The sequence below is a fragment of the Kitasatospora cinereorecta genome, from assembly GCF_024172095.1.
Lineage (GTDB): Bacteria > Actinomycetota > Actinomycetes > Streptomycetales > Streptomycetaceae > Kitasatospora > Kitasatospora cinereorecta.
Window position 1 is genome coordinate 1106028 of record NZ_JAMZDX010000003.1, and the last position, 227056, is coordinate 1333083.

A 227056-nucleotide genomic window follows, 5' to 3' on the forward strand; every position below is an offset into this window, starting at 1 on the left:
GAACCGGTCGGGGCCGCCGAAGATCTCGGCGAGCCAGACGGCGACATGCCGGGTGTGGGTGGGGGTGAAGTCCTTGAAGACGGGTGCGAGCAGCTCGTCGGCCAGCACCGCCCGGTAGAAGGTCTCGGTCAGGCGGTCCAGCGCGTCCATGCCGCCGATCGCCTGGTACAGGGACTGCTCGGTCATCGCTCCTCCACGGGGTCTGCCGGTACCCAGCATGTCCCGCCGGGGCCGGCCGCGCCCGCGTGTTCGCGCTGCGCGCAGGGAGCGGAACGGCGGCTACCGCTCGGGCGTCGGGTGGGTGACGTCGCCGTAGTGGCCGAGGGCGATGGCGGCGAAGTTGTGGCGGCTGGCGGTGCCGTCGGCGAGGTAGCCGGTGTGGCCGTTGGCGCCGGCGGAGGAGACGTCCATCGCGCCGAACCCGGGGGCGGTGGGGTCGGAGCCGTGGCCGAGGCCGCCGACCTCCAGGTAGGGGACGTTGCCGATCCAGTCGGTGGGGTTGCGGCTGGCCCAGACCTGGACTCCGCTGCCCAGCTCGGCGGCGGTGTCGACGCCCATGCCGGGGCTGCCGAAGACCACCAGGTCGGTGGTCGGCCCGCCCTTGAGGGCGGGGGCGGCGGTGCCGCAGACCACCGAGCCGTAGGAGTGGCAGAGCAGCGTGGGCGGCGCGTCCGGGTGGGTGGTGGCGCTCAGCCCGGCGAGCAGGCGCTGCAGCCGGGGGGCGGCGATCGCGGCGAGCCGGGAGGTGACGGCGTCGGGGCCGAGGCCGGACGGGGTGACGTAGCCGGTCCAGGCGATCACGGCGGTCCTGGTGCCGGGAGCCTGGGCGTGCTCCTCGGCGAGCAGGGCGCGGGCCATCCCGGCGGGGGAGCGCAGCGGGTCGGCGGCCTGGTCGAAGTGGCCGAGGTCGGCGTCCGAGCCGGGGACCAGGACGGCCACCCGCTGGGCGGTGGCCAGGTCGCCGAACACCTCGCTGACCAGGCCGCGGCCGCGCGGGTCGAAGGCGAGGATCTGCCGGCCGTCGGCCAGCAGGTGGTCGGTGTCGTTGGCGCGGGCGGTGGCGACGGCGCGGGTGGTCGCGTCGAGGGTGCGGTCGGCGGCGCGGGCGCGGGCCCGGTCGCGTTCGGCGGTGATGGCGATCCGGTTGGCGCGGTAGCGCAGGGCGAGCGGGGCGCCGTCGAGGTTGCCGACCACCAGCGGGTAGTCGGCGAGCAGCCGTTCGGTCCTGGAGTGGTCGAGCGAGGCGAAGAAGGCGGCGACGGCGCCGGCGCCGGCGGTGGCCGGGTCGGGCAGCGCGGCCCCGAAGGAGTGGTCGGCGACCCAGGCGGTGGCCCCGGCGGGCGGGGTGGAGATGGCGACCTGCTCGTTGGAGGCGGCCGCCTGGGCGGCGGCGGCCCCGGCGTCGGCGAGGACGGCGCAGCCTGCGAAAGCGCCTATCAGGATCCGCTTCACACGCCTGGGCTGCACGGCGTCATCTCCTCGGGGCCGGTCACCGGACAGCGGGCCGGGCCCCGGTGTTACGACTGCCAACTACTGCCAACTACTAGTCAGGCCAGCGTAGAGGGCCCTCCCGGTCGGAGGCAGGTCACAAACCGTGTTCCGCGTCACATTCATCCCTGTGGACGGTGCACGATCAGTCGGTGTCGACCTCCCTGAGCAGGCGTTTCGGGGCGACCGAGCGCCAGGCGTCGGTGACCAGGTCGTGCAGCTCCCGCTCGTCCACCCCGGCGAGGTCGACCAGCACCCAGCCGTGCCGGCCCACGTACGGGGCGACGGAGTAGACATCCGGCGCGGTGGCCAGCAGCTCGGCCTGCTCCTCCCGGGAGGCCTTGACGCAGACGGCGGGCGCGCCGGGGTTGCCCATGGCGAAGATCTTCTTGCCGAGCCGGAGCGTCACCTCGTCCCAGGTGATCTCCTCGTGCGTCTGCGGGAGGGCCAGCGCCATTGCCTTGAACCGGTCGAACGTCACCATGCCGCCAGCCTAGGGTCCCGCTCCGACAGCCACCCGCCGGTCACACCACGCCCAGCGCGTACACCGCGAACAGCGCCGCCCCCGCGGCGGTGACGGTCCGCCAGGCGCGCGACGGCCAGGGGGCGTCGAATCGCCGCGCGTACCGGCCGAGCCCGGCCAGCACCAGGGCGAACACCGGCAGCCAGGCGAGCCGGGCGAGCACCCAGCCGAGCGAGTCCGGCGCCGTGGTCAGCCCGGGGACGGCGCCCAGCAGCGAACCGGGCAGCGCCACCGCGAACATCGCCGTCTGATGCCAGCAGAACACCGTCATCGCCCCGAGGTTGACCACCACCACCGGCAGCCACAGCAGCGGCCGGCGCAGCAGCCGCCCCAGCCGCTCGCGCAGCAGGATCGCCGCGCCGCACTGCACCGAGGCGAGCGCCAGCACCAGCAGGGACGGCGGATGGGAGTTGGTGCGCGCCGCCCCGGGCACCCCGACCATGCTGGCCGGGTAGTGGAAGACCAGCAGCAGCACGGCGAACAGGGCGGCCCCGCCGAGCAGCAGCAGCCGGGCGCCGGAGCGGGGGAGCCGGCCGCGGGCCCAGCAGACGCCCAGCTGGTAGCCGAACAGCCAGCCCGGCAGCAGGTTGAGCAGCGCCAGCCAGGACGGCATCGCCGCCGCCCACGGCCCGTAGCGCAGCAGGTCCACGACGGCGACCGCGCCGAGCAGCGGCGCCGCCGCCCAGCCGCCGAGCCGGTCGGCGAGCGTCCGGCAGAGCGGGGTGAGCGCGGTCAGCACCAGGTAGACGCCGATGTACCAGAGCGGCTGCACCACCAGGACGGCGCCGGTGCGCACCGTGCCCTCGGGCACCCCGGCGGCGCGCAGCAGCGGGATCAGCAGCGCCCACACCGCCGCCACCCCGAGCACCGGGCGGACCAGCCGCAGGATCCGTCCGCGCAGCCAGTCGGTGGTGGCGGCGCCGCGCGCCCGGGCCCGCTCCAGCGAGTGCGCCGAGGAGTGGCCGCCGACCAGGAAGAACACGCCGAGCAGCTGCAGCCCCCAGCTGAGCGGGGCGAAGAAGCCGAGCGAGGCGAGCGGGCTGGCGTTGTGCAGCACGCCGTCGCCCGGGGAGAGGGTGAAACCGCCGAGCATCCAGTGGCCGACCGGGACGGCGAGCAGGGCGATCGCCCGCAGGCCGTCCAGCGCGCGGTCCCGGGTGGCGGGGGTCCGCGCGTCGATCCGGGCGGCGGTGCGGAGCAGGAGGTCACGCGCCACGGGACACCTCCCGGCCGGCGAGCTCGGCGAAGGCGGCCAGCGAGGCGGTGCCGGGGGCGAAGTAGCCGCCGTGGCCGTGCGAGCCGGTGGAGGGGATCGGGCGGGCGCCGAAGCCTGGGTCGGTCGGGTCGGCGCCGTGGCCGAGGCCGAGCACCGAGACGTGCGGCACCTCGCCGATCCAGTCCTCGGCGTTGCGCCGCACCGCCCACAGCGGCACCCGCAGCTGCCCGGCCCGGGCCAGGCCGGTCCCGGGGGAGGCCAGCACCACGGCGTCCGCGACCTGCTCGGGCCGCAGGTCGGCGTGGCCGCAGACCACCGAGCCGTAGCTGTGGCAGAACACGGTGACCGGTCCGGTGACCGGCGCCAGCCCGGCGAGCAGCCGCTCCAGCCGGACGGCGCCGGCCCGCGCCAGGTCGGCGGTGGCGGCGTCCAGGCCGAGGCCGACCGGGGTGGTGTACCCGGCCCAGGCGACCACCGCGACCTGCCCGCCGGTCGCCTCCCGCAGCGAGCGGGCCATCCCGGCGGGGGTGCCGTACGGGTCGGTGGCCCGGTCGAAGCTGTGCAGGTCGATGTCGGAGCCGGGCACGATCACCGCGGTGCGGCGGGCGGTCGCCAGGTCGCCGTACACCTCGGCGACCTGGCCGCGGCCGCGCGGGTCGAAGAGCAGGATCTGCCGGCCCGTCAGCGATGCGTACCGGGCGGCCAGCGCGCGGGCGGCGGCGCGGTCCTGCTCGGGGAGGGCCGGGTCGGCGGCGCGGCGCTCCTGGTCGGCGCGGGACTCCGCGAGGGCCAGGCCGTTGGCCAGGTAGCGCAGCTCCACGGGGGCGCCGTCGAGGTTGCCGACCACCTGCGGGTGGCGCACCGCCAGCGCCCGGCGCTGAGCGGGCGGCAGGGCGGCGAAGAACGCCGCGACCTCGGCGGGCGCGGCGCTCGCCGGGTCGGGCAGCCGGACGCCCAGGGCGGTGTCGGCCACCCACGCGGCGCTGCCCGGCGGTAGGCCGGTGACGGCGGTCTGGCTGTCGGCGGCGGCCCACGAGCCCACGCCCAGTACGGCGGTGAGCGTCAGTGCGGTCGCGGCGAGAGTGCGCCTGAGATGCGGCAGCATCCTGATCCTTCCTCTGGTCCCGTTGACGGGAGGGAAGGTAGGAAGCGAACGCCGCCGCGGGCGTCACCCCGCGGCGCCAACCTGGGCGTCGTACCGGAGTGGCACGCCGTCACCCCGGGGAGCCACGGGGGCTACTGCGCGCCGGGCTGGACCAGGCCGGACTCGTAGGCCAGTACCACCGCCTGGGCGCGGTCGCGCAGGTCGAGCTTGGCCAGGATGCGGCCGATGTGGGTCTTGACGGTCTGTTCGGCGACCACCAGCCGGCCGGCGATCTCCTGGTTGGACAGGCCCCGGGCGATCAGCTCCAGCACCTCGGTCTCGCGCGGCGTCAGCCCGTTGAGCCGCAGCCGCGGGTCGCGCCGGGGCGCCGGCCGGGTGCGGGCGAAGTCGGCGATCAGCCGCCGGGTCACCGAGGGGGCGAGCAGCGCGTCGCCGGCCGCCACCACCCGGACGGCGGCGATCAGGTCGGCCGGCGGGGCGTCCTTGAGCAGGAAGCCGCTGGCCCCGGCGCGCAGCGCCTCGTACACGTAGTCGTCCACGTCGAAGGTGGTGAGCATCAGCACCTTGGGGCGGTGCACCACGCCGGGCGGGGGGTCGAGCAGTCGGCGGGCGGCCTCCAGGCCGTCCATCTCGGGCATCCGGACGTCCATCAGCACCACGTCGGGGTGGGTCCGCCCGCTGACCTCCAGCGCCTGCCTCCCGTCGGCGGCGTCCCCGACCACGTCGATGTCCGGCTGGGCGCCGAGCAGGGCGGCGAAGCCGGCCCGGACCATGGCCTGGTCGTCGACGACGAGTACCCGGATGGTCATGCGGAGCTCTCCCCCTGGTGGTTCGGCCGATGGTCGACCGGCAGTGCGGCGGCGACCCGGAAGCCGCCGTCCGGCGTCGGGCCGGTGTCCAGCGTGCCAGCCAGCAGCCGGACCCGCTCGCGCATTCCGACCAGTCCGTGGCCGCCGGCCGTGCCGGGCTCCACCGCCGGACCCTCGCCCGGCGGCCGGGAGTTCGCCACCGACACCAGCAACTCGCCGTCCGCGCAGGTGAGTCGGACCTCGGCCCGGGCGCCGGGGGCGTGCCGGACCACGTTGGCCAGCGCCTCCTGGACGATCCGGTACGCGGACAGGCCGACCGCCTCCGGCAGCGGGTCGAGCGCGGCCACCTCCGCGCCGAGGTCCAGTTCGGCCCGCACCCCGGCCCGGCGGACCGACTCCACCAGCCGGGCCAGGTCGCCGATGCCCGGCTGCGGGGCCTTGTCGGCGGCGCTCTCCTCGCTGCGCAGCACGCCGAGCAGCCGGCGCATCTCGGCCAGCGAGCTGCGGGCCGCGGCGGCGATCTGGCCGAACTCCCCGACCGCCTCCTCGGGCAGGTCGGTGATCCGGTAGGGGGCGCTGTCGGCCTGCACGGTGATCACCGACATGTGGTGGGCGACCACGTCGTGCAGCTCGCGGGCGATCCGGGTGCGCTCCTCCAGCAGGGTGCGGTGGGCGCGTTCGGCCTCGCTGATCCGCTCCTGCTCGGCGAGGAGGCGCTGCGCCTCGCCGCGGCCGCGGACGGCCCAGCCGAGCAGCAGGACGGCGCCGGTGATCGCCACCGCGGAGATCGAGGCCGGGTCGAAGCGCTGCGGGAAGACGATCCCGCTGAGGGCGGTGCCGAGCGCGGTGACCAGCCAGACCGCCAGCAGGGTCCGGCCGCGTTCGCGCAGGCTGAGCCAGCCGGCCAGGAACACGTACGACAGCAAGGTGGTCACCGGCCACGGCCAGGGGCCGGCCGCGGCGGGGCTGCCGTGGGTGAACACCGCGCCGAGCGCCACCGCGGGGGCGGTGATCCACCAGGCGTGCAGCGGCCGGGTGACCGCGGCGAACAGCGGCAGCGCCTGGGCGATGGCCAGCCCGGCGGCCAGCCAGCCGCTCAGCCGGTACTGCTGGAGGAGCGTCACGATGCCGGTGGGCAGCAGGGTCGCGACCATGGCGAGGGCGACGACGTACGGCACGGCGCGCACCCAGGCGCGGGGGGAGCGGGCGAGCGGGGCGCGGTGGTCGGGGGAGGGCTCCGCGAGGGCGCGGGCCAGGGTGGTCCAGGCGTTCACCCGACCCGAGGATAGCCACCGGAGGTGCGGCTGTCGTCGTACCGGCGGGCTGTTCCCGATGTCGTACCCGGGTATGACACCGGGCTGCGCCGGGTCAGCGCCAGGAGCCGGCCAGGGCGGGGCCGAGCTGGTCGAAGTGACGCTCGATCAGGGCGATCATGCCGTCCGGGCCGGCCTGGTGGGCCTTCGGGTCGCCGCTCCAGGACAGGTGGGAGATCCGGACCACCGCGCCGAAGACCGCGGCCAGCAGCCGCGGGCGCAGGTCCACCTCCGGGTCCAGGCCCTCGCGTTCGGCGAGCACCCGGGCCACCTCGGCCTCCTGCAGGGTGGTGTGCCGCAGGTGGGCGGCGAGCAGGGTGGGGGTGTTCTCGATCAGCTCGAACAGCTCCAGCGCGGCGGTGACGCTGCCGGGGCCGGTGTGCCGGGCGGTGCCGAGGGTGCGCCAGGCCTCGGTGATGGCGGCGCGCATCGCCTGGAGCGGGTTCTCCTCGGCGGGGCGGGCGCGCAGGCAGTCGATGAAGAACTCCTCGGCGTCGGCCATGACGGCGAGGGCGACCTCCTCCTTGTTGGCGAAGTACCGGAAGAAGGTCCGCTGGGAGACGTCCACGGAGGCGGCGATCTCGTCCACCGTGGTGCGGCCGTAGCCCTGGCTGAGGAAGAGGCTGTGCGCCGCGTCCACCAGGGCGTCCCTGGTCCGCTGCTTCTTGCGCTCGCGAAGCCCGAGCACGCGGCAGTCGGCGGGGGCTGAGGCGGAGAGCGGCGTGGCCATGGCACCACGATAGCGCTCTGCCAAATGGCATCCTGCGACATACGTCACTGTTTGCCGAATGTCAGTGGCTGACATAATCTTCCCGAAGGGTGGCGCCCGTCCGGCCGGACAACTCGTGGGGACGGGTGGGCCGGGGCGCCACCCCCGACATCTCCGCTTGTCTCCGCAGGGAAGGCCGAGCCATGAGCCAGTCCGTACTCGACACCGCGCAGGAGGCCCGACCGGGCGACCGGCGCAGCCTGCGGGGACACCCGTGGCTGACGCTGCTCACGGTGGCCGTCGGCGTGATGATGGTGGCCCTCGACGGCACCGTCGTCGCCATCGCCAACCCGGTCATCCAGACCGACCTCGGCGCCTCCCCGGCCGACATCCAGTGGGTCACCAGCGGCTACCTGCTGGCGCTCGCGGTCTTCCTGATCACCGCCGGCAAGATCGGCGACCGGTTCGGCCACAAGAGCACCTTCCTGGTCGGCGCGGCCGGCTTCGCCGCCACCTCCGCCGCGATCGGCTTCGCCGGCTCGATCCAGCAGGTGATCCTCTTCCGCGTGCTGCAGGGCCTGTTCGGCGCGCTGCTCCAGCCGGCCGCGCTCGGCCTGCTGCGCGGCGCCTTCCCGGCCGAGAAGCTCAACATGGCGATCGGCATCTGGGGCGGCGTCATCGGCGCGTCCACCGCGGCCGGCCCGATCGTCGGCGGCCTGCTGGTCGAGCACGTCAGCTGGGAGTCGGTGTTCTTCATCAACGTCCCGGTCGGCCTGATCGCCGTCGCGCTCGGCCTGTGGATCCTCAAGGACGTACGCGCCGAGAACGCCGCCAAGTCCTTCGACATCCCCGGCATCGTGCTGCTCTCCGGCGCGATGTTCATGCTGGTCTGGGGCATCATCAAGGCCCCGACCTGGGGCTGGGGCGACCCGGCCACCCTGGTCTTCCTCGGCGGCGCCGTGCTCGCCATGGTGGTCTTCGCCTTCTGGCAGACCAGGGCCAAGGAGCCGCTGATCCCGCTCAGTCTGTTCCGCTCGGTGCCGCTGTCCGCCGGCACCCTGCTGATGGTGCTGATGGCCTTCGCCTTCTTCGGCGGCGTCTTCTTCGTCACCTTCTACCTGCAGAACGTGCACGGCATGTCGCCGGTCGACGCCGGCGTCCACCTGCTGCCGATGACCGCCATGATGATCGTCGGCGCGCCGATCGCCGGCGCCGCGATCGGCAAGATCGGCCCGCGCATCCCGATCGTGGCCGGCATGCTGTTCACCACCGCCGCCATGCTCGGCATGTCGACCCTGGAGACCGACTCCGGCACCGGCGTGATGTCGCTCTGGTTCGTGCTGATGGGCCTCGGCCTCAGCCCGGTCATGGTCGGCGCCACCGAGGTCATCGTCGGCAACGCGCCGCTGGAGCTGTCCGGCGTGGCCGGCGGCCTGCAGCAGGCCGCGATGCAGGTCGGCGGCAGCCTGGGCACCGCCGTGCTCGGCGCGGTGATGGCCTCCAAGGTCGCCGACGTGCTGCCCGGCAACCTCGCCAGGACCCAGCTGCCGATCGACCCGGCGCAGGGCGAGGGCCTCAAGCAGGCCGCCCAGCTGGGCATCGCCCCGCCGATGCCGCCGGGCACCCCGCAGCCGGCCGTGGACGCGATGGCCAACGCCATCCACTCCTCGTTCGTCAGCGGCATGTCGCTGGCCTTCACGGTCGCCGCCGTGGTCGCCCTCGCCGCCGCCGGCCTCGGCCTGTTCACCAAGCGCGGGGCCAACGACGCCGGACCCGCCGTACACATCTGATCCCCCGTCGGATCCGCCACGGGCCCGCCGCGCCTCCGGGAGCGGCGGGCCCGTCGTGCGTACCCTCGGACGGGTGATCGTGACCGACTGGCAGGCCCGCCACGGCCTGGACGCGACGGACCATCAGGCCGCCTTCGACCGGCTCACCGGCCGCGGCTACCGGCTGCTGCGCCTGACCGGCTACGAACTCGCCGGCGAGGCCAGGTACGCGAGCATCTGGGCGGTCCAGGGCGGCAACGCCTGGCAGGCCCGGCACGGCCTGCCGGCCGCCGACTACCAGGCCGCCGTCACCGCCCTGGCCCGGGACGGCTACCGGCCGGTCGACCTCTCGGTCTGCCGGGCCGGCGGCCGGGTACTGTTCAGCGCCGTCTGGGAGCAGGAGGAGGGCCTGGAGTGGATCGCCCGCCACGGCCTGACCGGCGCCCAGTACCAGACCCTGTTCGACGAGCTGTCGGCCGACGGCTTCCGGCTGCGCTGCCTGTCCCCGTACGAGGACGAGGACGGCACCGAGCGCTTCGCCTGCGTCTGGGACCGCTACGCCGGACCGCCCTGGCAGGCCCGGCACGGCCTGACCGCCGCCGAGTACCAGCGCGAGTTCGACCGCTGGAAGGAGCACGGCTACCGGCCGGTCCGGGTGGTCGGCCACCCGGTCGGCCATGAGGTCCGGTACGCGGCGATCTGGGAGCAGTCGGCCGGCCACCCGTGGCGGGCCGAGCACGGCGTCGCCCACGCCGACTACCAGGCCCACTTCGACGCCCTGGCCGCCGAGGGCCTGCGACTGGTCGAGCTGAGCGGCTACCGCGCGGGCGGCTCGGCGGCGTACACCACGGTCTGGGAGGCCACCCCCGAGACCGACACCGCCGCCGACCCGGCGGCCGCCCTGGTGGTGCCCTTCCTGCAGAAGTGGGCCGTGCCCGGCCTGTCCTTCGCGCTCGCGCGCGGCGGCGCGATCCGGACGACCCGGGCGTACGGCTACGCCAACCGGATCACCCGGGAGATCGCCACCACCGCCCACCGCTTCCGGGTCGCCAGCGTCGCCAAGCCGATCACCTCCACCGCCGTCCACCTGCTGATCGAGCAGGGCCGGCTGGCCCTCACCGACCCGGTGTTCGGGCCCGGAGCGCTGCTCGGCACCCGCTACGGCACCCGGCCGTACAGCGGCCGGCTGCAGTCCGTCCGGTTGCAGCACCTGCTGGAGCACTCGGCCGGGGGCTGGACCAACGACGGCGAGGACCCGATGTTCCAGCAGCTCTTCCTCGACCGGGAGGCGCTGATCACCTGGACCCTGGACAACCGTCCGCTGGACGCAGACCCCGGCACCACCTACGGCTACTCCAACTTCGGCTACTGCCTGCTCGGCCGGATCGTGGAGCGGGCCGGCGGCCTGCCGTACGGGGAGTTCGTCCACCGCCACGTGCTCGACCCGGTCGGCGCCTCCCAGGCGGTACTGGCCGGTGCCACCGCCGAGGAGCGCCACGAGCGCGAGGCGATGTACACCGGGACCGACCTGGCGGCGCCGTACGGGATCCGGGTGGACCGGATGGACGCCCACGGCGGCTGGGCGGCGACCCCCGTCGACCTGCTGCGCTTCCTGTTCGCGGTGGACGGCCTGCCCTCACCCGCCGACATCCTGCAGCCCGCCTCCCGCACCGCCATGACCACCGCCTCCGCGGTCCGCCCGGTCACCCCGACCGCGCCCGGCTACGCCCGCGGCTGGGCGGTCAACAGCGCCGGCACGATCTGGCACGACGGCACCCTGCCGGGCAGTCAGGCGATCCTGGTCCGCCCGGACGACGGCCGGGCCTGGGCCGCGGTGTGCAACGCCGGCCGCCCGAACAGCGCGCTCGGCGGCGAGTTCGACGCCCTGCTGTGGCAGGTGCAGGACCTGCTCTGAGCCGGGGCCGACCGGAGCTGTCCGGTCAGTTGATCCGCCGCAGGCTCTCCGCAGCCAGGTCCCTGGCCTCCTCGACGAAGCGGATCCGCTCCTCCCGTTCCAGATCCGGGAAGTAGTCCTTCAGCCGCAGTTGGGCGGCGTCCGGTGCCAGGTGCAGCTCGGTGAGCAGGAACCCGGCCCGGGCGATGATGTCCTCGCGCATGTCCTGATTCTGCGCCCGACCGGGCCCCGGGGTCAGACTGGGAGCAGGGGACGTCACCAGAATGCGGGAACGCCATGGGATCGTCCGACGAGGACCGCGTGATCGCGGGACGCTACCGGCTGGTCGAACGGCTCGGCCGGGGCGGCATGGGCACGGTCTGGGTCGCCGAGGACCTCAAGCTGGACCGCCGGGTCGCGGTCAAGGAACTCACCGCCAGCGGCGTACCGGAGAGCGAACTGCCCACCCTGCACTCCCGGATGCTCCAGGAGGCCCGGGCCGCCGCCCAGATCAAGCACCCCGGCGTGATCACCGTCTACGACGTGCTGGAGCAGGACGGCCGGCCGTGGATCGTCATGGAGCTGATCGACGGCCGCTCGCTCGCCGAGGTGATCGCCACCGAGGGCACCCTGATCCCGCGGGACGCCGCCCGGGTCGGCGAGCAGGTGCTGGCCGCCCTCGACCAGGCCCACCGGCACGGCGTGCTGCACCGGGACGTCAAGCCCGCCAACGTCCTGCTGGAGCGCGGCGGACGGGTGGTGCTGACCGACTTCGGCATCGCCATGATGGCCGGCTCGCCCGGCCTGACCCGGACCGGGGACATCGTCGGCTCACCGGACTACGTCGCGCCCGAGCGGGTCAGCGGCCACCGGCCCGGGCCCGAGTCCGACCTGTGGTCGCTCGGCGCGACCCTGTACGCCGCCGTGGAGGGCCAGTCGCCGTTCCACCGCACCACCACCATGTCCACCCTCCAGGCGGTGCTCTCCGACCCGCTGCCGCCGCCGCGCGACGCCGGGGCGCTCACCCCGGTCATCGAGGCGTTACTGCGCAAGGACCCGGCCGAGCGGCCGGACGCGGAGCAGGCGCTGCGCGAGCTGCGCGAGGTGGCCGCCGCCTCCACCGGCGCGACCCGCCCGCCGACCGTGCTGCACCCGCCCACGGAGGTGGCCCGCCCCGGCGAGGGGGAGCCCACCCGGTCCACGCCGCCGACGCCCTTCCCGGCCGCCCCGCCGCCGCACACCCCGCCCGCCCCGCTGACGCCCGGCCCGCCGCCCCCGGTGCCGCCCCCGCCGCCCGTACCGGTCGCGCTCGGCTCCGTCCCGCCCACCCCGGTGGGCGGGCCGCCCACGCCCGCCCCGGGGCCGCAGACGCCGGCCGGAGGGCCGCCGACCCCGCCCACGCTGCCGACGGTGGAGCCGTCCGGTGGCCCGCCCGGGCCGGAGCGGTCCTCCCGGCGCCGGACGCTGATCATCGCCGGTGCGGTGGCCGCCGTCCTGGTGGCAGGCGGCGTGACCTTCGCGGTGGTCGGCGGCTCCTCCGGCGGCGGGCAGACCGCGGCGACCGCGCCGAGCACCTCCCCCGCCTACCCGAGCCCCACCCCCACCCCGACGCCGAGCACGGCGACCGCGACCGCGACGGCCACCGCGACGGCCACCGCCACCGCGACCCACACCGTCACCAACACCCCCGCGCCGGCCACCCCGGCCCTGCCCGCCGCCCCGGCCGGCTACCAGTGGGTGGACGACCCGGCCGGCTTCCGGGTGGCCGTTCCGCAGGGCTGGACCCGCACCGAGACCAGCGGCCAGATCGACTACTCCCCGGACGGCGGGGTCCACCTGCTGCGCTTCGGGGTGAACCCGGGGGCGGCGCAGTCCTCCGAGGCGCACTTCCTGCAGCTGGAGCAGACCGTCGGCGGCTACCCGGACTACTACCGGGTCACCCTGGCCGCCAACACCTACCAGGGCCGCGACGGCGCCCTGTGGGAGTTCACCTGGACCGACCCCCAGCGCGGCCCCCGGCACGCCGCCGACCAGGCCTTCGTCGCCGCCAACGGCACCGAGTACGCGGTCTACATGTCCGCACCCGACCAGGACTGGACCACCGCCCAGCAGCAGTTCTCCACCGTGCTCAACTCCTTCACGGTGAAGTAGCCGCGAAAGCCCGAGGGCCGGACTCCCCGCGGGGAGTCCGGCCCTCGGGCTCAGCCCATGACGGCTCAGGCGTCGCCGCCCGCCGCGCCCGGGTCGGCCGCGGCCACGTCGAGCAGCTGGTAGCGGTCGATCGCGTCCTTCAGCGCCGAGCGGTCGATCTTGCCCTGCTTGGCGAGCTCGGTGAGCACGCCCAGGACGACCGACTGCGCGTCGATGTGGAAGAACCGGCGGGCCGCACCGCGGGTGTCGGCGAAGCCGAAGCCGTCCGCACCCAGCGACTGGTACTGGCCCGGCACCCAGCGCGAGATCTGGTCCGGCACCGCGCGCATCCAGTCGGACACCGCGACGAACGGGCCCTCGGCGCCCTGGAGCTTCTGCGTCACGTACGGGACGCGCTGCGGCTCCTCCGGGTGCAGCAGGTTGAACTCCTCGGCCTCCACCGCGTCGCGGCGCAGCTCGTTCCAGGAGGTCGCCGACCAGACGTCCGCCTTGACGTTCCACTCCGCGGCGAGGATCCGCTGCGCCTCCAGCGCCCACGGCACCGCCACGCCGGACGCCAGGATCTGCGCCGGGATCTGGCCCGCGGCGCCGTCCTGGAGCTTGTAGACGCCCTTGAGGATGCCCTCCACGTCCACGTTCTCGGGCTCGACCGGCATCTTGATCGGCTCGTTGTAGACGGTGATGTAGTAGAAGACGTCCTCGCCGTGCGGGTGCGCGGTGGAGGAGCCGTACATCCGGCGCAGACCGTCCTGGACGATGTGCGCGATCTCGTAGCCGTACGCCGGGTCGTAGGACACGACGGCCGGGTTGGTCGAGGCCAGCAGGTGCGAGTGGCCGTCGGCGTGCTGCAGGCCCTCACCGGTCAGCGTGGTGCGGCCGGCGGTGGCGCCGAGCACGAAGCCGCGGGCCAGCTGGTCGGCCATCTGCCAGAACTGGTCGCCGGTGCGCTGGAACCCGAACATCGAGTAGAAGACGTAGACCGGGATCAGCGGCTCGCCGTGCGTCGCGTAGGACGAGCCGGCGGCGATCAGCGAGGCGGTGCAGCCCGCCTCGGAGATGCCGTCGTGCAGCATCTGGCCGGTCGGCGACTCCTTGTACGCCAGGAGCAGCTCGCGGTCGACCGACTCGTAGGTCTGGCCGAGCGGGTTGTAGATCTTGGCGGACGGGAAGAGCGAGTCCATGCCGAAGGTGCGGTACTCGTCCGGGGCGATCGGCACGAAGCGGTTGCCGATGCCCTTGTCGCGCATCAGGTCCTTGAGCAGCCGGACGAACGCCATGGTGGTGGCGATGGTCTGGTTGCCGGAACCCTTCTTGACCGCCTTGTACGCGTCGTCGCCCGGCAGGGCGAGCGGGCGCGGACGCACCTTGCGGGTCGGCACGTAGCCGCCGAGCTCGCGCCGGCGGTCGTGCATGTACTGGATCTCCTCCGAGTTGCGACCCGGGTGGTAGTAGGGCGCGTAGCCCTCGTCCAGCTGCTTGTCGGTGATCGGCAGGTGCAGCCGGTCGCGGAAGCGCTTCAGGTCCTCGACCGTCAGCTTCTTCATCTGGTGGGTCGCGTTGCGGCCCTCGAAGTTCGGGCCGAGGGTCCAGCCCTTGACCGTCTGGGCGAGGATGACCGTCGGCTGGCCCTTGTGCTCGCGGGCCGCCTTGAACGCGGCGTAGACCTTGCGGTGGTCGTGGCCGCCGCGGCCCAGGTGCTGGATCTCGTGGTCGGTCATGTTCTCGACCATCGCGCGCAGGCGCAGGTCGCCGCCGAAGAAGTGCTCGCGGATGTACGCGCCGGTCTCGGTGGCGTAGGTCTGGAACTGGCCGTCGACCGTGGTGTTCAGCTTGTTCACCAGGACGCCGTCGCGGTCCTGCGCGAGCAGCGGGTCCCAGCTGCGGTCCCAGACCAGCTTGATCACGTTCCAGCCGGCGCCGCGGAACTGCGACTCCAGCTCCTGGATGATCTTGCCGTTGCCGCGGACCGGGCCGTCCAGGCGCTGCAGGTTGCAGTTGACCACGAAGGTCAGGTTGTCCAGGCCCTCGCGGGCGGCCAGCGAGAGCTGGCCGAGCGACTCGGGCTCGTCCATCTCGCCGTCGCCCAGGAAGGCGTACACGTGCGAGTCGGAGGTGTCCTTGATGCCACGGTGCTCGAGGTACCGGTTCATCCGGGCCTGGTAGATCGCGCCGAGCGGGCCGAGGCCCATCGAGACGGTCGGGAACTCCCAGAAGTCCGGCATCAGCCGCGGGTGCGGGTAGCTGGACAGGCCGTACGGAGCCTTCGACTTCTCCTGGCGGAACGCGTCGAGCTGCTGCTCGGAGAGTCGGTCCAGGAGGAACGCGCGGGCGTAGATGCCCGGGGAGGCGTGACCCTGGAAGAAGATCTGGTCGCCGCTCTCGCCCTCGGCGTCCTTGCCGCGGAAGAAGTAGTTGAAGCCCACGTCGTAGAGCGACGCGGAGGAGGCGAAGGTGGCGATGTGGCCGCCGACGCCGATGCCGGGCCGCTGCGCGCGGGAGACCATGACGGCCGCGTTCCAGCGGGTCGCGTTCAGGATCTTGCGCTCGATCTCCTCGTTGCCGGGGAAGAACGGCTCGTCCTTGGTCGCGATGGTGTTCACGTAGTCCGTGCTGCGCATCTCGGGCACGGCGACACGCTTCTCACGGGCGCGCTCGATCAGCCGCAGCATCAGGTAGCGGGCGCGCTCGCGCCCGCGCTCGTCGATGGCAGCGTCAAGCGACTCCAGCCACTCCGCGGTCTCCTCGGGATCGAAGTCCGGGACCTGGCTCGGGAGGCCGCCAATGATGATCGGGTTGCGATCGGATCCGGAAGCCACGCTGTTCCTTCACTGTCGGTCGAAACTGATGTGTCGCGCCGCCTCCATCGTGCTACCGCGTTCGGAGATCCGTCATCTCTACCGATCGGTAACCGTTCCGCCTGGTAGACGGCACGGTCAGGAGGTGGTCCGACCTGGGACCCCGACCGTCCAACGTCGGCCGGTCGGGATGAGGGCCAACAGAAGACTCTACGCCCGGGTGGCCCTGCTCCCCGAATGCCGTTCGCATCCCGGTCACGTGTACGGACTGCGAAACCGGCCCCGGCGAAGCATGCTGGGTCGGGACAGAAAAGGGCAAACCAGTGTGATTCCCGACACATGGGTCGGCGTGTCCCGCCACGACACGTCAACCTTTGGGTGGGATCGGGGGTCGGGTACTTGCGCGAACCGCCGGTCCCGTGTGGACTACGGCCACAGCCTCGGCATGGATGCCGAGTCGAATACTGGAGGTTATTCCCGTGAGCGCGACCGCGGACCCCGCGGACAAGTCCAACCCGGCGCTTCGTCTGGGCTTCGAACAGGGCCAGATCATTCAGGAGCTCGGGTACGACGACGACAGTGACCCGGAGCTCCGCGAGGGCATCGAAGAGCTGACCGGCACCGAACTCGTCGACGAGGACTACGACGACGTCGCCGACGGCGTCCTGCTGTGGCACCGCGAGGAGGACGGGGATCTCACCGACGCCCTGGTCGACGCGCTCGAGTACCTCGCGGAGGGCGGCCTGATCTGGCTGCTCACCCCGAAGACCGGCCGCGACGGCCACGTGGAGGCGCACGAGATCGCCGACGCGGCCAAGACCGCAGGCCTGTCCCAGACCAGCTCCGTGGCGATCGCCAAGGACTGGGCCGGCACCCGCCTGGCCACCCCGAAGGCCTCGAAGACCGGCAAGCGCTGAGTCCTCGCCCCCGGGCCCCGCTGGAGCTTCCTCCAGCGGGGCCCGCGTGCTTCGCGACCCCGCTTGTGGATGCCTCCGGTGCGCGTGTTCACCCAGGGCGAAAAACGCTCCCCACCGGCCGTAACGCCTCACCCGAACGGCGGAAACCACCCGAACGGATGCGAGGATGCGGGTGCCCGCACATCTGCTGAGGAAGGTCTTCCCATGACCATTGAGGTCGGTACCGAGGCTCCGGACTTCGAGCTGAAGAACCAGCACGGCGAGTCGGTCAAGCTCTCCGACTACCGCGGCGAGAAGAACGTCGTCCTGGTCTTCTATCCGTTCGCCTTCACCGGCGTCTGCACCGGCGAGGTCTGCGAGATCCAGAAGGAGCTCCCGCGCCTGCAGAACGACGACGTCCAGGTGCTCGCGGTCTCCAACGACTCGCCGTTCACCCTCCGGATCTTCGCCGAGCAGCAGGGCCTGGAGTACCCGCTGCTGTCGGACTTCTGGCCGCACGGCGACGCCTCGAAGAAGTACGGCGTCTTCAACGACGACAAGGGCTGCGCGGTCCGCGGCACCTTCGTCATCGACAAGGACGGCGTCGTCCGCTGGTCGATCGTGAACGGCCTCCCGGACGCCCGCGACACCCAGGAGTACCTGGCCGCCCTCGGCGCCCTCTGAGCCTCCCTGCCGGGGGGCCGCGCTCCCGTTCGGCCCGGCGTCGCCGCGAATTCGCACAGCCACGCCGGGCCGAAGCCTGCCCTGGACGGGAACCCCGCACTACGATCGGGCCGTTCACGGATCAGGACAGCGATTCTGGGAGGACCAGTGGGTGTCAGCCTGAGCAAGGGCGGCAATGTCTCGCTCACCAAGGAGGCCCCCGGCCTGACGGCGGTCATCGTCGGCCTGGGCTGGGACGTCCGCACCACCACCGGTACGGACTTCGACCTCGACGCGAGCGCCCTGCTCTGCACCGATCAGGGCAAGGTCCGTTCCGACGCGGACTTCATCTTCTTCAACAACCTCAAGAGCTCGGACGGCTCGGTCGAGCACACCGGTGACAACCTCACCGGCGAGGGCGAGGGCGACGACGAGCAGATCAAGGTCAACCTCGCCGGCGTCCCGGCCGACGTGGCCAAGATCGTGTTCCCGGTCTCGATCTACGACGCCGAGAACCGCACGCAGAACTTCGGCCAGATCCGCAACGCCTTCATCCGCGTGGTGAACCAGGCCGGCGGTGCCGAGATCGCCCGCTACGACCTCTCCGAGGACGCCTCCACCGAGACCGCCATGGTCTTCGGCGAGCTCTACCGCAACGGTGCGGAGTGGAAGTTCCGTGCCATCGGCCAGGGCTACGCCTCCGGCCTGCGCGGCATCGCGCAGGACTTCGGGGTGAACGTCTGACACCGGAGTCGATTGCATAGTCTTGGGCCGGGGCCGGCGGAAGCGAGCAGCTTCCGCCGGCCCCGGTCGTGCTGCCGTGCGCCGGTTCCGACGCGCGGAGTTCAGGAAGTTCAGTCGGCCGTGCAGCGCTGCGACCGCCGTCGAGGGCGTAGACCTTCTGGGGTACGTCCATCCGGGGGTGCGTCGGACGGCTGCAGGGTCCAAGGGGAGCCCCGGAGACGGGAGCTGGGAGGAAGTTTCCAATGAGTGTCACGCTCGCCAAGGGCGGCAATGTCTCGCTGACCAAGGCTGCGCCCAACCTGACCCAGGTGCAGATCGGTCTCGGGTGGGATGCGCGCTCCACCACCGGTGCCCCGTTCGACCTGGACGCCAGCGCGCTGCTGTGCGCCGGCGGCCGGGTGCTGGGCGACGAGTACTTCGTCTTCTACAACAACCTGAAGAGCCCCGAGGGTTCGGTGGAGCACCAGGGCGACAACCTCACCGGCGACGGCGACGGTGACGACGAGGTGGTGCAGGTCTTCCTCGACCTGGTGCCCACCCAGATCGACAAGGTCGTCTTCGCCGTCTCCATCTACGACGCCGACGCCCGGGTGCAGAACTTCGGCCAGGTCGCCAACGCGTACATCCGCGTGGTCAACCTGACCGACGGTGCCGAGATCGCCCGCTACGACCTCTCCGAGGACGCCTCCACGGAGACCGCGATGATCTTCGGCGAGCTCTACCGCTACCAGGGCGAGTGGAAGTTCCGCGCGGTGGGCCAGGGCTACGCCTCCGGCCTGCGCGGCATCGCCCTCGACTTCGGCGTCAACGTACAGTAAAGCGTTGATCAAGTCATGTTCATAGAAAGGTAACTGACTCCGTGTTCCTCCGTACATTCGGGTGGTCCTTCGCCATCACGATCGCCGGCCTCGTCGCAGCCGGCCTGATCTGGGGGGCCGAAGGATTCGGCGTCGTCCTGATCCTCTCGATCCTCGAGATCTCCCTCTCCTTCGACAACGCCGTCGTCAACGCCACCGTCCTGAAGCGGATGAACCCGTTCTGGCAGAAGATCTTCCTCACCGTCGGTGTGCTGATCGCCGTCTTCGGCATGCGGCTGATCTTCCCGCTGCTGGTCGTCGGCCTCACCGCGCACCTCAGCCCGGGCACCGTGATCGAGCTGGCGCTCGACTCCACCAAGACCTACAACGGGCACACCTACGCCGAGTACCTCGAGCTGGCCAACCCGGCCATCGCGGCCTTCGGCGGCATCTTCCTGCTGATGATCTTCCTCGACTTCATCTTCGAGGAGAAGGACTTCAACTGGCTGCGCTGGCTGGAGAAGCCGCTCGAGAAGATCGGCAAGCTCGACGCGCTCTCCTCGGTGATCGCCCTGGTCGTGCTGGCCCTCTCGGCCCGCCTGTTCGCCGCCGACCGCGCCGAGACGGTGCTGCTGGCCGGCATCTGCGGCCTCGCCACCTACCTCGCGGTCAACGGCCTCTCGGGCGTCTTCGAGTCCGGCCTGGAGGCGCAGGAGGAGGCCGAGGAGGAGGCCGAGAAGTCCGGCAGGTCGCTGGTCCAGGTCGGCGGCAAGGCCGCGTTCTTCCTCTTCCTCTACCTGGAGGTCCTGGACGCGTCCTTCTCCTTCGACGGCGTGGTCGGCGCCTTCGCCATCTCCCAGGACATCTTCCAGATCACCCTGGGTCTGGGCATCGGCGCGATGTACATCCGCTCGCTGACCGTCTACCTGGTCCGCAAGGGCACCCTGGACGACTACGTCTACCTGGAGCACGGCGCGCACTACGCGATCGGCGCGCTGGCCGTCATCCTGCTGGTCTCCATCGAGTACCACATCCCGGAGATCGTCACCGGCCTGATCGGCGTCGCCTTCATCGGCGCGGCGCTGGCCTCCTCGGTGGTGCGCAACCGGCGCGAGCAGGCACTGGAGAGCAGTTCGGTGGCCGGCTGACGTTCCACCGACGTTCCAACGGCTTTACGGCCCAACGGCGAAGGCCCCGCACCGAGTCGGTGCGGGGCCTTCGCCGTGGTCCGGGCGGTACGGTCAGCCGAGCTGCTGCTCGATGGCGCGCAGCTTGCGCTCCAGCGAGTCCAGCTTCGGCATCGCCAGGGTGTCGTCGTCCGACGACAGGTCGATGCTGGAGCTGTAGGAGCTGCTGCTCGTGCCGTACGAGGACGTGGAGGAGGAGCAGCTGGAGCTGCCCACGGCGGCGCGGGGGCGGCGACCGGCGGTCAGCGCGGCCGGCTCGAGCGCGGAGGGACCGGTGCGGTCGATCGGCTCCTCTGTGGCTAGGGCAGGCTCCGTAGCGGCCTGACCGTCGCCCGAGGCGGCGGTCAGGGCCGGCACCTGGCGGCCGCCGCGGGCCCGGGCCAGCATGCCGCCCTGGCGGGCGATCGCCTTCAGCTCGGCCCGCTCGCGACGGTCCGCGCTGCGGGCGCGCACCTTGGCGTCCTGCTTCGCCTGACGCTCCTCGCGCACCTCCTCGACCGCCTCGTCCAGGCTGCGCACGTTCTCCAGCAGCATCAGCGACCAGGCCGCGTACGTCTCGCGCGGGGCGCGCAGCCAGCGCACGATGCGGATCTGCGGCAGCGGGCGGGGGATCAGGCCCTGCTCGCGCAGCGCCGCCCGGCGGGTCTGCTTCAGCGCGCGGTCGAACAGCACCGCCGCCGAGATCGACATGCCGGCGAAGAACTGCGGGGCGCCGTCGTGCGAGCCGCCGCGCGGGGCGTGCACCCAGTTGAACCACGCCGAGGCGACCGCGAACAGCCACACCAGCAGGCGGGAGCCGAGCGCCGCGTCACCGTGGCTGGCCTCGCGGACCGCGAGCACCGAGCAGAACATGGCCGCGCCGTCCAGGCCGAACGGGACCAGGTACTCCCAGCCGCCGGACAGGCCCAGGTTCTGCTGGCCGAAGCCCACCAGGCCGTGGAAGGAGAGAGCGGCCGCCACGCCGGCGCAGCAGAACAGGAGCACGTAGGACGCGGCGCCGTACACCGCCTCCTTGCGGCGGCGACGCTCCTCGCTCCGCTCCCAGGAGTCGGAGTTCTCTTCGGCGCTGTTGTTCTTGAACCGCAGGAAGGCCACCAGGATGGCGGTGAACAGCAGGGCTGCGCCGCCGACGACGGCCCATACCAGCTGTATGGAGGAGAGGTTCATCGCGGGGAGGGCCTCGGCTTTCGCAGGGCAGGGGGGACGAAAGGTGACCCGCGGGACACCTGTGCGGACAGACGATATCGCGTCCGGAGGGCGGGCATCGTACGGGAGTGATGATCCCTCTGCCAGCGTGACACGCGACCGGCCTGACGTTGACTCACCGGGCGTGCACTGGGTATGACGGACGGTACGGGTTGTGGGGGCTTGGGGGAGGACGGGTACACGATGGTTTCGGTGTGGGAGTTCCTGAAGGGCGATCGGAGCGACGTCGACTCCGGCGGCCAGTTCAAGATCACCCTGACCAAGAAGCAGCCGCAGCACGCCATCACCGGCCCTGCCGCCACCACCGGCTACCTCTACGTCAACCTCCACTGGTCGACGCGGTCCGCCGAGCGCCCGTCCGGCGGCAGCGCCCTGCGGCGCTTCTTCGACCCGCGGATCCTGCGGCCGCTCACCCCCGACAACTTCAGCCAGTCACCGGTCAACGTCGACCTCGACCTGGCCTGCATGTACGAGCTGACCGACGGCAGCCGGGGCGTGATCCAGCCGCTCGGCAACCTCTTCGGCGACCTCAACCGGCCGCCGTACATCAAGCTGAGCGGCGACGACGTCTCCGGTGCGCCCTCCGGCGAGACGATGTACATCAACCTGGAGAAGAAGGACAAGTTCCGGCGGCTGCTCATCTTCGTGTACATCTACGACGACACGCCCGCGTTCGACCGGACGCACGCGACGGTGACGATCGTGCCGCAGAGCGGTCCGCGACTGGAGATCAAGCTGGACGAGCGGGCGGCGGCGGCCCGTTCGTGCGCGGTGGTGCTGATCGAGAACTCGGGGGACGGGCAGCTGACCGTCCGTCGCGAGGTGCGGTACGTGCACGGATTCCAGTCGGACCTGGACCGGCTGTACGGGTTCGGGATGCAGTGGCAGCGGGGGTACAAGACGCCTTCGGCGTAGGCGGGTGCAGCCCTGGGCGGCCCTTCAGGGGCGCGGGGAACTGCGCGACCGGCCCGGCAGGGCGGGTGCCCTTCCGCTGCGCGCAGTTCCTCGCGCCCCTTGCTGACCGGTTGACCCGATCCGTGGCCGGCCTCGCAGTTCCCCGAGCCCCTGGTTGTTCCTACCGAGGCTGGAACTGGGGGCCCTGCGGGGGGAGGGCGAAGTTCTGCTGCGGGGTCGGCGGGGGCGGGACGGGCGTTGCGGGCTGCTGGGGGTAGCCGTAGCCGGTGGTCGGCTGGGGGTACCCGTAGCCGGGCTGGGGCTGGGGGTAGCCGTAGCCGGGTTGCGGGGGCGGGTAGCCGTACCCGGCCGGCTGCGGCTGGGCCTGGGGCTGCGGGTAGCCGTAGCCGGCAGTGGCGGGCTGGGGGGCCGGGGGTGCGGTGGGCGGCGGGGGGAGCGGTGCGGTGGTGGGGGCGGCGGGGGCGAGGGTGAAGTCGTCCTCCTCCTCGGCGGACGGCGCCGTGGGGACGGCCACGGGTTCGGCGGGGGTGCCGGGGTGGGCGACGGTGTCGTCCTCGACGGCGATGCCGTAGTCGGTGGCGAGGCCGCCGAGGCCGCTGTCGTAGCCCTGGCCGATCGCGCGGAACTTCCAGCCGCCGGCCCTGCGGTACAGCTCGGCGGCGACCAGGGCGGTCACCTCGCCGGTGTCGCTGACCGGGAATTCGGCGAGCGCGGCGGCGCTGTCGCCGCCGGCGGCGTCGTAGAGCAGGACCCGCAGTCCGGAGACGGCGGGGAAGGCGCCGCCCTCGGCGGAGCCGGCCAGGACCACCCGGTCCACGTCCTCGGACAGGGCGGAGAGATCGGCCTCGACCGCGTCCCACACCTCGCCGCCGCCGCTCTGCTTGGCCAGGTGGCGGACCAGGCCGGAGGGGTGCCGGGGCTGGTTGTAGAACACGAAGTCCGCGTCCGAACGAACCTTGCCGTCGGCGCCGAGCAGCAGCGCCGAGGCGTCCACGTCCGGGGTGCCGGGCGCGGCGGCCCAGCGCAGTACGACCCGGACGGCGGAGGCCGTCAGCGGGATGTTGGCGCCCTTTGCCATCACGTGCGTCATGGCTCGATATCCTGCCTGCTTCCCACCCGCCGGGACAACGCAGGTGGGCGGTGGCCGGGTGGAGCCGGGGGTGGCCGTGTGAAGCCGGTGGCAACCTTCGGAGAATTCGATGTTTCAAGGGCTTTCGCCGGTTGAATCTGACCGTACGATAAGCGGCCAACGGCTGGGTGCCCCCCACCCCACCTCGACCGATGCGAACCGCGAGAACTATCGGGCCGCGTCGACCGTCCATCCTGTCGAGACGTCAGCCGTCCCCGCCCACCGGCGGGCCGCCACCCGACCCCCTGTGGGAGAGCACTTTGCGCCACTTCGGCCATCTCGCGGACGATGTCCGCAGTCGACTCTTCCTGAAGCAGCCGACCGCCTTCGATCGGGAGAGCGACGCGGCCGTGCTCTCCACGGCCCTGGGCGCCACGCTCTACAGCCCCGCCACCCGCCCCGGCCTGGCGGGTGACGTCCGCAAGCAGGCCGGTCGCGGCGTGCTCTCCATGGTGCTGTGCCTGGAGGACGCGATCGCCGACCACGAGGTGCCGTCCGCGGAGGCCAACCTGGTCGCCCAGCTCGGCGAGCTGGCGGCCGGACCGGCGGCCGAGCTCCCCCTGCTGTTCGTCCGGGTGCGCACCGCCGGACAGCTCACCGACCTGGTGGACCGGCTCGGTCCGGGCCTCGCACTGCTCAGCGGCTTCGTCCTCCCCAAGTTCACCGAGGAGAGCGGCGGCCCCTTCCTGGAAGCGCTCACCGCCGCCGAGGAGCGGACCGGGCGACGGCTGTTCGCCATGCCGGTGCTGGAATCCCCCGAACTGGCCCACCTGGAGAGCCGCCGCGAACAGCTCTTCGGCATCGCCCGGCTGCTCGACAAGCACCGCGAGCGGATCCTCGCCGTCCGCCTCGGCGTCACCGACCTGTGCTCCGCGTACGGACTGCGCCGCTCGCCCGACCTCACCGCCTACGACGTGGCGCTGGTCGCCGGGGTGATCGGCGACGTGGTCAACGTGCTCGGCCGCGCGGACGGCACCGGCCACACGGTGACCGGACCGGTCTGGGAGTACTTCCCGGTCCAGGAGCGGATGTTCAAGCCGCAGCTGCGCCGCACCCCGTTCGCCGAGGTGCACCCGCCCGCCGACGGCCTGCGCCAGCGGATCATCGAGCACGACCTGGACGGGCTGATCCGGGAGATCGAACTCGACCGCGCCAACGGCCTGTTGGGCAAGACATGCATCCACCCCAGCCACGTCCCCGCGGTGCACGCGCTCTCCGTGGTCACACACGAGGAGTACTGCGACGCCCAGGACATCCTGCAGCAGCACCAGGGCGGCGGCGGGGTGCTGCGCTCGGCGTACACCAACAAGATGAACGAGGCCAAGCCGCACCGCGCCTGGGCCGAGCGGGTGCTGCTGCGCGCCGAGGTGTTCGGCGTCGCCCGCGAGGAAGTCAGCTTCGCCGAGCTGCTCTCCGCCTGCCTCTGCCCCTGACGCCGTACCCTCGGCGGTCCCGACAGCCGGACCGACCCGCCCCGCCAGGCACCGCCTGCACCACACTGCCCGTACCGCTCCGCCCCTCCGCCCCTACCGCTCCGCCCCTACCGCTCCGCCCACGAGCGCCGCACCGCCCCGGTGCCGGACCCCCGGCACCGCCCGCACCGCCCGCACCGAAAGCAGGACCCCTTGACCGCACGCCCCGCCGACGCCGAGACCTGGACCGGCCAGTGGGTCACCGACCGACTCGACCTGCGGCTCACCGGATCGCCCGCGCTCAAGGGGCTGATCGGGCTCGCGCTGCGGGAGAACCCCAAGCGGGCCCACCTGCTGGTCTCCCGGGTGCTCGGCAAGCACGTCCCGCAGCGCCCCGCCGTGGTGCACGGCGCCGGCCTCGACCTCGGCCGCCGGGTGCGCGAACTGCTCGGCGAGGCGGAGGCCGCCCGGGCGGTGGTGCTCGGCTACGCCGAGACCGCCACCGCCCTCGGCCACAGCGTCGCCGACGGCCTGGACGCCCCCTACCTGCACTCCACCCGGCGGCCGGTGGCCGGGGTGAGTCCGCTCGGCGGCTTCGAGGAGGAGCACTCGCACGCCACCTCCCACCTGCTGCTCCCCGAGGACCCGGCGCTGCTCGCCGGGGACGGGCCGCTGGTGTTGGTGGACGACGAGTTCTCCACCGGCACCACGGTGATCAACACCGTCCGGGCGCTGCACGCCGCCCACCCGCGCGAGCGGTACGTGGTGGTGGCCCTGGTCGACCTGCGGACCGACGCCGACCGGGCCCGGCTGGCCGAGGCGGCCGCCGGGATCGGCGCCCGGGTCGACCTGGTGGCCGCCGCCACCGGCGGGGTCCGGCTGCCCGCCGACGCACTGGAGCGGGCCCGCGAGCTGATCGCCGCCGCCCCCGCCGCGGCGGCGCCCGACGGAGCGCCCGCCCCGCTGGTCCGGGCCCGCATGGAGTGGCCCGCCGGCCTGCCCGACGGCGGCCGCCACGGCTTCACCCCCGCCCACCGGCTCCACCTGGACGCGCTGCTGCCCGCAGCCGCCGAGGCACTGGCCGAGGCCCTGACCGACGGCGCGGACGCACCCCCGCGGGCCGGCGGCGGCGTCCTGGTGCTCGGCTTCGAGGAGCTGATGTACACCCCGCTGCGGCTCGCCCAGGCCCTCGACGAGCAGCTCGGCGGCGACCGGGTCCGGTTCTCCACCACCACCCGCTCGCCCGTCCTCGCCGTGGACGACCCCGGCTACGCCATCCGCACCCGCCTCGCCTTCCCCGCCCACGACGACCCCGCCGACGGCGCGGGGACGCGCTTCGCCTACAACGTCGCCCCCGGCGCCGACCCCGCCCGCCGGTTCGAGGCGATCGTGCTGGTCGTCGACGAGGTGGCCGACACCCCCGCCCTGCACGAGGGCGAGCACGCGCTGCTGGCCCAGCTGCGCCGGGTCACCGACCGCGTGGTGCTCGCCGTCCTCCCCTCGTACCGGGCGGTTCCCCCCGCGTACCCCGCCGCGACGCCCGCCTGACACCCCCCTGACGCCCGCCCGCCCCACCATGAGATCCGCGAACCTCCAGCGAAAGCCCGGCATGACGACCCAGACGACGCCCGCCCCCGCCCGCCCGCTCCACGGCCCCGCCTTCTCCTCCTATCCGGCGGAGGACGTCACCTGGCTGATCAAGGACCTCTCCGGCGTCCACTTGGAGGCCCCGACCGAGGAGCGCGAGGAGGCGGTCCAGTCCGGCGGTGCGCACTACGCCGAGTCGCTGCCGGTCGAGTACCAGCCCAGCCCCGAGTACCAGCAGCTCTTCCACACCGCGCTGACCGCCTCCGCGGACCGGATCGCGCTCGCCGTCGGCGCGGTCGCCGAAACGCTGCTGCGCGAGCGCGGCCGCTCCCTGGTGCTCGCCTCGCTGGCCCGGGCCGGCACGCCGGTCGGCGTCCTGATCCGCCGCTGGCTCGCCTTCGCCCACGGCCTGGACACCCCGCACTACACCGTCTCCATCGTCCGCGGCCGCGGCATCGACCGGGTCGCCCTGCGCCACCTCGCCGCCCACCACGCCGCCGCCGACGTGGTCTTCGTCGACGGCTGGACCGGCAAGGGCGCCATCACCCGCGAACTGGCCGACGCACTCGACGGCACCGGCTTCGACCCCGAACTCGCCGTCCTCGCCGACCCCGGCGGCTGCGTGCGCACCTACGGCACCCGGGACGACTTCCTGATCCCCTCCGCCTGCCTCAACTCCACCGTCTCCGGCCTGATCTCGCGCACCGTGCTGCGCGACGACCTGATCGGACCGGACGAGTTCCACGGCGCCAAGTTCTACCGCGAACTGGCCGGCGCCGACGTCTCCCGCGCCTTCGTCGACGCGGTGGCCGACCGCTTCCCCGCCGTCCGGGCCGCCGTCGCCGCCGAGGCCGAGCGGCTCGCCACCGAGGACCGCACCCCGACCTGGGAGGGCTGGGCCGCCGTCGAGCGGATCAGCGCCGAGTACGGCATCGACAACGTCAACCTGGTCAAGCCCGGGGTCGGCGAGACCACCCGCGTCCTGCTGCGCCGCGTCCCCTGGCGGGTGCTCGCCCGCCGCGGCACCGGCGCGGACCTCGACCACGTCCGCCTGCTCGCCGCCCAGCGCGGCGTACCGGTGGAGGAGGTCGACGACCTCCCGTACTCCTGCGTCGGCCTGATCCACCCGCACTACACCCGCGGCGCAACCGGCGCCGACGGCACGGCGGTCCAGAGCGGACCCGACGGCACGGCGGTCCAGGCCGGCGCCGACGGCCCGGACCGCCGTGCCGTCGGCGCCGGCGAAGCACCCCATGTCCAGGCAGAGAAGGGCCATTCGTGAAGCAGTCCCTGGTCGCCAGCGACCTCGACCGCACGCTGATCTACTCGAACCGGGCCCTGGCCCTGGACGTGCCGGACCGGCTGGCGCCACGGCTGCTCTCGGTGGAGGTGCACGACGGCAAGGCGCTCTCCTTCATGACCGAGACCGCCGCCGAACTGCTCGCCGATCTCGCCCGCCTGGCCCACGTCGTCCCGGTCACCACCCGCACCCGCAGCCAGTACGAGCGGGTCAACCTGCCAGGCCCGAGCGCCGGTTGGATCCCGCCGTACGCGGTCTGCGCCAACGGCGGCCACCTGCTGGTGGACGGCGTCCCGGACCGCGACTGGCAGGCCGAGACCCGGGCCCGGCTCGACGCCGGCTGCGCGCCGCTGCCCGAGGTGGTCGAGCACCTGGCGATCGTCGCCGACCCCGAGTGGACCCACAAGCGCCGGGTCGCCGACGACCTCTTCGCCTACCTGGTGGTCGAGCGCGCCGAGCTGCCCACCGGCTGGCTCGCCGAACTGATCGGCTGGTGCGCCGAGCGCGGCTGGACCGTCTCCCTGCAGGGCCGCAAGGTGTACGCCGTGCCCGCTCCGCTCAGCAAGGGTGCCGCCCTCGCCGAGGTCGTCCGACGGACCGGCGCGGCCAACGTCTACTCGGCCGGCGACTCCCTGCTCGACGCCGACCTGCTGCTGACCGCCGACCACGGCTGGCGCCCGGGCCACGGCGAACTCGCCGACACCGGCTGGACCGCCCCCACGGTCACCGCGCTCACCGAGATCGGCGTGGCAGCGGGCGAGGAGATCGTCCGGCAGATCCTGGAACGGGTCCGCACCGCGGCGACGGTCACCGTCTGACGCCGCGGGCCCGGGCTCGTTCCGTTTGGTGGTCAGCCGCAGCAACCGCCGCCGCAGCACCCCCCGCCACCGCCACCGGCGGCCGGGCGGGGTGCGGCGGCGGCGCCCGCGGCGCCGGTGACGGCGACCGTGGAGAGCAGCTTCACCGTGTCGGTGTGCCCCTGCGGGCAGGCCGCCGGGTCACCGGATCGGGCCATCGGACGGCTGAGCTCGAAGGTGTCGCCGCAGGAGCGGCAGCGGAAGTCGTAGCGAGGCATGGTCGCAGGGTACCGACCCGGGCCGCCGCGCGTCAGGAGGTGGTCGGGGTCCCGGCCGCCGCGCGTCAGACCGCCGCGGGCTCGGCCTCGCGGCGCTTCTGCCGGACGTAGATCTGCTTGCGGACCCGGGCCACCAGCGTGCCGTCCGCCGCCAGCACCTCGGTGTGGAACCAGACCAGCGCCTTCTTGCCCTCGGCGGTCAGCTCGCGGATCTCCTCGAGCCGGTCGTCGGTGAGCCGGAAGTCGGCGAAGACGTCACCGCGGCCGGGGGAGACGAAGTCGATCTCGCCGGCGCTGTCCCAGACCAGGTAGTCCGGGCCGAGGTTCTGCATCACCAGCAGCATCCAGAACGGGTCGGTCATCGCGAACAGCGAGCCGCCGAAGTGGGTGCCGACCCAGTTGCGGTTGGTCCGGCGCAGGCGCAGCCGGACCCGGGCGGAGCGGTAGCCCTCCCCGACCGACAGCACCCGGATGCCCGCGAACAGGAACGGCGGCCAGAGGTTGATCCCGCGCCGGAACGTGGCGGGGGAGATCGTGCGCTTGCGTGCCATGGCCCGACTCTAGCAGCTAAGTTACTCGCGAGTAATGGCGAGTCGGGACGGCTTCTCCACGCGCGGCGCCGCCCTCAGTGCGTACCCCGGATCATCGCCACCACCTCGGCCGCCGTCTCCCGCACCGCGGCCAGCTCGGTCAGGAAATGCCAGTAGTCCGGGTGCCGGCCGGCCTCCTCCAGCCCCGCCACCGCCCGGTCCAGCCGCCCCACCGCCGCGTCCAACGGCCCGGCATGCCGTGGATCCGGCGTCTGCCGCCCCGACATCGCCAACCGCTGCGCGTCCCGCAGCGCGAACCGGGCCCGCTCGATCTCCCGATGCGGATCGTGCTGCACCTCGTTCAACTGGCGCAGCCGCTCGTTCACCGCCGTCACCGAGCCCTCGGCCGTCTCCAGCAGCGTCCGTACCGTGCCGATCGCCGCCGTGGCGTCCGCCCACCGCTGCTCGTCCCGCGCCCGGACCGCGTCCGCCAGCCGCACCTGCGCCGTCCGCACCGCCTCGGCGGACTGCGCCGGCACCTGCTGCAGGTCCTGCCAGCACGCCGCGCTGAACCGCCGGCGCAACTCGCTCAGCGCCGGCTCCACCGTCCCGGACCGCGTCTCCAGCGCCTGGATCCGCGTCCGCAGGCTCGCCACCCGGTGGTCGATCTCCTTCGCCCGCTCCGGCAGCTGCTCGGCCTCCGACCGGATCAGCTCCGCCCGGCGCGACACGTCCTCCGCCCGCTGCAACGTCGCCGGGACACCGTGCTGCGCCACCCCCTGGTTCAGCCGGGTCAGCTCCGGCGCCAGCTCCGCCAGCCGCGCCGCCAGCTCGTCCGCCCGCAACCCCGCCGACCGCGCCTGCTCCAGCGCCGTCGTCGCCCCCAACAACGCCTGCCGCGCCCGCTCCACCGCCGGCGTCACCCGGACCAGCTGCGCCTCGGCCCGCTCCAGCACCGGCTGCAGCCGCTGTACGAACGTGGTCAGCTCGGTCCGCTTGGCGTCCAGCTCGCGGCGCGACTGCTCCAGCTGCTGCTTCGCCTGCCACGCCGCGTTCGGATCCAGCTCGGCGCGGTCCAGGTCCTGCGCGTCCAGCGCCGTCAGGTACGCCACGGTCACCTGGTCGATCCGGGCCGACAGGTCCTGGAAGTCCGCCACCACCTGGCGGGCCGACGCCGGATCGCCCGCCGACTTCACCGTCTCCACGGCGAGCAGCGCGTCCCGCTGCGCGGAGTCCAGCTCGTAGAAGGCCTCCTGCGCGGCGTCCCGAGCCGCCTTGGCGTCCGCCCGGGCACCGTCCCGCCGGCGTCCCCAGCCGCCCCACCCGCCGCCGCCACCGCCGGCCACCCTCACACCCGCTCCCTGCTCAGTCCCGCACGCCCGATCACCGCCATTCTTCCCGATCACCCTCCCCGCCGGGACCCCTCCCACCCGACTCCGCACCACCCGCCCGTCCCGTCCCCGCATTGGGGTAGGCGCGGCGGTGGCCGGACCAGGTAGTCTGTGCTCTCGTCGTGCGACCGGCCCCGCCGGTCCACCGCGACGCGGGCGCATAGCTCAGCGGTAGAGCGCTGCTCTTACAAAGCAGATGTCGGCGGTTCGAAACCGTCTGCGCCCACCAGCCAAGGGCCCCGGACCAATGGTGATCCGGGGCCTTTCGACATCTCAAGTGGACATTGGCGAGCCAGGCGGCGGCGATTCAGCAGCCGGTCCATGTGGCTCATCGCCTCGCGCTGGTTGTCCTCTACCGCGTGGGCGTAGGTCTCCATCGTGACCGCTATTTGGTTGTGCCCCAGGATCGCCACCAGGGTCCTGTGGTTGCACACTCCGGCCGCCGCCAGCCCCATCGTGCCGCCGCGCCGTCATTTACCCAGATCTTGGCGGCAGTGACTCGGCCGCCGAGATCCGGGAGCCGTCCACACAGGACCCAAGGTCAACGAAGACCATCCTGGACTTGGCACCGGCCCGAACTCTCTCGGCTCCGTGCGCGATCGGGCGGCTCGGCATCATGCCGGGCCTGCAACAGGCCCGTGATTCGACGCTCCGCGACGATCAACCGGCACGCGGAAGGTCCCGCCGCCGATGGTCCCGGTGAGGTGACAACCCTGCAGGTCACGGTTACCCGTGCATGAGGTCCCGAGGCGGCCGCAGCGTTGAAAATGCGGGCTAGGTGTGAAAGCCTTCTTGTATGCGCATCTGCTAGGCATTCCGTAATCGTTACTGCGGGTAGTGGCGGGCGGCGTATCCCACCGCCTCGCCGCCGCGGTGAGAATACATTACGTAGTCTGAGAGTCGCCATCATTCCGGCTTTTGGTCGAGCAGAGTGATGGAGTGTCAGATTTGCAGGATCAGGTAGGGCGACCGAAATGGCAAGTCAGCTGCCGGATGCAGTTCCGATTGGCCTGGGGGTTGTCGGGCTGATCATCCTTGGTCTGTTTCTTCTATTCAAGGCGTACTTCACAGAGCTGGGAAAGTCGCTGGCAGTGAAGACGCCTGACGCGGTCCAGCGCATGCTGGTGCGTAGCCGTCCGGTTGGCGGCCGACGACTGCGCCGCTATCGCAAGATGGTCGTCGAGAGATACGGGAGGCACCGCCTTGGCTTTGGCGAGGGCGTCGAGGGTAACCCGATCGAGATTCGGGCGGTATATGTCCCCCTCCAGGGTGTCACGGGCGACCGACGCGCTGACGTCTACGAGCTGATCGGGCTCAAGCGGCGAACCGTGCTGCTTGGCGAGCCTGGGGCGGGCAAGTCGCTTCTGCTGAAGTATGCGATGTTGCACTGGGCTGACGACGAAGGCGATGAGAAGATCCCTGTGATAGTCGACCTGCACCAGTGCAATCGAACTGCGGACAGCTTCGAGAAGCTGATCACCTCGGAATTTGAGCTGGCGAGAGTCCGAAACGCCGAAGATCTCGTCAACCGGGCCTTGGACGTGGGCAGGCTGCGCATCTTCTTCGACGGCCTGGATGAAGTCGGGGACGCCGAGCTTGGCCGTGTGGTGAAAGAGCTACAGGATTTCGCCACCAGGTATGGCGATTGCGAGATCGTCGTCACCTGTCGAAATGCGGCTTATCGTGAGCAGCTCGACGAACATTTCGATCAGTTGGTCCGGATCGCCGACTTCGACGATGCTTCTGTCATCCGGTTCCTCCGAAAATGGCCAGGAATTGATGGATCGGTCGAAGTCGGGCGGATCTTCACGGCCCTTCAGGCGGATCCGGAGCTCATGGGTCTGGCTCGCAGTCCGCTCATGCTCACCATGATCGCTTATCTGCAGTCCAGTGAACGGATTGAACAAGTCGGCTCATTGCCGAATTCTCGAGCCGCGTTCTACAAGATAGCTGTAATCCATCTTCTGGATCGGGACCGCCGCCTTGGTCGGCCTGAGGCCATCGGGTTGTACAGCACTGAGCGCAAGCTTCTGGTGCTGGAACGTATTGCCCGCATCAGGTTGGAGACAGCAGCCCGCGAAGGTGACTGGCAGGCTATCCCCAAAGGCCAGCTGGAGAACGTAATTCGCGGATTGTTGCCCGGTTTTGACCTCGGCCCGGAGCATGCGGCACCCCTGCTCGACGAGATCGTAAAGCGTAGTCAGTTGATCAAGCCTTTGGACCAGATCGGCCGGTTCTACATTTTTACGCACCTCACAATGCTGGAATACCTGGCTGCATCCGAGCTGTCTGATTCGGCCGAAGCGCTCTTGAGGAACTACCGGTTGGCTCCGGATGTATGGCGGGAGACCGTCAGGATGCGGTGCGCGGTGGCGCACGTGGGGTGCACGCCCGTGATCCGTGAAGTGTTCTCCAATGAGGAGCTCAGGCACAAGGTGCTCGCCCTGCAATGTCTCGGTGATGTGATGCATATCGAGGAAGGTGTCGCTGACGAGATCCTGGCTTACTTCTTCACGCGCCTTGGCGCTTCGGGTAAAGACGGTCTGGCCGTGGCCCAGGGGCTGGGAGCACTCGCGGCCAGCAGCCGGCAGCGCGGACTCCGAGTCCGTGACGGTCTGGTACAGGCCGTCACGGAGCCGCAGTCGCCACGCCGGTCCGCTGCCCTGATCGCACTTGCGGCTTCTGGTCGGCTTGAGGCGGCGGGCACCCTAGCGCAATGCGCAGAGGATCCGCACGACGGCGAAGCACGGGGTGCCCTCCAATCCATGGGTGAGATCGCCGTTCCGGCCCTCTCGGAAGCGGCGCGGCGCGGTGCCGTCTGGGCCGTGCACTCGTTGGGGGCCATCGGCACGCCGGCCGCAGCCCAGCGACTCGCCAAACGGCTCTGGAGTGACGACGAGTCGGTTGCCAGCGCTGCCGCCTGGACGCTGGCTTCGCTATTGCGCAATCCGGACGTCGAGGAAGAGCTGCGGCAACTCTCTCTGCCTGCCGGAAATTCATCGGCCGAGACGTATCCCGCAGTTTGGAATCCTTTTGCTGCGAAGGAGCCCGTAAATTCCACTCTGCCTGTGGTGGCAGGGCGGATCGCCTATGAACTCGATGCGGGCCACCTCGCACATCCGGAGGTTCCTTGTCGGCTAGACACGAATGCCGCCAACGGTATAACGGAGATCGATTTTCGGATCGGCATCCCCGTGGCCGCACTGGGAGCCGGTCTTTCAGTCGGACCCGCAGCGCCTGAAGAGTGGGGAAAGGCGCATGAACTTGCCCGAGAGGCGGCCGACCGAATATTTCCTCGACACCAGCTTTACCGGGCAGCCAACCTTGTCATCCCTCGATCGGTTCACATTGCTGAGCTATTGAGCACGGAGCCAGCCGTGTCATCCGACAACATGAGCCTCCTGGAACCCCTCAAGGGCGAACTTCTGAGAGTTCGAGACATCCCGGCTGTTTACCGACGGGTTATCGATCTTCTGCCATGGCCCGTCCAGTCATATCTGCTGGCGACTTGCGTGGCGCCTGATTTCTATGTCCTAGGTTTACCTGCCAAAAGGTGTGTTGGTTGGGATACCTGGCGATCGGCGGGCGACAATCCCTTGGCGCCACGCTCGATGCTGCGGCTGAGAGGTATATTCTCCCTGCTGGCGTTGACGCTTGCGGTAGTCCTTGGAGGAACGCGGCTGGTCGCTAGCGTCTTCGGGCAGCACCCTTGGGGGCTCGGCGCTCTGGGGCCAGGGTGGCTCGACGCAGGCGCTCTGATTCTCGGTTTTGTCGCGGTCGTATTCCTCGCCGTAGCCTTGTCGTCCCCTCGCTGGCTTTCGGCATCATCTGAAGAGAAGATGGGTATCTCCTCTCTGGCCGCTGTCTTCCTCGTCGCAGTCTTTTTGCTGGTCCTGGCTGTGGCGACGCTGGGGCAGCTGACCACTTGGCCGCTGACCATTGTGCTGCTCGCCGTCACGGCCTGCGGGATCGCCATCCCCGCTGTCGTGGCCGCCCGCCGAAACCGGGCCAGAGCCAATCCATTGCGTCTCTGTCTGATGGCGGGTGAGGCAATGCGCGCTTCGCCCTGATCCTGCACTGATGAGGACAGGCGACGCTGGCGGTTACCACAGCGTGACGGGCCTCAGGCCACCAGAGCATGCAGCCAAACCGTTAGCGAGAGTGTTCGAGGCTGTGGTCGGACGCTCCCCGAGGTTGACGCCACGACGGCCGGGCTGTCCGGCCGGGCTGCGGACGAGGACACCCGGGACACCTGGGGCACCTGACCGGCAGCCCCACGGCACTACGCTTCCCTAGGGATCTCACCAGCCTGGGGGACGCCGTGCCGACCCGGCCCTACCGCCAGATCGCCGACGAGCTCCGCCAGCAGATCCTCAGCGGTCGGCTCGCCCCGGGCGACCGCGTACCGAGCGAGAACGAACTGGCCGCGCAGCACGGCGTTGCCGGCGAGACCGCGCGCGCCGCGCTCGGCGTCCTCGCCGCCGAGGGCGCCTGACCGAGGCCCGCTGCGGCTCGGGTACCCGGGTGCGGGAGTTCCGGCCGATCCTGCGGCGCGGCACGAAACGCGTCGCCGAGTCGACCTGGACGGGCGGCCGCTGGCGGTGGACCGGCTGACGGTCGAGGTTCGGCCTGCTGCGGAGCACGTCGCCCGCGCTCTCCGGATCGAGCCGGGCGCGGGGGCCGTGGTGCGGGACCGTCGCTACCTGGTGGAAGGGCAACCGGTGATGCTGGCGACGTCGCACCTGGCTGAACTCGTGGACTGCTCGCCGATCGGCCGGCCAGACCCGGGCCCGGTGGCATCTATGGACGGCTCGCCGATCTGGGGCACACACCGGTGCACTTCCGCGAAGTCACCCGCGCCCGCACGGCGTTCCCCGACGAGGTCGAGGCACTCGGCCTGTCCAAGGGGGCCGTAGCGATGCTGATCGTGCGTCACGCCTACGCCGTCGGCGGAGTACTGGTGGTGGTCAACGAGATGACGCTGGACGCCTCCCGCTACCTGCGCGAGTGGGACTTCCCCGCCGCGACTGACGGTGCGTAGTGGGCTGACTCCATGGCGTTGAATTTCCTGGGGAGCTAAGCCGTAGTTCCTTAGGGAACCTTGCGTGCGGGTTCCCGCCTCCGCGTCCATGGAGTCAGGGAGTGTCCACATGAGCACCAGCATGCTCGAACACCCTGCACGAACACCCGCACCGACCCACCCGAAGCTCTCCGGCCCCGGCCGCGAGCCCGGTATTGTCCCCAGCGAGGACGCCACCCCGCGTGCCGGGGCCTGCCCCGTCTGCGGATTCGGCGCCACCTGCCGGATCATGAGAGGCCGTTGGGGCTGCACCGCTTGCGGGGCCACCTGGTCCGGCGGCTACACGTACTGAGGAGCGGATCATGGCCGAGCCCTCGACCTGCGCTGAATGCGCCACCCAGCCCGCAGTCCTGGAAGACCTGGACACCATGCCACCGGCACCCTGGTGCCTCGGTTGTGCACTCGTCCTCGTCAAGCTCGGCGATCCAGTCCTCAACTACCGCGCCCTGGGCGACATCGCCGAGTACACCGCAGCCATCGCCCGAGGCACCACAGCCACCCTGCGCTTCGGATAGACCGTGCAACCCGACTGTCCGGCGTGCCACTTGTGCGCGGGACGGTCACAAATTGGCCACACCGCGCACACGAACCGTGGGCTGGTCGATACGTTCGCCCCCTGCCCGTAACAACCCTCAGGGGGAACCATGCGCATCCGCGCCACCGTCCTGCTCGCCGCCGCCGCGGCCACCCTCACCCTCGCCGCGTGCGACCCGGCCGCCACGAGCCCGACCCAGAACAGCACCGCCGCGGCGGTCCCTGCGAACACTGGTGCCCCCGCCGCCGGAGCCGCACCCGCAGCGGCCGGCGACACGGACAAGCTGAAGGACGTCGAGATCACCAACTGCACCGTGGACGCCACGCTGCACTGGCCCTCGGCCGAACTGAAGATCACGAACCACTCGGCCAAGGCGAGCAACTACATCGTGCACATCGAGTTCGTCGACGCATCCGGAACCCGCATCGCCGAAGGCATCGGCGCCACCAACAACCTCGCGCCGAACCAAGGCGCTGTCGTCAAGGCGACCGGACCGTCCGAGGTGACGGGCAAGATCTCCTGCCGGACGGCCGACGTCACCCGCTACGCGGCCGGCTGATCAGAGAACACCAAGCCGCCCCCGCCCGGCCGAAGCTGGACGGGGGCGAGGCGTTCCCAGTGGCTCATCAGCGGAACCGCAGCCACCACCGGAGCGGCAACACCGGTCAACGCGGCCAAGCGCCAGCAGCGGCCAACGGCCCCGCTTCAGCGCCTCCACATCGGCCCGCAGCGGCGCCAAGTCCGCCTCCGTCACCGCGGACTGCGCCACCGCGCGGATACGAGTCTCGTGGTCGGCGATGCCGGCGGTTGCGGAGACCGGCAGTTCGGCCTTGTCCGGCGGGGACTTGAGCCAGGACGGCAGCAGGCTGTTCACGGCCGGCAGGGCCACGAGGCGCGTGACGGCGCCTGCGACGGCCAGGGCGGTCGCCAGGCCCGGAACGGTGTCCGGGAGGCCGGCGGTGTGTGGTACTGCGGGGCCGGTTCAGCGGATGCGGCGGACCCGCCACGCGCAGAGGCCGAGCAGCATGACGGTGGCCGCCAGGCTCAGGCCGGTCTGGGTCCAGTGCATGATCCACTCGTCGCCCGCCGGGCGGTAGCGCGCGTACAGCTGCACGATCGTGTCGTGGTGGGACAGGCACTCGGGCGTCGGGCACTGCCATGTGCCGTCCGTCAGGTGGTTCAGCCAGTTGCTCTGCAGCGGGATCCGCAGTCCGTCGCCGGTGAGCAGGCCGTGCCCGACCGGCTCCGATTCGAACGGGGTGTTCGTCGGCAGCTGCTGGGTGAGGACCGCGTTCTTCATGTCGTCCGGCAGCGGGCCGGCCATGGCGATGGGGGTGAACACCTCCCGGGTCGGCGCGAACAGGTACCGTGCCTGGTCCACGGCGAACCGGAGGGCGAGGGTCGCCACGGCGGTGACGAGGATCGAGGCGACGACTCGGCGCACGAGCAGGCCGACCGTCGCTCCGAGGGCGACGGAGAGCAGGAAGAACCCGACGACCGAGGGTCCCGACGCGGCTCGGCTCATCCAGGTGAACCAGTGGTAGTAGCCGGGAACGGCGAACCGCCCCTCGACCACGCCGGTCCACCAGGTGGAGACGACCGCGAGGACGGACGATCCCACCAGGGTGATCAGCAGCGGCACCCCCAGTCGGGCCGCCAGCCACCGCTGTCGCGACACCGACTGCGTCCAGGCCAGCCCGTACGTGCCGGTCTCGAACTCGCGAGCCAGCATCGGCGCGGCGAAGAACGCCCCGAAGGCCACCGGCAGCACCGCAAGCAGCCACCCGGTGGCTGCGACGGCGATGCTCCAGCGGTCGTTCAGGGCGATCGCCGCTCCGGTCAAATTCTCGCACTGCTGGGGGAAGTAGACGAGGTTGCAGCCCTGGATGTGCTCGGACTCAACGACGTCCTGGATCCGACTGCCCAGGACGAGCATCCAGCCGCAGAGCAGGACGAGGACGGCCCCGGATATGAGCAGCGGGGTCCGCTCCTGGCGCAGGCCGAGCCAGGCGGCGCCGCGCAGGATGCGCCGTTGCCGGGACGGCTGGGGACCCGTCGGGGTGGACACCTCGGATGCGAGTGCCGTGGTCATCGGGCCGTCACCTCTTCGCGTCCGGTGGTGAGTTCGGTGGCGCGTCCGGCGGTCTGCGCACCGGCCCCGGCCGCGGGCCGGTCCTGCGGGTCGGGTGTACGCAGGTAGGCGATCAGGATGTCCTCCAGGTTCGGCCGGCTGGTGTCCCAGCGGGGATCGATCGCGCCGGACGGCTTGAGCAGCGCCGTCGTCTGGCGTCCGGTGCGTCGTAGTTCGACGATCTCGTGGTGGGCCAGCTCCGGCGGGGCGCCGTCGCTGTCGACGGCGGCGGCGCCGACCACCAGGCGGTGGTCGTCCAGGAGGTCCTCGACGTCGCTGCTGAGCCGGATCCGCCCGTTCCTCAGCACGGTGACGTGGTCGCACACGCCGTCCAGCTCGGCGAGGACGTGGGAGGAGATGAGGATCGTGGTGCCGTGTTCCGCGGCCTCGGCCATCAGGATGCCGGTGAGCTCCTGGCGGGCGACGGGGTCGACGTCGGCGAGCGGCTCGTCGAGCATCAGCAGGTCGGGGCGCTTGCCCAGGACCAGGGCGAACGCGACCCGGGTGCGCTGGCCGGCGGTGAGCGTACCCACCTTCGCGTCCAGCGGGAGGTCACCCAGTCGCACGATCCGCTCCGCGATCGCCTGGTCCCAGCCCGGATTGAGCTCCCGGCCGGCCCGCAGGGTCTCCGCGACGGTGAACCGCGGGTAGAGCGGCTTGTCCTGCCGCAGGTAGGCCATGCGTCGCAGAGAACCGGCCTCGCGCGGTCCGTTCCCGAAGACCGTGACGCTGCCCTCGGTCGGCGCGAGCAGGCCGGCGGCGAGCGCCATCAGTGTGCTCTTGCCGGCGCCGTTCGGGCCGACGAGCGCGCAGACCCTGCCGGAGGGAAGCCGGAGGTCGCAGTCGCGCAGGGCCCAGCGGCGGCGGTACTGCAGACCGAGCCCGACCGCCTCCAGGGCGGGGGCGGCGCCGGTCGGTCGGTCCTGCTGCTGTGCGGGGTGGTTCACCCGGACTCCTCGGTGGCTTCGGTGCTGGTGGGGTAGGCCCGGTCCAGGGCGGTGTCGACGAGTGCGGCGATGTCCTCCCGCTCCAGGCCGATGTCCCGGGCGCGGGCGATCCACGCGGTCAGGTCGGCGTGGAGTGCCGAGTCGTCGACGGTCTGCGGTTTCGCCAGGGACCTCCGGACGAACGTCCCGACGCCCCTTCGGCTCTCGATCAGGCCCTCGCGTTCCAGCTCCCGGTAGGCCTTGAGCACGGTGTTCGGATTGATTGCCGTCGCCTCCACCACCTCGCGGGCGGTGGGGAGTTGGTCGCCGGGCTGGAGCACTCCGAGCCTGAGCGCCCGCTTCGTCTGCTCGATGATCTGCAGATAGGGCGAGAGCCCGCCGCGACGGTCGATGAGGTACTCGACGATGACATCCACCATTCCACTAGTTATCTAGTGGAATGGTGCACCGAGTCATGAGGCACCGTCAACTCCGACCTGCCGCGCCGGCCGGGCCGCGACTGCCGGTGCCCCTACCTCCGCGGCTGCCGGTGCCACTGCCTGCGCGGTGGCGATCGGCAAGCGCAGGGCGTGGTTCCTTACGCCATTCAGGGGCAAAACAGCGCCGGCGGGTGTGGCATCCCCGGTCTCTGGGTCCGGGTGGCCGAGGCTCGTGCCCGGTCGGCGTGTTCGGCGTGTTCGGCGGGACGGACGGGAGCGACCGCGAGCAAGGGGCTGGGAATCGGGCCTCCGTGGAGACGCGGCAGCGGTCCTGTGCGCTCGGAGCGGGCGAGCCGGCCGGTGGCGCTGTGATCCCTCTGCCAAGCCTGTGCAGCACTGATCGGACTCGACATGACAGAAACGCTCCCAGGAACGCCCGACAGCGGATCGGACGCCGTGCGGCCCCGCGCCGTGGCGGCGCTGCGCGCCTCGACCTCGCGGCGCCGCCGGGCTCGGCTGCCGGGACGCCCGATCGTCTGGGAGGCCGTGGTCGGCATCGGCGCCGCACTCGGCTACACGCTGCTGTCCACGCACATCAGCGTCAACCCGCTCACCCGGATCGGCCAGGTCAGCGGCCTGGCCAAGCTCCAGCAGTACGCCGCGATCATCGGCCTGCCCGTGCTGGCGGCGCTCCTCTACACCGCGTACCGGGGCCCGCTGCGTCGGCATCAGCTGGTGCAGCGGCTGGTGTGCGCCGGGCTGGCCGGGCTGTCCACCGGCATCGTGGCGGGCGGTGCGGTGGTGGCGCTGCGCGGCACGCCGTGGCCGCTCGGCGGGCACGAGGGCGACCCGGGAACGCTGACCGACATGGCCACCTCGATGATGCACGGGCAGTTCTCGCTCGGGGTGTACCCGCCCGGGTTCCCGGCCGCCATCGCGGCCTGGTCCGAGATCCGCTACGGGGGAGTCGGCGGCGCCGGTTTCGCCCTCCACGACCTGCAGATCGTCTGCACCGCGCTGGCCGGCCCGCTGGCCTACTTGGCGTGGCGGCTGCTGCTGCGCCCGTTCTGGGCCGTGGCGGTGGCCGCTCCGGCCGCGGTCGTCTTCCTGGACCCGATCCGCCCCTACAGCCACACCACGATGATCGTGCTCGTGCCGCTGCTGGCCGCGGCGCTCCGCGAACTGCGCCGGGCCCACACCCTCGCGACCCGTACGGCCGTGGGGCGCGCGGCGGCGTTCGGCGCCGTCTTCGGCCTGCTCTTCCTCTGGTACTCCGGCTGGTACCTGTGGGCCGCCCCCGGGATCCTGGTGCTCGCCCTCGCGCTCGTCCCCTGGCGGCGGGGGCGGGCCGCCGTCGGTCGGGCCCTGCTGTTCGGCGCCGTCACCGCGGTCACCGCGGCGATCGTCGGCGCCCCGCTGCTGAACCAGATGCTCCGGGCCGGTGGTGCGGCCGTCCCGGACCGGTACGCCTACCTCGCGGTGTACGCCGATCCGGCCTACGTCCTGGGCTGGGCCTCGGACCGGTCCGGGCAGCTGACGTACGACACCTGGCCGGCCCCGGGCGAACTGGCCGGGCAGAGCGGCTTCGCCGTCCTGCTGCTGCTCGGTGTCGGGCTCGGCATCGGCCTCGGACTGCGCGACATCGCGGTCCGCACCGCCGCGGCCGTCCTGGCCGGCGCCTGGCTGCTGCGCTTCTGGTTCGCCTCCCACATGGCGCACGACCGGGCGGTCCAGCTGTACCCGCGGACCACCTGGATCATCCTGTACTGCCTGATGATCCTCGCCGTGCTCGGTCTGATGACCCTCGCCGACCGTGCGGTCGGCGCACGCGCCTCGGCGCTCGACGCCCCGGCCCCCGCCGGATCCGCCGCCCCGGCCCCCGGATCGGCCGTCCGGCAGCTCGCGGCCGGCATGGTCTGCGCGCTCGCGCTCTTCACCGCCATGGGCGCCTCCTGGACGGTCAACCGGTACATGCCGGAGGACCCGTCCCACAACTCCATGGGACTCGACGCCTGGCGGGCCCAGACCATCAAGAAGGCCGACGGCACCTGCCCCCGCTACGCGCCGGTCAAGAACTGCGCCGACATCGTCGTCCAGGACTGGACACCCCGCCCGGACGAGGGCGCGCTGTGGTGCGGAGGCATCGCCGCCGCCGACTGGCCGGCCGTCTGCGGCCGCAAGGCCCCGTGGACCGACCAGGCTCCGGCCCGATGAACCGCATCCGGAGGGGACTCGTCGGGCAGGAGGGTCGGCGTCATGGCGCGGTACAGGCCGGTGGAGCGCAAGGTCGCGAGGTTCCTGCGGACGCCGTTGTCGGTACGCAGGGCGATGTCGGTGATCGTGACGGCCACGCTGGTGAGTGTGGTGCTCGGCGGCGCGCTGATCACCGTGGTGGACGAGCGCGAGTTCGCGAGCATCGGTACCGGGCTGTGGTGGGCGCTGCAGACGGTGACGACGGTCGGGTACGGCGATGTGACCCCGCACAACACGGTCGGCCGGCTGGTGGGGGCGGTGATCATGCTGGAGTCGACCGCGTTCATCGCGATCGTGACGGCGGTGATCACGTCGAGCTTCGTGACGCGGGCGCGCCAGGAGCAGCCGACCGGCCCGGGGGCCGGTCCGGTCGGCGGTGACGAGGCCGTCGCGCGGCTGACCGGGCAGCTGGCGGAGCTGAGCGCACGCCTGGATCGCATCCAGCAGTTGCTCGAGACTGACGGGCCGGGTGGCGGGCGCCGGGGTTAGCCGGTCGTTGTCGTCATTTCGTCGCCGGGCGGTACGGGCCCCGTTGGTGGAGTTGATCCGCGGGGCGCCGGAATGTGTGCGGAATTCCATTTCGGTGAATTGGCGTGGAATTCCGGTGGGCGCGACGGCGCGACGCCGTCGGCGGGTGCCGGCGGCGTCGCGGGGTCGGTGCGGGTTCGTGCGGTGAGGGTTACTCGCCGGCGCCGGAGACGGTGGTGGCGTGGCCGGCGTGGCTGCCCGGGACGTTGGCGTTGACGTCGCCGAAGGTAGTCCAGGAGCCGCTGCTGTTGCGGACGGTGTGGAACAGGCCGCCGGTGTTGTTGACCACGACGACCTGGAGGTTCGGGCCGGTGGAGAGGGTGTTGGTGGCCGCGATGCCGACGCCGGTGACGGTGCCGGGGTTGCTGCGGGTGGCGGCCTCGACGTCGCCGAAGCGGGTCCAGGTGCCGTCCGCGTGGCGGATCGCGTGGAAGACGCCGGCGCCGTTGTTGCCGGTGACGACGACCTGGAGTTCGCCGCTGACGCCGGCGGCGGCGACGTGCTCGGCGGTGCCCGGGTTGCTGGAGACGGCGAAGACGTCGCCCCAGGCGGTGAAGGCGTCGGCGGAGGTGGCCCGCTTGGTGTGCCAGAGCTTGCCGCCGGCGACCGCGGTGAACTGCAGGTCGCTGCCGTTGGTGGTGGCCGCGGAGAAGTCGGTGATGGTGCCGATGTTGCCGAGCTGGCCCGCCAGCTCGGTCCAGTCGCCCCAGGTGCCGTCCGCGTGGCGGACGACCTCGTACGGGTAGCCGTTGCCGGCCTGGGCGATGAGGTGGAACTCGTTGTCGACGAAGGCGGAGCCGAGCATCTTGGTGATCGGCGTGGTGGCGGGGGTGTTGCCCGAGTGCCAGATCGGGACCTCGCCGGGGATCGGGGCGGTGGTGCCGGTCGGCGAGGTCCAGTTGCCCGCGGTGTCGCGGATCAGGAACTGGATCTGCCCCGCGTAGTTGGAGGCGAGGAAGGTGACCCCGGCGTGCTCGGTCTGGGTCAGCGAGGTGGTGCCGCCCGGGTTGTAGTACATGTCCGGGACCTGGTCCCAGGAGCTCCAGGTGCCGTCGGCGTGCCGGGTGGTGTGGAACGGCGTGTTGTAGGCGTCCGTGTTGATGGTCAGCTGGAACTCGGCGGGCATCGCGGGCAGGGCGACGGCGCCCGCGGGAACCACCGCGATCGAGGTGGCGACGGCCGCGACGGCGGCCGCGGCGGCGAGACGGACGGACATGCGCTTCGACTGCGCGGACATGCTGAACCCCCATATGTCGCAAATCCGATGACGAGTCGTCCGGCCCCCCGGTGACTTCGATCGCTCGGATGATCGGGTCGAACCATACACCGGTTACGGATCATGTTGCGACGTGAATCCGGTGGCATTTCCGCGGGGTCCTTCGGGGCCGATTTGACCTCAAATTTCCGGCGCTGTGCGGCCATTGTGGGATCGATTCGGACATCGGTGCCCGGTGGGTGCGAGCGTGCCCGCACCGGGCCGCCGGGGGTCCGGTTCAGGCGGACCGGAAGCGGATCCGCTGCCCGGGCCGAGCCTGGCCGGCGAGGGGGAGGTCGTCCTCGTGGACGACGGCGATCACGGGGTAGCCCCCGGTGACCGGATGGTCGGCGAGGAAGAGGATCGGCTGACCGGACGGCGGGACCTGGAGCGCGCCCAGGACCGTTCCCTCGGAGGGGAGTTCACCCGGAACGGAGCGTTCCAGGGTCGGGCCGGCCAGCCGCATGCCGACCCGGTCGCTCTGGTCGGTGACGGTGTACGGGCCCCCGCAGAGGGCCGCGAGGGCGTCCGGAGTGAACCAGTCGTCGCGCGGCCCGGGGACGATCCGCAGCAACGGCTCGGCAGGGCAGGGCCGTTGCGGTGCCAGGTCGGCGGCGGGCCAGCCGTCCGTCCGACGGCCGACCGGCAGGATGTCCCCGGTGGCGAGCCGGGCCGGGCCGAGTCCGGAGAGGGTGTCGGTGGAGCGGGAGCCGAGCACCGGGGGAGTGTCCAGGCCGCCGCGGACGGCGAGGTACACGCGCAGGCCCTCCGCGGTGGTCTCCAACGCCAGTTGCTGCCCGGGCGCGAGCCGGATCGGGGCGTACGGGCCGACCGGGCGGCCGTCCACCAGGGCGAGGCAGGGCGCTCCGGCGAGCGCCACGGTGGCGTGGTGGTCGATCACGAGGACCGTCCCGCCGAGCAGGATCTCCAGGCCGGCGGCGTCCTCCGGGTTGCCGACCAGACGGTTGGCGAGCCGGAGGCTGCGCCGGTCGGTGGCGCCGGAGGGGCTGACGCCGAGCGCGGTGTGGCCGGGGCGGCCGAGGTCCTGGACGGTGGCGCCGTAGCCGGGGTGCAGGACCCGGACGGTGCGGGGCCGAGCGTCGGGGGCGGGAACGGGGGCGGAGGGGAGGCCCGGGGGAGTGGTGGCGGTCATCGCTGCGGGGCCTCCAGCGGGAGGAAGCGGACGGTGGTGCCGGGGGTGAGGCGGGTGGGCGGGTCGGCGGACGGGTTCCACAGGGGGAAGTCGGTGCTGCCGAGGAGGTGCCAGCCGCCGGGCGACTCGCGCGGGTAGATGCCGGTGAACTCGCCGGCGACGGCGAGGGATCCGGCCGGCACCCGGGTACGCGGGCTGGTGCGGCGGGGGAGTCGGAGGACCGGGTCGAGCCCGGTGAGGTAGGCGAAGCCGGGGGCGAATCCGCAGAAGGCGACCCGGTAGGTGGCGGCGGTGTGGCGGTCGACCACCTCGGCGGGGGTGAGTCCGGTGCGGTGGGCCACCTCGTCGAGGTCCTCGCCGTCGTAGCGGACCGGGACCAGCACGCCCGCACGCTCGGTCCGGGCGGCCTCGGCGGCGGGCAGGGCGGCGAGGGCGGCGGCGAGCCGGGTGTGGTCGGTGACCGCCGGGTCGTAGTGGATCAGCAGGGTCCGGGCGGCCGGGACGAGTTCGTCGACCCCGGGCAGCGGGTGGGCCCGGAGGGCCGCGTGAAGCCGGCCGACCGCGTCGAGGTCGTCGAGTTCGACCAGTGCGGCACGTCGGCCGCAGCGCAGTACGCGCATCAGTCGCTCACCGCCGCGTGGCCGAGCGGGCGCAGGGCGACACCAGCCTCGGAGAGGGCGGCCCGGACGCGGCGGGCGAGGTCGGCGGCGCCGGGGGTGTCGCCGTGCAGGCACAGCGTGCGGGCGGGGACCGGTACGGCGGTGCCGTCCACGGCGGTGAAGGCGCCGGTGCGGGCGAACTCGACACAGCGCCGGGCGACCGTCTCCGGGTCGTGCAGGACGGCGTCAGGCAGCAGACGGGAGCGCAGGGTGCCGTCGGGCTCCAGTGCCCGGTCGGCGAACGCCTCAGCGGCTGTGGGGAGTTCGGCATCCTCCGCGAGTCCGAGCAGGACCGAGCCGGGCGCACCGACCAGGATCAGCGACGGGTCGAAGCGCCGGACCGCCTCGACCACCGCCCCGGCCTGGACCGGGTCCGTGGTGACCGCGTGGTACAGCGCGCCGTGCGGCTTCACATGTCGGACGCGGTCGCCGGCGGCCCGGGCGAACGCGTCCAGGGCGCCGAGCTGGTACAGGACGTCGGCGGCCAGGTCGTCGGGCTCGACGGCGAGGTGGCGGCGGCCGAAGCCGACCAGATCGCGGTAGCCGACGTGGGCGCCTATGGCCACTCCGGCCGTCACCGCCTGCCGGCACACCCGGCGCATGGTGGCCGGGTCGCCCGCATGGAAGCCGCAGGCGATGTTGGCCGAGGTGACGGTGGCGAGCAGGGCCTCGTCGTCGCCGAGACGCCAAGGGCCGAAGCCCTCGCCGAGGTCGGCGTTGAGGTCGAGGACCGGCGCGGCGGAGGCGGGGTTGGAGGATCCCGAGGGGGCGGTGGACGTGGTCATGGTGGCTCCCGGGTAGGTGGTGACGGATCGTCAGTGCGTGACCGGGCGAAGGTAGTCGCTGTCGCGGGCGTCGGTGATCAGCATGTGGCCGGGTGCGTGGGTGATCGCGAACGGCGGCCGGGAAGCCATCAGCGCGGCTTGCGGAGTCACGCCGCACGCCCAGAACACCGGCACCTCGCCCGGCGCCACCTCGATCGGGTCGCCGAAGTCGGGGCGGGCGAGGTCGGTGATGCCCAGCCCCGCCGGGTCGCCGTGGTGGACCGGCGCCCCGTGCACGTCCGGCATCCGCCCGGTGATCTCGTACGCGGTCTCCACCAGGGCGGCCCGGATCGGCCGCATCGAGACCACCAGCGGTCCGCCCAGCCGTCCGGCCGGAGCGCAGGGGCGGTCGGTGACGTACATCGCGACGTTGCGGCGCTGCTCGACGTGGCGCAGCGGGATGCCGGCCCGGGTGAGGGCGGCCTCGAAGGTGAAGGAACAGCCGATCAGGAAACTCACCAGCTCGTGCTGCTCCCACTCGGCGATCACGTCGGTCGGCTCGGCGACCAGCGCGCCGTCCCGCCAGACGCGGTAGCGGGGGAAGTCGGTGCGCAGGTCGGCGCCGGGCGCGAGGGCCGAGGTCGTCGTACCCGGCTCGGTGACCTCCAGGACCGGGCAGGGGGCGGGGTTGAGCCGGGTGAACTCCCGTACGTCGTCCGCCCAGTCGCGCGGGACACTGATCAGATTGGCCTGAGTCCGGTCGGGCGCCCAACCGGCGGTGGGACTGACCAGGCCCGTCCGGAACAGCGCCCGGGCCTGGGCGGCGGTGAGGGCGGCGGGGTCGTGGAGGGGGTGCGCTGCGGTCATGGTGGTCCGACTCCTCTGCGCTTCGGGTGGTTCGGGTGGTTCGGGTGGTGGGGCCGGTCGGTGGCTGTTCACGGCCGGGGCCCGATGCGGCGCAGACCCCAACCGATCAGGCCCACGGCGATGCCCAGGACGACGGACCGGAGGTCGCCGCCGGAGGCGAGCTGTGCGCCGACCGCGATCAGCGTGTTGGACAGCCACCTGAGCGCCGACGGGGTCGCCGTCCGCCTGTGCTCGGAGGTCTCGGCCGGGTGGTCGCCCGGGTGGTCGCCCGGGTCCGCTCGTGGGGCGAGGCAGGCGGGGCACCCGCAGGGTTGCTGCCCGTCGGGTTCCGGCGGGTTCAGTGGATCGGCCATGGCTGACAGTCCATCAACGATGGTGTGTGGCACGCGATTTGGATGGTTCGACTCGCCGTGGTCGCAAACGACTGAAGCACGCGGTCGCGCGCTCCGGCAAGCTCCTGTCGCCTATTGGGTAAGAAGTCGTAGAGGACTTGCCAATTGCCTGACGATCTGTCATAAGGGACATGAGGATCCGGTGATGGAGGGGCGAGCCTATGTGGGGATCGTCCTACAATCCAGCGTCGCGAGCGGCCGGTTTTCCGGCATGATGTGACGGACCATCAGCATCGAACCCCCGACAGGAGGCCGTTGTGGCCAGCCCCAGGAGTCAGAGGCCGCAGAGCGTCGCCGAGTGGACCGTCGGCGAGCTCCGCGCCCTGATCGCCGACGGTGAGTACCCGCCGGGCACCCGGCTGTCGGAGGAGGAGGTCGGCAAGCAGATCGGCGTCTCGCGGAATACCCTGCGGGAGGCGTTCCGGCTGCTGGCGCACGAGCGGCTGCTGGTCCAGATGCACAACAAGGGCGTCTTCGTCCGCACACTCGACGAGGCGGACGTCGAGGACCTCTTCCGGGTGCGGCGGATGGTGGAGCTGGCGGCGGTCCGGGACCTGCCGGCCGATCCGGCGCGGTTGGCGCGGGTCGCGGCGGCAGTGGCGGAGGCGGACGTCGCCGAGGCGCAGGGCGACTGGCGCGCACTGGGCAGCGCCAACCTGCACTTCCACCAGGCGATCGCCGGGCTCTCGGGCAGTCCCCGCGTGGACGAGCTGATGGAGCGGGTCACGGCCGAGCTGCGGCTGGCCTTCCACGCCATGGAGGACCCGCTGGCCTTCCACAAGGCCTACGTCGAGCGGAACCGGCAGATTCTCGCCCTGCTGCGCGACGCGAAGCCCGAGGCGGTCGAGGCTGCCGTCGGGGAGTACCTCGCGACGGCGGAGAAAGAGATCCTCGACGCCTATCGGACGGCGACGCCTCCGGCGGGGGGCCAGGGCTGATCCGGGGGCGCCGCGGCGGTTCGCGCCGAGGGCGTTCCTCCGCTGTGCCCGCGCGGATCTCGACTGGGCGGCCAGGCCTGCGCGGTCATCGACTCGGGTGCCGGTCGGGCCGGGGGCCCGGAAACGGCGTAACCCCGGGGCGGCGTGGCTCGTTCCCCGGGGTGCGGCCGGGTGGTCGGTCCCCGGTCGCGACCGGGCCGCCGCCGGCGGTGGCGGCGGCCCGGTGGTCTCGAACGGTGTGGTGGCCGCGGTGTGTCCAGCGTTCGGTGGTCGTCAGTAGCCGACGGTGAAGCGGCGGCCCTGGTGCTGCGGGCGCTCGATCTCGTCGAGCAGGGCGACCGCGTAGTCCTCGGTGGAGATCCGGCTGGCGCCGTCGGCGTCGAGGACCAGGTCCTCCAGGGCGGTGCGGTAGGCGCCGGTGCGCTCGCCGGGCTCGATCAGGCCGGCGGGGCTGAGGTTGGTCCAGCGGACGTCGTCGACGCCGCGGTAGAAGTCGAGCGCGTCGCCGTGCGCGTGCATGATCTGGAGCAGGAACTCCGGCAGCCCCTCGCTGTCCCACACCTGCTTGCCGTCGGGGGTGCGCAGCGAGCCGGCGCCGCCGACGGAGACCAGTCGGGGGGCGTCGGCGCCGAGTCGGCGCAGGCCGGTGACCAGCGCCTCGGCGGAGGGCCGGACGACGGCCTGGTGGCCGGGGCCGTCGCCGCCGCCGACCGCGCTGACCACCACGTCCCGGCCCTTGGCGAGGTCGGCCACCGAGTCGGGGTCGAGGACGTCGCCGGCGGACACGGTCAGGTTGGGGTGGGTCTCGGCCAGCCGGGCGGGGTCGCGGACCACCGCGACGACCTCGTGTCCGCGGTCCAGCGCCTCGCGCAGGATGCGGCTGCCGATGGTGCCGGTGGCGCCGTACAGGGTGATGGTGCTCATGGGGATCCTCCTCGGATCGGGACTGCCGTTTTCCGTCGACATCACCGACCGTACGGGCATCCGGCCAGGTGGACGAGGTCGATGCCGGACCGGCGATGGTGAAAAACGGACAGCGCGGCCCACCGGGTCCGGGGTCGGTCGGCCGGTGCGGTTGTCGCCTCGTACGCCCCGACCCCGCCCATGGCTGCAACGTTCTGTTGAAAAGACCCTTGACGCTCGGCCGCGCACCGACCTACTTTGCTTTCGCATACCAAAACTATTCTTCCGTATCGTGGAAGACTTAGTGGCCGACCGCAGGAGTGACCCGATGCCTCGTATGACAGCCGCCCGCGCCGCAGTTGAGATCCTCAAGCTCGAGGGCGTTGAGGTTGCGTTCGGCGTGCCGGGCGCCGCGATCAACCCGTTCTACAAGGCCCTCAAGGAGGGCGGCGGCATCCGGCACACGCTGGCCCGCCACGTCGAGGGTGCCTCGCACATGGCCGAGGGGTACACCCGCGCCAAGGCCGGCAACATCGGCGTCTGCATCGGCACCTCCGGTCCGGCCGGCACCGACATGATCACCGGCCTGTACTCGGCGATCGCCGACTCCATCCCGATCCTGTGCATCACCGGCCAGGCGCCGGTCTCCAAGCTGCACAAGGAGGACTTCCAGGCCGTCGACATCGCCTCGATCGCCAAGCCGGTCACCAAGGCCGCGACCACGGTCCTGGAGGCCGCGCAGGTCCCCGGCGTCTTCCAGCAGGCGTTCCACCTGATGCGCTCGGGCCGTCCGGGCCCGGTCCTGATCGACCTGCCGATCGACGTCCAGCTGACCGAGATCGAGTTCGACCCGGAGGCGTACGAGCCGCTGCCGGTCTACAAGCCGGCCGCGACCCGCGCCCAGGCCGAGAAGGCGCTGCGCTACCTGGCGGAGTCCGAGCGCCCGCTGATCGTCGCCGGCGGCGGCATCATCAACGCCGACGCCTCCGAGCTGCTGGTCGAGTTCGCCGAGCTGACCGGTGTCCCGGTCATCTCCACCCTGATGGGCTGGGGCACCATCGCGGACGACCACGAGCTGAGCGCCGGCATGGTCGGTGTCCAGACCTCGCACCGCTACGGCAACGCGACCTTCCTGGAGTCCGACTTCGTCCTCGGCATCGGCAACCGCTGGGCCAACCGCCACACCGGCTACAACCTCGACGCGTACACCAAGGGCCGGACCTTCGTCCACGTCGACATCGAGCCGACCCAGATCGGCAAGATCTTCGCCCCGGACTACGGCTTCGCCTCCGACGCCAAGGCCGCGCTGGAGCGCTTCATCGAGGTCGCCAAGGAGCTCAAGGCCGAGGGCCGGCTGCCGGACTTCTCCGCCTGGGCGGCCTCCGCCCAGGAGCGCAAGGCCACCCTGCAGCGCCGTACGCACTTCGACAACATCCCGCTCAAGCCGCAGCGCGTCTACGAGGAGATGAACCGGGCGTTCGGTCCGGAGACCCGGTACGTCACCACCATCGGCCTGTCCCAGATCGCCGCCGCGCAGTTCCTGCACGTCTACAAGCCGCGCCACTGGATCAACTGCGGCCAGGCCGGCCCGCTCGGCTGGACCATTCCGGCCGCGATCGGCGCCGCCACCGCGGACCCGCAGACCCCGGTCGTCGCGCTCTCCGGCGACTACGACTTCCAGTTCATGATCGAGGAGCTGGCGGTCGCCGCCCAGCACAAGGTCCCCTACGTCCACGTCCTGGTGAACAACGCCTACCTGGGCCTGATCCGTCAGGCGCAGATCGGCCTGGACATCAACTTCCAGGTCAACCTGGAGTTCGAGAACATCAACACCCCCGAGCTCGGCGTCTACGGCGTCGACCACGTCAAGGTCGCCGAGGGCCTGGGCGTGAAGGCGATCCGGGTCACCGACCCGAACGAGCTGGGCGCCGCCTTCGAGCAGGCCAAGAAGCTCGCCGTCGAGCACAGCGTCCCGGTCGTCGTCGAGGCGATCCTGGAGCGGGTCACCAACATCTCGATGAGCCGGACCGTCGACATGAGCGACGTCACCGAGTTCGAGGAGCTGGCCACCGAGCCCGGCCACGCCCCGACCGCGATCAAGGCCCTCAAGGTCTGACCCCAAGTCACCACCCGCGCCGCTCTCGCCGAGGCCGCCCACCCCGCATGTACGGGGTGGGCGGCCTCCGCCGTCCGCGATTCGGGTCGTCAGGCCGGGTTGTCGGCGTGGGTCAGCGTCTCCCAGGCGGTGAACAGGTTGTTGCTGCCGGCCGGGCGCTGCTGCTCGGTCAGCGCCTGGGTGTTGGTCATGCCGTAGCCGAGCCGGTTGTGCAGGGCGTTGTACCCCACCTCGGTGACCGGCCCGAGTCCGAGCTTCAGGCTGCCGCCGCACAGCCAGGACGGCACCGCCCCGCCCAGCTGGTACTGGGCCTGGAAGCCCAGCGCGTGGCGCAGCCGGTCGGCGACCTCCGGGTAGAGGTCCTGGCCCTGGATCCGGCTGGTCTCCGCGACGTGCGAGATCGCGGACAGGCCGTAGCCGGTGTGGGTGAAGTCGCGGCAGGTCTCCTGGGTGAGTCCGTCCACGAAGGTGGACTGGCCCTGCCAGTAGCGGACGATCTCGTCCCGGGTGTCCAGGCCGCTGCCGGGGGCGGTCCTCGGCAGCGCCCCGTCGGAGGAGAGGTAGATGTACGCGGGCACCCGGCCGCGGAACTTCGCCACCGCCTTGTCGTACACCGCCCGGTCGTCCAGGAAGACCGCGATGCCGATGGTGGCCTCGGTCATGCTGAGTTCCCAGTTGCCGTTGGACTGCGAGCCGTTGACGGTCTCCGGCAGGTAGACCGTGCGCAGCATGCCGGCGAACCGGTCGACCCGGTCGGCCGGCCAGCCGCCGTAGGTGTAGCGGATGATCTCGGCGGCGCGCGGCCAGGTGGAGGCCGACCAGGCGCTCTGCAGCGGGGCGTTGCTGTTGGTGTGGTCGGTGATGGTGCCGGACCAGGCGTCCATGATCTGGATCGCCTTGGTGGCGTACCGGCTGTCCCGGGTGATGTACCACTCCAGGGCGAGGGTGTACGCGGCGAGGGCGTCCTCGCGCTCGTCGGTGCAGCCGTGGTTCGGGTTGGAGTAGGAGCCGCACTCGACGACCGCGCGGGGCTTGGGAGTTCGGCTCAGCGAGGCGTACGGCGAGGCGTGCATCCGGTCGTACGCGGCCTTCCACGGCTGCGCCCCGGCCTGCACCTTGCCGCGGACGAAGTCGAGTTGGGCCCGGCTGACCAGGACGCCGGGGTGGGTGAACGCGCTCGGTGCGGCCTGCGCGGCGGGGGAGCCGGTCAGCAGCGAGGCGAGCAGGGCGGTCAGGCCTGCCAGAACGGGCAGGCGCCAGTGGCGACTTGACATGGCCGCGCAGTCAATCAGGGGTCGGCGCCCGCCGTCAAGCGAACCGACTGGAAACCTTCCTGATCGATCTTTGATCGAAGAGCCGAAGGGGGTCGAGCGGTCTTCTCGGGGTTGGTGTTCGGAAGTTGACGGCAATTCGGGCGCTGCCGACGGATTGACGGCCGGCTTTTTTCATGGGTTGAATCAAGTCGGCGCCGTCCGGCGTCCACCCACGTCCCGGCAATGGAAAGGCGGGGCTTCGGCATGCCCTGGCACCTGACAGCCCTCGACACCCCGGCCCGCCGCACCGCGGCGGCCCTGCTCTGCGGCGCGCTCGCCGCGAGCGGACTGCTCACCGCCGCCGCGCCGCCCGCCCGGGCGGCCGGCGAGAGCGTCTCGATCTGGCTCACCACCACCGACGACGCCGGCGGTCGGCACGTCACCCGCGGCCTGCAGCAGCAGGCCCCGACCGCCTTCGCCGCGGGCAGCGGCAGCGGCGGCCGGCAGATCACCGTCGACGAGAACACCCGCTACCAGCAGTTCACCGGCGGCGGTGCCTCGTTCACCGACACCGCCGCCTGGCTGCTGAACAGCAGCGGGGCGCTGTCCGCCGCCACCCGCGATGCGACCATGCGCCGGCTGTTCTCGCCGACCGACGGCATCGGCCTGTCCTTCGTCCGCAACCCGATGGGCGCCTCCGACCTGGCCCGCTACGGCTACACCTACGACGACCAGCCGGCCGGGGCGAGCGACCCGGCGCTGACCGGCTTCTCGATCGCGCACGACCTCGCCGACGTCCTGCCGCTCACCCGGCAGGCCCGCCGGCTCAACCCGCAGCTGTCGGTGATGGCCTCGCCCTGGACCGCCCCCGCCTGGATGAAGGACAGCGGCAGCCTCAACGGCGGCTGGCTGAAGGCCGAGGACTACGGCGCCTACGCCCAGTACTTCGTGAAGTACCTGCAGGCCTACCAGGCCCAGGGTGTGTCGGTGGACTACGTGTCCGTGCAGAACGAGCCCACCTGCTGCGGCGGTTACCCCTCGATGAGCTGGAACGGCTCGGGGCTCGCCTACTTCAGCAGGAACAACCTGCTGCCCGCCCTGGTCGGCGCCGGCCTGGCCACCAAGGAGCTGGCGCTGGACTGGAACTGGGACCAGTACGGCGGGTACGCCGCGCCGGTGGTGGACGACCCGGCGATCCGCAACCACCCCAACTTCGGCGGCATGGCCTGGCACGGGTACGGCGGCGACGTCGCGCAGCAGAGCACGGTGCACGACCAGTACCCGGCCATGGACGCCTTCGACACCGAGCACTCCGGCGGCACCTGGATCGCCGACCAGCAGCGCGAGGACATGCGCAACATCATCGACTACACCCGCAACTGGGGTAAGTCGGTGACCAAGTGGAGCCTTGCGGTGGACCAGGACATGGGCCCGCACAACGGCGGTTGCGGCACCTGCACCGGGCTGGTCACGGTCCACAACGGCGACTCCCGCAGCGGCCAGGTGGACTACACGGTCGAGTACTACACGATGGGCCACCTCACCAAGTTCGTCCGGCCCGGTGCGTACCGGATCGCCTCCACCGCCGATCCGGCCGTCCCGAACGTGGCCTGGCAGAACCCGGACGGCTCCAAGGCGCTGATCGCGTACAACGACAGCGGCAGCGCGCAGAGTGTCCGGGTGGTGTGGGGCGGCCGCTCGTTCGCGTACCAGCTGCCCGCGCACACCTCGGCCACCTTCACCTGGAGCGGGAGCCAGGGCGGCGGTCAGGGCGGCGGGGCGACCGGCCGGGTGACCGGGCTCGGCGGCAAGTGCCTCGACGTGGCGGGCGCCGCGACGGCCGACGGCACCGCCGTCCAGCTGTACGACTGCAACGGGACGTCGGCGCAGAGCTGGACCCTCTCCACCGACGGCACCGTGCGGGCGCTCGGCAAGTGCCTGGACGTGTCCGGTGGTTCGACCGCGGACGGGGCCAAGGTGCAGCTGTGGGACTGCAACGGCAGTGGCGCCCAGCAGTGGACGTACTCCGCGAGCAGCCACGACATCGTCAACCCGCAGGCGAACAAGTGCCTGGACGCGACCGGCAACAGCTCGGCCAACGGCACCCGGGCGCAGATCTGGAGCTGCACCGGCGGCGCGAACCAGAAGTGGACCGCGCCGACCGGCTGAGCCCCGGGCCGGTCAGCCCAGCTGCCAGAGCGTGCCGTGGCCGGCGGCCAGGGTGACGGCCAGCACAGTCAGGTCCGCGACGCCGAGGGCGAGCCCGAGCAGGGCCCGCCCTCGGCGGGCGGTGCCCCGGACCAGGGCGAGCCCGCCGAGGACCAGGGCCAGCGGGCCGAGTACCAGGTTGAAGACCAGCAGGCCGAGCAGGCCCAGAACGAAGGAGGCGACGGCCATCGAGTCGGCCTCGCCGACGTTCTGGCGCTTGGAGACGTTCACGGCAGGACTCCTGGTGGGAGGTCTGGTGGGAGGTCAGGAGCGCCTGGCGCGGGCCAGGCGCTCACGGGCGCCGAAGACGAGCAGCCAGCCGCAGACGGCGGTGGCCGCGGCGAGGAAGACCGGCATCGAGACGTGGGCGGCGGCTCCGGCCAGCACGCCGAGGGCGATGAGCAGCACGAGGAACACGATCGGCCCTTTCGGATAACAACTGTTCGCTGAAACCACTGTAGCGCGGCTGGCCAAAGTCGGCAAACAGTTGTTTACTGAATGGCGTGAATCACACCTCCCACCCCTCGGGCACCCCCACGGTCCCCGCCGCGCCCGCGGCCCCCACCGCCCCCGGCGTCAGACAGGCGCAGAAGCAGCAGACCCGCCGGGCCCTGCTGGACGCGGCCCTCGGCCTGCTGGAGCAGCAGAACCTCAGCGGCCTCGGCGTCCGCGAGGTCACCCGCGCGGCGGGCATGTCGCCGGCCGGGTTCTACCGGCACTTCCCCGACCTCTCCGCGCTGGGTGTGGTGCTGGTCGAGGAGTCGCTGGCCAACCTGCACGACATGTTCCGCGCGGTGTTCGCCGAGAGCGGCGGGGCGGAGCAGCTGATCGACCGTGCCGTCGAGGTGATCGCGGCCCATGTCCGCGAGCACCGTGCCCACGTCCGCTTCCTCGCCCGCGAGCGGCACGGCGGGGTGCGCGAGGTGCGCGGGGCGATCGCCGCCGAACTGCGGAGCTTCGCCGAGGAGGTGGCTGCCGCGCCGGCCGTCCGGCAGGTCACCGAGGGCTGGCCGGCCGAGGACGTCCGGATGCTGGCCGAGCTGTACGTGGACCGGATGGTCTCCACCGCCGCCGCCTTCGTCGAGGCCTCGCCCGAGGAGGGCGAGCGGATCGCCCGGACGGTACGGCTGCAGTTGCGCCTGATCAGCACCGGGAGCCGTCACTGGAACGGGAGTTGACCGACCGTCGGGAGCGGTTGGTCCCTTGACATATCGTCATGAGCACGCCAGCTTGGTGGGACCCCCACACCGAGAGGCACTCTCATGAAGAAGCCGCTCCTCGGCGCGCTGTCCGCGTCGCTGCTGGCGGGCACCGCCGCCCTGGCCGGTGCCGCGCCCGCCTCCGCCGCCTCCGTCACGGCCCCCGCCGTCACCGTCGACTTCGCCGGCACGGTGGCCCTGAGCAACTGCTCCGGCTCACTGGTCCGGATGCCCGGCTCGACCGCGAGCGACCCGGCGCTGGTGATGACCAACGGCCACTGCCTGGAGACCGGCATGCCCGGCGCCGGCGAGGTCGTCGTCAACCAGTCGTCCAATCGCAGCTTCACGCTGCTCAGCTCCACCGGCGGCCGGCTCGGCACGGTGCGCGCCAGCAAGGTCGCGTACGCCACGATGACCGACACCGACGTCACCGTCTACCAGCTGAGCAGCAGCTACGCGACCATCACCTCGCGCTACGGGATCAAGCCGCTGACGCTCTCCACCACGCACCCGGCGGCCGGCGCCGGCATCAAGGTGGTCTCCGGGTACTGGAAGAAGATCTACTCCTGCAACGTCGACGGCTTCGTCTACCGGCTCAAGGAGGGGGAGTGGACCTTCAAGGACTCGGTCCGCTACACCTCCGCCTGCGACACCATCGGCGGGACCTCCGGCTCGCCGGTGGTCGACACCGCCAGCGGCCAGGTCGTCGCCATCAACAACACCGGCAACGAGAACGGCGAGCGCTGCACGGTCGACAACCCGTGCGAGGTGGCCGCCGACGGGACGGTCACGGTCCGCCAGGGCATCAACTACGCCCAGGAGACGTACTCCATCCCCGCCTGTTTCGGCCCCGGCAACAAGCTCGACCTCACCCGCGCCGGGTGCGTCCTGCCGCGCCCCTGAACCACCCTCCCCGGGAGCCACCCGCCATCCCCCCGGCGGGTGGCTCCTCCCTTTCCCCGCCCGTCCCGGGGCGGCGGTGTCACAACTGCCGGGCCCGCGGTGTCCTGTGGTCGAATCCCTGCAACGGAGGAGACACCGTGACCAACCAGACCGTGACCGACCAGGCCGGGAGCACCGGGCACACCGAGGTCGTCGTGGTCGGCGGCGGGTACGCCGGCGTGATGGCCGCCAACCGGCTGACGCAGCGCCGCGACGTCGACGTGACCCTGATCAACCCCCGTCCGGACTTCGTCGAGCGGATCCGCCTGCACCAGGTGGTCGGCGGCAACCACCCGGCCGTCATCGACTACCGCACCGTCCTGGCCGGCCGGGTACGGCTGCTGGTCGACACCGTGACCCGGATCGACACCGCCGGCCGGAGCCTGGAGCTGGCGAGCGGCCGCGCCGCCGGCTACCACCACCTGGTGTACGCGGTCGGCAGCGGCAGCGCCGACCCGCGGGTCCCCGGAGCCGCCGAGTTCGCCCACCCGATCGCCACCCTGGAGGAGGCGCACCGGCTGGCACCGGTCGTCGCCGCCGCGCCCCGGACGGCCCCGGTGACGGTGGTCGGTGCCGGTCCGACCGGCATCGAGACCGCCGCCGAGCTGGCGGAGTCCGGCCGCGCCGTCACCCTGCTCTGCGGCGGAGTGCTCGGCCCGTACCTGCACCCGCGGATCCGGCGGGCGGTGGCCCGGCGGCTGGCCGCGCTCGGCGTGGCGGTGGCCGACGGGCCGGGCAGCAGGGTCGCCGCAGTGACCCGCGACAGCGTCCGCCTCGCCGACGGGCGCGAGCTGCCCAGTGCGGTGACCGTCTGGACCGCCGGCTTCGGCGTCCCCGACCTGGCCGCGCGCAGCGGGCTGAGCACCGACGCCCTCGGCCGCCTGCTCACCGACGAGACACTGACCAGCGTGGACGACCCGTACATCGTCGCGGCCGGGGACTCGGCGGCCCCCTCCGACCTGCCGTTCCGGATGAGCTGCCAGGCCGCCGGTCCGCTCGGCGCGCACGCCGCCGACACCCTGCTCGCCCGGATCGCCGGCCGCCGGCCCGAGCCGATCACCCTCGGCCTCGCCGGCCAGTGCCTCAGCCTCGGCCGCCGGACCGGGGTCTTCCAGCTCTCCCACCGCGACGACACCGCGACCGCGTTCCACCTCGGCGGCCGCCCGGGCGGCAGGCTCAAGGAGTTCATCTGCCGCAGCACCGTCAGGATGATGGCCGACGAGGCGGCCGAGCCCGGCGCGTACTCCTGGCAGTGGTCGGGGGACGGCGGCCGCCCGCAGCGGCTGGCGGGCCACCGCGACGCGTCGCGGGCGGGCGCCGGGCGGGCCGCGCGGTGACGGCCGAGCACCCCGACGCCGTCCGCGACCCCGGCGCCCCCGCCGACCCGGCGACCGAGGCCTTCACCGCCCACCGCAACCTGCTCTTCACCGTCGCCTACGAGATGCTCGGCTCGGCCGCCGACGCCGAGGACGTCCTCCAGGAGACCTGGCTGCGCTGGGTCGAGGTCGACCTCGCCGAGGTGCGCGACCGGCGCGCCTACCTGGTCCGGATCACCACCCGTCAGGCGCTCAACCGGCTGCGCACCCTGAGCCGCCGCCGGGAGTCCTACGTCGGCCCGTGGCTGCCCGAACCACTGCTCACCACGCCGGACGTGGCGCAGGACGTGGAGCTGGCCGAGAGCGTCTCGATGGCGCTGATGCTCGTCCTCGAGACGCTCGCGCCGACCGAACGGGCCGTCTTCGTGCTGCGCGAGGTCTTCGACGTCGGGTACGAGGAGATCGCGGCCGCCGTCGACAAGAGCCCCGCCGCGGTCCGTCAGATCGCGCACCGGGCCCGCCGGCACGTCGACGCCCGGCGCCCCCGGGTGACCGTCTCCGCGCGGGAGACCCGGGCGGCCCTGGAGTCCTTCCGGCGCGCGCTCACCACCGGGGACCTGCAAGGCCTGTTCGACGTGCTCGCCCCCGAGGTGGTCATGATGAGCGACGGCGGCGGGGTCAAGCAGGCCGCCCGGCGGCCGATCGTCGGCGCCGACAAGGTGGCCCGCTACCTGTTCGGCGGCGCCGGCCGGGTCGGGGCCGCGCTCACCGTCGAGACCACCCAGGTCAACGGCCGGCCGGCCCTGGCGCTGCGGCTGGACGGCGTGCTGGACGGCGTCCTCGCGGCGCGCGTGGAGGACGCGCGGATCACCGGCCTGTACTACGTCCGCAACCCCGAGAAGCTCACCCGGGTCGCCTCCGCGGCCCCGCTCACCCTCGGCCGCTCCTGATCCGGAGGGCGGCCCGGCGTGATCCCGAGGGCGACCCGGGGTGAAGCCGGAGGGCGGCCCGGGGCGAGCCTCTTCACCAAGAACTGAATCAGTGCTTCAATCCTTCCTGTGGCCTACCGTCGTACCCCCGCCGTCCAAGCCCGCCTCGACGCGCAGCGCGACGCCGTCCTGCGGGCGGCCGTGGCCCTGCTCGCCGAGCAGGGCTACGCCGGCTGCTCGGTCGCGGCGGTGGCCCGGCAGGCCGGCATCGCCACCGGCACCGTGTACCAGCACTTCGCCGGCAAGGCGGACCTCTCCGTCGAGCTGTTCCGCACCGTGGTCGGCCGCGAGGTCGCCGCGGTCACCGAGGCGGCCGAGCGCGCCGACGGCCCGCTGCAGCGGGTCGCCGCCGTCGTCGAGACCTTCGCCGCCCGTGCGCTGAGGGCCCCCCGGCTGGCGTACGCGCTGCTCGCCGAGCCGGCCGACCCGGTCGTGGAGGCCGAGCGGCTGGTCTTCCGCCGCGCCTTCCGCGACCTGTTCGCCACCCAGGTCGCCGCGGCCGCCGCCGCCGGCCTGATCCCGCCGCAGAACGCCGAACTGACCGCCGCCGCCGTGGTCGGCGCGGTCGGCGAGGCCCTGGTCGGGCCGCTCGCGGCCGGCGGCGTACCCCCCGACCGGCTGATCCCGGCCCTGGTCACCTTCACCCTGCGCGCCCTGGGAGGGCAGTGATGGCAGCAACGCACGAGGTCACCAACCAGGTGCCCGACCCGTTCGGCCACGACGTGGCGGCCGACCCCACCCTGCTCGCCGCCCTGCACCGGGCCGGCGCCGGCTGGGCCGAGGAGGACCTGCACCGGCTGGGCGTCCTGGCCGGGTCCGAGCAGGCCTGGGACTGGGCCCGCGGCGCCAACGACCACCCGCCGGTGCTGCGCACCCACGACCGCTACGGCCACCGCGTCGACGAGGTCGAGTTCCACCCGTACTGGCACGAGCTGATGCGCACCGCCGTCTCGCACGGCCTGCACGCCGCCCCCTGGCGCGAGACGCGGCCCGGCGCGCACACCGCCAGGGCGGCGAAGTTCTACGTCTGGGGTCAGGTCGAGGCCGGCCACACCTGCCCGGTGTCGATGACCTACGCGGCCGTCCCGGCCCTGCGCACCACCCCCGAACTCGCCTCCTGGCTGGAGCCGTTGCTCGCCTCGACCGAGTACGACTTCGGCCTGCGCGAGCCGCACGGCAAGCGCGGCCTGATCGCCGGCATGTCGATGACCGAGAAGCAGGGCGGCTCGGACGTCCGGGCCAACACCACCACCGCCGCGCCGCAGCCGGACGGCACCTACCGGCTGGTCGGCCACAAGTGGTTCACCTCGGCCCCGATGTCGGACGTCTTCCTCACCCTCGCCCAGGCCCCCGGCGGGCTCAGCTGCTTCCTGCTGCCCCGCGTCCTCCCGGACGGCTCGCGCAACCCGATCCGGCTCCAGCGGCTGAAGGACAAGCTCGGCAACAAGTCCAACGCCTCTTCCGAGATCGAGTACGAGGACGCCGTCGGCTGGCTGGTCGGCGAGGAGGGCCGCGGCGTGCGGACCATCATCGAGATGGTCAACATGACCCGCCTCGACTGCACCGTCGGCGCCGCCTCCGGCATGCGCTACGGCGCCTTCCGCGCCGTCCAGCACGCCACCCACCGGCGGGCGTTCGGCGCCGCGCTGATCGACCAGCCGCTGATGCGCAATGTGCTCGCCGACCTGGTGGTGGAGTCCGAGGCGGCCACCGCCGTGGCCATGCGGCTGGCCGAGTCCACCGACCAGGCCCTGGCCGGCGACGAACAGGCCGCCCTGGTCCGACGGTTGGGGCTCGCGGTGGCCAAGTACTGGGTCTGCAAGCGCGGACCGATGCACGCCGCCGAGGCACTGGAGTGCCTGGGCGGCAACGGCTACGTCGAGGAGTCCGGCATGCCCCGGCTCTACCGGGAGGCGCCGCTGGTCTCCATCTGGGAGGGCTCCGGCAACGTCGCCGCACTCGACGCCCTGCGCGCCATGGCCCGCCAACCCGCCGTCGTGGAAGCCCTGCTGGGCGAGATCGACCTCGCGAGCGGCGCCGACCGGCGGCTGGACGCGGCCGTCGCGGGCCTGCGCAAGCAGCTCGGCGACACCTCCGACCTCGAGTACCGCACCCGCCGCCTGGTCGAACAGCTCGCCCTCGCCTTCCAGGGCTCGCTGCTGGTCCGCCACGGCTCCCCGGCGGTCGCCGACGCCTTCTGCGCCTCCCGCCTCGGCGGCGACCACGGCGGCGCCTTCGGCACCCTGCCGGTCGGCGCGGACACCGGGGCCATCCTGGACCGGGTCCGCCCGTGAGCGAGCCCGGCACCGGCGTCGAGGGGACGGAAGTCCGCGCGTTCTGGCAGGAGTTGGGACTGCCCGGACTGATCGACGTGCACACCCACTTCATGCCTGAGCGGGTGCTCGCCAAGGTCTGGGCGTACTTCGACGCGGTCGGCCCGCTCACCGGGCGGCCCTGGCCCATCGCCTACCGCGACGCCGAGCAGCAACGGGTCGACCGGCTGCGGGAGTTCGGCGTCCGCGCCTTCACCTCGATGCTCTACCCGCACAAGCCCGCGATGGCCGCCTGGCTCAACTCCTGGGCCGCCGACTTCGCCGCCCGCACCCCGGACTGCCTGCACACCGCCACCTTCTACCCCGAGGAGGGCGCCGCCGGCTACGTCACGACGGCGCTCGACCGGGGCGCCCGGGTGTTCAAGGCCCACCTCCAGGTCGGGGCGTACGACCCGGCCGACCCGCTGCTGGACGACGTCTGGGGCGTACTCGCGGAGTCCGGCACCCCGGTGGTCACCCACTGCGGGTCCGGCCCCGTCCCCGGCAAGCACACCGGCCCCGGACCGATCGGCGCGGTACTCGCCCGCCACCCCCGGCTGCGCCTGGTCGTCGCCCACCTCGGCCTGCCCGAGTACGGCGAGTTCCTCGACCTCGCCGACCGCCACCCCCGGGTCCACCTGGACACCACCATGGCGTTCACCGACTTCAGCGAGGAGCTCGCGCCCTTCCCGCGCCACGAGCTGCCCCGCCTGAAGGCCCTCGGCGACCGCGTCCTGCTCGGCACCGACTACCCCAACATCCCGTACGGCTACGCCCACGCCCTGCACGCCCTGGCCCGCCTCGACCTCGGCGATGCGTGGCTGCGCGGCGTCTGCCACGACAACGCCGCCCGGCTGTTCGGGTAGCCCCGTCCGGTCACTCGATCTCCCGCAGGACGGCGAGCAGGTCGCCGTGCAGGCTCGGCGCGGCGGCCACGAAGCTGTCGGCGGCGGGGGTCCAGCGCCCGCCGCGGGCATCGGTGACGCGGGCGCCGGCCTCGCGGGCGATCAGGGCGCCGGGCAGGAGGTTGCCGGCGTCCGAGCCGTACTCCCAGAACAGGCTGAGGTGGCCCGAGCCGACCTGGGCGACCTGCAGCGCGGTGGGGCCGAGGTTGCGGACCGCGAGGACCCACGGCAGGACGGCGCTCAGCGACTCCCCGGCCCGGCGCAGCGCGACCGGGTCCTGCGCGACCAGCGGCGGCTGGCTGGTGGCGGCCACCGCCGCCGACAGCTCGCGGCGGGCCGGGGCCATTGCCCGGCCGTCCAGCACGGCGCCGCCGCCGAGTTCGGCGGCGTAGGTGGCGCCGACCCGCGGGGCGTGCACCACGGCCAGCACCGGCTCGCCGTCCCGGACCAGGGTGGCGGTGACCGCCCAGTGCGGCATCCCGTGCAGGTACTGCACCGCCCCGTCGGTGGCGTCGCACACCCACCACTCGCCGTCGGCCGGCACCCGGGAGGCCAGCTCGTCCTCCAGCCAGCCCGCGCCGGGCCGCAGCCGGGTCAGCCGCTCCCGCAGCAGCGCCGACGCCGGGTCGTCGAGCGCGGTGAACACCTCCAGCGCGTCGGCGAGCGTGACCGCGGGCGCGGGCTCGGTGCCCTGCCGCCCGACCAGGTGGTCCCCGACGACCCGGACCGCCTCGACCGTCTCCGCCAGCAGCTCCATCTCCGGTTCCTTCCTCTCGTCCTCGGTGTGGACAACAGGTACCGTGCAACCGGCGGCCGACGTCCCTCGATCCGCCGGAAGCTGCGGAGATCGGACACCATGGACACCAGTGCGGCGGATCCCGCCACCACCCTCGACGCGCTCGACCGCCGGATCGTCACCGCCCTCCAGGTCGACGGGCGCGCCGAGACCGGCCGGATCGCCGAGGTGCTCGGCGTCTCGGCCCGCACCGTCGGCCGCCGGCTGGGCCGGATGCTGCAGGCGGACGTGGTCAGGGTGGTGCTGATGCCCGACGTACGGGACGCGGCGGTCGGGGCGCTGCTGCTGCGGGTGCGGGTGCTGCGCGGCCGGGTGGAGACCATCGCGCACGCCCTGGCGGCCCGCGACGACGTGCCGTTCGTCGACATCATGCTCGGCGGCCAGGAGGTCGGCGCGGTGGTGCTGAGCGACGCGCCCGCGCGCGACCGGCTGCTGTACGGGCAGCTGCCGGCCAGCAACGCGGTGGTGGAGACCTCGGTCCACGCGATCCTGCACCCGTTCGCCGACGCGGCCGCCTGGCGGGCCGACCTGCTCATCCCCGAGCAGATCGCCGCGCTCACCCCGCCGCCGCCCGCCGGGCCGCCGGCCGAGCCGGACGGACTGGACCTGCGCCTGCTCGACCTGCTCACCGTGGACGCCCGGCAGTCGCACGCCGCGCTGGCGGCCGCCCTGGGCACGCCGGAGTCGACCGTCCGGCGCCGGCTCCACCGGCTGGCCGAGGGCGGACTGCTGCGCACCCACGCCACCGTCGACCCCCGGCTGATGGGCATGGCGGTGGACGCCAACCTGTGGCTTGACGTGCCGCCCGGCCGGCTGGCCGAGGTCGGCGCGGCGCTGGCGGTCCAGCCGCAGGTGCACGGCGTGCTGGCGACCAGCGGGACGAGCAACCTGATGGCGGCCGTGTTCTGCCCCGACCACGCGGCGCTCTACCGCTTCACCACCGAGGTGCTCGGGCCGCTGGGCGTGGCCCGGGCCGAGACGGTGATCGTCGCGGAAGCGGTGAAACGCGCCGGACTGGTGCTCCGGCGCGGCAGACTGGTGGCATGTGCCGAAGCATCAAGACCCTCCGTCCGCCGATGACCGACGAGGTGACCGAGGAGGACATCCACGCGGCCGCCCTGCAGTACGTCCGCAAGATCTCGGGGTTCCGCGCTCCCGCCGCGCACAACCGGGAGGCCTTCGACCTGGCGGTCGAGGCGGTCGCCGCGGCCACCGCCGAGCTGCTCTCCACGCTGGAGGTCCGCGGCAGCGCTACGCCCCGGTCGTCGACCCCGGTCGGATGACCATCAGGACCACGACCACGGCCCACAGCAGGTTGAAGACGCCCGCCGTCATCGGCAGCACCTTCAGCCCGCGTTCGGCCCGCTCCCGGTCCTCGGCCGCGTCCTTCGCGCCGCTCGCCTCGCCGTCCAGGGCGTCGACGGCGGCCTGCTGCGAGGGCACGACGAACAGCAGCAGCACGGCGGCGGCCAGGCCGGTCAGCACGATCGAGGTGGTCAGCCACACGTCGCCCATGACGCCCATCACCTGCGCGGTGCCGATGCCGAGCACCGGGACGGCGAGGCCGAGCATCGCGTAGACCTGGGTGATCCGGTGCAGCAGCCGCACGGACGCGGCGCCGGACGCCCGGTCCGGGCCGTCGGCCAGGGCCACCCGGGCCCGGGCCGGGAACATGCTCACCGCGACCGCCACCGGACCGATGAACAGCACCGATGCCAGGACGTGCAGACTCAGCAGAAGCTTGGCCATGGTGCGGGTGTTCCTTCGCGGGTGCGGACCTCGGGCGGACCCGGGCACGCTAACACCGTCTTATCCGGACGCCCCCGCCCGGGTGGGCAGGTCGGAGAGCGGTACGGCGGCGGTGCCGAGCCGGACCGGCGCCCGCGACGCCACCCCGACCAGCACCCCGCGACGGGTGTCGGTCCAGTCGAGCAACCGGTAGTCCTCGAAGCGGTGCTCGACCGGTCGGTGCTCGACCGGTCGGGGACCGCCCGGCGGCGTCCCGCCCGCCGGCTCGTCGAGCGGCAGCGCGGAGAGGTCGAGCTCGGCCAGGGTGTCCAGCCCGGCCCGGCCGATCTTGATCAGTGACTCCTTGCGGACCCACAGCCTGAGGAACGCCGCACCCGGGTCCGGCCGGCCGCGGACCAGCGCCGCCTCCGCCGCAGCCAGCACCCGGTCCTCGACCACCGCGGCGCGCGCCTGGTCCAGCCGCTCCACGTCCACCCCGACCGGGGACGGCGCGGCGGCGGCCGCCACCACGCCCGCGGTGTGCGAGAGGCTGAGGTGGACGTCCGGGCGGTCGGTCAGCAGCGGCCGGCCGTGGGCCGGCCGGTCGCAGTCCGGGCAGTGCTGGGCGAATGCCACCCGCCGCGGTGGAATGCCGAGCAGCCGCGCCGCACAGAGGCGGACCAGCAGGTGCGCGGCGACGAAGTCGAGCCGGTCCTGCTCCCGGCGGAAGGCGGCCGCCCGGCCGAGTTCGGCGGCGGTCAGCAGCCCCTCGTCGGCCCCGGGCAGGGCGAGCACCTCGGCGCTGGTCGCCACCACCGCCAGCGGCGCGCCCGGCGTCGGTCCGTCCACCATCACATTCCCTCGCGATCGTCGGTCGGCCGCCAGGCTATGGCGGCCGACCGCGACGATCAAGCGCCCGCCGGCTCAGGCCGGACGGTCGGCGAAGTACCGCTCCACGGTGCCCCGTTCGGCGGCGAAGTCGGCGAGCGGTTCGCCGACCACCCGGGAGGCCAGCTCGACCGACAACGCGCCGACCTCCGCCCGGAGTTCGATCTCGGCCAGGGCGCGGTCGACAGCGATCCGGGCGTGCGCCTCGGCGACCAGCTCCGCACGCAGGCGGATGCCCTCGGCCCGGGCGGCGGCGAGCAGCGCCGCCGCCTCCTCGGTGGCCCGCTGCCGGACGGCGGCGGCCTCGTGCCGGGCGGCGGCCAGCCGTTCGGCCAGTTCGTCGGCGGTGCGTTCGGCCTCGGCCCGGGTCTGTTCGGCCCGGGCGAGCCCTCCCTCGGTGGCATCGTGCCGGTCGGCGAGCACCCGCTCGATCCGGGGCAGCAGGACCACCCCGAGAACGGCGAAGAGCGCGAAGAACAGGCAGAGGCCAAGCACCAGTTCGGCAGGATTCGGTTGCAGTGGTCCCATGTCCTGGGCCTACCCCGCCGACGATCCGATATTCGGATGACTGACTGTGTGTCAGGTCACGTCGCTGCGCCGGGCGAAGCGCTCGTCCCGCCACTCGCCCGACTCCAGCACCTCGCGCAGGTGCCGGGCCGCCTCCCACACGTCGACGTAGGAGAGGTAGAGCGGGGTGAAGCCGAAACGGATCAGGTCCGGCGCCCGGAAGTCGCCGATCACCCCGCGCTCGATCAGCGCCTGCACCACGGCGTAGCCGTCCTCGTGCCGGACCGCGACCTGGCTGCCGCGCAGCTCCTCGGTGCGCGGCGTGACCACCTCCAGGCCGAGCGGCTCCACCAGGTCCATGAAGAGCGAGGTGAGCGCCAGGCTCTTGGCCCGGACGGCGGCCAGGTCGACCTTCTCCCAGACGTCCAGGCTGGCGTCCAGCGCGGCCATGCCCAGCAGCGGGGGAGTACCGGTGAGGAAGCGGCGGATGCCGCCGGTCGGCTCGTACCCGGGCTCGAAGGCGAACGGCCTGGCGTGCCCGAACCAGCCGCTGAGCGGCTGCCGCGCCTCGCCCTGGTGGCGCTCGGCCGCGTACAGGAACGCGGGCGCGCCCGGCCCGCCGTTGAGGTACTTGTAGCCGCAGCCGACCGCGAAGTCGACGTCGCAGTCGTCGAAGGAGATCGGCAGTGCGCCGGCCGTGTGGCAGACGTCCCAGATCATCAACGCCCCGGCGCGGTGCACCCGTTCGGTGACGGCGGCCATGTCCAGCAGCTCGCCGGTGCGGTAGTCCACGTGCGAGAGGACGACCGCGGCGACGTCCTCGCCGAGGTGCGCGTCCAGGTCGGCCGCGGACGGGAGCAGCACGCTGCGGGCGCCGTCGAACAGCGAGGTGACGCCCTCGGTGATGTACAGGTCGGTCGGGAAGGCGACCCGCTCGGCCAGCACCGTGCGCCGGCCCGGACGCAGCCGCAGCGCCGCGCCGAGCACCTTGAACAGGTTGACCGAGGTCGAGTCGCAGACCACCACCTGCCCGGGGGCGGCGCCCAGCATCGGGGCCAGCCGGTCGCCCAGCCGGGCCGGCAGCCCGTACCAGCCGGCGTCGTTCCAGCTGCGGATCAGGCCGTGGCCCCACTCGTGCTCGATCATCCGGGCCACCCGGGCCGGCGTGCCGCTCGGCAGCGCGCCGAGCGAGTTGCCGTCCAGGTAGAGCACCCCCTCGGGGAGGGTGAACTCCTGGCGCATCGCGGCCAGCGGATCGGCGGCGTCCAGCGCCGCGCACTCCTCACGGTTGCGTCTCACAGCTCGTTCCTCACAGCCCACAGCTCGGGGAAGACGTCCTGGTCGGCGGCCTGCTTGAGCCAGTTCAGACCGCTGGAGCCGCCGGTGCCCGGCTTGGCGCCCATGGTCCGCTTGACCGACGCGTAGTGCCGCTGGCGCCAGCGCGTCACGCGCTCCGCCAGGTCCAGCAGCGCCTCGCCCAGCCGGACCAGCTCCACGTGCGCCGGGTCGGTGTACACGGTGCGCCACGCCTGCTCGACCGCCGGGTCGGGCCGGTGCCGCGAGGTGCTCGGCTCGTGCGGCACCTTCACCCCGCGGCGCGCCAGCAGGGCCAGCGCGTCGTCGTACAGGCTCGGCCCGTGCAGCGCCGCGGTGAGCAGCTCGTACTCGGCGGGCGACTCCTCGTACATCTGCAGCAGCCGCTCGCTCTTGTTGCCGATCAGGAACTCCAGCCGCAGGAACGCCGAGGACTGGAATCCGGACGCCTCGCCCAGCACCGAGCGGAAGGCGTTGAACTCGGCCGGCGTCATGGTGGCCAGCAGGTCCCAGGAGGAGACCAGGACGTCCTGGGTGTGCGCGCCGCGCGCCAGTGCCGCCAGCGCCGCGGTCAGGTCGTCCTCGCGCAGGGCCTGCTGGGCGGCCGTCCAGTCGTAGTGCAGCAGGTCGAAGAGCAGCTCCATCACCTGGGTGGTGACGATGAAGGAGTACTCGGCGTGCACCTTGCTGCGCGGCTGCTGCAGGCTGTGCAGCGTGGCGAGGTGGACGTACCGGGCGTACGGGGTCCCCGTGCCCGGCTCCTCCTTCGGTCCGAACGTGAGGTTCGGCCGGTCGGCAGCCCCGTTCATGCATTTCCTCCTGGTTCGCCTGCTTCCTCGCAGGGCGCCCCCATTGTGCGGCCGGCGGCGCTCGCCTTGAATGGGCGACGGACACCGATGGCGCCCCTCGACTTTCCGACCGAACGGTCCGGAGCGCCATTCGGGCAGCGAACGCAAACCGATGACGGGAAACCCCCATGGACGCAGTGGACCGCCTCCTCCTCGCGGAGCTCCAGGCCGACGCCCGGCTCTCCTACAACGAGCTCTCCCGGCGGGTCCGGCTCTCCTCGCCCGCCGTCGCCGAACGCGTCCGCCGCCTGGAGTCCGACGGCGTGATCACCGGCTACCACGCCCACGTCCACCCCGGCCGGGCCGGCCTGGCGGTGATGGCGCTGGTCACCATGCAGTGCTACGGCCCGCTCTGCATCCTGCGCGCCCCCGAGGTCGCCGCCTGGCCCGAGATCCTCCAGCTCCACCGGGTCACCGGCGGCGCCTGCTGCGTCCTCATGGTCGGCGTCGCCGACATGACCGCCTTCGAACAGCTCATCGACCGCCTCGCCGCCCACGGCCAACCCGCCAGCTCGATGATCCTCTCCAGCCCCGTCCCCTGGCGCCCCCTCACGGCGTAGCCATTTCGGCTAGTGGGAGGAGCTGTTGGGGATGGGCACGCCGACGCTGGTGAGGCCGATGAGGAAGAGTTCGACGCCGACGGCGGCGAGGAGGAGGCCGAGCAGGCGGGAGACGACTTCGAGGACGGTCTGGTGGGCGCGCTTGAGGAGCGGGGCGAGGACCAGGACGCAGACGCAGTCGATGGCGATCACCGCCACGTACATGGCGGCGACCTGGGAGTGCCAGCTGAAGCTGTCCTCGTCGAGGGACTCGACCAGCTCGGCGGTGATCGCGAGCGGGCTGACGATGAACGGCAGCAGCAGTTCGCGCAGGCCCTCGGCCATCGGCCCGGCCATCGGCCGGCCCTCCTCGCCGGCGCCGATGTGGAGGCCGAGCACCAGGGCGACCGCGTAGATGAAGAAGATCACGCCGCCGGCGAGCTGCAGCGACTGGTCGCTGATGTGGAAGAGGCCGGTGACGAACTCCGCACTGAAGGCCATCACCACACCGACGACGGCGGCGATCAGTGAGCCGACCACGGCGAGGCGGCGGATCTGGGGGACCGTCCGCTCCTGGCTCAGGTGGGCGAAGGCCAGCAGGACCTTGGGCGGGCCGACGACAGCGAAGAAGGTGACGAAGACCGTGCTCAGGGTGAGGGATTGCATGCCCTCATCATGGGCGACTCAGCGCAGTTTCACGGTGACGCCGCCCTGGCGCAGCACGTCCACGATGGCGTCGAAGTAGCTGCGCGGCACCCCGTCGCCGCCCGGCAGCGGCCGGGTCAGCACGCGGGCGGAGGCCGCCGACTCGTGCCAGACCAGGGTGAACGGGGGTTCGGGTCCGAAGCCGCCGCGCAGGCAGTCGGCGAGTGCGTCGAGGTTGGACCCGTAGTAGCCGCCGGGCGCGTCGAGGAGCCGGCCGAGCTGCGCGTAGAAGGACGGTTCGTCGGTGACGAGCTCGCCGCGCAGGTGGTACTCGGCCTCGGGGGCGTCCGGGGGCGGTGCGGCGGTCATGGCGCTCCTCGTGGTCGGGGGTCGCCCGGATGGCGTTCCCGGGTCGAGCGGAGACGGCTGGTGGGCTGGGATGGGGGCGTACCGTCCGCCCGGACCCAGGGGCTCACCATGACCAGTCTGCACCGCAAGGATCTCGGCCTGTTGGCCCTGCGCACCGTCGTGGGCGGTGTCCTGTTCGCGCACGGCACGCAGAAGCTGTTCGGCTGGTTCGGCGGTGGCGGCCTGGAGGGCACCGCGCAGGCGATGGACCACATGGGTTTCGAGCCGGGGCACCGCAACGCGGTGGCGGCGGGGCTGGGCGAGGCGGGTGGTGGGGCGCTGCTGGTGCTCGGCCTGGCGACCCCGGCGGCGGGGTCGATCGTGGCGGGCACGATGGCGGGCGCGACCGCGGTGCACGCGCCGAAGGGCTTCTTCGCGCAGGGCGGCGGCTACGAGTACCCGGCGGTGCTGGGCGCCTGCGGGCTGGCGCTGGGGATCGCGGGGGCGGGCCGCTACTCGATGGACCACGCGCTGCGGCACGTGCTGGACCGGCCGTGGCTGGGGGTGCTGGCGTTCACGGGCAGCGCGCTGGGCGCGGTGGCGGTGGTGACCGGTCGGCAGGACGTGGTGCGGCGGCGCGAGGCGCGGGCGGCGGACGAGGCGGCCAGCCAGGTGGGGACCGGACTGTCCTGACGGCGCCTGCCCCGGGACGTGGCGAAGTGGTGAGGAGTGGCGTGATGGAGCGTCGGATGTGGACGGGCCTGGCGGCCGGCGTGGGTTCGGCGGCCCTGGCGTTGAGCGGGTGCTCGTCGAGCGGCGGGTCGACCAACCCCGCGGTGTCCTCGGCGGTGGCGGGGGTGCAGTCGGCGGCGTCCTCGGCGCTCGGCGGGCTGGCCTCGGCCGGGACCTCGGCCTTCGCCTCGGCGGCGTCGTCCGCGGCGGCCGCGGCGTCGTCGGCGCTGGCCAGCGTGAAGGGCGGGCTGGACGCCAAGGACGAGGTGACGCTGGGGTCGGTGAGCGCCACCTCGGACGGCAGGGTGCAGGTGCCGCTGACCGTCAACAACAAGGAGTCGCAGGGCTACAAGTACACCGTCCAGGTCAACTTCAACGACGCGTCGGGCAATCTGCTGGACGTCACGGTGGTGACGGTGCAGGAGGTGCCTGCGGGCGGGACCGGTCAGGCCACCGCGACCAGCAACCGGGACCTGTCGGGCACGGTGACGGCCACCGTGGAGCGGGCGGTGCGGTACTGACGACCTGACGCAGCGGGCAGGGGAACCTTAAGGGCGGCTCAAGGGCGGGGGATGACTCTTGACGGTCCTGTTGGTCTAGTCCATTTTTAATCCCCAGGTGCAGGGAGCCCCTGGGCCGGCGCCGGTGGTCCAGACCTCCGGCGCCGGTTCGGCGCATCCCCCGTCCTGAGTTTGCGCAGGCCAACGCTTGGATCCCCCTGTCATGTCCCTGGCTGCCCGGCCCCACCCCGAGCGGCGCGGCGGGTCGTGGCAGGCCCCCACGACCAGGAGTCACGCAGCCATGCTTCGTTCCGTCCCCACGCCCCCGAAGCCGCGTTCGCGGCGCCGTTCGAAGGGCGTCGCCGCACTCGCGGTCGGTACCGCCGCCTCCCTGCTGCTCGGCGGCGCGCTCGCGCTGACCGCGGGCGGCACCGCCCAGGCGGCGGCGACCAACTCCACCGGCGCCCCGGCGACCAGCGGCGGCATCAAGGTCGCCTACTTCGACCAGTGGTCGATCTACGGCAATGCCTACTACCTGAAGACCGTTCAGGACACCGGCGTCGCCTCCAAGCTCGACTACCTGATCTACGACTTCGCCAACATCGACCCGACCAACCTCTCCTGTTTCGAGGCCACCAAGGCGTCCTCGCAGGACGAGGCCAACCCGAACGCGGGCGACGGCGCGGGCGACGCGTTCGCCGACTACCAGAAGACCTTCGACGCGGGCACCAGCGTGGACGGCGTCGCCGACACCTGGAACCAGCCCCTGGTCGGCAACTTCAACCAGATCAAGAAGCTCAAGGCGAAGAACCCCAACCTCAAGGTCCTGCTGTCGATCGGCGGCTGGACCTACTCCAAGTACTTCTCCGACGTGTCGGCCACCGACGCGGCGCGCAAGAAGTTCGTCTCGTCCTGCGTCGACATGTTCATCAAGGGCAACCTGCCCTCGCAGGGCGGCTTCGGCGGCCCGGGCAGCGCCGCGGGCGTCTTCGACGGCTTCGACATCGACTGGGAGTACCCCGGCGGCGGCGGCCACACCGGCAACCACGCGGCCGCGGCCGACAAGCAGAACTACACCGCCCTGCTGGGCGAGCTGCGCTCGCAGCTCAACGCCCAGGGTGCCGCCGACGGCAAGAGCTACGCGCTCTCCGCGGCCGTCGGCGCCGGCCAGGACAAGATCAAGAACATCGAGACCGACAAGATCGGCCAGTACCTGACGTTCCTGGACGTCATGACGTACGACATGCACGGTGCGTGGGACGCCACCGGCCCGACCAACCACCAGGCGCCGATCTACAACAACCCCAACGACCCGATGACGCCGATCCCGGGCGGCACCGGCAAGTACTCGATCGACAACGCCATCAAGGCGTGGACGGTCGGCGACCCGCAGTACGGCATCCCCGGCGGCTTCCCCGCCAACAAGATCAACATGGGTGTGCCGTTCTACTACCGCGGCTGGACCGGCGTGCCCGCCGGCGCCAACCACGGTCTCTTCCAGAGCGCGACCGGCCCCGCCACCGGTGCGGCGATGTCCGGCAACGTCAACGGCATCCGGATGTACAAGGAGCTGAACGGCTTCGTCGACAACCCGTCCTACACCTACTGGGACGACGCCGCGAAGACCTCGTACTTCTACGACGGCACCACCTTCTGGACGGGTGAGGACGCCCAGTCCATCCAGGCCAAGGAGGACTACGCGCACTGCAACGGCCTCGGCGGCTCGTTCGCGTTCTCGCTGTACGACCTGGGCACCCAGACCGCGCTGTTCGACAAGATGGTGAGCGCCACCAACGGCTCGGCCGCGTCCTGCCCGGCCCCGCAGCCCTCGCAGTCGGCCAGCCCGTCCGCCTCGGCCTCCGCGTCGCCCTCGCAGTCGGCCAGCCCGAGCGCCTCGCCGTCGCAGTCCACCAGCCCGTCCGCGTCGGCCAGCGCCTCCACCGGCACCTGCTCCGCCGCCCCGAGCTGGAACTCCGCCACCGTCTACGCCACCGCCGGCACCAAGGTGTCGTGGAAGGGCCACTACTACACCAACAAGTGGTGGACCCAGAACGAGGACCCGACGCTCAGCGGCCAGTGGGGCGTCTGGGCCGACAACGGCGCCTGCTAGCCAGTCCCTGATCCCGGTGTGAGCCCGTCGGGGCCCGAGGAGCGCGACTCCTCGGGCCCCGACGGCCGTTCACGGCTGGTCGACCAGCCGACCGTCCTTCAACTCGACGATCTGGTCGGACAGTTCCATCAGGTTCGGGTCGTGGGTGGCGACCAGTGCGGTGACCCCCTCGCTGCGCACCACCGCGCGCAGCAGCTCCATCACGGCGTGCCCGGTCTCCGAATCCAGCTGGCCGGTGGGCTCGTCGGCGATGATCAGCGCCGGCTCGTTGGCCAGCGCCCGGGCTATCGCCACCCGCTGCTGCTGGCCGCCGGAGAGCTCGCCCGGCCGCTGGTTCGCGTGGTCGGCCAGCCCGACCAGGGCCAGCAGGGTGCGCACCCGCTCCTCGCGCTCGGCGGTGGGAAGGCGCCGCAGCCGCATCGGCACGCCGATGTTCTCCGCCGCGGTGAGGACCGGCAGCAGCCCGAAGGACTGGAACACGAAGCCGATCCGGTCCCGGCGCATCGCCAGCCGGCCCTCCTCGTCCAGGCCGGCCAGGTCGGTGCCGTCCAGCAGGATCCGGCCGCCGCTCGGCGCGTCCAGGCCGCCGACCAGGTTGAGCAGCGTGGTCTTGCCCGAGCCGGAGCGGCCCTTGAGTGCGGTGAGCCGGCCCCGGTGGGCCTCGAAGGACACCCCGCGCAGCGCGTGCACGGCCTGCGCGCCGGAGCCGAAACTGCGCCGCAGATCCTCGACCACCACCATCGGCTGGTCGGCGGTGGTCTGCTGCTGGGTCATGAGGTCCCCCTGGGTCGGCCGTGCGCGGGCGACCAAGTGTGCTCACCAGACACACGATTCGCGCAAGACCCTTCCGTACCGGGAACAGATCTGACAGCATCGTCCGCTATCCGGTCACCTGTACGCCGGGGGATCGGAGAGGGCGGGGGATGTTCGGCTTCGTCGTGCGTCGGCTGCGCGGGCGCCTGCCGTTGGCGACGGCCGCCCTGCTGACCGTACTGATCACCACCGCCGTGCTGACCGCGCTGGTGGCCTTCAACGCCGCGGTCGGCGACGCCGGTCTGCGCCGGGCCCTCCAGCACACCGACCACGCCCGGACCCTGGTGGTGCTCTCCGGCGACCGCGAGTCGGGCACCCGGGCCGCCGACGACACCGCGGTGACCGGCTTCGCCGACCAACTGTTCCCCGGCCTGCCGCACACCGTCACCGCCGCCGCCCGCAGCCGCGCGCTCGGCCTGACCGCCACGGCCGCCCCGGGCAAGGACCCGGACCTCACCCTGATCGCGGCCCTCGACCGGAACCGCACCACCCTGGTGGCCGGCAGCTGGCCTGCCCCGGCGGCGGGCAAGGACGGGCCGGTCGAGGTGGCCGTCCCGCAGGCCGCCCTCGCCGGGACCGGCCTCGCCGGCGCGGTGCTGCCCGCCCGGCTCGACCTCACCGACCGCTTCACCGGCCGGCCGGTCACCGTCCGCGTCACCGGCATTTACCGGCCCGCCGACAAGGACGCCGCGTACTGGCGCCTCGACCCGCTCGGCGGCCAGGGCGCCCAGCGGGCCGGCTTCACCACGTACGGACCGCTGCTCGCCGACGACTCCGTCTTCACCACCGGCGCCGTCGCCCAGGCCGGACGGTCCTGGCTGGTCGAGGCCGACTTCACCGGGATCGACGCGGCCGGCGCCGAGGACCTGCGCGACGCGGTCGACCCGCTGACCCGGCAGGTCCAGCGCGCCGCCGCCGTCCGGGTCGACACCGCGCTGCCCCAGGCGCTGCGGGAACTCGCCGTGGACGCCACGGTCTCCCGCTCCACCCTGCTGGTCGGCGCCCTGCAACTGGGCGTGCTCGCCGCCGCCGCGCTGCTGCTGGTCGTCCACCTGCTGGCCGACCGGCAGACGGCCGAGAACCAACTGCTCACCGCCCGCGGCGCCTCCCGCCGCCGGATCGGCGCCCTCACCGCCGTCGAGGCCGCCCTGCTGGTGCTGCCCGCCGCACTGCTCGCCCCGCCGCTGACCCCGCTGCTACTGCGGTTGCTCACCGCGCGCGGCGCGCTCGCCGCCGTCAGCACGGGCACCGCCGTGCCGGGCATCGCCTGGCCGGTCGCGGCCGGCTGCGCACTGGCCTGCGTGGCGCTCACCGCCGTCCCGGTGCTGCTGCGCTCGGCCGGCGCCGCCGTGCTGCGCCGGGCCGGCCGCCGACAGGCCGTGGTGGCGGCGGTGGCCCGCTCGGGCGGCGACCTGGCCCTGGTGGCGCTCGCGGTGCTGGCGTACCGGCAACTCGACCGCTACGGCGGCGGCGTGGGCCCGGACGCCGACGGGCGGATCGGCGCGGATCCGCTGCTGGTGGCCGCGCCCACCCTGGCGCTGTGCGCGGGCACCGTGCTGGTGCTGCGCCTGCTCCCGTTCGCGGCCCGGCTGGGGGAGCGCCTCGCCACCCGGGGCCGGGGGCTGGCCCCGGCGCTGGCGGGCTGGCAGTTCGCCCGCCGGCCCGGCCGCGGCGTCGGCCCGGTGCTGCTGCTGGTGCTCGCGGTCTCGATCGGCATGCTGGCGATCGGCCAGCGCACCACCTGGAACGACTCCCAGCGCGACCAGGCCGACTTCGCCACCGCCGGCGGCGTCCGGATCGCCGGTTCGGCGGTGCCCGCCGCCGGCCGCGGCGGCCTCTACCGGGCGCTGCCCGGCGGGGAGCGGCTGATCCCGGTCGCCCGCAGCGAGGTCCGGCTGCCCGACCGCAGCAGCGGCGAACTGCTCGCCCTGGACTCCCGCGCGGGCGCCGCCTGGCTGCAGGTCAGGCCCGACCTGCTGGACGGCCGCAGCCCCGCGCAGCTGCTGGCACCGCTGGCCGCCCCGGCCCCCACCGGGCCGCAGGCCGGCCTGCCGCTGCCCGGCTCCCCGCAGCGCATCGACCTGGACGTCACCACCCACGTGGTCTCCCGCGGCTTCCTGTTCGACCCGGTCGGCGACCTGCCCGCGCCCTCCTCGCGCACCGTGGCCCTGCGGCTGCTGCTCCGGGACGCCTACGGCACCTCGTTCTGGGCGGCGGCGCCCACCCTCCAGGAGGAGGGCGCCCAGCACGTCTCGATCGACCTCGGCGAGCTGTTCGGCGCCCCGACCGGCGCCCCGGCCACGCCGCTGACCGTGGTCGCGGTGGAGGCCGAGAGCACCCTGCGCCCGGACGAGACGATCAGCCAGCACCTCACCGTGGACCGGATCTCCGCCGCCGACACCGCCACCGGTACGGCCACCCCGGTCCCCGTACCGGCCGGGCTCGGCTGGGCCCTCGCCGCCGAGGACCGGCAGGGCCGGGTGGCGACCAAGAGCGTCACCGTCCGCGCCGAGGCCGAGCACCCGATCGTCCTCGACTTCACCAACACCGTCGGCGGCGGCTTCCGGATGACCCTCACCCCCGCCGGCGCCGACGGCAGGGCCGCCGCCGTGCCCGAACTCACCGGCGTCGCCACCCGCGGCTACCTGACCGCGGTCGGCGGCCGGGTCGGCGACCGGATCAAGGTGCCGGTCGGGACCACCAGCGTGCAGGTCACCGTCACCGCCGCCGTCGAGGCGCTGCCCACGGCCGCCGGGTCGGCGCTGCTGGTCGACCTCGGCGCCCTCGACCGGGTGCTCACCGCCGCCCGGCAGCCCGGCCCGACCCCCACCGAGTGGTGGCTGCCCGCCGCCGGCCCCGGCGACCCGGCGCCGGCCCAGGCCGCCCAGCGGCTGCGCGCCCTGCCGCAGGCCCAGAGCCTCACCGTCCGCGACGAACTCGCCGCCCAGCTGCGCGCCGATCCGCTGGGCGCCGCCCCGCAGAGCGCGCTGGCCGCCCTCGCGGTGGCCGCCGCGGTGCTGGCCGCGATCGGCTTCGCCGCCGCCTCGGCCGCCGCGGCCGGCGAGCGGACCGCCGAGTTCGCCGTCCTGATGGCACTCGGCGCACCCCGGCGCCGCCTGGTCCGCACCGTCGCCGCCGAACAGGGCGTCCTCGCGCTGCTCGGACTCGGCGTCGGACTCGGCCTCGGCGCGCTGCTGGTCCACCTGGTGGTGCCGCTGCTCGTCCTCACCCCCGCCGCCCGCCCACCCGTGCCCGAGGTGCTGGTACGGCTGCCGTTCGGCCAGGTCGCCGCGCTGGCCGTGGCGATCGCCGCCGCCCTGGTGCTGCCCGCGCTGCTGGCCGGCCGGCGCCACCGCGACCTGACCGCCCGGCTGCGCCACGTGGAGGAGATGTGACCAGGCGCGCAAGCGGCCCCACCCGGCGGCCGACCGGCCCCGCCCCCTGGGTCCGCACCCGGCTGCGGGCCACCCCGTACGCCGCGCTGCTCACCGCCGCGCTGGTGCTGGCCACCGCCTTCCTCGCGGCCGCCCTGCCGCGGGCGCTCGACCGCTCCGCCGACGGCGCGCTGCGCGAGCTGGTCGCCCGCAGCGGCCCGACCGCCGACGCCCTGCTGGCCACGACCACCACCCCCCAGCGCGCCGACTCCACCGCCGCCGACGCCCGAGCCGCCGACCTGGACCGGGTCGCCGGGACGTTCGCCTCCCACGTGCGCGACCCGCTGCGGATCGCCCCCGCCGGCGAGGTGTACGGCTCGCGCAGCCGGTCCGTCCGCGTGCTGCCAGGACCGTCGCTGCCCCGCCCGGGCAACCTCCCTCCGGTGGCCCTGCTCGGCTACCTGAACGACCTGCCCTCGCACGCCGTCCTGACCGCCGGCCGCTGGCCGGACACCGTGCACGGCGCACGCTACGAGGCGGCGCTCAGCGAGCCGGTGGCCCGGCTGCTCGGCGTGCACCCGGGCGACCGGCTGGACGCGGGAGACGCCACCGCCCGGCCCGAGGACGGCCGGGCCGAGCTCGAGGTGGTCGGCGTGTTCCGGCCGACCGACCCCGCAGGCAGTGCGTTCTGGTCCGGCGTCGACTGCGCGACCGCCCCCTGCCAGGAGTTCCGCGAGGTCGACGACACGCCCCTGCCGTACTGGCAGGTCCGGGCCATGGTCGGCCGCGGCGAGCTGGACGCCCTGCCCACCTGGGCGCAGGGCAGCGAGGACTTCTTCCAGATCCCGCTGGACCGCGACGCGTTCCGGACCGACCGGCTGCCGGCCGTCCGCGGCGCGATCGGCTCGCTGCTCTCCGGGCCGCAGTTCGTGGCCCTGCAGCAGGCCACCGCCCGGGTGGACTTCCGGGTCACCTCCCCGCTGCCCACCCTGTTCGCCGACGCCGAGCACCGGCGGGCCGCCATCGCCCCGCTGACCGTGCTCGGCCCGGTCGGCGCGGCCGGCGTCGCCTGCACCGTCCTGCTGCTGGCCGCCGCCCTGGCGACCGACCGCCGCGCCGCCGAACTGCGGCTGCTGCGCGCCCGCGGCGCCTCACCCGGCGGCCTGCTGCGCCGACTGCTCGGCGAGAGCGCCGCCACCGTGCTGCCCGCAGCCGTGGCCGGTACCGCCCTCGCCCTGCTCACCCTGCCCACGCCGCGCTGGGGCGGGGCCGTGCTGGGCGGCGCCGCGGTCGGCCTGGTCGCGCTGCTGGCCTTCCCGGTGCACGCCCTGCGCACCTCGGCGCCCGCGGCCGGCCCGGCCGCCGCCGACCCCGGCCGCGCCGACCGGCGCCGGCTGGTGCTCGAAGGGACCGCCCTGGTGGCGGCCGCCGCCGCGGTGGTGGCCGTCCGGCGGCGCGGCGTGGCACCGCCCGGAGGCGGCGTGGACCTGCTGCTGGTGGCCGGCCCGCTGCTGCTCGCCCTGGTCGGCGCGCTGCTGCTGGCGCGCTGCCACCCGCCGCTGATCGGCTGGGCCGCCCGCCGGGCCGCCCGCCGCAGCGGACTGGTCGGCTTCCTCGGCCTGGCCCGGGCCGCCCGCGGCGGTGGCGCCCGCCGCCGCCCCACCGTGCTGCCGCTCCTCGCCCTGCTGCTCGCCGTGACCACCGCCGGGTTCGGCGCCACCGTGCTGTCCTCGGTGGACACCGGCCGCGAGCGCGCCGCCCGCCAGGAGGTCGGCGCCGACGCGCGGGTCACCGGCGTCGACGGCGCCGCCCTGCCGGACGGCTTCGCCGACGCCGCCGCCCACCTGCCCGGGGCGCGCGGCGGCGTACCCGGCTGGGTGGACTACCTCGCCTCGGTCGCCACCGGCGACGGGGACCTGCTCCCCAACGTCACCGTGCTGGTGATCGACCCCGGCCCGTACGCCGAGCTGGCCCGCCGGGCCGGCCGCGGCACCTTCGACCCGGCCGTACTCGCCGCGGGCGGCCCCACCGACCCGGTGCCCGCCCTGGTCAGCCACGGCGTCGCCGAACGCCTCGACACGGCGCCGCACGACGCCCACCTGTCCGACGGCCACGTCATCGGGATGCGCAAGGCCGGCGAGATCGACTCGCTGCTGACCGGCGGCGGCGAGGTGGTGCTGCTCCCGGCGGCCCAGGTCCGGACCCGGCTGCACGTGGCCGACCACCCCAACCTGTGGTTCGGCACCGGCGACCTGCGCGCCGATCCGCTGCGCGCGCTGCTGCGGCGCTCCGGCCCCGACGACGGGTACGAGGTGCGGACCGCCGCCGACGTCGTCGACCGGCTCGCCGGCGACCCGCTGCAGAAAGCCGCCGCCCGGATGTTCGACGCCTCGATCGGCGCGGCGGCCGGCTTCGCGGTGCTGGCCGTGCTGCTCACCCTGGTCCGCTCCGGACCCGAGCGGGCGGCGGTGCTGGCCCGGCTGCGCACCATGGGCCTGCGGCCCCGCCAGGGCCTCGCCCTGATCCTCGCCGAGGCGCTGCCGCACACCCTGCTGGCCGCCGCCGTCGGCGCCCTGGTCGCGACCGTGGCCGCGCTGCTGCTGGGCCCGGCCGTGGACCTGGCCGCGGTGATCGGCGCGACGGCGACCGGCGGGTCGGGCGGCGTCCGCCCGGCCGCCCTGCCGCTGCTGGGCCAGGCCGCCCTGCTGGCCGCCGTCGCCGCGGCGACCGTCCTGGCCGAGGCGGCGATCTCCGGCCGACGACAGATCACCACCGAGTTGAGAGCGGGGGACGAGCGGTGACCACCGAAGACGCCCGGGCCACGTCCGGACAGGAGCCGAGGAGCCTGGCGGAGCTGCGCCGCGCCGCACTGGCCGCGGCCGAGCCGAGCAACCACGGCGCCGACGCGGCGATCGTCTGCGACCGGCTGGTGCGCATCTACACCGCCGACAAGGTCGAGGTCCAGGCCCTGCAGGGCCTCGATCTGACCGTGGACCGGGGCGACCTGGTGGCCCTGGTCGGTGCCTCCGGCAGCGGCAAGTCCACCCTGCTGAACATCCTCGCCGGGCTGGACGTCCCCTCCGCCGGCAGCGCCTCGGTGGGCGGCTGCGACCTGCTCACCATGACCGCCAAGGAACGCCTGCGCTACCGGCGGGAGGTGGTCGGCTTCGTCTGGCAGCAGACCGCGCGCAACCTGCTGCCCTTCCTGACCGCCGCGCAGAACGTCGCGCTGCCGATGCAGCTGCGCGGCGAGCGCGGCGGCCGGGCCGCCCGCCGCCGCCACGCCGCCCGGGTCGGCGAACTGCTGGAGGCGCTCGACATCGCCGCCCTGGCCGACCGTCGCCCGGCCCAGCTCTCCGGCGGCCAGCAGCAGCGGGTGGCGATCGCGGTGGCGCTCGCCAACGACCCGGCCGTGCTGCTCGCCGACGAGCCCACCGGCGAGCTGGACTCGGAGACCGCCGCCGGCATCTTCGAGGCCTTCCGGACGGTCAACCGGGAGCTCGGCAGCACCGTGGTGATCGTCACCCACGACCCGATGGTGGCCGGCGAGGTGCGGCGCACCGTCGCCATCCGGGACGGGCGCACCAGCAGCGAGGTGCTGCGCTCGCTGGTCCCGGACGCGGAGGCCGAGGACGGCGAGCGGATCGGCGAGCGCGAGTACCTGATGGTGGACCGGGCCGGCCGCATCCAGCTGCCCCGGCACTTCCTGGCCGCGCTCGGGATGGAGCACCGGGTGGCCGCCGACCTGGCCGCCGACCACATCGCGCTCCGCCCGGACGCGGCCCACCCGAGGGTCAGCGCAGCTCGTCGGCCAGCAGACCCATCGTGAACATGTCGAACCACTGCCCGTCGCGCCGGAAGACCTGGCGCAGCCGGCCCTCCTCGACGAAGCCGACCTTGCGGTAGACCGCCTGTGCGGACTCGTTCTCGGTCACCACGGTGAGCGAGACCTTGTGCAGCCGCATGTCCTGGAAGCCGAAGCGGCACACCGTGCGCACCGCGTCGGTGGCGAAGCCGCGGCCCCAGTGGTCCTTCTCGCCGAGGTAGATGTCGAGCTTGGCGATGCCCTTCTCCGGCTCGGTGCCGTGCAGCATCACCAGGCCGATCAGGGTGGAGTCGGCGAGGGACTCGATGCCGAACAGCGCGTCGGCGTAGGAGTTGCGCGGGCGCTCCTGGAGCCAGGAGCGCACGTGCTCGACGGTCTGCGGATAGCCGTCGTCCATCCACCTCATCACCTCGGGGTCGTGGTTCCACCGCCACAACGCCTCGGCGTCGTCCGGGCCCATCGCCCGCAGCCCCACCAGCTCTCCGCGCACCATCCGCGCCTCCCCGCACACCTCGTCGGAACGTGACCGGTCTTGATCATGACCGGCCCCCGGAAGTGCTACCACGCCCCGGCCCCGGGCTTCAAACGGCTCAGTCGAGGTCCTCGGTGCGGCCGAGGGCGTCGGGCTGGGTCTGCTCGATCCGGCGCAGCATCCGCGAGAGCAGGCCCGCCAGCGCGCCGCGCTCCTCGGGCGCGATGTCCTGGAGCAGGTCGGCCTCGAAGACGGCGGCCATCCGCATCAGCTCCAGCCACTTGTCGCGGCCGGTCTCGGTGAGCTCGATGATCACCCGGACCCGGTTGGCCTCGTCGCGTTCGCGGGTGACCAGGCCGTCGGTGACCATCCGGTCGATCCGATGGGTCATGGCGGCCGGGGTGAGGCCGAGCCGCTTGGCGAGGTCGCCGGGGCCGAGCCGGTACGGGGCGCCGGCGAAGACCAGGGCCTTGAGCACCTCCCACTCGGCGGAGGTGATTCCCAGCACAGCCAGCTGGCGGCCGTAGGCCACGTTCATCCGCCGGGAGACCCGGGACAGGGTGGAGACGATGGTCTCCACCTGGGGGTCCACGGTCGGGAACTCCCGCTGATAGAGGGCCACTTGCTCGGCGATGCCCAGTTCGCCGGCGTCGGCGGGTGCTGGTCTGCGTGCGCTCATGCCGGTCATTCTTCCACGCATCCTGCAGTTGTTAAGCCTTTGACGCTTCAGGCTTCCACCTCGTAGAGTTTAGCTCTGAAATCTTCCAGGATGAAGTTCTGAGACCTAAAGGGGTGTGCAAGTGAAGCAGCGGGGCGGCCGCCTGCGTCGCGTCCAGATCGGCAACGCGCTCAGTGCCTTCGGCAGCGGGTTCACCTTGCCGTACATGTTCGTGTACGTGGACCAGGTGCGGGGGCTGGGCTCCGCGGCGGCCGGCGCGGTGTTCACCGTGTTCGCGCTGGCCGCGCTGGCCGTGCTGCCGTTCACCGGCCGCGGCATCGACCGGTACGGTCCGCGCCCGGTGCTGCTGGCGGGATCCGCACTGGCGGCGACCGGCGCGTTCGCCTTCGGGCAGGCCGCGACCACCCCCACCCTGCTGATCGCCTCCTTCCTGTTCGGCGCGGGCGTCACCACCTGCCAGCCGGCGCTGGCCACGATGATCGTCCGGCTGACCCGCAAGGAGCAGCGCTCGCACGCCTTCGCCCTGCAGTTCACCCTGGTCAACCTGGGCATGGGCCTCGGCGCCCTGGCCGGCGGCCAGATCGTGGACGTCGCCGAGCCGGCCAGCCTGACCCGGCTGTTCACCATCGAGGCGCTGACCTTCCTCGGCCTCGCCGCCGTCACCGGCACCGCCCGGATCCCGGCCGCGGCCGAGGAGAGCGCCGACGGTCGCAAGGCCGCCGAGCCGGTCGGGCTGCGCGCCCTGGTCGCGGACAAGGCGATGCTGCGGCTGTGCCTGCTCGCCGGGCTGATCTTCTTCACCTGCTACGGCCAGTTCGAGTCCGGTGTCGCCGCCTTCGCCACCGACACCGTCGGCACCGCCCCGGCCACCCTGGGCCTGGCGATCGGCGCCAACGCGCTGACCATCGTGGTGCTGCAGATGTTCGTGGTCCGGATCACCGAGCGCCGCCGCCGCACCACCGCGATGGCCGCGGCCGGCGTGGTCTGGCTGGCCGCCTGGGGCATGGCGCTGGTCGCCGGCCTGATCCGCTCCGAGGCGCTGGCCGCGACCGTGGCGATCGTCGCGATCTACGCCCTGTTCGGTGTCGGCGAGTCGCTGCTCGCCCCGACCCTCGGCCCGATCGTCGCCGACCTGGCCCCGACCCGGCTGCTCGGCACCTACAACGCCGGCTACGCCCTGGTGAAGCAGATCGCCGTCGCGGTCGGCCCGGCCGTCGGCGTGCTGCTGGTCGGCTCCGGCACGTGGCCGCTCTACCTGGCCGCGATGGCGCTGTGCACGCTGCTGATCGTCGCGCTGTCCTTCCGGCTGCGCGGCCACCTGACCCCGGCCCAGGACAACGTCCGGGTGCTGACGGTCGCTCAGCGACCGGTGCGGGAGCTGCGCACGGCGGCCTGACGGTCGGTGACACCCGCGGCCCCCGCGCCGCCCGGCCCCGGCCCCCGCGCCACCGCGTGCGGGGCCGGGGCCGCGGGTTTACGCTCGAACGGCGTAACGTCGGAGCGGGCCGAGGCGAGGTGTGCCGCCATGACATCCGATCTTCTCGACGACCGGGCGCTGGACGGCCTGCGCGCCGGCTTCGCCGGGGCGCTGCTGGTGCCGGGCGACCCGTCCTACGACGAGGCCAGGACCGTGTTCAACGGCATGGTCGACAAGCGGCCCGCCGTGATCGCCCAGTGCGAGGGCGTTCCGGACGTCACCGCCGCCGTCGCCTTCGCCACCGCCCACGAGCTGGAGATCGCGGTCCGCTGCGGCGGCCACGGCGTCACCGGCTCGGCGCTCACCGACGGCGGCCTGGTGGTCGACCTGCGCCGGATGAACAGCGTCCAGATCGACCCGGTGGCCCGGGTGGCCCGGGTCGCCGGCGGCGCCGTGATGGCCGACCTCGACCGCGCCACCCAGCCGCACGGCCTCGCGGTGACCGGCGGCCGGGCCTCCACCACCGGCATCGGCGGCCTCACCCTGGGCGGCGGATCCGGCTGGCTGGAGCGGCGGTTCGGCCTGATGTGCGACAACCTGCTCGCCGCGCAGCTGGTCACCGCCGACGGCCTGCGGGTACGCGCCAGTGAGCAGGAGAACCCCGAGCTGTTCTGGGCCCTGCACGGCGGCGGCGGCAACTTCGGCGTGGTCACCGAGTTCACCTTCGGCCTGCACCCGCTGCCCGCGCTCTCCGTCGCCCTGCTGATGTGGCCCGCCGAGAACGGCCTCGAACTGGTCCGCGCCTACCGGGACGTGATGGACGCCGCGCCCGACGAGGTCGGCGGCGCCCTGATCTTCTTCACCGCCCCGCCCGAGCCCTTCGTCCCCGAGCAACTGGTCGGCCAGTTCGCCTGCGGCGTGCTGATCACCTACACCGGCACGCTGGAGGAAGCCCGGCCCTGGATCGCCCCGATGCTCGGCTACGGGCACCAGGTTGAGATCATCACCGAGATGCCGTACGCCGACCTGCAGTGCATGCTCGACGACCCACCCGGCTTCCGGAACTACTGGTCGGCCGAGTACCTCACCGGCCTGCCCGAGCCGGCCATGGAACTGTTCGTCGACCGGGCCCGCGAGATGGTGATGGGCTCGCCCACCCAGGACGCGGTCTTCCCGATGGGCGGCGCGGTCGCCCGCGGCCGGGCCGACTTCCCACTGCCGTGGCGCTCGGCGCCCTGGGCGGTGCACCCCTTCGGCCTGTGGGACGACCCGGCCGACGACGAGCGCGGCCGGACCTGGGCCCGCGCCGTGGTCCAGGACCTCGCCCCCTGGTCGGTCGGCGCCACCTACCTCAACTTCGAGAGCGACGAGAGCGACACGGTGGCGGTCCGGGCCCGCGGCGCGGGCAACGCGGCGCGGCTGGCGGCGGTCAAGGCGGAGTACGACCCGCGGAACGTCTTCCACCTCAACCACAACATCCACCCGGCCTGACCGGCCCGGTGCCGGTCAGCCCCGGTGCCGGTCAGCTCGGGGCGATCGGCATCAGCAGGGAGTAGGTGTCGGCGCGCTCGGGGAAGCGGATCGCCAGCGGCGCGATCGGGCCGCCCAGCTCCAGGACGAGCTGCTCGCGACCGCCCGCCGCGACCGCCTCCAGCAGGTAGTCGCGGTTGACCCGCACCTCGAGCCCGTCCGCGGCCAGCACCGCCACCCCGTCCTCGGCGGCGCCGCCCGACGCCAGGTGGGCCCGCAGCTCCTCGGCCCGCAGCTCCAGGCGGTGGGTGGTCTCCAGCCGCGCCAGGCGCCGGTAGTCGGGGTAGTCGGGCCGCTCCTCGTCCGCCCGCTCGGCGGCGAGGACGTGCGTACCGGCCCGGACGTCCAGCCGGGCGTCCGTCACGGTCAGCTCCACCTTCTCGGAGCCGCCCAGCAGCGGCCGGACGGCGTCCACCAGCGCGGTCGGGAGCAGCACCCCGACCGCCGGGCCCTGCTGCGCCGCCGGCGCGGACGCCACCGCCAGCCGGTACCGGTCGGTGGCCACCAGCCGCACCACCCCGTCCGCGGGGTCGGCGTCCAGGTACACCCCGGCGATGGCCGGCGCGCCCGGCTCGGCGGGCGCCGCGAAGCGGACGGCGTCCAGGGCGGCCGCCAGCGCGGCGGCGGGGACGGTCAGACGGGTCGGTTCGGTCATCGGATGCTCCCTCGGCTCAAGTCGTGCACGGACCGCGGAGAGCTCGCGCCGGGCGTCGGTGAGACCGTCCTCCAGGCGACGCAGATGCCGGTCGAGGGCCTCGCGTGCGACCGCCGGGCCGCCCCGCAGCACCTGCTCGATACCGGCCAGCGGCATCCCGACCCGGCGCAGCCGGGCGATCAGCCGGGCGTCGGGCAACTGCTCCGGGGCGTACCAGCGGTAGCCGGTCCGCGGGTCCACCCGGGCGGGCACGAACACGCCCGCGCCGTCGTAGAACCGCAGCGCGCTGACGCCGAGCCCACTGGCCCTGGCCATCTCGCCGATGCTCCGCATACCGCTCTCCACGCCGAGGACTCTGGTCCCTCGACCAGGTCGAGGGTCAACCGGTGACCCACCGTAGTACCGCCCCCGGACACCGCGCGGGCCGTCCGACGCCGCCCGGTGATCCGGCAGGAACGGTCGGGCAGGCCGTAGGATCCGCCAGAAAGGCGACAAAGTGTCAGGGGAACGGGGCGGCGGGGTATGGCGCAGGCGGTAGTCACCGACAGACCGGTACCGGCGGCGGCACCGTCCCCGGCGCCCCGGCGGGACCGGTGGGCCTGGTTCGGGCCGCTGGCGGTGGCCCTGTTCGCCGGGCTGCTGCGGTTCTGGAACCTCTCCTACCCGAACGCCTTCGTCTTCGACGAGACCTACTACCCCAAGGACGCCTGGTCGCTGCTGCACCAGGGCTACGAGGGCGTCTGGCCGGACACCGCCAACACCGACATCCTGGACGTCCCGCAGATCGTCCCGCTCAGCCCCGCCCCCGAGTTCATCGCCCACCCGCCGCTCGGCAAGTGGGTCATCTCGCTCGGCGAGTGGGCGTTCGGCCTGCACCCGTTCGGCTGGCGGGTGATGGTCGCCCTGCTCGGCACCGTCACCGTGCTGATGCTGGCCCGGATCGGTCGCCGACTGCTCGGCTCCACCCTGCTGGGCTGCACCGCCGCACTGCTGATGGCGGTGGACGGCCTGCAGTTCGTGATGAGCCGGGTCGGCCTGCTCGACGGCGTCCTGATGTTCTTCGCCCTGGCAGCCTTCGGCTGCCTGCTGATCGACCGCGACCGCACCCGCCGGGTGCTGCGCGCGGCCGGCGCCGAGGGCGGCCGGGCCGGCGACGAGGTCCGCCTGGGGCTGCGGCCCTGGCGGCTGGCGGCCGGCCTGCTGCTCGGCTGCGCCTGCTCGGTGAAGTGGAACGGCGTGCAGATCCTGGCCGTCTTCGGCCTGCTGACCGTGCTGTGGGACCAGGCCGGGCGGCGCGCCGCCGGCGCCCGGCACCCGTGGCGCTCGATGCTCCGCCGGGACGCCGGACCGGCCTTCCTGTCCATGGTCGGCGCCGCCGCCGCGGTCTACCTGGCCTCCTGGTCCGGCTGGTTCGCCACCGACGGCGGGTACGACCGGCACTGGGCGGACGGCCGGGCCGGGCTCTCCCCGCCGCGCACCCCGCTGGTGAACATCCCGCTCCCGCAGGTGCCGATGGGCTGGGTGCCCGCGCCGCTGCGCAGCTGGTGGCACTACCACGCCCAGATGTACGACTTCAACACCGGCCTGTCCTCGCCGCACACCTACCAGTCCAACCCGTGGAGCTGGCTGGTCCAGGGCCGCCCGGTGTCCATGTACTGGATGCAGCCCCCGCAGGGGCAGCAGGGCTGCACCGCCGCCGAGGGCTGCGCCAGCCAGATCCTGGCGCTCGGCACCCCGCTGCTGTGGTGGACCGCCTGCTTCGCCCTCGCGTACGCGCTGTGGCGGTGGTTCTTCCGCCGCGACTGGCGGGCCGGGGCGATCCTGGCCGGGGTGGCCGGGATCTACCTGCCCTGGTTCCAGTACCAGCACCGGACGATCTTCTCCTTCTACATGGTCGTGCTGGTCCCCTTCCTGTGCCTGGCGGTGGCGATGATGCTGGGGGCGCTGCTCGGCCCGCCCGGCAGCCCGCCGAGGCGGCGGCGCTGGGGCGCGGCGGCGGCCGGGCTGATCGTGCTGGCGATCGTGGCCTGCTTCGCCTTCTTCTACCCGCTGTACACGGCGGAGGTGATCCCGATGTCCGAGTGGCGCGCCCGGATGTGGCTCACCAGCTGGATCTGACCGGTGGCCGCCGCACAGCTGCTGCCGGTCACCCCGGCGCTCGGCGCGGCCTGCGCGGTGCTGCTGGCGGCCGCCGTCGCGGTGGCCGGGTGGGGCCTGCTCGGGCATGGCTGGGCGGTGCTGCGGGCCGGGGCGCGGGCGGCGGTTCAGCTGGCCGCGGTGGCGCTGGTGATCGCCTGGGTGGTCGGGTCGCTGTGGACGTCCGCGCTGTTCGTGCTGCTGATGTTCACGGTGGCGGTGCGCACCGCCGGGCGGCGGGTCACCCGGGGCCCCGGCTGGGCCTGGGCGGGGCTGCCGATCGCCACCGGGGTGGTACCGGTCCTGGTGCTGCTGCTCGCCACCGGGCTGCTGCCGCCCAAGGGCCTGTCGGTGATCCCGGTGGCCGGGATCCTGATCGGCGGTGCACTGACCGCCACCTCGCTGGCCGGCCGGCGGGCCCTGGACGAGCTGCGCACCCGCCGCGGCGAGGTGGAGGCGGCGCTGGCGCTCGGCTTCGAGCCGCGCGACGCGCGCCTGGAGATGTGCCGCACCGCGGCGGCGACCTCGCTCGTCCCGGCCCTCGACCAGACCCGGACCGTGGGGCTGGTCACGTTGCCCGGCGCGTTCGTCGGCATGCTGCTGGGCGGCGCGACCCCCGTACAGGCCGGTGCCGTCCAGCTGTTCGTGCTGGTGGCGCTGCTCGCGGTGGAGTCGGCGGCGATCGTGGTGGTGCTGGAACTGGTCGGCCGGGGCCTGCTGGCCGCCGGGGCGGCGGACGGCGTCGGGTAGGGTGGACGCGTTGAAGGGGAGTAGCCCTCCACCGGACCGTCGACATACTGGCGCGCTCTTCGTGAGCGGCCCGGCGCCCGGGACACCCTCGCGGTGTCGGCGAGACCTTCGGCCGCAGTGCTGTGACCATTGACCAGTGCTGGCGGGCCGAGGCGTCCCCCGACGGAGCTCCGGTCCGGCAGCCCGAACCGAGAGACCTGCCGCTTCGATGAACCCCCTGACGATCGCCGCGCTCACCTTCGGCGTCATCTTCCTCGCCGAGCTTCCCGACAAGACCGCGCTGGCCAGCCTGGTGCTCGGCACCAAGTACCGGGCCGGCTACGTGTTCGCCGGCATCGCCGCCGCGTTCGCCCTCCAGGTCGGCCTCGCACTGGTGGCCGGCAGCCTGCTCGCCCTGCTGCCGCAACGCTGGGTCGAGGGCGTGACCGGACTGCTCTTCCTGGTCGGCGCGGTGATGTTGCTCTGGCACCGCGACGAGGAGGACGACGGCCACCAGGGCAAGGAGCCGTCCTCCGGCTCGTTCTGGAAGGTCGCGGGCGCCAGCTTCGCGCTGGTCGCGGTCGCCGAGTTCGGCGACCTGACCCAGATCATGACCGCCAACCTGGCCGCCAAGTACGCCGACCCGCTGGCCGTCGGAGTCGGCTCCTGGCTGGCGCTGTGCGCCGTCGGCGGCATCGCCATCCTGGGCGGGCAGAAGCTGCTCAAGCACGTGCCGATGCGGCTGATCGTCCGGGTGGCGGCCTGCGTGATGCTGGTGCTCGCGGCGGTCAGCCTGGGGCGGGCGGTCATCGGCTGAGCCGGCCCCGCCGACGCGGGATCAGGTGTAGTTGGTGAGAGCCTTGCGGGTGGCCGGCCCGCACCAGCCGTCCTCGCCGGACACGGCGGCGAGCCGCTGGAAGTACCGGACGGCCTGCTCGGTCTTCTTGTCGAAGGTGCCGGTGACCAGCGAGTCGTCGTACGCCCAGTACATGGCGTCGACCAGCTGCGTCTGGAGCAGGGTCACGTCCTGGCCCTGGTCGCCGCGGCGCAGGTCGCGGGGGGAGGGGGCGGCGGTCGGGGTGCTCGCGCTGGGGCTCGGCTTGGGCGCGCTGCTGCTGGGTGCGGTGGTGGCCGGGGCGGCGGGCGCGGTGGTGGCCGGCTGCGGGGCCTTGGAGGTCGGCGGTCTGCTGGTGCGGGTGGAACTGGCCGGGGCCGGCGAGGCGCTGAGCGAGGGGTCGGTCGTCGGCACGCTCGGGCCCGGGTAGGGCAGTCCGCTGTCGGTGGGCGCGGGCAGCGCCCGGTCGGAGTGGTCAGCCGGCGCCGGGTTCAGCGCCAGCGCCAGGCCCGCGCCGACGGCCGCGAGGCCCACCGCCGCACCGACGATCACCAGCCGCCGCTTGCCGGCCTGCTGCTGCTGGGAGCGGCGCTCGGAGCGGGAGAGCGGGGGTTGGCCGTCCTCCTCGTGGAAGGCGAACATGCCGAGGTCGCTGCCGCGCGGCCGCCGGTCGTCCTCCCACGGCTGGTCCACGTCCACCGGCTCCGCTCCCGGCCCGGCGTGGGGCTGGGCGGGGTACGGCTGCGCGGAGTGGGCCTGCGGGGCGTACGGCTGGGCCGGGGCGTGACCGGGTACCGGGGGGAGGTGGCCCGGCGGCGGGGGCACCTGAGCGGGCACCTGAGTGGGCATCGACCCGGGCTGGGCCGGGATCAGCGCCGTGGCCGCAGACGGTGACACCGGCGGCGCCGGGGGCGCGGCCGGCTGCCGCGGGACCGGGCCGGTGACGATCGGGGGCGCGGTGACCGGGGGTGCGGCGACCGGGGGCATCACCCGGGTGGCGAACGGGTCCTGGGCCCGTCCGGCAGATCCGGGCTGCTCCGGCGGCGCCGCCGCCACGTACGGGCGGACCAGCGGCGGCCCCTCCATCGAGGGGAGCACGGCGGTCTCGGCGCTGGGGTCCGAGGAGCAGTAGCAGCCGCTCGCCGTCCGTGCCGCACCGCAGCGGGGGCAGAGCTCTGCCGGCATGGGCCGGTCCTCCTCGGGTCGCAATGAACGGCCTGATTATGCAGCAGTGGAATGAGCGGCGACAGGGACGGGCGATGGTCACTGGTGCCCTTGTCCCATTTGATGGTGAAACGGCTGCCGTGAACGATTGGTGAAGGTGCCGACAGGCGGTGGTGAACGGCCTCAGCCGAACAGCATCTCCCGGTCGGAGCCCAGATGGGCGCGGAGCACCGCCAGGGAGCGCATGCTCTGCGACTTCACGATCGCCGTGCTGACCCCGAGGATCTCCGCGGTGGTCTCCACGCTGTGGTCCTCCCAGTACCGCAGCACCACGATCGCCCGGTCCCGCTCGGGCAGCAGGGTCAGCGCGTCGAGCAGGGTGAGCCGCACCGCCGTGGTGTCCCGGCCGGGGGCGGGGCCCTCCGGCAGCGCCGCGGTGGCCAGTTCGCCGCTGCTGCGCAGGCGGCGGTGGTCCAGCAGGGAGTTGAGCAGCACCTTGCGGGCGTAGACGAACGGGTCGCCGTCCCGGCGGTTGATCCGCTTCCACGCCACGTACATCTTGGTCAGCGTGGTCTGGGTGAGGTCCTGGGCCAGGTGCCAGTCGCGGCACATCAGGAAGGCGATCTGCCGGAGGCGTCCCGCGCCGGCCTCGGCGAACGCGGTGAAGTCTGCGTCGTCGCGCACTGGTTGAAGTCCCGATCTGTCGTACGGAGTGGGGGAGGCGCCGCGGCCCGGGCGGACCGCGGCGCCGGGCGGGTCAGTGGAGCTCGGGCAGGTGGGGGAAGGTGCGCTCCGCGGACGCGGCCAGCCCGCCGTCCACCTGGGCGCTGATCGACGGGTCCCCGGCCAGCGCGATCGCCTGGGGGACGGTCAGGGCGCTGATGCCGGGCGGGTTGGTCGCCCCGTCCCAGGCCAGGCAGGTCCCCACCAGCACGGTGACCAGCAGCCCGTCCTGGTGCGCCACCGCGACCTCGGTGTTCTCCACACAGTTGCCGGGCACCGTGGACACCCGGACCGGCTGGCCCATCCCGTCGGTGTAGCACTGGGTGTCCGCCGCCGGCCGGCAGCTGAACGCCCCGGCCTGGCCCGGGTACGTCAGCACCCGCACCATGCCGGTGCCCCGGCCGGACGTCAGATCGAGCTGGACGCCCGGCTCGTTGCCGGCCGCCGCCGCGAAGCCGCCGACGTGCTCGACGCTGCGCGGGAGCAGGTCGAGGACGGTGGCGAGCAGCGCCGGCGCGGTCATCGGGACCCGCTTGCCGCTCATCGCCGGCGGGACCCGCGGCCAGTCGCTGCCGCGGACCGTCGAGGTGGGAGCGGGTTCGGGAACCCCGCTCGGGGCCGGGCCCGGTCCGGTGCCGGGCGTAGGGCCGGCGGAGGTGCCCGCCGGGCCGGCGGCGACCCGGGCGGACTGCGCCGGGCCGAGAGGGCCGACCAGCAGCACCAGGACGGCGGCGGCCAGGGCGGCCGCCGACCCGCCCAGCGCGGCGAGGTTCCGCCGGCGGCGGACGCGGAGCCCGTCGCGGGTGGCGGTGGCCACCAGATCTCCCAGCGGGGGAGCGCCCTGGTCGGACAGCTCCCTGGCCAGGGCGGTACGGAAGTCGTTCACGGTAAGTCCTCGGTCTCACCCGCACGCCGGCCATGCGGGACCCGCTCCTGCGCGGGGCTCTGACCCTCATGACGGGTCGGGGCGCCGGATCGGTGGCAGCGGACCGGAACTTCTTTCCGGGGACGGCGGCGGGCCGGCGGGCGGCGGGTGAGGCGGGGTCAGCCCGCCGCAGCCCGGTACTGCTGCGGGCTGACCCCGCGGACCCGCTTGAACGCGGCGCTCAGCGCGAAGGCGCTGCCGTAGCCGACCCGGCGGGCCACCGCGGCGAGGGTGGCGTCCGGTTCGGCCAGCAGGTCGGCGGCGAGGGCGAGGCGCCAGCCGGTCAGGTACGCCATCGGCGGCTCGCCCACCAGCTCGGTGAACCGCCTGGCCAGCGCCGCCCGGGAGGAGCCGACCTCGGCGGCGAGCCCGCCCACCGTCCACGGCCGGGCCGGATCGGCGTGCAGCAGCCCGAGCGCCGGACCCACCACCGGGTCGCCGTGCGCCCGGTACCAGGCCGGCGCCGCGCCGGACGGCCGGGCGAAGTGTGCCCGCAGCGCGCTGATCAGCAGCAGGTCGAGCAGCCGGTCGAGGACCACCTCCTGCCCCGGCTCGTCCCGGCCGATCTCCTCGGCCAGCAGCGGCAGCAGCGGCGAACTCCACTCCTCGGCGGTCAGCAGCAGGACGGCGGGCAGCGCGCGCAGCAGCCGGCCGCTGACCTCCCCGCGCAGCTGGTACGTGCCGCTGAGCAGCACGCTCGCCGCGTCCGGCGCACTCCCGAAGGTCCGCACGCCCTGGTCCAGCTCCTCGCAGAGCAGCTGCCCGTCCGGCGTGGTCGACACCTGCCCGGGATGGATCACCACCTGCGGCCCGGTCGCCGGGTCGTCGGCGACGGTGTACGGCTCGGGGCCGCGAACCACCGCCAGATCGCCCGGCCGCAGCCGGACCGCCGACCCCCGGTCGGGGACGAGCCAGCCCTCGCCGCGCGCCATGGACAGCACGGTCAGCGGCGCCTCGTCGCGAATCCGGACCGCCCACGGCGGGTCGAACACCGACCGCAGCAGAAAGGCTCCCTGCGCCCGGGGCCCGGACAGCAGCGCACCCAGAGCGTCCATGCCGGCCAGCCTATGCCCTCGCCCCGCGCGGTGGAGGCTGGACGTCCGCGCATGCGGCCGAGCGCCTCGGCCATGGAGCCCGCCGGCCCAGGCCGATTGACTGACGGTATGACACAACGTACGGGGGTTGTCGGAATGTCGGCTCTTCGCATCGCAGTCCTGATCGCGGCCACCCTGGCCACCGGCCTCAGCGCCGGACTCTTCTACTCCTACGCCTGCTCGGTGATGCCCGGCCTCGCCCGGGCCGACGACCGCAGCTTCGTCGAGGTGATGCAGCGGATCAACGTCGCCATCCTCAACGGCTGGTTCATGCTCGTCTTCCTCGGCGCGCTGCTGCTGATCCTGCTCGCCGGCGCCCTGCAACTCGGCGGCGGCAGCCGGGCGGTGCTGCTGTGGACCGTCGCCGCGGCGGTCTGCTACCTGGCGATGCTGGCGATCACCGGCGCGGTCAACGTCCCGCTCAACAACCGTCTGGCAGCAGCCGGTTCACCCGACAGCGGGGCCGACCTCGCCGCCGTCCGGGCTGCCTTCGAGGCGACCTGGGTGCGCTGGAACGTGGTCCGCGCCCTCACCTCCACCGCCGCCTTCGCCTGCCTCACCGGCGCGCTGGTCCTCGCCGCGCGCACCCCGGCCGGCGCACGCTGAGCGGGGGACACCGAGCGGGGGACGCCGAGCGGCGCGGGCCCCGGACGGCAGGCGGTGGTGCAGGATGGAGGCATGTCTGTTGTGAAGATCAATGTGCTGACGGTGCCGGCCGAGATGCGGGAGACCCTGGAGCAGCGGTTCGCCGCACGGGCCGGCGCGGTGGAGAACTCCGACGGTTTCGAGTGGTTCGAGCTGCTGCGCCCGACCGAGGGGACGGACCAGTACCTGGTCTACACCCGGTGGGCCAGCGAGGAGCACTTCAAGGCGTGGATGGAGGGCCCGATGCAGGCGGCCCACCGCCAGGGCCCGCCGGCGGCCGAGGGCGAGGCGCCCAAGCGCCCGGCGGCCACCGACTCCACCCTGTGGTCCTTCGAGGTGGTCCAGTCCACCGGACCGAAGCAGGCCTGAGCCGGCGGCCGGGCCGTCCCGCCGGCGGGCGGTGCGACGGCCCGGCCGGCCCGCGGGTCAGTGGCCGTCGCGGCCGGCCGTCGGGATGAAGTCGGCGGGGGCGGCGAAGGCGGCCCGGCGGGTGGCCCGGCGCAGGGTGCGCAGCAGCGGGCCGCCCACGGTCAGGCAGAGCACCGCGGTGAGCGCCGCCCGCGGCAGGTCCCAGCCCAGCGAGGTGGTCAGGCAGTAGACGGCGAACCGGCCGAGGTTGGCCGAGAGCACGTCGCCCGGGACGAACGAGACCGAGCTGGACAGACCGGCGATGTACGGCCAGCCCTGGAGGTTCATCACCGTCCCGTACGCCACCGCGGCGAGCGACCCGTACCCGGCCAGCAGCAGCCGCTCGCGGCGCCCGCGCAGGGCGGCGCGGCCGGGCAGCAGCCCGGCGCCCAGGCAGACCCAGCCCATCGCCAGCATCTGGAACGGCAGCCACGGCCCGACCCCGCCGGTGAGCAGCGCCGACGCGGACATCGACAGCGCCCCCAGCACGAAGCCGAACCCCGGCCCGAGCACCCGTCCGGCCAGCACCATCAGGAAGAACATCGGCTCCAGCCCGGCCGTCCCCGCGCCCAGCGGGCGCAACGCCGCACCGGCGGCCGCCAGTACGCCGAGCATCGCCACCGCCTTGGCGTCCAGGCCGCGCTCGCCCTGTGAGATCTGGGCCAGCAGGACGGCCAGCAGCAGCGGCAGCAGCAGGGCGAACAGCCACGGCGCGTCGGCGGCGTGCCCGACCAGGTCCGAGCTGCGCGCCGCCAGCAGCGGCCAGCCGAACGCGGCCGCGCCGACGCCGGAGACCAGGGTCAGGGCCAGCGCCGAGCGCCGCCCGAGCGGCACCGCCGGGACCCGGCCGCGGTCGGCGTCCGGGTCGGCGGTGCGGTCGGCACTCCGGTCGGCGGTCGGGGTGGTGAGCGCGGAGTCCGGGTGCGTCACGACAGCGCCTCGGCGACCTGCGGGACGGTCAGGAAGGGGGCGAGCACCTTGGCGACCTGGGGCGCGAAGGTGGGGGAGGCGAGCACGGTCTCCGGCGTCGGCCCGTCGGCGACGATCTCGCCGTCGGCCAGCACGGCGGTGCGGTGGGCGAGTTCGGCGGCGAGCTCGACGTCGTGGGTGGCGAGCAGGATCGCGTGGCCGTCCGCGGCCAGCGCGCGCACCACCTCGACCAGCCGCGCCTTCGCCGCGTAGTCCAGGCCCCGGGTCGGCTCGTCCAGCAGGATCACCGGCGGCGCGGCCGTCAGCACCACCGCCAGCGCCAGGACGAGCCGCTGCCCCTCGGACAGGTCGCGCGGATGGACCTCGTCGCCGACGCCCGGCAGCAGCCGGGCCACCAGTGCACGGCAACTGCCCGGCGCCGCACCGGCGTCCCGGTCCGCGGCGGCGCACTCGGCGGCGACGGTCTCGCCGTACAGCAGGTCGCGCGGGTCCTGCGGGACCAGTCCGATCCGGCGGATCAGCTCCTTGGGCCTGGTCCGGTGCGGGACCAGGCCGCCCACCCGGACGCTGCCCGCGGCCGGCCGGTGCAGACCGACCAGGCTGCCCAGCAGGGTCGACTTGCCCGCGCCGTTGCGGCCCATCAGCGCGGTGACCTCGCCGGCCCGCAGCCGCAGGTCGACCCCGCGCAGCGCGGCGACCGGTCCGCGGGTGACCGCCAGCCGCGAGACCTCGGCGAGCACCTCGCCGGGCGTCCCGTCCAGCGAGGTGCTCGCCGGGCGGCGCGGTGTACGGTCCGCCAGGCGCTCGCGCAGCGGACCGGCGGCCCGGCGTGCGTCGCGGACGGTGAGCGGCAGCGGCGACCAGCCCGCCAGCAGTCCGAGCTCCACCACCGGCGGACGCACCGGGGAGCGGGCCATCAGCGCGGCCGGGTCGCCCAGTTCGGGCGGGGTGCCGTCGCCGGGCAGCAGCAGCACCCGGTCCGCGTACTGCACCACCCGCTCCAGCCGGTGCTCGGACATCAGCACCGTGGTCCCCAGGTCGTGCACCAGCCGCTGCAGCACGGCCAGCACCTCCTCGGCCGCGCCCGGGTCGAGCGCCGAGGTCGGCTCGTCCAGCACCAGCACCTTCGGGTGGACGGTGAGCACCGAGCCGATCGCCACCCGCTGCCGCTGCCCGCCGGAGAGCGAGGACAGCGCCCGGCCGCGCAGTTCGGCCAGGCCCAACAGGTCGAGGGTCTCCTCCACCCGGCGCCGCATCACCGCCGGGGCCAGGCCCAGGGACTCCATCCCGTAGGCGAGTTCGTCCTCCACCGTGTCGGTGACGAAGTGCGCGGCCGGGTCCTGGCCCACCGTGCCGACCAGGTCGGCGAGTTCGCGCGGGCGGTGGGTGCGGGTGTCGCGCCCGTCCACGGTCACCCGGCCGGACAGGGTGCCGCCGGTGAAGTGCGGGACCAGCCCGCCGACCGTCCCCAGCAGGGTGGACTTGCCCGACCCGGACGGGCCGACCAGCAGGCACAACTCGCCCTCGGGGACGGTCAGGTCGACGCCCCGCAGGACCGGTCGGTCGGCGTCGGCGTACCGGACGCCGACCTGGTCGAAAGTGATCACCGGCTGCTCCCGGACGGTCGAGGGGTGACGAAGGCCGGCAGCAGGCCAAGCAGGACCGCCGCGGCGGGCAGCAGGGGCAGGCGCGGCGCCGCCAGCGGCACCACGGAGGGGGCGAACGCCTCCGGGAAGCGCCCGGCGAACCAGACCGTCAGCGCCGCCACCGCCAGCCCCGCGCCCGCGGTCGCCCACTCCGGCAGCGCCCACGGGTCGGGCCGGTAGCGGGTGCGGACCGAACGGCGGCCGCCCAGCAGCAGCCCGCCGGCCGCCGCCGCCAGCCCGACGGGCAGCAGCACCGCCGCCCAGCCGTGGCCGTCCGGCGCGAGCAGCCCGTATGTCGCGGTGGCCACCGACAGCAGGCCCAGCAGGGTCAGCGCCCCGGCGGTGCGCAGGACCCGGCGCGGCACCGGCGCGGTCCGGCCGAAACCGCGGCTGTCCATCGCCGCCGCCAACCCCACCGAACGCTCCAACGCGCCCTCCAGCACCGGCAGTCCGACACTCAGCAGGGCCCGCACACCGCGGTCGTCCCGGCCGCGCAGCCGGCGTGCGGCGCGCAGCCGCTGCACGTCGGCGACCAGGTTCGGCGCGAAGGTCAGCGCCACCACCGCGGCGACCCCCACCTCGTACAGCGCGCCCGGCAGGGAGCGCAGCAGCCGGGCGGGGGAGGCCAGCGCGTTGGCCGCGCCGACGCACGCCAGCAGTACCGCCAGCTTCAACCCCTCGTACACCGCGAACAGCACACCCTCCAGCGCGACCGGGCCGCCGAGCCGCACCCCCTGCGCCCAGCCGGGCAGCGGCAGTTGCGGCAGCGACACCAGCACGTGCGTCCCGCCGACCGGCGAGCCGAGCAGCACCGCGAACACCAGCCGCAGGGCCAGCACCACCAGCCCGATCCGCAGGAACGCCCCGTACGACCGCGCCCACGGCGCGTCGTCCCGCCGGGCCGCCACCACGTAGCCGGCGACCGCCGCCAGGAGCAGCAGGAGCAGCGGGTTGGTGGTCCGCGAGGCGGCCGCCGCCAGACCGAGCGCCCACAGCCACCACGCGCCCGGGTGCAGACGCCGCGGCACCACCCGGGCGGGCGGGCCGCTCGGGCGGGTGGTGCCGGTGCGGGTGGGTGCGGTCACGGGGGCTTCCTGGTCGGTGGGGACGGTCCGGGTTCGGCCGGGCGCCGGGTCAGCTCCGGCGTCGGGTCAGCGTCTGCGCCGGACCTGCCACACGGCGCCGGCGGCGAGCAGCGCGACCACCGCGCCGCCGGCCAGCAGGCCGAGCGACGGGCCGCCCCCGCCGCCCGCCGCGGCGGGGGCGGCGGCCGGGCCGGAGTCGGCGGCCACCGCCTCGCCGCACCCGGCGCGCGGATAGCCGGCGATGGCGCACAGCATGCCGTTGCCGTCGTAGCGCAGCGGCGGCGCGACGGCGGCCAGTACCTCGCCCGAGGTGGCCCCGGCCGGGACGGCCGCGCAGGCGGTCCGCGGCGCGGGCGGCTGGGCGCCGTTGCCGGCGTCGGCCGCGGTGCCGAAGTCGAGGACCACGGCGACCCGCTTGCGGCCGGCCTCGGCCGGGGTGTTCGCGCAGGCGGCGGCGAAGTCGCCGGTGGCGGTGGGACGGGCGGCGTCCTGCCCGCCGTCCGGGCTGAGGGCGAACCGCCAGCCGTCCACCGACCCGTCCGGCGGTACGTAGCCGGCCGGCCCCTGCTGCTGGTACGCCCACGCCGAGCCGGACCACTTCCAGAACGACCAGTAGCGGTAGCCGGTCGCGTGCGCCGGGGTGGCGAGCGCGAGGGTCGTCAGCGTGAGGGCGGTCAGGGCGACCAGCGCGAGGGTGCACAGGGCCGCTGCCGCGCGGCCCGGACCCCGCCGCAGCGGGGCGGTCCGGGCCTGCGGCGCGGGTCCGGCGGACGGGTCGGCGGACGGGCCGGTCACTTGGTGCCGTCGCCCTCGTCGGTGACGGTGGCCGCGGCAACCGCGTCCTGGGCGGCTGCGTCGTCGGCGGTGGTGCCCGCGGCGACCGCGTCGTCGGCGGCGGTGCCCGAGGTGGCGGTGCTGTCAGAGGTAGCGGTGGTGGCCGCCGGGGCGGTCGCGGCGCGGGCGGTGCGGCGGCGGTTCAGGCTGAGCAGCAGGCCGCCGCCGACGCCGACCAGCAGGCCGACACCGATCATCCAGCCGGCCGAGAAGCCGCCGTTCTCGTCGGGCTCGGTGATGCCGGAACCGGGGGCCTTGGTGGCGTCCGGCTCACTGGCGGCCTTGGCGGCGGCCGCAGCCGGCACCTTGGCCGGCTTGGGCCCGGCGTCGATCAGCAGCTGCACCAGGTTGGTGCCGCCGAAGTTGTACGGGTCGAGCTTGGCGGCGCGGGCCACCAGCAGCAGGCTGGCGGTGGCGGCCGGGTCGGTGCCGTTCTTGCCCTGGGCGGCCCAGGCGTAGCCGTTGCCGGCCAGCCAGTCGGCGGCGCTGGCGGCCTCCTTGGGGTGGCCGGCCTGGATCAGGCTGAGCACCGCCCAGGAGGTGGCGTTGAAGTCGGGGCCGGGGGTGGCGCCCGGGGTGTCCAGCAGCAGGTGCTGCCCGCCCGCGGTGAGCTGGGCGGTCAGCCACGCGGACACCGCCTCGGCGGACGCCGCGTGCGGCACCGGCTGGCCGGCCGCGCCGTCGGCGCAGGGCAGCGCCTTGGGTGCGTCGTTCAGCCGGTTGGTGGTGGTGACCGGCAGCAGCCCGCCGGCGGCGGCCAGCGCGGCCTGCGCCGAGGCGAGGGTGTTGGCGGTGAGGGCGCCGCCGGGGGCGGGCTGGAAGGCGAAGGCGCCACGCTGCTCGGCCGGGGCCGCGCAGCCGAGCTGGAAGGTGCCCAGCCCGTCGTAGCCGCTCCTGCCCTCCTTGGTGACGCCGGACGGGTCGGTGCCGGCGGCGAGCAGCGCGGAGACGGCCAGCGCGGTGGAGTCGGCGTCGCCCGGCGTGCCCGGGTTGTAGGACCAGCTGCCGTCGGCGTTCTGGTTGGCCTTCAGCCACTCGACGGCCTTGGCGGTCTGCTCCCGGTGGCCGCCGAGGGCGGCCAGCGCCTGGACGGCCAGCGCGGTGGCGTTGGAGTCCTCGGTCTTCGGGTCGCAGGCGGTGGCGGTGTCGGCGCGGTACGAGGGCCAGCCGCCGTCGGCGCACTGCTGGCCGACCAGCCAGGCGACCGCCGAGTCGGCCGGGGTGACCTCGTTCTGCACCAGCGCGGTCAGCGCCAGCGACTGCCGCCAGACGCCGTCGAAGGACGGGTCGCCCTTGCCGTACAGGCCGGCGGGCAGCCCGGCCGGCGCGGGGCTCGCCGAGGCGGCGGGGGCGGTGGAGGTACCGGCGGTGGACGGCGAGGCCGGGGCGGTGGGGGAGGCCGAGTCGGCCAGCGCGGGGGCCGTGGCGGTGCCGGCGAGCAGCAGTCCGGCCAGGGCGGCGGCGCCCAGGCGGGCAGGGGTGATCACGTGGGATGCCTTTCGGTGAGCGGTTGCAGCGGCCCGGGTGCCCGGGCCGCCCGTAGACCACGACGGGATGGCCGCTCGCCCTCCGCCGGGCAGTCCGACTGCGCCGCCCCGGGGGGCAGCTCACGGTTGCGGGTCAGCGCCGGATTCGCACCGGCTTCCCCCGGAGCGGAGGGCGGATGAAGTTGTCGCGACCGTGAACTCTATCCGGCGGGCCGGCGCACCACGGAACTGGAACCCGTTGCAGGCGCGACGGCGCCTCAGCCCGGGGTGAGCAGGCGGGCGGCGGTGTGCAGGTCGGCGCGGACCTCCTGGAGCGAGGTCCGCCCGCACAGCCACGCCAGCAGTGTGGAGTGCCAGGTGTGCCCGATCACCCGCAGCGCGGCCTGCTGGTCGGCGGTCGGCGGGCCGCTCAGCCGGGCGGCCTCCAGGACGATCGCCGAGGTCAGCCCGGAGACCTCGTCCACCTCACTGCCGACCGAGCGGTCCGCGAAGGACAGGGCCCGCACCATCGCCTCGGCCAGCCGCGGCTCGCGCTGCAGCGCGTGGAAGGCGTTGGTCAGCGCCTCCGCCACCCGCGCCGCCGGCTCCTCACCGGTCGGCGGGTGCCGACGGACCTGTTCCTGCAGCTGGAGCAACTGCACGCGCATCACCGCGACCAGCAGGTGCACCTTGGACGGGAAGTAGCGGTACAGCGTGCCCAGCGCCACCCCGGCGTCCTCGGCCACCTCCCGCATCTGCACCGCCTCGTACCCGCCCCGGGCGGCCAGCGTGGTGGAGGCCCGCAGGATCCGGCGGCGCCGTTCGGCCTGACGCGGGGTGAGCTGCCCCTCGGGCGCGGTGGTCGAGGTCAAGGCGGCCCCCAGGTGCGGTGTTCGGACGAAGTGGTCTCACGCGGGGTCCCACGTGGCGTGAATCACCTGCCCTGGCTCAGAACGGGAAGCTACGGCCCGGTAATCTTCGAGGACTCTCGTTGTTCACTCCGCAGACGACGACGAGCCCAGCACCACCCGTGAAACGTGATCTACTTTACCGGCCGTGCCGGTCCCGGTGAGTAGGGATAAGGGGCCCAGGATGACCGCGCAGTCGCTGCCGTCACTGCGGATCGCCCTGCTGTCCTACCGGGGCGACCCGTTCTGCGGCGGGCAGGGCGTCTACGTCCGCCACCTCTCCCGCGAGCTGGCCCGCCTCGGCCACCACGTGGACGTGATCGGCGCGCAGCCGTACCCCGTGCTGGACGAGGTCGAGGGCCCCGGATCGGTCCGGCTGGTGGAGCTGCCCAGCCTCGACCTGTACCGCGCCGACGATCCCTTCCGCACCCCCGCCGCCGCCGAGTACCGCGGCGTGGTGGACGTGCTGGAGTACGCCACCATGCGCACCGGCGGCTTCCCCGAGCCGCTCACCTTCTCGCTGCGCGCCCGCCAGTACCTGGCCCGGCACAAGGGCCGCTACGACGTCGTGCACGACAACCAGACCCTCGGCTACGGCCTGCTCGGCCTGGAGCGCCACGGCTTCCCGCTGGTCACCACCGTGCACCACCCGATCACCGTGGACCGCCGCCTGGAGCTGGCGGCCGCCGGCACCTGGCTGGAGCGGCTCGGCAAGCGCCGCTGGTACGCCTTCACCCGGATGCAGAAGCGGGTCGCCCGGCGCCTCGAACACATCCTGACCGTCTCCGGCACCTCCAAGGCCGAGATCGCCGAGCAGCTGGGCGTCGCCGCGGGCGCGATCTCGGTCGTCCCGATCGGCGCCGACACCCGGCTGTGGTCGCCCGACGACACCGTCCCGGTGGTGCCGGGCCGGATCGTCACCACCTCCAGCGCCGACGTCCCGCTCAAGGGCCTGGTGTACCTGGTGGAGGCGCTCGCCAAGGTCCGCACCGAGCGCGACGCCCACCTGGTGGTGGTCGGCAAGCCGCAGCGCGAGGACGGCCCGGTCACCGAGGCCGTCCGCCGCTTCGGGCTGGAGCAGCACATCGAGTTCCGCACCGGCCTCACCGACGCCGAACTGGTCGACCTCTACCGCTCCGCCGAAGTGGCCTGCGTCCCCTCCCTGTACGAGGGCTTCTCGCTGCCCGCCGCCGAGGCGATGGCCACCGGCACCCCGCTGGTCGCCACCACCGGCGGCGCCATCCCGGAGGTCGCCGGACCCGACGGCGAGACCTGCCTCGCGGTACCCACCGCCGACGCCGGCGCGCTGGCCGGGGCGCTCGGCCGGCTGCTGGACGACCCCGAGCTGCGCGCCCGCCTCGGCGCCGCCGGACGCGAGCGGGTGCTGGCCAACTTCACCTGGCAGCGCGCCGCCGAACTGACCGCCGACCGCTACCGGGACGCCATCGCCACCGGCGCCGGGCGGCGCGCCCGCTCCGGACCGGGCTGGCGCTACGTCGCCTGACGCTCCGTCCACCCCGGGGCGGGCCGACCACCCGCCGCGGGCCGGCTCCGCCGGAACGCTCCGGACGACCGCCGGAGCGCTTCGGACAGACCGCAGGACCGTTCCGGACGGACCGCCGGAACGCTTCGGACGTACCGTCGGACGGACCGCCGGAACGCTCCGGACGTACCGTCGGACGGACCGCCGACCGACCACCGGCGGACCGGCCCGGTGGCGGACCACCCCGCAGGACCACCCTCCGCAGGACCGCAGCACCAACGAATGGGAGCCCCGCAGTGCTGACCGTCGATTTCTCCCGCTTCCCGCTCGCTCCAGGCGACCGGGTGCTCGACCTGGGCTGCGGAGGCGGCCGGCACGCCTTCGAGTGCTACCGGCGCGGCGCCAACGTGGTCGCGCTCGACCAGAACGCCGACGAGATCGCCGAGGTCCGCAAGTGGTTCGCCGCCATGGAGCAGGCCGGTGAGGCCCCGGCGGGCGCCAGCGCGGTGGCGATGGAGGGCGACGCGCTCAACCTGCCGTTCGACGACGACACCTTCGACAAGATCATCATCTCCGAGGTGATGGAGCACATCCCGGACGACAAGGGTGTGCTCGCCGAGATGGTCCGCGTGCTCAAGCCCGGCGGGCTGCTCGCGGTGACCGTCCCCCGCTACCTCCCGGAGAAGATCTGCTGGGCGCTCTCCGACGAGTACCACGAGGTCGAGGGCGGCCATATCCGGATCTACCGCGGCGACGAGCTGGTGGAGAAGGTCCGCGGCGCCGGCCTGGAGCCGTACGGCACCCACCACGCCCACGCCCTGCACTCGCCGTACTGGTGGATCAAGTGCGCGGTCGGCGTCAACAACGACAAGGCGCTGCCGGTCAAGGCCTACCACCAGCTGCTGGTCTGGGACATCGTCGGCACCCCGGTGATCAGCAAGATCACCAAGGCCGCCGAGAAGGCCCTCAACCCGGTCATCGGCAAGTCCTTCGTGGTGTACGCCTCCAAGCCGCGGACCGGCGAGTGACGGCCGCCGTCCCGGAGGCGCTGCTGCTGGACGGCGTCCTCGACGCCGCCCAGGCCGCCGCCACCGTCCGCTCGATCCTCGCCGACCAGCAGCCCGACGGAGCCATCCCGTGGTTCCGCGGCGGGCACCTCGACCCCTGGGACCACACCGAGGCCGCGATGGCCCTCGACACCGCCGGCGAACACGCCGCCGCCGAGGCCGCCTACCGCTGGCTCGCCGCCCGCCAGAACGCCGACGGCTCCTGGTACGCCGCCTACGGCTACGGTCAGGGCGGTGCCGACGGTACGGATGGAGAGGTCACCAACGCGTCGAAGGAGACCAACTTCTGCGCGTACATCGCGGTCGGCGTCTGGCACCACCACCTGTCCACCGGCGACGACGCGTTCCTGGAGTGGATCTGGCCGGTGGTCCGGCGTGCCCTGGACTTCACCGTCGGCCTGCGCCTGCCCGACGGCCCGATCGCCTGGCGCCAGGACGAGGACGGCACCGCGCCGAACGAGGCCCTGCTCACCGGCTCCTCCTCCGTCCTGCACGCGCTGCGCTGCGGCCTCGCCATCGCCGACTACCTCGAGGAGCCCCAGCCCGACTGGGAACTCGCCGCCGGCCGGCTGCGGCACGCCGTCGCCCACCACCCCGAGCGGTTCCTCGACAAGGACCGCTACTCGATGGACTGGTACTACCCCGTGCTCGGCACCGCGCTGCGCGGCGAGGCGGCGGCCCGGCGGATCGACCGCGACTGGGACCGCTTCGTGGTGCCCGGCCTCGGCGTGCGCTGCGTCAGCGACCGGCCCTGGGTCACCGGCGGGGAGAGCGCCGAACTGGCGCTGGCCCTGTGGGCGGTGGGCCAGTCCGACCGTGCGGTGCAGATCCTGCGCTGGATCCAGCACCTGCGCCACGAGGACGGCTCCTACTGGACCGGCTACGTCTTCGAGGACGACGCCATCTGGCCGGAGGAGCGCACCACCTGGACGGCCGGCGCACTGCTGCTCGCCGTCGCCGCCCTGGGCGGCGACCACGCGACGGTGGCGGTGTTCGGCGGGGAGCAGCTGCCCGCCGGGCTGGTGGTCAACGACTGCTGCTGACAGCCGTTGGCGCGGGCCGGACGCGGGCTGGTCCCGTGTCCTGCCCCGTGCCGGCGCGGGCTGGGCACGTGTGTCGGCGCGGGCTGGACGTGGGCTGGACGTGGGCCGAAGGAGAAACGGGAAGGGCGCGGAGCACGAAGCTCCGCGCCCTTCGCGCGTCCGGAGGTGTTCCGGGGTGCTGCTGTGGCGGGGTCAGCCGCGCTGGATGCCCGAGGTGTCGGCCAGCAGGCCGTGGCTGCCGTCCGGCAGCTGGGCCACCAGAGCGGCGCCGACCTGCTCGACGGCCAGGTACCAGGTACCCGGGACCAGCTCGCCGACCGGCGCACCGGCCGGGTTCTCCTTCGGCGTCAGCTGGCGCACGGCCGGGACGGCGAACCAGAACGGGGCGAACGGGGCAGCCGGAGCGGCCGGGGCCGGTGCGGGGGTCGGCACGGGCGCCGGTGCGGGGGTCGCCAGCGGGTTGTGGTCCTGCGGCTGGGCGGCGGCCGCCGCCGGGTAGCCGTAGCCGGCGGCCGGCGGCTGCTGCGCGCCGTACGGGGCCTGCGGCTGGCCCTGCTGGGCGTGGGGCTGCGCCTGCTGCGCGTGGGCCTGGGCGGGGTCGACGTGGCCCGCCTGGGCGCCCGGGTAGCCGTACTGGCCCGGCTGGCCCTGCTGACCGTACTGGTCGGGCTGACCCGGCTGGCCGGGCTGTCCGTACTGGTCGGGCTGGCCCGGCTGGGCGCCCGGGACGCCGGTGTACGGCGCGTAGCCCTGCTGCTGCGGGGTGGCGGGCTTGTCGGTCAGCAGCGGCGCCTGCAGGGCGGGCACCAGGGGACCGGCCGCCGCGGCACCGGTGAGCACCAGCAGCGCGAGGACGGCGAGCCAGGCGCCGAAGCCGTGGCTGTAGCCGGAGACGTCCGGGCCGCCGGCCAGCGACCAGACCGAGGTCCAGAGGGCGGCAACGGCGAGCGCGGTGCCCCACTGGTCCAGCCGCAGGCCGAGCACCTGGCGGTTGGCCACTGCTTCGCCCTGGAGCCGCTGGACCAGGATGAGCCCGGCCGCGATCAGGCCGAGGAGGAAGACCGAGGGCAGCACCGGGAAGAGACCGGTCGCCCAGGCGCTCGTCGAGACGCTGACGATGCCGGCATCGACGGACTGGTACGGCAGGAAGGAGGCGACGAGGAGCAGCACTGCCGCCCCGGCGACGGCGGCGTCTCCCCTGGTGAGAGCGCGCAAGTTCACTGACGTTCCCCTCGTTGGTGTGTCGTGGTCGGGGCAAAAGCCTAGGGCCAAGGCCCTGCGGAGTGCACAGCGCCCTCCGAATACGAGCATCGCGGCCTGACCGTCAGATGATCGTAAAGTGATGATCGGCCTGTCGTTCGACTGATGGTCATACGTGTCGTTCAGCCGGTCGTCAGAAAAGCGGTCAGGGAGTCGGCGATTCCCTGTGCCGCCCGCTGCCGCCACTGAGGATCCGTCATCCGCTGGGCATCGCCCGAGTTTCGCATGTTGCCGCACTCGATGAACACCTTCGGGACCCGCGACAGGTTCAGCCCGCCCAGATCGCTCCGGGTGTCCAGGCCCTGCTGGCCGATGTAGTCCGCGAACGGCTCGCCGGTCGCCGCCTTGAAGCCGTCCCGCAGCGTCACGCCCAGCTTGTGCGACGGGTCGACTATCGCGGAGGTGTCCGCCTTGCCAGCGACCACCTTGGCGGGCATGATCACGTGGAAACCGCTGGCCGAACCCGGCGCGCCGTCCCCGTGCACCGACACCGCCGCGTCCGCCTTCGCCTCGTTGCCGATCCTGGCCCGCTCGTCGATGCACGGCCCCCACGCCCGGTCGCCGTCCTGGGTGAGCACCACGGTCGCCCCGCGGTCCTGCAGGATCTGCCGCGCCCGGTGCACCACGTCCAGGGTGAAGTCCGATTCCGAGTACCCGTCGTTGGTCGAGGTGCCGGTGGTGTCGCACTCCTTGCGGCTGTTGCCGATGTCCACCTGGCGGGCGATGTCCGAGGTGTGGCGGACGTTCCCGCTGTTGTGCCCCGGGTCGAGCAGGACCGTCCGCCCGGTCAGCGGGCGCGCACCCCCCGCCGCCGAACCGCCGCCCGCGGACGGCTGCGCGGAGCCGGAAGGGGGCGCGGACACACCAGCGGACGCCCCCGGCGAGCCACTAGCGCCGCCCGCACCACCGCCGAGCCCGAGGGAGTCGACCAGATCACCCTCCCCGTACGCCGCCGACACCCGCGGCGCCGCCGTCCCGGCCGAACCGGAGCCGCTGTTCGCCAGCGCCTGCCAGCCCAGCCACCCGACCAGGCACACGGACAGCACCGCGCCTGACGACACGGCGACACGGAAGCCGCGGGAGCGGCGCGGAGGTTCGGTGAACGGGTCGTCGGACTGGGCGTCAGCGGTGCGGGGCGTCACGGGTGATTCAGATCCTGTCCCAGGTGCGAGGTGCCAGGTTGTAGGCACCGGCGATCGGCTTCCACTTTTCCACGAAGTCCTTCTTCGACTGCGTGGCCTTCGGGTTGAGGTCGTTGGCACGGGTGAGGTCGGGGGTGGTCGGCGCCGTCGAACCGGAACAACCCTGGCTGCTCACCGTCCGCGCCCACGCCGCGTACGCGCGGTCGATGTCGCCGGACTGCTGCCACGCCGTCCGCAGCATCGCCACCGCGTCCGCCCCGCCCGGGACGTCGCCCACCTGGAGGGAAGCCAGGTCGGAGATCAACTGGTCGCGCTGCTTGGCCCCGGTGTCGAACACCTCGGCCGCGCTGTCGATCTCCGCCTTCGCCGGGCAGCTGCGCACCTTCGCCACCGCACTGCCGATCGGCGCCTTGGCGTTCTCCCCGCGGGTCAGCAGGTCGTCCAGCGCCTTCGCCTGCGGCGCGGCGTTCGGACCGGCCGCACCGGAGCTGCCGGCCGCCGACGCCGACGCCGACGCGCTCGGCGCCGCCGCCGGGTCGCTCGCCCCACCGCCCGCGCCCGCGGCGGGCGCCGACTGCTGCGGGGCGGCGGGCGTTGCCGGCTTTGCCTGGTCCGAGGAGGGCGAGCCACTGGAATTGCGCACCGCGAACACCACACCCACACCGATCAGCAGCGCGAGCACCACGCCGGCCGCGACCAGCAGCGGCATCCGGTTGCGGCGGGGCTTCTCCTCGTCGCCGTACGGGTCGGCGAGGTCGGAGTCGTAGTCGTACTGGGGGCGCGGCTGCGGCTGGTACGCCTGGCCGGCGAAGCCGCCGGCGGGCGCGCCGGGGGCGGGGCCGGGGCCGGGGCCGAAGTTGGGGCCGTGGTGGGGAACGGGGCCTTGGCCGCCTGGGCCCGGGCCTGGGCCTGGGCCGAAGGGGGGAGCGTCCGGGAAGAGGCCGGGGCCCGGGGGCGGGGTGGGGGTGGAGCTCGGAGGTCCGAACGGCGGGGCGGCGGGGGCGGCGTGGGGCACGAAGGCGTTCGGGTCGGCCCGGTTTGCCGGGTCGGCGGGGGCGAACGGTGAAGGCGGCGGGGAGTGCCGGTACTGCTGCTGGTGCGGTGGCTGCTGCGCGGCCTGCTGCGACGGCTGTTCGGTGAACGGGCCGACCAGGGTGGGCTGGGAGGTGGCGGGGCTCGTCGGTCCGGTGGTGGCGGCCGCGCCGGGTGCGCCGGCTGCGCTGTGAGCGGCGAACGGGCCGGCGGGTGCCGGGAACGGGTTGGCCGGTGCGACCGGGTTCGCCGTGTCCGTCGAGCCTCCGGGCGGAGTGGGCGTCGCAGGCGGGAAGGGAGTCGCAGGCGGGAAGGGAGTCGCCGAAGCCGGTGAACCCGGGTGTCCGGGGGCATACGGCTGCGCGGGCGGTCCGGGCTGCGCGGTCTGTACGGGGGCCGGGAAGGCGCCGGGGCCGCCCGGCTGAGCCGGGGCGGTCGGCTGGGCGCCGGGCGGGAACGGGCTGGCGGCGCCGGGCTGGGCGGGGCCGCCCGGGGCGGGGAAGGGGCTGGCCGGCGCGGGTCCGCCCGGTGCGGTCGGCGGCGCGAAGGTGCCAGGTGCCGGGGCGACCTGCCCGGACGGCGCGAACGGGCCCGCCGGCGTGGCGGGACCGCCTGCGGTACCAGGAGCCGGGAACCCGCCTGTGGGCGCCGGTGCGCCCTCTGTCTGCGGGGTACCGGCCGGCGCCGTCCGACTGCTGCTGGGCCACTTCGAGGCCCTGGGCGCGCCAGGGGCATTCGGAGCGGTCGGAGCGCCGTCCGCAGGGAACGACCCGCCCGGGGGTGCCGGTGCACCCGGAGCGGCGGGACCACCCGGCGTACCGGGGGCCGTAAAGGGCGAGGCCGTGCCCGGCGGTTGCGGGAACGGGGAGGCGCCGCCCGTACCGGGCGGGGCCGGTGCACCAGGTGCACCAGGTGGCGCGGGTGGCGCGGGTTGTGCGGGTGGTACGGGGAAGGACGCGCCGGCCGCGGGGGCCGGGGGCTGCGCAGCACCGGTCGCATCCGGTGCGCGCCGCACCCAGCCGCCCGCGCCGCCCCGGGCGGTCGGATCCCAGACCGCCGGGGCCGTGTTGTCCTGTTCCGTCATTCCCTGCCCTCGCCCCCGCAGAGTGTCGATCCGTGCCCGTGCGAGCCGAATCGGTGTGCTCAGCTGTTCGGCTGCCGCCGACACCGTACCGGGCGCGGGCATGCCGATCCACGGCGGTACCGGAGGGTGCCGCCGTGTGGGACGACGTTAGAGCATGGGTGATCGTGCCCGCAGGAGGCTTGGGCGGCCCGCGTGATCAGCCGCCGATTCGGCGCAGAACCCGCAGCGAACCGGTCACCGAGACCTCCTCGAAGCCCTCGGCGAGGGCCCGCTGGTGAACCCGGTACGGGGCCTGGCCGCCGTCGGCGGGGTCCGGGAAGACGTCGTGGATCACCAGCACGCCGTCCGTGGCGAGGTGCGGAACCCAGCCCTCGTAGTCGCCGGTGGCGTGCTCGTCGGTGTGGCCGCCGTCGATGAACACCAGCGCCAGCTGTCCGCCCCACACCGCCGCGACCTGAGGCGACCGGCCGATTAGCGCGATCACGTGGTCCTCCAGGCCCGCCGCGTGCAGCGTGCGGCGGAAGGTCGGCAGGGTGTCCATCAGCCCGACCTCGGGGTCGACCAGCGTCGGGTCGTGGTACTCCCAGCCCGGCTGCTGCTCCTCGGAACCGCGGTGGTGGTCGACCGTCAGCGCCACCGTCCCGGTCCGCCGGGCGGCGTCGGCGAGCAGGATCGCCGAGCGCCCGCAGTAGGTGCCGATCTCCAGGAGGGGCAGCCCGGTCCGCTCGGCGGCGTCGACGGCGGCCGCGTACAGGGCCAGTCCCTCGTCCACCGGCATGAAGCCGGTCGCACCCTCGAACGAGGCGAGCACCTCGGGCGCCGGGACGGTGGCGGCGGCCGTCTCACGGAGGTCGGTCATCTGCGGTACTCCCTGCTGGCGGTGCGGGTGCGGGTGCGGCGCGGGTGCGTGCAGGCGCGGGCGGCTGCGCGTGGGTCGGACCCTACTGGATGGTAGCTCCGGCCCGCGGCGCCACCCCGGCGGTCAGCCCACCCCCATCGACCTGGCGATACGCTCCCGGTGCGGCGCCAGTTCCGCGTCGATCGCTGCCCGCTGCGCGGTGTCGACCCGGACGGCCGGCTCGCCGGCGGGACGTCCTGCGAGCAGTCGGATCCGCAGGTGCGTCGGCGGGTGCGAGAGGTCGACCGAACCCTGCTGCCGTTCCGAGAGGCGCAGCAGGCGCTCGCACTCTCCCTGCGGCACCGAGGCGAGCTGCTCCGCGAGCTCGTCCCAGAAGGTGCCGGTGGGGATCGGGTGGCGGCCGTTCCCGCGTCCGTGACGGGCCGGCGGAATCGCGCGCCGACGGCCGGCGACCGTCGCCACGGTCCGGTCCAGCAGCAGGACCTCCAGCAGCGCGGACGCATCGGCGGGGGAGGCGACCCGGGCTGCGATCAGGTCGGCCCGGTACTCGGCGAGCTGTCCCGTACGGGTGGTGAGAACGTCGAGTGCGGTGAGTAGCGCGTACGCGATCAGGTTGACCGTCCGCAGGAGGATCCGGGCGATCGCCTCCACGCCCACCATGTGGCGGTGCAGTCGGTCCGCCGCGTGCGGGCGCGTCAGTTCGCACCACTCCTCCAGCGCCACCAGCGCGGACCGCAGCCAGATGCCGCGCCGCTGGTCGTGGTTGACGTCGTGCCCGAACTCGTGGGCGAGCAGGGCGACCCGCTGCCGGTCGGTCAGCCCGTACCAGAGCGGCAGGCCGAGGACGAGCCTGCTGCGACGCCGCAGTCCCGCCCTGCCGAAGCCGGCGTTGAACGATTCGTCCAGCTGGATCGTGTCGACGGGCCGGGCACCCACCGCGTCCGCCACCCGGTCGGCGAGCGCGTACAGCGCCGGTGACTCGGTGCGGGTGAGGGCGGCGGTGTGCTTGAGGTGCAGACGGCCAAGGCGCGGACGCAGCAGGACGGAGACCACCAGTCCGATCACGCCGATCGCCCGCAGGGGCCAACTGCCGCTCAGGAGCCCGGCCACCGAGCCGACCAGTACGGCGGCCGTGGTCAGGTGGACCAGTCCGGCCAGAACGACGGCGCCCAGCCAGGAGGCGTCGCGGTGCGACGGCTTGCCCTCGACCGCCATCGCGTACACGTGCTCGGTACGGACCCGTACGGCGCGTTCGCGGGACTCGGTCCTGCGGGCCCGGCGGGCGGCCCGGCGTCGGGCACCGGCGGAGCGGGCCTCCGGGGTGCGCTGCGGATCGGTCAGGTTCCATTCGCAGGCCGGGCACCAGGCGCGGAAGCGGGGGTCGGCGACGATCGGGGCGTCGCAGTCGGGGCAGCGGGAGGTCGCCGGTGGTGTGGCCGGCTGTGGTGTGGGCGGCTGTGGTGTGGGCGGCCGCGGTGCGGGTGGCTGTGGCCCGGCTGACGGTGCGGTCGGTGCGGTCGGTGCGCAGGTCGGGGCAGGGCTCGCCGGGTCGGCGGTGGACGTCATGGGCGCGCATCCTGCCATCGGCCGTCCGGCGAGCGACAGCGGGTGCCCGAACATCGAGGGCGCGGTACGAGGCCGGGTTCTCGGCGGGAGCGGGATGCGCTATACATGGACGGTCCGGTAGTAGAACGCGTTCTAGAACCGCTCGGGAGCAGCCTCATGCGCGCAGCGATCCTGCACGAGACCGGCCAGGACAAGCTGGAGGTCCGTGACGACGTCGAGGCCGTCGGCTTCGGACCGGGCAAGGTCAGGGTCCGGCTGCGGGCGACCAGCCTCTGCCACTCCGACCTCTCGGCGATGGCCGGCATCATGCCGCAGCCCGCCCCCTTCGTCCCCGGACACGAGGGTGCGGGCGACGTGGTCGCGGTCGGCGAGGGTGTGACCTCCGTCGCCGAGGGCGACCGGGTGGTGCTCTGCTGGATGCCGCCCTGCGGCGTGTGCGGGCACTGCCGCCACGGCCAGTCCCACCTGTGCGTCGCGAGCCTCCGCCGGCTGTCCACCCCGAGCTTCCGGCTCGGCGCGGCGACCGACGCCTTCGGCTTCTACAGCACCGGCACCTTCGCCGAGGAGGTCGTGGTCGCCGCCGACAGCGTCATCCCCGTGCCGGCCGACATGCCGTACGAGGTGGCCGCGCTGATCGGCTGCGGTGTGACGACCGGTGTGGGCGCCGCGGTCAACACCGCACAGGTGCAGCCGGGTTCGTCGGTCGCGGTGATCGGGGCCGGCGGCGTCGGCATCGCGGCCGTCCAGGGCGCGCGGATCTGCGGCGCCGCGCGGATCACCGTCGTCGACCCGGTCGCCTCCCGGCGGGAACGCTCCCTCGCCTTCGGCGCCACCGACGCCGTCGCACCCGAGGAACTCAAGGCCACCAGCCGGGGACTGGACGGCGGCGGCTTCGACTACGTCTTCGAGGCGGTCGGCCGCTCGGCGACCGTGCGCGCCGCGTACGACGCGGCGCGGCGGGGTGGTGCGGTGGTGGTGATCGGTGCCGGCGCCAAGGACGACCAGGTGTCGTTCAGCATGGCGGAGCTTTTCTTCAACGAGAAGCGGGTCCTGCCGTCGTTCTACGGCGGTGGCGATGTGCGGCGGACCTCTGGGCGGGTGATCGACCTCTGGCGGGCGGGCCGGCTGGACCTCGACTCGATGATCACGCACCGGCTGCCGCTGGAGGGGGTCAACGAGGCGATCGCGCAGATGCGGAGTGGTGAGGCGTTGCGGACTGTGCTGACACTTGGGTGATTTTGTCAGCTGTCATTTGCTTGCTGATGGCTGATTGCTGCTGCCTGTTGGTCGGCCGCTGATGGCTGTTCGCGGGTTGTCGTCGGCCGACTGCTGACGGCTGATATCCGACAGCTGATATCCGGCCGCTGAGAGTCGACTGCCGAAAGTCGACCGCTGAAAGTCGACCGCCGAAAGCTGATAGTCGAAAGCCAACGGCCTGCAGCCGACAGCGGACCGCTGAAATCCGACCGCCGAAAGCGGCGCGGCCACCGTCGGGCGACGAACGCCCTCCGGTGGCCGCGGTCAGCTGTGCTCCGCCTTCGCTCAGCGGCGGTGGCGGCCGTGCGGGTCGCCTTCGGCACTGTCGTCGGCAGCGGTCACACCCCGGTGCCGACCGTGCCCGGTGCCCTCGGCGGCCTCGTCGGCGCCGGGCGCGGCGTGGTCGTGCTCGGTGGTGTCGTTGAGGGTGTCGGCCATCTCGTTCTGTCTTCTCCGTGCGAGGTTCGGGTACTGCGCGGGATCGGCCCAGGCCGTGACCCGCGCGGGTCACGATAACGGCCGAAACAGCCACGAGCCTACCGAGCCACTTACCGGTGCGTCCGGCCACCACGACGGTTCGCTCACGTTTCGTCCGACGCTCTCTGACGGTCCGGGCGGAAGCCGGTCAGGTGGGTCGGCCGGTGCGCAGGAAGCCGGCGAGCAGCTCGTGCAGCACCGCGGCCCCCTCCTCGGCGAGGACCTCGTGTCCAGCGCCGACCGCCTCCACGTACCGGAAGTCGGCGCCCTCGGTTCGGCCGAGCCGCAGCAACTCATGGCGCAGTGTGCGGGATTGCCCGACCGGCACGACTTCGTCGCGGTCTCCGTGCACCACCAGCAGCGGCGTGGTGAGGCGGTGGGCGAGTTGGAGCACGTCGCGCGGGCCGCGGGCGTCGTCGATCGGCTGGTCGCCACCGAGTCTGCTGGTCAACCCGCGGACGGGGGCGGCGGCTTCGGCGTGCAGTCGGGCGCCGGACAGGAACGGGGCGACCACCGCGCAGCGCGCCACCTGTTCGGCGGGGGCGTGGGCGGCGGCGAGCAGGGCGAGGAACGCGCCGTAGCTGACACCGAACAGCGCGGGCGGCTCCAGTCCGAGCGCCGAGCGCTGGCCGGCCACCCCGTCGATGAGGGCGAGCACGTCGTCCAGGTCGGGCCCGCCCCAGGCGCCGCGGATGGCCATCGCGTACTCGGGGCCGTATCCGGTGGAGCCACGCTGGTTGGGGGCGAGCACCGCCAGGCCCTCGGCAGCCATCCGCTGCAGCGCGGGGTCGAACTCCAGCCTCCAGGCGTCCGCCGGACCGCCGTGCAGGGCGATCACCAGGTGCGGGGTCGCGAGCCAGGTGTCGCCGCCGTACACCACGGACTCGATCGGGCCGGCCGGGCCGGCGAGTTCGAGGCTCTGGGCAGGGCGCCAGCGTCCGCCGTCGCCCGGTGCCGTGCTGCCGTCGATCCGCCAGCCGAGCGGACCACCGGGTCCGGGCCGGGCCGGGGCGGCCCACGGCGCCGGGTGGTCCCGGCCGATGCCGAGGTGGCCGCCGGTCAGGTGGTGACCCCCGGTGAGGTGGTGGCTCCCGGTGAGCGGTGCCAGCTGGAGCGGCAGCGGTACGGCGCTGGGAACGGCGGCAGGGCTCTGGCCGAGCAGGGTGTCGACGTCCAGGGTGGCCAGGGCGGCCGGATGGTCGGGCGCGGAGTACGGCATCCGCAGGCCCGCCGCCGACCAGTGGCCGATCGCGCCGAGCCGGCCGGGCGGCACCGGCAGCGGGTCGAGTCGTCCGCCGCTGGGTTGCCAGATGGCGAGCGAGGTTCCTGCGCCGTGGTCGAGCTGCACGGCCACTCGCGGTTCGGCCGTGCCGTCGCCGGGAGCCAGCGCGACCGGCCGCAGCAGCACGCCGGCGATGTGCAGGCACTCCGGGAACCGGACCGGTTCGCTGCCGCCGAGCAGACCCCAGCCGAGCCGGTCGATGCCCGGGGCGTCGGAGCGCACCATGCCGAACCGGGTCTCCGGGTCGAACAGCACCAAGCGGTCGTTGCTGTGCTCGCCGATCTCCAGTAGCGGGGTGACCCGGCCGAGTTGGAGGTCGAGCACGAGGGTCTTGACCCCGTCGGGGGTGACCCGGTCGAGGGCCAGCAACCGGCCGGCGGTGTCCAGCCAGACTCCGCCGCCGTACAGCCCGGGGAGTTCGGCGACCTCGGTCATCGCACGGTTGTCCGGGTGCACCAGCCATACGGTGGTGGCCGGGCGGGAGTCGGTCCCGAGCGCCACGGCCACCGGGCTGCGGGTGCCGGTGACGCGGGGGACCGGCAGCAGTCGGAGTCCGGGGAGCCGGAGCGTGGCCAGGGTCAGCTCGGTGACCGCAGCCGGTGCCGGTGCCGGTGCCGAGGTCGGGTGGTTGACGGTGGTGGCCAGTGCGGCGGGGTCCGATGCGGTGCCGGGTCCGCCGTTCGGATCCCGAGCGGCGTCGGAATCGTCAGCGGACGTGCTGTCGGGCACGGTGCCGAGCAGCGCGAGGGTGTGTCGGTCGGCGTCGTGCCGACAGACCAGGACGCGGCCGTCGGGCAGCGCGACCAGCTGCGACCTCAGGCTCTCGGCCCGGCCGCCGGGCAGCGGTAGCGCTGTCGCGGTGGCGGGCGCGTCGGCCGGCAGGCGCCAACTCTCCACGTACCAGCCGCCGTCCGCGCCTGCGGCGAGGCAGGCGGCGTGGGATCCGTCGGTGGCGAAGGTGAAGCTCAGCCGGCGCAGTGCCCGGGCGGTGGTCCGCGTCGCGGTGTTCATCGACTCGCCTCCGCTGTTGCCAGTGCCCCGATGTCCCCGACGTTCGGGGCCTGCGCCGGGCCGTTCGCCTTGCGGGCCGCCACGGCCGGGCCGTCCACACCGTGTGCCACGGCCAAGAGGCCGCCCGAACCGCCCGCCCGAGCCGGGCCGCCTGCAACACCTGTCGGCACCGGGCCGTCCACGGCTCCCGCCGACACCGGACTGCCCGCGTCGTTCGCCTGGTCCGTCCCGGACGGACCGCCCGGGACGGACCAGGCGAACGACGCGCGGACCCGGTCGAGACTCCAGCGGTGGTCGGCGCGCTCGGCGCGCAGTCCGAGGATCGCGGGAGCCAGTCGGCGGGCCGTGCCGCCGTCCCGCGCGGCGAGGGAGAGCCAGCGGCCGAGCCGTTCGGCGACCGGGCGGGCGTGGGGCAGGTCGTCGGCCAGCAGTGGGTCGTGGCCGGTGGCGAGCAGGAAGAACAGCCCGCCGAGGGCGTACAGGTCGGTGCTGAACAGGGCCCGGCCGACCCGGTGCGGGCCGGTGTGCTCGGGCGCCCGGTATCCGGGGGTGCCGACCGAACCGGCCACCGTACCGGCGGGCACGGCCAGTTCGAGGTCGACCAGGCGAAGCCCGCCGTCGGGGGTCACCAGGACGGTGTCGGGGGAGAGGTCGCGCAGCACCAGGCCGCGAGCGTGGACCCGCTCCACCAGTCCCACCAGCCCGGACGCCAGCGGCGCGGCCTCCTCCCACGCGGCATCCGGCCCGCCGTTGCCCCGCTGCCTTCCGGCGCCGAGTTGCCTGAGAGTTCCCCGCTGCCGAGCTGCGACCCAGTTGCCCAGCGTCCGACCCGGCACCCGCTCCAGCACCAGGAAGAGGGAGTCGTACTGCTCGATCAGCCCGAGCAGGCGGGGCGTCAGCCCCTCGCCGTCGAGGCGGCGCAACAGTTCGGCCTCGCGCCGTAACGAGGTGCGGGCATCGGCTGCGGACCGTCCGGCGTCGGGGTGGGCGCGGGCGTGCTTGATCACCACCTCGGCGCCGGTGGCGGTGTCCCGGCCCAGGAACACGCCGCCCTCGGCGCTGTGGCGTACGGCCGCCGTCACCGCGTACCTGCCCCCCGGCAGGACGTCCGACGGCCGTCGCGGCGCCCCCACCACCGACCGCTCGGTCGGCCGGACCACTGGACGCACGGCCGGTCGCATCGGCACGCCCGACGTCACAGCGGACGTACCGGACGTACCGGTGTGACCGGCCGACGGTGCGACCGGGCCGGTCGACCCCCTCCCCTCGACGGGGTCGACCGCCCACGGCGGACGGTGGCGGCCCGGCGCTCCGTCCTGCGCGTCCTCGGCGCGCCCGGCGAAGGCGCCGAACCGGTAGTGCACCCGGCTGCCCGGTCGGTACGGCCGACCCGAGCGGACCACCGGGCCGGGCAGGCCCAGGGTTGCCCGGTGGAGTTCCGCTGCGAGCCGGCGGAATTGCTCCTCGTCCTCCGGATACACCGTGATGAATGTGTCGGCTGCGCCGCGTGCGTCGTTCCGGGAACTGATTTCCCGGAGCCGGTTCAGGTCCGCCGCGAACCTGAATGCGCACGGATCGCCGGCGATCGCGGCGGAGACCGCGGTGAGCACCTCCGCGGCCACCGGGGCGGCCGCACTCACGTGGAGCCGCCACCCGTGGGTCACGGGCTCCCGGCCGGGCGGCCGGACCGTGCACCAGAAACCGTCGACCACGACCCCCCAGCCGCTGCCGCCTTCCTCGGTCCTGCTGCCGGCCACGGCCGCCCGCACCACCTCCACCAACGTGCCGTCCCCACCCGGCCCGTCGTCGACCGACCCGGTCCCCCCGGCCGGACGCAGTGGTGTGCCCGCCCCCATCTGCTCACACCCCTTCGTGTGCCTGCCCGTTTCCGAATCCGTCGGTGGAAGTTCACGAGAGCCTCGGCCTCGCCGCCGTTCCGCCCATTCGATCGGCGGGCGGAATTCGGCGGGCGCCCCTATTTCTCCGACCCCTGGCCGGGGCAACTCTCGTTCGCAGGACTGAAGTTACTTTCGTGAAGGGTGTGACTCAACATCGGAGGGGTCACTTCACTCGTAAGGGTGATCCAGATTCGTTTTCGAATGCGTGCGGCCTCGGGGGTGTGGCCCGCGTCGTGCCCGGAACGGCACCGGAACGGCCCGGAACGACCGGGAACGGACCGGGGCGGCCCAGGTGGACGGGTCCCGTTGCGGCGCTCGGCCGGCGGAGCGCGCCGATCCGCGCCGGTTGACGTGCAGCTGTGCGGGCGGCCGGAACGGGCCGGGGCCCGCCACGCGGTAGTCTCGACAGGTGCCGAAACTGTCCGACGTCATCGCCGTGCTCGAAGAGATCTATCCGCCGCAGTGGGCGGAGTCCTGGGATGCCGTCGGCCTGGTCTGTGGAGACCCGGACGCCGAGACCGCCAAGGTGCTGTTCGCCGTCGACCCCGTCCAGTCCGTCGTCGACGAGGCCGTGGCGTGGGGCGCGGACCTGCTGGTCACCCACCACCCGCTCTACCTGCGGGGCACCACCTCGGTCGCCGCGACCGGCTTCAAGGGCCGCGTCGTGCACACCCTGATCCGCAACGGTGTCGCGCTGCACGTCGCGCACACCAACGCCGACCACGCCCACCCCGGAGTCTCCGACGCCCTCGCCGAGGCGGTCGGCCTGCGCGTCACCGGGCCGATCATCCCCGACCCGACCGACCCCACCGGTCGCCGCGGCTCCGGCCGGATCGGCCTGCTGGAGCCACCGATCACGCTCGCCTCGTTCGCCGCCAAGGTCGCCGACGGCCTGCCCGCCACCGCCACCGGGGTCCGGGTGTCCGGCGACCCCGACCGGCTGATCAGCCGGGTCGCCGTGGCCGGCGGTTCCGGTGACAGCTTCTTCGCCGAGGTCCGGGCCGCCGGTGTGGACGCCTACGTCACCGCCGACCTGCGCCACCACCCCGCCTCCGAGGCCACCGAGGCGGCCCCGGTCGCCCTGGTCGACGCCGCGCACTGGGCCACCGAGTGGCCCTGGCTCAACCTGGCCGACCGCGCGCTGACCGAGGTCGCCACCGAGCGCGGCTGGCAGCTGGAGACCCGCGTCTCCACCCTCGTCACCGACCCGTGGACGGCGCACGCGCCGATGCCGTACACCCCGCCGAAGCCGCACAGCTCTACGCCGCACAGCCCGACGCCGTTCGACCCGACGCCGGCCGCCCCCTGAGGCCGTACCGGCCACCGATGCCCTCCGGCGCCCCGGCGCCGAACCGATTCACACAGGAGTCCTCCGCTTGAACGCCGCGCCCGCCGACCAGATCCGCCTGCTCGACCTGCAGGCCTTCGACTCCCGCCTGGACCAGCTGGCCCACAAGCGCCGCACCCTGCCCGAGCACGCCGAGATCGAGAAGGTCGGCGCCGACCACACCGCGCTCAAGGACCTGGTGATCGCCGCCCAGGCGCAGCTCGGTGACACCACCCGCGAGCTCACCAAGGCCGAGCAGGACGTGGACCAGGTCCGCACCCGGGCCGCCCGCAACCAGCAGCGGATGGACTCCGGCGCGGTCACCTCGCCCAAGGACCTGGAGAACCTGCAGCACGAGAACGCGTCGCTCGCCAAGCGCCAGTCCGACCTGGAGGACGTCGTCCTCGAGGTCATGGAGCGCCTGGAGTCCTCGCAGACCCGGGTCACCGAGCTGACCGCCCGCCTGGAGCACTCCTCGGTCGTCCTCACGGAGGCCGAGGGCCGCCGCGACGCGAAGTTCGCCGAACTCGACACCGAGGTCGACAAGGTCAAGCGCGACCGCGAGGCCGTCGCCGCCGTCATCCCGGCCGACCTGATGAAGGTCTACCTGCGCCTGCGCGAGCAGCAGGGCGGCGTCGGCGCGGCCCGCCTCTACCAGCGCCGCTGCGAGGGCTGCCGCACCGAGTTCTCCATCACCGAGTTCAACGCGATCAAGGCGGAGCCCACCGACAAGGTGCTGCGCTGCGAGAACTGCGGCCGGATCCTCGTCCGCACCGGCGAGTCGGGCGTCTGACCCGATGGCCGGCCGCTTCATCGTCGAAGCCGACGGCGGCTCCCGGGGCAACCCGGGGCCGGCCGGCTACGGCGCGGTGGTCCGCGACGGCGACACCGGCCAGATCCTGGTCGAGGCAGCCGAGTTCATCGGCCGCGCCACCAACAACGTCGCCGAGTACCGCGGTCTGATCGCCGGCCTCAAGGCCGCCCGCGACCTCGACCCCGGTGCCACCGTCGACGTCCGGATGGACTCCAAGCTGGTCGTCGAGCAGATGTCCGGGCGCTGGAAGGTCAAGCACCCCGACATGCAGCCGCTCGCCGCCGAGGCGCGCACCATCCTGCCGCGCGGCCAGGTCAGCTACACCTGGATCCCGCGCGAACGGAACAAGGACGCCGACCGGCTCGCCAACGAGGCCATGGACGCAGGCAAGCGCGGCGAGCAGTGGCAGCCCAGGGCCCGCCCTGCCGCCACCGCCACCGGTCCGGAGACGGTCGCCGACGAACCGCTGCCCGCCGCCCCGGCCCCCCGGGCCGGCTGGGCCGCCGCCGCGGACCTCGGCACCCCGACCACCCTCGTCCTGCTCCGCCACGGCGAGACCGCGCTGACGCCGCAGAAGCGCTTCTCCGGCAGCAACGGCAGCGACCCCGCACTCTCCGAGAAGGGCAGCTGGCAGGCCGAACGCGCCGCCGAGGCGCTCGCCGCCCGCGGCACCGTCCAGGCCGTGGTCGCCTCGCCGATGCTGCGCACCCGGCAGACCGCCGAGGCCGTCGCCGTCCGGCTGGGCCTGGAGGTCCGGATCGAGGACGGCCTGCGCGAACTCGACTTCGGCGACTGGGAGGGCCTCACCTTCGCCGAGGTCATGGAACGCCACCCGGACGACCTCAACGCCTGGCTCGCCTCACCCAAGGCCAAGCCCACCGGCAGCAGCGAGTCCCTCACCACCCTCGCCCACCGGGTCGGCGTCGCCCGCGACAAGATCCTCGCCCGGTACGCCGGCAAGACCGTGCTGGTGGTCTCGCACGTCAGCCCGATCAAGACCCTGGTCCGGCTGGCGCTCGGCGCCCCGCCCGACACGGTCCACCGGATGGAGCTCAGCGCCGCCTCGCTCTGCGCCGTCCAGTACTACGCGGACGGCAACGCCTCGCTGCGGCTGCTCAACGACACCGGTCACCTGCGCTGACACGGCCGTGCCCCCGGTCGCAGTTCCTGCTGCGACCGGGGGCACGGTGCTTTCGCCGTTGTGGTGCTGTGCCGTGTGTCGTGTGCCGTTGTCCTGCCGAGCGCGGCGGCGCGTCCGTGCCGGTTGAGGCCGTCGGCGTCAGTGGATCTCCGCCACCACCACGTCGAGCTGCCACGGCTTGCGCGCCGTCCCTTCGGCCGAGACCTCCACCCGGTGGCCCAACGCCGTCAGCGCGTCCACCAGTTCACCCGGCGACGCCGGCTCGGCGTCCGCGTTCAGCAGATCGCGCACCAGCCGGCCCTTGGTCGCCTTGTTGAAGTGGCTCACCACCGAGCGCTTCAGCTCCCCGTTCACCTCGCGCTCGTGCAGCACCCGCACGGTCGCCGTACGGGCCGCCACCGCACCGGCCGGCTTCCACGCCGCGGCGTACGCCGAACTGCGCAGGTCCAGCACCAGCCCGTCGCCTGCCACCTCGGGCAGCACGCTGTCCATCGCGCGGCGCCAGTACGTGCCGAGCGCGCCCAGCGGAGGCAGCTTCACCCCCATCGAGCAGCGGTACGGCGGGATCCGGTCACCGATCCGCACGGCACCCCACAAGCCCGAGAACACCAGCAGCGACCGTTCGGCGCGCGCGTACGCCGCCTCATCCAGCTTGGCCAGGCCGAGGTTGTCGAACAGCACCCCGGTGTACACCTCACCAGCCGGCAGCGCCCCCGTCTGCCGCAGCCCGGCGTTCTTCGCCACCTCGCCGCGCAGACCCGGGCTCAGTCCGAGCACCTCGGCCGCCCGGTCCTCGTCGCCCGCGCACAGATCGACCAACGCCTCCAGGACCGCGGCACGCGCCCCGGTCAGGCCCGGCAGCGACAGCGCGTCCAGCTCCATCGGGGCACCGGCCTCCGGAGCGGTCTTCCCCTCCGACGGCGGCAACAGCACCAGCACGGCGAACCCCTCAACAATCTGTGGCAAGCGAACCCGGCCACCCTACCGGGCCCGGCCCACCGACCCACCGCGTGACCTCGGCCCACGGCCCGGCCCACCCCGGTCCAAGGCCACGGCTCCCGGCCCGGCGGGGACGGCCGCGCGGACGTGTTCGGGTTCCGTGTCCACGTGCCGTCCCGCCGTCGGCTGCCGTCCCGCCCCGGGGGTCTCCTCAGCGCCCGCGGACCGCGACCACCGCCGCACCGGCGCCGAGCGCCACACACAGCGGCGAGTAGTAGCGCCGGTCCAGCCGCCGGAACCGGTCGCTGCGCTCGTCCCGGTCGCGGCGCCCGCCCCGGTCGCGGCCTGCCAGTGCCGGACCGCCCAGACCGCGGGCCACCAGCACCCCGCCGACCGTCCCCGCGCCGACGGCCCGCAGCCAGGCCGGACCCGTCGCGGGCAGCACCCCGGCCCGCGCACCGACCAGGTACGAGGCCGCACCGAGCAGCCCCGCCACGCCGAGGCAGAGCGCCGGACCGGGCAGCTGCTCCTCGCCGACCCCGACCACCGCGTCCGCGAAGTCCGCCCTGGTCTTCAGCGGCCACGGCGAGCGCGCCCACACCGCGTGCAGGCCGCCGATCCCCGCCAGCGCCGCGGACACCGCCCCACCCGTCACCCGGATCGCCCCCGAGGCCGTCCGCACCACCTCGGGCCCCCGCGCCCCCGCCGCCAGCGCCGTCGTCACACCCGTAACGTCCGCACCACGTACCGCATGTGCCACTGTCGTACCGTGCATGGCCATCGTGTTCCCCCTCGATCGGTCAAACTCCGTGCGCCACAGCCGCCTTACGGCCTGCCCAGCGCGCTGATCACGCTACTCCGCCTTACGCTGCGTCCATGCCGCGCCGACACCTGAGCGTCAAAGCCGCCGAGACCGCGAGAATCAACACCGAGCTCGCCGATCTGCGCGGCCGCCTGGAGATCCGCACCGAGTGGAAGCCCGAGGTGCTGGCGGAGGCCGACCGCGCGGCGGCACTGCCCCGGCTGCCCGACTTCGACGCCACCGACCTGGCGCTGTTCACGCTCGACCCGCCCGGCTCCCGCGACCTCGACCAGGCCATGCACCTGGCCCGGCGGGACGGCGGCTACCGCGTCCACTACGCCATCGCCGACGTCGCGGCGTTCGTCAGCCCGGCCGGTGCGATCGACACCGAGGCCGCCCGCAGGATCCAGACGCTCTACTTCCCGGACGGCAACGTGCCGCTCCACCCGTCCCGGATCTCCGAGGGCGCCGCCAGCCTGCTGCCCGGTGAACTCCGTCCGGCGCTGCTCTGGCAGATCGACCTGGACGCCGACGGCGACGTGGTCCTCGCCGACGTGCGCCGGGCCCAGGTCCGCTCACGTCGGCGGCTCGACTACGCGGGCGTCCAGCAGGCCGTCGACTCCGGCGGCGCGGACGAGCAACTCTCCCTCCTCGCCGAGATCGGCACGCTCCGCGAGGCCCGGGAACAGGCCCGCGGCGGCGTCAGCCTGCCGATCCCGGAGCAGGAGGTGGAGGCCGTCGACGGCGGCTACCGGCTCGTCTACCGGGCCCCGCGCCCGGCGGACGGCTGGAACGCCCAGATCTCCCTGCTCACCGGCATGGCCGCCGCCGAACTGATGCTCGACGCCGGAATCGGCCTGCTCCGCACCCTCCCCGCCGCGCCCGACTCCGCGTACGCCAGGCTGCGGCGGGTCGCCGACGCCCTGCACATCGATTGGCCGGACGACCTGCCGTACCCCGCGCTGATCCGGACCCTCGACCCGGCCCGGACCGCCGACGCCGCCTTCCTCAACGAGTGCACCGGACTGCTCCGCGGCGCCGGCTACCACGCCTTCGACACCTCCCGCGGTGTCCCGCCGCCCGCCGACCCCGGGCACGCCGCCCTCGCCGCCCCGTACGCCCACTGCACCGCACCTCTGCGCCGGCTCGGTGACCGGTACGCGCAGGAGATCTGCGCCGCCGTCGCCGGCGGGACCGACGTCCCGGCGTGGGTACGGGAGGCCCTGCCCGCGGTGGCGGGACTGATGGAGAGCGGGGACCGCCGCGCCCGGGAGGTCGAACGGGCCTGCGTCGACCTGATCGAGGCGGAGGTCCTGCGCGGACGGGAGGGCGAGGACTTCGAGGCGGTGGTGATCGACCTCGACGAGCGCAGGCCCACCGTGGGCACGGTGCAGCTGACCGAGCCGGCCGTGGTGGCCAAGTGCGACGGCCCGGCCGGCCTCCCGCTCGGCGAACGCATCCGCGTCCGCCTCACCGTCGCCGACCCGGCCACCCGAACGGTGCGCTTCGCCCACTGAGCCCCTCCCGCCACCGTTCCACCGTCGCTCCTCCGGCAATCGGCTCTGGCGGCAATCGGCCCCGCCCGGCCGTCGGACCTGCCCAGCCGTCGGACCTCCCCGGGCTCCGGGCGGCCGTTCGATTCCCCGGTGCGATGATCGACGGGTGAGCACGCAGCCGACCCCGCAGGAAACACCCGGCGCACCGGACCGCCCCCGCCGAATGCTGATCCTGGCGATCTGCTGCCTCAGCCTGTTCATCGTCGGCCTTGACAACACCGTGGTGAACGTCGCCCTCCCCGCGATCCGGCGCGACCTCGGTGCCCCCGCCTCCGGACTGCAGTGGATCATCGACGCCTACACCCTGGTGCTGGCCTCCCTGCTGATCCTCTCCGGCTCGGTCGCCGACCGGATCGGGCGCCGCCGCGTGTTCCAGACCGGCCTGGTGGTGTTCGTCCTCGGCTCGCTGCTGTGCAGCCTCTCGCCGAGCCTCGGCTGGCTGATCGGCTTCCGCGCGCTCCAGGCCGTCGGCGGCTCGATGCTCAACCCGGTGGCGATGTCGATCATCACCACCACCTTCACCGACCGGCGCGAACGGGCCCAGGCGATCGGCATCTGGGGAGGCGTGGTCGGCATCAGCATGGCGCTCGGACCGCTGATCGGCGGCTTCCTGGTCGACAGCGCCGGCTGGCCCGCCGTCTTCCTGATCAACATCCCGGTCGGCCTCGCCGCCTGCGCCCTCACCTCCCGGTACGTCCCCGAGTCACGGGCCCCACGCCCCCGCCGCCTCGACCCCGTCGGCCAGGTGCTGATGGTTGTGCTGCTCGGCTGCGGCACCGGGGCCATCATCGAGGGCCCGGGCTACGGCTGGACCTCGCCGCTGATCCTCACCCTGATCGTGCTCGCGCTCGCCGCCCTGATCTGCTTCCCGCTCTGGGAGCGCCGGGTGGCCGAGCCGCTGATCGACCCCCGGTTCTTCCGCAGCGTGCCGTTCACCGGTGCCACCGTCACTGCTGTCTGCGCCTTCGCCTCGCTCGGCGGCTTCCTCTTCCTCAACACCCTCTACCTGCAGGAGGTCCGTCACTTCAGCCCGGTCCAGGCCGGACTCTGGACCCTCCCGATGGCCGGCCTGACCCTCGTCATGGCACCGATCTCCGGACGGATCGTCGGCCACCGCGGTCCCCGGTTGCCCCTGGTGGTGGCCGGCCTGGGCATGACCGCCAGCGGACTCCTGCTCACCCGGCTCGCCGACGACTCGTCCTCCGCGCTGCTGCTGACCGCCTACGCGCTCTTCGGCCTCGGCTTCGGCCTGGTCAACGCGCCGATCACCAACTCCGCGGTGTCCGGAATGCCGCTGGCCCAGGCCGGTGTCGCGGCCGCCGTCGCCTCCACCAGCCGCCAGATCGGCCAGTCGCTCGGCGTTGCCGTGATCGGCACGGTCGTCACGGCGTCCGCCGCTGCCTCGGCCGTCGCCGCCGGCGGGGGCTTCGCGGCCGCTACCCACGCCGGCTGGTGGATCGTCACCGGCCTCGGCCTGACCGTGCTGGTGCTCGGCTTCCTCACCACCACCCCGTGGGCCACCGCCACCGCGGCCCGCGTCGCTGCCTGCTTCGACTCCGGCCCCGGCTCGGGGCCGGGCGGCGTGCGGGGAGCCCCCGCCGAGCGGCTACGATGACCAGTACGGCGGACGAGCCGGCCGGGCGGTCGCGTCGGGCTCCCCAGGGAGCTCGCCGAGGAACGTCCGGGCTCCACAGAGCAGGGTGGTGGGTAACGCCCACCCGGGGTGACCCGCGGGACAGTGCCACAGAAAACAGACCGCCTGGGGCTTCGGCCTCAGGTAAGGGTGAAACGGTGGTGTAAGAGACCACCAGCGACCGAGGTGACTCGGCCGGCTCGGTAAACCCCACTCGGAGCAAGGTCAAGATCGGTGCCCTCGGGTGCCGTGCGCGGATGTTCGAGGGCTGCTCGCCCGAGTCCGCGGGTAGACCGCACGAGGCTGTCGGCAACGGCAGCCCTAGATGGATGGCCGCCTCCCCGGGCGCCGCAAGGCTCCCGGGAGACAGAACCCGGCGTACAGGCCTGCTCGTCCGCCGCTACCAGCGGCTTTGTGCCGAAAGGGCCTCTGACCTGCGTCGGAGGCCCTTTCCCACCGCATGGCATGCCACCGACGCGTCGCTCGCCGCCGCCCGGCTCACGGTGACCGCGGTTGGTGCGGAGACGTCGCCGAGCTGCGGCGACCACTCCTCCGCGCCGGCCTCAGACCGCACTCCGACGGGTTTGGCCGGTTGCCTGTGCTGCCGAGCCCGGCCGCTGCGGGCGATCGTCGGGGAGGTCATGGCCGTGACTGTTCGCCCGGACCAGGCTCGCGTACCGGCCTCCCTGAGCCAGCAGATCAGTGTGCGTGCCCGACTCGACGATCCTGCCCTGCTCAAGGACGACGATCCGGTCGGCGTCGCGTACGGTCGACAGCCGATGGGCGATGGTGATCGTCGTGCGTCCGCGGGACAGCGTGTCCAGTGCGCGCTGTACGGCGCTCTCGGTGCGCGTGTCCAACGCGCTGGTGGCCTCGTCCAGCACCAGGACGGGCGGATTGCGCAGCATGGTGCGCGCGATTGCCAACCGCTGCTTCTCGCCGCCGGAGAAGCGGTAGCCGCGCTCTCCGACAATGGTGTCGTAGCCCTGCGGGAGGCTTTCGATCAGCTCGTGGATTTGCGCCGAGCGTGCCGCGGCCACCAGGTCACCGTCGCTTGCTCCCGGCTTGGCGAAGCGTAGGTTGTCCGCCACCGTGGTGTGGAACAGATGGGTCTCCTGAGCGACCACGCCGACCGTACCGGCGAGGGTCGCGAGGCTCAGGTCCCGGATATCCACGCCGTCGATGGTGATCCGGCCTCCGGTCGGGTCGTACAGCCTCGGCAGGAGATAGCCGAGCGTGGTCTTGCCCGCCCCGGTCGTACCGACGACCGCGAGATGGCTCCCGGCCGGCAGTTCGAAGTCGATACCGCGCAGGACCGGCCCCACCGAATCCGAGTAGGAGAAATCGACCTGCTCGAACCTGACCTGCCCGCGCGCCCGCGGAAGACCGACCGGCTCTTTGGGCTCCGCGACATCGACGGTCAGATCCAGGTACTCGAAGACGCGGTCGAAGAGCACCAGGGAACTCTGGATACTGATGCCGGTCTGCAGCAGGGTGACCACCGGCCCGAACAGGCCTTGCTGGAGAGAGGTGAAAGCGATCAGGGTGCCGATGGATATGGTCGGGCGGCCGTGATCCCCCACGACCCCCGCAGTCCAGTAGAGCGCTATCGGCATCGCGGCCATGATGATCGAGATGGTGGACTGCCGCCATCGTCCGGCCATGGTGGAGCGGACTGTCAGGTCCGCGAGCGAGCGGGAGTGGCCCGCGAACTCATTGACGAGGGTGTCCGTCCGGCCCATCGTCCGGCCCAGCAGAAACCCGCTGACGGACAACGACTCCTCGATGAGGCTGTACATCACCGCGAGCAGATTCTGCTTCTGCAGGATGATCTCGCGCCGCTCGGCTCCGACCTTGCGACTGATCCAGCCGAACAGCGGGAGCACCGCGAGGGATACTGCGGTCAGTTGCCAATCCAGGGAGAACATCGCCACCAGCGTGGCGATCACCGTGGTGGAACTGGCGACGATCGTGGTGGCTGTGCCGGTCACGGTCGACTGCATGGCTCCGATGTCGTTGGCGATCCTGGACTGCACCTCGCCCGTGCGGGTGGCCGTGAAGAAGGACAGGGACATGCGCTGAAGATGGGTGTAGACCGCGTTCCGCAGATCGTCCATCACCCGCTGCCCCAACGTGACGGAGAGGTAGGCCTGGAGTACGCCGAGCGCGGTGCTGACCACTACGAGCCCGAGCATGCCCGTCGCCAGCGCGGTCAGCAGGCCGGACCTGCCCTGGGGCAGTGCGACGTCGAGGATCTCACGGAGCAGGAACGGTGGCACGATGGCGGTCAACGAGCCCGCCGCAACCAACAGCAGTACCACGGCCAGGCGACCCCAGTAGGGCACGAACAGTCGCAAGACCCTGCTCGGTGCCACGTGCTGCATGGACTGCACGCCCTCCGGATTCGTGTTCAAGGCACCTGTCCCCTTCGTTCCTGCGTCGACCGCTTCGGATGCACCCGTGTGCCCCGCAGTCCCTGAGGCTGCGGGGCACGGGTCGGCCTACTGCTCGGGGCCGTCGCTGCGCCGGCAGCGCACGGCCCGGACGGGCTCCGCCGTACGGTTCAGCCGCACGTGAGGAAGCCCTCGCGGACCAGCGTCTGCACGAGCACCAGGCAACCCGGCTGGTCCAGGCCGCCGGTGATCGAAGCGGCGGTGAAGCCGGACTCGCCGCTCTCGGTCACGTACCTGACCTCGTCCGCCACGTGAATCGGGAGCTGGACCGTCTTGTTGTGGAACTCCAGCTCGACGAGATCCTCGGTGAGAGTCATCCCCCAGCGCAGGCCCGGCCGGCGGCGCACCGTGGTGCCGGGGCCCAGCTGCGGCAGGTTCTCCAGGTCGGTCAGATGACCGCGCAGCTCCGGCTGGCTGATGGAAATCGCGCGCTTGAGCGACTTGGCGGTCATCTCCTGGGGCGAAAGCCTGGCAGCGAGAACCTCGACCAACTCGGCCAGAGTCTCCTCCGTCCGACGCTGGAGTTCCTTGTCGTTGGCGAAACCGATCGGCAGGCCGGTGCGGAAGCGTTCGTCCTCGTCGATCACCTGGCGCACGGCGTCCTGGAGCACACCGGGTACCAGTACCGGGTGGATCCCGATGGTGAGATGCAGCGACGCGGTGTCGGTGGAGGTCGGGGCATGGATGGTGCCGCGCGGCAGGTAGAGCAGGCTGCCCGGCCGGAGGTCGATTTCCTGCTCGACCTCCGGTACGTCCCTGGAGTGCTCGTACTTCTGGCTCTCCAACGGCAGCGCGTACGGCGCCCCGTAGAGCCGCCACCGCTTCGTGCCGTGCGCCTGAAGAATGATCACGTCGTGGGTGTCGTAGTGCGGATTGAATCCACGCGCCTGTCCGGGGGGTGTGAGGTACACGTTCACCTGGAACCTGGCGTTGACCTCTGCGCTCATGGCCGAGGTCAGGAGCCTCAGCGGCTCCCAGCGGCGTTCCAGGGAGTTCAGCACGACGGTCGAGCCGGACCGGTAGCGCTCGTACAGCGCTTCGAGCCGGTTGACGTCCCTGTTCCGCCCGTAGGCACCGCCCAGTTCGGACATCGGGGTTTCCTGGCCCTCGACGACCACCCGGATGTTTCCGAAATCCGGACCGGACTGAGTGAGCAGGAGGTCGACGTCGTCGAGGGTAAGGAGATCTTCGAAGTGCCGGGGGTCATCTCTCGGAACGTGCAGCGGCTGCCGCTCCCAGTATTCGCCCTGAAACGTCGACAGGTCGGTCGGATGAATAAGTCCGCGGGGCGCACGACGACAATGTCGGCCGGCTCAAGAGTCTTCGCCACGTCCATCCCTTTCTGTTGATTTACCTTCCCCCATGATGAACAGGTACGCACCTGGCCAGCATTGACCTTTCAGTGCTTCGAAAGATTCTCCGGGGGCGATCGTTCGATCAATGTGATCGAAGCACAAGGGCGCAGTCCTGTCATCGCTAATTAACCGGAGCCCGGTCCGGCAGAACTGGGCAGTAGCTGACATCGCGGCAGCTCAGTGATGGTTTCAACAAGCGGAATAAACCGCTCCATGGATATTGGAGTGATCCATGTCACAGTCGATTCGCGGATTCATTCCCTCTGTGTAAGTGCGAGTATTCTGTCCGTTTTGGCGGATGTCTCAAATGGCTGGCACGACTGGGTTGTGACTCCTTCCCTGGAGGCCCGGCCACTGATCGAGGTGACAGCTTCGAGGGTCCCCGCCATGCAGCTCTCGGCGTTCCGAACAGCCCGGTGAAGCTGCGACCAGACGCCCGATCTGGACCATTCCGTGAATCTGCGGTGCGCGGTCTGCCAGGACACGTCGAAGACCGGGGGCAGCTGCCGCCAACTGCATCTGCTGGCGGCCACGAACACGATCGCGGCAAGCACCTCACGGTCTCCCGCACGTCGCCTACCGCCGCCCTGCGGACGCGCCGGCCGTTCAGGCAGGACGTTCTGCGTCATCTCCCACAATTCGTCAGGCACCAGAAGTTCAACGATCCCCAACGCGCACCTGCCGATCAGCGGGTACCAATCGAGACACGGCTCCCCGTCGAATTTCAGTAGTGAAGAACTCTTTGTCCGCTTCGCCCCTGCCCGGCGCGCGCCCCGGGCGACCGCCCGCTGCGCCATGGCCGGCCGAAGCTCACACGTCGCGGCGGTGGATACCGACGGTGGCGGCGCCGAGCGCGACCGCCGGGTAGAGGAGGATCGTGGCCCAGGCGGCGGCGCGGCTGGGGGCGAGCACATCTGCGCGTCCGGTGGTCAGGCGCCGGATCGCGATGTCCGGCATGGCCTGATGCACGTGGAGCATCCAGCCGTGGTCGCCGTGCAGGAACTGCGACAGCAGAAAGAGCAGCACGAAGCAGCCGGTGATCGCCACGGCACTTTGGCGGAGCAGGGTGGCCAGCGCCAGCCCGAGGAGGGACACGGCGCTGAGGTAGACGGCGACGGCTCCGATACTCCCGAGCGCTTCGGGTTCGGCGATCGACACCCCGAAGTGGTGAGGGGCATAGGTCAGCTGGCCGATCACGAAAGCGGTCGCAGCCGTCCCGAGCCCGACGGTGAAGGTGGCCAGGCCGAGTACGGTCGCCTTCGCGGCCAGCACGGCGCGCCGCGCAGGCATGGCCGTGAACGTCGTCCGGATGAGTCCACTGGAGTACTCACTACCGATGGCGAGAACGCCGGTCACGGCGAACGCCAGGTGGGCGAACGCGAATCCCCGGAAGGGCGCGTGGAGGGCGTCGAAACCTGCCTGCTGTGCGGGTGTCCACTCGTTCCAGCCCTGGGCGTCGGTATGAGCACTGAGGGCGGTGATCAGGAGGGTCGCAAAAACGCCTCCGAGGCAGATCAGGTACACCGGCCGAAGTGACCTCAGCTTGATCCACTCTGCGGCGAGCATGTCCTGCGCGCGGCGCCAGGCCGGCCCCGGCTCATCGGTGGCGACGGAGTACAAGCGGACGGGCGGGGCTGTTGTCACTGGCTGTGTGTCCTCTCCGGGTACGACGTCGGCTCGTCGGGCATGGCGCCGTCCTGGCCAGTGGTGAGCTGCATGAAGGCTTCCTCCAGCGTGGTGGCACGCGGCGTCAGTTCATGGACCGGAATACCGGAGTCGAGCGCGAGGTCGCCGATGCGGGCGGCCGTCAACCCGGCGACCTCGACCACCTCGCCGACTCCGCTCCGGACGGTTCCCCCGGCGGCGGTGAGGGCCCGGCCGAGTTCCTCCGCGCGCGGGCTCCGCACGAGAACGGACCGTCCGGCAGCACTCGAAGTGAGGTCCGCCATGGCCGTATCGGCGATCAGCCGGCCCTTGCCGATGACGATCAGGTGATCAGCGGTGTGTTCCATCTCGCTCATGACGTGGCTGGAGACCAGAACTGTCCGGCCTTCGGCCGCGAGCCGCCCGAACAACTCCCTGATCCACCGGATTCCCTCCGGGTCGAGACCGTTGATGGGCTCGTCGAAGATGAGGACCGGCGGATCTCCCAGCAGCGCCGCGGCAATACCGAGCCGTTGCTTCATTCCGAGGGAGTAGCCGCCCACTCTCCTGTGTGCCGCCGGCCCCAACCCCACTTCCTCCAGCAGGGCGGCGGCGCGGCTCCTGGCGATGCGGTTGCTGCGGGCGAGCGCTGCCAGATGCTGCAACCCGCTGCGGCCGGCGGGGAGCGCGGTGGCGTCCAGGAGCACCCCTACCTGATGCAGCGGGTGCCGCAGGCTGCGGTAGGGGCGACCGGCGACGGTGGCGGTACCGGCCGTCGGCTTGTCGAGACCGACAACCAGCCGCAGCGTGGTGGACTTGCCGGCACCGTTGGGGCCGAGGAACCCCGTCACCCGATGCGGCAGTACGTCGAAGGAGAGCTGATCGACGGCGACAGTGCCGCCGTAATGTTTCGTCAGCTCGGCGATTCTGATCACGCTGGTCCTCTGTCTGCTGGGAGTCGTCCTGGTGGCTGCCTCCGATCGTGCCGCCGTCACCCCTGTGCGCGCGTCGGGCAGAGGAGGGAGAGGTCGACCTGTCTCGGGACAGATCCGCGGCGCTCGCCTATGTCCCGGGACAGAGGCCGTATCCAGGTCTTGAGGCAGAGTCGCGGGCCGAACCCCTGGGATAGCGTTCACACCGTGGACCAACAACTGCAGCCCCCGTTGACCAGACGCCTGACGCGCGATCATCTGATCGCCATCGACGCTCTGGTGGCAGTGGTGGTCGGGACGGTCACGGCCATGAGCACCGTGCTGACGCACCCGCGAACGCAGGCCCCGATCTGGCTCGCTGCGGCGCTGGTCGGATGCCTGGCCGGTGGAATCGCGCTGCGAAGGACGTACCCCTTCACGGCCCTGATCCTGGCCACGACCGCCGCACCCATGATGGTCTACCTGCGATTCCTGGGATTCGCCCCCATGGCCGTCGCACTCGTGCTCTACACCGTCGCACTGGAGAAGGCCGGACGGACGGCTGTCATCGCATTGGCGGCGACGCTGCTCGCCTCACTGGCATCGACCGGTGTCGTCCAACAGCAGCTGGGGCACCCGTTCTTCGACCCGCTCCGGCTGAGCGAACCCCTGCTGATCCCGCTCGCCGGCTGGATGGCGGGCTGGGCGACAGCACACGGGCGGGCGTACAACCGCGGACTGCAGGCACAGGCGGAAGCCCGGGCCGAGATGCAGTTGGCCCAGGCGCGGCGGACAATCGTCGAGGAGCGCATGCGGATCGCCCGGGAGTTGCACGATGTCGTGGCCCACGGCATGAGCATCATCGCCGTCCAGGCCGGCGTCGGAAATCATGTGAGTGCCACTCAGCCCGCCGAGGCGGCCAAGGCTCTGGCCGCGATCGAGACGACGAGCCGTTCCACCCTGTGGGAGCTGCGCTCACTGCTCGGCGTGCTGCGCGACGGCGCTCCGGCCGAGTTGCTCCCTGGCGGCCTGGCCGACTTGAGTACGCTCATCGCACAGACGAAGCAGGCGGCTGTGGACGTGGAGCTGACTGTCGAAGGAACTCCGCGGGAGCTACCACACGGCATCGATCTCGCGGCCTACCGGATCGTGCAGGAGGCGCTGACCAACGTGGTCAGACACGCTCGGACGGACCGGGCGCTTGTGCAGATCGACTACGCGCAGGACACGCTCGGGATCACGGTGACGGACGAAGGCATCGGGTGCGCCGACACGACGAGTTCGACCGGCCATGGCCTGGTCGGCATGCGCGAGCGGGCCGCACTCTACGGTGGTGACATCACCATCGGCGGCCGGACACCCGGCGGATTCCGCGTGGCAGTGCGCCTTCCGACCAGGCCGGACACCCGTGCGGCGAGCGAGCGCTGGACCCGGCCTGCGGCCGAGGCAACGAGGGTGAAGCAATGACTAGGGTGAAGTAATGACGAGGGTGAAGCAATGACGAGGGTGAAGCAATGACGATTCGAGTGGTCGTCGCCGACGACGAAGCACTCGTCCGGACAGGGTTCACGGTTCTGGTCAACTCCGCGCCCGATCTCGAAGTGGTGGGAGAGGCCCGGACGGGCGAGGAGGCCGTCCAAGTCATTCGCAGGACCCGGCCCGATGTCGCGCTCATGGATATCCGGATGCCTCTCCTCAACGGGATCGAGGCCACCCGGCACCTGCTCACCGGTGCCGACCCGGTCGGTGTCCGGGTCCTGATGCTCACCACCTTCGACCTCGACGAGTATGCCTTCGAGGCCCTCCGGGCGGGCGCCAGCGGCTTCCTCCTGAAGGACACTCTGCCGACCGAGCTCCTCGCCGCGATCCACGTGGTGGCGGCCGGTGACGCGTTGCTGTCTCCCGGAGTCACCCGCCGGCTGATCGAGGAGTACCTTCGCCGCCCGGTCAGCGCGGAACAGGTGTCCCGGCGGCTCGAGATGGTGACCTCGCGCGAGGGCGAGGTTCTCCAGCTGATCGCGAACGGCCGCTCCAACGCGGAGATCGCCGACGAACTCGGTGTCGGCATCGGTACCGTCAAAACACATGTCAGCCGACTGCTGACCAAGCTGGGTGCCCGCGATCGCGCACAACTGGTCATCGCTGCCTACGAGGGCGGCCTGATGACTTGGCCCCGATTCCGCAGTGCTCCGGCCGGATAGCACCGTGCAGGTCGGCCCGGCGGTCGAGCTGGCCGGGGGCGACCGGCACACGGTGGCCCGCTGTGTGCAGATGCGCGTGGCGGGGCAGGCCCCCGAGGCCCGCCAGCACCGGGACCGGGCGATCGACGACTACCTGCTGTGCCCGGCGTACAGGCCTGCTCGTCCGCCGCCCCACCTCCGCCAGACCGTGCACGCGGTCCGGCATGGGCCTCCCGGTGTGCGATGTTCCGCCGATGTCCCGTCCTTTCCGGCGTTCGGCGTTCGGCGGCCGGCGGCTCGGCTGCCTGGTTGCCTGGTTGGCGGCCGGTCGACAGGGGCCGGCTGGCCGGTCGAGTCGGTACGGGTCTGGCAGCTGCCGATGGTGCACTTGGTGGCCGAGGTCAGCCGAGGTAGCCAGGGGTGTGGAGCATCGCGGTGGTGCCCTCGCGGCGGGCTCGGATGCCGTGGGAGAGCCGTCGAGCGGCGTATTCGTGAAGTCGGCCCATGGCCTCCTCGACCGTGAAGAAGCCGTAGTCGGATACCTCCTCCATCTGGAGCCTCATCGGGGTGTCGCCGGGAATGGTGCCGCCGTCGAACATGAAGTGGACCGCGGGGTGCGCGTGGTAACCCTGGTCCGGGATCGGATCGCGCCACTCGACGACCAGCAGGCGGATGCTTCCCATGGCGATGCGCAGCCCGGTTTCTTCCCGCAGCTCGCGGACGGCGCACTCGGCAGGGTTCTCGCCGTGGTCGATCACGCCGCCCGGGTAGAGCCAGGTGGGGCGGTAGGTCGGTTTCAGCAGCAGCACCCGTCCGTCCGGATCCGTCAGCAGCAAGCTGGAACCGGCGTACGCCCTCACCATGCGAGCCAGCCATTCCTGCTGAGGCAGCGATGCAGTTGTCACGAGTGCCCTCTCCTGGGGGGTCATCTGCTCGCCCCCACAGGGGAGATTCTGGGTCAGTCCTCCTTCAGGCAGCGGTATTTGGGGGTGGAATGTACTCGAACGAGTGGCGGCGGGAGGGGGTGTGCGCGGGAGGGGGTGTGCAAGGGTGCGTGTCGGGTTCAGCGGAGAAGTCGGCGCTCCTTGGCGGTGGCGACTGCGCCGGATCGGGTGTCGACGCCCAGCTTGGCGTAGATCCGGCCGAGGTGGGTCTTGACGGTGGCTTCGCTGATGAAAAGGGCCCGGGCGATCTCCCGGTTGCCCAGGCCCTGGCCCAGCTGGTCCAGGATGTCCTGTTCCCGTTCGGTCAGCTGCGGCGCCGGTGTCCGCATCTGGGCCATCACCCGGGAGGCGATCGGCGGGGAGAGCGCCGGTCTGCCGAGCGCGGCCGAGTGGATCGCGGCGAAGAGTTCCTCGGGTCGCTCCGCCTTGAGCAGATAGCCCGTGGCGCCGGCGCCGATCGCCCGGGTGATGTCGGCGTCCGTGTCGTAGGTGGTCAGGACGAGCACATGGGTGGCGCCGGGCGCCGCGACGATCCGCCGGGTGGCTTCGACTCCGTCCATGCCCTCGCCCAGCTGCAGGTCCATCAGGACGACATCCGGCCGGAGCCGGGCCGCCAGTGTGATGGCTTCCTCGCCGGTGCTCGCCTCGCCCACTACCTCGATGCCCGGCGCGCTCGCGAGGAGCGCGAGCAGCCCGGCCCGTACGACGGCGTGATCGTCGCAGACGAGCAGGCGGACCGGGTCGTCGTCGTTCATCGGTGCTCCAGCGAGATCGGCTCGGCCGGGGAGGGGCGCCCACCGGGTGTGCTCGGTGCGGTTGGTGCGGTCGGGGTGCTGCGAGAGCTCGGTCTTCGGTCCGGCGTTCGTGGCGCCGGCGCGCCGGGGCTTGCGAGCGGCACCGCCGCCGAAACGACCGTGCCCTCGCCCAGGGCGGACTCGACGGTCAGGTTGCCGCCGAGCTGTCGGAGCCGGGCCCGCATGGCCGGCAGGCCGTGGCCGCGGCTCTCGGTCGGCGCGCCGGTCTGTTCGTCCGCCGGTGTGTCCTGTTCGGCGAGTGCCGGGGTGGGTTTCCCATGGGTCGGCCCGGACTCCGGGGGTGCGAAGCCGCAGCCGTCGTCGGCGATGTCGAGGACGACCTGGTCACCGAGGAAGGAGAGTGTGATGGCGGCGGTGGAGGCGCCGGCGTGCTCGCGGACGTTGGCGAGTGCGCCTTGGGCGATTCGCAGCAGCGCGGACTCGGTGGCGGTGGGCATCGCCATCGGCGCGCCGTCGAGGTGGAACCGGACGGGCAGGCCGCTCTCGGTGGCCTCGCGTTCGGACAGGGCCTGCAGGGCGGCGTCCAGGCTGCCCTGCTCGGCGAGGTCGGCCGGGGTCAGGTCATGAACGAACCGGCGCGCCTCGGCGAGATTGCGAGCGGCGATCGAGGTGGCCGTCCGGACGTGGCCGCGGGCGGTGGCGGGGTCGCTCTCCCAGGTGCGGTCGGCCGCCTGGAGCAGCATCTGCTGGCTGGAGAGGCCCTGAGCCAAGGTGTCGTGGATCTCCGCCGAGAGTCGTTCTCGCTCCGCCAGAGCCCCGGCGCGTCGCTCGGTGGCGGCCAGCGCCCGCCTGGTGGTGATCAGGTCGACGATCAGGGCGCGCTGCCGCGCACTTTGTCGCTCCATGTAGAGGAAGACCGCCGTGGCCAGCGCGGCGACGGCGGGCGGGAGCAGCGGGAGCGTCGGGTCGAAGCCATCGGCCAACCGGAGCTCGGCGAGCACGACCAGGGCGGTCAGCGCTGTGACGAGCGGGATGGCCGTCCGGGCCGGCAGTGCCCTGAGCACGGTGTAGATCAGTGGGACGGCGCACCAGGCGAAGCTGGGAGCCATCAGCACCAGAACGGCCCAGAGCGCCAGCAGCCCGGCCAGCCATGCGGGGCGGCGCTCGGCCCGCCCGCGGAGGTGCACCCCGGCCAGGGCGGCGGTCGCTCCGATCACCCACGGAGTGAGTGCGCTGTGGAGGTGGTGGTCGAAGTAGCGGATCAGGGAGGTGCCGAGCAGGAGCAGGAAGGCCAACCGCATGACGGCGGCGAGCCAGCCCGCGTCGGGGTCGGCGGCCGGGGGCAGGGGGCGACGCATCCGTCCACCACCTCTCTGGGGTCTCGTCGTGGGCCTCATGTGCTCGCACGTGAGGCCCACGAGTGTTGCTTGCTCGCATGCGGGCGCGGGGCCCTGTCGGGTGTCGGTCGGCGTCGGGCCGCAACCGGCCGGTGGCGTGGGCCGAGGCCGTGAGAGCACCGGACACCTCGATGGTCGAAGCCTCCGTTGGAATCGTGGCTCGTCACAAGGTCGCGCACATCCACCGATCGGCTGACACGCCTGTCATCCATGATGCCTGCGCGCCCGAGCCGGTCCGTCGATCCGCAGCCGGGGTGGTCGGGCGGAGGATCGATTTCGAGCGGGAGCCGCCAAGCTTCCGCAGCCGATCGCCGCTGGATACCCGGCCGACCCGAGCCCTACGGGGCGGGTCCACGGCCGGGCTCGGCAAGCCGATCCGCAGACGAGACCGATCCGCTTCGATCCGAGCAGGAGCTTTCGTATGAAGAAGATGAGCACCCGGGCCCGCGTGCTGACCGGTGCGGTTGCCGTGGCGATGGTGGGCGCCGGTGCCGTCGGGGCCGTTTCCGCCAACGCCGAGCCGGCCAACGCGCCCGCTGCCGTCAAGGCGGACGCTGCGAAGAACAACACGGTGGAGACCAGCCACCTCACCATCGACGCTGCCACCCGGGCTGCCGAGGCCGCGCTTGGCGCTGCCGAGCAGGCAGGCCAGCACGTCTCGGTCGCCGTGGTCGACCGCAACGGCAACACCGTGGTCACCCTCCGCAGTGACGGCGCCGGCCCGCAGTCGTACGACTCTGCCCAGCGGAAGGCCTTCACCGCCGTGTCGTGGAACGCTCCGACCTCCGAGCTGGCCAAGCGTCTGGCCCAGACCCCCAACCTGAAGGACATACCGGGCACGCTGTTCCTGGGCGGTGGCGCCCCGGTTCAGCTCAAGGGCGCCCCGATCGCAGGCATCGGGGTCGCCGGTGCCCCCAGCGGTGACCTCGACGAGCAGTTCGCCCAGGTCGGCGCGGCTGCCCTGGCGAAGTAGGCCCGGGATGCGGCAGGGCCCGCTCGACATGAGCGGGCCCTGCCGGAACGGGAGGCGCCAGTGGCGTCGCTCGCTTGCGGTTCAGTCCTGGCGATAGACGCAGAGCGCCCAGATCACGAAGCTGTCCAGTGCCACCACGATGAGTGACCAGAAGGGGTAGTACGGCAGCCAGAGGAAGCTGCTGATGATGCTCAGGGAGACGACGAAGATGCCCGCGATCCGTGCCCAGGTAGCGCCGCGCATGAGCCCGAAGCCGACCACGGCCACCAGCAGACCGATGATCAGGTGGATCCAGCCCCAGCCGGTCAGGTCGAACCGGAAGACGTACCGGTGGGTGGAGACGAACACGTCGTCCTTGGCGATGGCCATGATGCCCTGGAAGAGCTCCAGGATTCCGTTGATCATCATCACTACGCCGGCGAAGAGCACCAGGCCGGGGACCCACTCGCTCTGGCCCGAACTCGGTGGGGCGGCAGTCGGGCGCGGCGAGGGAGGAGGCGTGGCGGTAGGGCCGGCTGATGTGCTCATGGGCGCTCCTAGGCCGTTGATCCTTACGCCTCGACAGTCAGCCCCGCCGTTCAACGGTGCAATCGGACAAGTCCGTTCGGGCGACTCGCCTGCACCCGCGCCGGATCGCCCACCGGACACGCACTGTGTTTACTGGTCGCAGCCCGTATCGACGGGTGTACGTCGCCGGGTCGAGGGAGGTCCGCCAGCGGTGACCGACACCCCATGGCAGCGGCTGCCGACTCCCATCCGCTTGTTGCTGGAGGGCACCCCGGCGGGCATCGGCGTGCTCGACACCGAGCTGCGATACCTCTACGTCAACCCGGCGCTCGCCCGGATGAACGGCGTGCTTGCCGAGGAACACCTCGGTCGGACGATCGCCGAGCTGCTGCCGGGGATCGATGCCCAGGAAGAAGTCCTCAGGGCGGTGCTCGCCGACGGTCGCCCCCGCGAGGTCACGTCCAGCGGCCACACCCAGGCTGCGTCGCCGCTCGCCCGCCGCTACTGGCACGGCGCCTACCACCGGCTGGAGCAGGGCGGCCGCACCACCGGCCTGGTCGGGATCGTGCTGGAGGTGACTGCTTCCCGCCAGCAGCAGCACGAATTGGAGCAGGCCCGCAACCGCCTCGCCCTGCTGGACGGCGCCGCGACGAGGATCGGCACCACCCTGGACATGGACACCACCTGCGGTGAGCTCGCCGATTTCCTGATCCCGCAACTCGCCGACGCGGCCACGGTCGAAGTGCTGCCTCACCCGGACAGCCACCACGCCCGGCCACGACCCGGGGGATCGCTCAGACTCCGCCGCGCGGCGATGGCTGCTCGCCCCGATCTGATCGAACAGGTCAGAGTGCTGGGCCCGCAGGGGGAGTACGTCGACTACCAGCCCGGATCGACCATCCCCCGCTGCCTGGCCAGCGGACGGACGATCATCGAGAACCTGCTGTCCGACGAGGAGTTCGGCCGCTCGGCACCCAACACCGAACGGGTCGCGATCTACCGGGCAATCGGTATCCACTCAGGGATGGTCGTGCCACTGGCGGCTCGTGGTCACCGGATCGGCACGGTGACCCTGATGCGGGTCGGCGACTCCCCGGCGTTCACCCGGGACGATGCGGTCGCTGCCCAGGACTTGGCACGGCGTGCGGCGATCAGCCTTGACAACGCCCGCCGCTACACCCGGGAGCAACCGTCGCGGTCGACCTGCAACGGGCGCTCCTCGCCGTCCCCGGAGCCCCGCATCCCGACCTGGCCGTTGCCTTCCGGTACCGGCCGGCGGGCACCAGCGCTCTGGTGGGCGGCGACTGGTACGAGACCATCGCCCTGCCGGACGGTCGTACGCTCCTCGCCATCGGCGACGTGATGGGACACGGCCTCGAAGCGGCTGCCGAGATGAGCCACTATCAGGCGATGCTCCGCGCGATGGCGCGCATGGAGCCGTCCGCCGACCTGCTGCTCAGACGGATGGACGATCTGGCATGCCGGGTCCACGAGTACCGTCCGTCGACCTGCCTGGTCGCGTACGTCGATCCCGTGCGCGGTAGGTACAGCTTTGCGAGCGCCGGGCACCTTCCGCCCGCCGTGGTCAGGCCGGACGGCACAGTGGAACTCCTACCGATCGAGCCCGGGCCTCCGCTGGGCACCGGGTTGGGCGGCTACCTGCCGGCCGATACCGAACTACCGGCCGGGCACACGCTGCTCCTCTTCACGGACGGCCTGGTCGAGCGGCGCGGTGAGGACATCGACGAGTCGCTGAGACGCCTCACCGCGCTGCGGTTGTCGCCGGGCGCCGGGCCGGCGGAGCTTCTCGACGCAGTGCTTGCCGAGGCACCCAGTCCGGCCGAGGACGACATCGCGCTGTTGGCGGCTGCGGCTGTTGCGCCTGGCACGGTGTGAGGCCAGGTCGGCGCGGGTCTGGGTGCGCCGGGCAGTAGCGGGGGCTGAGTGGTCAGCCGTCCGGGTCGGAGGAGGTGATCGTGAGCAGCGCGAGATTGCGGGTGGGCGTGAGCCTGGCCCGATCCCAGCCGTGGTAGACGGCGTTGGTGCACAGGACGATGTAGCGGCCGGCGGCAGGGGAGAGATAGAGGCTGGTCCCGGTGTAGCCGTGGTGGTAGGCCGCGCGGCCGTCGGCGGTGACGATCCAAGCGAGGCCGCGTTGAAGGCCGGGTTCGACATCGACCAGGGGGCGGCGGCTTTCCTCGAACCAGACGGAGTCCGGCCCGGTCGAGGCCAGGAGGTGTTCGGCGAAGGTGGCGAGGTCCGAAGCGGTGGAGAAGACCCCGGCATGACCGGCGACCCCGCCGAGCAGTGCGGCGGAGGGGTCGTGCGGGGTACCCCAGGTGCGGGGTGCACCGAGGAGCCGGGCTTCCGTCGGAGCGACGCGGGGTGATCGGGCGAGCGGGCCGTACACCGTGGAGGTGAGGCCGATGTCCCGCCAGAGTTCGGCGGCGAGAACGTGGAGCGGGCGGCCGAGAAGGATGGGGAGGAGGAGCCCCAGCAGGATGAAGCCGCGGTCGATGTAGCGGTGGCGGGCGCCGGGTTCGCTGATCAGGGGTTCGGCGCACAGGTGGTCGATGAGTGGGCGGCTGCTGTGGTTGTACCGGGCCAAGCCCGTATTGGGGAGCAGACCGGAGGTGTGGGACATGAGATGGCGGATGGTCAGATCCCGGCCCGGGGCCGGAGCCTTGGGAAGGTACGAGCTCAGCGGCGCGTCCAGGTCGAGCAGACCGTCCCGGACGGCCCGGCCGACCAATAGCCACGTGGCGGTGACCTTGGTCAGTGACGCCATGTCGTAGAGGGTGTCGGCATCCGGCCGGGTGTCGCCGCACTCTGCGGCGACCACACCGCGGCTCAGCACGATGCGTTCCGCGTTCGGCTTGCGTCCGCCGTTCGGATGGGCGGTCTTCGGCGAGGTGGCGACCTGTCCGATGACGACGACTCCGCCGGGAACGTTGCCGTTGCGAACAGCGGCGTCGAGGCTCTCGCCGAGCTTCGCCGCGGCGGCGGAAGCCCAGGCATTGGTGGGCTGGTGATGGGTCGTGAGTGACACCGGCGTCCCTCTCGTCCGGGTGAGCGACCTGTCGGAATTGTTGCGCCATCGGTCATGGCTCGGCCAGGGCGCCTGGTCTGCGCGAAGGCGGACACGCGGGCAGTTGGGTGCTCGGAGTCCTGCGTTCGACCAGTCTCGTACGCAGGTTGAGGGCGGTTGGTGCGGTGCGATCGGCAGGTGGACGCGGGCGCGGGCAGACCGGAACTCCCGCGGCAGCACCTCGGGGAAACGGAGCCAGCGCGGGAGGTATCGGGGCAGGAGCGGTCGGGGTGGCCGGCGAACTGGGCGGTGGAGGGAATGGACCGCACCGCAGCCGGCCGCAGGCGGCCCCGGTCAGGCGTGACTTGTCGAGAGGGACTGGAGGGCTGCGACGGCGCGGTCGGCGTTGTCGGCATTGACGAAGAGGTGGTCATGGTGGAACCCGGCAACGACATTGCAGCTGAGGCCTTGGTCGGCGAGGCAGGTGGCAACCGCCGCGGTCAGGCCGACCGCCTCGAGCGCGGAGTGGATCTCAAGGGTGATCCATGCCGCCACGTACTCGTAGCGCAGGCCGAGCGAGTCGGCCTCCTCCTGCAACACGACCACGGTCACGCCCTCGGCCTCGGCGACCGTCACCACCGGGCGCAGGCCTGTCGGGACCTTTCCGGGGAGGGTGCAGTAAACGTAGCGGCCCGGGTTGAGGACGGGACGGAGGTTGCGGAGGAGGGTCTGAAGGTCTCGTTCGCCAGCCATGGCGGTCACGGTAGTCCGTACCGGCCGCGAGATACGGCGACGCACCGACGGCGGGCGTGGCGAATGAGCGGGCCGGGAGCTTCCGCGGTTGCCGGGGCCGGGTGGCGGCCGCCCTGACCACTGGGCTTGGTCGCCCGGGGGCGCGCGGTGGCGCGGCGGGAGCGTGTCCTGGTGGTCGGCGGAACGGCGCCAGACCTTGATCGCCCGCTCGCCCGTCGACGGCCCGCTCGCCGACGGCTCCGGCGCGCGGCGCCGGCCGGTCGGCAGCGGTAGCTGTGAAGCGACAGGTCAGCGGCCTCGCGAGCGGGCGATCGGGCCCCGGAGGGGCTGGCGAGCACCGAAGCGACTATCGGAAGGGTGTTGCCAGGCGATAGTTAGCGATATATCGTCGAGTTATCGAGATGCTTCGATTGGCGAAGCGTCGGCGACAGCGGAAGGCGGTTTGCGTCATGCGACCGGGAAAGCGATTTCGTGGAGAGGGCCGGCCTCGCCGGCCGGAGTTCGACCGGATGCCGGGGATGCCCGGGATGCCGGGAGAGGGTTTCGAGGGGCGGCCTGCGTTCGGGCCGTTCGGTGGGCCGGGCGGACGGCCGATGGGCCCGCCGTTCGGGCCGGGGTTCGGCGGTCACGGGCGTGGCTTCGGCGGGCACGGCGTCCGCGGTCACGGCCGGGGCCGTGGTGGCCGGGCGCGACGGGGTGACGTGCGTGCGTCGCTGCTCGCGCTGCTCAAGGAGCGGCCGATGCACGGCTACGAGATGATCACCGAGATCGGTGAGCGGACGGGCGGCGCCTGGCGTCCGAGTCCGGGTTCGGTCTACCCGACCCTCCAGCTGCTGGAGGAGGAGGGGCTGATCCGCGCTCGGGAGGAGTCGGGCAAGCGGTTGTTCGAGCTGACCGACGCGGGTCGGGAAGAGGCCGAGGCGGGTCAGGACTCGCCGTGGGACGAGGCCGGCCGCGGGGTGGACTGGGAGGCCGTCCAGGAAGTGGGCGCAGCGCTCGCGGCGGTCGACCAGGCCGTCCGGCAGGTCATGATGACCGGCACGGAGGAGCAGCGGGCCAAGGGGCTCACGGTGCTGGCCGAGGCGAAGAAGAAGCTGTACCTGATCCTCGCTGAGGAGGCGTGAGCGGTGGCCGGGTGCTGCCCGGGCAGCGCCTGGCGCCAGGAGTCGCGGCGTCGAGCGCCGAACTATCGCTGGTCGACACCAGCCTTCGGCTCGGCCTGCGGCCCGGCGGTGGGCCCGACCTGGGACTGATCGCCGGGACGGCGGCGCCGGGCTACGGCCGGTCGCTCTCGGATCCCGGGGCCTCGGGTTGGCCCGAGCCGCCCCCGGCGGGCGAGCTGTCCGAACCGCCGGAGCCGTCCGCCGTGCCGCTTGCCAGGCCGCGTGCTGCGCCGCCTGCCGCGCCGTCCGCCGTGGCGTCCGACGAGCCGATGGTCGAGCCCGCGGTGGTGCCCGGGTCGTACTCGTAGCGCCAACGCCACCGCCGCCCCTTGGCCTCGTACTCCTTGGCCCGGCGGTAGACCAGCGTGTAGCCGGGGTCGTCCGCGGTGGCGGGCACCGGCACCCGGTAGACCTTCGGCACGTTGTGGAACAGGCTCACCAGGACCGGCAGCACCTTGCCGTCCAGGGGGCCGCCGACGAATTCCGTGTCCGTGCGCTTCACGTGCCCAGCGTACGGCCCCGCCGACCTGCGGGGTCGTCGAGGTGTGGGTCCGGGAGGGGTGCTGTGGAGCAGGTGTGACCAGGGCAGCACCGCCCCCGGTCATTCGGGGGCCTCGCGCACCCTTATCCTGCTCTGTACGCCCCCGGGGTTCCCCGGGTCCGCGGGCCCCGTACGGGCCGGGCGGGGCGCGGTCGTACGCGCCTGCCTGCCGAGCCGCAACTCTCGAACTCCGTACCGTGACCCCGGGCGTTGGCCGTCCGGCGACCCCGGCTCCGGCCCACGGCAGACGCAACGCACGGCGCACCGCCCGGGAAGCAACCGGTGGTTCGGCGTGTTGGCGTCGGATGTTGCGTCGGTGGCTGTGCCGTACCTGGCACGGCAGCTCACAGCAGTTGGCGGAAGGGGCCCGATGGAAGCCAGCAGTAGGTGGACGACCTGGTGGCGGCGTGACCGGCGGCAGGACCGTCCGGCCACGGGTGGGGACGCGGCTTCGAGGCTGGACCTGCTGCTCGGCGCGGTGCGCGCGGGTTTCCCGCTGGCGCCCGCGGCGCATCCCGCGGGACACCGCTGTTCCTGTGACCGGGTGGGCTGTCCCGCGCCCGCCCAGCACCCCGTCTCCTTCGCCTGGCAGTCGCAGGCGACCACCGACGCCGAGCAGTTGGCACGGTGGCTCTCCCGCGACCCGCAGGCGAACTTCATCACCGCCACCGGCCGTGCGCACGACGTCCTGGACGTCCCGGCGGAGGCCGGGCGGCTCGCGCTGGAGCGGCTGGACAAGCTCGGCGTGGCTGGGCCCGTCGCGGCCGTCGGCGAGGACCGCTACCTCTTCTTCACCGCCACCCGCGGCACTCCGGCCGACGAGGACGAGTGGTGGACCAGCGCGCTGGACTCGACGCCGGACACCATGTCCGAGCACCCCGGCCTGCGCTGGCACTGCCGCGGCTCGTACACCTTGCTGCCGCCGGCCTCGCTGCCGGACGGTTCCGAGGTCCGCTGGCTGCGCGGTCCCGAGCAGTCGCTGCCGGACCCGCTGCGGGTGCTGGACGTCCTCACCGACGCGTGCACCGAGGTGGGCGCGGTCGCCGAGGAGCAGTGGCTGATCGGTTGATCGGATCATCGCCGGACGGGTCGATGATCCGGGGGTGAGTGAGCCGATGGCCCGGCGGTCGGCCAGGTGTGACGCTGCGTCGCCTGACGGCCCGACAGGGGGCAGAAGTAAGAAGCAGGGATCGGAAAGAACACAGACGGCACCGGCGGGCTGCTCCTCAGCGGCCCGCCGGTGCCGTTCTCGTTGCCGTTGTCGTTCCCGTCCGTCCCGGGCGCGTTACGGCAGGGTGAGGATCTCCGCGCCGTCGGCCGTGACCACGAGGGTGTGCTCGAACTGGGCGGTGCGCTTGCGGTCCTTGGTGACCACCGTCCAGCCGTCCTCCCAGATGTCGTAGTCGTAGCTGCCCAGGGTGAGCATCGGCTCGATCGTGAAGGTCATGCCGGGCTTGATCGTCTGGGTGGCCCGCTCGCTGTCGTAGTGCGGGATGATCAGGCCGGAGTGGAACGAGGTGTTGATGCCGTGGCCGGTGAAGTCGCGGACGACGCCGTAGTCGAAGCGCTTGGCGTAGGACTCGATGACCCGGCCGATGATGTTGACCTGACGGCCGGGCTTGACCGCCTTGATCGCCCGGTTGAGCGCCTCGCGGGTGCGCTCGACCAGCAGCTTGGACTCCTCGTCCACGTTGCCGCACAGGTAGGTGGCGTTGAGGTCGCCGTGCACACCGTGGATGAAGGCGGTGGCGTCGATGTTGATGATGTCGCCGTCCTGGAGGACGGTCGAGTCCGGGATGCCGTGGCAGATGACCTCGTTGATCGAGGTGCAGATCGACTTCGGGAAGCCCCGGTAGCCGAGGTCCGAGGGGTACGCGCCGTGGTCGCACATGTACTCGTGGGCGACGACATCGAGCTGGTCGGTGGTGACACCGGGCTCGATCAGCTTGGCAGCCTCCTCCATCGCCCGGGCGGCGATCCGGCCGGCGATCCGCATCTTCTCGATCGTCTCCGCGGACTGCACCTCCGGCCCGGTGTACGGAGCCGGCGCGGGCTTGCCGACGTACTCCGGACGCGCGATGTGCGCGGGGACCTTGCGGGTGGGGGACAGAGTGCCGGGTACCAGAGCCATGTCGGCGAGTCTATCCGTCACCGCTGCTCACCCCGGCCGTGTGTGCGACGCGGGCACCGGGAATGATCCGTACGGAAGCAGGACCGAAGCAGGACCGAAGCAGGACGGTGGCGGACGGCGCGCGCCGGCGGATACAGCAGAGAGTGATGACGGGAGGAGTCGCGATGGCGTTGGGATTCGGCCGCAAGCCCACCGGGAGGCCGGGGGAGTGGTTCTACTGCATCAAGCACGCCAAGGTCGAGGAGGGCCCGGAGTGTCCCGCCAAGGACCGCCTCGGCCCGTACGCCAGTCGGGAGGAGGCGTCGCACGCGCTGGAGATTGCGCAGGAGCGCAACCGCGAGTGGCGCAACGATCCGCGCTGGCGCGACGGTGACAGCTCGCAGGACGCCGAGGGCTGAGAGTCGGCCGACTCGGCGTCAGCTGCGAGGCATGCGGCCGGTTTAAAGGCCGGTTTACCAGGCGCACCGGGGGCGGGGAGGCGGGCGCTACGCGGGGACACCTTCCGACGGCGCGTCCGCATCCGCGGCGTCGGCTGAAGCGGCTGCCAGCGCCTCGTGCTGGGCGCGGACGGCGAGCGCGTTGGGGTCGGTGCGGTCGTCGTACGCCAGCAGCTTGGGCAGGGCGGCCGCCAGCGTGAGCACGCCGACCACGCACGCCACGCCGCCGGACCAGATGGACGCCCGGACGCCGAACAGGCCGGCCATGCCGCCGGCCCGGACCTGTCCCAGCTGCGGGCCGACCGAGTAGCTGAGCAGTTCCACACCGGCGAGCCGGCCGCGCAGCTCGTCGGGGATGGACTGGTTCCACATGGTGGAGCGGGCGGTGCCGCTGATCTGGTCGGCGCCGCCGGCCAGGACCAGGAAGAGCAGGACCAGCCAGACGTTCCCGACGAGTCCGGCAAAGGTCATCGCCACGCCCCAGCCGAGGGCGGCGAGCAGCAGCATCCGGCCGTGGCGGTGGATGTGCGAGGTCCAGCCGCTGGTCGCGGAGACCAGCAGTCCGCCGACCGCGGTGGCGGCGTACATCAGGCCGAGCGCCCAGCCGGCGTGCAGTTCCGAAGCCAGGAACGGGAAGACCGCCACCGGGAACGCGAACAGCATCGCCACGATGTCGATGGCGTAGGTGCCGAGCAGGTCCTTGCGGCTCCAGGCGTACGTGACGCCGGTCAGGATGGCGCGCAGGGACGGCTTGTCGGCGCCGCTCGAGGGCGGGACGGCGCGCATCCGGGCCAGCAGCAGGAGCGAGACGGCGAAGCTCGCGACGTCGAGCGCGTACGCGGTCTGCACCCCGGCGAGGGCAACGATCACGCCGGCGAGGGCCGGTCCGGCGACCGAGCCGACGTTGCGGTAGAGCGAGTTGAGCGCGAACGCGGCGGTGAGCTGGTCGTGCGGGACGATCCGCGGGGTGAGCGAGTCGAGTGCCGGACGCTGCAGGCCGTCGACGGCGGCGACCAGGGCCGCGACCAGGTAGATCGGCCACAGCAAGGGGTTCGGCAGCAGGGCGTTGAGCAGCAGGAGGCCGGTGAGCAAACCCAGCCCGGCCTCGGAGAACAGCACCAGCTTCCGCCGGTCCAGCGCATCGGCGAGGGCGCCGCCCCACAGCCCGAAGACGATCAGCGGCACCAGTTCGAAGGCACCGATCAGGCCGACCGCGAAGGAGGAGCCGGTGAGGTCCTTGATCTGGATCGGGACGGCGATGTACGTGAGGAAGGTGCCGAACGCGCTGACGCAGCCGGAGCTCCACAGCAGGCGGAAGTCGCGCGAGGAGCGCCAGGGGGCGAGGTCGGGCAGGATCCGCTGCAGCACCGAACGTGAACGGTCGGCCTCGCCACCGGAGGTGCTCCCGCCGCCGCTCGGGAGGTCGGAGTCGTGGAGGGGGTCGGGTCGGCCGGTGGAACCGTTCGGAGAATCGCCGGAGGCGCCGTCGGAAGGGGCAGAGGTGCTCACGTCCGCTCATGCTGCGACGCCCGTCCGCCGTGGGCAAACGAATTTCCAGGCGCCCGGCCAGCCGCCCGGCCGCCCGGCTCACCGATCGGCCGCCCGCCCTGGTAGCTACCAGCGCAGCGCAGGCGGCGCGGTGAGCCGCTCGGCGAGCCGGGCGAGCCGGGAGCGGGCCCGTCCGGCGGTGCCGGCGGCGGCGCTGACCAGGTGCTGGACCAGTTCGAACGGCTCCGGTCCGGCCTCCGGGACGGTCAACCGCTCGTGGGCGAGATCGCCGAGCTCCCGGTCGCCGGTGTCCAGGGCCAGCACGGTCGCCCCGCCGCGCCGCGCGTAGTGGACGCGTTCCAGCAGCGGCACGCCCGCCGGGTCGGGCGCGACGACCAGCACGGTGGCGCCGCGCCCCGCGTCGGCGAGCCGCCGCAGCCCGGCCGACAGGTGCTCGGGGCAGTCGGGTGGGACGGCGTGCCGCACCAGGGTGGGGGAGAGGGCGGGCAGCCCGCACAGCGCCGCCTCGTCGTCCAGGTGCGCGGCGAGGTGCCACGGTTCGTAGCGCGGGGTGCCGACCAGCAGCAGGCCGCGCGACGTCCGGCCGGTCACCGCGTCGCGCAGCGTGCCGGCGAAGGATCCGGTGCTCTCGAGCCAGCCGGTACCGGCCAGCGACTCCCGGAGTGCGGAAACTCTCACCGCGTCCATGGCCGACAAGCATGGAGTGCCCTGGGCCGGTTTGGCAGGATCTCCGGTATGACGCAACCCGAATCAGTGAATGCGGCGGCCGGACCGGGCCGCGAACTGCCGGACGTCTCCGGCTTGGTGGTCGGTGTCCTCGGCGGCACGGGCGACCAAGGCCGCGGCCTGGCGTACCGGTTCGCTCTGGCCGGTCAGCAGGTGGTGATCGGTTCCCGCAGCGCCGAGCGCGCGGCGGAGGTGGCCGGCGAGATCGGCCTGGGCGTGCGCGGCGCCGACAACGCCGCCTGTGCCCGGGAGAGCGACGTCGTGATCGTCGCGGTGCCGTGGGAGGGCCACGCGGCGACGCTCACCGCACTGCGCGAGGACCTCGCCGGCAAGATCGTGGTGGACTGCGTCAACCCGCTCGGCTTCGACAAGCAGGGCGCGTACGCGCTGCAGGTCGAGGAAGGCAGCGCCGCCCAGCAGGCGGCCGCCCTGCTGCCCGACTCGCGGGTGACCGCCGCCTTCCACCACCTCTCGGCGGTGCTGCTGCAGGACGCCGGGATCGACCGGATCGACACCGACGTGTTGGTGCTGGGCGAGGAGCGGGCCGCCACCGACATCGTCCAGGCACTCGCCGAGCGGATCCCCGGCATGCGCGGGATCTTCGCCGGGCGGCTGCGCAACGCCCACCAGGTCGAGGCGCTGGTGGCGAACCTGATCTCGGTCAACCGCCGCTACAAGGCGCACGCCGGCCTGCGGATCACCGACGTCTGACACCCGCCGACCGGCCCCCCTGGACAGACCGCGGGGGCCGGTCGGCGACAATGGGTCGGTACGCACCCGCCCCTAGGAGCTCAGACCATGCCCCGCAACGCCCTGTATGCCTCGATCGTCCTCGTGCTCGCGGTGACCGCCGCAGTGGTCTCCTTCATCGAGGGCAACTGGCTCGGCGTGGTGTGGGTGCTGATGGCGGGCGTCGCGAGCAACATCGCCTGGTTCTACATCCGCAAGGACCGGATCGAGCGCGCCCGCGCCGAGCAGAACTAGCCCGGAACTAGCCCCGAACGAGCCCGCTCCCCGGCGCGGGGTCACTTCCAGAACATGAAGAGGTCGTGGCCGACCGCGGTGTAGAAGGCGTCGACGCCGAAGAGGCTCATCACGCCGGACGCGGCCTTGATCAGCCAGGCGCCCGCCTGGGTCTGCCAGATCACCACGAACAGCGCCAGCATGCCGTACGGCGCGAACGGCTCGACCGCGCGCCGGGTCTTGTACGACAGCCACGGCTCGACGATGCCGTATCCGTCCAGGCCGGGGACCGGGAGCAGGTTCAGGATCGCAGCGGTGACCTGGAGGAAGCCCAGGAAGGCCAGGGCGGCGGGCAACGGCGAGATGCCCTGGTCGACCCCGCCGAGCACGGCCGTCACATCGGGGTTGTCGAACCAGCCGCTGCCCGCCAGCGCCAGCAGCACCGCGCCGAACACGACGTTGACCAGCGGGCCGGCCGCCGAGATCAGGCTGTGCTTGACCCGGCTCTGGATCCGGTGGCGCTCGATGAAGACCGCGCCGCCGGGCAGGCCGATGCCGCCCAGCATGATGAAGATCACGGGCAGGATCACGCTGAGCAGCGCGTGGGTGTACTTGAACGGGTTGAGGGTCAGGTAGCCCTTGGCGCCGATGGTGATGTCGCCGCCGTGCAGCGCCGTCCTGGCGTGCGCGTACTCGTGCAGGCTGAGCGAGACCACCCAGCCGGCGACCACGAAGAGGAAGACGCCGAAGCGCGCGTTGCCGTAGCCGTTGGCCACCGCCCAGCCCGAGGTGCCGAGGACGGCCAGCAGCACCCAGAAGACCGGGCTGATCCGGTTCTCCTCGCTGCGGCTGCGAGTGGTCGCGAAGGTCATGGCGGGTGGGCTCCGGGGCTGGTGGACGAGGTCTGACCGATCATGCCGGGCCGGGTGGCCGCCGGACAACCGGTCCCGGGTGAACGTACGGCACGGGCGGGGTGTTCCGGGCCGGGCGGCTCGGCCGGCCGATCGGCCCCCGCGGGCGGGTGAAGGCGAGCGCGGTCGGGCATCCGGATATGTGTGCGCCCGGGGGCCGTGGTCTCCACCAGAATGGTCGGGTGCACTACGGCATCCTCGGTACCACCACGGCCCATCACGACGACGGCAGCCCCGTCCCGCTCGGCGGGGCGCGGCTGCGCGCCCTGCTGGCCGCGCTGGTGCTCCGCCAGGGCCGGCCGGTGCCGGCCGACCTGCTGGTGGACGAGGTGTGGGACGCCGAGCCGCCGCAGGACGCGCTCGCCGCGCTGCAGACCCTGGTCGGCCGCCTGCGGCGGACGGTCGGGCGGGACGAGATCGGCTCGGGACCGGCCGGCTACTGGCTGACCGGCGGCCGGACCGACGTCGGTGAGTTCCAGCGGCTGACCGGGGAGGGCCGCGGGGCGCTGGAGTGCGGCGACCCCGAGCAGGCGGTGGCCCGGCTGGACGAGGCGCTGGCGCTGTGGCGCGGCCCCGCGCTGGCCGACCTGCCGGACCGGCACGCCCCGGCGACCCGCCTGGAGGCGCAGCGGGACGAGGCCCGGCGCCACCGGATCACCGCCGAGCTGGCCCTCGGCCGCGCCGCCGCGGCGGCGGTCGAGCTCGCCGAGCTGTGCGATCTGCGCCCGCTCGACGAGCAGTTGCAGGCGCTGCTGATCCGCGCCCTGCGCGACAGCGGCCGTTCCGCCGAGGCGCTGCAGCGGTACGAGACCGTCCGGCGACTGCTGGCCGACGCCCTGGGCACCGACCCCGGGGTCGAACTCCAGACACTGCACCGCGAGTTGCTGAACCCGCCGACGGAACCGGCCCGGGAGGCCCGGGAGGCCCGCGAGCGCGCGGTCGGAACCGCCGCCGCCGTCGTAACCGCACCCGCCGTTGTAACCGCACCCGCAGTCAACGACCACCACGACCACCACGACCACCACGACCACCACACCCGCCCCGACCACCCCACCGACCACCCCGCCGAGCGGCCCAGCGGCAACCTGCGGCCCCGGCTGACCAGCTTCGTCGGCCGCGACGCCGACCTGGCCGCGGTCCGGGCGGCCCTGGCCGCCGGCCGGCTGACCACGCTCACCGGGCCGGGCGGCTCCGGGAAGACGCGGCTCTCGCTGGAGGCGGGTCGGCTGGCGCAGAGCGGCGCCGACCGGCCGGACAGTGACCGCCCGGACAGTGACCGCCCGGACAGTGGCTGGCCGGACGGTGCGTGGCCGGACGGCGTCTGGCAGGCGGAACTCGCGCCGCTGGAGGACCCGGCGGCGGTCCCCGGCGCGGTGGTCTCCGCGCTCGGGCTGCGCGAGACGGTGCTGCACACCGGCAGCGCGGTGGCCGAGGCGATCGAGACCCGGGACGATCCGGTGCGCCGCCTGGTCGAGTACTGCGCGCGGCGCCGGATGCTGCTGGTGCTGGACAACTGCGAGCACGTGATCCAGGCCGCGGCCGACCTGGTGGACCGGCTGCTGGCCGAGTGCCCGGGGCTGACCGTGCTGGCCACCAGCCGTGAGCCGCTGGGCGTGCCGGGCGAGACGGTGCTGCCGGTCGAGCCGCTGCCGGACCCGGCCGCGCTGCGGCTGCTGGCCGAGCGCGGCGCCGCCGCCCGGCCCGGCTTCCGGGTGGACGACGACCCGGAGGCGTGCGCCGAGATCTGCCGCCGTCTGGACGGTCTGCCGCTGGCCATCGAGCTGGCCGCCGCCCGGCTGCGCGGCCTGACTCCGCGCCAGCTCGCCGACCGGTTGGACGGCCGGTTCGCCCTGCTCACCGCCGGTTCCCGGACTCTGTTGCCGCGTCAGCAGACTCTGCGCGCGGTGGTCGACTGGAGCTGGGACCTGCTCGGCAAGCGCGAGCGCGCGGTGCTGCGCCGGCTGTCGGTGTTCGCCGGCGGCTGCACCCTGGAGGACGCCGAGCAGGTGGTCGCGGACGGCACCGAGGTGCCCGGCGAGGAGGTCGCCGACCTGCTGCTCTCGCTGGTCGACAAGTCGCTGCTGGTCGCCGACCTGGGCGGGCAGTCGCGGTACTGGATGCTGGAGACCATCCACGAGTACGCGACCGAGCGGCTCGCCGAGGCGCTCGAACCCGAGGTGGCGCTGCGTCACATCCGGCACTACCGGGAGCTGGTCCGGCAGGCCCAGCTGCGGCTGCACGGTCCCGGGCAGCTGGCCGAGCTGGGCCGGCTGGAGCGCGAGCAGGACAACATCCGGGCCGCGCTGCGCCGCGCGGTCGACCTGGCCGAGGAGCAGGAGGCGCTGGTCCTGGCGCTGGCGATGTCCGACTACTGGGCGCTGCGGGACTACCGGACCGAGGCCCGCGGCTGGTACGACGCGATCGCCGAGCTCGGCCCCGACCCGTACGCGGACGGCGCGCCGGCGCCCGAGCCGCTGGCCGACAACCCGCTGGACGCGCCGCCGCCGATGCGTCCGGCGATGCTCCAGGAGGCCCGCCGCCAGGTGCGGCTGTACCGGCTGATCTCGATGTTCACCGGGAACATGGCGATGCTGAACGACACCGGCGCCCTCGACACGGCGGGCCGGATCATGCGGACGTACGGTCCCGAGCTGCCGCAGTCGTACCGGGCCCCGGTGCTGATGCGGATCTTCGCGACGTTCCTGAGCGGCGAGATGGACGGGATGCGGGCGGTCGTGGACGACGCGGTGGCCGGTGCCCGGCGCCACGGGCGGGACGGGGACCTGGCGTTCATCCTGCAGTTGCGCTCCCGGCTGCTCAACGACTTCGTCGGCGCGCTCGACCAGGCCATCGCGGACTGCGAGGAGGCGATGGACCTGTTCACCCGGCTCGGCGACCGCTGGGGTCTGTCCGAGACGCTCTCCGCGCAGGCCGAGAACCTGGCGAAGAAGGGCGAGAGCGCGCGGGCCGCGGCGGCGTACCGGGAGGCGATCGAGATCGCCACCGAGCTCGGCGCCCACCAGGAGGTCCCGATGGCGCAGGTCCGGCTCGGCGAGACGCTCTTCGAGCTCGACCAGGAGACCGGGGAGCGGATGGTCCGCGAGGCGCTGGAGGCGCTCGACTCCACTCACCACCAGTCCGACGGCGCCCGGATGTACGGCCGACTGGTGCTGTGCAACCTGCACGTGCAGCGCGGCGAGTACGCCGAGGGGCTGCACCAGCTCGATCTGCTGGAGCAGGACGAGCAGGCCTTCGGGCCGGTCATCCCCGGGGTCTTCGTGGGGATCGTCACCTGTGTCCGGGCCTGGGCAGTGGCCCGGTCCGGCCACCCGGAGGAGGGGCTGCGGCTGCTGCGCGAGGGCCGCCGGAAGATGACCTCGATCCAGGGCCGGGCGACCCTGTTCGCCGAGCACATGGCGGTGATGCTGCTGACCCCGGCGGCCGCCGTGCTCGCCGAGGCGGCCACCGCCCTGGACGCCCCGGGCGCCGCCCGCCGGTCGGCCGAACTGCTCGGCGCCCACGAGCAGCTGAACGGCCTGGACGGTTCCTTCATGGAGCGCCAGGAGCGGGACCGGTGCGTCCGCACGGTCCGCGCGCTGCTCGGCGACGAGGCGTACGGGACGGCGTACGAGCAGGGCCGCCGCCTCACCCTGAAGGAGGCGGTGGCCCTGCTGGACGACCCGTCGGCCTACTGATCGCCGGTCGGGTCGGCCCACCTGACCGCCGGTCAGGCCTGCCCACGGGAGTTCACGTCCGCTTGCGGAAGCGGGCGACCGCGAGCGGGGCGAAGACCGCGGTGACCGCGACCGACCAGATCAGCACCACGGTGACCGAGTGGGCCAGCGGCCCGCCGTTGATCAGGCTGCGGCAGGCGTCGGCCAGTGCGGACAGCGGGTTGTACTTGGTGAACGCCTGCAGCCAGCCGGGCATCGTGGTGGTCGGCGCGAAGATCGAGCTGCCGAACTGCAGCGGCATGATCACCAGCATCGACACTCCCTGGACCGCCTGGGCGCTGCGCAGCGACATGCCGAGCAGCATCGAGATCCACACCATCGACATGCCGAACAGCAGCGACAGGCCGACGGCGGCGAGCAGTTCGAGCGGGCCGGTCTTGATCTCCAGCCCGAGCACCATCGAGAAGCCGATCAGGATGGTGAAGGAGACCAGGCCGCGGCAGGTCTCGGCGGCGATCTTGGACAGCAGGACGGCCGAGCGGCCGATCGGCAGGGTGCGGAAGCGATCCATCACGCCGGTCTGGAAGTCGCTGTTCAGGCCGGTGCCGACGGCCATCGCGAGGTTGAGGCCAGTGGTGCCGAGCAGGCCCGGGATCATGTACTGGATGTACTCCTGCTGGCTTCCGGCGACCGCGCCGCCGAACACGTAGACGAACAGCAGCGTGAAGATGATCGGGATCAGCAGCGCGTCGAGCATCGACTCGGGGTCGGCCTTGATGCGCATCAGGTTGCGCCGGGTCAGCGCGCCGAGGTGGCGCAGATTCGAGCGGAACCCGATCCGGGTGTCGTGCTGGTCGAGGACGGCGGTGGTCATGCGACGGGCTCCTTGTCACGGATCGGGGCGGAGGCGGACCGGCCGGGCTTGCCGGTGATGGCGAGGAAGACCTCGTCGAGGCTGGGCAGCTTGGTGTCGATGCCGGTGATGCCGAAGCCGCGGGTGCCGAGCACCCCGACCACGGCGGTGAGCTGCTCCGCGTCGGTCAGCTGGACCGAGAGCAGGCCGGTGTCCTCGGAGTAGGTGGCGAGCACGCCGCTCTCGCGCAGGCACGCGACCATCGCGGGCAGGTCCTCCGGCCGGGTCGGCCGCACCTGGAGGGTCTGGCCGCCGACCTGGGTCTTGAGCTCGTCGATGCCGCCGTTGGCGATCACCCGGCCCTTGTCGATCACGGTCAGCTCGTGGGCCAACTGCTCGGCCTCCTCCATGTACTGCGTGGTCAGCAGCACGGTGGAGCCCTCGGTGACCATCCGCTGCACCTCGTCCCACACCTCGTTGCGGGTGCGCGGGTCCAGGCCGGTGGTGGGCTCGTCCAGGTAGAGGACCTTCGGCCGGCCGATCATCGACGCGGCGAGGTCGAGGCGGCGGCGCATGCCGCCCGAGTACGTCTTCGCGGGCCGCTTGGCGGCATCGGTCAGCGAGAAGCGCTCCAGCAGCTCAGTGGCCCGCGCCTTGGCGTCGCGGCCGGACAGGTCGAGCAGCCGGCCGATCAGGTAGAGGTTCTCGTAGCCCGACAGCAGCTCGTCGACGGAGGCGTACTGGCCGGTCAGGCCGATGGTGCGACGGAGCTGCTTCGGCTGGCGCAGGACGTCGTAGCCGCCGACGAAGGCGCTGCCGGCGTCGGGCTTGATCAGGGTGGACAGGACGCGGACCAGGGTGGTCTTGCCGGCGCCGTTGGGGCCGAGCAGGCCCAGCACGGTGCCCTCGCGGACGGTGAGGTCGACGCCGTCGAGGGCCCTGGTCTCGCCGTACGTCTTCACGATGCCGCGGACTTCCACGGCGTTGCTGTTGGCGATCGATGTCATGCCGCAAGACTGTCCGGGCCCGCTGTCACACCGCTGTCAGCCCGCTGTCACCCCACTGACAGCAACCACAGGGGCTCGTGGGGCACGCCCGGCCTTCGGCCGGGAAGTGCCCCACGAGCCCCTGGTGGAGCCCCTACTTGAAGGTGTGCTCCGGCGCCGGGAAGGTCCCCGCGCTGACGTCGGCCGCGAACTCGCGGGCCGCGTCACCGAGCACGCTCCGCAGGTTGGCGTACTGCTTCACGAACTTCGGCACCCGCCCCGCCGTCATCCCGGCGAAGTCGGTCCACACCAGGACCTGGGCGTCGGTGCCGGCGCCCGCGCCGATGCCGACGGTCGGGACGGCCAGCTGCTCGGTGACCTGGGCGGCCAGCTCGGCCGGCACGGCCTCCAGCACCACCGAGAACGCCCCGGCCTGCTGCACCGCCTTGGCGTCCCGCAGCAGCTGGTGCGCGGCCTCGTCGCCGCGGCCCTGCACGGGGTACCCGCCGAAGGCGTGCACCGACTGCGGGGTGAGGCCGATGTGCGCCATCACCGGGATGCCGGCCTCGACCAGCAGCTCGATCGAGCGGGCGCTGCGCTCGCCGCCCTCCAGCTTGACCGCGCCGACCCCGGCCTCCTTCATCAGCCGGGCGGCGTTGTGCATGGCCTGCGCGGGCGACTCCTGGTACGAGCCGAACGGCATGTCGCCGACGATCAGGGCGCGCTTGGTGCCGCGGACGACGGCGGCGGAGAGCATCACCATCTGATCCATGGTCACCGGCACGGTGGTCTCGTAGCCGAGGTGGCAGTTGCCGGCCGAGTCGCCGACCAGCAGCACGGGGATGCCGGCCTCGTCGAACACGCCGGCGGTGAGGGCGTCGTACGCGGTGAGCATGGCCCACCGCTCGCCGGCCTGCTTGGCCTTCGCGAGGTCGCGCACCGTCACCCGGCGGTTGGTGATGCCGCCGTAGAGGACGGCGCCCTCGGGCGCCTGGGCAGGCTGAAGCGGAGAAGCGTTCATCGAACAGACTCCTGATGGTTGTCGTCTCGTGGCGCCGTACGGCGTCCCCGGATCAGGTCCCATGCTTGCACGCCGAGCGCCCGGCGCAAAGACCGGTGCCGGTCACGTCCGGTTCGGTTCCTGCCGCGGCCTCTTTACCGTGAATTTGCGATACGGTCCCGTCTCGTATCGAAAATCGCGCTACGCTGATCCGCATGACCACCTCCGCGCCCCCGGCGCCGTCACGCGTGCCCGAAGCCGTACACCGCCGCCGATGGGCGATCCTGGGCACGTTGGTGCTCGCCCTGCTCGTCGTCGTCCTCGACAACTCGATCCTGAACGTCGCGATGAAGACCATCGCCACCCCCGCCCCGGTCGGCCTCGGCGCCAGCCAGAGCGACCTGGAGTGGGCGATCAACTCGTACACGCTGGTCTTCGCCGGACTGCTGTTCACCGCCGGTCTGCTGGGCGACCGCTTCGGCCGGAAGTGGACCCTGCTCGGCGGCATGCTGGTCTTCGGCCTCGGCTCGCTGCTCTCGGCCCTCGCGGCCAGCCCCGGCGAGCTGATCGGTTACCGGGCGGTGATGGGCCTCGGCGGCGCGTTCGTGATGCCCGCCACGCTGGCGATCATCATGAACGTCTTCGAGCGGCACGAGCAGCCCAAGGCGATCGGCATCTGGGCCGGCGCGGTGGGCCTGGCCATCGCCATCGGCCCGATCACCGGCGGTCTGCTGATCGAGCACTTCTGGTGGGGCTCGGTCTTCCTGGTCAACGTGCCGATCGTGGCGGTCGCCCTGGTCGCGATGTTCCTGCTGGTGCCCGACTCCAAGGACCCCAACCCGGGCCGGCTCGACCCGGTCGGCGTGCTGCTGTCCATCGTCGGCCTGGTGGCGCTGATCTACGGCATCATCAAGGGCGGCGAGCTGGCCGACTTCCTGAACGCCGGGGCGTGGGTGCCGATCCTGGTCGGCGTGCTGGCCCTGGTCGCCTTCGTGGTCTTCGAGAAGCGCACCAGCCACCCCGCGCTGGACATCACCTGGTTCCGCAACAAGGTGTTCTCGGCTTCCATCGGCGTGGTCGGCGTGGTCTTCTTCGCGCTGATGGGCGTCTCCTTCTTCGGCGTCTTCTACACCCAGAGCGTGCGCGGCTACAGCGCCCTGCAGGCCGGTGAGCTGATGCTGCCGCTGGCCGTCGCCCAGCTGCTGTTCGCCCCGCGCGCCCGGCTGGTGGTCGACCGCTTCGGCGTCCGGGTCACCTGCGCCGGCGGCATGGCGCTGATCGTGGTCGGCTTCCTCGGGTACGTCTTCCTCGGCGCGACCACCCCGATCTGGGTGCTGGTGGTGCTCGGCTTCGTGATGGGCGCCGGCATGGCCCACGTGATGCCGCCGGTCACCGTGGCCATCATGGGTTCGCTGCCGCGCGAGAAGGCCGGCGCCGGCTCCGCGCTGAACAACACCTTCCGCCAGGTCGGCGGCTCGCTCGGGGTCGCCGTGCTCGGCGCGGTGCTCTCCACCGTCTACCGCGACGGCGTCTCCGACCACCTCGCCCAGCTGCCGCCCGCCCTCCGCGAGAAGGCCGGCGAGTCGCTGGAGGCCACCATGGCCATCGCCGAGAAGACCCACAGCGCCGCGCTGATCGCGCCCGCCAAGGACTCCTTCCTGCACGCCATGCACGTGGTCGCCGGGATCTCCGCCGGGGTCACCCTGGTCGGCGCCCTGCTGGCCCTCCTGCTGCTGCCCGGCAAGGTGCCCGCCGCCCCCGGCGGCCCCGGCGCGCCGCGAAAGGCCGAGCCCGAGTCCAGCCCGGCCAAGGTCTGAGCCCCCGGCCAGGTCGGTCCGGCAGGCCAAGATCCGATCGAGGGAGCGCGCGGTGGACAATGGCGTCATGAAGACCGAGCTCCCGGCCCCGGCGGCCGGCTCCACCGACGCGCCCGACGGCCCCGCACCGGAGCAGTGCGCTCCGCGGCGGGGCCGTCCGCGCAGCGAGGCCGCCGAGCAGGCGATCTTCGCCGCGGTGGAGCAGCTGATGGAGGACGGGGGCAGCCTGCCCGAGCTCTCCATCGAGCGGATCGCCGCCGCCGCCGGGGTCGGCAAGGCGACCATCTACCGGCGCTGGCCCAACAAGGAGGCCCTGCTGGTCGACGTGGTCGCCCGGCTGGAGGAGCCGCTGCCGGTGATGGCCGGGCCCAGCTACCGCGACGACCTCATCCAGATGATCGAGTACATGCGGCGGCGCGGCCTGATCAAGCGTTCCCGCTGGGTGGTCAAGTCCGCCCTCGGCCAGATGGGCGCCTGGCCGGAGCTGAAGAACGCCTACCACGAGCGGGTGGTCAAGCCGCGCCGCGAACTGGCCCGGCAGATCGTCCGGCGCGGTGTCGAGGCGGGCGAGCTGCGCTCGGACCTCGACGAGGAACTGCTCTGCGAGCTGCTGCTCGGCCCGATCCTGCTGCGCACCGTGCTGTGGGACGAGGCGCCGCTGGACGAGCCGGACCTCGCCCTGCGGATGGTCGACGCCGTCCTGGAGGGCATCGGCACCGCGCCCCGCACCGAAGCGCGCTGAGCCCGCACACCCGGCGCACACCCACCCCCCGGGCCGACGCGCGCCGCGGTGGTGCGCCGACGCCCGTTCCGTGCCGCCGCGAGCTGCAGTGACGCATCTCACGACCGTGGACTCGCCGGAACCCGCCGTCGGTACGGGCACGTCTGTCCCGTCATAGGCTGAGCCGAGAATCCGACCAATTCGATCGGAATCGGCCACGGCCGGACAGCACAGGACGGCGCGGAGGAGTGGGCATGGTGCAGGCGGACAGTCCGGCGGCAGCGGCGGACGGTGCGCAACCTCCCACCCCGGCCCGCGGGCTCGCCCGGCTCGCCCGGCTCGGGCTGAGCTGGCGGCGCGGCTGGATCATCGCCGCGCTCGCGCTGCTGGTCGCGGTCCTGCTCGCCTTCCACGCCGAGCTGCCCAACGGCTTCGGCAACCTCGGCAGCCTGCTGGAGACCTTCCTGCCCTGGCTCGGCCTGGCCGTCCCGGTGCTGCTGGCGCTCGGGGTGTGGCGGCGTTCGGCCACCGCCCTGGTCGCCGTACTGCTGCCGACGCTGCTGTGGTTCAACATGTTCGGCGGCCTGCTGACCGACAAGAGCAGCGGCAAGGGCGACTTCACCGTCCTCACCCACAACGTCGCGGCGGCCAACACCGACCCGGCCGGCACGGTGAAGCTGCTCAACGCCTCCGGCGCCCAGATCGTCGCGCTGGAGGAGCTGGCCGGCAGCGCCGTCCCCACCTACGCCAACGGCCTGGCCGCCAAGTACCCGCACCACGTGGTCGAGGGCACGGTCGGCCTCTGGTCGACCTACCCCATCGAGGACGTCGCGGTGGTCGACATCAGGATCGGTTGGACCCGCGCCTTCCGGGCCCACGTCACCACCCCCAAGGGCCCGCTCGCCGTGTACGTGGCCCACCTGCCCTCGGTCCGGCTCAAGTTCGACAGCGGCTTCACCGCGGGGCGCCGCGACGTCAGCGCCCAGGCGCTCGGCGACGCCATCGAGGCCGAGCCGGTGAAGAAGGTGCTGCTGCTGGGCGACCTCAACGGCACCATGAACGACCGCAGCCTCGCCCCGATCACCTCCCAGATGCGCTCCGCCCAGGGCGCCGCCGGCGACGGCTTCGGCTTCTCCTGGCCGGCCGGCTTCCCGATGGCCCGGATCGACCAGATCCTCAGCAAGGGCGGCCTCACCCCGACCGACTCCCGGGTGCTGGACGCCGACGGCAGCGACCACCGCGCCGTCGCCGCCGACTACCGCTACTGACCCGGTGCCGACCCGCCGGCGCGCCCTCGCCGCCGACCCGCCGCCGCTGACACCCATCGGCCCCGGCCGGGTGTCTCCGCGTCAGGGCCCGCCCGGGCTACGCTCCGTCGCATGGACGCCGAGGACGTGAACCGGGCGGTCGACTGGCTGACCCGGCTGCTGGAACCGTACGCCGACACCGACTGGACCCGGCCCGCGCTCGGGCTGGAGTGGAGCTGCCGGGAGACCGTCGCCCATGTCGCCCACGACCTGACCGCGTACGCGGGACAGCTGGCCGGCGCGGTGCAGGACGGCTACCTGCCCTGTGACCTGACCGTCCGTACGGACGCCACGCCGCGCGATCTGCTGCGCGTGGTGACCGCGGCGGCCGGTCTGCTGCGCGCGGTGCTCACCACCGCGCCGCCGGACGCCCGGGCCTGGCACTGGGGCCCGTGCGACCCGGGCGGCTTCGCGGCGATGGGCTGCGCGGAGGTGCTGCTGCACGGCTACGACCTGGCCGGCGGGCTCGGCGCCGCCTGGACGCCGCCCGCCGGGATGTGCGCGGCCGTGCTGGGCCGCCTCTTCCCGGACGCGCCCGCGGGGGAGCCGGAGGCCGTACTGCTGTGGTGCACCGGCCGCGGCGAGCTGCCGGGCCGCCCGCGCCGCACCGGCTGGGTCTGGAAGGCCGCCCTGCCGGCCTGACCCGGTCGCCCGGCTGCCCGGCCGCCGCACCGGTGGGGGATCAGGCGCGGCTGCCGACCACCACCGTGGCGTCGAACTCCTCGCAGACCAGCACCCGGGGCGCGAGCCCGGCGGCGGCGAAGTCGGCCGCGGTGTGCGGGGCCTGGCGTTCGCTGGTCTCGATCAGCAGGTGCCCGCCCGGGGCGAGCCAGCCGGGCGCGCCGGCGGTCACCCGGCGCTGGACCGCCAGGCCGTCCGCGCCGCCGTCCAGCGCCACCAGCGGCTCGTGGTCCCTGGCTTCGGGCGGCAGCAGCCCGATCTCGCCGGTCGGCACGTACGGCGCGTTGGCGACCAGCACGTCCACCCGGCCGCGCAGCCCCGCGGGCAGCGGCTCGTACAGGTCGCCCAGGAAGACCCGGCCGCCCGCCGCCGCGACATTGCGGCGGGCGCAGCGGACCGAGGCGGGATGGACGTCGGCCGCGTACAGCTCGACCGGGCCGACGGCCGCCGCGACGGCGGCGCCGAGCGCGCCGGAGCCGCAGCAGAGGTCGAGCACCACCGCGCCGGGCCGGGCCAGCGCGGCGGCCTGCCCGGCGAGGAACTCGGAGCGCCGACGCGGGACGAACACACCCGGGTCGACGGAGATCCGCAGCCCGCGGAACTCGGCCCAGCCCACCACCTGTTCGAGCGGGAATCCGGCGGCGCGCCGGTCGACCAGGGCGGTCAGTTCGGCGGGCGTACCGGCGGCGGAGATCAGCAGGCGCGCCTCGTCCTCGGCGAAGACGCAGCCGACCGAGCGGAGCCTGCGGGTGACGGTGGAGAGCAGTGGAACGGAGGAGTCCAAAGACACGGCGGGAGAGCCTTTCGGGAAGACCACTGGGGCTCCCGCGCCCCGCTCACGCCGATTCGGCGGCGGGGTCGTCGAGGGGGAGCACCCGACCTGACACAGCGGTGATCGGTCCCACCTCCTCGGTTCGGTCGCGCTCCGCGCGACGCCTGCCGCGGCAACCACCACGGCCGCGCCCACCCTACCCGACCCACCCTGGGGCGGCTCTCCGGTTTCCGGTCCGGCGAGCCGCCGCAGGGCGAGGGCCTCGGGTCAGCCGCGGCGCCAGCGGTTGGTGATCGGCAGCCGGCGGTCGCGGCCGAAGCCCTTGGCGGAGATCTTCGTGCCCGGCGGGTACTGCCGGCGCTTGTACTCGGCGGTGTCGACGAGGCGGACGATCCGGTCCACCACCTCCGGGGCGAAGCCCGCCGCGACGATCGCGTCCCGGCCCTGGTCGCCCTCGACGTACAGGTCGAGCACGGTGTCCAGCAGGTCGTACTCGGGCAGCGAGTCGGTGTCCTTCTGATCCGGCCGCAGCTCGGCGGACGGCGGCTTGAGGATGGTGTTCTCCGGGATCGGAGGCACCTCGCCGCGCGCCTCGGCCACCTCGTTGCGCCAGGTCGCGAGCCGGAAGATCAGCGACTTGTAGACGTCCTTGATCGGCCCGAACGCGCCGACCGAGTCGCCGTACAGGGTGGAGTAGCCCACCGCCAGCTCGCTCTTGTTGCCCGGCGCGAGCACGATGTGCCCCTCCTGGTTGGAGATCGCCATCAGCAGGGTGCCGCGCAGCCGCGACTGCAGGTTCTCCTCGGCCAGCCCGGAGAGCTCGGTGGCGCCCATGTAGGCGTCGAACATCGGGGCGATGGAGACCGTGCGGAAGTTCAGGCCGGTCCGGCGGGCCAGCTCGGCGGCGTCGTCACGGGAGTGCTGCGAGGAGTACTGCGAGGGCATCGACACGCAGTACACGTTCTCGGCGCCGAGCGCGTCGACCGAGATCGCCGCGACCAGCGCCGAGTCGATGCCGCCGGACAGGCCGATCAGCACCGAGCGGAAGCCGTTCTTGCGGACGTACGCCCGGGTGCCCTCCACCAGCGCCTGGTAGATCTCGGCCTCGTCGTCCAGCCGCGGCGCGACCACCGCGGGCAGCGGCTCGGCCGGGGCGGGCAGCGCCTCGCCGCCCAGCTCGGTGCGGACCAGCCGCAGCCCGTCGCTGAGCAGCAGCCCGTCCACGTGGTTGCTGCTCGCCTCCGGCAGGTCCAGGTCGACCACCAGCAGGGTCTCCTCGAACTGCGGCGCCCGGGCCAGCACCTCGCCCTCGGCGGAGACCACCACCGAGTCGCCGTCGAAGACCAGCTCGTCCTGGCCGCCCACCATGTTCAGGTACGCCAGCGGGCAGCCCGCCTCGGCGGCCCGGCGGCGCACCAGCTCCAGCCGCACGTCGTCCTTGTTGCGCTCGTACGGCGAACCGTTGACCACCAGCAGCAGCCCGGCGCCGACCTCGCCGGCCGCGGTGGCCCGGCCGCCCTCCTGCCAGATGTCCTCGCAGATCGCCAGCGCCACGTCCACGCCGTTCAGGCGCACCACCGCGAGCTGGTCGCCCGGGACGAACCAGCGGTACTCGTCGAAGACGCCGTAGTTCGGCAGGAAGTGCTTGGCGAAGCGGGTCACCACCTCGCCCCGGTACAGCACCGCCGCGCAGTTCTGCGGGGAGCCGGCCGGGCGGTGGGTGCGGTGCGACTCGCTCTCCGAGCGGCCGAGGTAGCCGAGCACCACCGGCAGCTCGCCCAGCCCCTCGGCGGCCAGCCGGGCGGCCAGCTCGACCAGGGCGGTGCGGGACGCCTCGACGAAGGAACTGCGCAGGGCGAGGTCCTCGACCGGGTACCCGGTCAGGGCCATCTCGGGGAACGCGACCAGCTGGGCACCGGCCTCGGCGGCCTTCTTGGTCCAGCGCACCACCTCATCGCTGTTGCGGGCGATGTCACCGACCCAGGGGTCGATCTGGCTCAGGGCGAGACGGAGATTGGGCATGCCCCAGAGTGTAATCGTCTAACTGACGTTATGTCCTCCGGGGGTGGGTTGCCCCCGCTTCGGCGTGGTCCGCCGCCCGGACGGCCGGGGGTCGGCAAGCGGACGAAGATCCGCCATGATGGGACCAGCCGCTTCCGGCGCGCTTCCGGGCGTAACACGGACGTAAAGAGCAGAGGTGAGACTGTCCCCATGGGCAAGCAGCAGGAGTTCGTGCTTCGCACGCTCGAGGAGCGTGACATCCGTTTTGTCCGGCTGTGGTTCACCGACGTGCTCGGGTTCCTGAAGTCCGTGGCAGTCGCTCCGGCGGAGCTGGAACAGGCCTTCGAGGAGGGCATCGGCTTCGACGGCTCGGCCATCGAGGGCTTCGCCCGGGTCTACGAGTCCGACATGATCGCCAAGCCGGACCCCACCACCTTCCAGATACTGCCGTGGCGCTCCGAGACCCCGGGCACCGCGCGCATGTTCTGCGACATCCTCATGCCCGACGGCTCCCCCTCCTACGCGGACCCGCGCTTCGTCCTCAAGCGCACCCTGGAGAAGGCCTCCGAGCAGGGCTTCACCTTCTACACCCACCCGGAGATCGAGTTCTTCCTGCTGAAGAACCTCCCCGGTGACGGCACCGCCCCCATCCCCGCCGACCAGTCCGGCTACTTCGACCACACCCCGCGCGGCGTCGGCCACGACTTCCGTCGCCAGGCCATCACCATGCTCGAATCCATGGGCATCTCGGTCGAGTTCTCCCACCACGAAGGCGCCCCCGGCCAGCAGGAGATCGACCTGCGCTACGCCGACGCGCTCTCCACCGCCGACAACATCATGACCTTCCGCCTGGTCATGAAGGAGGTCGCGCTGGAGCAGGGCGTCCACGCCAGCTTCATGCCCAAGCCCTTCTCCGGATTCCCCGGCTCCGGCATGCACACCCACGTCTCCCTCTTCGAGGGCGACCGCAACGCCTTTCACGAGTCCGGCGCCGAGTACCAGCTCTCCAAGGTCGGCCGCTCCTTCATCGCCGGCCTGCTCAAGTACGCCGCCGAGACCGCCGCCGTCACCAACCAGTGGGTCAACTCCTACAAGCGCATCTGGGGCGGCTCCCAGCGCACCGCCGGCGCCGGCGGCGAGGCTCCCTCGTACATCTGCTGGGGCCACAACAACCGCTCCGCCCTGATCCGCGTCCCCATGTACAAGCCCGGCAAGCAGGGCTCCACCCGGGTCGAGGTCCGCTCCCTCGACACCGGCTGCAACCCCTACCTCGCCTACGCCGTCGTCCTCGCCTCCGGCCTCAAGGGCATCGAGGACGGCCTTGAACTCCCCGCCGGCGCCGACGACGACGTCTGGGCGCTCTCCGACGCCGAACGCCGCGCCCTTGGCATCCAGCCCATGCCGCAGAACCTCGGCGAGGCCATCGACCTCATGCAGCGCAGCGAACTCGTCGCCGAGACGCTGGGCGAGCACGTCTTCGACTTCTTCCTGCGCAACAAGCGCCAGGAGTGGGAGGAGTACCGCTCCGAGGTCACCCCGTTCGAGCTGCGCAAGAACCTCCAGGTGCTGTAGCCCCGGCTGAGCGGCTCGTCGTACACGGGGAAGGCCCCGGACCAGTGGATCGTCATCACTGGTCCGGGGCCTTCTGTCGCACGCGATCGGCTCTGATTGAACGTCAGCCCCTGCCGGGCGGTAGGACAGTGTGACTAGTGGTGGCCGGGCGTGTGGCGGCTTGCAGGGGGTCGGGGCGGGCGCTGAAGTGGCTGCATGATCGGTACGCGGCTGCGCGAGCGGGAACTGGTTTCGGACGTCGTGGGCGCGGCCGGGTGAGCGGGCGGCGGGGGCGGCGTCCGGAGTCGTGGTGGGGTCGGTGGCGGCCCGGATCGCGAGGAGGTGCGCCGCGGGCGGGGCGGCGCGGATGGGTGTCGGTGGCGATGGGGGTGACCGGCGAACTGGTCTTCACCCTCGGCCTGGTGCTGGTGCTGTTCGTCGGCTACTCGCTGTGGTGGACCGACCTGTTGGCGGACCGGCGGGCCGACCGGGCTGGGCAGGAGCTGCGCGGCTCCTGGTCGGTGACGGCCCCGCCGACCCCGTCGGCGAGCCCCGCGCCCTCGGCCGCGCCGGTGCCGCCGGCCTCGCCTTCGCCCTCGCCGTCCCCGCCGCCGGAGTACCGGACCGGTGACGACGTGGGCTTCCTGCACGTGCCGGCCATGGGCAGCGACTACCAGGTGCTGATCCGGATGGGAGCGGCGGAGGAGATCATCGACGAGGGCGTCGCGGGCGTGTACACCGAGCCGTACCGGGCGGCGATGCCGTGGGACGCGGAGGGGAACTTCGCGCTGGCGGCCCACCGGGACGGGCACGGCGCCAAGTTCCACGACCTCGACGTGCTCAAGCCGGGGGACGCGCTGGTGGTGGAGACCCGCGGCACCTGGTACGTGTACCGGGTGGACGGCGTGCTGCCGCAGACCTCCAAGTACAACATCGGGGTGATCGCGCCGGTCCCGGCCGGCTCGCCGTACCAGGGACCGGGCCGGTACATCACCCTGACGACGTGTACGCCGGTCTACACCTCGCGCTACCGGATGGCGGTCTGGGGCAGCCTGGTGCGGACCGAGCCGGTGGACGCCAACCGGACGCCGCCGGCCGAGCTGACCAGCGGGCACGCGTAGGCGGCCGTCGGGCAGGTCGGCCCTCGGGCCGGTCAGCCGTCGGAGCCGCGCCGACGGGCCACCCGGATCAGCAGCGCGCCGCCGACCAGCATCGCCACGGCCAGGACGACCAGCAGGACGACGTGGCCTCCGGTGGCGGCCAGCGCATCGCCGCCTGCTGCGGCGGCGCCGGGAACGGACGGACGGTACATGCGCGGCCTCCACCGGGGACGTGGGCGACGGGTGCCGCCGGTACGGAGGATCCACCGCGGCACCGGCCGGTTGTCGCGCCGGGAAGCCGCACCACCCCAATGGGTCCGGCCGATCACCCGGGTGCGTGAGTGCGGGGGAGTCGCGGCGACGTCGTACCCCGGCGCGGCCCGGGACGGGCACGTAGGCTTCGAACAGGCGACGGAGCTGAAGGGGGAGATGGCAGTGGAGGAGCGGGCCGGGAGCCGGACGAGCCGGCCGGAGATCAGACTGGTCCGCCGCGGCTTCACCGACCCCGACCAGGCGGTACGGCGGCTGGCCGAACCCGCGCTGCAGGGGCTGGCTGCCGACCCGGTGCTACTGGACGCGCTCGGTGCCACCGCCGACCCCGACCTCGCGCTGCTCGGCCTGACCCGGCTGCTGGAGGCGCTCGACCCGCACGAGCGGCACACCCTGCGCGACACCCTCACCGCCTCCAAGCCGCTGCGCGACCGGCTGCTCGGGGTGCTCGGCGCCTCCGCGGCGCTCGGCGACCACTTGGCCCGCCATCCGCGCGACTGGCACGCCCTGGTCACCTTCGAGCTGCGCGACATGCACCCCGGCCGGGCCGACTTCCTCGGCGAGCTGTCCCGCCGGGTGTGGGCGGCCGCCGAGCCCGGCGGGGACGCCGTACCGCGTCGCGCGGACGCGCTGCGGCTGGCCTACCGCCGCTGCCTGCTGGCGATCGCCGCCCGCGACCTGTCCGGCACCACCGACCTGGCCCAGACCGCGGCCGAGCTGGCCGACCTGGCCGGTGCCACCCTGCAGACCGCGCTGGACATCGCCGCCGACGAGGACCCCGAGGCGGCCGTCGCCTGCCGGCTGGCGATCATCGGCATGGGCAAGTGCGGCGGCCGGGAGCTCAACTACGTCTCCGACGTGGACGTGATCTTCGTCGCCGAGCCGTGCGAGGGCGTCGAGGAGCAGCGCGCGACCCAGGCCGCCACCCGGCTCGCCGCCCGCACCATGCGGCTCTGCTCGGACACCACCGGCGAGGGCGCCATCTGGCCGGTCGACGCCAACCTGCGCCCCGAGGGCCGCAACGGGCCGCTGGTCCGCACCCTGGCCAGCCACCTCGCCTACTACCAGCGCTGGGCCAAGACGTGGGAGTTCCAGGCGCTGCTGAAGGCCCGGCCGGTGGCCGGCGACGCCGACCTCGGGGCCGCGTACACCGAGGCGATCGCCCCCCTGGTGTGGCAGGCCGCCGCGCGGGAGAACTTCGTCCCGGACGTGCAGCAGATGCGCCGCCGGGTGGTGGACGCCATCCCCGTCACCGAACTGGACCGCCAGCTGAAGCTCGGCCCCGGGGGCTTGCGGGACGTCGAGTTCTCCGTCCAGCTGCTCCAGCTGGTGCACGGCCGCACCGACGAGGCGCTGCGCAGCGCCAACACCCTGGAGGCGCTGGCCGCGCTCAGCGCCGGCGGCTACGTCGGCCGGGCCGACGCCGCCTCGCTCGACGCCGCCTACCGCTTCCTGCGCACCCTGGAGCACCGGATCCAGCTGCACCGGCTGCGCCGCACCCACCTGATGCCCACCGACCAGGCCGACCAGCGCCGCCTCGCCCGCTCACTGGCCACCCGGATCAACGACGACACCCGGGACGACCCGGTCGCCGCGCTGCACCGGGAGTGGAAGCGCCACGCGGTGGAGGTGCGGCGCCTGCACGAGCGGCTGTTCTACCGTCCGCTGCTGGACGCCGTCGCGGTGCTGCCCGTCGCCGAACTGGAGGTGGCGGAGACCGGGGCCGCCGGGCTGAGCACCGAGGCCGCCCGGGAGCGGCTGGCGGCGCTCGGCTACGCCGACCCGGCCGCCGCGCTGCGTCACATCTCCGCGCTCGCCTCCGGGGTGAGCCGCAAGGCGGCGATCCAGCGCACCCTGCTGCCGGTCATGCTCGGCTGGTTCGCCGACTCGGCCGACCCCGACGCCGGACTGCTCAACTTCCGGCAGGTCTCCGACGCGCTCGGCCGCACCCCCTGGTACCTGCGGCTGCTGCGCGACGAGGGCGCCGCCGCCGAGCAGCTCGCCCGGGTGCTGTCGGCCGGCCGGCTGGCCCCCGACCTGCTGCTGCGGGCCCCCGAGGCGGTCGCCATGCTCGGCGACCCGCAGGGACTGGTGCCGCGCGGCCGGGCCGCCCTGGAACAGGAGATCCTGGCCGCCGTCGGCCGGGCCCCCACCGCCGCCGCCGGGGTGGCGGCCGCCCGCTCGGTCCGCCGCAGGGAGCTGTTCCGCACCAGCGCCGCCGACCTGCTCGGCCGCCTCGCCGACGACCCCGCCGAGGCCCTGGAGACCGCTGCGGAGGCGCTCACCGCCCTCAACACCGCCACCCTCCAGGGCGCCCTGCGCGCCTCGATCGCCGGCTGGGAGGACCGCAACGGCGAGCTGCCGACCCGCCTCGCGGTGATCGCCATGGGCCGCTTCGGCGGCCACGAACTCGGCTACGGCTCCGACGCCGACGTGATGTTCGTCCACGAGCCGCTGCTCGGCATGCTCGACGAGGACGCCGCCAAGGCCGCCCACGCCGTCATCCACGACCTGCGCGCCCTGCTCTCCGCCCCCTCGACCGAACCGCCGCTGCTGGTCGACGCCGACCTGCGGCCCGAGGGCCGGCAGGGCCCGCTGGTGCGCACCCTCGCCTCGTACGCCGCCTACTACCGCCGCTGGTCGCACGCCTGGGAGAGCCAGGCCCTGCTGCGCGCCGAGCCGGTGGCCGGGGACGCCGAGCTGGGGGAGCGGTTCCGGGCCCTGATCGACCCGCTGCGCTACCCGGGCACCGGCGTGCCCGAACGCGACCTGGTGGAGATCCGCCGGATCAAGGCCCGGATCGAGGCCGAACGGCTGCCCCGCGGCGCCGACCCCACCACCCACACCAAGATCGGCCGCGGCGGACTGGCCGACGTCGAATGGACGGTGCAGCTCCTGCAGCTGCAGCACGGCCACCTGGTGCCCGCCCTGCGCACCACCCGGACCCGCCAGGCGCTGACCGCCGCCGCCGACGCCGGGCTGCTCGCCCGGGAGGACGCGGAGGTGCTGGACGCGGCGTGGGTGCTGGCCTCGCGGGTGCGGAGCGCCGTGATGCTGGTCCGCGGCCGCCCCGGGGACAGCTTCCCCGGCGAGGCCCGCGAGCTCGCCGGCGTTGCCCGCTACCTCGGTTACGGCGCCGGGCACACGGGGGAACTGGTCGACGACTACCGCCGCACGACGCGGCGGGCGAGGAAGGTCGTCGAGCGACTCTTCTACGGGTACTGACGTCAGGACGGGTCACCCGGTGGGTGGGACCGACCGAGGGATGCGTGTCCGCAGACCGTAGGTGGCTGGGCGCGCAGTTCCCCGCGCCCCTATCGGGACGCTTCCACGACCGTCCAGTGCTCCGGCACCGTGAGGTGCTGCTCCGGCTTCCCCCCGGTAACGCGCGGGAGCTGGTACGCCCACACGTGGTAGAACAGCCGGGCGGCTATGAACCCGACCGCGAGGCAGGCCGCTCCGCCGACCGCGTCCAGCCAGAAGTGGTTCGCGGTGGAGATGATCACCACCAGGGTGGCCGCCGGGTACGCCAGCCCGAGCGCCCGGACCCAGGTCCGCTGCGCCAGGAAGAAGATCGTCAACCCGCACCACAGCGACCAGCCGATGTGCATCGACGGCATCGCCGCGTACTGGTTGGAGACGTGCGCGGCTGCCCCGGAGGCCATCGAGCCCCAGGTGCGATGGACGGTGACGGTGTCGATGAAGTTGCCGCCGGTCATCAGCCGGGGCGGGGCGAGCGGGAAGGAGTAGAACCCGACCAGCGCGATGCCGGTGGTGACGAAGAGCACGGTGCGGCAGGCGGCGTACCGCCCGGGGTGTCTGCGGTAGAGCCAGACCAGGACGCCGATGGTCACGATGAAGTGCAGCGTCGCGTAGTAGTAGTTCATCCCCACGATGAGCCAGCCGAACGAGTTCACGGTGTGGTTGACCGCACGCTCGACGTTCACGCCGAGGGTCTGCTCGAAGCTCCACACCCAGCTCGCGTGGTGCTGGGCGATCACGGCCTGCTCGGGGACGGCGTTGCGGATCAGCGAGTAGATCCAGTAGCTGATGCCGATCAGGGCGAGCTCGAAGACCAGGTGCGGACGGGCCGGGGTGCGCCGCTGCTCGCGGATGCGGCTGCGGACGGCAGCCGCGGGCGACTGGGCGGCACGGGTGGCTCCGTCCGGCATCCGGCTCGTGTGGGCCTGGCCTGAGACGGAACCGTCGGTGGGCACACGGTCGGCGCGGTCGGCGCCCGGTGCGTGGATCTCGGTCGGTTCCCCCATAGCGGAGAAGTCTGCCAGACGTCCCGTGGCCGTCCGATCATCCTGTGGTCGGGGATTCTTCACCGACTGTCCCCCTACGGGGGTAGGGGTCGGTCGACTCTCGGGGCGCATGAGGTCCATTGTTGCGCGCGGGTAACGGAGGGTCGAACCGGGGTCCCCGGTGACGAGAAAGCCCGCCGGCTGTCAGGTGTCCGGCGGGCGTCTCTCTCTCGTACAGGACTCTGCGGCCTTGACAACGGTTGGGTCAAGACCTCGATTGCAACATTTTCAGCATCTTGCTGAAACATCTTGCAGCGCGCTAGGTTCCACGCCACTCACGTTCGCCGAGCTCATGCACGCCGAGCCCGCCCCAAGGGAGAGCCAGACGTGGCCGAAGTCCAGCCCCGCCACCCACGGAGCACGACCCCCCACCGCAGACCAGGCAGAGCGGCCGTGCTGCTCGCCGCCTCGCTGGTCGCCGCCACTCTCGGATCCACGCCGCTGGCCGCGGCCGCCGCCCCGCCCGCGCCCCCCTCGGACGCCGCGCTGGCCGCCACCGCCGCCCGCCACGACCTGACCCGGGAGCAGTTCTACTTCGTCCTTCCCGACCGCTTCGCCAACGGAAACCCGGGCAACGACACCGGTGGGATCACCGGCGGCCGGATGGACAACGGTCTCGACCCCACCGACAAGGGCTTCTACCACGGTGGCGACCTGCAGGGCCTGATCGACAAGCTGGACTACATCCAGGGCCTGGGCACCACCGCGATCTGGATGGCGCCGATCTTCAAGAACCGCCCCGTGCAGGGCACCGGCGCGGACGCCTCGGCCGGCTACCACGGCTACTGGATCACCGACTTCACCCAGGTCGACCCGCACTTCGGCACCAACGCGCAGCTCAAGGAGCTGATCGCCAAGGCGCACGCCAAGGGCATCAAGGTCTTCTTCGACGTCATCACCAACCACACCGCCGACGTCATCGACTTCGCCGAGCAGAAGTACGACTACCGCTCCGCCGGCGCGTACCCGACCCTGGACACCGACGGCAACCCGGTGGACGAGACCGCCGTCGCCGACGCGGGTGGCGCCTGGCCGAAGACCACCGCGGACTCCTTCCCGTACACCCCGCAGTTCCGCTCGGCCGCCGACGCCACCGCCAAGACCCCGTCCTGGCTGAACGACCCGTCGCTCTACCACAACCGCGGCAACTCGACCTTCGCCGGCGAGTCCGCCACCGAGGGCGACTTCTCCGGGCTGGACGACCTGGACACCCAGAACCCCAAGGTGGTCCAGGGCTTCGAGCGGATCTACCAGACCTGGGTGGCCGAGACCGGCGTCGACGGCTTCCGGATCGACACCGTCAAGCACGTCAACATGGCCTTCTGGCAGCAGTGGGCGCCGGCCCTGAAGCAGTTCGCGGCCGAGCACGGCAACAAGAAGTTCTTCATGTTCGGCGAGGTCTACTCGGGCGACCCGGCGATCACCTCGCCCTACGTCACCCAGGGCAAGCTGCAGGCCACCCTGGACTTCGCCTTCCAGCAGGCGGCCCGCAGCTTCGCCTCGCAGAACGGCTCGGCCAAGGCACTCGCCGACGTCTACGGCCAGGACTACCGCTACACCACCGCCGACACCGACGCCTACGAGCTGCCGACCTTCCTCGGCAACCACGACATGGGCCGCTTCGGCAGCTTCCTGCAGAGCGACAACCCGGGCGCCTCCCAGCAGACCCTGCTGGCCAAGGACCGGCTGGCGAACGAGCTGCAGTTCCTCACCCGCGGCCAGCCGGTGGTCTACTACGGCGACGAGCAGGGCTTCACCGGCGCGGGCGGCGACAAGGACGCCCGGCAGGACATGTTCGCCTCGAGGACGCCTTCGTACACCAGCGACAACGTGATCGGCGGCACCCCCGGCTCCGCCGACCGCTACGGCACCGCCGGCGCGCTCTACCAGGGCATATCCGGGCTGGCCAAGCTGCGCAAGGACCACCCGGCGCTGGCCGACGGCGCCCAGATCGAGCGATACGCGGCGGACGGGCCGGGCGTCTACGCCTTCTCCCGGATCGACGCCAAGCAGCAGGTCGAGTACCTGGTCGCGGTCAACAACGCCACCGAGGCCAAGACCGTCACGCTGGACACCTTCTCGGCCGGCATGAGCTTCGACCGGGTCTACCCGCAGGCGGGGGCGAAGGTCACCAGCGGCGCCGACCGCAAGGTGACGGTCACCGTGCCGCCGCTGTCCTCGGTGGTGTTCAAGGCCGCCGGCAAGCTCGCCAAGCCCGCGGCCGGCCCGCAGCTGACGCTGGCCGCACCCGCCGACGGCTCGTACGGCACCGTCACCGTCGGCGCCCAGGTGCCCGGCGGCGGCTTCGACCGGGTGACCTTCGCCGCGCAGATCGGCAACGGGCCCTGGCAGACCCTGGGCACCGCCGACAACGGGACGTACAAGGTCACCCAGGACCTCGGCAAGGTCGCGGCCGGCACCGTGGTCCACTACAAGGCGGTGGTCCAGGACTCCGCCGGCCGCCTCGCCTCCGCCACCGGCTCCTTCACCACCGGCGCCCCCACCCCGGCCCCCGCGCCCAGCGCCACCTCGCGCCCCTACGCGGTGGTGCACTACCAGCGCCGGAGCGGCGACTACGACGGCTGGAACCTGTACGCCTGGGGCGACCTGGCGGACGGCGAGTCCACCACCTGGCCGGCCGGCCACGGCTTCACCGGACGCGACGCCTACGGCGCCTTCGCGTACGTGAAGCTCAAGAACGGCGCCGCCGACCTCGGCTTCGTCGTGGAGAACAACGGCACCAAGGACGTCGACTCCGACCGCCACATCGACGTCTCCGCGACCGGCGAGATCTGGATCAAGGAGGGCGACCCCACCGTCCACACCAGCAACCCGGACGGCGCGGTGCCGGTGCCCGACGGCAAGGCGGTCATCCACTACCACCGGGCCGACGGGAACTACGACGGCTGGGGCCTGCACGACTGGACCGGCGCCGCCACCCCCACCGACTGGGGCAGCCCGCTGATGCCCGCCCGCAAGGACGCCTTCGGCGCGGTCTTCGAGGTGCCGCTGGCCGCCGGGGCCACCAGCCTCAGCTACATCATCCACAACGGCAACGACAAGGACCTGCCGCAGGACCAGCAGCTGAACTTCGCCGCCAGCGGCCGCGAGGTGTGGATCCTCGGCGGCCAGGAGGGCTACCTGCTGCCGCAGGCCTCCGGCGCCGCCTCGCAGCTCGACCTCGGCTCGGCCCGCGCCCAGTGGATCGACGCCACCACCGTGGTGGTGCCGCCCACCTACGGCGCCGCCGACGCCGCGCTCGCCTCCGGCACCAGCGCCCAGCTGATCTACGACCCCGCGGGCACCCTCACCGCCGACAAGGGCGTGCTCTCGGGCCCCGGCCACTGGATCCGGCTCAACCCGGCCGCCGGCCTCAGCGCCGCGCAGAAGGCGAAGTTCCCGCACCTGGCGGGCTACCGCGCCTTCACCGTGGACAAGCGCGACGCCGGCCGGATCACCGCCGCGCTGCGCAGCCAGCTGGTCTTCGCCGAGCACCTGCCGAACGGCGCCGCGCTGGCCGCCACCGGGGTGCAGACCCCCGGCGTGCTCGACGACCTGTACGCGGCCAAGGCCGCCGGGGCCCAGCTCGGCCCGGTCTACCGCACCGACCACGACGGCTGGCCCTGGTGGGGCGACCACCGGAAGGTCACCCTCTCGCTCTGGGCGCCGACCGCCACCGACGTCTCGGTCCAGCTCTTCGACCGGGCCACCGGCGGCACCCCGAAGACCGTCCCGCTGAAGCGCGACGACGCCACCGGCGTCTGGTCGCTGACCCGGGACGCGGGGGACCTGGACGGCAAGTACTACCTGTACCAGGTCAAGGTGTGGGCGCCGAGCGTCCAGCAGATGGTCACCAACACCGTCACCGACCCGTACTCGGTCGCGCTGTCCACCGACTCGAAGCGGAGCCTGGTCGCCGACCTCGCGAGCGGCGCCACCAAGCCCAAGGGCTGGGACCAGCACAGGAGCCCGGACGCGATCCCGGCCGCCAAGCAGCAGATCCAGGAGCTGCACGTCCGCGACTTCTCCTCGGCCGACACCACGGTGCCCGAGGCCGAGCGCGGCACCTACAAGGCGTTCACCGAGTCCAAGTCGGCCGGCATGCAGCACCTGCGCGACCTGGCCAAGGCCGGCGTCACCACCATCCACCTGCTGCCGACCTTCGACATCGCCACCATCCGGGAGAACCGGGCCGAGCAGAAGCTGCCCGCCTGCGACCTGGCCTCGCTCGCCGCCGACAGCGACAAGCAGCAGGAGTGCGTGGCCGCGGTGCAGGCCGACGACGCCTTCAACTGGGGCTACGACCCGCTGCACTACAACGTGCCGGAGGGCTCGTACGCCACCGACCCGAACGGGACGGCCCGCACGGTGCAGTTCCGCGAGATGGTGCAGGCGATGCACGAGGCCGGCCTGCGGGTGGTCCTCGACGTCGTCTACAACCACACCGCGGCCGCCGGGCAGGACGACCACTCGGTGCTGGACAAGGTGGTGCCCGGCTACTACCAGCGGCTCAGCGACACCGGCAAGGTCACCACCGACAGCTGCTGCGCCGACACCGCGCCCGAGCACGCCATGATGAACAAGCTGGTGGTCGACTCGGTGGTCACCTGGGCCCGGCAGTACCGGGTCGACGGCTTCCGCTTCGACCTGATGGGCATCGACCCCAAGTCGACCATGCTGGACGTGCAGTCCGCGCTGCGCGGCCTGACCAGGGAGCGGGACGGCGTCGACGGGAAGAACATCTTCCTCTACGGCGAGGGCTGGAACTTCGGCGTGGTGGCGAACGACGCCCGCTTCGTCCAGGCCACCCAGACCAACATGGCCGGAACCGGCATCGCCACCTTCAACGACCGGGTGAGGGACGCGGCGCGCGGCGGCAACTTCATGCTCTCCTCCGCCCCGCAGCAGGGTTTCGCCTCGGGCCTGTACACCGACCCCAACGGCTCGGCCGACAACGGCACCCCGGAGCAGCAGAAGGCCCGGCTGCTGCACCAGATGGACCAGATCAAGGTCGGTCTGAGCGGCAACCTGGCGGGCTACTCCTTCACCGACTCCGCCGGGAAGGCGGTGAGCGGCAAGGAGGTCGACTACAACGGCTCCCCGACCGGCTACGCCGCCCAGCCCGGCGAGGCGGTGGAGTACGTCGACGCCCACGACAACGCGGACCTGTTCGACGCGCTGGCGTACAAGCTGCCGACCGCCACCCCGGCCGCCGACCGGGCCCGGATGCAGGCCCTCGGCCTGTCGCTCACCGCGCTCAGCCAGGGCCCGGGCTTCGCCCAGGCCGGCAGCGACCTGCTGCGCTCCAAGTCGCTGGACGCCAACTCCTTCGACTCGGGCGACTGGTTCAACTCCATCCACTGGGACTGCACCCAGGGCAACGGCTGGGGCCACGGCCTGCCGATGGCCCGGGACAACCAGTCGATGTGGCCGGCCGCCAAGCAGCTGCTGGCCGACCCCCGGCTGACCGTGGGCTGCAACGACATCTCCGCCTCCAGCGCGATCTACCAGCAGTTCCTGCGGATCCGGCAGTCCTCGCCGCTGTTCGCGCTGTCCAGCGCGGCCGAGGTGCAGCGCCGGCTGTCCTTCCCGCTCTCCGGCACCGCGGGGGAGAACCCGGGTGTGATCACCATGCACCTGGACGGGACCGGGCTGAAGGGCGCTCAGAAGTCGCTCACCGTGGTCTTCAACGCCACGCCGACCACGCAGAGCCAGACGGTGGCGGGCCTGCGGGGGAGTGCCCAGGCGCTCCACCCGGTCCAGGCCGGCGGCGTGGACCCGGTGGTGAAGCAGGCGGGATTCGATCCGGCCACCGGGACATTTACCGTACCGGCTCGGACGGTGGCGGTTTTCGTATCGAACTGACCGTTCTCCCAAGGGTTTAACAGAATTCCCAAGTGTTTAGAGGGGCTCCGTCCGAGCGGCGGAGCCCCTCTCGCATGTGGCTGGAAAGCATCGGTGGTGGCTGGTACGCGGTGACATGTATGGGCCGGGCGACGCTGTCGCGGCGGCGGGTGCGCGGGGTCGACGAGCAGAACGATCCCCCTGTGGCGAGCTCAAACATCCCGTCATGGCACGGTGTTGGGACTGATGTGCCACGGTCATTAATCAGTCAATCAGTGGCATGCATCTGTCATTAACAGAGTGTTTGCTGCCACGATTCCCCCGGCTGCGGATGAGTAGGGTCCCCCACCCCCGGTGTGCGGCTTCGCCAGCGCCCCCGGCTCTGCACCGCGTCAGATTGCACCGCACCCCGCCGTGACCAGCGGCAGGGCCCCCGCTGCGCCGCAACCGCGGCCAGATTCTCGCCACCGCTGTGACCCCGCAGCGGTCGTATGAGGAGTCCGCTTTGTCTCGCTACTCGCACGCTCGAGTGAGCATGGCCGCCCTGGCCGCAACCACCGCGCTGCTGGTGACCGGCATTCCGGTGATGGCCCAGGCCGCTCCGAGCGCCCCGTCCGCCGTCGCCGCCCAGGTTGCCGGCTCCAAGGCCCAGCTGCTCGCCGTCGCCGGCGACCAGGCCCCCGCGTTCGCCCAGTCCCTCGGCCTGACCGGCCAGGAGAAGCTGGTCGCCAAGGACGTCGTCCGCGACGCGGACGGGACCCAGCACTTCCGCTACGAGCGCACCTTCGCGGGTCTCCCCGTCCTCGGCGGCGACATGGTCGTCCACCAGGCCGCGAACGGCACCACCAAGGGCGTCGACAAGGCCACCGAGGCCTCGCTGAGCGGCGTCTCCACCACCCCGAAGCTGGCCGCCCCGAAGGCCCAGGCCGCCGCGCTGGCCGCCGAGTCCGGCTCGGCCCTGGAGACCGCCCCGCGCCTGGTCGTGTGGGCCGCCACCGGCACCCCGCGGCTGGCGTACGAGACCGTGGTCAGCGGCAAGGAGGCGGACGGCACCCCGAGCAAGCTGCACGTCGTCACCGACGCCAACACCGGCGAGGTGATCCAGAAGTTCGAGGGCATCAACACCGGCACCGGCACCGGCGTCTTCGTCGGCAACGTCACCATCGGCACCACGCTGTCGGGTTCGACGTACCAGATGAAGGACACCACCCGCGGTGGGATGTACACCACCGACATGAACAACGGGACGTCCGGCAACGGCACCCTGTTCAGCAAGTCCACCGACACCTGGGGCAACGGCTCGGCCTCCAACCGGGAGTCGGCCGCCGTCGACGCGCACTTCGGCGTCTCGAAGACCTGGGACTTCTACAAGAACACCTTCGGCCGCAGCGGCATCCGCAACGACGGTGTCGGCGCCTACAGCCGGGTCCACTACGACAGCAACTACACCAACGCGTTCTGGGACGACTCCTGCTTCTGCATGACCTACGGTGACGGGTCGGGCAACACCCACCCGCTGACCGAGCTGGACGTCGCCGGCCACGAGATGACCCACGGTGTCACCGCGGCCACCGCCAACCTGAACTACTCGGGTGAGTCCGGCGGCCTGAACGAGTCCACCTCGGACGTGTTCGGCACCATGGTCGAGTTCTACGCCAACATCCCGTCCGACAACCCGGACTACCTCATCGGCGAGCTCATCGACCTCAACGGCGACGGCACCCCGCTGCGCTACATGGACCAGCCGTCCAAGGATGGCTCCTCGGCCGACTACTGGTCCTCGACGGTCGGCAACAAGGACGTCCACTACTCCTCGGGCGTCGGCAACCACTTCTTCTACCTGCTCTCCGAGGGCAGCGGCGCCAAGGTCGTCAACGGTGTGAGCTACAACTCGCCGACCCAGGGCAACATCGCGGTCACCGGCATCGGCCGGGACAAGGCCGCAGCGATCTGGTACCGGGCGCTCACCACGTACTGGACCTCCACCACCAACTACGCCAACGCCCGCACCGGCATGCTGAGCGCCGCGACCGACCTGTACGGCGCCAACTCGGCCGAGTACAACGCGGTCGCCACCGCCTGGGCCGCCGTCAACGTCGGCTCGGTGCCGACCAACACCCCGAGCGTCACCAACCCGGGCAACCAGACCACCAAGGTCAACACCGCGGCCAGCCTGCAGATCAAGGCCAGCGGCGGCACCGGCGCGCTGACCTACTCGGCCACCGGCCTGCCGGCCGGCCTGTCGATCAACGCCTCGACCGGTCTGATCTCGGGCACCCCGACCGCCGTCGGCACCTCCTCGGTGACCGTCACGGCCAAGGACACCGCCAACAAGACCGGCTCCACCAGCTTCACCTGGACCGTCAACGACGGCAGCAGCACCTGCACCCCGGCGCAGCTGCTCGGCAACGCGGGCTTCGAGACCGGCACCGCCGCTCCGTGGACCACCACCAGCGGTGTGGTCGACAACTCGGCGTCCGAGGCGGCCCACGGTGGCTCCTGGAAGGCGTGGCTGAACGGGTACGGCTCCGCCCACACCGACAGCGCCTCGCAGACCGTCACCATCCCGGCCAACTGCAAGGCCACCCTCAGCTACTGGCTGCACATCGACACGGCTGAGACCACCACCACCACGGCGTACGACAAGCTGACCGTGACCGTCAACGGCACCACGGTGGCCTCGTACTCGAACCTCAACAAGAACACCGGCTACGCCCAGAAGACCGTCGACCTGTCGGCCTACGCGGGCCAGACCGTGACCCTGAAGTTCAACGGTGTGGAGGACTCCTCCCTCCAGACCAGCTTCGTGATCGACGACACCGCGATCCAGACCAGCTGACGGCAGTGAACTAGGCGGGGCCCGGCGGAGGAACCAACCGCCGGGCCCCGCTTCGCGTGCCGGGATTCCGCATGGTGAGACGCCGGAAACCCGCACGCAACACGAAACACCGGGGAAACACGCCCGCCCACAACCGGAAACCACCCGCCGCGAGACTCCCCGAATGTTCCTCGCTGCCCCCACCCCCGGCCTGGACACCGGCGACACCGCCTGGCTGCTGGCCTGCACCGCACTGGTGCTGATGATGACCCCCGCCCTGGCGCTGTTCTACGGCGGCATGGTCCGCACCAAGAGCGTGCTCAACATGATCATGATGAGCTTCGTCTCGATCGCCGTGGTCACCGTGGTCTGGCTGCTGGCCGGCTACACGCTGGCCTTCGGCGACGACGCCGGGGCCGGCCTGATCGGCAACCTCGACCACCTCGGCATGGCCGGGATCACGCCCACCAGCCTCACCGGGCACGTCCCCACCCTGCTCTTCGCCGCCTTCCAGCTCACCTTCGCGATCATCACCGCGGCGCTGATCAGCGGCGCGATCGCGGACCGCGCCCGGTTCGGCGCCTGGGTGGTGTTCACCGCGGTGTGGACGCTGCTGGTCTACGTACCGGTCGCGCACTGGGTGTTCGCCCCCGGCGGCTGGATCGCCGCGAAGCTCGGCGCCCTCGACTTCGCCGGCGGCACCGTGGTCGAGGTCAACTGCGGCGCCAGCGGCCTGGCGCTGGCCCTGCTGCTCGGTCCGCGGATCGGCTTCAAGAAGGAGGCCATGCGCCCGCACAGCCTGCCGCTGGTGCTGCTCGGCGCGGGCCTGCTGTGGTTCGGCTGGTTCGGCTTCAACGGCGGCTCCGCGATGGGGGCCAACGGTCTGGCCGCGGCCGCGCTGTTCAACACCCAGGTGGCGGGCTGCACCGGCCTGCTGGGCTGGCTGCTGGTGGAGAAGCGCCGCGACGGCCACGCCACCACGCTCGGTGCCGCCTCCGGCGCGGTGGCCGGACTGGTCGCCATCACCCCCTCCTGCGGCAGCGTCGACCTGCTCGGCGCGCTGGTCATCGGCCTGGCCGCGGGCGTGGTCTGCTCGTACGCGGTGAGCTGGAAGTTCCGCTTCGGCTTCGACGACTCGCTGGACGTGGTCGGCGTGCACTTCGTGGCCGGCGTGATCGGCACCGTGCTGATCGGCCTGTTCGCCACCGCCGCGATGACCGGCGGGGTCACCGGCCTGCTGCACGGCGGCGGCGTCGGGCAGCTCGGCAAGCAGCTGGTGGCCGTCGTGGTGGTCGCGCTGTACGCCTTCGCGGTCACCTACGGGATCGGCTGGGTGATCGAGCGGACCATGGGATTCCGGGCCTCCGCCGAGCACGAGCTCACCGGACTCGACCTCGCCGTGCACGCCGAGACCGCGTACGATCACGGCGTCCTGGGCCACGGCACCGCGGCCCACGCCTCCGTGCTCGCGCACTCGTCCGACAAGGCCGCCGCCGTATGAAGCTGATCACCGCTGTCGTCAAGCCCTTCAAGCTGGACGAGGTCAAGACCGCGCTGCAGGAGCTCGGGGTGCACGGACTGACCGTCACCGAGGCCAGCGGGTACGGGCGGCAGCACGGGCACACCGAGGTCTACCGGGGCGCCGAGTACCGGATCGACCTGGTGCCCAAGGTGCGGATCGAGGTCGTGGTCGAGGACGACGACGCCGGGCGCGTGATGGACGCGATCGTCGCCGCCGCCCGGACCGGGAAGATCGGCGACGGCAAGGTCTGGGCGGTGCCGGTCGACTCCGTGGTCCGGGTGCGCACCGGCGAGCGCGGGCCCGACGCGGTCTGAGCGCCCCGGGTCACGGCGGCGGGACGCCCCGCAGCCGGGCGGCCGGGCCGACGGGGCCGGTCGGCCCGGCCGGGCTCGCGACGGCCGGCGTGGCCGTCCGCGGCGGCCCCTGGCGGTCGGCAATCGCGGCGCCCGAGGCCAGCGCCAGGACGGTCAGCAGGAGGCCGGCGGTCCGCAGCCGCCGCTCCCGGCGCAGGCGCCGGCCGCGCACCCCGGCGGCGGCGACCATGGTGCGCACCGGTACGGGCAGGTGCTCGACGCTCTCCCCCAGCAGCTGGGCAAGGCGGTGCTCCGGCCCGGTCCGGGCGGTGGGCTCGTGGGTCACGGGCGGAAGAGCAGTTCCCGGTCGTCACCGAGGATCTCGCGGAGCTTGGCCAGCGAACGGCTGTTGAGGCTCTTGACCGCGCCCTGGGAGATCTCCATCAGCTCGGCGACCTCCTCGATCGAGCGGTCCTCCAGGTAGCGCAGCACGACCACGGCCCGGTTGCGCGGCGGCAGCAGGCGCAGCGCGGCGGCCAGGGTCAGCCGCAGTTCGCTGCCGGCCGGCGCCTCGGGGGAGTCCGGCAGGTCGGCGGAGACGATCTCGCCGGAGCGGCGCAGCCGGCGCTGGGAGAGGTAGTAGCGCAGCAGCACCTTGCGGGCGTACGCGTCCAGGCCGGGTTCGTCCTGGCCGCGGCGCAGCCGGCCCCAGACGGAGAACATCTTGGCGAGCGTGGTCTGGACGAGGTCCTGCGCCTGGTGCCAGTCCCCGCACATGAGGTACGCGACCTGGAAGAGCCGGCGAGCCCGGGTGCTCGCGAACTCCTCGAAGTCGAGTGCCGTCTCCATCCGCGGGCCCCCCGTGATCAAGTGCTGTTGTGCCGTCATTCGTACTACACGCGCCAGGGGCCGATCAGGTCGCACCCGAGTGCGAGCGGGCGGCCGCAACCGTTGCCGTTCCGAGCCTTGACGGCCGGTTCGGCGGACCCTATGTTCGGCGCGTTGCAAGTTTCCTGAAAGTTTCAGTGTTCTTGCAGAAAGCGACCGGACGTACGTCGCGCTGACGGCCCCCCAGCCGTCGCGGCCCCCCACCCTGCCGCGTCGTCCGCGCGCCCCCACACGCGCGCGGGCGAGCCTTTCCCTGGAGACACCGTGGTCACCACCGCCCCCACCCGCCGACGCCTGGCCGCAGGCCTGACGGCGGCGGCCTCGCTGGCCCTCTCGCTCGGCGCCGGGTTCACGCTCGCGCCCACCGCCGAGGCCACCCCGCCGAGCACCAAGGACGTCACCGCGACCCTCTTCGAGTGGAAGTTCGACTCGGTCGCCAAGGCCTGCACCGACACCCTGGGCCCCAAGGGGTACGGCTTCGTCGAGGTCTCCCCGCCCCAGGAGCACATCCAGGGCAGCCAGTGGTGGACCTCGTACCAGCCGGTCAGCTACAAGATCGCCGGCCGGCTCGGGGACCGCACCTCCTTCCAGAACATGGTCACCACCTGCCACAACGCCGGTGTGAAGGTGATCGCCGACTCGGTGGTCAACCACATGAGCGCGGGCTCCGGCACCGGCACCGGCGGCACCGTCTACACCAAGTACAACTACCCCGGCTACTACCAGGACCAGGACTTCCACTCCTGCCGGACGGCGATCAGCAACTACAGCGACCGCTCCAACGTGCAGAACTGCGAGCTGGTCAACCTCTCCGACCTGAACACCGGCTCCACGTACGTCCAGCAGACCATCGCCAACTACCTGAGCGACCTGCTCACCCTCGGCGTGGACGGCTTCCGGATCGACGCCGCCAAGCACATCGCGGCGAGCGACCTGGCCGGGATCAAGGCCAGGATGAGCAACCCCAACGCCTACTGGGTGCAGGAGGTCATCTACGGCGCCGGCGAGCCGATCCAGCCGTCCGAGTACACCGGCACCGGTGACGTGGACGAGTTCCGCTCCGGCACCTGGCTGAAGAGCGCCTTCAACGGCGGGCGGATATCCGACCTGTCCACCTGGGGCAACGGCCTGCTCGCCTCGAACCAGGCCCGCACCTTCGTCGACAACTGGGACACCGAGCGCAACGGCTCCACGCTGACCTACAAAGACGGCAACAGCTACACCCTGGCCAACGTCTTCATGCTGGCCTACCCCTACGGCTCGCCCAACGTCTACTCCGGCTACGCCTTCACCGCCAACGACGACGGCCCGCCGAACGGCGGCACGGTCAACGCCTGCTACCAGGACGGCTGGAACTGCGTGCACGCCTGGCCGCAGGTCGCCAACATGGTCGGCTTCCGCAACGCCGTCGCCGGCACCGGGCTGACCAACTGGTGGTCCAACGGCAACAACGCCATCGGCTTCGGCCGCGGCGACAAGGGCTACGTCGCGATCAACCACGAGAGCGGCTCGATCACCCAGACCTTCCAGACCTCGCTGCCGGCCGGCACCTACTGCGACGTGGAGCACGGCGACCTCAGTGGCGCCAGCTGCACCGGCACCAGCTACACCGTCGGCGCGGACGGCAGGTTCACCGCGACCGTCGGCGCCGGTGACGCGGTCGCCCTGCACGTCGGCGCCAAGCTCGCCGGCGGGGGCGGCGGCGGCAACTCCGCCACCGTCTTCTACAGCACGGACAAGAACTGGTCGGCGTACGACCTGCACTACGCCCCGACCGGCGGCGCCTGGACCACCGCGCCGGGCGTCGCGATGGACGCCGCCTGCACCGGCTGGGTGAAGAAGACCGTCGCGCTCGGCACCGCCGCCGGCCTCGCCGCCACCTTCAACAACGGCTCCGGCACCTGGGACAACAACAGCGGCGCCAACTACGCGCTGGGCACCGGGAACGTGACCGTCAAGGACGGCGTGGTCGGCAGCGGCGACCCGTGCGCCTCGGTCCCGGCCGCCACCGGCGCCTCGTTCGCGGTCAACGCCACCACGACGGCCGGCCAGAACATCTACGTGGTCGGCGACGCCGCGGCGCTCGGCGGCTGGGACACCTCCAAGGCCCTGCTGCTCTCCTCGGCGAGCTACCCGGTCTGGAAGCTGGACGTCACCCTGGCGGCCGGCACCGCGATCCAGTACAAGTACCTCCGCAAGGACGCCTCCGGCACGGTCACCTGGGAGAGCGGCGCCAACCGCACCGCCACCGTCCCGGCGAGCGGCATGATCACCCTGAACGACACCTGGCGGCCCTGACCACCGGGCCACAAGAGCCGAGGTCACGGTCCGGCCGGTCAAACCGCTCGAAGGGGTGGTGATCCGGCCGCGACCGGGCCGCGCCCACCCGCCCGGTGCCACCATCGGGCGGGTGAACGGCGCTTCCACCATTCTTGACATCGAACTCTGCGGCGGCCGCTGGGACGGGCACCGCAAGCGGGTCCGGGCCGGCGCCCCGCCGCCCGCGCTGCGGATGGTGCTGCGGATCGACCTCCCGGCCGCCGAGGCCGGCGAGTACTGGCCGACCACCAGCGTCTACCGGCTCGACGAGGACGGACCGCGCCGCCGCTACCGCCACTCCCACGACGAGTAGCCGCCCGGCCGGCCCCTCTGCTCAGCCGCGGCCGATGTACGGCATGGCGGTCGCCATCACGGTGGCGAACTGGACGTTGGCCTCCAGCGGCAGCTCGGCCATGTGCCGGACCGTACGGGCCACGTCCGCCACGTCCATGGTCGGCTCGGGCGCGATCCGGCCGTCCGCCTGCCGGACCCCGGCGCTCATCGCCGCCGTCATGTCGGTCGCCGCGTTGCCGATGTCGATCTGGCCGCAGGCGATCCGGTACGGCCGGCCCTCCAGCGACAGCGAGCGGGTCAGCCCGGTGACGGCGTGCTTGGTCGCGGTGTACGCGACGGAGTGCGGGCGCGGCACGTGGGCCGAGATCGAGCCGTTGTTGATGATCCGGCCGCCCTGCGGGCGCTGCGCCTTCATCTGCCGGAACGCGGCCTGGGCGCACAGGAAGGCGCCGGTCAGGTTGAGGTCCACCACCGCTCGCCACTCCTGGTGGCCGAGGTCCTCCACCGGGGTCGGCGCGCCGAACATGCCGGCGTTGTTGAACAGCAGGTCCACCCGGCCGAACCGCTCCGCGGCCGCCTCGAACAGGGCGCCGACCGCGGCCGGGTCGGTCACGTCGGTCGGCACCACCAGCGCCCGCTCGCCGCCACCGGCCGACTCGGCGGTCTCCCGCAGCGGCTCGGCCCGGCGGCCGGCCAGCACCAGCCGCCAGCCGGCGGCCGCCAGCTCCCGCGCGACCGCGCGCCCCACCCCGCTGCCGGCTCCGGTGATGACGGCGACCTGCTCGGACACGGCCCGCTCCCTCTGTTGTCCCCGGCGACGCTGATCCTCCCGATCATCGCCCAGCGGCCGCCGCCCCGTCACTGGTACGAGCGTCCAAGGCGCCCGGCGGACCGGCCCGGTCGGCTTGGCGGGTCGGCTCGGCGGGTCGGGGCCGCGGCGGGTGACGCGGTGTGACGGTCGTCACGGCCCCGGGTGCGGTGGCGGGCCCGGTCCCCGACGGCCGGGCGCTCAGTCCCGCCCGGGAGTCGACCCGCTGAGCCTCCGTCCGTTCCCGGCCGGATCGGGTGTCCGCCGTCCGGCGGGGTGGCACCCCCGCCGATCGACGGGTTCGGGCGGAGGGCTGCAACCGAGGGCGTCGTGCGGCCGTCATAGGATCACAGACGGCACGGCTCCTCCGCCCACGGAGGGCGCGCCGGCCTTTCCCGGGTGGCCGACAGTCAGGCGTCCGCCACCCGTTTCCGGCCCCGCCCGGCGGGGCCGGCCGCCCGGATCGCCCCGACCGGACGTGACCACGCTCGGAGAGACCCCACCGTGCAGCCGCTGCCCCGTACCCCCCGTACCCGCGCCGCCCTCGCCGGCGCCACCGTTCTCGCCCTGGCCTCGGCGCTGGCGGCGTGCGGCAGCGGCGGCTCCTCCGCCGGGGATGCCAAGGCGGCCATGGCCGCCGGCACCAGCGCCTCCGCCTCCGCCGCGCAGAGCAGCAGCGCCCCGCCGAAGCCGTCCAAGGTGCTGATGCCGACCGGGCCGGCCGCCGACCTGAAGAAGGTCCGCGACACCGCAGCCGGGCCGATCCTGCTGACCACCGTGACCGGGGCCAAGTCGGGTGTCTCCGGGCAGGTCTGGGTGTGGCTGCCGCCGCAGTACAACGACCCCAAGTACAAGAACTACGGCTTCCCCGTGCTCACCCTCTACGCGGGCGGGCAGAGCGCCGGCTACAACACCTGGACCGACAACCAGCTGCCCATCCAGGAGATCGACGCCAAGCTGGCCGGCGAGGGCAAGACCCACCCGTTCATCATGATCATGCCGGTGCAGAACCTGAATTCCGCCGAGTCCAAGGCGCTGGAGTGCAGCGACATCCCCGGCCAGCCGAAGATCGGCACCTGGATGGCCGAGGACATCCCCGACTTCGTCCGGGCCAACTTCCGTACCGTGAAGGGCCGCGACGGCTGGGCGCTGATGGGCGCCTCCTCCGGTGCGTTCTGCAGCGCCAAGCTGGCCCTGCAGCACCCGGACGTGTTCAAGGCCGCCGTCCCGATCGACGGCTACTGGAACCCGGACTCGCCGCTGTGGAAGGGCCACGAGCCCGAGCGGGTCGCCAACAGCCCCGAGACGCTCGCCGCCGCGGGCACCGCCGACGTCCGCCTGCTGGTCACCGCCGGCGGCGGCGACGCGTACGAGACCAAGCTGGTGAAGGCCTGGGTCGCCAAGGTCAAGGCGCCCGCCACCGTCGAGTACTACGAGCTGCCCGGTGGCAAGCACCTCACCTCGGACTTCAAGAAGACCATCCCGGACACCCTGCAGTGGCTCGGCAAGAACGTCGCCGGGCCCGAGAGCGACTGACCGCCGGGGCCGCAGGGGCCCGCAAAACCCCTCTGACCTGCACGTCAATCGGACATTGATTCGACCCTGATGAGCTGTCGTCACCCTGGAGACCCGGAGCGGGGCCGCCGCCCGAGGCGGCCGCCCGGCCGGCCAGTCCTCGCCAGCCGTGAAGAGAGCATCATGTCCCGCCACCTGCTGCCCGTCGGGCCCACGCACGTCCCCGCCCAGTCGGACGCGCGCCGCGCCGCGCCGACCCCACCGACCACCGCCGGCCGGCCCGCGGTCGAGCCGATGCCCTTCGCCGGCCTGCGGCTGGTCCACGCCGCGCTCCGGCGCGACCTCGCCCGGCTGCCCCAGGCGCTGCGGCTGCTCCAGCCCGGTGACGAGATCGCCGCCGACGCCCTGCAGCGCCACTGGGACTTCATGACCGCCATGGTCACCTGCCACCACGAGCAGCAGGACTCCCGGCTCTGGCCGCTGCTGCGCCGCTTCGCCCCCGAGCTGCGCCTGCTGCTCAACTGGCTCGAGGCCGACCACCACAACCTCGACCACTCCTTCACCCGGGTCACCACCCTGGTCCGGATCGCCACCCGCGACCCCGCCAGCAGCTGGTCGGTCGCCTACGCGGTCGAGGAGCTGGCCGCCCGGCTGGAGACCCACCTGCGGATCGAGGAGCGCCAGCTGCTGCCCCGGATGGACGGAATCTTCCCGGCCGGCTCCCGGATCGGCACCCTGCCGGAGCTGCTCGACCTGCTCCGCGCCGCCGACGGCCCGGCCTCCGCCGACGCGCTGGTCTGGCTGCTGGAGGGCGTCGCCTCCGAGCAGATCGACCGGCTGCTCGCCGACTGCGACGACGAGACCGCCCGGCACTGGCCGCACTGGCGCGACACCTACGCCCGCTGCACCGACCAGCTGTGGGGGCCGCAGCGCTGACCCGCCCGGGCCCCCTCGCCCGGGCGGCTCACTCTCCTCCGCCGGATCGCCACCGAACTCGACGTCAAGGCCCCCGCGCTGTACTGGCACTTCGCCAACAAGCAGGCCCTGCTCGACGAGCTCGCCACCGAGATGCTCCGCCGCCTGATCGCCGACAGCGAGCCGCCCGGCGACGACACCCCCTGGCAGGAGCAGCTCGCCCTCACCTGCCGCACCCTGCGCCGCGCCCTGCTCGGCTACCGCGACGGGGCCAAGGTGTTCAGCGGCACCCGGCTGACCGACACCGGCCACGGCGAGCGGCTGGAGGGCCAGCTCCGGGCCTTCGTCCGGGCCGGCTTCGACCTGGCCGGCGCCGTCGAGGCGTACTTCACCGCCTACACCTTCACCGTCGGCTTCGTGATCGAGGAGCAGGCCGTCCAGCCGATGCCCGGCGAGCGCAGCCCCGGCTACGACCCCACCGACCGGGCCGCCGCACTCGGCCCCGACCTGCCGCTCAGCGCCGCCGCCGGCCCCGGCCTGTTCACCGACTACGACCACCGCTTCGAGCGGGGCCTGGCCATCGTCACGGCCGGAGTGGAGGCCCTGCGCACGGCCTGACCCTGCGGCCCGACCCCGCGGCCCGACCCGTCCGGCCCGACCCGTCCCCGGAAAGCCTGCCGCGGGCCGCCCGCAGCCTTGGTACGGTCCCCGGATGCCCTCGCTCCTCCAGCCGCCGCTGCTCACCCGCCTGCTCGCCGCCGAACGGATCCTGATCGCCGGGGCCGGCGGCGGTTTCGACGTCTACGCCGGGCTGCCGATCGCGCTCGCCCTGCGCGAGGCGGGCAAGGAGGTCCACCTGGCCAACCTCTCCTTCAGTCACCTCCACGGCCTCGACGCCGAGGTCTGGCTGGAGCCGGAAGTGGCCCGCATCCGGCCCGACACCAGATCCGCCGAGCCCTACTTCCCGGAGCGCACCCTCGCCCGGTGGCTGCGGCTGCACGGCATGCCGGACACCGTCTGGGCGTTCGCCTCGGTCGGGGTGCAGCCGCTGCGCGCGGCGTACCGGGCGCTCACCGCCCACCTGGGCATCGACGCGATCCTGCTGGTCGACGGCGGCACCGACATCCTGATGCGCGGCGACGAGGCGGGTCTCGGCACCCCCGAGGAGGACATGGCGAGCCTCGGCGCGGTGGCCGGCCTGACCGAGGTCCCCGAGCGCCTGGTCGCCTGCCTCGGCTACGGCGTCGACGCCTACCACGGCGTCAACCACACCCTGGTGCTGGAGAACCTGGCCGCGCTCGACCGGGCCGGCGGCTACCTCGGCGCGTTCTCCGTCCCGCGCGACTCCCGCGAGGGCGCGCTCTACCTGGACGCCGTCGAACACGCCAGGACCGCCTTCCCCGAGCACCCCTCCATCGTCCAGGGCTCCGTGGCCGCCGCCCTGCGCGGGGAGTTCGGCGACGTCCGGTTCACCGAGCGGACCCGGCACAGCGAACTCTTCGTCAACCCGCTGATGACGCTGTACTTCGCGGTCACCGTCGAGGCGCTGGCCGCCCGCCACCTCTACCTCGACCGGATCGAGCGGACCCACCTCACCCGCCAGATCTCCACCGCCGTCGAGGAGTTCCGCGACACCCTGCCGCGCCACCGGCCGCCGCGGATGTTCCCGCACTGACCCCGAGGGGCCACCGGCCCGGGAGAGGTCAGGACTTCCTGGCGGCGGCGAGGATCTTCACCGTGGTGTGGAAGAACCGGGCCGTGGCGCGCCCGCGGTAGCCGGCCGGGAACGCGGTGGAGGGGTCGGTGCCCAGCCGTCCGCCCCGCAGGTGGACGACGACGAAGGCGGCGCCGGGGGTGGCGTCCAGGATGTCCCAGTCGCCCTTGGGCGAGTGGACCGGGAACTCGGTGCCCGCGGGCAGCGGCTCGGAGAGGAACAGCACGCACAGCCGCAGCTCCGGCGTCACCTCCACCCCGGCGAACGGATCGCGCTCGACGATCTCCGCCACCTCGGCCACGGTGCGCAGCATCACCGGGACGGGATAGCCGAGGGCCTCGGCCAGATGCGCCTCGATCCGGGCGGTGAGCGCCGCCCGGTCCAGCTCCCCGGTGCGGAAGAAGACATTGCCGCTCTGGATGTAGGTGCGCACGTCCGTCAGCCCCAGCTCGGCGAAGAGCTCGCGCAACCGCTCCATCTTCACCGTCCGGCCGCCGACGTTGATCGCCCGCAGGAACGCGATGTAGGTGTCTGCCGTGTCTGCCGTGTCTGCCATCCGGACAGTCTGGCAGCGTCCACCGACGGATCGGCGGCGCCCACTGCCAGACTGGCGCCATGGCTACCTGGCAGGACTTCGAACACGAGGCCCCCGATCTCGCCCCCGCCGTGCGGGCCAGGTTCGAGGCCAACCGGCACCACGTGCTCGCCACGCTGCGCCGCGGCGGCGCGCCCCGGGTGAGCGGCACCGAGGTGCGCTTCGTCGGTGCCGATCTGACCATCGGTTCGATGTACGGTGCGGTGAAGGCGCTCGACCTCCGACGGGACGGGCGCTACGCACTGCACAGCAACCCGGGCGACGGGACGATGGCCGAGGGTGACGCCAAGGTGTCGGGGGTCGCGGTCGAGATCGTCGACCCGAGCGAGCTCGCCGCGTACGAGGGCGACCTCCCGGAGCCGCCGGGCGGCGAGTACCACGCCTTCCGGCTGGAACTCACCGAGGTCGTGCTGACCGAGGTCGAGGGCGGCGACCACCTGCTGATCCGGTCCTGGCGGCCGGGCGAGCCGGTGAAGTCCGTGCAGCGCTACTGAAGGGCACACGACGAGGGGGATGCATGGAACCGGTCGACCTTGAGCTGGTCGAGGCCGCCACGGAGGTGGCGGCCACCCGCTGCCACGGCGACAACCACACCGTGGCGGCTGCCGCGCGCACCCGGGACGGACGGATCGTCACCGGTGTGAACGTCTACCACTTCACCGGCGGCCCGTGCGCCGAACTGGTGACCATCGGCGCCGCGGTCACCGAGGGCGCCCGCGAGCTGACCACCATGGTGGCGGTGGGCGACCGCGACCGCGGCGTCGTCCCGCCGTGCGGCCGCTGCCGGCAGGCGATGCTGGACCTCCACCCGGAGCTGACCGTGATCGTCCCCACCGCGCAGGGCCTGCGCGCCGTGCCGGTCGCCGAGCTGCTGCCGCACACCTACGTCTGGGCCGACCACCAGCTCGACTGACGCCCCGCCCCACCCCGCCCCGCCGCAGCCGCGGCGGGGCGGGCTGCGGCTACGGCAGGGTCGGGACGATCGCCTTCAGCGCCTCCGGCGTACGCGCCACCACGGCGTGCCCGTCGTCGGCGGTGATGATCGGGCGCTGGATGAGGATCGGGTGCTCGGCCAGCGCGGTGATCCACCGCGAGCGGTCGGCCGGCTCGCGACTCCACTCCTTCATGCCGAGATCCTTGGCGGCCTGCTCGTCCAGACGGGTGATGTCCCAGGGCTCCAGCGAGAGCCGCTCCAGCACGTCCTCCAGCTCGACGGTGGACGGCGGCTCCTCCAGGTAGCGCCGGACGGTGTACTCGGCGCCGGCCGCGTCGAGCTCGCCGATCGCCGTCCGGCACTTGCTGCAACGCGGGTTGATCCAGATCTCCATGCCGTCAGGGTACTCACGCGCCGGGAACCCGCCGCCCGTACCCGTCCGTTGTACCCGCCGGTAACGCCGAACGGCGCCCACTGGCACCGACCACCTACCGACCCACCCGGGGGAGCGCGGCATGGACGGAACGGCGATCATCGAACAGCTGATGACCCCCGAGGGCCGGGACGACCCGTACCCGCTCTACCGGGAGGCCCGCGCGATGGGCCCGGTGGTGCCGTGCGGCGAGTCCCTGCTGCTGGTCACCGGCTACCGGGAGGTCCACCGGACGCTGCGCCTGACCGGCTTCGGCGTCCCCGAGGCGGAGCAGCGCGAGCAGTGGGACGAGGGCTGGTCCCGGCACCGGTCCAGGGTCCTGCTCAGCCGCTCGATGCTGGAGCGCAACGCCCCCGACCACGGCCGGGCGCGCTCGCTGATCGCCTCGGTCTTCACCGCCCGCCGGGTCGCCGCGCTGGAGCCCGCCGTCACCGCCGCCGTGCACCGGCTGCTCGACGGGATGGCCGAGGCCGGCGCCGACGGCTCCCCGGTGGACTTCATGGACGCCTTCGCCTTCCGCCTGCCGGTCGGCGTGATCTGCGAACTGCTCGGCGTCCCGGAGGCCGACCGCCACCGCTTCCGGCCGTACGCCGCCGACCTCACCGCCGCCCTGGAACTGATCACCACCGCCGCCGAACTGGCCGCCGCCGACGAGGCCGCCGACGAACTCTCCGGCTACTTCGCCGAACTCGCCGCCCGCCGCCGCGCCCACCCCGAGGACGACCTGGTCAGCGCCCTGGTCCAGGTCGCCGCCGACGACCGCGACCGGCTCTCCGGCCAGGAACTGCTGGCCAACCTGGTGCTGCTGCTGGTCGCCGGCTTCGAGACCACCACCAACCTGCTCGGCAACGGACTCGCCCGGCTCTTCGACCACCCCGAGGTGCGCACCGGCCTGCGCGCGGGCACGATCACCGCGGCCGGCTTCACCGAGGAGGTGCTGCGGCACGACTCGCCGGTCCAGCTCACCTCCCGGACCGCCCTCACCGACGGCCTGGAGATCGGCTCCATCCCCACGCCGTACGGCACCGGGGCGTTCCTGCTGCTGGGCGCCGCCAACCGCGACCCGGACCGCTACCGGGAGCCCGACCGCTTCGACCCCACCCGGGTGGACAGCCAGCCGCTCAGCTTCGGCGGCGGCCCGCACTACTGCCTCGGCGCCCAGCTGGCCCGCCTGGAGTCGCAGACCGCCGTCCCCGCCCTGCTCGACCGCTTCCCGGGGATCGCCCCGGCCGGGCGACCGGTCCGCCACGACCGGCTGGTCCTGCGCGGCTACCGCACCCTGCCGGTCACCCTGGGGCCGGCCTGACCGACCGGAGGCAGAACCTCCCGTTCCGCCCGGCCGGGCGGACCGAACGGGCCGAAGGTCCCGCGTCGTCGGGACCTTGGTCGGCGCCTCGGCCTCCACCGCTTCGGGGACGATGGACCGAGCACCGTCCGCCGGTCCGCCGAGGAGGCCAGCTTGTCCGCGCCCGCGTCCGCGCCGCCGCTCGCGCCGCCCCGACCCCGGCCCACCCAGGAGGCGGCCGCCGCCCGCTGGCACTCCGCGATGGCCGACGGCCTGCGCGCCCCGTTCTGGGTCCGACTGCTGCCCTTCCTGCTGCTGGCGGCCGACCTGCTGCTGGACTTCGTGCTGCCCGCCACCACGGCGGCCGGCTTCCTGCTCACCGTGCTGCCCGTGGTGGTCGCGTTCAGCCGCGGCCCGCTGCCGGTGGCCGGTGCCACCGTCGCCACCATCGCCCTGCAGACGGCGCTCGCCGCCCGGGTCGGCCACCTCACCGAGCAGCACCACCTGTGGGTCTACCTGGCCACCGCGCTGGCCGGCGCGATGGGAGCCGGTCTTGCCTGGCAGCGCCGCCGCCAGGCCCGCGACCTGGTCCGGGTCCGCACCATCGCCGACACCCTGCAGCACACCGTGCTCCGCCCGGTGCCCGCCCGCACCGGCGGGCTGAGCCTCGCCGCCCTCTACCACCCCGCCGAGGCGGACGTGGCGGTCGGCGGCGACCTGTACGAGGTGTGCGAGACCCGCTTCGGCACCCGCATCCTGCTCGGCGACGTCCGCGGCAAGGGCCTGGACGCCGTCCGCACCGTGGCCGACGTGATCGGTGCCTTCCGGATCGCCGCCCACGAGACGCCCGACCTGGTCGAACTCGGCCACCAGCTCGACCGGCAGGTGCTGCGGGAGGCCGCCGAACGCGGCGACGAGGAACTCTTCGTCACCGCCGTCCTGGCCCAGCACGACCACCGCGCCCACCGGATCGACCTGGTCAACCGCGGCCACCTCGCACCCCTGCTGCTGGGCCCCGGCTCGGTCGCCACCGTGCCCTGCCCCGAACAGCTGCCGCTCGGCCTCGGCACGCTGGGCGCCGGCCCGGACGGGCCGACCAGCCTCCGGCTGCGCCCCGGCCAGACGCTGGTGCTGCACACCGACGGGGTCAGCGAGGCCCGCGACGCGTCCGGCGGTTTCTACCCGCTGCCGGGCCGGCTGGCCACCCTGGAGTCCACCGACCCGCGCACGGTGGTCGCCTTCCTGGACCGTGACATCCGCCGCCACGCCGGGCCGCTCGCCGACGACATCGCCGTGCTCGCCCTCAGCCCGGTGGGCTGAGGGCCCGGCGAGGTTCACGCTCTCGTACCGCGGCGGTTCACCGGGCACACTGGTGCGGTGTCGGACGCCGCCCTGATCCCGCCCGTACCGCCTGCGCCGCGGTCCACCGTCCGCTGCCGTCGCTGCGGACGGCCGCTGCACGACCCGGAGTCCCGGCTGCTCAGGCTCGGCCCCGAGTGCCGCACCCCCGACCCCGACTCCGGCGCCCGCCCCGGCGAGCAGGACACCCTGCCGGGGCTGGAGCGCTGAGGCCGGTGGGACGGGTCACTGCTCGCGCGGCAGCGTCCAGGCGTCGGAGTCGGCGGGCGGCGGCGGGGTCGCCCGCCACTCGCTGCGGTCGGCGTTCGGGTCCCAGTACGGCACCGGCTCGCCGTAGTAGAAGTCGTACGCCCAGTGCTCGGGCGACTCGTGGCAGGCGATGTCCGGGTACGGCGAGAAGGTCTGCCCCGCCCAGGCGTCGTTGACGCGGGCCACCGCCTCGGCCCGGGAGATCCCGAACTTCTGCAGTTCGTCGGCGATCGCGGAGAAGAAGTCCTGCATCTCCTCGTCCGCGTCGAGGTTGAACTCGCGTGCCCCGCTCATACCCGTCCCTTGTACCCGTTGCTGATCAGGTCGATACCCGGCTGCTTGTAGAAGGCTATCTGGTGGCCCTTCAGCCGCATCGGCGTGCTGTTGTCGGCCGACCAGTCCCTCAGGTTCATCAGCATCTTGCCCTCGACGTTGTCGTAGTTGTGCATCTGACTGCCGTCGAGGTCGTTGCGGTGGTGCGCGATGAAGTTACTGGTGTCCTGGTGGCTGCTGAACCGGCGCCCGTTCAGCTCCTCCAGCTCCGAGCGGGAGACCTGGAAGTGCATCACGGCCGGGCCGCCGTTGACGTGCTGGCCCCGGCGGGTGCCCTGGCGTTCGGCCCACTGGGCGGCCTGGTCGTAGTCGTTGGTGAGGTAGAAGCCGCCGTGTCCGAAGTCCATCGGGCGCGGCCGGACCTGCGGATTGATGCCGTGCTGTTCGATGGCGGAGGCGCCGTTGCCGTTGGTGCCGTGGAACAGGTCGATCATGTCCGGGTCGAGACCCAGCGGGTCGGCGATCCGGCGCGGGTCGCCGACGTACGCGTACGGGTTGACGCCGCCGCCGAGCCCGATCGGGTCGGAGCTCAAGTAGCGGGCGGTGGCCGGGTCGTAGTACCGGAAGACGTTGTAGTGCAGGCCGGTCTCGTCGTCGAGGTACTGCCCGGGGAAGCGCAGCGGGCAGGCGATCTCCTCGACCGCGCCGGGCAGCGGCTCGCCCCACAGCGTGGTGCGCTGCTGCCAGTGCACCGCGCCGTGCTCGTCGACCAGTTCGGTGGGCGAGCCGACCAGGTCGGTGACGATGGCGTGGAAGCGCCGGTCGATCTCGGCCTGCGGGGCGTCGGCGGCCGGCAGCAGCAGGTCGGTCTGGGCCAGCGGGCGCATGCCGCTCTGGGTCCACTCCCAGCCGGTGACCCGTCGGCCCGGCTGCCCGGCCCGGGTGACGACCTGCTCGACCAGCAGCTCGCCGTCCCAGGTGAAGACGGTCTCGGCGAGGACGGTGACACCGTCCGCCGCCAGGTGCTGCTTGCCCCGGCGCCGCCCGAACGGGTCGTAGCGGAAGCGGCAGAGCGAACCGTCGGGGAGGGCGACCGAGCCGAGCTGGTCGTGCGAGTCCCAGGTGTACTGCCAGCTCAGCTCGCCGCCGGAGAGCAGTCGCCGGGTCTGCTTCACCAGCCGGCCCTGGGCGTCGTACTCGTAGGAGGTCCGGCCGGCCCGCCGCAGTCGGCCGCCCTCCACCGCGAGCTCGCCGGTGGTGGTGCCGTCGGCGCCGGGCAGCTGGGACGCCACCACGTTGCCCAGCTGGTCGTAGGCGTACCGCTCCTGCCAGGTGGCGCCGGTCAGGGCGGTCACCCGGCCGCTGCCGTCCAGCTCGGCGGTCCGGGTGCCGAGCAGCTGGTCGGTGCTCTCGGTGAGCCGGCCGCCGGGGAGGAAGGCGTACTCCTGCCGGCCCAGCAGCCGGCCGGCCGCGCTGACCTGCTGGCCGGTGAGCCGGTCCAGGCCGTCGAAGCCGCGGTCGATCACGACCTGGCCGAACTCGCGGCGGACCTCCCGGCCCGCCCGGTCGTAGTGGAAGCGCAGCGCCCCGCCGGGGCCGGTCAGCGTCTCGGGCAGGCCGACCGCCGTGTACGTCCAGCGCGACTCGATGCCGTGCGGGGTGCGCCGGCCGGTCGGACGGCCGAGCAGGTCGTACGTGAACGCGGTGACCCCGCCCTCGCACTCCTCGGCGACCATCCGGCCCACCGCGTCGTAGCTGCGGCGGACGCCGGTGCGGCCGTCCCCGGCGGTGAGCACCCGGCCCGCGCCGTCGAAGGTGAAGGTGGTGACCCGGCCGTCCGCGTGCACCTCGGCGGTGCGGCCGCGGAGGTCACGGACGTACTCCACCCGCTGGCCGGCCGCGTTGGTGCGGGCGGTCAGCGAGCCCGTCAGGTCGCGCTCGTAGCGCAGCGTGCGGCCGGCGAAGTCGGTCTCCTCGACCACGCCGCCGACCGGGTCGTGCCGGTACGTCCAGCGGGCGCCGGCCGGGTTGGTGACGGCGGTCAGCCGCAGCTGGCCGTCGTACTCGAAGGTGTACCGGTCGCCGTCCGGGCCGGTCCGCGCGGTCAGCTTGCCGAACGCGCCGTACTCCGCGGTGGTCACCGCGCCGCTCGGGTCGCGGTGCGCGACCACCCGGCCCTCGGCGTCGTGGGTCCACTCGTGCCGCCCGCCGTCCGGGTCCTGCCGCCAGGCCGGACGCCCCTCCAGGGTCCAGCCGAAGGTGGTGGTGTTGCCGAGCGCGTCGGTGACGGCGGACGGGCGGCCGAAGCGGTCGCGCACGCAGTGGCTGACCGCACCGAGCGCATCGGTCAGCGAGACCGTCAGGCCGGCCGGGTCGAAGCCGACCAGGCTGGTGCCGCCGAGCGCGTCGGTGACGGAGGCGGGCCGGCCGTGCTCGTCGTAGGTGTAGGCGGTGCGGGCGCCGAGCGGGTCGACGGTCGCGGTGGTGTTGCCGTGCTCGTCGTACTCGTACGCCCACTGGGCGCCGTCCATCGCGGTGAGCGCCGTCACCCGGTGCCCGCGGTCGTACGCGGCGCTGCTGGTGGTGCCGTCGGGCAGGGTGGAGACGGCCAGGTTGCCGTGCTCGTCGTAGGTGAAGTTGCTGGTACGGCCCAGCGGGTCGGTGCGCGACAGCAGTTGGCCGTAGCGGTCCCACTCGAAGGTGGCGACCGCGCCGTGCGGAGAGGTCTCCCGCACGAGCCGGCCCCACTCGTCGAGCTGGTAGACGGTCCGGTTGCCGACCGCGTCGGTCATGGTGGTGACGCGCTGCTCGGCGTCGTAGGCGAAGAACGCGTCCAGGAAGCCGCCGTCGCCGCGGGTCTGCACGCAGCGGCCGGAGCGGTCGTAGACGTACCGGTAGCGGTAGCCGACCCGGTCGGTCCAGCTGGTGAGGCGGGCCGAACCGTCGTAGGTGAACTGCATCGCGAGGTCGGAGGAGTCGGTCACGGCGGAGAGCTGCCCGTTGCCGTCGTAGCCGTACCGCACCAGCGTGATCGGCTGCTCCTCGGACCCCGAGGCGTCCGCGGTGTCCGCTGCCGTGTCCGCCGCTGTGTCCGCGGTCGCCGGGTCGGCCGTCTCCGGGTCGGCCGTCTCCGGCACCGGCGCGGTGACGGCGGGCAGCAGCGTCAGGGCGCTGATCCGCTGGCCGGCGGTGGTCACGCCGATCCGGTAACCGCCGCTGTGGCACACCTCGGTGGGCACGCCGCCCGGCCCGTACCGGACCTCGATCCGGTTGCCGTTGCGGTCGGTGATCGCGCTCAGCGGCAGCTGCAGGGCGCCGGCCGCGCGGGTGTGCGGGCCGGGGCCGGTGGCGGGCTGCGCGAAGTGCCGGCTGATGCCGCTGCGCGGGTCGGTGATCCGCATGCCGCCGCCCGCGGTGCCGTCCCAGTGCAGCGGCCAGCGCGGCCCCTCCACCGGGTGGACCGCCGCACCGGGCTCCGGCACCGGGTAGACCAGCACCATGCCGTCGTCGGCGGCGAACAGCACGCCCTCGTCGTCGAGTTCCAGTCGCTGGTCCAGCGTGGAGGCCCAACTGGTGCCGAACCAGCCGCCGATCCGGTAGCCGGACAGGTGGGTGCGGGCCAGCACCAGCGGCAGTGCGGCGTCCAGGCCGACGTCGGTCTGCCCGAACAGCACCTCGCCGGACGCGATGTCCACCGGGTCGCTCTTCGCCGGCTTGGCAACCAGCGGTCGGCCCTGCGGCTTGGGGTCGGTGCTGTTGAGCCGTACGTTCGGGCTCTTCGGGGGCGCGGGCTTCGGCGCCGCGGGCGTGGGCTTGCTCGGCCCGCTGTTGCCCGACACCACGCTGGCGAAGCTCTTGCCGCCCCACGGGTTGCTCGGCACGGTCTTCGGCTGCGCGGTGCCGCTGGTGATCGAGGTCAGGTTGCGGGCCACCGACTCCTCGTGGGTCCGATGGTTGGCGCTGGTCTTCTTCAGCCCGGTGCCGACGTCGTCCAGGTGCTTGCCCAGCGTCTGCTGCCCCTTGGTGAGGCTCTCCATCAGCTTCTCGACGCCGCCCTCGGCGGCCTGGGCCAGCCCGCCGCGGCCCTTGGTCCGGCCGAAGTGGCTCTTCGCCCGGCCGAGGTGGTTGTCACCCGAGGAGGTGAGCTTGGTGGAACCGACCTTGAAGTGCTCCGCCAGCTTGTCGGTCGCCTCGGCGCTGTGCTTGAAGCCCTCGCTCATGCCTTCGCCTCCGCGCCGTGGTTGATGCCGAGCTGCCCCAGCGAACCGTCCACCCCGTCCTTCAACCCCTTCTCGCCGGCCTTGCCGACCTCACCCAGGTCCACACCATTGCCGATGCCCAGGGCTTGCTCGCCCAACTGCAGCACCAGATTGCCCGCCATGCTCTCCAGCGCGCTGACGATCGGGCCGGTGGCCACCGACATCAGCTGGTCGATGATCTGTTCCTCGGCCTCCTTGAGCAGCCGTTTCACGACCACCCGGGTCACCTGGGTGGCGCCCACCGCGCCCGCCTCCGACAGGCCGAAGGTGAACGGCGCCGCCGCCTGGGCGGCGATCACCTCGGCTGCCAGAATGCCGAGTTGGACGATCGCCGCGATCTTGGCTCCGGTGATCAGCACCGCGACCCCGTCCAACACCGTCCCCACCAGGCGACATCCCTCGGCGAGTTGGTGGATGTGGGTGCCGTTGACCTTCCCCCAGTGCGCCTGGAACGCCTCGACCGCGAGCCCGGCGTTCTCGCCGGCCATCTGCTCCACAGCCTGGGCCAGATCGGCCCGGTGGTCGTCGATCTCACTGGCGAACTCGCGGACGGCATTGGCCATCTCGCGGTAGTCGTCCTCGTCGACGTTGGGCCAGTCGATGCCGATCAGGTCGAGGACCCACACCAGCTCGTCGGGCAGGACGACGCCCATTCACCACCCCCGGGAATATTGCTCTAGACCACGTCCGACCTTGACAATAGCCCATCAAAATGACGAACCGTCCGAACCGGGCTGTCGTCCGAGTCACAACCCGCTTTGGTGACGGGACCGGGTGACGGGACCGGGTGACGCGGGACCGGGCGCCGGGGCCGAGGCGCTATGCCGCCGCCGGGAGCGCCTGCCGCCGCGCCCGGATCAGAGCGGCGAGAGCGGCCGCGCGGCCCCCCTCGCGCTGGGCCTCCAACTCCGCCGCCAACCGCCCCAGCTGGGCCTCCACCTCGGCGGACTGCACGCCCGCGGCCTGCCGCAGGGCCTGCTCGCCCGCAGCGCAGGCGCCGTCCAGCAGGCCCCCGCGGATCCGTGCGGTGGCCAGCAGGCAGCCCACCAGCACGCTGCGCACGGTGTCGTCCGGTCCGTAGTCGGGGAGCGCCAGCTCGGCAGCGCGCCGGGCCGCCTCGTGCTCGCCGAGGGCCAGTCGGCAGCGGATCTCGGCCTCGGCGAGTTCGCGCGGGTCGAACGGGTGCGGCGCCGCAGCCGGCTCGTCGGCCGGGTCCGGCTCCGTCGTCGTCGCCATCACCTCCGCCTCCGCCTCCGTTACCGCTTCCGCCGCCGCTGCTGCCCGGGCGAGCGCGAGGGCCCGGTCCGCGGCGGCGGCGTCGCGGAGCGTCGCGTACGCGCGCGCCTCGGCGGCGTGGGCGGCCGCGAGCGCCGGCCCCGGCTGGTGCCGGGTGCCGAGCACCGCCGCCCGCAGCAGGTCCAGCGCGGCCGGCTGGTCGGCCGGCGCAGTGTAGGAGGCGGCCAGGGCGACCAGGGCCCGCCCGCCCAGCATCCGGTCGCCCGCCCGGTGGGCGAGGAACAGGCCCAGCAGGCGGTAGCGGCGCCCGAGTCCAGGCAGCCCGGACTCCTGCGCGCACGATCCGGCGTGCAGCGCACCTTCGGCGGCGGCCCGGAACAGCGCACGGCCCACCTCGGCCGGGTAGCTCCCGGTGAGCAGTCGGCCCAGGTCGCTGAGCAGGTACTGCACCACCGGTCGATGGGCGGCCGCCCCGCCGTGCCGTCCGGCGATCAGCTCGAACGCCTGGAGGGTCGCCCGCAGCCGGTGCACGTCCGCCGCCGTCACCCCGGGCCCCGGACCGAGCCCGATCGCGGCCGGCAATTCCTCCGCCAGCAGCCAGTGCAGGGCGGGCCCGGACAGCGCGCCGATCGGCAGGTCGGCGCGGATCGCGTTCTCCTGCCCGAGGTCGCCCTCCCACAACCGGCGTGCGGCCGCGGCGAGTTCCTCGGGCCCGTCGATGAACCCGGTGTCCAGTAGCGGTCTGCTCGGCTCCCCGTCGACGGGCATGCCGATCTCCGCGGGCGTCACCACCCGGCCGAGCGCCAGCGACAGCGTCTCGGCGATCAGCGCGGGTGGGACCGCCCGGCTCCGGCGCCCCTCCCGCCAGCGCTGCACGCTGGTGTGGGTGCAGCGGGCGTCGCTGCCGTAGCGGGCGGCCGTCTCGCGGATCGCCCGCGCGAGCTGCTTGTTCGACAGTCCGGCCTGCTCGATGAGCGCACTCAACTGCCGGTTGGGCGCACGCGTGACGGCGGGGCGCTCCTCGTCGCTGGTCATACGGCTGGACTGTAAGGGAAGTTGCCCGCAAACGAAGGCGAGTTGAGCAAACAATGGCCTCAACTGAACCTCCAGCAAACGGATGTGGTCGAGTGAACCCCCTGTGAGCCCTATTGCGGACGACGAGGTCTCTGGTTGTCTACTTCCGCGCAGAGCGACCGACCCCTGACTCCGCGTATCCGAACGGACGGTCTCGAAGGACAGGATGGTCGTGGCTAAGTGGCTTGGGCGTGGCGCCTCGCAGTTGGACCCGCACCCCGCCCGGGACGACCGTCCGCTCCGCGCGGTCTGCGAGGACGCCACCATGGGCCGGTGGGACGGCCCGCGTGACCTGATCGCCTCCACCGGCCGCGACTGGGACCGCCGGGTGTTCCGCCTGCAGATCCTCGCCCGCAACGGCGTCCGGCTGCGCTGGGCCGAGGCGTGGGCCTCCGCCGAGCCGTACAACCCCGACGCGCTCGCCATGCTCGCCCACGTCCAGGCACTGCGTGCGATCGTCGCCGCCGAACCGGACGACGCCGCCCTCGACGAGGCCTGGCGCACCTGCCTGGCGGCCGCCGAGGCCGCCCCCGCCGACCCCTCGCCCTGGCTCGTCATGATGGCCCTGGTCCGGACGCTCGCGCCGGACTGGAACACCCTCCTGGAGCTGTGGCACGAGGTCGCCCGGCGCGACCCGTTCAACCGGGAGAGCCACCACGAGGTGCTCGCGTACCTGATGCCGCGCAAGCACGGTTCGACCACGGTGATGTTCGACTGGGTGCGCGACCGGGTCCAGGGCGTGCCCGACGGCAGCCCGCTCGTGGTGCTGCTGCTCGTCGCCCAGGCCGAGCACTACCGCTACCGGCAGTCGCAACGCAGCGGCGTCGGCGTCGCCATCCACCCCTGGATGGAGTGCCCCGACATCGACCGGGTGCTCGAGCGCTGGTGGCACCTGCGACCGGCCGTCCGGCACGCCAACTTCACGGACGACGCCAACTACCTCGCGCACGCCCTCTCCTTCGCCGGCCGGCACCGCGAGGCGCACGCCGTCTTCGAGGAGATCGGCCCGTACGCCGCCAAGCTCCCCTGGGCGTACTGCGGCGACGCCGAGCAGCTCTTCCAGACCCACCGGGAACGGGCCAGGAACGCCCCCCGCAGCCTGCGCCGCAGGTAGCCGCGCTCCACCCCCTTCCGCAGGGCTTCGCTTTTTCATTGCTCCCCCCTTCCCGCTTTCCCCGCTTCCCCCGTCCACCGATCCGCGCTGCCCCCCGAGAGGACACCCGCTCATGCCTCTGGAACCCGACCACCTGTCGGACGAGGAACGCCTCGCCCAGCTCGGCTACACCCAGGTCCTGGCCCGCCGGATGTCCGGCTTCTCCAACTTCGCCGTCTCCTTCACGATCATCTCGATCCTCTCCGGCTGCCTCACCCTCTACGGCTTCGGGCTGAACACCGGCGGCCCGGCCATGCTCACCTGGGGCTGGGTGCTGGTCGGCGCGATGACCCTGTTCGTCGGACTGGCGATGGCCGAGGTCTGCTCCTCCTACCCGACCTCGGCGGGCCTGTACTTCTGGGCGAAGGAGATGGCCCCCGCCAAGTCCGCCGCCGCCTGGGCCTGGTTCACCGGCTGGTTCAACGTCCTCGGCCAGGTCGCGGTGACCGCCGGCATCGACTTCGGCGCCGCCACCTTCCTCAACGCCTACCTGGACCTGCAGTTCGGCTTCGGCGCGAGCCCCGAGCACACCATCGAACTGTTCGCCGGCATCCTGCTGCTGCACGGCGTGCTGAACACCTTCGGCGTCCGCCTGGTGGCGGTGCTCAACAGCGTCAGCGTGTGGTGGCACGTCGGCGGCGTCCTCATCATCGTCGGCCTGCTCGCGGTGGTCCCGTCCCACCACCAGTCGGTGTCCTTCGTGTTCGGCCACTTCGTCAACAACACCGGCTTCAAGAGCGGCTTCTACGTCGGCCTGCTCAGCCTGCTCGTCGCCCAGTACACCTTCACCGGCTACGACGCCTCCGCCCACATGACCGAGGAGACCAACGACGCGGCCGTCGCCGGACCGCGCGGCATCGTGCGCTCCATCTGGACCTCCTGGATCGCCGGCTTCGTCCTGATCGTCGGCCTCACCTTCGCCATCCAGGACTGGGACGGCACCCTCGCCACCTCGATCGGCGTGCCGCCCGCCCAGGTGTTCATCGACGCGCTCGGCCAGGCCGGCGGCAAGGCGCTGCTGCTGATCGTCATCGGCGCCCAGCTGTTCTGCGGCATGGCCTCGGTCACCGCCAACTCCCGCATGATCTACGCCTTCTCGCGGGACGGCGCACTGCCCTTCAGCAAGTTCTGGCACACCATCAACCCGGGCACCCGCACCCCCACCAACGCCGTCTGGCTGGCCGTCGTCGGCGCCCTCGCGCTCGGCCTGCCCTACCTGATCAACGCGACCGCGTACGCCGCCGTCACCTCGATCGCCACCATCGGCCTCTACATCGCCTACGTCATCCCGACCTTCCTCCGCCTGCGCCAGGGCGACCGCTTCCAGCGCGGCCCGTGGCACCTCGGCGCGTGGAGCCGTCCGATCGGCGTCATCGCGGTGCTCTGGGTGGTCGTGATCACCGTCCTCTTCATGCTGCCCCAGCTCAGCCCGATCACCGCGACCAACTTCAACTACGCCCCCGTCGCTGTCGCCGTCGTCCTCGGCTTCGCGACCCTCTGGTGGCTGGTCTCCGCCCGCAAGTGGTTCCTCAACCGCTCCCACCCCCGCAACCTCGCCGACACCACCCCCCACCCCGTCCCCACCCCCCGCTGACCCGCCCGTCACACCAACGCGCTCGAGGCTCCGCCGCCCCTCTGGTCAGGGCGGCGGAGCCTCGCGCGGTTGGTTCGGAGGCGCTCCTACAGGTCGTAATTCTGATCGAACAGTGCACACGCGGCGGCCTTGACGATGAGATGCGGCGAGAAGCGTCGAGCGAGCACCACGAAAGTCGAGCCGGCGGTTCACCGCCTGGGCTGCGCAGTGCTACTGATCGTGAACGCGGGTGGGAGGCGATGGGGTACGGGCTTCGGGCTGGGGCCAGCCGAACCTCGCTATTCCCCCCCGTCAAGGAGGAGATCTCGCACCGGTCACTGGGGCGAGGTGGGTCAGGTCGGTGGCCCCTTCAGCGGCTGCGCCACGGCGAGGCGGGCGGCGGTGTTGCTGCCCGCGTTCCCGGGCGCCTGCCCGCCTCCACGCGGACGCGGTCGTGGACGGTCGAAGTGCGCGTCAGCTGACCTGGAGACCCACCGCCAGGGTCAGTTCAAGGACCCGGTGCGGCGATGCGAGATCCGGAAACAGCTCCCGCAGTTGCGACATCCGGTACCGGACCGTCTGAGGGTGGACGAACAACTCTGCCGCCACCTCTTCCCGCCTGCCCTGGTGCAGCAGCCAGGCCCGCAAGGTCTCCTCCAGCCGCCGCGCGGTCGCGGCAGGCAGGGTCCGCAATGGTGCGAGGGCTCGGGCGCGCAGGTCTGCGAACGCGTCCATGTCGGCGCTGAGCACCAGCTCGGGCAGGTGGTCCTCGGTGTCGCGAATCCCAGGGGAGAGGGCGCGCGCGCGTGCAGCTCGTGCGTACGAGGCGGACGCATGGGTCCAGGACCGGGCCGGGCCGACCACGGCGGTGCGGTCGGTCAGCTGCCGCAAGAGGTGTGGTCGGTCGGCGTCGGGGACGAGCAGCACACCGGTGGCGTCCGGCAGATCGTCGAGAACGAGGGTGTTCGGGTCGAGCGTGCGGTAGGCGGGCCGGGTCTGGGCGGCGGGCAGCAGGACGGCGGTCAGTGAAGCCGGGGGCTGCCACCCGGCTCGTTGCGCAGAGGCCAGCAGCACGTCCGGGCTCGCGTCGGCGAGGAGGTCGCGGGCCAGGTGTTCCAGGTGGCGCTCGTGGGCCCTGCCGCGTGCGGCCAGTTCGTCGGCGTGGCCCGCGGCGCTCGCGGCGGAGAGCTCGTCGATGTAGGCGAAGGTCAGCTCGGCGAACTTGGCGACCTCGGCGGCGGGCAGACCTGCGGGTACGGCACCCGCTGCCAGGCATCGCCAGGCCACGCGGGCGCCGACGCGGTAGGCGCTGAGCAGGGCGTCCATCGAACGGCCGTCGCGCACCTCGCCGCGGCCCAGCTCGTAGGCCGCGTCACCGCCGTCGCCACCCGTGGCTGTCCCGCTCGCGAGGTCCAGGTAGTGCCCCAGGGCGGTGCGGACGGCTCGGCGGATGGTGCCGCCCATCCGGCCCGAAAGGGCGTTGGCGTAGGGAGGGACCTCGTCGATGATCGCCTCGACGACCTCGTCGGCGGTGGCCGGCAGCGCGGCCCGAAGCGCGGTGACCGTCGTCTCGTCCAGGACCAGCTCGCTGGCCCTCCGGATTGCATGGCGCACGTTCTTGTTCCCTGCGAACAATTCATTCGACCAGATTCACGTCCTACGGTCAGGACTTTACGCCTTGAGGCGCAGCAAGCTGGAGTCATGACGAGTGCAGCCCTGCGCAGCAGGGCGTGGAAACTGCTGGAGATGGTCACGACGCCGCTGCTGCCGTCGGACTACCTCGACCTGGTCAGCCCGCTGCGTGCGGGCGCCGACCTGCGTGGGCGCATCGAGGCCGTGCACCCCGAGACGGGTGACGCCGCGACCGTCGTGATCAGGCCGGGACGGGGCTGGCGCGGCCACACGGCCGGTCAGTACCTGCGGATCGGGGTCGACGTCGACGGGAGGCGCCTGTGGCGTGCCTACTCCATCACCTCGCCGACAGGCCGCCCGGACGGCCGCATCACGATCACCGTGAAGGCGGTCCCGGACGGCAAGGTCAGCAACCACCTCGTCCACAGGGCGACACCGGGCACGCTGATCCAGCTCGACCAGCCGGCCGGTGACTTCGTGCTGCCGCAAGCCAAGCCCGCCAAGGTGCTCTACCTGACGGCCGGCAGCGGCATCACACCCGTGATGGGCATGCTGCGCGACAGCGAGGTCGACGACGCCGTCATGGTCCACTGCGCGCCACAGCCGCAAGACGTGATCTTCCGCAACGAGCTGCACGGCCTGGTCGCGGACAAGAAGCTGCGCCTCACCGAGGTGCACACTGCCACGGCCGGCAGGCTCGACATCGCCCGTCTCGGCGAACTCGTGCCCGACTGGGCCGAGCGCGAGACCTGGGCCTGCGGGCCCGCGGGCCTGCTCGACGCCGCAGAGGAGCACTGGACCGAGCACGGCGTCCAGGAGCGCCTGCACACCGAACGGTTCCGCCCCCGCACCGTCGTCGCCGGCGACGGCGGCGCGGTCACGTTCAGCGCCACCGGCAGGACCGTCGATGCGGACGGCGCCACGCCGCTGCTGGACATCGGCGAGGAAGCCGGCGTGCTGATGCCCTCCGGGTGCCGCATGGGCATTTGCTTCGGCTGCGTCACGCCGCTCAAGGCGGGCGCCGTCCGCGACCTGCGCACCGGCGAGATCACCGAGGCCGAGCCGGGCGTCCTCATCCAGACCTGCGTGTCCGCCGCGGCGGGCCCCTGCGACATCGAACGGTAGAAGCGCCTTGACCGCCATCGACCCCACTGCCCACCTGACCGCTGAGCAGATCGAGGAGCTCGGCCGCGAGCTGGACGTGATCCGCGACGAGGTGATCGCCGACCGCGGCGAGAAGGACGCCGCCTACATCCGCAAGGTCATCTCGGCGCAGCGCAAGCTCGAACTGGCCAGCAGGGGCGTGCTGTTGTTCTCGATCTTCCCGCCCGCGTGGCTGCTCGGCACCGCCGGCCTGTCCGTGGCGAAGATCATGGACAACATGGAGATCGGCCACAACGTCCTGCACGGCCAGTGGGACTGGATGCGGGACCCGAAGATCCACTCCACCACCTGGGAGTGGGACCACGTCTCGCCGGCCGAGCAGTGGAAGCACTCGCACAACGAGCTGCACCACACGTACACCAACGTGATCGGCAAGGACAACGACCTCGGCTACGGCATCATGCGCGTCGACGAGGACCAGAAGTGGCACCCGCTCCACCTCGGCCAGCCGCTGTGGAACTTCGTCAACGCCTGCTTCTTCGAATACGGCATCGCGGCGTACGACCTCGAACTCGGCAAGAACCTGCAGAAGCGTCACCGCAGGAACCCGGAGTTCCGCGCGCGAGCCAAGGCCGTGGGCCGCAAGATCCGCAAGCAGGTGCTCAAGGACTACGTGATCCACCCGCTGCTGTCGGGCCCGTCGTTCCTGACCACGCTCGCCGCCACGTTCACCGCGAACCTGGTCCGCAACATCTGGTCCCACTCGGTGATCATGTGCGGGCACTTCCCCGAGGGCGTACGGGTCTTCGAGCGCCAGTCCGTCAAGGGCGAGACGCGCGGCCAGTGGTACCTGCGCCAGATGATGGGCTCGGCGAACATCAGCGGCAGCAGGGCCATGCACTTCATGACGGGCAACCTGTCCCACCAGATCGAGCACCACCTGTTCCCGGACCTGCCGAGCAACCGGTACGCCGACGTCGCGGTGAAGGTGCGCGCGCTGTTCGAGAAGTACGAGCTGGAGTACGTCACCGGGCCGCTGCCCAAGCAGGTGTTCTCCGCGTGGCGCAAGGTCGTCCGGCTTTCGCTGCCGAACAAGAAGCCCAAGGTCAAGACACCGGCCCGCGAGAAGGAGCTCGTCGCGGCCTGATTCCCGGTAGTGGTTCAGGTCCTTCGGCCGTACCGGCGGCACCGCCGGGCTCGGTGAGATTCGCTCCGGACGGTGGGCGACCGCGGTATCGGACGGCCACCGAGACATCGACCCGGGGGTCTTCTCCTCGGCGTCCTGCGCCTGTGGGGTCCTGGCCGCCGATGGCGGGTACGCGGTAGTGGCCTGGAATCCACGACAGGCACTACTCAGAACTCATGCCGAGATCGAACTCAGTGCACTCTCGGTTCACATCGCGAGTCCCAGAGCCTTGGGCGCGAGTTGGTCAGCCGGCGTTTCCGCAGGTCAGCGAGGTGCTGACCTGCGGAAACGGTGAGAGATCGACCTGCGTTTCCGCAGGTCGGAGGCGCTCCTACAGGTCGTAGTAGAGCTCGAACTCGTACGGGTGGGGCCGCAGGGCCATGGGGGCGATCTCGTTGGTGCGCTTGAAGTCGATCCAGGTCTCGATCAGGTCGGGGGTGAAGACGCCGCCGGCGAGGAGGTACTCGTGGTCGGCCTCGAGGGCTTCGAGGACGGCGGGGAGGGAGGCGGGGACCTGGGGGACGGCGTCGTGCTCGTCGGGGGCCAGCTCGTAGAGGTCCTTGTCGACGGGCTCGAGCGGCTCGATCTTGTTCTTGATGCCGTCGAGGCCGGCCATCAGCATGGCGGAGAAGGCCAGGTACGGGTTGGAGGACGGGTCGGGCGCGCGGAACTCGATGCGCTTGGCCTTGGCGTTGGACCCGGTGATGGGGATGCGGATCGCGGCCGAGCGGTTGCGCTGCGAGTAGACCAGGTTGACCGGCGCCTCGAAGCCGGGCACCAGCCGGTGGTAGGAGTTGACCGACGGGTTGGTGAAGGCGAGCAGGGACGGCGCGTGCCGGAGCAGGCCGCCGATGTAGTACCGGGCGGTGTCGGAGAGCCCTGCGTAGCCCTGCTCGTCGTAGAAGAGCGGGGTGCCCTCGGTCCACAGGGACTGGTGGACGTGCATGCCGGAGCCGTTGTCGCCGAAGATCGGCTTGGGCATGAAGGTGGCGGTCTTGCCGTTCCGCCAGGCGACGTTCTTGATGATGTACTTGAACAGCATCAGGTCGTCGGCGGCGTGCAGCAGGGTGTTGAACTTGTAGTTGATCTCGGCCTGGCCGGCGGTGCCGACCTCGTGGTGCTGGCGTTCGACCTGGAGCCCGGCGCGGGCGAGCTCCAGCGACATCTCGGCGCGGAGTTCGGCGAAGTGGTCGACCGGCGGGACGGGGAAGTAGCCGCCCTTGTACTTGACCTTGTAGCCGCGGACGTCGCCCTCGGTCGAGCCGCTGTTCCAGGCGCCGGCCTCGGAGTCGATGTGGTAGTACGAGGCGTTGGCGCTGGTGTCGAAGCGGACCGAGTCGAAGACGTAGAACTCGGCCTCGGGGCCGAAGTACGCGGTGTCGGCGATGCCGGAGGAGGTGAGGTAGGCCTCGGCCTTCTTGGCGACGTTGCGCGGGTCGCGGCTGTACGCCTCGCCGGTGATCGGGTCCTGGATGAAGAAGTTGATGTTGAGGTGCTTCTCGCTGCGGAACGGGTCGAGGCGGGCGGTCTGGAGGTCCGGCACCAGCGCCATGTCGGACTCGTGGATCGCCTGGAACCCGCGGATCGAGGACCCGTCGAACATCAGGGTCTCGGCCGGGTCGAAGGTCTCCGCGGGCACCGCGAAGTGCTGCAGGACGCCGGGCAGGTCGCAGAAGCGGACATCGACGAACTTGATGTCGTTGTCGGAGATGTACCGCTTCACCTCGTCGGCGTTGGTGAACATCCGTCCTCCTCATTGGCGTGTCAGGTGGCTCACGTTAGGGACGGGCCGTTTCCGGTCGGTGACTCCACCGTTTCCTGAATGTTAACCGGCCCGGCCGTACGGGCGGCAAAGGCGTACGGTTCCGGGCAAATCGCCACCCCTTCTGGCCCGGTGTTCGCCAAGTGGTCCAGACCACTTGGGGCAACGGTTCGGCGAGGATTCACCCCGACGGGGGGAGGGCTGGCGAAGATCGCGGGTAAGGCCCGGTTAGTGTGGATTCGTGGACACCAGAGAAGCGTTGGGATCGTGGATCGACGGCCCGAAGGCCGCCGCCGAGAAGATGGGCGCCGACTTCGGATACCGCGGCGAGCGCCTCGGCCTGCCCGAGGAGGGCCCGGGCTCGCTGGCCCGTCCCGGCCGCCGGCTGGGCGCGCTGTTCGTCGACGGCTGGCTGTGCAGCCTGGTCGCGTACGGGCTGATCTCGCACGGTGACCGGGCGGACGCCAATCTGTGGACGACGCCGCTGTTCTACGTGGTCACGGCGGTGTTCCTGGCCACCACCGGCACGACGATCGGCAAGCGCCTGTTCGGGATGCGGGTGGTACGGCTGGACGGCCGGCGCGCCTCCATCCCGCAGATCCTGCTGCGCACCCTGCTGCTCTGCCTGGTCGTCCCGGCCGCCGTCTGGGACCGCGACTCCCGCGGCCTGCACGACAAGGCGGTCGGCACGGTCGAGGTCCGGATGTAGCTCCCACGGCACAACCGCGGCCCCCGGGCGCGGAAACGTCGAACGGCCCCGCCGCGAGTGGATCGCGGCGGGGCCGTGGTGTCGGTGGGGGAGCGGCCGGTGGGGGACCGGCCACCCGGGGCGGATCACCGCCCGGTCGGGTCAGCGGAACTGGCCGCCCTTGGGCATCCGGGCACCCTTGGGCATCGGGCCCTTGGGGATCGGCGCCTTGGAGAGCAGGTCGCCCAGCGCGCGCAGGCGGTCGTTGGTCTCGGTGACCTGGGCCGCGCTGATGGCGCGCGGCAGGCGCATCAGGTGCACCTGCAGCTTCTTCAGCGGGATCTCGCCCTCGCCGTTGCCGACCATGATGTCGTGCACCGGGATGTCGCCGACGACCTTGGCCATCTTCTTCTTCTCGGAGGCCAGCAGCGGGCGGACCCGGTTCGGGTTGCCCTCACCGATCAGCGCGATGCCGGCCCGGCCGACGGCGCGGTAGACCGCGTCCTGGTTGCGGGTGACGGCGACCGGGGTCGGGTTGGCGCTCCAGCCGCGGCGGATGTTGTTCAGCACGGCCGCGACGGCGCCCGGCTGGCCCTCCATCTGGCCGAAGGCGGCACGCTCGGCCCGGCGGCCGAAGACGATCGCCATGGCCAGCACGGCCACGATGAGGCCCAGGATGCCCAGGTAGATCGGGTGATCGATCGCAAAGCCGATGGCGAGGAACACGCCGAAGGTCAGCAGGCCGACGCCGGCGATGATCAGGCCGATCTTGGTGTCGACCTTCTTGGTCATTTGGTACGCCAGGCGGATCTGCTTCAGTCGCCCGGGGTTCTCGGATGTTTCCCTCGCCATAACGCTCATGGTACGTGGGGTGCCCATGGTTAATCCAAGGGCGGTGCCGCATCGTGACCCCGAAGTTTCCCTGAACCCGTCAGGTGCGGGGTCGGGGGCGGGGTCCGGGTCGGGCCGCCGTGAGGAACGCCTCAGGTCGCGAGGAACGCCTCAGGCCGAGCGCGAGCGCAGCGCCTCGCCGGCCTGCGCCCGGTCCTCGGCCCAGCGCCGGTTCTCGCAGACCGCCGCCCAGGCGTTGCGCCGGGCGCCGCGGATGAGGACGTTCTCGGCGTACTTCAGGGCGGAACGGATTCCGGTGCGCATGACCACCACTCCTTGTGCCGGGTACCTTCCCGATCGTCCCCGGCCGGTGTTACCGGATGGTGACCTGACCATCAATACCGCATGAAACAAGGGCGGGCCCGGTCGGACCCGCCCTTTCGGGAGAAACCGTTGCTCAGACCGCGGCCTGCGCGCGGCGCTCCAGCGCCTGCCGGTACAGCCGGCCGGCCCGGTACGAGGAGCGCACCAGCGGGCCGGACATCACACCGGCGAAGCCGAGCTCCTCGGCCTCCTGCTGCAGCTCGACGAACTCCTGCGGCTTGACCCAGCGCTCCACGGGGTGGTGGCGCACCGACGGGCGCAGGTACTGGGTGATGGTGATCAGCTCGCAGCCGGCGCCCACCAGGTCGGCCAGCGCCTGGCTGACCTCCTCGCGGGTCTCGCCCATGCCCAGGATCAGGTTGGACTTGGTCACCAGCCCGGCCGCGCGGGCCTGGGTGATGACGTCCAGCGAGCGCTCGTAGCGGAAGGCGGGACGGATCCGCTTGAAGATCCGCGGCACCGTCTCGACGTTGTGGGCGAGCACCTCGGGACGGGAGGAGAAGACCTCGGCCAGCTGCTCCGGGACGGCGTTGAAGTCCGGGATCAGCAGCTCGACGCCGGTCCGGCCGGCCTCGCGGCCGGCGGTCATCGCGTGCACCTGGCGCACCGTCTCGGCGTACAGCCAGGCGCCGCCGTCCTCCAGGTCGTCGCGGGCGACGCCGGTGATGGTGGCGTAGTTGAGGTCCATGGTCACGATGGACTCGGCGACCCGGCGCGGCTCGTCCCGGTCGAAGTCGGCGGGCTTTCCGGTGTCGATCTGGCAGAAGTCGCAGCGGCGGGTGCACTGGTCACCGCCGATGAGGAAGGTCGCCTCGCGGTCCTCCCAGCACTCGAAGATGTTGGGGCAGCCGGCCTCCTGGCAGACCGTGTGCAGCCCCTCCTTCTTCACCAGGGAGTGCAGGGCGTTGTACTCCGGCCCCATCTTCGCCCTGGTCTTGATCCACTCAGGCTTCCGCTCGATGGGGGTCTCGCTGTTGCGGACCTCCAGGCGGAGAAGCTTCCTGCCGTCGGGTGCGACAGCGGACACGTGCGGCTCCTAGCAGTAGACGGGGTACCCCCAGGGTACGCCTGTGGTTTCCGGCCCCTCACCGGGCCCGCGCCCGGCATTCGCAGGGCAACAGCCCTACCGGGCAGTAGATTCCCGCGCCCGGCGGCCGGGCGCGGGGTCCGTCAGCGGGTGAGCGCCGGCTCCGGCAGCTCGGCGAACACCTCGGCGAGGCGGCGCTGCACCGCCGGCAGGGCGTCGGAGACGGTGAACTCCCGGTCGAGCTCCCCGCTCAGCGAGGCGACCCCGGCGTCCCGGATGCCGCACGGCACGATCTTGTCGAACCAGCTCATGTCCGGATTGCAGTTGAGCGCGAAGCCGTGCATGGTCACGCCGCGTGCCACCCGCACCCCGATCGCCGCCAGCTTGCGGTCGTCGCCGCGCTGGCCCGCGTTGGACGGCGCGTACTCCGGACCGGCCAGCCGCGGGTCGATGCCGAGCGGCAGGCCCATCCGCAGGGTCAGCTTGCCGATCTCCACCACCTGCGAGGGGTCGACCACCGCGCCCGGGATCTCCGCGCCGATCTTCCAGACGCCGCTGCGGCCCTCGACCCGGGTGGTGTCCACACCGAAGTCGGTGCAGGCCCGGATCAGCGCCTCCTCCAGCCGCCGGACGTACGCGACCACGTCGATCGGGTCCGGCAGCTTCACGATCGGGTAGCCGACCAGCTGGCCGGGGCCGTGCCAGGTGATCTCGCCGCCCCGGTTCACCTCGACCACCGGGGTGCCGTCCAGCGGCAGGTCCTCCGGGTTGGTGCGCTTGCCCATGGTGTAGACGGGCTGGTGCTCCAGCAGCAGCACGGTGTCCGGGATCTCGTCCGCGACCCGCAGCGCGTGCAGCCGCTGCTGCTCCTCCCACGCCTCCGGGTACGGGACGGACCGCTCGCCGATCCCCATCGAAACGAAGCGCACGTTCTCGCTCACCGCTCGCTGCTCCTTGCCAGGCGTTCGAGACCAACCTCGCCACTGTACGCCCGTACGGGGGACGACGGTCCTTACGGGTCGCCCAGCGGTCGGCCCATCGGTCGGCCCAGCGGTGGGCCCGCCTCAGCCGGTCCCGGCGAGCAGCTGGAGCCGCAGCGCCAGCTGGAGCTCCAGCGAGCGCTCCGGCTGGTTCCAGTCCCGGCCGAGCAGGACCTCCACCCGGTCCAGGCGCTGCACCACGGTGTTCACGTGCACGTGCAGGGCGTCCTTGGCCCGGGTCAGCGAGCCGCCGCAGTCGAAGTACGACCGCAGCGTCCGCACCAGCTCGGTGCCCCGCCGGGCGTCGTACTCCAGCAGCGGGCCGAGGGTGGCCCCGACGAAGCCGTCCACGTCGTGCCCCTCGCCCAGCAGCACCCCGAGGAAGCCCAGGTCCGCTGCGGCGGCCCCGTCCCCGGCCCGGCCGAGCACCCGCAGCGCCCGGACGCACCGCAGCCCCTCCGCGTACGCGCCCGCCAGCGCGGCCGGGCCCGCGGCCGGGCGACCGGCGCCGACGGTGACCGGCGCACCGCTGAGCCGGGCCAGCCGCTCGGCCGCCCCGGCGGCGGCCCTGCCGGGCGGGGTGCCGTCCTCCGGCAGCAGCAGCACGACGCCGTCCCCGTGCTCGGCGCTGATCCCGCGCGCGCCGAACAGGTACCGCGCGGCGGCCCCTGCCAGCCGCTCCCGGCCCGGGGCGTCCTCGGCGGCGGCGACCAGCACCACGTGCGGCCGGGCCAGGTCCACGCCGAGCCGCCGGCCGCGCGCGGTCAGGCCCGCCGGGTCGCGGTCGGGAGCGGTCAGCAGGTCGGTGAGCAACTCGCCGCGGACCCGGTTCTCGGTCTCCGCGACCGAGCGGCGCAGCAGCAGCAACAGCGCGGTGACCACGCTGGCCCGCTCGAAGATCCGCCGGTCCGCGTCGTCCAGGTCGGGCCGGCCGCGCAGCACCAGGCTGCCGAGCAGTTCCTGCCCGGCCAGCACCGCGCACACCCACACCTCGTCCTCGGGTGCCTCGCCGTCCCGGTCGTGCCGCACCGCCCGGCCCTCGGCCCGGGACGACGCCGCCGCCAGGGCCAGCCCCTCGCCGGCGGCGCCGCGTCCGGTCAGCGGCTCGCCCTCGGCGTCGTGCACGGCGACCTCGCCGCCGAGCAGCGCCGCCACCTCCGCCGCCACGTCCGCCACCTCGGCGCCGCGCAGCACCAGGTCGGTGAGCCGGTCGTGGGCCTGCTCGGCCCGCTGCACCGCCGCCGCGTGGGCCCGGATCACCGCGTTGGCGTCGGCCAGGCCGGCCAGCGCCGCGCGGGTGTCGGCCAGCGAGTTGGCGGTGTCCAGGGCGATCGCCGCGTGCGCCGCCAGACTGCACAGCAGCGCCACCTCGTCCGGCGAGAACGCCCGCGCCGAGCGGTCGGCCGCGAACAGTACGCCGATCACCTGCCCGCCGAGCAGCAGCGGGACGCCGATGATCGCCACCAGGCCCTCGTCCAGTACGCCCTCGTCGATCCGCCCGGTGTGCCGGAACCGCTCGTCCGTCCGGTAGTCCGGCGTCGCGTACGGGCGGGCGGTCTGCGCCACCAGGCCGCCCAGGCCGTCGCCGAGGCTCAGCCGCAGCGTCTGGAAGATCGGCGAGACCGAACCGTCGGTGACCCGCATGTACGTGTCCCCGGCCGCCTCGTCCGGGAGGGTCAGGTACGCGGTGTCCGTGCCCAGCAGCATCCGCGCCCGGCGGACGATCGCCTGCAGCACCGCGTCCAGGTCCCGGGAGGCCGCCAGGTCGCCGGCGGTGTCGAACAACGCCGTCAGCTCCGCCTCGCGGCGCCGGTGCTGGCGCAGCGTGCGGTGCACGCGCAGCGCCTGCCACGTCGCGTCGTCGATCTCGGCGAGCACGTGCGCGGGCGCGCCCTGCCGCCGGGCCTCGGCGAGCACGTCGGCGAAGTCCTCGGTGGCGGCGCCGGTCGCCAGCAGGTCCAGCAGCTTGCGCAGCGCGGGGGCGGAACTGGTGTGGGGGTCGTCCATGGTGCGGGCCATCGTGCCAAATCGGGTGAGGGAGCAGTAGGGGGCGCGGGCAACTGCGCGAGGCTGAAGGCGCAGGCCGTGGCCTTCCGCCGCGCGCAGTTCCCCGCCCCCGGAGGGTTCACGCAACGGGTACGGCCGCGCGGTCCGGCTCGACGTCCGCCAGATCGCTGCCGCGCGTCTCGCGCGCACAGAGCACCGCCACCACCGTCACCGCCGCCGCGATCGCCACGTACACCGCGATCGGGGTGGCGCTGCCGTAGTCCTTGAGCAGGGCGGTCGCGATCAGCGGTGCGGGCGCGCCCGCCGCCACCGACGAGAACTGCGCTCCGATCGACGCGCCCGAGTACCGCATCCGGGTCGCGAACAGCTCCGAGAAGAACGCCGCCTGCGGCGCGTACATCATGCTGTGGAAGACCAGACCCACCGTCACCGCGCCGACCAGCGCGGCGAAGCTGCGGGTGTCCACCATGCCGAAGAAGACGAAGGCCCAGATCCCGACGCCGACCGCGCCGACCAGGTAGACGGGCTTGCGGCCGACCCGGTCGGAGAGCGCCCCGAACAGGGGTATCAGGGCGAACTGCACGGCCGAGCCGATCAGGACGGCGTTCAGCGCGGTCTGCTTGCCGACGTGCACGTGGCCGACGGCGTAGGCGAGGACGAAGGTGGTCATCACGTAGTACGAGATGTTCTCGGCCATCCGGGCACCCATGGCGATCAGCACGTCCCGCCAGTGGTGGCGGACCACCGCGACCAGCGGCGGCTGCTCGTCGGTCCGGCGGGCCTCGGCGGCGGCCAGCGCCTGCTTGAACAGCGGGGACTCGTCCACCGCAAGCCGGATCCACAGGCCGACCATCACCAGCAGGGCGGAGAGCAGGAACGGCACCCGCCAGCCCCAGGCGAGGAAGGCGGCGTCGGACTGGACGCCCGTCAGCAGCGACAGCACGCCGGCCGCCAGCAGGTTGCCGGCCGGTGCGCCGCCCTGCGGCCAGGAGGCCCAGAAGCCGCGCCGCGCGGGGTCGCCGTGCTCGGAGACCAGCAGCACCGCGCCGCCCCACTCGCCGCCCAGCGCGAAGCCCTGGACCAGCCGCAGGCCGGTCAGCATCAGCGGCGCCGCCACGCCCACCTGGTCGTAGGTGGGCAGGCAACCGATCAGCGTGGTGGCGCCGCCCATCATCAGCAGGCTGACCACCAGCAGCTTCTTGCGGCCGATCCGGTCGCCGAAGTGCCCGAAGACCAGGGCGCCGACCGGACGGGCGGCGAAGCCGATCGCGTAGGTGAGGAAGGCGAGCAGGGTGCCGGTGAGCGGGTCGGCCTTCGGGAAGAAGACGTGCCCGAAGACCAGCGCGGCCGCGGTGCCGTAGAGGAAGTAGTCGTACCACTCGATCGTGGTGCCGATCAGGCTGGCGGCCACGACTCGTGGCAGCGAGCTTCTGTCGTTCGGGGGTGCTTCGGAGCTGGCCATGGTCACCGCTTCCAGGTGGGGACGAGGGGGATTCGCGTCGCCAAACGGTAGGAAACCGCAGGTCAGGGGCCTATGTGATGGAGCCACATAGCCGGGCCGTCCATGGTGTCGGTTGGCTCCAGGGGGTCCGCGGCGGGCGCATGCCCATCGACTTCCGGAAAGCGCCGGACAGGCACCGCTCTGCGGGGTCACGATGGTTGGCGCGCAAGCTCTCGAAACTTCCGGTCACGGGAGGACACCATGTCGCTACGGTTCATCGCCAAGGACCCGAACTCGCCCGACGGCGACTCGCCGACCATTTGGGTCGACGAGGAGACGTCCGATCTCGTCATCCAGGGCTGGAAGATCGACCGGGCCACCGAGGACGAGTGCCGGGCCGTCGGTAACATTCCCGACCACGAGACCGTGGTCCGGGTGCCCGCTCGACTGGCGCGGGCCATGAGGGAGGCGTGCGATGTCGCCGAGCGCGGCAAGGATTGACGAACTGCTGCGGAACACCCGGCGATCCGCGCTGCACCTCGAAATGCGTGACGGCTACATGCAGGACGACCCCGCCTTCATGGAATGGAAGGCGGGGCACCGCCTCGACCCGAACGACCGACAGTCCTGGTGGCGCCCCTGGCTCGACGTGATCGCCGAAGCCACCGGCCGCGGCGTCGAGGTCCGCCGCGCTCGCATCGTCTCCGAGCCGGTGAGCGACTACATCCGGTACGAGTACGACGTCACCTTCCCCAATGTGGCGGCCGGCGAGCAGGTCCGCTGGCTGCCTCGCCGCAACGCCTCGACCATCGCGCTGCCCGGCAACGACTTCTGGCTGTTCGACGGCAGGATCGTGCGGTGGGGCCACTTCTCCGGCGACGGGGACTCCCTCGGAGGCGAGCTGACCGAGGACCCGGTGGCCGTCAAGCTGTGCGCCGAAGCATTCGAGGCTGTTTGGGACAGGGCGGTCCCGCACGACCAGTACAACGTCTGATCACCGCACCCCAGCCCCCGCACAGAGCTCCCGGTCATGGCCTACACCCCGTCGTCCAGCGTCGTCGCTGCGCGCAAGGCGCTCGCCGTCCGCCTCCAGGACATCCGCAAGGACGCCGGCATCACAGGCCGGGAGCTCTCTGCGCGCTGCGGGTGGCACCCAGCGAAGACGTCCCGGATCCAGGACGGCAAGGCGGCCCCGTCCGAGGCGGACATCCGCGCTTGGTGCGAGGCATGCGGAGCCGAGGACCAGACCGCCGACCTCATCGCCTCGTCGCGCGCCGTCGACTCGATGTACGTCGAGTGGCGCCGCATGGAACGGGCCGGCCTCCGCCAGGCCCAAGAGTCCGTCCTGCCGCTCTACGAACGCACCAAGGGCTTTCGCGTGTACGCCAGCCGTGTCGTGCCCGGCATGCTCCAGACGAAGGCGTACACGACTGCCGTGCTCCAGGCGGTGCAGCGCTCCCGCGGCACCCTGGACGATGTCGAGGCGGCCGTCGAGGCCCGCATGGACCGCCAGCGCATGCTCTTCTCCGGCGGGCGCACGTTCGCTCTTGTCGTCGAGGAGGCGGTCCTGCGAGGCGGTGTCTGCGACGCCGATACGATGGCCGGCCAGCTCGGCCACCTGATCACGATCAGCACGCTGCCGGCCGTAAGCCTCGGGGTGATCCCGTTCCGCCATGAGCGACTCCGGTCGCCGGCCGAGGACTTCTACATGTTCGACGACGCGCAGACGTCCGTCGAGCTCGCCTCCGGCTACCTCCAGCTCACCCAGCCGCATGAGGTGGCGATGTATGCCAGGACCTTCACCGAGCTGTCCCGGATGGCCGTGTACGGGTCGAACGCGCGAGCGGTGATCGCGGCCGCGATTGACACCCTCGGGTGATGCTTGCGCAACTACTCGCAACCTCATAGAGGCGGGACCGGCCCCGTCCCTACCGTCTGAAGCGTCGCCAAACGCCTTGATACGGGGGGAAGATGACATGACTCAGGCCATCCTCGACAGGGATCCCAACGCCACAGCGCTTTCCGACGATCTTCTTCCCGAACCGGGAGCGCGTGTGTAGACGAGCCGCGTCATCGCCCGGCTCGCCGGTACCAGTCCGAGCCGGCCGGCGTGTTCGCCGACCTGAGAGTCCAGGCGAGCCCAGCCACTTGAGGGCCCCAAGAATCCCGCCGGGCCGGAGAAGCGACACGCCTGGCGGGCCTCAACTCCCATCTCTCACAGGGTGGGCGCGGTGCCAGGGCGGTCTCCGCCCCACGACTCCGCCGAGCCGAGCGGACCAAAGGTCCTGACTCGGCGGTGCAGGACCAGCGGCCCGGCTTCACAGGCACACCCACGGGCCGCGCCGGCATGGGCATCCCGCCCGTGCCGCGTCCCTCCCGCCATTGCGAACAGATGGCGGGAGGGGCACTTCCACACCAGGTGAAGGGAAGACGCGCGTGAACATCACCGACGAGCGAATGCTGCTGGAGGCGGCCGGCCGGATCTTCGCCGACGAGCCCGCGTACGAGGTCATGGACACCACCGACCGCTACTCGTACAAGAAGATCGCCGGGTCCAGCGACTCGGTCCAGACGTACGACACCACGGCTGTCTGACAGCCCTTACCCGGCCGCAGCGGCACCTCCGTCCGCTGCGGCCGGGCCGCGTCCACTCCTTGCTCGGCGCACGAAGGGCTGACTGCCGATGTTCCACCTCCGCATCACGCACGACGACAACATCCCTGGCCGGACCTGGGCCTGGCGCGCCGGCCGCTGGCGATGCGGCACGTCCTGGATCGAGCCGTACGGTCACTCGCTGACCGAGCAGTCCGCACTCACCGACGGCACACGTACTGTGTTCGCCTCCGCCACCAGAAGGAGCAGCGCGAGTCCGACCCGCCCCGAGGTGGCCACAATCCCACCTGGCGCCTACGACAAGGCTGTCCGTGAGCTTCGCGATCTCCACGACGACTGGACCACCGTGGAGATCGAGCCGGGTCGAACCATCAGGGTCTCAACCGGCACCGCGTGCACAGCCCCGCTGTACCTCGCCGCCGAGCGCGGTGTCCTGCACGGGTCGTGGGACCTGATGAACCTTCGTGATCAGCAGCACCCCGACCGGCTCGACCACCTTGCCATCACCCGGCATCTCGCCCTGCGCGCCCGGTACTCGGCGGCCACGTTCTGGCAGGACGTCAGGCTTCTCACCGAGCGGGCAACGGCTCGCTTCAGCGCCGATGGATCGCTGAACATCCGGTTCCCCGACCCGGCGGAGCACACCCGGGCCCGCTCCCTGCAGAAGGGCGTGGACCCGACCACGCTGTTCACCGACCTGCTGGAGCGAGCTGTCGGCCACCTGCCGTGGACCGGCTCCCGAACGGCGGTGCAACTGTCCGGCGGCATGGACTCCACCACCGTCGCTCTGGCCGTGCGCAACACCCCACAGGGGACCGGAGTAGCCGCCGGAACGGTCATCCTGGACGCAGAACGCGGCACCCAGCAGACCGAACGACGACGGTTGATCCTGGAGTACATCGCCGCCGACTGGTCGAGCCTGACCGTGCCGGCTGCCGATCACCTGCCGTACGGGCCGTCCTCCCGGTTCAGCGGGTCGGTCCGGGTCTCTCCGACCACCGACATCTATGCCGACGCCCTCGATGCTCTCTCCGGTCGATTCGCCGAGCAGGGCATCAAGGCAGTGTTCACAGGGATTGGTGGAGACGAGCTGATGGCCACCACCGCAGCGGAGGACGCCAGCGGCTGGGGCGGATTCGAGCCGGCCGGAAGTCCGCCGTGGCTGGGCCCTGAGGCCCGAGCTCTCCTGCCGGACATCGACACGGCCATCACCCCGGCCGCTGTCGTCCCCGAGACCGCGCTGATGGCGAAGACGGTCTGCGGTCCGGCGTTCCTGCGCCGCGGCCTGTGGCCGGCCCATCCGCTCACCGACCCGGCGCTCGTACGATTCTCCGAATGGCTGCCGCTGGAGTGGCGACAGGGGAAGCGAGTGATGCGGGAGATCCTCTCCCGCACCGGCATGCCGTCGCAGGTTGCCCGGCCGCCGATCACCGAGAACTTCCACCAGATCATCACCACAGCGATGCGCCGGCACGGAGTGCCCCGCATCCGCCGGATCCTGGCCGACGGGTCCCCGCTGATCGACACCCGGCTGCTGGACCCCAACGGCCTTGACCAGGTCGCGACCCGACTGGAGGCCGGCATCCCGAACGTCGGTGACCACGAGGTCGTGTTCGCGCTACTCGCCGACTCCTCGCTCACTCTTCGGTGAACACGCCCGATGGCCCGGGCAGGGTGTCTGCCCGGGCCCTCGGGGGGTTTGCTGCTACAGCCCGCGGCCGGCCATCAGATCGGCCAGCTCCGGCACGGTCTGTGCCTCGCGTTGGAGGAAGAACACCTTTGCCTCGCGCCGGTCGACGACCCGTAGGAGCTCCCAGCCCTGGCCTTCCTGGTAGTAACGGGAAAGCTGTTCCTGCCCTGTGCCGCGACGGACCCAGGCGAGGCCCTGCTCGGCGGCCCGGTTCAGTGCCCACCAAGCGATCAGCCGGCCGAGCCGGTGGGGGTTCGGGACGGTGAACGTGGTCGCGAGGAAGAGGGTGGACTCGGCCCGCTCCTCGCTGGTGAACGCCCATTCCGGTAGGGCCTCGTTGCCGAAGTGCGAGGTGCAGCCGACCACGCCCTCAGCCTCGTGCTCCAGCACCCAGACGGGGAAGTCCGGGTTCCCGGCTTGAGATCCGTACTCCTCCGCCATGTCGGCGCACTCGCCAAGCCCTCGCGCGGACAGCCATGCGGAACGCGCGCGCACCATCTCGGCGATCGGATCGGCGTCAGCGCTGGTCGCCAGGCGCATCTGATACATCAGAGCCCTCCTTCCGGCACACCCGGTTCAGAGCCTACGGGCGAAGGCGTGGCCGACACGCCGAAACCTGCAAAGGCGCCGCGCGCACAGCATGCGGTAGCTGCATGGCTCGGCCACCCGTGAAGCGTGGAATGCCGGACGGGCGGGTCTAGTGCGCGGTCCAGCCGCCGTCCACGGGGAGGCTGGCGCCGGTGATGTAGGAGGCGTGGGGGGTGCACAGCCAGACCGCGAGCTGCGCCACCTCCTCGGGCTCGATCAGCCGCTTCACCGCGGTGCGGTCGAGCATGATCTGCTCCACCACCTCGTCCTCGTGGATGCCGTGGGCCAGGGCCTGGGCGGCGATCTGCTTCTCCACCAGGGCGGTGCGGACGTAGGCCGGGTTGACGCAGTTGCTGGTCACGCCGTACTGGGCGCCCTCCAGGGCGACCGTCTTGGAGAGCCCCTCCAGGGCGTGCTTGGCGGTCACGTACGCGGACTTGAAGGCGCTGGCCCGCAGCCCGTGCACCGAGGAGATGTTGACGACCCGTCCCCACTTCCGTTCGTACATGTGGGGCAGGGTGCGGCGCAGGATCCGGAACGGGGCCTCGACCATCACCCGCTGGATCAGCGTGAAGCGCTCGACCGGGAACTCGTGCAGCGGCGCGACGTGCTGGAGGCCGGCGTTGTTGACGACGATGTCGGCGTCGTCCGGCAGGGCGTCGACCGCCGCCGGGTCGGCCAGGTCGGCCACATACGCGGCGCCGCCGATCCGCTCGGCGAGCTCCCGGGCGGGCCCGGCGGCCAGGTCGACGACGTAGACGTCGGCACCGGCCGCGGCGAAGGCCTCGGCGCAGGCCCGGCCGATGCCCGAGGCGGCCCCGGTGACCAGGGCGGTGCGGCCGCGCAGGGACGGCGCTGTAGTGGTGTCCATGGCCGAGAACGGTAGGAATTCCCGGCTCCGGCTCCTATGTGGTCCGCCTCCACAGACCACCGCCCGCCGGTGGTGGTCGCCGCCATCCGGGCGGATCGGACACAGCGGCTCCCTCACCCAAACACCTCGGGCCCCCTCTTCCCCACAACGGAGGCCACCCCGTCACCCGTTCGGAGGATTGCTGGCCGGGATCCGCACATGGGCCCCGAATGCTCGCTACATTCACGCCGATTCCCGACAGGGGGCGCCGATCCGGGCAGAGGGGGCCGGAACGGCGCTCGAGAGGTGTTGACTGATATGCCCCAAAGGCCTGCAACCGACAGCCCGGCGTACGGACCGCTCGACCCGCTCGACCCGCACCCGGACGGGCCGGCCGCGGCCGGCGTGCGCGACGCCGACCTGCACGAGACCCACCTGCGCGAGACCCGCGTGCACGACCTGCACGAGGGCCACGCGCACGACCTGCACGAGACCGATGTGCACGACCTGCACGAGAGCGATCTGGACGAGGGCGATCTGCCCGAGGACGACCTGCCCGAGGACGCCGTGCACGGCGACGAGCCCGACGGTTCCCCTTCCGTCCACCGTGCGCAGAACCCCCAACTCGCCGCCCTGATCGAGGAGTCGGGCTTCTCCCACGCGGGCCTGGCCCGCCGGGTCGACCAACTGGGCCTGGAGCACGGCCTCGACCTGCGCTACGACAAGACCTCGGTGACCCGCTGGCTGCGCGGTCAGCAGCCGCGCGGCGCCACCCCGGCGCTGATCGCCGAGGTGTTCACCCGCCGCCTCGGCCGCCGGCTCACCGCGCAGGACGTCGGCCTGGACGCCTGCGCCCCGGTCTACGCCGGACTGGAGTTCGCCGAGACCCCGCAGGAGGCGGTCGACATCGTCGCCTCCATGTGGCGCAAGGACAACGGCCCGTACGCCGAGCTGCGCAAGATCGCCTTCACCCCGGCGGGGCTGGTGGTGCCCAGCCGGGACTGGCTGATCGGCCGCACCGACGAGCGGGTCGCCCGGGACGGCTCCACCCTGCCGCCCGAGGAGCTGCGCGCCGAGCAGCCCCCGGTCCGCGGCCCGCACGCCGCCGCGCTGGGCCGGGTCCCGCAGCAGAGCCGCCGCCCGGTCGGCGCCGCCGAGCCGGCCGAGGGCGGCGGCCGCGAGCACCGGCCGGCGGTCCGGGTGGGGCGCGGCGACATCGCCGCGATCAGAGCCGTCGGCGACCTGTTCCGGGCCCTCGACCACGCGTACGGCGGCGGCCACGCCCGCCAGGCGCTGGTCCGGTACCTGGAGAGCGAGGCCGAGCCGATGCTGCGCGGCCGCTACGGCGAGCAGATCGGCCGGGCGCTGTTCGGCGCCGTCGCCGACCTGACCAGGCTGGCGGGCTGGACGTCGTTCGACATCGCGGCGCACGGCCTGGCGCAGCGGTACTTCGTCCAGGCGCTGCGGCTCTCCCAGGCTGCCGGCGACCGGGTCCTCGGCGGGTACATCCTCACCACGATGAGCCAGCAGGCGGTCCACCTCGGCCACGCCCGGGAGGCGATCCAGCTCGCCCGGGTCGCCCAGCAGGGGGTGGGCACCACGGCGGCGCCGGTGGTGCAGGCGCTGATGCACGGCGCCGAGGCCCGCGGACACGCGCTGCTCGGCGACGTCCGCTCCTGCACCACCGCCCTGGTGCGCTGCGAGCGGGCCCTGGCGGCGGCCCGCCCGGGGGACGAAGTCCCGTCCTGGGCGCGGTACTTCGACGACGCCCAGCTGGCCGACGAGTTCGCCCACTGCTACCGCGACCTGCAGCAGTGGCGGCCCGCCGCGCAGCACGCCGAGAAGTCGCTGCGGCTGCGCGCCCCGGCCTACGCCCGGAGCCGGATCCTGTGCCGGCTGGTGCTGGCCGGCGCCCGGCTCGGCATGGGCGACGTGGACGAGTCCTGCTCGATGGCGACCGACGCGCTGCGGGCGGCCGGCGAGATGCGTTCGGCCCGGACGGTGGAGTA

General features: G+C 72.8%; 202 protein-coding genes, 1 tRNA gene, 1 other RNA gene, 2 pseudogenes and 1 riboswitch (2 of these 207 only partly in view). Of the genes and pseudogenes, 103 read left to right on the top strand and 103 right to left on the bottom strand.

Features of this window, described 5'->3' with window-relative positions; all coding sequences use genetic code 11:
- From FHR36_RS18400 to FHR36_RS18435, 8 genes are all read right to left on the bottom strand, one after another.
- Positions 1-186, bottom strand: the start of a protein-coding gene (locus tag FHR36_RS18400) for a group II truncated hemoglobin (RefSeq protein ID WP_253798552.1). 270 nt of this gene lie to the left of the window's left edge; 186 of the gene's 456 nt are visible here — the first part of the coding sequence; its start codon is at positions 184-186; the stop codon falls past the left edge of the window.
- Between the two features lie 93 nt (positions 187-279).
- Positions 280-1467: an alpha/beta hydrolase gene (locus tag FHR36_RS39380; RefSeq protein WP_308199477.1), complete on the bottom strand. Its 1188-nt coding sequence runs from the start codon at positions 1465-1467 to the stop codon at positions 280-282.
- A 166-nt stretch (positions 1468-1633) separates the two neighbouring features.
- Positions 1634-1972 carry an MmcQ/YjbR family DNA-binding protein gene (locus tag FHR36_RS18410; protein WP_253798555.1) on the bottom strand — a complete coding sequence of 113 codons (339 nt, stop codon included), beginning with the start codon at positions 1970-1972 and terminating at the stop codon, positions 1634-1636.
- A 40-nt stretch (positions 1973-2012) separates the two neighbouring features.
- A complete protein-coding gene (locus tag FHR36_RS18415; RefSeq protein ID WP_253798557.1) occupies positions 2013-3227 on the bottom strand; it encodes an acyltransferase family protein in 1215 nt (404 codons plus the stop codon).
- Positions 3217-4332 carry an alpha/beta hydrolase gene (locus FHR36_RS18420; RefSeq protein ID WP_253798559.1) on the bottom strand — a complete coding sequence of 372 codons (1116 nt, stop codon included), beginning with the start codon at positions 4330-4332 and terminating at the stop codon, positions 3217-3219. Before FHR36_RS18420 ends, FHR36_RS18415 begins: the two co-directional genes overlap by 11 nt.
- Before the next feature lie 131 nt (positions 4333-4463).
- Complete coding sequence (locus tag FHR36_RS18425; RefSeq protein ID WP_253798560.1) at positions 4464-5141, bottom strand: response regulator; 678 nt, start codon at positions 5139-5141, stop codon at positions 4464-4466.
- Positions 5138-6415 (bottom strand): histidine kinase, encoded by a 1278-nt coding sequence (locus FHR36_RS18430; protein WP_253798562.1) that lies wholly within the window; start codon positions 6413-6415, stop codon positions 5138-5140. The genes FHR36_RS18425 and FHR36_RS18430 overlap by 4 nt, the downstream gene beginning before the upstream one ends.
- A gap of 94 nt (positions 6416-6509) precedes the next feature.
- On the bottom strand, positions 6510-7184 hold the full coding sequence (locus FHR36_RS18435) for a TetR/AcrR family transcriptional regulator (RefSeq protein ID WP_253798564.1): 675 nt from the start codon (positions 7182-7184) through the stop codon (positions 6510-6512).
- Positions 7185-7366: 182 nt separating this feature from the next.
- Between FHR36_RS18435 and FHR36_RS18440 the strand changes: the two genes are divergently transcribed.
- Positions 7367-8953 carry an MFS transporter gene (locus FHR36_RS18440; protein ID WP_253798566.1) on the top strand — a complete coding sequence of 529 codons (1587 nt, stop codon included), beginning with the start codon at positions 7367-7369 and terminating at the stop codon, positions 8951-8953.
- A 73-nt stretch (positions 8954-9026) separates the two neighbouring features.
- The gene (locus FHR36_RS39945) at positions 9027-10847 is read left to right on the top strand and encodes a serine hydrolase (RefSeq protein WP_253798569.1); all 1821 of its coding nucleotides are present in this window, start codon (positions 9027-9029) and stop codon (positions 10845-10847) included.
- Between the two features lie 25 nt (positions 10848-10872).
- On the opposite strand, the gene FHR36_RS18450 is transcribed toward FHR36_RS39945, so the two are convergent.
- Complete coding sequence (locus FHR36_RS18450) at positions 10873-11049, bottom strand: hypothetical protein (protein ID WP_253798571.1); 177 nt, start codon at positions 11047-11049, stop codon at positions 10873-10875.
- A 74-nt stretch (positions 11050-11123) separates the two neighbouring features.
- On the opposite strand from FHR36_RS18450, the gene FHR36_RS18455 reads away from it, so the two are divergent.
- On the top strand, positions 11124-12977 hold the full coding sequence (locus FHR36_RS18455) for a serine/threonine-protein kinase (protein WP_253798574.1): 1854 nt from the start codon (positions 11124-11126) through the stop codon (positions 12975-12977).
- 65 nt (positions 12978-13042) lie between these two features.
- Here FHR36_RS18455 and aceE read toward each other — a convergent pair whose 3' ends face one another.
- On the bottom strand, positions 13043-15793 hold the full coding sequence (gene aceE, locus FHR36_RS18460) for a pyruvate dehydrogenase (acetyl-transferring), homodimeric type (RefSeq protein WP_253798577.1): 2751 nt from the start codon (positions 15791-15793) through the stop codon (positions 13043-13045).
- A 458-nt stretch (positions 15794-16251) separates the two neighbouring features.
- Between aceE and FHR36_RS18465 the strand changes: the two genes are divergently transcribed.
- The 5 genes from FHR36_RS18465 (at position 16252) to FHR36_RS18485 (ending at position 20020) form a co-directional block, all read left to right on the top strand.
- Positions 16252-16689, top strand: a complete 438-nt coding sequence (locus FHR36_RS18465) for a DUF3052 domain-containing protein (protein ID WP_253798579.1) — start codon at positions 16252-16254, stop codon at positions 16687-16689.
- A 204-nt stretch (positions 16690-16893) separates the two neighbouring features.
- Entirely contained in the window at positions 16894-17352 is a 459-nt protein-coding gene (locus tag FHR36_RS18470) for a peroxiredoxin (protein WP_253798581.1), read from the top strand.
- Between the two features lie 147 nt (positions 17353-17499).
- On the top strand, positions 17500-18075 hold the full coding sequence (locus FHR36_RS18475; protein ID WP_253798582.1) for a TerD family protein: 576 nt from the start codon (positions 17500-17502) through the stop codon (positions 18073-18075).
- Positions 18076-18317: 242 nt separating this feature from the next.
- The gene (locus tag FHR36_RS18480) at positions 18318-18893 is read left to right on the top strand and encodes a TerD family protein (RefSeq protein WP_253798584.1); all 576 of its coding nucleotides are present in this window, start codon (positions 18318-18320) and stop codon (positions 18891-18893) included.
- Between the two features lie 41 nt (positions 18894-18934).
- Positions 18935-20020, top strand: a complete 1086-nt coding sequence (locus FHR36_RS18485) for a DUF475 domain-containing protein (protein ID WP_253798586.1) — start codon at positions 18935-18937, stop codon at positions 20018-20020.
- A 93-nt stretch (positions 20021-20113) separates the two neighbouring features.
- Here FHR36_RS18485 and FHR36_RS18490 read toward each other — a convergent pair whose 3' ends face one another.
- Positions 20114-21226, bottom strand: a complete 1113-nt coding sequence (locus FHR36_RS18490; RefSeq protein WP_253798589.1) for a DUF2637 domain-containing protein — start codon at positions 21224-21226, stop codon at positions 20114-20116.
- 222 nt (positions 21227-21448) lie between these two features.
- Between FHR36_RS18490 and FHR36_RS18495 the strand changes: the two genes are divergently transcribed.
- Positions 21449-22180, top strand: a complete 732-nt coding sequence (locus tag FHR36_RS18495) for a TerD family protein (protein ID WP_253798591.1) — start codon at positions 21449-21451, stop codon at positions 22178-22180.
- Between the two features lie 160 nt (positions 22181-22340).
- On the opposite strand, the gene FHR36_RS18500 is transcribed toward FHR36_RS18495, so the two are convergent.
- Positions 22341-23270 carry a TerD family protein gene (locus tag FHR36_RS18500; protein ID WP_253798593.1) on the bottom strand — a complete coding sequence of 310 codons (930 nt, stop codon included), beginning with the start codon at positions 23268-23270 and terminating at the stop codon, positions 22341-22343.
- Between the two features lie 299 nt (positions 23271-23569).
- Here FHR36_RS18500 and FHR36_RS18505 point away from each other — a divergent pair, with 299 nt between their 5' ends.
- From FHR36_RS18505 to FHR36_RS18515, 3 genes and pseudogenes are all read left to right on the top strand, one after another.
- Positions 23570-24742, top strand: a complete 1173-nt coding sequence (locus FHR36_RS18505; RefSeq protein WP_253798595.1) for an HpcH/HpaI aldolase/citrate lyase family protein — start codon at positions 23570-23572, stop codon at positions 24740-24742.
- A gap of 192 nt (positions 24743-24934) precedes the next feature.
- A pseudogene (locus FHR36_RS18510) lies at positions 24935-27485 on the top strand (phosphoribosyltransferase); the annotation flags it as partial.
- 101 nt (positions 27486-27586) lie between these two features.
- Positions 27587-28426: an HAD family hydrolase gene (locus tag FHR36_RS18515; RefSeq protein WP_253798597.1), complete on the top strand. Its 840-nt coding sequence runs from the start codon at positions 27587-27589 to the stop codon at positions 28424-28426.
- A 32-nt stretch (positions 28427-28458) separates the two neighbouring features.
- Here the strand turns inward: FHR36_RS18515 and FHR36_RS18520 are convergent, their stop codons facing one another.
- From FHR36_RS18520 to FHR36_RS18530, 3 genes are all read right to left on the bottom strand, one after another.
- A complete protein-coding gene (locus FHR36_RS18520; RefSeq protein WP_253798599.1) occupies positions 28459-28683 on the bottom strand; it encodes an FmdB family zinc ribbon protein in 225 nt (74 codons plus the stop codon).
- Between the two features lie 65 nt (positions 28684-28748).
- Positions 28749-29234, bottom strand: a complete 486-nt coding sequence (locus FHR36_RS18525) for a DUF4442 domain-containing protein (protein WP_253798601.1) — start codon at positions 29232-29234, stop codon at positions 28749-28751.
- A gap of 74 nt (positions 29235-29308) precedes the next feature.
- Complete coding sequence (locus FHR36_RS18530; RefSeq protein ID WP_253799416.1) at positions 29309-30559, bottom strand: hypothetical protein; 1251 nt, start codon at positions 30557-30559, stop codon at positions 29309-29311.
- Between the two features lie 199 nt (positions 30560-30758).
- Here FHR36_RS18530 and FHR36_RS18535 point away from each other — a divergent pair.
- From FHR36_RS18535 to FHR36_RS18565, 8 genes are all read left to right on the top strand, one after another.
- Positions 30759-30833: transfer RNA gene (locus FHR36_RS18535), tRNA-Val, on the top strand.
- A 745-nt stretch (positions 30834-31578) separates the two neighbouring features.
- Entirely contained in the window at positions 31579-34674 is a 3096-nt protein-coding gene (locus FHR36_RS18545; protein WP_253798604.1) for an NACHT domain-containing protein, read from the top strand.
- Positions 34675-34925: 251 nt separating this feature from the next.
- On the top strand, positions 34926-35099 hold the full coding sequence (locus FHR36_RS39950) for a winged helix-turn-helix domain-containing protein (protein ID WP_308199485.1): 174 nt from the start codon (positions 34926-34928) through the stop codon (positions 35097-35099).
- Between the two features lie 106 nt (positions 35100-35205).
- Entirely contained in the window at positions 35206-35520 is a 315-nt protein-coding gene (locus FHR36_RS39955; RefSeq protein ID WP_308199487.1) for a UTRA domain-containing protein, read from the top strand.
- Complete coding sequence (locus FHR36_RS39960) at positions 35403-35645, top strand: UTRA domain-containing protein (protein ID WP_407660846.1); 243 nt, start codon at positions 35403-35405, stop codon at positions 35643-35645. Before FHR36_RS39955 ends, FHR36_RS39960 begins: the two co-directional genes overlap by 118 nt.
- A gap of 109 nt (positions 35646-35754) precedes the next feature.
- Complete coding sequence (locus FHR36_RS18555; protein ID WP_253798607.1) at positions 35755-35976, top strand: eL43 family ribosomal protein; 222 nt, start codon at positions 35755-35757, stop codon at positions 35974-35976.
- Positions 35977-35986: 10 nt separating this feature from the next.
- The gene (locus FHR36_RS18560) at positions 35987-36199 is read left to right on the top strand and encodes a hypothetical protein (protein ID WP_253798610.1); all 213 of its coding nucleotides are present in this window, start codon (positions 35987-35989) and stop codon (positions 36197-36199) included.
- Between the two features lie 129 nt (positions 36200-36328).
- Complete coding sequence (locus FHR36_RS18565) at positions 36329-36778, top strand: hypothetical protein (protein ID WP_253798613.1); 450 nt, start codon at positions 36329-36331, stop codon at positions 36776-36778.
- On the opposite strand, the gene FHR36_RS18570 is transcribed toward FHR36_RS18565, so the two are convergent.
- The 4 genes from FHR36_RS18570 to FHR36_RS18585 all read right to left on the bottom strand — a co-directional run bounded on the left by FHR36_RS18570 (position 36779) and on the right by FHR36_RS18585 (position 39716).
- Entirely contained in the window at positions 36779-37093 is a 315-nt protein-coding gene (locus FHR36_RS18570; RefSeq protein WP_253798616.1) for a hypothetical protein, read from the bottom strand.
- Between the two features lie 108 nt (positions 37094-37201).
- Positions 37202-38311, bottom strand: a complete 1110-nt coding sequence (locus FHR36_RS18575) for an ABC-2 membrane transporter-related protein (RefSeq protein WP_253798619.1) — start codon at positions 38309-38311, stop codon at positions 37202-37204.
- Positions 38308-39297 (bottom strand): ABC transporter ATP-binding protein, encoded by a 990-nt coding sequence (locus tag FHR36_RS18580; protein WP_253798622.1) that lies wholly within the window; start codon positions 39295-39297, stop codon positions 38308-38310. Before FHR36_RS18580 ends, FHR36_RS18575 begins: the two co-directional genes overlap by 4 nt.
- Positions 39294-39716: a GntR family transcriptional regulator gene (locus FHR36_RS18585; protein WP_253798625.1), complete on the bottom strand. Its 423-nt coding sequence runs from the start codon at positions 39714-39716 to the stop codon at positions 39294-39296. The genes FHR36_RS18580 and FHR36_RS18585 overlap by 4 nt, the downstream gene beginning before the upstream one ends.
- A 411-nt stretch (positions 39717-40127) precedes the next feature.
- Here FHR36_RS18585 and FHR36_RS18590 point away from each other — a divergent pair, with 411 nt between their 5' ends.
- Positions 40128-41930, top strand: coding sequence for a hypothetical protein (locus FHR36_RS18590; RefSeq protein ID WP_253798627.1), 1803 nt, complete (start codon positions 40128-40130; stop codon positions 41928-41930).
- Positions 41931-41990: 60 nt separating this feature from the next.
- On the top strand, positions 41991-42458 hold the full coding sequence (locus FHR36_RS18595; protein ID WP_253798630.1) for a potassium channel family protein: 468 nt from the start codon (positions 41991-41993) through the stop codon (positions 42456-42458).
- Positions 42459-42648: 190 nt separating this feature from the next.
- Here the strand turns inward: FHR36_RS18595 and FHR36_RS18600 are convergent, their stop codons facing one another.
- The 6 genes from FHR36_RS18600 to FHR36_RS18625 all read right to left on the bottom strand — a co-directional run bounded on the left by FHR36_RS18600 (position 42649) and on the right by FHR36_RS18625 (position 47548).
- Positions 42649-43734, bottom strand: coding sequence for a hypothetical protein (locus FHR36_RS18600; RefSeq protein ID WP_253798632.1), 1086 nt, complete (start codon positions 43732-43734; stop codon positions 42649-42651).
- Between the two features lie 256 nt (positions 43735-43990).
- A complete protein-coding gene (locus tag FHR36_RS18605; protein ID WP_253798635.1) occupies positions 43991-44905 on the bottom strand; it encodes a 5-oxoprolinase subunit C family protein in 915 nt (304 codons plus the stop codon).
- Positions 44902-45525 carry a 5-oxoprolinase subunit B family protein gene (locus FHR36_RS18610; RefSeq protein WP_253798637.1) on the bottom strand — a complete coding sequence of 208 codons (624 nt, stop codon included), beginning with the start codon at positions 45523-45525 and terminating at the stop codon, positions 44902-44904. Before FHR36_RS18610 ends, FHR36_RS18605 begins: the two co-directional genes overlap by 4 nt.
- On the bottom strand, positions 45525-46349 hold the full coding sequence (locus FHR36_RS18615) for a LamB/YcsF family protein (RefSeq protein ID WP_253798640.1): 825 nt from the start codon (positions 46347-46349) through the stop codon (positions 45525-45527). Before FHR36_RS18615 ends, FHR36_RS18610 begins: the two co-directional genes overlap by 1 nt.
- A 30-nt stretch (positions 46350-46379) precedes the next feature.
- Entirely contained in the window at positions 46380-47195 is an 816-nt protein-coding gene (locus tag FHR36_RS18620; protein WP_253798642.1) for a putative hydro-lyase, read from the bottom strand.
- 68 nt (positions 47196-47263) lie between these two features.
- Positions 47264-47548: a hypothetical protein gene (locus FHR36_RS18625; protein WP_253798644.1), complete on the bottom strand. Its 285-nt coding sequence runs from the start codon at positions 47546-47548 to the stop codon at positions 47264-47266.
- 296 nt (positions 47549-47844) lie between these two features.
- Between FHR36_RS18625 and FHR36_RS18630 the strand changes: the two genes are divergently transcribed.
- Entirely contained in the window at positions 47845-48525 is a 681-nt protein-coding gene (locus FHR36_RS18630) for a GntR family transcriptional regulator (protein ID WP_253798645.1), read from the top strand.
- 273 nt (positions 48526-48798) lie between these two features.
- Here the strand turns inward: FHR36_RS18630 and FHR36_RS18635 are convergent, their stop codons facing one another.
- On the bottom strand, positions 48799-49449 hold the full coding sequence (locus tag FHR36_RS18635; RefSeq protein WP_253798647.1) for an NAD(P)-dependent oxidoreductase: 651 nt from the start codon (positions 49447-49449) through the stop codon (positions 48799-48801).
- A 307-nt stretch (positions 49450-49756) separates the two neighbouring features.
- Between FHR36_RS18635 and gcl the strand changes: the two genes are divergently transcribed.
- Complete coding sequence (gene gcl, locus FHR36_RS18640) at positions 49757-51544, top strand: glyoxylate carboligase (RefSeq protein WP_253798650.1); 1788 nt, start codon at positions 49757-49759, stop codon at positions 51542-51544.
- Between the two features lie 89 nt (positions 51545-51633).
- Here gcl and FHR36_RS18645 read toward each other — a convergent pair whose 3' ends face one another.
- Complete coding sequence (locus FHR36_RS18645) at positions 51634-52818, bottom strand: alginate lyase family protein (protein ID WP_253798653.1); 1185 nt, start codon at positions 52816-52818, stop codon at positions 51634-51636.
- A gap of 243 nt (positions 52819-53061) precedes the next feature.
- Here FHR36_RS18645 and FHR36_RS18650 point away from each other — a divergent pair, with 243 nt between their 5' ends.
- Positions 53062-54966: an RICIN domain-containing protein gene (locus FHR36_RS18650; protein WP_253798656.1), complete on the top strand. Its 1905-nt coding sequence runs from the start codon at positions 53062-53064 to the stop codon at positions 54964-54966.
- Positions 54967-54978: 12 nt separating this feature from the next.
- Here FHR36_RS18650 and FHR36_RS18655 read toward each other — a convergent pair whose 3' ends face one another.
- Together FHR36_RS18655 and FHR36_RS18660 are read right to left on the bottom strand one after the other, a co-directional pair.
- A complete protein-coding gene (locus FHR36_RS18655) occupies positions 54979-55236 on the bottom strand; it encodes a DUF4190 domain-containing protein (RefSeq protein ID WP_380231660.1) in 258 nt (85 codons plus the stop codon).
- 33 nt (positions 55237-55269) lie between these two features.
- Positions 55270-55422, bottom strand: a complete 153-nt coding sequence (locus tag FHR36_RS18660; RefSeq protein WP_253798658.1) for a hypothetical protein — start codon at positions 55420-55422, stop codon at positions 55270-55272.
- Positions 55423-55616: 194 nt separating this feature from the next.
- Here FHR36_RS18660 and FHR36_RS18665 point away from each other — a divergent pair, with 194 nt between their 5' ends.
- The 7 genes from FHR36_RS18665 (at position 55617) to FHR36_RS18695 (ending at position 62629) form a co-directional block, all read left to right on the top strand.
- A complete protein-coding gene (locus FHR36_RS18665) occupies positions 55617-56183 on the top strand; it encodes a TetR family transcriptional regulator (RefSeq protein WP_253799420.1) in 567 nt (188 codons plus the stop codon).
- Between the two features lie 84 nt (positions 56184-56267).
- Positions 56268-57107: a S1 family peptidase gene (locus FHR36_RS18670; protein WP_253798661.1), complete on the top strand. Its 840-nt coding sequence runs from the start codon at positions 56268-56270 to the stop codon at positions 57105-57107.
- Between the two features lie 221 nt (positions 57108-57328).
- Entirely contained in the window at positions 57329-58483 is a 1155-nt protein-coding gene (locus FHR36_RS18675; RefSeq protein WP_253799421.1) for an NAD(P)/FAD-dependent oxidoreductase, read from the top strand.
- Entirely contained in the window at positions 58480-59412 is a 933-nt protein-coding gene (locus tag FHR36_RS18680) for an RNA polymerase sigma-70 factor (protein ID WP_253798663.1), read from the top strand. The genes FHR36_RS18675 and FHR36_RS18680 overlap by 4 nt, the downstream gene beginning before the upstream one ends.
- A 108-nt stretch (positions 59413-59520) precedes the next feature.
- The gene (locus FHR36_RS18685; protein WP_253798666.1) at positions 59521-60120 is read left to right on the top strand and encodes a TetR/AcrR family transcriptional regulator; all 600 of its coding nucleotides are present in this window, start codon (positions 59521-59523) and stop codon (positions 60118-60120) included.
- On the top strand, positions 60120-61745 hold the full coding sequence (locus tag FHR36_RS18690) for an isovaleryl-CoA dehydrogenase (protein ID WP_253798668.1): 1626 nt from the start codon (positions 60120-60122) through the stop codon (positions 61743-61745). The genes FHR36_RS18685 and FHR36_RS18690 overlap by 1 nt, the downstream gene beginning before the upstream one ends.
- Positions 61742-62629, top strand: coding sequence for an amidohydrolase family protein (locus FHR36_RS18695; protein ID WP_253798670.1), 888 nt, complete (start codon positions 61742-61744; stop codon positions 62627-62629). Before FHR36_RS18690 ends, FHR36_RS18695 begins: the two co-directional genes overlap by 4 nt.
- Before the next feature lie 10 nt (positions 62630-62639).
- On the opposite strand, the gene FHR36_RS18700 is transcribed toward FHR36_RS18695, so the two are convergent.
- Complete coding sequence (locus tag FHR36_RS18700) at positions 62640-63425, bottom strand: inositol monophosphatase family protein (RefSeq protein ID WP_253798672.1); 786 nt, start codon at positions 63423-63425, stop codon at positions 62640-62642.
- 99 nt (positions 63426-63524) lie between these two features.
- On the opposite strand from FHR36_RS18700, the gene FHR36_RS18705 reads away from it, so the two are divergent.
- Together FHR36_RS18705 and FHR36_RS18710 are read left to right on the top strand one after the other, a co-directional pair.
- A complete protein-coding gene (locus tag FHR36_RS18705; RefSeq protein ID WP_253798674.1) occupies positions 63525-64544 on the top strand; it encodes an Lrp/AsnC family transcriptional regulator in 1020 nt (339 codons plus the stop codon).
- On the top strand, positions 64508-64747 hold the full coding sequence (locus FHR36_RS18710; protein ID WP_253798676.1) for a DUF2277 domain-containing protein: 240 nt from the start codon (positions 64508-64510) through the stop codon (positions 64745-64747). The genes FHR36_RS18705 and FHR36_RS18710 overlap by 37 nt, the downstream gene beginning before the upstream one ends.
- Here the strand turns inward: FHR36_RS18710 and FHR36_RS18715 are convergent.
- The 5 genes from FHR36_RS18715 to FHR36_RS18735 all read right to left on the bottom strand — a co-directional run bounded on the left by FHR36_RS18715 (position 64716) and on the right by FHR36_RS18735 (position 68710).
- On the bottom strand, positions 64716-65213 hold the full coding sequence (locus FHR36_RS18715) for a DUF2269 family protein (RefSeq protein ID WP_253798678.1): 498 nt from the start codon (positions 65211-65213) through the stop codon (positions 64716-64718). The genes FHR36_RS18710 and FHR36_RS18715 overlap by 32 nt on opposite strands.
- A 60-nt stretch (positions 65214-65273) precedes the next feature.
- Positions 65274-66044: a 4'-phosphopantetheinyl transferase family protein gene (locus FHR36_RS18720; RefSeq protein ID WP_253798680.1), complete on the bottom strand. Its 771-nt coding sequence runs from the start codon at positions 66042-66044 to the stop codon at positions 65274-65276.
- A gap of 72 nt (positions 66045-66116) precedes the next feature.
- Positions 66117-66608, bottom strand: a complete 492-nt coding sequence (locus FHR36_RS18725) for a F0F1 ATP synthase subunit B (RefSeq protein WP_253798682.1) — start codon at positions 66606-66608, stop codon at positions 66117-66119.
- A 51-nt stretch (positions 66609-66659) separates the two neighbouring features.
- Positions 66660-67886 carry a kynureninase gene (gene kynU, locus FHR36_RS18730; protein WP_308199502.1) on the bottom strand — a complete coding sequence of 409 codons (1227 nt, stop codon included), beginning with the start codon at positions 67884-67886 and terminating at the stop codon, positions 66660-66662.
- The gene (locus tag FHR36_RS18735; RefSeq protein ID WP_253798685.1) at positions 67883-68710 is read right to left on the bottom strand and encodes a tryptophan 2,3-dioxygenase; all 828 of its coding nucleotides are present in this window, start codon (positions 68708-68710) and stop codon (positions 67883-67885) included. The genes kynU and FHR36_RS18735 overlap by 4 nt, the downstream gene beginning before the upstream one ends.
- 167 nt (positions 68711-68877) lie before the next feature.
- Between FHR36_RS18735 and FHR36_RS18740 the strand changes: the two genes are divergently transcribed.
- On the top strand, positions 68878-69309 hold the full coding sequence (locus tag FHR36_RS18740) for an Lrp/AsnC family transcriptional regulator (RefSeq protein ID WP_253798688.1): 432 nt from the start codon (positions 68878-68880) through the stop codon (positions 69307-69309).
- Between the two features lie 9 nt (positions 69310-69318).
- On the opposite strand, the gene FHR36_RS18745 is transcribed toward FHR36_RS18740, so the two are convergent.
- Both FHR36_RS18745 and FHR36_RS18750 read right to left on the bottom strand, forming a co-directional pair.
- Complete coding sequence (locus FHR36_RS18745) at positions 69319-69954, bottom strand: MarC family protein (RefSeq protein WP_253798691.1); 636 nt, start codon at positions 69952-69954, stop codon at positions 69319-69321.
- An 18-nt stretch (positions 69955-69972) separates the two neighbouring features.
- Positions 69973-70302, bottom strand: coding sequence for a barstar family protein (locus FHR36_RS18750; RefSeq protein WP_253798694.1), 330 nt, complete (start codon positions 70300-70302; stop codon positions 69973-69975).
- Between the two features lie 108 nt (positions 70303-70410).
- Here FHR36_RS18750 and FHR36_RS18755 point away from each other — a divergent pair, with 108 nt between their 5' ends.
- The 3 genes from FHR36_RS18755 (at position 70411) to FHR36_RS18765 (ending at position 73623) form a co-directional block, all read left to right on the top strand.
- The gene (locus FHR36_RS18755; protein WP_253798697.1) at positions 70411-70974 is read left to right on the top strand and encodes a DoxX family protein; all 564 of its coding nucleotides are present in this window, start codon (positions 70411-70413) and stop codon (positions 70972-70974) included.
- A gap of 44 nt (positions 70975-71018) precedes the next feature.
- Complete coding sequence (locus tag FHR36_RS18760; RefSeq protein ID WP_253798700.1) at positions 71019-71534, top strand: hypothetical protein; 516 nt, start codon at positions 71019-71021, stop codon at positions 71532-71534.
- Between the two features lie 280 nt (positions 71535-71814).
- Entirely contained in the window at positions 71815-73623 is a 1809-nt protein-coding gene (locus tag FHR36_RS18765; RefSeq protein ID WP_253798704.1) for a glycosyl hydrolase family 18 protein, read from the top strand.
- Between the two features lie 69 nt (positions 73624-73692).
- On the opposite strand, the gene FHR36_RS18770 is transcribed toward FHR36_RS18765, so the two are convergent.
- Complete coding sequence (locus FHR36_RS18770; RefSeq protein ID WP_253798706.1) at positions 73693-74397, bottom strand: ABC transporter ATP-binding protein; 705 nt, start codon at positions 74395-74397, stop codon at positions 73693-73695.
- A gap of 149 nt (positions 74398-74546) precedes the next feature.
- Here FHR36_RS18770 and FHR36_RS18775 point away from each other — a divergent pair, with 149 nt between their 5' ends.
- Genes FHR36_RS18775 through FHR36_RS18785 form a run of 3 tightly spaced genes read left to right on the top strand, consistent with a single transcriptional unit; the run spans position 74547 to position 81639 of the window.
- Complete coding sequence (locus FHR36_RS18775) at positions 74547-77831, top strand: FtsX-like permease family protein (RefSeq protein WP_253798708.1); 3285 nt, start codon at positions 74547-74549, stop codon at positions 77829-77831.
- Entirely contained in the window at positions 77828-80611 is a 2784-nt protein-coding gene (locus FHR36_RS18780; protein WP_253798711.1) for a hypothetical protein, read from the top strand. Before FHR36_RS18775 ends, FHR36_RS18780 begins: the two co-directional genes overlap by 4 nt.
- Entirely contained in the window at positions 80608-81639 is a 1032-nt protein-coding gene (locus FHR36_RS18785; RefSeq protein WP_253798713.1) for an ABC transporter ATP-binding protein, read from the top strand. Before FHR36_RS18780 ends, FHR36_RS18785 begins: the two co-directional genes overlap by 4 nt.
- On the opposite strand, the gene FHR36_RS18790 is transcribed toward FHR36_RS18785, so the two are convergent.
- Complete coding sequence (locus FHR36_RS18790; protein WP_253798715.1) at positions 81605-82129, bottom strand: GNAT family N-acetyltransferase; 525 nt, start codon at positions 82127-82129, stop codon at positions 81605-81607. The two genes, FHR36_RS18785 and FHR36_RS18790, sit on opposite strands and share 35 nt — an antisense overlap.
- A 97-nt stretch (positions 82130-82226) precedes the next feature.
- Positions 82227-82787: a MarR family winged helix-turn-helix transcriptional regulator gene (locus FHR36_RS18795; RefSeq protein WP_253798716.1), complete on the bottom strand. Its 561-nt coding sequence runs from the start codon at positions 82785-82787 to the stop codon at positions 82227-82229.
- Between the two features lie 121 nt (positions 82788-82908).
- Here FHR36_RS18795 and FHR36_RS18800 point away from each other — a divergent pair, with 121 nt between their 5' ends.
- Positions 82909-84183 (top strand): MFS transporter, encoded by a 1275-nt coding sequence (locus FHR36_RS18800; protein WP_253798719.1) that lies wholly within the window; start codon positions 82909-82911, stop codon positions 84181-84183.
- A 129-nt stretch (positions 84184-84312) separates the two neighbouring features.
- Positions 84313-85695 carry an FAD-binding oxidoreductase gene (locus FHR36_RS18805; protein ID WP_253798721.1) on the top strand — a complete coding sequence of 461 codons (1383 nt, stop codon included), beginning with the start codon at positions 84313-84315 and terminating at the stop codon, positions 85693-85695.
- A gap of 31 nt (positions 85696-85726) precedes the next feature.
- On the opposite strand, the gene FHR36_RS18810 is transcribed toward FHR36_RS18805, so the two are convergent.
- Entirely contained in the window at positions 85727-86704 is a 978-nt protein-coding gene (locus tag FHR36_RS18810; RefSeq protein ID WP_253798723.1) for a DNA polymerase III subunit beta family protein, read from the bottom strand.
- A 207-nt stretch (positions 86705-86911) separates the two neighbouring features.
- Here FHR36_RS18810 and FHR36_RS18815 point away from each other — a divergent pair, with 207 nt between their 5' ends.
- The 3 genes from FHR36_RS18815 to FHR36_RS18825 all read left to right on the top strand — a co-directional run bounded on the left by FHR36_RS18815 (position 86912) and on the right by FHR36_RS18825 (position 90071).
- Positions 86912-88507 carry a dolichyl-phosphate-mannose--protein mannosyltransferase gene (locus FHR36_RS18815; RefSeq protein ID WP_253798725.1) on the top strand — a complete coding sequence of 532 codons (1596 nt, stop codon included), beginning with the start codon at positions 86912-86914 and terminating at the stop codon, positions 88505-88507.
- Between the two features lie 3 nt (positions 88508-88510).
- The gene (locus FHR36_RS18820; RefSeq protein WP_253798727.1) at positions 88511-89275 is read left to right on the top strand and encodes an ABC transporter permease; all 765 of its coding nucleotides are present in this window, start codon (positions 88511-88513) and stop codon (positions 89273-89275) included.
- A gap of 208 nt (positions 89276-89483) precedes the next feature.
- A complete protein-coding gene (locus tag FHR36_RS18825) occupies positions 89484-90071 on the top strand; it encodes a TMEM165/GDT1 family protein (protein ID WP_253798729.1) in 588 nt (195 codons plus the stop codon).
- A 21-nt stretch (positions 90072-90092) separates the two neighbouring features.
- On the opposite strand, the gene FHR36_RS18830 is transcribed toward FHR36_RS18825, so the two are convergent.
- The 4 genes from FHR36_RS18830 to FHR36_RS18845 form a co-directional block, all read right to left on the bottom strand.
- Positions 90093-91274, bottom strand: coding sequence for a peptidoglycan-binding domain-containing protein (locus tag FHR36_RS18830; protein WP_253798731.1), 1182 nt, complete (start codon positions 91272-91274; stop codon positions 90093-90095).
- A gap of 162 nt (positions 91275-91436) precedes the next feature.
- On the bottom strand, positions 91437-91937 hold the full coding sequence (locus tag FHR36_RS18835; protein WP_253798734.1) for a SigE family RNA polymerase sigma factor: 501 nt from the start codon (positions 91935-91937) through the stop codon (positions 91437-91439).
- A 73-nt stretch (positions 91938-92010) separates the two neighbouring features.
- The gene (locus FHR36_RS18840) at positions 92011-92862 is read right to left on the bottom strand and encodes a hypothetical protein (RefSeq protein ID WP_253798737.1); all 852 of its coding nucleotides are present in this window, start codon (positions 92860-92862) and stop codon (positions 92011-92013) included.
- A 158-nt stretch (positions 92863-93020) separates the two neighbouring features.
- Positions 93021-93956 (bottom strand): AraC family transcriptional regulator, encoded by a 936-nt coding sequence (locus tag FHR36_RS18845; RefSeq protein WP_253798739.1) that lies wholly within the window; start codon positions 93954-93956, stop codon positions 93021-93023.
- A gap of 135 nt (positions 93957-94091) precedes the next feature.
- On the opposite strand from FHR36_RS18845, the gene FHR36_RS18850 reads away from it, so the two are divergent.
- Positions 94092-94601 carry an anthrone oxygenase family protein gene (locus FHR36_RS18850; protein ID WP_253798742.1) on the top strand — a complete coding sequence of 170 codons (510 nt, stop codon included), beginning with the start codon at positions 94092-94094 and terminating at the stop codon, positions 94599-94601.
- 72 nt (positions 94602-94673) lie between these two features.
- Entirely contained in the window at positions 94674-95009 is a 336-nt protein-coding gene (locus FHR36_RS18855; protein WP_253798744.1) for an antibiotic biosynthesis monooxygenase family protein, read from the top strand.
- Between the two features lie 57 nt (positions 95010-95066).
- On the opposite strand, the gene FHR36_RS18860 is transcribed toward FHR36_RS18855, so the two are convergent.
- The 6 genes from FHR36_RS18860 to FHR36_RS18885 all read right to left on the bottom strand — a co-directional run bounded on the left by FHR36_RS18860 (position 95067) and on the right by FHR36_RS18885 (position 101881).
- On the bottom strand, positions 95067-95882 hold the full coding sequence (locus FHR36_RS18860; RefSeq protein WP_253799424.1) for an ECF transporter S component: 816 nt from the start codon (positions 95880-95882) through the stop codon (positions 95067-95069).
- 92 nt (positions 95883-95974) lie between these two features.
- Positions 95975-97585 (bottom strand): ABC transporter ATP-binding protein, encoded by a 1611-nt coding sequence (locus FHR36_RS18865; protein ID WP_253798747.1) that lies wholly within the window; start codon positions 97583-97585, stop codon positions 95975-95977.
- Positions 97582-98655, bottom strand: coding sequence for an energy-coupling factor transporter transmembrane protein EcfT (locus FHR36_RS18870; RefSeq protein ID WP_253799426.1), 1074 nt, complete (start codon positions 98653-98655; stop codon positions 97582-97584). Before FHR36_RS18870 ends, FHR36_RS18865 begins: the two co-directional genes overlap by 4 nt.
- 120 nt (positions 98656-98775) lie before the next feature.
- On the bottom strand, positions 98776-99504 hold the full coding sequence (locus FHR36_RS18875) for an SCO2322 family protein (protein ID WP_407660838.1): 729 nt from the start codon (positions 99502-99504) through the stop codon (positions 98776-98778).
- On the bottom strand, positions 99501-101030 hold the full coding sequence (locus tag FHR36_RS18880) for an SCO2321 family membrane protein (RefSeq protein ID WP_253798750.1): 1530 nt from the start codon (positions 101028-101030) through the stop codon (positions 99501-99503). The genes FHR36_RS18875 and FHR36_RS18880 overlap by 4 nt, the downstream gene beginning before the upstream one ends.
- A gap of 67 nt (positions 101031-101097) precedes the next feature.
- A riboswitch (cobalamin riboswitch) is annotated at positions 101098-101215 on the bottom strand.
- A gap of 72 nt (positions 101216-101287) precedes the next feature.
- Positions 101288-101881 (bottom strand): TetR family transcriptional regulator, encoded by a 594-nt coding sequence (locus FHR36_RS18885; protein ID WP_253798753.1) that lies wholly within the window; start codon positions 101879-101881, stop codon positions 101288-101290.
- 220 nt (positions 101882-102101) lie between these two features.
- Here FHR36_RS18885 and FHR36_RS18890 point away from each other — a divergent pair, with 220 nt between their 5' ends.
- The 3 genes from FHR36_RS18890 to FHR36_RS18900 all read left to right on the top strand — a co-directional run bounded on the left by FHR36_RS18890 (position 102102) and on the right by FHR36_RS18900 (position 105510).
- Positions 102102-103421, top strand: a complete 1320-nt coding sequence (locus tag FHR36_RS18890; protein WP_253798756.1) for a glycosyltransferase family 4 protein — start codon at positions 102102-102104, stop codon at positions 103419-103421.
- A 275-nt stretch (positions 103422-103696) separates the two neighbouring features.
- Positions 103697-104428 carry a class I SAM-dependent methyltransferase gene (locus FHR36_RS18895; RefSeq protein WP_253798759.1) on the top strand — a complete coding sequence of 244 codons (732 nt, stop codon included), beginning with the start codon at positions 103697-103699 and terminating at the stop codon, positions 104426-104428.
- Positions 104425-105510: a prenyltransferase gene (locus FHR36_RS18900; protein WP_253798761.1), complete on the top strand. Its 1086-nt coding sequence runs from the start codon at positions 104425-104427 to the stop codon at positions 105508-105510. The genes FHR36_RS18895 and FHR36_RS18900 overlap by 4 nt, the downstream gene beginning before the upstream one ends.
- 192 nt (positions 105511-105702) lie before the next feature.
- On the opposite strand, the gene FHR36_RS18905 is transcribed toward FHR36_RS18900, so the two are convergent.
- From FHR36_RS18905 to FHR36_RS18925, 5 genes are all read right to left on the bottom strand, one after another.
- Positions 105703-106731 carry a hypothetical protein gene (locus FHR36_RS18905; RefSeq protein ID WP_253798762.1) on the bottom strand — a complete coding sequence of 343 codons (1029 nt, stop codon included), beginning with the start codon at positions 106729-106731 and terminating at the stop codon, positions 105703-105705.
- 161 nt (positions 106732-106892) lie between these two features.
- Complete coding sequence (locus tag FHR36_RS18910; protein ID WP_253798764.1) at positions 106893-107912, bottom strand: N-acetylmuramoyl-L-alanine amidase; 1020 nt, start codon at positions 107910-107912, stop codon at positions 106893-106895.
- Positions 107913-107919: 7 nt separating this feature from the next.
- A complete protein-coding gene (locus FHR36_RS18915; RefSeq protein WP_253798766.1) occupies positions 107920-108927 on the bottom strand; it encodes a hypothetical protein in 1008 nt (335 codons plus the stop codon).
- A gap of 1297 nt (positions 108928-110224) precedes the next feature.
- Positions 110225-110887 carry a class I SAM-dependent methyltransferase gene (locus tag FHR36_RS18920; protein ID WP_253798768.1) on the bottom strand — a complete coding sequence of 221 codons (663 nt, stop codon included), beginning with the start codon at positions 110885-110887 and terminating at the stop codon, positions 110225-110227.
- A 123-nt stretch (positions 110888-111010) separates the two neighbouring features.
- A complete protein-coding gene (locus FHR36_RS18925) occupies positions 111011-112453 on the bottom strand; it encodes a M48 family metallopeptidase (RefSeq protein WP_253798771.1) in 1443 nt (480 codons plus the stop codon).
- A gap of 156 nt (positions 112454-112609) precedes the next feature.
- Here FHR36_RS18925 and FHR36_RS18930 point away from each other — a divergent pair, with 156 nt between their 5' ends.
- Positions 112610-113689 carry a Zn-dependent alcohol dehydrogenase gene (locus FHR36_RS18930; RefSeq protein ID WP_253798774.1) on the top strand — a complete coding sequence of 360 codons (1080 nt, stop codon included), beginning with the start codon at positions 112610-112612 and terminating at the stop codon, positions 113687-113689.
- 306 nt (positions 113690-113995) lie between these two features.
- Here FHR36_RS18930 and FHR36_RS18935 read toward each other — a convergent pair whose 3' ends face one another.
- From FHR36_RS18935 to FHR36_RS18945, 3 genes are all read right to left on the bottom strand, one after another.
- The gene (locus FHR36_RS18935) at positions 113996-114148 is read right to left on the bottom strand and encodes a hypothetical protein (RefSeq protein WP_253798777.1); all 153 of its coding nucleotides are present in this window, start codon (positions 114146-114148) and stop codon (positions 113996-113998) included.
- 187 nt (positions 114149-114335) lie between these two features.
- The gene (locus tag FHR36_RS18940) at positions 114336-116480 is read right to left on the bottom strand and encodes an alpha/beta hydrolase family protein (protein ID WP_253798779.1); all 2145 of its coding nucleotides are present in this window, start codon (positions 116478-116480) and stop codon (positions 114336-114338) included.
- On the bottom strand, positions 116477-118336 hold the full coding sequence (locus FHR36_RS18945; RefSeq protein WP_456077705.1) for a class III lanthionine synthetase LanKC N-terminal domain-containing protein: 1860 nt from the start codon (positions 118334-118336) through the stop codon (positions 116477-116479). Before FHR36_RS18945 ends, FHR36_RS18940 begins: the two co-directional genes overlap by 4 nt.
- A gap of 451 nt (positions 118337-118787) precedes the next feature.
- Between FHR36_RS18945 and FHR36_RS18950 the strand changes: the two genes are divergently transcribed.
- The 3 genes from FHR36_RS18950 (at position 118788) to FHR36_RS18960 (ending at position 121660) form a co-directional block, all read left to right on the top strand.
- Positions 118788-119687 (top strand): Nif3-like dinuclear metal center hexameric protein, encoded by a 900-nt coding sequence (locus FHR36_RS18950; RefSeq protein WP_253798783.1) that lies wholly within the window; start codon positions 118788-118790, stop codon positions 119685-119687.
- A gap of 67 nt (positions 119688-119754) precedes the next feature.
- Complete coding sequence (locus FHR36_RS18955; RefSeq protein ID WP_253798785.1) at positions 119755-120498, top strand: zinc ribbon domain-containing protein; 744 nt, start codon at positions 119755-119757, stop codon at positions 120496-120498.
- 4 nt (positions 120499-120502) lie between these two features.
- Entirely contained in the window at positions 120503-121660 is a 1158-nt protein-coding gene (locus FHR36_RS18960; RefSeq protein WP_253798786.1) for a bifunctional RNase H/acid phosphatase, read from the top strand.
- 138 nt (positions 121661-121798) lie between these two features.
- On the opposite strand, the gene yaaA is transcribed toward FHR36_RS18960, so the two are convergent.
- The gene (gene yaaA / locus FHR36_RS18965; RefSeq protein WP_253799430.1) at positions 121799-122599 is read right to left on the bottom strand and encodes a peroxide stress protein YaaA; all 801 of its coding nucleotides are present in this window, start codon (positions 122597-122599) and stop codon (positions 121799-121801) included.
- Between the two features lie 211 nt (positions 122600-122810).
- Positions 122811-123323 carry a DUF3995 domain-containing protein gene (locus tag FHR36_RS18970; RefSeq protein ID WP_253798788.1) on the bottom strand — a complete coding sequence of 171 codons (513 nt, stop codon included), beginning with the start codon at positions 123321-123323 and terminating at the stop codon, positions 122811-122813.
- A gap of 152 nt (positions 123324-123475) precedes the next feature.
- On the opposite strand from FHR36_RS18970, the gene FHR36_RS18975 reads away from it, so the two are divergent.
- The 3 genes from FHR36_RS18975 to rnpB all read left to right on the top strand — a co-directional run bounded on the left by FHR36_RS18975 (position 123476) and on the right by rnpB (position 126987).
- Entirely contained in the window at positions 123476-124918 is a 1443-nt protein-coding gene (locus tag FHR36_RS18975; RefSeq protein ID WP_253798790.1) for an RNB domain-containing ribonuclease, read from the top strand.
- A gap of 202 nt (positions 124919-125120) precedes the next feature.
- Entirely contained in the window at positions 125121-126572 is a 1452-nt protein-coding gene (locus FHR36_RS18980) for a DHA2 family efflux MFS transporter permease subunit (protein WP_253799432.1), read from the top strand.
- Between the two features lie 13 nt (positions 126573-126585).
- Positions 126586-126987, top strand: an RNA gene (gene rnpB, locus FHR36_RS18985) — RNase P RNA component class A.
- A gap of 166 nt (positions 126988-127153) precedes the next feature.
- Here the strand turns inward: rnpB and FHR36_RS18990 are convergent.
- The 5 genes from FHR36_RS18990 to FHR36_RS19005 form a co-directional block, all read right to left on the bottom strand.
- Positions 127154-128974 carry an ABC transporter ATP-binding protein gene (locus FHR36_RS18990; RefSeq protein ID WP_253799434.1) on the bottom strand — a complete coding sequence of 607 codons (1821 nt, stop codon included), beginning with the start codon at positions 128972-128974 and terminating at the stop codon, positions 127154-127156.
- Between the two features lie 179 nt (positions 128975-129153).
- The gene (locus FHR36_RS18995) at positions 129154-130161 is read right to left on the bottom strand and encodes a cupin domain-containing protein (RefSeq protein WP_308199516.1); all 1008 of its coding nucleotides are present in this window, start codon (positions 130159-130161) and stop codon (positions 129154-129156) included.
- Positions 130162-130652: 491 nt separating this feature from the next.
- Positions 130653-131312: a transposase gene (locus FHR36_RS40320; protein ID WP_407660839.1), complete on the bottom strand. Its 660-nt coding sequence runs from the start codon at positions 131310-131312 to the stop codon at positions 130653-130655.
- A complete protein-coding gene (locus FHR36_RS19000) occupies positions 131209-132018 on the bottom strand; it encodes an ABC transporter permease (RefSeq protein ID WP_253798794.1) in 810 nt (269 codons plus the stop codon). Before FHR36_RS19000 ends, FHR36_RS40320 begins: the two co-directional genes overlap by 104 nt.
- Before the next feature lie 20 nt (positions 132019-132038).
- Complete coding sequence (locus tag FHR36_RS19005) at positions 132039-132977, bottom strand: ABC transporter ATP-binding protein (RefSeq protein ID WP_253798796.1); 939 nt, start codon at positions 132975-132977, stop codon at positions 132039-132041.
- 204 nt (positions 132978-133181) lie between these two features.
- Here FHR36_RS19005 and FHR36_RS39965 point away from each other — a divergent pair, with 204 nt between their 5' ends.
- Together FHR36_RS39965 and FHR36_RS19015 are read left to right on the top strand one after the other, a co-directional pair.
- The gene (locus tag FHR36_RS39965; protein ID WP_253798798.1) at positions 133182-134420 is read left to right on the top strand and encodes a sensor histidine kinase; all 1239 of its coding nucleotides are present in this window, start codon (positions 133182-133184) and stop codon (positions 134418-134420) included.
- A 47-nt stretch (positions 134421-134467) separates the two neighbouring features.
- Positions 134468-135154 carry a response regulator gene (locus FHR36_RS19015; RefSeq protein WP_253798800.1) on the top strand — a complete coding sequence of 229 codons (687 nt, stop codon included), beginning with the start codon at positions 134468-134470 and terminating at the stop codon, positions 135152-135154.
- 380 nt (positions 135155-135534) lie between these two features.
- Here the strand turns inward: FHR36_RS19015 and FHR36_RS19020 are convergent, their stop codons facing one another.
- The 3 genes from FHR36_RS19020 to FHR36_RS19030 all read right to left on the bottom strand — a co-directional run bounded on the left by FHR36_RS19020 (position 135535) and on the right by FHR36_RS19030 (position 138190).
- Complete coding sequence (locus tag FHR36_RS19020) at positions 135535-136038, bottom strand: NUDIX domain-containing protein (protein ID WP_253798802.1); 504 nt, start codon at positions 136036-136038, stop codon at positions 135535-135537.
- Positions 136039-136196: 158 nt separating this feature from the next.
- A complete protein-coding gene (locus FHR36_RS19025) occupies positions 136197-136832 on the bottom strand; it encodes a response regulator (RefSeq protein ID WP_253798804.1) in 636 nt (211 codons plus the stop codon).
- Positions 136829-138190, bottom strand: coding sequence for a sensor histidine kinase (locus FHR36_RS19030; RefSeq protein ID WP_253798806.1), 1362 nt, complete (start codon positions 138188-138190; stop codon positions 136829-136831). The genes FHR36_RS19025 and FHR36_RS19030 overlap by 4 nt, the downstream gene beginning before the upstream one ends.
- A 460-nt stretch (positions 138191-138650) precedes the next feature.
- Between FHR36_RS19030 and FHR36_RS19035 the strand changes: the two genes are divergently transcribed.
- On the top strand, positions 138651-139202 hold the full coding sequence (locus FHR36_RS19035; RefSeq protein ID WP_253798809.1) for a GlcG/HbpS family heme-binding protein: 552 nt from the start codon (positions 138651-138653) through the stop codon (positions 139200-139202).
- Positions 139203-139283: 81 nt separating this feature from the next.
- Here the strand turns inward: FHR36_RS19035 and FHR36_RS19040 are convergent, their stop codons facing one another.
- Complete coding sequence (locus FHR36_RS19040; RefSeq protein ID WP_253798811.1) at positions 139284-139730, bottom strand: DUF7144 family membrane protein; 447 nt, start codon at positions 139728-139730, stop codon at positions 139284-139286.
- A 190-nt stretch (positions 139731-139920) separates the two neighbouring features.
- On the opposite strand from FHR36_RS19040, the gene FHR36_RS19045 reads away from it, so the two are divergent.
- Both FHR36_RS19045 and FHR36_RS19050 read left to right on the top strand, forming a co-directional pair.
- Positions 139921-141072 carry a PAS domain-containing protein gene (locus FHR36_RS19045; protein ID WP_253798814.1) on the top strand — a complete coding sequence of 384 codons (1152 nt, stop codon included), beginning with the start codon at positions 139921-139923 and terminating at the stop codon, positions 141070-141072.
- On the top strand, positions 141003-141605 hold the full coding sequence (locus FHR36_RS19050) for a PP2C family protein-serine/threonine phosphatase (protein ID WP_253798816.1): 603 nt from the start codon (positions 141003-141005) through the stop codon (positions 141603-141605). The genes FHR36_RS19045 and FHR36_RS19050 overlap by 70 nt, the downstream gene beginning before the upstream one ends.
- A 52-nt stretch (positions 141606-141657) precedes the next feature.
- Here FHR36_RS19050 and FHR36_RS19055 read toward each other — a convergent pair whose 3' ends face one another.
- Positions 141658-142758: a serine hydrolase domain-containing protein gene (locus FHR36_RS19055; RefSeq protein ID WP_253798818.1), complete on the bottom strand. Its 1101-nt coding sequence runs from the start codon at positions 142756-142758 to the stop codon at positions 141658-141660.
- Positions 142759-143091: 333 nt separating this feature from the next.
- Positions 143092-143490 (bottom strand): ACT domain-containing protein, encoded by a 399-nt coding sequence (locus FHR36_RS19060; RefSeq protein ID WP_253798820.1) that lies wholly within the window; start codon positions 143488-143490, stop codon positions 143092-143094.
- Positions 143491-143999: 509 nt separating this feature from the next.
- On the opposite strand from FHR36_RS19060, the gene FHR36_RS19065 reads away from it, so the two are divergent.
- Complete coding sequence (locus tag FHR36_RS19065) at positions 144000-144614, top strand: PadR family transcriptional regulator (RefSeq protein WP_380231243.1); 615 nt, start codon at positions 144000-144002, stop codon at positions 144612-144614.
- Positions 144615-144765: 151 nt separating this feature from the next.
- On the opposite strand, the gene FHR36_RS19070 is transcribed toward FHR36_RS19065, so the two are convergent.
- On the bottom strand, positions 144766-145155 hold the full coding sequence (locus FHR36_RS19070; RefSeq protein WP_253798826.1) for a DUF8847 domain-containing protein: 390 nt from the start codon (positions 145153-145155) through the stop codon (positions 144766-144768).
- Between the two features lie 409 nt (positions 145156-145564).
- Between FHR36_RS19070 and FHR36_RS19075 the strand changes: the two genes are divergently transcribed.
- Positions 145565-146263 (top strand): bifunctional DNA primase/polymerase, encoded by a 699-nt coding sequence (locus FHR36_RS19075; protein WP_253798828.1) that lies wholly within the window; start codon positions 145565-145567, stop codon positions 146261-146263.
- Between the two features lie 216 nt (positions 146264-146479).
- Here FHR36_RS19075 and map read toward each other — a convergent pair whose 3' ends face one another.
- Positions 146480-147325 (bottom strand): type I methionyl aminopeptidase, encoded by an 846-nt coding sequence (gene map, locus FHR36_RS19080; protein ID WP_253798831.1) that lies wholly within the window; start codon positions 147323-147325, stop codon positions 146480-146482.
- A 164-nt stretch (positions 147326-147489) separates the two neighbouring features.
- Here map and FHR36_RS19085 point away from each other — a divergent pair, with 164 nt between their 5' ends.
- The gene (locus tag FHR36_RS19085; RefSeq protein WP_253798833.1) at positions 147490-147723 is read left to right on the top strand and encodes a hypothetical protein; all 234 of its coding nucleotides are present in this window, start codon (positions 147490-147492) and stop codon (positions 147721-147723) included.
- A gap of 87 nt (positions 147724-147810) precedes the next feature.
- Here FHR36_RS19085 and FHR36_RS19090 read toward each other — a convergent pair whose 3' ends face one another.
- Positions 147811-149130 carry an MFS transporter gene (locus FHR36_RS19090; RefSeq protein WP_253799438.1) on the bottom strand — a complete coding sequence of 440 codons (1320 nt, stop codon included), beginning with the start codon at positions 149128-149130 and terminating at the stop codon, positions 147811-147813.
- A gap of 246 nt (positions 149131-149376) precedes the next feature.
- Complete coding sequence (locus FHR36_RS19095; protein WP_253798836.1) at positions 149377-149958, bottom strand: hypothetical protein; 582 nt, start codon at positions 149956-149958, stop codon at positions 149377-149379.
- A 48-nt stretch (positions 149959-150006) separates the two neighbouring features.
- Between FHR36_RS19095 and npdG the strand changes: the two genes are divergently transcribed.
- Positions 150007-150708 carry an NADPH-dependent F420 reductase gene (gene npdG / locus FHR36_RS19100; RefSeq protein WP_253798838.1) on the top strand — a complete coding sequence of 234 codons (702 nt, stop codon included), beginning with the start codon at positions 150007-150009 and terminating at the stop codon, positions 150706-150708.
- Between the two features lie 87 nt (positions 150709-150795).
- Positions 150796-150981 carry a hypothetical protein gene (locus tag FHR36_RS19105; RefSeq protein WP_253798839.1) on the top strand — a complete coding sequence of 62 codons (186 nt, stop codon included), beginning with the start codon at positions 150796-150798 and terminating at the stop codon, positions 150979-150981.
- Between the two features lie 41 nt (positions 150982-151022).
- Here the strand turns inward: FHR36_RS19105 and FHR36_RS19110 are convergent, their stop codons facing one another.
- The gene (locus tag FHR36_RS19110; RefSeq protein WP_253798841.1) at positions 151023-151832 is read right to left on the bottom strand and encodes a site-2 protease family protein; all 810 of its coding nucleotides are present in this window, start codon (positions 151830-151832) and stop codon (positions 151023-151025) included.
- 221 nt (positions 151833-152053) lie between these two features.
- Between FHR36_RS19110 and FHR36_RS19115 the strand changes: the two genes are divergently transcribed.
- Positions 152054-155566: an AfsR/SARP family transcriptional regulator gene (locus FHR36_RS19115; protein ID WP_308199523.1), complete on the top strand. Its 3513-nt coding sequence runs from the start codon at positions 152054-152056 to the stop codon at positions 155564-155566.
- Between the two features lie 52 nt (positions 155567-155618).
- On the opposite strand, the gene FHR36_RS19120 is transcribed toward FHR36_RS19115, so the two are convergent.
- The 3 genes from FHR36_RS19120 to panB form a co-directional block, all read right to left on the bottom strand.
- Complete coding sequence (locus tag FHR36_RS19120) at positions 155619-156419, bottom strand: ABC transporter permease (protein WP_253798845.1); 801 nt, start codon at positions 156417-156419, stop codon at positions 155619-155621.
- A complete protein-coding gene (locus tag FHR36_RS19125; RefSeq protein WP_253798847.1) occupies positions 156416-157405 on the bottom strand; it encodes an ATP-binding cassette domain-containing protein in 990 nt (329 codons plus the stop codon). The genes FHR36_RS19120 and FHR36_RS19125 overlap by 4 nt, the downstream gene beginning before the upstream one ends.
- Positions 157406-157538: 133 nt before the next feature.
- A complete protein-coding gene (panB, locus tag FHR36_RS19130) occupies positions 157539-158405 on the bottom strand; it encodes a 3-methyl-2-oxobutanoate hydroxymethyltransferase (protein ID WP_253798849.1) in 867 nt (288 codons plus the stop codon).
- Positions 158406-158599: 194 nt separating this feature from the next.
- On the opposite strand from panB, the gene FHR36_RS19135 reads away from it, so the two are divergent.
- From FHR36_RS19135 to FHR36_RS19150, 4 genes are all read left to right on the top strand, one after another.
- Complete coding sequence (locus tag FHR36_RS19135) at positions 158600-160201, top strand: MFS transporter (protein WP_253798851.1); 1602 nt, start codon at positions 158600-158602, stop codon at positions 160199-160201.
- Positions 160202-160268: 67 nt separating this feature from the next.
- A complete protein-coding gene (locus FHR36_RS19140) occupies positions 160269-160943 on the top strand; it encodes a TetR/AcrR family transcriptional regulator (RefSeq protein WP_253798853.1) in 675 nt (224 codons plus the stop codon).
- 233 nt (positions 160944-161176) lie between these two features.
- Positions 161177-162190 carry an endonuclease/exonuclease/phosphatase family protein gene (locus tag FHR36_RS19145; RefSeq protein ID WP_253798854.1) on the top strand — a complete coding sequence of 338 codons (1014 nt, stop codon included), beginning with the start codon at positions 161177-161179 and terminating at the stop codon, positions 162188-162190.
- A 111-nt stretch (positions 162191-162301) separates the two neighbouring features.
- Complete coding sequence (locus FHR36_RS19150) at positions 162302-162871, top strand: maleylpyruvate isomerase N-terminal domain-containing protein (RefSeq protein ID WP_253798856.1); 570 nt, start codon at positions 162302-162304, stop codon at positions 162869-162871.
- A gap of 40 nt (positions 162872-162911) precedes the next feature.
- Here FHR36_RS19150 and FHR36_RS19155 read toward each other — a convergent pair whose 3' ends face one another.
- Positions 162912-163700 carry a putative protein N(5)-glutamine methyltransferase gene (locus FHR36_RS19155; RefSeq protein ID WP_253798859.1) on the bottom strand — a complete coding sequence of 263 codons (789 nt, stop codon included), beginning with the start codon at positions 163698-163700 and terminating at the stop codon, positions 162912-162914.
- Between the two features lie 249 nt (positions 163701-163949).
- On the bottom strand, positions 163950-165704 hold the full coding sequence (locus tag FHR36_RS19160) for an NAD+ synthase (protein WP_253798862.1): 1755 nt from the start codon (positions 165702-165704) through the stop codon (positions 163950-163952).
- A 189-nt stretch (positions 165705-165893) separates the two neighbouring features.
- Here FHR36_RS19160 and glnA (FHR36_RS19165) point away from each other — a divergent pair, with 189 nt between their 5' ends.
- Both glnA (FHR36_RS19165) and FHR36_RS19170 read left to right on the top strand, forming a co-directional pair.
- Positions 165894-167255 carry a type I glutamate--ammonia ligase gene (glnA, locus tag FHR36_RS19165; RefSeq protein WP_253798865.1) on the top strand — a complete coding sequence of 454 codons (1362 nt, stop codon included), beginning with the start codon at positions 165894-165896 and terminating at the stop codon, positions 167253-167255.
- A gap of 362 nt (positions 167256-167617) precedes the next feature.
- Complete coding sequence (locus tag FHR36_RS19170) at positions 167618-168355, top strand: class E sortase (protein ID WP_253799440.1); 738 nt, start codon at positions 167618-167620, stop codon at positions 168353-168355.
- 32 nt (positions 168356-168387) lie between these two features.
- Here the strand turns inward: FHR36_RS19170 and FHR36_RS19175 are convergent, their stop codons facing one another.
- Positions 168388-168546: a hypothetical protein gene (locus tag FHR36_RS19175; RefSeq protein ID WP_253798869.1), complete on the bottom strand. Its 159-nt coding sequence runs from the start codon at positions 168544-168546 to the stop codon at positions 168388-168390.
- Between the two features lie 217 nt (positions 168547-168763).
- Here FHR36_RS19175 and FHR36_RS19180 point away from each other — a divergent pair, with 217 nt between their 5' ends.
- Complete coding sequence (locus tag FHR36_RS19180) at positions 168764-171829, top strand: bifunctional [glutamine synthetase] adenylyltransferase/[glutamine synthetase]-adenylyl-L-tyrosine phosphorylase (RefSeq protein WP_253798872.1); 3066 nt, start codon at positions 168764-168766, stop codon at positions 171827-171829.
- An 89-nt stretch (positions 171830-171918) separates the two neighbouring features.
- On the opposite strand, the gene FHR36_RS19185 is transcribed toward FHR36_RS19180, so the two are convergent.
- Positions 171919-172872 carry a phosphatase PAP2 family protein gene (locus tag FHR36_RS19185; RefSeq protein ID WP_253798875.1) on the bottom strand — a complete coding sequence of 318 codons (954 nt, stop codon included), beginning with the start codon at positions 172870-172872 and terminating at the stop codon, positions 171919-171921.
- Between the two features lie 432 nt (positions 172873-173304).
- Here FHR36_RS19185 and pulA point away from each other — a divergent pair, with 432 nt between their 5' ends.
- The 4 genes from pulA to FHR36_RS19205 all read left to right on the top strand — a co-directional run bounded on the left by pulA (position 173305) and on the right by FHR36_RS19205 (position 183409).
- On the top strand, positions 173305-178776 hold the full coding sequence (gene pulA / locus FHR36_RS19190) for a pullulanase-type alpha-1,6-glucosidase (RefSeq protein WP_253798878.1): 5472 nt from the start codon (positions 173305-173307) through the stop codon (positions 178774-178776).
- 514 nt (positions 178777-179290) lie between these two features.
- On the top strand, positions 179291-181594 hold the full coding sequence (locus FHR36_RS19195; protein WP_253798881.1) for a M4 family metallopeptidase: 2304 nt from the start codon (positions 179291-179293) through the stop codon (positions 181592-181594).
- A 163-nt stretch (positions 181595-181757) separates the two neighbouring features.
- Positions 181758-183074, top strand: a complete 1317-nt coding sequence (locus tag FHR36_RS19200; RefSeq protein ID WP_253798884.1) for an ammonium transporter — start codon at positions 181758-181760, stop codon at positions 183072-183074.
- Positions 183071-183409, top strand: coding sequence for a P-II family nitrogen regulator (locus FHR36_RS19205; protein WP_253798886.1), 339 nt, complete (start codon positions 183071-183073; stop codon positions 183407-183409). Before FHR36_RS19200 ends, FHR36_RS19205 begins: the two co-directional genes overlap by 4 nt.
- A 10-nt stretch (positions 183410-183419) precedes the next feature.
- Here the strand turns inward: FHR36_RS19205 and FHR36_RS19210 are convergent, their stop codons facing one another.
- Together FHR36_RS19210 and FHR36_RS19215 are read right to left on the bottom strand one after the other, a co-directional pair.
- On the bottom strand, positions 183420-183734 hold the full coding sequence (locus tag FHR36_RS19210; RefSeq protein WP_253798888.1) for a hypothetical protein: 315 nt from the start codon (positions 183732-183734) through the stop codon (positions 183420-183422).
- On the bottom strand, positions 183731-184237 hold the full coding sequence (locus FHR36_RS19215; RefSeq protein ID WP_253798890.1) for a SigE family RNA polymerase sigma factor: 507 nt from the start codon (positions 184235-184237) through the stop codon (positions 183731-183733). Before FHR36_RS19215 ends, FHR36_RS19210 begins: the two co-directional genes overlap by 4 nt.
- A gap of 303 nt (positions 184238-184540) precedes the next feature.
- Between FHR36_RS19215 and FHR36_RS19220 the strand changes: the two genes are divergently transcribed.
- Both FHR36_RS19220 and FHR36_RS19225 read left to right on the top strand, forming a co-directional pair.
- Positions 184541-186574, top strand: coding sequence for a carbohydrate binding domain-containing protein (locus FHR36_RS19220; protein ID WP_253798892.1), 2034 nt, complete (start codon positions 184541-184543; stop codon positions 186572-186574).
- A gap of 112 nt (positions 186575-186686) precedes the next feature.
- The gene (locus FHR36_RS19225) at positions 186687-186908 is read left to right on the top strand and encodes a hypothetical protein (protein WP_253798894.1); all 222 of its coding nucleotides are present in this window, start codon (positions 186687-186689) and stop codon (positions 186906-186908) included.
- Positions 186909-186929: 21 nt separating this feature from the next.
- Here FHR36_RS19225 and FHR36_RS19230 read toward each other — a convergent pair whose 3' ends face one another.
- Positions 186930-187679 (bottom strand): SDR family oxidoreductase, encoded by a 750-nt coding sequence (locus FHR36_RS19230; RefSeq protein WP_253798895.1) that lies wholly within the window; start codon positions 187677-187679, stop codon positions 186930-186932.
- A 522-nt stretch (positions 187680-188201) separates the two neighbouring features.
- Here FHR36_RS19230 and FHR36_RS19235 point away from each other — a divergent pair.
- The 5 genes and pseudogenes from FHR36_RS19235 (at position 188202) to FHR36_RS19250 (ending at position 191802) form a co-directional block, all read left to right on the top strand.
- On the top strand, positions 188202-189233 hold the full coding sequence (locus FHR36_RS19235; RefSeq protein WP_253798896.1) for an alpha/beta hydrolase: 1032 nt from the start codon (positions 188202-188204) through the stop codon (positions 189231-189233).
- Positions 189234-189395: 162 nt separating this feature from the next.
- Positions 189396-190148, top strand: a complete 753-nt coding sequence (locus FHR36_RS19240) for a hemerythrin domain-containing protein (protein WP_253798897.1) — start codon at positions 189396-189398, stop codon at positions 190146-190148.
- 45 nt (positions 190149-190193) lie between these two features.
- Positions 190194-190259 (top strand): annotated as a pseudogene (locus FHR36_RS40325) (TetR family transcriptional regulator); the annotation flags it as partial.
- Between the two features lie 21 nt (positions 190260-190280).
- Positions 190281-190745: a TetR/AcrR family transcriptional regulator C-terminal domain-containing protein gene (locus FHR36_RS19245; RefSeq protein ID WP_308199527.1), complete on the top strand. Its 465-nt coding sequence runs from the start codon at positions 190281-190283 to the stop codon at positions 190743-190745.
- Positions 190746-190839: 94 nt separating this feature from the next.
- Positions 190840-191802, top strand: coding sequence for a DUF1152 domain-containing protein (locus FHR36_RS19250; protein ID WP_253798898.1), 963 nt, complete (start codon positions 190840-190842; stop codon positions 191800-191802).
- A gap of 28 nt (positions 191803-191830) precedes the next feature.
- Here the strand turns inward: FHR36_RS19250 and FHR36_RS19255 are convergent, their stop codons facing one another.
- Entirely contained in the window at positions 191831-192397 is a 567-nt protein-coding gene (locus tag FHR36_RS19255; RefSeq protein WP_253798901.1) for a DUF1697 domain-containing protein, read from the bottom strand.
- A 59-nt stretch (positions 192398-192456) separates the two neighbouring features.
- Here FHR36_RS19255 and FHR36_RS19260 point away from each other — a divergent pair, with 59 nt between their 5' ends.
- Together FHR36_RS19260 and FHR36_RS19265 are read left to right on the top strand one after the other, a co-directional pair.
- A complete protein-coding gene (locus tag FHR36_RS19260) occupies positions 192457-192930 on the top strand; it encodes a pyridoxamine 5'-phosphate oxidase family protein (RefSeq protein WP_253798904.1) in 474 nt (157 codons plus the stop codon).
- A gap of 23 nt (positions 192931-192953) precedes the next feature.
- Positions 192954-193349, top strand: coding sequence for a cytidine deaminase family protein (locus FHR36_RS19265; protein WP_253798906.1), 396 nt, complete (start codon positions 192954-192956; stop codon positions 193347-193349).
- A 49-nt stretch (positions 193350-193398) separates the two neighbouring features.
- On the opposite strand, the gene FHR36_RS19270 is transcribed toward FHR36_RS19265, so the two are convergent.
- Entirely contained in the window at positions 193399-193764 is a 366-nt protein-coding gene (locus FHR36_RS19270) for an ArsC/Spx/MgsR family protein (RefSeq protein WP_253798908.1), read from the bottom strand.
- Positions 193765-193885: 121 nt separating this feature from the next.
- On the opposite strand from FHR36_RS19270, the gene FHR36_RS19275 reads away from it, so the two are divergent.
- From FHR36_RS19275 to FHR36_RS19285, 3 genes are all read left to right on the top strand, one after another.
- Positions 193886-195109: a cytochrome P450 gene (locus FHR36_RS19275; RefSeq protein ID WP_253798910.1), complete on the top strand. Its 1224-nt coding sequence runs from the start codon at positions 193886-193888 to the stop codon at positions 195107-195109.
- 153 nt (positions 195110-195262) lie between these two features.
- Positions 195263-196408, top strand: coding sequence for a PP2C family protein-serine/threonine phosphatase (locus FHR36_RS19280; RefSeq protein ID WP_253798912.1), 1146 nt, complete (start codon positions 195263-195265; stop codon positions 196406-196408).
- A 57-nt stretch (positions 196409-196465) separates the two neighbouring features.
- Positions 196466-196657: a DUF6011 domain-containing protein gene (locus FHR36_RS19285; RefSeq protein ID WP_253798914.1), complete on the top strand. Its 192-nt coding sequence runs from the start codon at positions 196466-196468 to the stop codon at positions 196655-196657.
- Between the two features lie 15 nt (positions 196658-196672).
- On the opposite strand, the gene FHR36_RS19290 is transcribed toward FHR36_RS19285, so the two are convergent.
- The 4 genes from FHR36_RS19290 to FHR36_RS19305 form a co-directional block, all read right to left on the bottom strand.
- Complete coding sequence (locus FHR36_RS19290; protein WP_253798916.1) at positions 196673-196990, bottom strand: hypothetical protein; 318 nt, start codon at positions 196988-196990, stop codon at positions 196673-196675.
- A complete protein-coding gene (locus FHR36_RS19295; RefSeq protein ID WP_253798920.1) occupies positions 196987-201189 on the bottom strand; it encodes an RHS repeat-associated core domain-containing protein in 4203 nt (1400 codons plus the stop codon). The genes FHR36_RS19290 and FHR36_RS19295 overlap by 4 nt, the downstream gene beginning before the upstream one ends.
- Positions 201186-201881 (bottom strand): WXG100 family type VII secretion target, encoded by a 696-nt coding sequence (locus FHR36_RS19300; protein ID WP_253798922.1) that lies wholly within the window; start codon positions 201879-201881, stop codon positions 201186-201188. The genes FHR36_RS19295 and FHR36_RS19300 overlap by 4 nt, the downstream gene beginning before the upstream one ends.
- A 166-nt stretch (positions 201882-202047) precedes the next feature.
- On the bottom strand, positions 202048-203499 hold the full coding sequence (locus FHR36_RS19305) for an NsdA family TPR-like regulatory protein (protein ID WP_253798924.1): 1452 nt from the start codon (positions 203497-203499) through the stop codon (positions 202048-202050).
- A 211-nt stretch (positions 203500-203710) separates the two neighbouring features.
- Between FHR36_RS19305 and FHR36_RS19310 the strand changes: the two genes are divergently transcribed.
- Together FHR36_RS19310 and FHR36_RS19315 are read left to right on the top strand one after the other, a co-directional pair.
- Positions 203711-204652, top strand: a complete 942-nt coding sequence (locus FHR36_RS19310; RefSeq protein ID WP_253798926.1) for a hypothetical protein — start codon at positions 203711-203713, stop codon at positions 204650-204652.
- A 112-nt stretch (positions 204653-204764) separates the two neighbouring features.
- The gene (locus tag FHR36_RS19315; RefSeq protein ID WP_253798928.1) at positions 204765-206285 is read left to right on the top strand and encodes an amino acid permease; all 1521 of its coding nucleotides are present in this window, start codon (positions 204765-204767) and stop codon (positions 206283-206285) included.
- A 453-nt stretch (positions 206286-206738) separates the two neighbouring features.
- Here the strand turns inward: FHR36_RS19315 and FHR36_RS19320 are convergent, their stop codons facing one another.
- Positions 206739-207878, bottom strand: coding sequence for a PucR-like N-terminal domain-containing protein (locus tag FHR36_RS19320; RefSeq protein WP_253798930.1), 1140 nt, complete (start codon positions 207876-207878; stop codon positions 206739-206741).
- Between the two features lie 87 nt (positions 207879-207965).
- Between FHR36_RS19320 and FHR36_RS19325 the strand changes: the two genes are divergently transcribed.
- The gene (locus FHR36_RS19325; protein ID WP_253798932.1) at positions 207966-209021 is read left to right on the top strand and encodes a ferredoxin reductase; all 1056 of its coding nucleotides are present in this window, start codon (positions 207966-207968) and stop codon (positions 209019-209021) included.
- A gap of 7 nt (positions 209022-209028) precedes the next feature.
- Positions 209029-210147: a fatty acid desaturase family protein gene (locus FHR36_RS19330; protein WP_253798934.1), complete on the top strand. Its 1119-nt coding sequence runs from the start codon at positions 209029-209031 to the stop codon at positions 210145-210147.
- Between the two features lie 370 nt (positions 210148-210517).
- Here FHR36_RS19330 and glnA (FHR36_RS19335) read toward each other — a convergent pair whose 3' ends face one another.
- Positions 210518-211930: a type I glutamate--ammonia ligase gene (glnA, locus tag FHR36_RS19335; RefSeq protein WP_253798936.1), complete on the bottom strand. Its 1413-nt coding sequence runs from the start codon at positions 211928-211930 to the stop codon at positions 210518-210520.
- Between the two features lie 259 nt (positions 211931-212189).
- On the opposite strand from glnA (FHR36_RS19335), the gene FHR36_RS19340 reads away from it, so the two are divergent.
- Positions 212190-212657: an RDD family protein gene (locus FHR36_RS19340; protein WP_253798938.1), complete on the top strand. Its 468-nt coding sequence runs from the start codon at positions 212190-212192 to the stop codon at positions 212655-212657.
- 141 nt (positions 212658-212798) lie between these two features.
- Here FHR36_RS19340 and FHR36_RS19345 read toward each other — a convergent pair whose 3' ends face one another.
- The 6 genes from FHR36_RS19345 to FHR36_RS19370 all read right to left on the bottom strand — a co-directional run bounded on the left by FHR36_RS19345 (position 212799) and on the right by FHR36_RS19370 (position 219327).
- Entirely contained in the window at positions 212799-213497 is a 699-nt protein-coding gene (locus FHR36_RS19345) for a DUF4191 domain-containing protein (protein ID WP_407660847.1), read from the bottom strand.
- A 141-nt stretch (positions 213498-213638) separates the two neighbouring features.
- Entirely contained in the window at positions 213639-213791 is a 153-nt protein-coding gene (locus FHR36_RS19350) for a hypothetical protein (RefSeq protein ID WP_253798943.1), read from the bottom strand.
- Between the two features lie 133 nt (positions 213792-213924).
- Positions 213925-214878 (bottom strand): lipoyl synthase, encoded by a 954-nt coding sequence (gene lipA, locus FHR36_RS19355; protein WP_253798945.1) that lies wholly within the window; start codon positions 214876-214878, stop codon positions 213925-213927.
- A 143-nt stretch (positions 214879-215021) separates the two neighbouring features.
- On the bottom strand, positions 215022-215792 hold the full coding sequence (lipB, locus tag FHR36_RS19360) for a lipoyl(octanoyl) transferase LipB (protein WP_253799443.1): 771 nt from the start codon (positions 215790-215792) through the stop codon (positions 215022-215024).
- A gap of 150 nt (positions 215793-215942) precedes the next feature.
- A complete protein-coding gene (locus FHR36_RS19365) occupies positions 215943-217865 on the bottom strand; it encodes a helix-turn-helix domain-containing protein (protein ID WP_253798948.1) in 1923 nt (640 codons plus the stop codon).
- A gap of 118 nt (positions 217866-217983) precedes the next feature.
- Positions 217984-219327, bottom strand: coding sequence for an MFS transporter (locus FHR36_RS19370; RefSeq protein WP_253798951.1), 1344 nt, complete (start codon positions 219325-219327; stop codon positions 217984-217986).
- Between the two features lie 240 nt (positions 219328-219567).
- On the opposite strand from FHR36_RS19370, the gene FHR36_RS19375 reads away from it, so the two are divergent.
- From FHR36_RS19375 to FHR36_RS19395, 5 genes are all read left to right on the top strand, one after another.
- The gene (locus FHR36_RS19375) at positions 219568-219807 is read left to right on the top strand and encodes a hypothetical protein (protein WP_253798952.1); all 240 of its coding nucleotides are present in this window, start codon (positions 219568-219570) and stop codon (positions 219805-219807) included.
- Positions 219782-220300 (top strand): DUF6879 family protein, encoded by a 519-nt coding sequence (locus FHR36_RS19380; protein WP_253798953.1) that lies wholly within the window; start codon positions 219782-219784, stop codon positions 220298-220300. Before FHR36_RS19375 ends, FHR36_RS19380 begins: the two co-directional genes overlap by 26 nt.
- A 36-nt stretch (positions 220301-220336) precedes the next feature.
- Positions 220337-221185, top strand: coding sequence for a helix-turn-helix domain-containing protein (locus tag FHR36_RS19385; protein ID WP_253798954.1), 849 nt, complete (start codon positions 220337-220339; stop codon positions 221183-221185).
- A 557-nt stretch (positions 221186-221742) separates the two neighbouring features.
- On the top strand, positions 221743-221901 hold the full coding sequence (locus FHR36_RS19390) for a hypothetical protein (RefSeq protein ID WP_253798957.1): 159 nt from the start codon (positions 221743-221745) through the stop codon (positions 221899-221901).
- 88 nt (positions 221902-221989) lie between these two features.
- Positions 221990-223570, top strand: a complete 1581-nt coding sequence (locus tag FHR36_RS19395) for an asparagine synthase-related protein (RefSeq protein WP_253798960.1) — start codon at positions 221990-221992, stop codon at positions 223568-223570.
- A gap of 54 nt (positions 223571-223624) precedes the next feature.
- On the opposite strand, the gene FHR36_RS19400 is transcribed toward FHR36_RS19395, so the two are convergent.
- The gene (locus tag FHR36_RS19400) at positions 223625-224158 is read right to left on the bottom strand and encodes a GNAT family N-acetyltransferase (protein WP_253798962.1); all 534 of its coding nucleotides are present in this window, start codon (positions 224156-224158) and stop codon (positions 223625-223627) included.
- Between the two features lie 148 nt (positions 224159-224306).
- On the bottom strand, positions 224307-225068 hold the full coding sequence (locus FHR36_RS19405; protein ID WP_253798965.1) for a 3-hydroxybutyrate dehydrogenase: 762 nt from the start codon (positions 225066-225068) through the stop codon (positions 224307-224309).
- A gap of 297 nt (positions 225069-225365) precedes the next feature.
- Between FHR36_RS19405 and FHR36_RS19410 the strand changes: the two genes are divergently transcribed.
- Positions 225366-227056, top strand: partial view of an NsdA family TPR-like regulatory protein gene (locus tag FHR36_RS19410; RefSeq protein WP_253798968.1) — the 5' portion only. 94 nt of this gene lie beyond the right edge of the window; the window shows 1691 of its 1785 coding nt (coding positions 1-1691); it begins with the start codon at positions 225366-225368; its stop codon lies off the right edge, out of view.

Excerpts from the sequence above, each read along its gene's own strand:
- FHR36_RS18410 (WP_253798555.1), bottom strand. The coding sequence starts at position 1,972 with ATGGTGACGTTCGACCGGTTCAAGGCAATGGCGCTGGCCCTCCCGCAG.
- FHR36_RS18420 (WP_253798559.1), bottom strand. The coding sequence starts at position 4,332 with ATGCTGCCGCATCTCAGGCGCACTCTCGCCGCGACCGCACTGACGCTC.
- FHR36_RS18425 (WP_253798560.1), bottom strand. The coding sequence starts at position 5,141 with ATGACCATCCGGGTACTCGTCGTCGACGACCAGGCCATGGTCCGGGCC.
- FHR36_RS18435 (WP_253798564.1), bottom strand. The coding sequence starts at position 7,184 with ATGGCCACGCCGCTCTCCGCCTCAGCCCCCGCCGACTGCCGCGTGCTC.
- FHR36_RS18440 (WP_253798566.1), top strand. The coding sequence starts at position 7,367 with ATGAGCCAGTCCGTACTCGACACCGCGCAGGAGGCCCGACCGGGCGAC.
- FHR36_RS18450 (WP_253798571.1), bottom strand. The coding sequence starts at position 11,049 with ATGCGCGAGGACATCATCGCCCGGGCCGGGTTCCTGCTCACCGAGCTG.
- FHR36_RS18455 (WP_253798574.1), top strand. The coding sequence starts at position 11,124 with ATGGGATCGTCCGACGAGGACCGCGTGATCGCGGGACGCTACCGGCTG.
- FHR36_RS18470 (WP_253798581.1), top strand. The coding sequence starts at position 16,894 with ATGACCATTGAGGTCGGTACCGAGGCTCCGGACTTCGAGCTGAAGAAC.
- FHR36_RS18480 (WP_253798584.1), top strand. The coding sequence starts at position 18,318 with ATGAGTGTCACGCTCGCCAAGGGCGGCAATGTCTCGCTGACCAAGGCT.
- FHR36_RS18490 (WP_253798589.1), bottom strand. The coding sequence starts at position 21,226 with ATGAACCTCTCCTCCATACAGCTGGTATGGGCCGTCGTCGGCGGCGCA.
- FHR36_RS18495 (WP_253798591.1), top strand. The coding sequence starts at position 21,449 with ATGGTTTCGGTGTGGGAGTTCCTGAAGGGCGATCGGAGCGACGTCGAC.
- FHR36_RS18500 (WP_253798593.1), bottom strand. The coding sequence starts at position 23,270 with ATGACGCACGTGATGGCAAAGGGCGCCAACATCCCGCTGACGGCCTCC.
- FHR36_RS18520 (WP_253798599.1), bottom strand. The coding sequence starts at position 28,683 with ATGCCTCGCTACGACTTCCGCTGCCGCTCCTGCGGCGACACCTTCGAG.
- FHR36_RS18525 (WP_253798601.1), bottom strand. The coding sequence starts at position 29,234 with ATGGCACGCAAGCGCACGATCTCCCCCGCCACGTTCCGGCGCGGGATC.
- FHR36_RS18545 (WP_253798604.1), top strand. The coding sequence starts at position 31,579 with ATGGCAAGTCAGCTGCCGGATGCAGTTCCGATTGGCCTGGGGGTTGTC.
- FHR36_RS18555 (WP_253798607.1), top strand. The coding sequence starts at position 35,755 with ATGAGCACCAGCATGCTCGAACACCCTGCACGAACACCCGCACCGACC.
- FHR36_RS18560 (WP_253798610.1), top strand. The coding sequence starts at position 35,987 with ATGGCCGAGCCCTCGACCTGCGCTGAATGCGCCACCCAGCCCGCAGTC.
- FHR36_RS18565 (WP_253798613.1), top strand. The coding sequence starts at position 36,329 with ATGCGCATCCGCGCCACCGTCCTGCTCGCCGCCGCCGCGGCCACCCTC.
- FHR36_RS18575 (WP_253798619.1), bottom strand. The coding sequence starts at position 38,311 with ATGACCACGGCACTCGCATCCGAGGTGTCCACCCCGACGGGTCCCCAG.
- FHR36_RS18585 (WP_253798625.1), bottom strand. The coding sequence starts at position 39,716 with ATGGTGGATGTCATCGTCGAGTACCTCATCGACCGTCGCGGCGGGCTC.
- FHR36_RS18590 (WP_253798627.1), top strand. The coding sequence starts at position 40,128 with ATGACAGAAACGCTCCCAGGAACGCCCGACAGCGGATCGGACGCCGTG.
- FHR36_RS18600 (WP_253798632.1), bottom strand. The coding sequence starts at position 43,734 with ATGTCCGCGCAGTCGAAGCGCATGTCCGTCCGTCTCGCCGCCGCGGCC.
- FHR36_RS18605 (WP_253798635.1), bottom strand. The coding sequence starts at position 44,905 with ATGACCGCCACCACTCCCCCGGGCCTCCCCTCCGCCCCCGTTCCCGCC.
- FHR36_RS18610 (WP_253798637.1), bottom strand. The coding sequence starts at position 45,525 with ATGCGCGTACTGCGCTGCGGCCGACGTGCCGCACTGGTCGAACTCGAC.
- FHR36_RS18615 (WP_253798640.1), bottom strand. The coding sequence starts at position 46,349 with ATGACCACGTCCACCGCCCCCTCGGGATCCTCCAACCCCGCCTCCGCC.
- FHR36_RS18620 (WP_253798642.1), bottom strand. The coding sequence starts at position 47,195 with ATGACCGCAGCGCACCCCCTCCACGACCCCGCCGCCCTCACCGCCGCC.
- FHR36_RS18625 (WP_253798644.1), bottom strand. The coding sequence starts at position 47,548 with ATGGCCGATCCACTGAACCCGCCGGAACCCGACGGGCAGCAACCCTGC.
- FHR36_RS18635 (WP_253798647.1), bottom strand. The coding sequence starts at position 49,449 with ATGAGCACCATCACCCTGTACGGCGCCACCGGCACCATCGGCAGCCGC.
- gcl (WP_253798650.1), top strand. The coding sequence starts at position 49,757 with ATGCCTCGTATGACAGCCGCCCGCGCCGCAGTTGAGATCCTCAAGCTC.
- FHR36_RS18645 (WP_253798653.1), bottom strand. The coding sequence starts at position 52,818 with ATGTCAAGTCGCCACTGGCGCCTGCCCGTTCTGGCAGGCCTGACCGCC.
- FHR36_RS18650 (WP_253798656.1), top strand. The coding sequence starts at position 53,062 with ATGCCCTGGCACCTGACAGCCCTCGACACCCCGGCCCGCCGCACCGCG.
- FHR36_RS18670 (WP_253798661.1), top strand. The coding sequence starts at position 56,268 with ATGAAGAAGCCGCTCCTCGGCGCGCTGTCCGCGTCGCTGCTGGCGGGC.
- FHR36_RS18675 (WP_253799421.1), top strand. The coding sequence starts at position 57,329 with ATGGCCGCCAACCGGCTGACGCAGCGCCGCGACGTCGACGTGACCCTG.
- FHR36_RS18690 (WP_253798668.1), top strand. The coding sequence starts at position 60,120 with ATGGCAGCAACGCACGAGGTCACCAACCAGGTGCCCGACCCGTTCGGC.
- FHR36_RS18700 (WP_253798672.1), bottom strand. The coding sequence starts at position 63,425 with ATGGAGCTGCTGGCGGAGACGGTCGAGGCGGTCCGGGTCGTCGGGGAC.
- FHR36_RS18705 (WP_253798674.1), top strand. The coding sequence starts at position 63,525 with ATGGACACCAGTGCGGCGGATCCCGCCACCACCCTCGACGCGCTCGAC.
- FHR36_RS18710 (WP_253798676.1), top strand. The coding sequence starts at position 64,508 with ATGTGCCGAAGCATCAAGACCCTCCGTCCGCCGATGACCGACGAGGTG.
- FHR36_RS18715 (WP_253798678.1), bottom strand. The coding sequence starts at position 65,213 with ATGGCCAAGCTTCTGCTGAGTCTGCACGTCCTGGCATCGGTGCTGTTC.
- FHR36_RS18720 (WP_253798680.1), bottom strand. The coding sequence starts at position 66,044 with ATGGTGGACGGACCGACGCCGGGCGCGCCGCTGGCGGTGGTGGCGACC.
- FHR36_RS18725 (WP_253798682.1), bottom strand. The coding sequence starts at position 66,608 with ATGGGACCACTGCAACCGAATCCTGCCGAACTGGTGCTTGGCCTCTGC.
- FHR36_RS18735 (WP_253798685.1), bottom strand. The coding sequence starts at position 68,710 with ATGAACGGGGCTGCCGACCGGCCGAACCTCACGTTCGGACCGAAGGAG.
- FHR36_RS18740 (WP_253798688.1), top strand. The coding sequence starts at position 68,878 with ATGGACGCAGTGGACCGCCTCCTCCTCGCGGAGCTCCAGGCCGACGCC.
- FHR36_RS18745 (WP_253798691.1), bottom strand. The coding sequence starts at position 69,954 with ATGCAATCCCTCACCCTGAGCACGGTCTTCGTCACCTTCTTCGCTGTC.
- FHR36_RS18750 (WP_253798694.1), bottom strand. The coding sequence starts at position 70,302 with ATGACCGCCGCACCGCCCCCGGACGCCCCCGAGGCCGAGTACCACCTG.
- FHR36_RS18755 (WP_253798697.1), top strand. The coding sequence starts at position 70,411 with ATGACCAGTCTGCACCGCAAGGATCTCGGCCTGTTGGCCCTGCGCACC.
- FHR36_RS18760 (WP_253798700.1), top strand. The coding sequence starts at position 71,019 with ATGGAGCGTCGGATGTGGACGGGCCTGGCGGCCGGCGTGGGTTCGGCG.
- FHR36_RS18765 (WP_253798704.1), top strand. The coding sequence starts at position 71,815 with ATGCTTCGTTCCGTCCCCACGCCCCCGAAGCCGCGTTCGCGGCGCCGT.
- FHR36_RS18770 (WP_253798706.1), bottom strand. The coding sequence starts at position 74,397 with ATGACCCAGCAGCAGACCACCGCCGACCAGCCGATGGTGGTGGTCGAG.
- FHR36_RS18775 (WP_253798708.1), top strand. The coding sequence starts at position 74,547 with ATGTTCGGCTTCGTCGTGCGTCGGCTGCGCGGGCGCCTGCCGTTGGCG.
- FHR36_RS18790 (WP_253798715.1), bottom strand. The coding sequence starts at position 82,129 with ATGGTGCGCGGAGAGCTGGTGGGGCTGCGGGCGATGGGCCCGGACGAC.
- FHR36_RS18795 (WP_253798716.1), bottom strand. The coding sequence starts at position 82,787 with ATGAGCGCACGCAGACCAGCACCCGCCGACGCCGGCGAACTGGGCATC.
- FHR36_RS18805 (WP_253798721.1), top strand. The coding sequence starts at position 84,313 with ATGACATCCGATCTTCTCGACGACCGGGCGCTGGACGGCCTGCGCGCC.
- FHR36_RS18810 (WP_253798723.1), bottom strand. The coding sequence starts at position 86,704 with ATGGCCAGGGCCAGTGGGCTCGGCGTCAGCGCGCTGCGGTTCTACGAC.
- FHR36_RS18815 (WP_253798725.1), top strand. The coding sequence starts at position 86,912 with ATGGCGCAGGCGGTAGTCACCGACAGACCGGTACCGGCGGCGGCACCG.
- FHR36_RS18825 (WP_253798729.1), top strand. The coding sequence starts at position 89,484 with ATGAACCCCCTGACGATCGCCGCGCTCACCTTCGGCGTCATCTTCCTC.
- FHR36_RS18830 (WP_253798731.1), bottom strand. The coding sequence starts at position 91,274 with ATGCCGGCAGAGCTCTGCCCCCGCTGCGGTGCGGCACGGACGGCGAGC.
- FHR36_RS18845 (WP_253798739.1), bottom strand. The coding sequence starts at position 93,956 with ATGGACGCTCTGGGTGCGCTGCTGTCCGGGCCCCGGGCGCAGGGAGCC.
- FHR36_RS18850 (WP_253798742.1), top strand. The coding sequence starts at position 94,092 with ATGTCGGCTCTTCGCATCGCAGTCCTGATCGCGGCCACCCTGGCCACC.
- FHR36_RS18855 (WP_253798744.1), top strand. The coding sequence starts at position 94,674 with ATGTCTGTTGTGAAGATCAATGTGCTGACGGTGCCGGCCGAGATGCGG.
- FHR36_RS18890 (WP_253798756.1), top strand. The coding sequence starts at position 102,102 with ATGACCGCGCAGTCGCTGCCGTCACTGCGGATCGCCCTGCTGTCCTAC.
- FHR36_RS18920 (WP_253798768.1), bottom strand. The coding sequence starts at position 110,887 with ATGACCGACCTCCGTGAGACGGCCGCCGCCACCGTCCCGGCGCCCGAG.
- FHR36_RS18925 (WP_253798771.1), bottom strand. The coding sequence starts at position 112,453 with ATGACGTCCACCGCCGACCCGGCGAGCCCTGCCCCGACCTGCGCACCG.
- FHR36_RS18930 (WP_253798774.1), top strand. The coding sequence starts at position 112,610 with ATGCGCGCAGCGATCCTGCACGAGACCGGCCAGGACAAGCTGGAGGTC.
- FHR36_RS18935 (WP_253798777.1), bottom strand. The coding sequence starts at position 114,148 with ATGGCCGACACCCTCAACGACACCACCGAGCACGACCACGCCGCGCCC.
- FHR36_RS18940 (WP_253798779.1), bottom strand. The coding sequence starts at position 116,480 with ATGAACACCGCGACGCGGACCACCGCCCGGGCACTGCGCCGGCTGAGC.
- FHR36_RS18945 (WP_456077705.1), bottom strand. The coding sequence starts at position 118,336 with ATGGGGGCGGGCACACCACTGCGTCCGGCCGGGGGGACCGGGTCGGTC.
- FHR36_RS18960 (WP_253798786.1), top strand. The coding sequence starts at position 120,503 with ATGGCCGGCCGCTTCATCGTCGAAGCCGACGGCGGCTCCCGGGGCAAC.
- FHR36_RS18975 (WP_253798790.1), top strand. The coding sequence starts at position 123,476 with ATGCCGCGCCGACACCTGAGCGTCAAAGCCGCCGAGACCGCGAGAATC.
- FHR36_RS18980 (WP_253799432.1), top strand. The coding sequence starts at position 125,121 with ATGCTGATCCTGGCGATCTGCTGCCTCAGCCTGTTCATCGTCGGCCTT.
- FHR36_RS18990 (WP_253799434.1), bottom strand. The coding sequence starts at position 128,974 with ATGCAGCACGTGGCACCGAGCAGGGTCTTGCGACTGTTCGTGCCCTAC.
- FHR36_RS40320 (WP_407660839.1), bottom strand. The coding sequence starts at position 131,312 with ATGTGCTCGCCCCCAGCCGCGCCGCCGCCTGGGCCACGATCCTCCTCT.
- FHR36_RS19015 (WP_253798800.1), top strand. The coding sequence starts at position 134,468 with ATGACGATTCGAGTGGTCGTCGCCGACGACGAAGCACTCGTCCGGACA.
- FHR36_RS19025 (WP_253798804.1), bottom strand. The coding sequence starts at position 136,832 with ATGAACGACGACGACCCGGTCCGCCTGCTCGTCTGCGACGATCACGCC.
- FHR36_RS19030 (WP_253798806.1), bottom strand. The coding sequence starts at position 138,190 with ATGCGTCGCCCCCTGCCCCCGGCCGCCGACCCCGACGCGGGCTGGCTC.
- FHR36_RS19035 (WP_253798809.1), top strand. The coding sequence starts at position 138,651 with ATGAAGAAGATGAGCACCCGGGCCCGCGTGCTGACCGGTGCGGTTGCC.
- FHR36_RS19040 (WP_253798811.1), bottom strand. The coding sequence starts at position 139,730 with ATGAGCACATCAGCCGGCCCTACCGCCACGCCTCCTCCCTCGCCGCGC.
- FHR36_RS19060 (WP_253798820.1), bottom strand. The coding sequence starts at position 143,490 with ATGGCTGGCGAACGAGACCTTCAGACCCTCCTCCGCAACCTCCGTCCC.
- FHR36_RS19065 (WP_380231243.1), top strand. The coding sequence starts at position 144,000 with ATGCCGGGGATGCCCGGGATGCCGGGAGAGGGTTTCGAGGGGCGGCCT.
- FHR36_RS19075 (WP_253798828.1), top strand. The coding sequence starts at position 145,565 with ATGGAAGCCAGCAGTAGGTGGACGACCTGGTGGCGGCGTGACCGGCGG.
- map (WP_253798831.1), bottom strand. The coding sequence starts at position 147,325 with ATGGCTCTGGTACCCGGCACTCTGTCCCCCACCCGCAAGGTCCCCGCG.
- FHR36_RS19085 (WP_253798833.1), top strand. The coding sequence starts at position 147,490 with ATGGCGTTGGGATTCGGCCGCAAGCCCACCGGGAGGCCGGGGGAGTGG.
- FHR36_RS19095 (WP_253798836.1), bottom strand. The coding sequence starts at position 149,958 with ATGGACGCGGTGAGAGTTTCCGCACTCCGGGAGTCGCTGGCCGGTACC.
- npdG (WP_253798838.1), top strand. The coding sequence starts at position 150,007 with ATGACGCAACCCGAATCAGTGAATGCGGCGGCCGGACCGGGCCGCGAA.
- FHR36_RS19105 (WP_253798839.1), top strand. The coding sequence starts at position 150,796 with ATGCCCCGCAACGCCCTGTATGCCTCGATCGTCCTCGTGCTCGCGGTG.
- FHR36_RS19110 (WP_253798841.1), bottom strand. The coding sequence starts at position 151,832 with ATGACCTTCGCGACCACTCGCAGCCGCAGCGAGGAGAACCGGATCAGC.
- FHR36_RS19120 (WP_253798845.1), bottom strand. The coding sequence starts at position 156,419 with ATGACCACCGCCGTCCTCGACCAGCACGACACCCGGATCGGGTTCCGC.
- FHR36_RS19125 (WP_253798847.1), bottom strand. The coding sequence starts at position 157,405 with ATGACATCGATCGCCAACAGCAACGCCGTGGAAGTCCGCGGCATCGTG.
- panB (WP_253798849.1), bottom strand. The coding sequence starts at position 158,405 with ATGAACGCTTCTCCGCTTCAGCCTGCCCAGGCGCCCGAGGGCGCCGTC.
- FHR36_RS19135 (WP_253798851.1), top strand. The coding sequence starts at position 158,600 with ATGACCACCTCCGCGCCCCCGGCGCCGTCACGCGTGCCCGAAGCCGTA.
- FHR36_RS19140 (WP_253798853.1), top strand. The coding sequence starts at position 160,269 with ATGAAGACCGAGCTCCCGGCCCCGGCGGCCGGCTCCACCGACGCGCCC.
- FHR36_RS19145 (WP_253798854.1), top strand. The coding sequence starts at position 161,177 with ATGGTGCAGGCGGACAGTCCGGCGGCAGCGGCGGACGGTGCGCAACCT.
- FHR36_RS19150 (WP_253798856.1), top strand. The coding sequence starts at position 162,302 with ATGGACGCCGAGGACGTGAACCGGGCGGTCGACTGGCTGACCCGGCTG.
- FHR36_RS19160 (WP_253798862.1), bottom strand. The coding sequence starts at position 165,704 with ATGCCCAATCTCCGTCTCGCCCTGAGCCAGATCGACCCCTGGGTCGGT.
- glnA (WP_253798865.1), top strand. The coding sequence starts at position 165,894 with ATGGGCAAGCAGCAGGAGTTCGTGCTTCGCACGCTCGAGGAGCGTGAC.
- FHR36_RS19170 (WP_253799440.1), top strand. The coding sequence starts at position 167,618 with ATGGGGGTGACCGGCGAACTGGTCTTCACCCTCGGCCTGGTGCTGGTG.
- FHR36_RS19175 (WP_253798869.1), bottom strand. The coding sequence starts at position 168,546 with ATGTACCGTCCGTCCGTTCCCGGCGCCGCCGCAGCAGGCGGCGATGCG.
- FHR36_RS19180 (WP_253798872.1), top strand. The coding sequence starts at position 168,764 with ATGGCAGTGGAGGAGCGGGCCGGGAGCCGGACGAGCCGGCCGGAGATC.
- FHR36_RS19185 (WP_253798875.1), bottom strand. The coding sequence starts at position 172,872 with ATGGGGGAACCGACCGAGATCCACGCACCGGGCGCCGACCGCGCCGAC.
- FHR36_RS19195 (WP_253798881.1), top strand. The coding sequence starts at position 179,291 with ATGGCCGCCCTGGCCGCAACCACCGCGCTGCTGGTGACCGGCATTCCG.
- FHR36_RS19200 (WP_253798884.1), top strand. The coding sequence starts at position 181,758 with ATGTTCCTCGCTGCCCCCACCCCCGGCCTGGACACCGGCGACACCGCC.
- FHR36_RS19205 (WP_253798886.1), top strand. The coding sequence starts at position 183,071 with ATGAAGCTGATCACCGCTGTCGTCAAGCCCTTCAAGCTGGACGAGGTC.
- FHR36_RS19215 (WP_253798890.1), bottom strand. The coding sequence starts at position 184,237 with ATGGAGACGGCACTCGACTTCGAGGAGTTCGCGAGCACCCGGGCTCGC.
- FHR36_RS19240 (WP_253798897.1), top strand. The coding sequence starts at position 189,396 with ATGTCCCGCCACCTGCTGCCCGTCGGGCCCACGCACGTCCCCGCCCAG.
- FHR36_RS19245 (WP_308199527.1), top strand. The coding sequence starts at position 190,281 with ATGCTCCGCCGCCTGATCGCCGACAGCGAGCCGCCCGGCGACGACACC.
- FHR36_RS19250 (WP_253798898.1), top strand. The coding sequence starts at position 190,840 with ATGCCCTCGCTCCTCCAGCCGCCGCTGCTCACCCGCCTGCTCGCCGCC.
- FHR36_RS19255 (WP_253798901.1), bottom strand. The coding sequence starts at position 192,397 with ATGGCAGACACGGCAGACACGGCAGACACCTACATCGCGTTCCTGCGG.
- FHR36_RS19260 (WP_253798904.1), top strand. The coding sequence starts at position 192,457 with ATGGCTACCTGGCAGGACTTCGAACACGAGGCCCCCGATCTCGCCCCC.
- FHR36_RS19265 (WP_253798906.1), top strand. The coding sequence starts at position 192,954 with ATGGAACCGGTCGACCTTGAGCTGGTCGAGGCCGCCACGGAGGTGGCG.
- FHR36_RS19270 (WP_253798908.1), bottom strand. The coding sequence starts at position 193,764 with ATGGAGATCTGGATCAACCCGCGTTGCAGCAAGTGCCGGACGGCGATC.
- FHR36_RS19275 (WP_253798910.1), top strand. The coding sequence starts at position 193,886 with ATGGACGGAACGGCGATCATCGAACAGCTGATGACCCCCGAGGGCCGG.
- FHR36_RS19290 (WP_253798916.1), bottom strand. The coding sequence starts at position 196,990 with ATGAGCGGGGCACGCGAGTTCAACCTCGACGCGGACGAGGAGATGCAG.
- FHR36_RS19295 (WP_253798920.1), bottom strand. The coding sequence starts at position 201,189 with ATGAGCGAGGGCTTCAAGCACAGCGCCGAGGCGACCGACAAGCTGGCG.
- FHR36_RS19300 (WP_253798922.1), bottom strand. The coding sequence starts at position 201,881 with ATGGGCGTCGTCCTGCCCGACGAGCTGGTGTGGGTCCTCGACCTGATC.
- FHR36_RS19305 (WP_253798924.1), bottom strand. The coding sequence starts at position 203,499 with ATGACCAGCGACGAGGAGCGCCCCGCCGTCACGCGTGCGCCCAACCGG.
- FHR36_RS19315 (WP_253798928.1), top strand. The coding sequence starts at position 204,765 with ATGCCTCTGGAACCCGACCACCTGTCGGACGAGGAACGCCTCGCCCAG.
- FHR36_RS19325 (WP_253798932.1), top strand. The coding sequence starts at position 207,966 with ATGACGAGTGCAGCCCTGCGCAGCAGGGCGTGGAAACTGCTGGAGATG.
- glnA (WP_253798936.1), bottom strand. The coding sequence starts at position 211,930 with ATGTTCACCAACGCCGACGAGGTGAAGCGGTACATCTCCGACAACGAC.
- FHR36_RS19345 (WP_407660847.1), bottom strand. The coding sequence starts at position 213,497 with ATGAGCGTTATGGCGAGGGAAACATCCGAGAACCCCGGGCGACTGAAG.
- FHR36_RS19350 (WP_253798943.1), bottom strand. The coding sequence starts at position 213,791 with ATGCGCACCGGAATCCGTTCCGCCCTGAAGTACGCCGAGAACGTCCTC.
- lipB (WP_253799443.1), bottom strand. The coding sequence starts at position 215,792 with ATGGGGATCGGCGAGCGGTCCGTCCCGTACCCGGAGGCGTGGGAGGAG.
- FHR36_RS19365 (WP_253798948.1), bottom strand. The coding sequence starts at position 217,865 with ATGGACGACCCCCACACCAGTTCCGCCCCCGCGCTGCGCAAGCTGCTG.
- FHR36_RS19370 (WP_253798951.1), bottom strand. The coding sequence starts at position 219,327 with ATGGCCAGCTCCGAAGCACCCCCGAACGACAGAAGCTCGCTGCCACGA.
- FHR36_RS19375 (WP_253798952.1), top strand. The coding sequence starts at position 219,568 with ATGTCGCTACGGTTCATCGCCAAGGACCCGAACTCGCCCGACGGCGAC.
- FHR36_RS19380 (WP_253798953.1), top strand. The coding sequence starts at position 219,782 with ATGTCGCCGAGCGCGGCAAGGATTGACGAACTGCTGCGGAACACCCGG.
- FHR36_RS19385 (WP_253798954.1), top strand. The coding sequence starts at position 220,337 with ATGGCCTACACCCCGTCGTCCAGCGTCGTCGCTGCGCGCAAGGCGCTC.
- FHR36_RS19395 (WP_253798960.1), top strand. The coding sequence starts at position 221,990 with ATGTTCCACCTCCGCATCACGCACGACGACAACATCCCTGGCCGGACC.
- FHR36_RS19400 (WP_253798962.1), bottom strand. The coding sequence starts at position 224,158 with ATGTATCAGATGCGCCTGGCGACCAGCGCTGACGCCGATCCGATCGCC.
- FHR36_RS19405 (WP_253798965.1), bottom strand. The coding sequence starts at position 225,068 with ATGGACACCACTACAGCGCCGTCCCTGCGCGGCCGCACCGCCCTGGTC.